Origin of the sequence: Beggiatoa alba B18LD, from assembly GCF_000245015.1 — a bacterium.
Classification (GTDB): domain Bacteria; phylum Pseudomonadota; class Gammaproteobacteria; order Beggiatoales; family Beggiatoaceae; genus Beggiatoa; species Beggiatoa alba.
In genome coordinates this window covers 4,034,451-4,244,785 of record NZ_JH600070.1, presented here as the reverse complement: position 1 = coordinate 4,244,785, position 210,335 = coordinate 4,034,451, and the positions used below count along the sequence as shown (strand labels likewise).

Below are 210,335 nucleotides of genomic sequence, written 5' to 3'. Positions count from 1 at the left end.
AATTCTGAAAATTCTGATTCAGACAAGCTGTTGTCTTTTTTTTAAACTCGCCAAACTCAGGTTATTTAAAAAACCGCTTTAAACCTGTTTGCTTTAAAATCATCGCAGAAATTTCTTCAATCGAGGTATGTGTCACATTAATATAAGGAACTTGAAGCTGACGGAATAAGGCTTCTATTTTTTGCACTTCTATTTGACACGTGGTTAGCGAGGCATAACTACTGTTGGGATAACGTTGTTGGCGAATGCGTTGCAAGTTTTCAGGTGCGATGGTTAAACCAAATAATTTATGTCGATGAGGGCGCAAAATCGGTGGCAATCCTTCTGTGAGTTCCTCTGCTACCAATGGATAATTTGCCGCTGTAACTGCGAAATTCATCGCTAAATACAAGCAAGTAGGTGTTTTTCCAGAACGCGAAACGCCCAATAAAATAATTTCCGCATCTTCATAGCGTTTAATACTTGCACCGTCGTCATGTTGCAAGGCAAAATTAATAGCTTCAATCCGATTATAATAAGATAGCGTTTCTTCTCCACGACTATAATTATGTGTCCGTCCTATTGCATGGGAAGATTTAAGCCCTAGTTCTAGCTCTAAAGGCTGAATAAATTGCCCAAATATATCAATTACTAAAGCATTTGCTTTGGTTAAAATATGTCGATATTCCAACTCAATCAATGTTGCAACAATGATTGGGCGATATTCTGAAGTTTTCGCATATTCATTAATTTTTTTGACGGCATCTTCAATTTGTTCAATGGATTGAATAAAAGCAATCGTCGTAAACTCAAGCTCGACATTGTCTTCAAACTGGGCTAATAAACTTTTACCTAAGGTGCTAGCGGTAATACCTGTACTATCAGAAACAAAGAATACGTGGCGTTTAGGTTTGCTCATGTTAGAAATTAAAAAGAGAAGAAGTGAATGAATGTGGATAGTAACATATTTGTCATATCCAACAGGGACGGCTCTCACAGGATTTCGGCAGATTTTGTTATTACATAACCCACGAATTTATAAATAAAACAAGAAAAACCCTATAAATAACCACCAATATAGATGGAAATACACTTTCAGTATAAAATTGTCATTTTTTTTCTACATTATTCGCAACGGCTGGTTGCAGAGGGAGTTCAGCAGTGCAAGTGCAAGAGTACGTTATCGGGTTTGAGTCTTTAGGTATGCATGATGTTAATCGAGTCGGCGGTAAAAATGCCTCTCTCGGTGAAATGGTTAAACATCTCGCAAAACTCGGCGTGCGAGTGCCGGGTGGTTTTGCCACAACGGCGGCGGCGTTTGTTGATTTTTTAGAACAAAGCGGCTTGCGTCAACATATTAATGAACGCTTACAAAGTTTAAATATTGATGATGTTGATACACTCGCCAAAGTGGGTGCAGAAATTCGTCAGCAAGTCATAGATACCCCCTTAACCAAACCTTTAGAAGAAGCCATTACTAAGGCTTATCAAGAAATGGTGGCAGAAGCAGGCGGGGAAATTTCTGTTGCAGTGCGTTCCTCCGCAACGGCTGAAGACTTACCTGATGCCTCCTTTGCAGGTCAACAAGAAACCTTTTTAAACGTGCGTGGCTTGGATAACGTCTTATTAGCCGTTAAACACGTTTTCGCCTCTTTATTCAATGACCGCGCCATTGCTTACCGCGTGCATCAAGGTTTTGCACACAGCGATGTTGCCTTATCCGCAGGGATTCAGCGCATGGTGCGTAGCGACATCGGCGCGAGCGGGGTAATGTTCACCCTCGATACAGAATCAGGTTTCCCCGATGTCGTCTTTATCACTGCTGCTTATGGGCTAGGTGAAACCGTCGTACAAGGGGCGGTAAATCCTGATGAATTCTATGTGCATAAAGCCACATTACAAGCCAACAAGCCCGCTATTCTGCGTCGCAATCGTGGCAGTAAATTAATTAAAATGATTTACAGCGATGATAAAAACTATGGCAAAGCCACAAAAACCATTGATGTGCCTGCTGAACAACGTTTAACCTTCTCTTTAACCGATGCTGAAGTAGAAGAATTAGCCCGTCAAGCCTTAATCATTGAAAAACATTATCAGCGTCCTATGGACATTGAATGGGCAAAAGATGGACAAGATGGCAAAGTTTATATTGTTCAAGCCCGTCCCGAAACGGTTAAAAGTCGCCAAACCAAAAGCAATGTTTTAGAACGTTATGAATTAAAACAAAGCGGTAACATTTTAGTCACTGGACGCAGTATTGGGCAAAAAATCGGCGCGGGTAAAGTGCGCGTGATTAAAGATGTTAAGGAAATGTCCCAAGTTCAAACGGGCGATGTCTTAGTCACCGACATGACCGACCCTGATTGGGAACCCGTGATGAAACGCGCCGCCGCTATCGTCACCAATCGCGGGGGGCGGACATGTCACGCCGCTATTATTGCCCGTGAATTAGGGATTCCTGCCGTTGTCGGTTGCGGTGATGCCACACAAATTTTAAAGAGTGGGCAAGAAGTCACAGTTTCTTGTGCGGAAGGCGATACAGGCTTGATTTATGAAGGTATTTTAGCCTTTGAAGTCAAACGTTCCGATACGGCAACCATGCCCCCATTACCTTTCAAAATTATGATGAACGTCGGCAACCCCGACCGCGCTTTCGACTTCGCGCAAATTCCTAACGCTGGCGTTGGTTTAGCCCGTTTAGAATTCATCATCAATAACATGATTGGTATTCACCCCAAAGTCTTGTTAAATTTTGAAGAACAACCTGAAGAGGTTAAAAACAAGGTTAAAGAGCGCATCGGTGGCTATGCAAGCCCTGTCGATTTCTACGTGGAGAAACTAGCTGAAGGGGTTTCTACCTTAGCGGCAGCCTTCTACCCACAACCCGTTATCGTGCGTTTATCCGACTTCAAATCTAACGAATACGCTAACCTCATCGGTGGCGACCGTTATGAACCCCATGAAGAAAATCCCATGATTGGCTTCCGTGGCGCGTCACGTTATATCGCTGAATCTTTCCAAGATTGCTTTGAATTAGAATGTCGAGCCATGAGGAAAGTACGCGATGAAATGGGCTTAACCAACGTAGAACTGATGATTCCCTTTGTTCGTACCGTAGAAGGTGCGCGTAAAGTCGTTAATATTCTGGCGAAAAATGGTTTAGAACGTGGTAAAAATGGCTTACGTTTAATCATGATGTGTGAATTACCTGCTAATGCTTTATTAGCCGATGATTTCTTACAATATTTTGATGGTTTCTCTATTGGTTCAAACGACATGACCCAATTAGCCTTAGGTTTAGACCGTGATTCAGGCTTAATTGCGCATTTATTTGATGAACGTAACCCAGCCGTTAAAGCCCTGTTACACTTAGCAATTCAAGCCTGCCGTAAAGCAGGGAAATACATCGGTATTTGTGGACAAGGCCCTTCAGACCATCCCGATTTAGCCCGTTGGTTAATGGATGAAGGTATTGAGAGTGTGTCGTTAAATCCTGACACTGTTGTTTCTACATGGTTATATTTAGCAGGGCAAAATAGTTAAGCTAAATTCGCTGTGTGATTAAAATAAAAAGACCTGCTAAATATTCAAGACTTAGCAGGTCTTTTTTTGTCTGAATCAGAATTCACAGAATTTTCAGAATTAGCAGAATTAAAAACAATTAAAAACATAATTTTTTATTCTTTTAATTTTCTTATCTTTTTAATTCTGAAAATTCTGTTAATTCTGAAAATTCTGATTCAGACAATCTTTTAATCCTGATTCAGACAAGCTGTTGTCTTTTTAAAAGAATCTCGCCGAACTCAGGTTAAAATGAAAAGACCTGTTAGATTTTCAAAATCTAGCAGGTCTTTATTTTTAAAAGTTAAAAGCGCGTTGAATAAAACGAGTTATTTAGGTGTGGTCGCGCTTAACACATTTTGCAAGGTCAACGTCCCTAAATCTACAATCGCAATTTCAGCCAATTCTTTTAACTTCGCATTGGGTGCGACAAATTCGAATAAGCCTTTCTCGTGTAATTCTCCTGTAGGGTCAACAATTTCATTTTGCGTGCGTCCTGTACCGCGAAAATGTTCAAACAGGCTTAATTTTTGTTCTAATAAACTCCGATAAGCCCAATCTGCACCGCCTGAGGCTTTAATCCCTGCATAAGAAACCGTTTTTAATCGTGCTTTGCCAGCATCAGGATAACCTAAAGCAAAGGCTTTGCTCTCTTCGGTACGGAAGAAGAAGGCAGTGGGAGAATAATCCCCTTCTGTTTTCTTGCTTGCATCAATCGTGGCATCTTTGGCGAAATTTTTAAATAAAGTAAACATATTGTCCCAAGTTGGGATAATCACTTGTTTACGCCAAGTTGCGGATAATTCGCCATTGGTGACTTCAGACAAGCTGATGTCATCAGGATAACGGAAGAGAATGGCGACCATAGGGACATCTTGTTGCCAGTGGATAATGTCTTCAGCTTCATAGCCGATATCTAAATAAATCGTTAATAACGATTTGCCATAAATCCCTTCAGGCGTTGTAATAAAAGCGATGGGTTTCGTGCTTAAAATGGCGGAATCTAATAATTGATTGTTTGCATCTAACACGTATTTACGTGGCGCAATGCGCACGTAATAACGGGTTTTTTGGGATAACTGTTCATAAGCAACAGTTGGGCGGTCAAGTTTTTGCGCTTCGGTGACAATGGCTTGTAATTCTGGAGAGAGTTTATCAGTGGCTGGATAGAGTAATGCACGTTGTTCGGCAAAAGCGACACTTGCGAACAATAGGAAACTTAAGCATAAAACACGTTGAATGAATTGCATATAATCTCCTTAAGTAAAGAGGGGAAGAGGCGACTACAAATGATTGTAGTCGCTTGATTCTACCGACTTGATGGGGCTTGTAAAACAGAAAAATAGCTTTTTTATTAAGTGAATTGTTTAACTTAAGAGGATTTGGGCATTTTTAGCATTTGTAAGCGACGTAAGACTTGTGCCGTCGCATCACGGAACATGTCTTCTTTAATCACTTGTTCTTCTGTATCTTTTGCTAATACGGCTGTTTCATCAAAGCTGTAATCTCTTAAGAGACTAACGACTTGTTTATCTTGTAATACACGTTTATCTTTTGCATTCTGTACTTCTAGCTCAACGCGAAAATTCAGTTCAATTTCTTCTAAACGCCCCGTAATCGCAGAGACAGATAAGACCCGTCTGTCAATAATTTCATTGCGTAAAATAACAATAATTTCGGCATCTTCTGATTTATTAGTGACGGTTACACCGTTATCTTGTAATAAACGGGTTACTTCTGTGGTGATGCGGTTGGCATTTTCCGATTGTAAGTAAGCCGTTTTCATCGGGTAGCCTATCGTGCCACGTAATTGAAACCCGCACGCTGTTAAAACCATGCTTAAACAAAGCAGAGTTAATAAGTTGAATAATTGACGATTTAGAAGAAAAGGCTTTAACATGATGGGTGCTTATTTCAAGATTCTATTGAGGATTTAGGGTGCATTATACCATTCAACAAACCTTACAGCAGGCCGTCCCTGTTTTACAACAAGCAGGCATAGAAAGCCCCCGTTTAGAAGCGGATATTTTATTAACGCAAGTGTTAGGTGTGCAACGCAGTTATTTAATTGCGTGGTCAAATCGGCTGTTATCTGATACTGAGTATCAGTATTTTCAGGTACTTATTACACGTCGTTGCGCAGGAGAACCCATTGCTTATTTGACAGGACATCGTGAGTTTTGGAGTTTAGATTTATTAGTTTCACCTGCTGTCTTAATTCCTCGCCCCGCAACTGAAACGTTAGTTGAACAAGCGATTGAGCATTTAAATCATCTTTCTAACCCTGTGCTGGCTGATTTAGGAACGGGGAGCGGTGCAATTGCTATTGCCTTAGCAAAGGAATGCCCTGCTGCGTTGATTGTTGCCATAGACTGTCAACTAGATGCAATTTGTATTGCACAAGCGAATGTACAGCGGTTAAAAATCAATAATGTTAAATTACTCTGTGCTTCATGGCTAAACGCAATAGTCCCAAAAAGCATGGATATGTTGGTTTCTAATCCGCCATATATCGCAGAAACAGACCCACATTTAACACAAGGGGATGTTCGTTTTGAACCTAGAACGGCATTAACGTCAGGCAATGAGGGACTTGATGATATTCGCCAACTGATACAACAAGCACCGTTGTATTTAAAAAATGCAGGTTGGCTATTGCTAGAACACGGTTATACCCAAGGTGAAGCGGTAAGAATATTAATGCAACAACAAGGGTTTAAACATGTATCAACAATTCACGATTTAGAAGGACAGGAACGAGTGACTATCGGGCAATGGTTTAACGATTAAGGGTTAATGGCACTTTACCCGTCCGTTCAAATGGCAAAATCGGCATCCAATCAGATAAACGAATCCCACCGAACAAACGATAATCTAAGGTTTTCGACAAGCCCTGATTCCAATCTTTAATTTGCGCCAGAATTTGATTGAGATTACTCACAACTTCCACTGTCATGGCTTTATTGCCTAAGGCTGGAATTAAGGTGCTTGCACTACTATTACCCGTCGCAAACTGTTTACCATTAACCTCTAAAGTGTATTGCAAGCCGACGATAGGTAAAGGAAAGTTATTAGGATTTTTAACCTGCAATTGTAATGCAAAAGATTGTTCAAAAAAGCCTAATTGACCCACTTCAATATTAGTTAAGTTAATTTCGGGCGTTAAAGGCTCTAATGACAAGGTTGCGCACCCATTTAACCAAGCGATTACCCCAATTAACAAATAGAAAAAATGACGGCGTTTTTTCATAATGTGCTCTTTTCACGCTGACAGACAACCAGCACTTGTGGGCGATTAGGCATATCTAACAAGGTTTGTTTGTCTGTTTGATAAGGCAGTTGTGTAGCCAGACCGCCCACAATTTCCATTAAGATATTTTTTGCCCATGTGGGAAGTTGCTCATGCAATTTATAATGTATCCACACACCTGCTCGTCTATCCTGCAAGACCTTTGCCGACTTTAAAATAGCCAAATGTCGAGAAATTTTCGGCTGTGCCAATCCTAATGCACAAGTTAGTTCACACACACATAATTCCCCTTGTTGTGCAAGTAATACAACACAACGCAGTCGTGTTTCATCAGATAAGGCGTGAAAAAAACTATCAGGCGCGAAATGAAACATTATCTAAGCCTCTACATAATGGCTATAAAGTAGGTAAGCGGCTAAAGGGAAAGGGTTTTTCATCTGCATTTAATGTGATATAACTGAGAATTTGATACACATAGGCACATACCATTTTCGCAACTTGAATCAACGCATCATTAACGCTTGCAATCAGTAACATAGAGCCAAACTGGAAAAAAATAATGCCGTATAACACGTATTCCAATATGAAAAAGTGAATTAAGGCAAATAACACAATAAAACATCCACGTAGCCAAAAACGATAATTACGGATAAATTGCTGTGTTTGGCTAAAATCTGGCGTTCCTACCAAGGGCGTGCTTGCCATCGGCTCTAATTGTGGAAAACTAGAAAAAGGAAAAGGACGGCTTTCTGTTCCGTAAATTAAATAAGTTAATATCTGGTAAATATAAGCATTTAGACGCTGGCTAAACCCTAATAACATAGGATGTGGTGCTCCCGCCAGCAATAAAAAAACAAATTGAATCATTGCAAATAAAACAACAAGAAAACTAGCAATTTCATACACAATGATAAATAACAGCATCCACGCACCACGCATCCACGTGTTCGCATTCTGCAAATTTTCTTTTAATGCTGAACGATTAATCGGTATGTCATTCATAGGAAAATAACTCCGTACAAGCAGAAAAATAAAAAACGATTTTTTGATTATAAAATCATAGATAAATTGCGCACTGTACTGTATCACATCCAATAAATGCTTAATGCTTACTTCAACAAGTTAGTGAAAAAACAAATATGGTAACGTATTTAAAATAGACAAATAAATACAGTTTTTCTAAATTTTAGAACGACTGATTTAAAAATTAATGACAAAATGCTTAAATACAGGGAAAAAAGAGAGTTAAAAAAGGAGAAGGGAAACAGCTAAGATGGTGTAAATAAGTGGTGCCGACAGAGGGATTTGAACCCCCGACCTACTGATTACAAATCAGTTGCACTACCACTGTGCTATGTCGGCACTTTTTAAGAACTGCTTGAAGCTAGGCATTATACTAAGCTTTTTTTATCTTGAAAAGAGTCTTGCTAGTCATTAAGCATAATCAATTAATTTTCAAATGAATATTCCTCAGAAATGACTAATTCACGTAATACAGTTGTCGCATATGAACCCGCAGGCAAATGAAAACGCAGTTGTAGGGTTGTTGCATCTAACCATGTCCACTGTAAATCATTAACGACTAACCTTAAGTTACGCCATTCTAATGTTAAATCCTCTCGAATTAACCCATCACACCAACCACTATAAGGGGCTAAAACAGTTTGCATCAACGCTAAAGCGTCAGCGGTCGCTAAGTTTTCTCCTTTACCCCATAACGGCGCGGCAGGATGAAGATCGAACATCTGTAACCGCTGAATAATATCTGCTTCAATTTCCTTGATTGGAAAAACAGAATGTGAACCTGCTAATTGCATGACATCGCCTATCATGGCTTGATTCCACAAGCGACGACTCACCCGTTCCGATAAAATACAGTTAAATAAAAATGAACGTGCTGCGGACAAATAAAGCCCGCGTTGGTGACGGTCTGCAACGGAAGCATGTTCCAACAAAATAGTGCCAGCCTGTTGCAAATTATGATGATTATGCCCGAAACGCTGTTCGCCGAAATAATTGGGGACACCTTGCGCAGCCAGTTGGGTTAAACGATTTTCTAAATCCTGATGGTCGCCTGTTACATCTCGCAAACATAAAATAAACTGGTTATCACGCAATGCACCACGACGCAATTTGCGCTCATGCCGTGTCTGCTGGAGAACTTGCACCGTTTCATTATTTAATGTTTGCCAGTTTAATTTATCACCAGCTTGCCCCGCTAAATGAATGCTAAACCATTGAGTTGTCACCGCATGACGGTCTTTTAAGCCTGCATAGCTCACCGCCAATGATTTGACATTCGCAAATTGTGCAAGTTGGCGTGCCAGCCAATCGGTATTGGTATTGCGTTTACGTATTTGTAAAAAAACATGTTCTCCTGTGCCACTGGGTTCAAAACTTAAAGTTTCAATCACTTGAAAATCTTCAGGAATAACACGTAAACGCGCTGTTGCAGTTGGAACACCAAGCAGATAAGCAAAATCAGGGAGTGTAATTAACATATTGTATTTTATAAAGGAGTATGTAAATGGCTTTACAACGGGTAAGTTTATGGGCGTTTTTATTAGTCTTGTTTTTCTATTTGATTACGGTGGGAGAGGCAATTTTAATTCCTTTACTGATTGCTATCGTTGTTTGGTATCTGATTGATATTTTAGCAGATGGATATCATTGGTTACATTTTAAACAATGGCGATTACCGTTTTTTCTTTGCTTTATTCTGTCTATTTTAACGTTTTTAGGGTTTTCATGGCTATTTATCCACCTGATTAATAGCAATATCGGAAAAGTCATTGCGGTTGCACCCACTTATCAAGCAAATTTTGAAAAATTATTAATTCAAATTTTCTCTTGGGTTGGTATCGACGAATTACCTAACTTTGGAAATTTAAAAGATAATATTAATATTCCTCAAGTTATTTCTACGATAGCAATTTCTTTAACCAATATTGCAGGCAATGCGGGGATTATCTTTTTATATGTCTTATTTCTTTTTTTAGAAGAAAAAACATTTCATAGAAAATTAAAGCGGTTACTTGCACATAATCCCGAGAAAGAAAAAGCGGTTGAACAGATTTTATGCCAGATTGATGAAGACATTAAAATTTATATCGGGGTTAAAACCTTACTGAGTATTTTAACTGCGGTGATTAGTTTCTTTATTATGTGGATGGTTGGCGTTGATTTCGCCGCTTTTTGGGCAATTTTAATCTTTTTCCTCAATTTTATTCCCAATATTGGGTCGATTATTGCCACTATTTTTCCGTCTCTATTGGCACTTGTGCAATTTGACACAATTTATCCCTTTCTCATCATTGTCAGTGCATTAAGTGTTGTTCAATTCTTAATTGGTAATTTTCTTGAACCCAAAATGATGGGCAGTTCTTTAAATCTAAGTCCTTTAGTTATCTTACTTTCCTTAGCCATTTGGGGGAGTTTATGGGGTGTTGTTGGCATGTTTTTATGCGTGCCGATTATGGTCATTATGATGATTGTTTTTACCTATTTTCCGAAAACAAGACCATTTGCTATTTTATTATCAGAAAATGGTTATATCCGCTTGCGTTATAAAGAGAAAATTGCGGATGATTAGTTTAAAAAGTCCGCTTTTAATTCATTCGTATTTCATATTGATGAATGTTCGCTAAATAACGCGAGCCGTTATTCAACAAGCGAGTGGAGATTTATCATGTTGCGCATTATCACTTTACTATTTTTTTATCTTTATAACACAGGGTTACATGCAGAATGGTCTTGTACCTGCCCGCAAGGGGAACAAGTAGCAACAGACCAACGCTGTGTTAATCCTCAGACAATAGAACAAGCCTTAGCGGAATTAAATCAACTAATACCGAGTTATAGCGCGGGAAGTCTTGCAGGTACTTTTTTTAATGCAGAACAACAGCGGATACAAAATGGCGTACTGCAACGTTTGAGTTGTGGGGAATTAACCTTGCGTCGACAATTGTTGCCCGACATTGGCGGAAAAAATCGCAATCGCGCACAGGTTGCAATTAAGTCCCTCGAGTCCCTATATCAGAGTCACCATGCCTTAAGCGAAAGTGCGAAAGAAACCTATTTTCGACAATACGCGCCTAGAGTCATGGTGATTGACCGTGATGATGCTTATTATCGCGGTTTTTATAATGATGATTGGCGGTACTCCCCGCATTATTATGACCGTTATTATGCACCTTATGACTATTATTACCGTCCCCGTGCGTATTATCGCCACTGGTAGCGAATAGCGTATTAATCAGTTTAACTAATTAAAATGAGAGGATTTTCTGATGGCAAAGTTTTTACACACGATGATTCGCGTGTTAGATTTAGACCGTTCTATTGCCTTTTATCGACAAGCATTAGGATTTGAAGTGAGCACTCGCAAAGAATTCAGTGATTTTACACTGGTCTATTTAGGAAATGCAGAAAGTCCTGTTGAACTTGAATTAACCCTCAATCATGGGCGGACTGAACCTTATACGCATGGGAGCGGTTACGGGCATATCGCGGTAACGGTGATGGATGTTGCAACAGAACATTCTCGCTTTAAAGCCTTAGGCTATGAACCGCGTGATATTGTGGAATTTAAAGAAGGGGATACTTTACTGGCGAAATTCTTTTTTGTGAAAGACCCTGATGGGTATGAAATTGAAGTATTAGAACGTTTAGGACGTTATCAATAATCTGAGTTCGGCGAGTTTCTTTTAAAAAAGACAATAGCTTGTCTGAATCAGGATTTTCAGAATTAACAGGATTTAAACCCCTTAAACCAAGAAATTAATGCAAATCACGCTTTTTAATCCTGCTAATCCTGAAAATCCTGTGAATCCTGATTCAGACAAAAAAAGACCTGTTCGATTTTGAAAACCTAGCAGGTCTTTGTTTTATTTATTTTGACCGCTCCACCGTAAATAAATCCCGCACCCGACAATCTTCACACATTTCTAAACGTTTTAATGCCACTTCGTCTTGAAACATCTTATGCCCTTTGAGTTTATCGATAATACGTCGGATAACACTTTGTGTTGCAAACGGTTTTCCACAGCTAATGCAACAAAACGGGGGTTCTTCATAAAGTAAGCGCGTTTGTTCGCGTTGTTGGAATAAATAACGCGCTTGTAATTGAATCGCAGATTCTGGACAGGTGCGCTCGCACAGATGACATTGCACGCATAAAGATTCGTTAAAATGCAATTGCGGTAAGTTTTGCCCATCACTCAAGGCATTACTAGGGCAAACGACAACACAGGACATGCACAGCGTACAGGCTTCTGAATTAACATGAATTTCCCCAAATGGTGCGCCTTCAGGTAAAGCGATAAGCTCAGGTTGTTGAGGGGCATGTTGATAAAGATGTTCAATCGCTAATTTTAACGTTGTGCGTTTTTCGTCTAATCCTGCAAAACTGGCAAATTTAAAGGCTTGGGGGCTAAATTTAGAAATTTGTGCATTTTTTTCTAATAAATAGGCTTCGTCTGCGGTAAATAGTAAAGCATCGTCTGCATAACCTAATGCGGTTATTAAGGCAATTGCATAACTTAACTGTGTTTCTACTGCTGTTTTAACCATCGGGGCTGTTGTGGATTTGGTGAATAAAACAATTTTATCCGCACCATAGGCAAAACAGGCTAACCAGATTTCTATCCCAACAGACCCCACTTCTTCAACCGAAAAGGGTAAAACGCTTTCAGGGAGTTGTAGCAATAATTCGTCTAAACGTGCTTGTAATATTTCGTCGTAAAACAAAATACAAGCGTGTGTTCCGCCAGCTTCGTGATAGGTTTTTAATAATTTACGTAATTTAGTCAGTGTATCGCTGGGTTTAGGATAAAGATAATGAATTGCCCCTGTTGGGCAAACCGTCGCGCAACTGCCTGCCCCTTGGCATAAATTTGGATTCACCGCGATTTTATCGCCAATGGAGATAATTGCCTCTGTCGGGCAAGCATTTATACAGTTAGTACAGCCCACTTTCCCACTGTTGCCATGAGCGCAGATATTTTGTAAATAATTAAAAAATTTAGGTTTATCGAAAGTGCCTACTGCTTCTTGCAAATCTAAAATGGCTTTTTCTAAAGCCTCAGAGTCATTTTTTGGGGCAAAATAGCCTAAAGGTGGAATTTCACGGCTAAATAAAGAATTTTCAGAAAAATCTAAAATTAAATCAATATATTGTGCTGGCTGTTTATAATAAGTTGCTGGATTAAAAAGTGTGTTTGCCTGTTTAACGCTTAACTCAAACTGTCCTAAAAATCCTGTACAGCTTTGTATTTTGCCTGCTAAAACAATAAATGCGTGCGTGTCTGGGATAACAATCTCTCCCGAAGTAATCAGCACTAGACAGGATAGTGAGGTACTTAAACGTTGTGCGATGGGTAACGTTTGCGCCGCCGTGCCCACAATGAGCAACCGCCCAGCGGAATTAAACTCGACAAGCGTGGTAGGCATATAAGCGATTTGTTCAGCAACCGTTAGGGCTTGCAATCTGGCTTTGCCGTGTTGTGTTGTTTGTAATAAATCAAAAGATAAATTATTCATGCTCAATCAGTAAGGCAAAAATATGGGAAAAGTGTCCTCAATGAGGACACGAGAAAAAAGCAGTATAAAGAGGCGGGCGAAAATTGGGAAATGTCAGCGGGCAAAAAACGGGCTTGCTGTTTATTTAGTCGTTTTTATCTTCTCGCTTAAATTGTCCTTCAAGAACAGCGGGTTTTTGTCGTTGATAAGTGTCGTTATCGTTTGTATGTACGGTATAACTCGTGGTGACATAATTTGCTTGGGTAAAATAACGAGTTAAGTAACGAATCAGGGCGCGACGGGTAAATGGCACTAAGCAGAATAGGGCAAAAAAATCAGTTAAAAATCCAGGGGTGAGTAGTAAAACACCACCCAATAAAATTAATAATCCATTTAATAATGGTTCGGTTGGCTCTTCGCCCCGTGTCAGGCTGTTACGCAGGTTCTGCACGGTTGCTAATCCTTGCACTCGTAACAAATACACGCCTGTTGCAGCCATGCCAATCACTAAGAAAATTGTCGGAAAAATCCCGATAAGATTGCCAACCGTGATTAAGAGATAAATCTCTATCATGGGAACAATGATAAACAGTAAAAAAATAAGGTTTGGTTTTAGCATCTGCGTGTTCTTTGTCAGTTTTGTAGTAATGAATGGGGATAACAAGGCTATTAACTTGTCTTTAATCTAGGTATGCAAGTGTCAGGCTTCAAGTTTTTTCCGCTATGTTGGTATTGTCTCCTGAGACCTGCAAGGGATACAAGTGCGATGAATCCTCGCGCCCTATGTTAAAATGCCTAGAATTTCCCGTTGCTCACTGATTTAAAAACATGATGTCAATCACTTCATTAAGCACTTTTTTTAAAAAAATTTTTCCCCGCCATTCTGGACAATCTAAGCCGACAACGGCTAACACGTCCGCAATCCCCCTGATTTACAGTTTAGAATCTCCAAAATATCAGTTGTTTGATTTAAACGGCGAAAATACGTTTAGCGGTTGGGTATTTTATTTCGGCGAAAAGGTGATTGCCCAATTAGCGGTTTCTACTGAAAATACACCGATTAATCATTTTCCCGTCAATATTCCCCGCCCTGATATTGCCACTTATGTTTCCTCAATTCCCGCCGCGCAAACTTGTGGTTTTTCCTTCACCTTGCCTGTGTTACCTGTCAGCACGGAGAATATTCAGGTTGATGTGATTTTTACTGATGGCACAAATGCGCCGTTTTTTACCTACGATTTAAATTATTTACGGGTACAAAAACCAAATTTCATCCGTTATCAAGAAAAAATGCAACAAATCCCTATGCCCAGTGGTGAATTAGTTTATTTAACCCAAGGACATACTTTTGTTGAAGAATATCAAAATACGATTATTCCTGCCGTGCTCAACATGCAGCATTATTTAGAAAAATCAGGCGTGGAAATTAAAAAACTTCAGACTTTATTAGATTTTGGGTGCGGTTCTGCGCGTTTATTAGTTGGTTGGCATATTATTAGCCCTCATGTGCGTTTATATGGCTGTGATTTAAATACGCAATTAATTGAATGGGCGCAAAATAATCTGCCTGAAGCGATTCATTGTCAATTAAACGGGTTACATCCGCCCTTGCCTTATCATGACCGACAATTTGATTGTTTGTATCTGATTTCGGTGTTTACTCATTTATCGTTAGGTACACAAAAACAATGGATTGAGGAATTTAAACGTATTTTGCGCATTGGTGGACATATTCTTATCACCTTACATGGTGAACTTTATGTACAAAATACTTTTCATCAACAACCAGAGAAAATCCAAGAGTTTGCAACGACAGGTTTTGTAAAAATAGGGCAACCGACTGAAGAAGGGGCGAATCAATACGGGGCTTATCACAGCTTTGCTTTTGTTAAAAAACTCTTTGCGGGGTTTAACATTGTCGGTTATTTCCCTAAAGGTAATGAAACGGCTCACAATACCCTGTTTCAAATTGCGCAATCACAAGATGTTTATGTCCTGCAATATGTGGGCGAATAATCATTTTTTATAAAGGATAATGAATCAGATGGAAAAAACCTTAACCGACTGGCAACAATTAGCAAGCCGTGTGCAATTACCGACACAAGCGTTTATCGATGGGCGTTATGTCAATGCCTTATCGGGGCAAACTTTTGCAACGGTTAATCCTGCAACAGGTCAAGTGCTTGCGCAAGTTGCCGCTTGTGATGTTGAAGATGCTGAACTTGCTGTACAAAGTGCACGTCGTGCGTTTAATAAAGGCGTATGGGCGAAAGCAGCACCGATAAAACGTAAAAAAGTGTTGATTAAATTTGCTGAATTAATCGAGCAACACTTAGAGGAATTAGCCTTATTAGAAACCTTAGATGTAGGCAAGCCAATTTCTGATAGTTGCGCGGTGGATGTACGTGGTGCGGCGCGTTGTATTGCGTGGTATGGCGAGGCGATTGATAAACGTCACGACGAATTATTACCTACGGAAAGTGGTTCTTTAGCCATGGTGACGCGCGAACCTGTCGGCGTGGTTGCTGCCATTGTGCCTTGGAATTTTCCGTTATTAATGACCGCGTGGAAAATTGCGCCCGCCTTGGCTGCTGGTAATAGTGTGATTTTAAAACCTTCGGAAAAATCGCCCTTAACTGCATTACGAATCGCTGAGTTAGCCCTACAAGCGGGCATTCCCGAAGGGGTTTTGAATGTCCTATCAGGTTATGGACATACCGTCGGTAAAGCCCTTGCGTTACATATGGATGTTGATTGCGCCGCGTTTACAGGCTCTACCCGTACAGGTCGGCAAATTTTGCAATATTCTGGACAATCGAATTTAAAACGGGTGTGGTTAGAGTGTGGCGGTAAAAGCCCGAATATTATTTTCGCCGATTGTCCTGATTTAGATAAAGCCGCTTCCGCCTCTGCGTTTGCAATTTTTTACAATCAGGGGGAAATGTGTTCCGCAGGTTCACGTTTATTAGTAGAAGCGTCGATTAAAGATGAGTTACTGGAAAAAATTCAGCAGATTGGCAAGGACATGTTTCCGCGCAATCCATTAGACCCGAGCGCGAAAATGGGCGCGATTGTTGACGATGTGCAGTTAAAAACCGTTTTAGGCTATATCGACGCAGGGAAAGCAGCAGGTGCGCAGATTTATATGGGTGGTCAGCAAGTTTTAACAGAAACAGGGGGTTATTTTGTCGAGCCGACGATTTTTGACGGTGTACAGCAAAGCATGAAGATTGCCCAAGAAGAAATTTTCGGCCCTGTTTTGTCTGTATTAACCTTTGAAAATGCAGAGGAAGCAATTAGTATCGCTAATGATACGATTTATGGATTAGCGGCGGGTTTGTGGACACGCGACATTAACAAGGCTCATAACACGGCAAGAGCGATTCGCGCAGGCACAGTTTGGGTGAATTGTTACGACGAAGGCGATTTAACCTCACCATTTGGCGGTTATAAGCAATCGGGCAATGGGCGCGATAAATCTATTCATGCTTTGGAAAAGTATGAAGAGTTGAAAACGACGTGGATTAAACTGGGCTAAGTTTAATGGCTTGGTTTAGGTGTGGTAGTCCTCAGAGGACTGCCACTCCCCCTTGATTTTTATTTGTTAATATAACCTGAGTTCGGCGATATTTATAAAATAAAACAGATACCTGCTAGGTTTTTAAAACCTAGCAGGTCTTTTTTTGTCTGAATCAGAATTCACAGAATTAAAAACAATTAAAAACATAATTTTTTATTCTTTTAATTTTCTTGTCTTTTTAATTCTGAAAATTCTGATTCAGACAATCTTTTAATCCTGAAAATTCTGATTCAGACAAACTGTTGTCTTTTTTAAAAAAACTCGCCGAACTCAGGTTAATATATTTATTTTAAAAAGTTTTTTGTGTTTTATATTTCACATTTATGTCAATTTAAGTGCGTAGAATATCTCGCTCGATTTCCTCACTTTAAACATGGAATGAGTTATGAGATTACGCACCCTTTCTACCCTTGCGGTCAGCACCATGCTAGCTTTAGGTTGTCATTCTGCATTAGCAGTGAATGCTAGTTTTGACAGTAACAATAATGTATTAAAAATTCCTGAAATACAGGGCATATCCGCGTTAGGGTCTTTTTCTGCGGATTTACGCTTTACAGACTTATCTAATTCTTTATTTTCACTAGAATCTATTGCTTTAGTTCCTGCGGGTAATAGCGAAAATCCCGCGTATTATGATTTTATTAAAAACAGCTTGTTTGTTCCTGAGGTAGATTTCTCGCCGTTTGTTTTAGATGCCTATCTGCAACTAACTGATATGATGCAGTTTAAGTTGACTGATTATCGTATTTATCCTTATGCAACTGTGGAAACTGAGCCTAGTAGTCAAGGTGGCGCGGATACGCCTGCAATTTGGGTGCATCCTGACAATCCTGCTGATAGTTTAGTGCTTGGTACGGATAGTGATGGCGGTCTTGAAATTTTTGATTTAAAAGGTAATCGTTTGCAAGTTCTATTACCTGAACAAGAAATTAAATATGTCGATGTGCGTTATCAATTTCCACTCAATGGCGTAAATGTGGATATTGTTGTAGTTACCAACGAGAAAGATAATCAGTTGGAAATATTCGCTGTTGACCCTGAAACACGTACTTTAATGGCTGTGACTGATGCTAATGCACCGATTAAACCTAGTATTTCCTTGGATGGTATGTGTTTATATCGCAGCCCACTGACTAATAGGTATTATAGTTATGTGATGGATGGTGATGGCGCGATTGAACAATGGGAACTTTTAGACAATGGCGCGGGTAAAATAGTTGCAAGTTTGATTCGTCACTTTGATATTGGTGGTGGAACAGCAGGTTGTGTGGCAGATGATGAATTTGCCGCGTTGTATATCTCTGATGAAGATACGGCATTGTGGCGTTATGGGGCTGAACCTGAAGACGGTATTGCACGTACTGCGGTAGATTTAGCCAAGCCGTTTGGCAACGTGACTGAGTTAGAAGGATTAAGTATTGTATATGGGCGCGATGGTGATGGCTACCTTATCGCGGCTAATCAAGGAAGTAGCAATTTTTTAGTTTATAAACGTACTACAGGTAATGTCTTTGTCGGTAGTTTTAAACTGGTTGCTTCTGCGGTTAATGGTGTTGGTGCTGTGGAAGAAACTAATGGCATCGCAGTTAGTAATGTCGCTTTTAACTCTGATTTTCCAACGGGTCTATTCGTGGCGCAAGACGATAGCAACGGCAATACCCCGTTAAATTTCAAATTAGTTTCTTGGCAAAGTGTTGCTAATTATTTGAGTTTACAAGTTGATAGTAGTTTTGATCCACGCACGATTGGCTTTGCCGATACGAATACTAAGCCTGTGTTGCCTCAAGTGGAAACCGATCCCGTGCCTGCTAGTGGTGATTCTGCGGACGATCCTGCCATTTGGGTACATCCGACTGATCCATCATTGAGTACTATTATTGGTACACAAAAGCAGGGCGGTTTTGTCGTTTATGACTTGAATGGTAAAGAGTTGCAATATGTCGCTGATGGTGACATGAATAATGTCGATATTCGCTATAACTTTCCTTTAGGCGGTACAAATATCGCGCTGGTGGCGTTCACGAATCGTAGCGATGACAGTATTGTTTTGTACAAAGTTGATAATGAGACGCGCCAATTAGCAAGTGTCACCGCACGTAAAATTTTACCTGCTAACTTGCAAGGTGAAATTTATGGTTTGTGTATGTACCGTAGCCGTGTTAATAATCAATACTATGTCTTTATCAACTCCACCGCTGGTATCGTGCAACAATGGCGAGTGTTTGATAATGGTCGTGGTTTAGTTGATGCAGAAATGTCGCGTGAATTTGCTGTTGGTTCACAAACAGAAGGGTGCGTGGCGGATGATTTCTCTGCGAAGTTCTACGTTGGTGAAGAAGATGTAGGCATTTGGCAATATGGTGCAGAACCCAGTGACGGTAATGCTCGCGTGTCTATTGATAGTACGGTTACAACAGGTGGACATATCACGGCGGATGTGGAAGGTATGAGTATTTACTACAGCGGTGAACAAAGTGGTTATTTAATCGCATCTAGCCAAGGTAATAATGTTTTTAATGTGTATGATCGGGCAGGCAATCATGCATATATTGGTAGTTTCCAAGTGGTTGCTGATGATGTTTCAGGTATTGATGGCGTATCAGAAACGGATGGTTTAGATGTGTTAAACCTGCCATTAGGGAGCAAATTCCCCAGTGGTGTGTTTATTGCGCAAGATGGGCGGAATATTGTTCCTAACGAAAACCAAAACTTTAAGTTGGTGTCTTGGGAAAATATTGCGAATGCCTTAAATTTAAGTATTGTGACAGGGTTTGATCCCCGTTAAGATTTTAATGTAAAGAAAAGGCTTCAAGATTTTTAGGCTAAAACAGGGACCTGCTAGGGTTTAAAACCAGCAGGTCTTTTTTTGTCTGCATCAAGATTTTCAGGATTATTGTAACCTGAGTTCGGCGAGTTTCTTTTAAAAAGACAACAGCTTGTCTGAATCAGGATTAAAAGATTGTCTGAATCAGAATTTTCAGAATTAAAAAGACAAGAAAATTAAAAGAATAAAAAATTATGTTTTTAATTCTGCTAATTCTGCTAATTCTGAAAATTCTGTGAATTCTGATTCAGACAAAAAAAGACCTGCTAAGTTTTGAAAACCTAGCAGGTCTCTGTTTTGTTTTATAAAACTCGCCGAACTCAAGTTATTGTACTCACGTTAAATATCTTTCTCTTTATTTTGTTTAGATAAATCTAACGCATGGTCAATAGCAGAGAGAAATTTTTTAATATCTAGCGGTTTGACAATAAAGCTGAGAAATCCTACTTGACGGCTACGTTCTAAATTGTGCGCAGTGTCATTTGCACTGAGGGCTAAGACAGGCGTGTCTTGTGTATCTGTTGCTTGGCGTAAATGTTCTAACACTTCAAAGCCATCCATACCTGGTAAGTTGATATCGAGCAGGATAATATCAGGGTGGTGCAGATGGGCGAGTTCTAAGCCCATTTCGCCTGTTTGGGCAGACATTAAGGCGATATCTGGACGTGCTTTTAAGATTTGTGCAACAAGGCTGACATTGGTTCGACTGTCTTCTACATAAAGCAATAGGTGTTTGCGGTGTGTTTGTGCAGGGTCTAAATGTGTGCTGCTAATTTGTCCTGTGGGCAATTCTAATTGAAAGTGGCTGCCGACATTGGGTTCACTTTCTACCGTGATGCGTGCATCCATCATTTCTAATAATCGTTTGGTGATGGTTAAGCCGATGCCTGTCCCTTCTATCAGATTTAGCCCACTAACACGGGTAAATGGTTCAAAAATCTTATCTTTTTGGTCTGTGGTTAATCCTATCCCTGTGTCAATAATGGATAGGTGTATGTACTCGACTTGTGGTTGCGTTAAACGTACCGTGATGTTACCGTTTTCTTTGTTATATTTCACCGCATTAGAAAGTAAATTGATGATAACTTGTTTTAAACGCCCACGGTCAACAAGGGCAAAATGTGGTGGTAGTGAGATGGTTTCATTGATGATTTTTATATGTCGTTTTTCTGCTAAAGGCAGAATTAAATCGACGCATTCTTTAATCAAATCTAATAATTCGATTTCTTGAATAGAAATTTCTAGTTTTCCTGCTTCTATTCGTGTTAAGTCTAGGACTTTATTGATTAATTCGAGTAAGTGCCAACCTGCTTGTAATATATTGCTGACATATTGGCGCATATCAACAACGTAATCATCATCTAACTCAGTGAGTGGTGTGCCTAAGTCGTCTTTGAGCAATTCGCCATAGCCTAAAATTGCGTTCATTGGGGTACGTAATTCATGGCTCATGCTGGATAAAAATTGTGATTTCGCTTGACTGGCTTTTTCTGCGGATTCTTTTGCGGTGATTAATTCCGTTTCTATATTTTTTAAGTCGCTAATATCTTCAAAAAGCAGTACAAATTGTTTGATTTCTTGCTGAGGTTCAGCAGCAGAAAAGATGGGGTCAAACACACAGGAAACGGGTAACTTGTGAGTGTTTTGTTGTAAGTAAGCATTATGGTCATAAAACGCCCGCCCTTTGCTAAGACGTTTTAATAAATCGTCTAGGGACAGGTGTTTATTCAGACTGTGACTATCATGTAATTCAAAGCGTTCTAAAATGGCTTGGCTGGTTGGTGGCGTTTCTTGTATTTCTAAATAATGTTGTGCCGCAGGATTGATGAAAAGGGCTTGTCCTGTAATATCAAAAATGCAAACGCCACTGCTAAGAGCAAGCACCATGTCTTGTAATAGGGGAGATTGTTGCGTTGTATTGTTTGTCAGCGCAAGTGTGTCACTGTGATGCACGGGCATTGCGGGTGGCAATGGTTCGGTGTTACCTGATTGATGTTTAAGTAGTTCGCGCTCATGGTCAGCATTGGTGTAAGAACGCTCAATTCGACTGAGGAATTCGCGCCATACAATAGGGTCGGTGGGTAAGTTATCAGGGCTGAATCCTGCTCTGCGTAATTGACGTTCTAACAGTGAATGCATAGTGACTTAATCCATATCAAAACACTTGTTTTTTATTGTAATAAGTAGGCAAATGCTGTACCTAAACAGGGTCAGAAACTTGTCTGATGATATTTAAGTAAAACGACTCTTTATTTTAACGAATCGATAAACGAAAGCGTTTTTGTTGGTAGTTAATCACCACATCATTTGGACGAATAGCTTCTACAGTCATTCCCTCTTGAATCGACATCCCTTCGCGGTAGCGTCTTCCATTAATTAAAACAAAGCGTTGTTTTGCCTCGGTTGCATAAACATGCGCATTTATCGTGAGTTCAGGTAGCTTTTGTTGCAAGTATTGAGGCACTTCTGCAATGCTTGGTACGGGGGCTGTTTCAACCACTGGACTTGCTGGTATGGAAACAGGGCGGGTCGGTGGTGTTGATACGGCTGGCATGGATGGCGGAGCGGTATCATGCACCGTTTCGGATACGCGAGACACTTGGGCTTGATGCGCAAGTGGACTGGGTGTACCAACCGACGGGCGAGCAATGGGCGTAGCAGGTATCGTGTTTGAATTGTCCGTGGGTAAGACGGTCATATCATTTGACAATTTATTAGGCTGCCAAAAAAATGCCACGCTTATAAATCCAATCAGACCAATCACTGTAAGCAGAATTAGCCAACGCGAATAGTGGTTAGTTTCTGTAAACAGTGGGGGATAGGTGCTATCAATGCTTGGGATTTTTCCCAATTCCCGCTCACGTTCTGCTTTTTTTAACGCATCCAGTATGTACGACATTGCTCAACGTAATTTGTAAAACTGTCTATTATAAACTTGCTTGTAGCAATTGTTGGGTGTAAGGATGTTGTGGATTGTTAAATAGGGTTTCGGTTTTCCCTTGTTCCACAAATTGTCCTTGTTTCATCACAATAACACGGTGTGCCATTGCACGAATGACTTTTAAATCATGGCTGATAAAAAGGTAGCTGATATTATGCTTTTTTTGTAAGTCACGAAGTAGTGTGAGCACTTGTTTTTGTACAGAAACATCTAACGCGCTGGTCGGTTCGTCTAATAAAATTAAGCGGGGTTCTAAAATAACCGCTCGTGCAATAGCGATGCGTTGCCGTTGTCCGCCAGAAAATTCATGCGGATATCGTCGTAGCATGTCTGTACTTAAACCAACTTCTTGTAGAATCTGAATAATTTTTTCGCGTCTTTCTTGACGGCGTAATTGTGGGTAGTGAATTTCTAGACCTTCTCCGATAATTTGTTCCACAGTCATGCGTGGGGAAAGTGAGGAATAAGGGTCTTGAAAAACAACTTGAAAATGGCGACGTAAGGGGCGCAGTTTAGATTGGGATAATCCATCTAAGCGTTGTTTATTAAATTTAATCACGCCTTCCGCCGTTTGTAACCGTAACATGCATAGTCCCAATGTGGTTTTGCCTGAACCTGACTCGCCCACAATGCCCAGTGTTTCTCCTGAGTATAAGTGTAAATCAACTTTATCAACAGCGGTAAACTTTTGTTTAGGACGGAATAGCCCTTCTCTATTCAAAATAAAGTGACAGCTCATTGATTCGCAATCTAATAAAGGTTCTGAGTTGTGCACATAGTCGAAAGGGTTTTGTAAGGCTTCTGGCTGGCTATTGAGTAGATGTTGTGTGTATTCGTGTTGCGGCTGTGTGAACAAATCTGTTGTATTTGCTTGTTCAACTAGTCTGCCTGTTTGCATGACACAAATACGGTCAGCAAAACGTTTAACCATATTTAAATCATGGGTAATTAATAAAACTGCCATACCAAAGGTTTTTTGCATGGTATTCAACAATTCGATAATTTGTAATTGAATCGTCACGTCTAATGCGGTTGTTGGTTCATCAGCAATTAATAATTTAGGTTGACAGGCAAGTGCCATTGCAATCATGACCCTCTGACGTTGTCCGCCAGAAAGTTGATGGGGATAGGCGTTAAAACAGCGTTTAGGGTCGGTAATTCCTGTGAGTGCTAAGAGTTCTAACATCCGCTGTTTTGCATCAGATTTTTTAGCCGCTTGATGGATAATTAGCGGTTCTATGAGTTGTTTACCGATGGGATAGACAGGATTTAAAGCTGTCATTGGCTCTTGAAAAATCATGGAAATTTCTTTGCCACGAATTTGGCGCATTTGCGCATCATTGAATTTGAGTAAATTTCTGCCTTGGAAGTCGATTTTTCCTGATGGGTAAGCGACTTGTTGATGGTCTAACAGTCGTAAAATTGACATTGCTGTGACGGATTTACCCGAACCCGATTCCCCCACGAGGGCTAATTTTTCACCTGCATGAATGTTGAAACTCACATCGTGCACAACGGTTGTTTGTGTGTGTGTGAATGTCAAACTCAGGTGTTCAATAGCAAGTAGCGGAAATGTATTCATAAATCCATCATGATGCAGATGATTAGCGATGTGTTTTAAACCGTCGCGTTTCTATTCCAAAGGAATTAAATTGTGATATTACTTATATATTAAGTATCAGATTGAAATTATTAAATATTTTCTGAATTATGTGTTTTGCAAAAAGACGGAGTTTAATCAAGGTTTAATTATATAAAAACCTAGTAGATTTAGGTATCTACTAGGTTTATAAATTGAATAAATGTATTAAAACGGCTTATTCAATTCGTTTAGCAACATAGCGACCAGGAGCAGGCTCGACAACAGCATGGTCTTTACTGCCAAGCTCTTTTGGTGCTGGGACTTGTTCGCCACCTTGGGCTTTTAGCCATTGACTCCAGTGATTCCACCAGCTGCCCTTTTGTGATTGTGCGGTTTCTAACCAGTGCGCACTGCCTTTGCCTTTTTCGCCCCCCGTCCAATAGTTACGTTTGTTTTTACTCGCGGGGTTAATAACGCCTGCAATATGTCCACTTGCCCCTAAGACGAATTCTAAAGGTCCTGAGAATAATTCAGTCGCGGTAAATGTGGTTGTCCACGGTGCGATATGGTCGTCTATGGTTGAAAGGAAGTAGCTAGGCGTTTTGATGTTGCGTAAGTTAATAGGCACATCGCATAAGGTTAATGCATCGGGTTGTACTAACTTATTATCTAAGTACATATTACGTAGATAGAAGGTGTACATTTTAGCGGGTAAGTTGGTGGGGTCGCTATTCCAATAAAGAATATCAAAGGGGGCTGGAGTTTGTCCTTTGAGATAGTTATTGACGACATATGACCAAATGAGGTCATTAGCGCGTAACATGGAGAATGCTGTGGCTAAATCTTTACCTGATAACACGCCTGTGTGTTTCAGTTGGGATTCTCGTTGCATGAATTGAACTTCGTCAATAAATACGCCTAACTCACCAGGATCAGAAAAATCTAACATAGTGGTGAAGAAGGTTGCAGAGTTGACAAGTGCTTGTTTTTTACGGGCATGTAAGACAGCTAAGGCGGTGGCTAAAATAGTACCGCCAACGCACCAAGAAACGGCGTTGACTTTTTTCGCGCCAGTGATTTCTTTTGCAATTTCAAAAGCTTTAATCACACCTTTATCGATGTAGTCATCCCATGCCAGTTGGCTGAGTTTTTCATCGGGGTTAATCCAAGAAATCACGAAAACGGTATTGCCTTGGTCAACGGCGTATTTGACGAAAGAATTATCGGGTTGTAGGTCTAATATATAGAATTTATTGATGCAAGGAGGAACAATAACAACAGGTTTATCTAAAACGGTTTCTGTGGTGGGTTTGTATTGAACCACTTGCATGATGTCGCTTTCGTAAACAACTGCTCCAGCGGTGACAGCGATATTTTTGCCCAATTTAAAAGCAGATTCATCGGTCATACTGATGCGACCTTTTTCTAAATCGGCTAATAAGTTTTTAAGCCCATCTAATAAACTTTGTCCCTTAGTTTCAACAGCTTGTTTAATCACTTCAGGATTAGTCGTTACAAAGTTGCTGGGAGACATTGCATCGATAAAATACTTGGTATAAAAGCGTAATTTGCGCTTATTATCATCATTTAACTGCGCTTGTTCTGCGGATTGCATCAATAAATTGGATGCTAGTAAATAGGATTGTTTAAGGTAATCAAAAACGGGATGCTCTTCCCAGTCTTTTGCCGCAAAGCGTCGGTCAGTTGGGTCAGGGGTAGCAATGGTTTTATGTTCGCCCCCAATCGGCGCGCCCATAACGTTCATCCATAATTGCATTTGTGCTTGCTGATATTGCGTGATAATTTCCACCCATTTTTGAGGGTCTTGAGCGGATTGAGTCGCAATCGCATTCCACGCATTAGTAAACTGTTTTAACATTTCTTGGGATTGGTTTGCACCAAATCCTTCCATCCATTCAGTTGTCAACTTATTGAACTTTTCCAACAATTCCTTCGGTGTTTGATAGGCTTGCTGAGTTGCCATTTGATAGTACCTTCCTGATAAGATTGATGCAGACCATAGTGTATTACACTGTTATATAAAAGGGGTAAAAAAACCTTTTCTGATGTTTTACACCATAGACAAATGTAAAGCCTTCCTGTTGCCTTTATCGTTCTCTCTCTATATCTGAGTATCGATAAACAGATATAATTAAATGAACTGTATTGAGAACTCAAGTCATTCATTAGGTAAAGCATGAAAATAATGTCGTGAAAATGCCGATAATCAGCGCATTTAATCACAACAGTGCAAGCAGTTTATGTTAAGCTAATCAAGATAATCAGTTCGTTGTTTTTGAGGTTTTCATGGCTACCGCAGCGGAAGCATTAGCGCAAATTAAACAAGGCGTTCACGAGTTATTATTAGAATCGGAATTAGTCACTAAATTAGCCAGAGGGAAACCCTTGCGGGTTAAAGCAGGTTTCGACCCAACAGCTCCCGATTTGCATTTAGGACACACGGTTTTAATCAATAAACTCCGCCACTTTCAACTATTAGGGCATCAAGTCATTTTCTTAATTGGCGATTTTACGGGAATGATAGGCGACCCCACGGGAAAAAATGTTACCCGTCAGCCTTTAACCCGTGAGCAAGTGTTAGAAAATGCGAAAACCTATCAAGCGCAAATTTTTAAGATTTTAGACCCTGAAAAAACTGAAATTCGGTTTAATGCCGAGTGGATGAATGAATTGGGGACTGTGGGTATGATTCAACTTGCCGCGAAATATAATGTTGCGCGGATGTTGGAACGCGATGATTTTCATAAACGCTACACGACAGGGCAATCAATTGCGATTCATGAGTTTTTATATCCACTAGTACAAGGTTATGATTCTGTTGCTTTAAAGTCAGACATTGAGTTAGGCGGAACAGACCAAAAATTTAACTTGCTAGTTGGTCGGGAATTGCAAAAACATTACGGTCAAGAACCGCAAGTCGTTTTAACCATGCCGATTTTAGAAGGATTAGACGGCGTACAAAAAATGTCTAAATCATTGGGGAATTATATTGGTATTCATGAAGCCCCCAGTGAAATGTTTGGCAAATTAATGTCTGTTTCTGATGATTTAATGTGGCGGTATATTGAGCTGTTGAGCTTTAAAACACTGGCAGAAATTAACGCATGGAAAACGCAAGTTGCACAAGGTGGCAATCCACGGGATGTAAAAGTCGAATTTGCACAAGAAATTGTCGCCCGCTTCCACAATACCCAAGCGGCTGAACAAGCTTATGTGGATTTTGTTGCCCGTTTTAAACAGAAAGAAATTCCCGACGATTTACCTGAAATCACCTTGCATTTAGACGGAAAAGCAGGTTATCCGATTGCTAATTTGTTAAAAGAAGCAGGTTTAACCCCTAGCACATCAGATGCCTTAAGAATGATACAACAAGGGGCTGTCAAAATTGACGGGGAAAAAATTAGCGATAAAACGCTACAAATTGCGGTAAATACCCAACACGTTTACCAAGTTGGCAAACGCAATTTTGCCAAAGTCAGCATCGTTGCCTAAGGCAATAAAAGGATTTAGTTGGTATAGGGTCAGCCTTTTTGGCTAATCCTGTCGTTTTTAGTCGTTATTCACTTGTTAGACATATTATTATGCAAGCATTTACAACACTTGATGGTTTAGTTGCCCCTTTGGATCGTGTCAATGTTGATACCGATGCCATTATCCCAAAACAATTTTTAAAATCGATTCACCGCACGGGTTTTGGCCCTTATTTATTTGATGAGTGGCGGTATTTAGACCACGGTGAACCAGGGCAAGATTGCACTAACCGCCCATTGAATCAAGAATTCATCTTAAATCAACCGCGCTATGCGGGTGCGCAAGTGCTTTTAACACGGCAAAATTTCGGCTGTGGTTCTAGCCGTGAACACGCACCATGGGCATTGTTAGATTATGGTTTCCGTACTTTAATTGCCCCCAGTTATGCCGATATTTTTTACAATAACTGCTTTAAAAACGGTATTTTGCCGATTATTCTGGACGATGCAACCATCGACCAACTATTTAAAGAAGTTACTGCAACGACAGGCTATCGCTTAACTGTTGATTTAACTGCACAAACAATTACAACTCCTAGCAAGCAAGTGATTCCCTTTAATGTGGATGAGTTCAGAAAATATTGCTTGTTAAATGGGTTAGATGACATCGGTTTAACCCTACAACATGCGTCAGAAATCAGCACATTTGAAAACCAACGCAAACAAAAAGCAGCTTGGTTATTCTAAGTAGCTAACAGGGCTAATATTCAATAAATATGAGCCATTATTACTACATAAAATTTACCAAACACATAACGAAATTAATAAATTGAGAGAGTTGGAATGACACAAACCATTGCAGTTTTAGCAGGTGACGGTATTGGCCCTGAAATCATGGCAGAAGCCGTAAAAGTCCTTAACGTCTTAAAAACCTCTGATGGTTTAGATATTGCATTAGAAGAAGGATTAGTCGGTGGCATTGCTTATGATGTTAAAGGGCATCCTTTACCCCCTGAAACCTTAGCATTAGCGAAACGTGCCGATGCCGTTATGCTGGGCGCAGTTGGTGGTGCAAAATGGGAACCTTTAGATATTTCTTTACGCCCTGAAAAAGGCTTATTAGGGTTACGTTCTGCCTTAAATTTATTCGCAAATTTACGTCCTGCGTCCATTTATCCTGAATTAGCCGATGCGTCCCCTTTAAAACCTGAAATTGTCTCGGGTTTAGACATTCTCATTGTGCGTGAATTGACAGGCGATATTTATTTTGGACAACCACGCGGGATTCGCACTTTAGAAAATGGTGAAAAACAAGGGTTTAACACCATGGTTTACAGCGAGAGCGAAATCGAGCGCATTGCACATGTTGGTTTCCAAAGTGCGCAAAAACGTCAAAAGAAATTATGCTCTATTGATAAAGCCAATGTTTTGGAATGTACAGAATTCTGGCGCGAAGTCGTTACCCGTGTCGGCAAACAATATCCTGATGTGGAATTAACCCACATGTATGTTGATAACGCTGCCATGCAACTAGTGCGCTATCCGAAACAATTCGATGTCATTGTGACAACTAATATTTTCGGTGATATTTTATCCGATTTAGCTTCACAATTAACGGGTTCTATTGGCATGTTACCCTCTGCCTCTTTAGACGCTAACAACAAAGGGATGTATGAACCCATTCATGGTTCAGCCCCTGACATCGCAGGTAAAGGCATTGCTAACCCCTTAGCCACCATTTTATCTGTCGCCATGATGTTACGTTTCAGCTTAGGTCGTGCGGATTTAGCTGATAAAGTTGAAAGTGCTGTTAAAAAAGTTTTAGCACAAGGCTTCCGCACCCGTGACATTTTAGGCAATGCCAGCACAAGTCAATATAAACTGGTGAACACCCAAGAAATGGGCCAAGCCGTTTTAAATGCCTTAAAAGGCTAATAAGTTGTAAAGATGCGACTCATCTCGCATCTTTAATTTAATGACTGATTTCTGCTTAATTTCAAGCGCAACTAAACACGCTAAATATAAATTGTTTTTTTGGAGAATATTGTTAAATGAGTCGTCGTTTGTTTGATGTTGCCGTTGTCGGTGCAACGGGTGCGGTGGGCGAAACCATGATGTCCATTTTAGAAGAACGGGATTTCCCAGTCGGAAATTTATATCCCGTTGCCAGCAGTCGCTCGGCGGGGACTCGTTTGCAATTCAAAGGCAAAAGTGTAATGGTTGAGGATTTAGAACAATTTGACTTTAGTAAAGTTCAAATTGGCTTATTCTCTCCTGGTGCTTCTGTTTCTAAAATCTACGCGCCTAAAGCAGGGGCAGCAGGCTGTATTGTGGTTGATAATACCTCACAATTCCGCCAAGATGCTGATATTCCGTTGATTGTTCCTGAAGTCAACGCACACGCCATCGCACAATATAAAAACCGCAATATCATTGCTAATCCTAACTGTTCTACCATTCAAATGCTGGTTGCTTTAAAACCCATTTATGATGCAGTCGGAATTGAACGCATTAATGTTGCAACTTATCAATCTGTTTCTGGTACAGGTAAAGAAGCTATTGAAGAGCTTGCCAATCAAACTGCAGCCCTTTTGAACGGCAAACCAATTACTGCTGAAGTTTATCCGAAGCAGATTGCTTTCAACGTATTGCCACATATCGATGTTTTCATGGATAACGGCTACACCAAAGAAGAAATGAAAATGGTGTGGGAAACCCAAAAAATCATGGAAGATGAGAAAATTCTCGTTAACCCGACTGCTGTACGTGTTCCTGTTTTCTATGGACATTCCGAAGCAATCCATATTGAAACCCGCGACAAAATTACAGCGGAACAAGCACGTGCCTTACTCAGTAAAGCCGCTGGTGTTGTTGTGTTAGATGAACGGGAAGCAGGTGGATACCCGACCGCAGTGACTGAAGCCGCAGGCAAAGACCCCGTTTATGTTGGACGTATTCGCGAAGACCTTTCCCACCCTCGTGGTTTAAATCTGTGGGTTGTTTCTGACAATATTCGTAAGGGTGCAGCCTTAAATAGCATCCAAATTGCAGAAATTTTAATAAAAGACTATATATAATTTATAGTTAGTGGTAAATTATAAAGTATATTCGAGATATGGCTTAGAACTTGGTATATTGACATACAATTTTTAATCTGTAGTCTTTTAGCAGGTTTATTTTGAACTACAGTTATTCATTAATCGTTCATATATCCAAGTTCTAAATACCAACGTTGAGAGAGGTATGTCGTGCTGTTCTACCAAGGCTTACCGGGATTGCTGCATAGCCCCAATTCCCATCGTGCATTCGGCGAACACGACCCAGTAAAAAAGACTGCCTCCCGCTACCTGCACGGGCATACTCACCGGTATAGGTAAAAGAAGGAGATCGTGATGACGCGCAAACTACCGTTAGCCTTAGCTTTATCAAGCATACTATTCAGCACTAACGCCAACGCATTGGGATTGAGTAATATTGATGTTACTTCCCATCTCAATGAACCGTTTAAAGCCAAGATTAACGTATTATCTATTCCAAAATTAGATAATAACAAAGATAGTCTTGTAGCTACTTTAGCTTCTGCGGAAGCCTTCCGTCGGGCAGGTATTGAACGCCCCTACGTATTGAATGAATTACGGTTTGAAATAGAACCAACGGATGCGACGCAAGCCGTTATTCACATCAGGACGAATCAACCCGTTAAAGAGCCATTTCTAAACTTTTTAGTTGAAGTTAAATGGCCTAGTGGGCGTATTCTTCGTGAATATACCGCCTTATTAGACCCGCCTTTATACGAACCTAAAATTGCCAGTGCACAACCACCAGCAACGGTTGGAGCCATGAGTGCCAATAAGACAACCTTATTGCGTCCAACTGGTAAAGCCAGTAACAGCTCCAGTAGTAGCAAACGTGGCACTGTGACAGGGGGGGAGTACCGTACAACAAGCGGTGATACGCTCTCATCGATTGCTAGCCGTACCTTGCCAAGTAACACCTCGTTACGACAACACATGAATAGCATTTATGACGCAAACCCTGATGCTTTTATCGCGGGCAATATGAACCGTTTAAAAGCAGGGCAAGTCTTACGTGTTCCTGATTTTGATGGCACTTTAAAACCTGCGGAGGTCAATCGGGCTGTTGCATCTGCTGCAAGCACATCACGTCCAGCTGCTACACAAAAAAAGCCTGAAAAAGCCCCCGAGTCTGCTTTAAAAGCAGCGGCTGCACAGACGGGACCAAAATTAACGGATGAACCATCTGTTCGCATTGCAGGTTTAGAACAAGGTAATAACGCACAAGCTGGTAATCCCAGCAAAAGTGCTGAATTAGAGACGCTCAGAACCTCTCTTGCAAGAGTAGAAGAAGAAAATTTGCGTTTAAGCAATGAAAATAAGACGCTAAAAGAAGATTTACAAAAAAATAATGACTTAATTGTTACGATGAAAAAGCAATTAGATGAGTTAAACACCCTCATTAAATTGCAAAATGAACAGCTAGCAACATTACAAACCCAACTGAGTCAACCTGTTAAACCTGTGGACTCTGCTGCTGCAACAACATCAGCAGGAACATTGCCAACAGTAAAAACGACAACGACAGCAACAACAACTGTTGAACCTACGAATACTACGGCAACTACAAGCCCAACAGAAGTAAACCCCACAACGCCAACCAGTAATTTACCAGTAGAAACAACAGTGAATAAACCAACTGTTGCAACCCCTGTTGATAGCTCAACCTTACAAGCAGGGACACAACCCACTGGAACATTACCAACAGAAACAACGGTTACAGCCAAGCCAACAGAAACAACGACTATCGTACCGAACGATACAACGGCAACCACCGCTACACCTGATAATACCGCCACAACAACACCAACGACTGAACCAGTAACAAATACACCCACCGCAGAAGCAGGGGCAGACGCTAACAAAACAGCAGAGACAACCTCAACAGCTGAAACAGCAACAACACCTAGCACTGCGACAGATGAAGCGGTTGAGCCTACAGGCATATTAGATATTGTAGAAGAAACAATACCTGGCGGTTTAATGACTTTAGGTGGGATTGGTGGCGGATTATTGTTATTAGGTGGTGGCGCGTTCTTATTATCTCGTCGTCGGAAAGCCAAAGAACAAGAAGAAGAGGATATTCGCCAAGAGTTAGAGCGTCTCAAAGCGGAAGAGCAAGATAATACAGATGATACTGAAACGCTTACAACCGCAAAAGCGGCTGATGATGCTGTTGAGGAAGATATCTCTGCATTAATGCAACAAATCTCCAATGAAGATAGTACATCAGGCGTTTTAAATGATGAACTATTTGAAGAAGTTGATGTCTATATCGCTTATGAACGCTACGATCAAGCAGAAGACTTATTACGTAATGCCCTAGCTGAAGACCCCACTCAGCAAGAATACCGCATGAAATTATTAGAAGTCTTAACCGCAGCGAAGAAAGTCGATGCCTTTGAGACCGAAGCAAGAATATTGCATGATGCGACTGGTGGTAAAGGGGTTTTATGGGAAAGAACCCAAGCATTGTGGCAAGATTTGGATACAAACCGTGAGCTTTTTGCGGATAGTCCTGCTTCTACAAGTAAAGCTGGCGTTGCCGCCGCTGCAATTGGTGGTGCTGCGCTAGGCGCGGGATTAATGGCGACATCAGGAAACGATGACGACCTCGATTTCGATTTAGACATGGGTGCAGACGACACAGCCAGTTTAGACACAGGCAGTGACGACCTCGATTTAGACATGGGTAACGATGACCTTAGTTTAGACATGGGCGCAGACGATACCGCCAGTTTAGATATGGGTAACGATGACCTTAGCCTAGACATGAGTGGTGATGAGCTTAACAGTTTATCACTAGATGATGATACTCAACTGTCTCTTGGCAATGATGATTTAGAAATGGATGCAGGAAATTTCTCTTTAGATAACGATTTAGGACTGGACAGTACAGATTTAAACAGTGATTTAGGCGATTTAGATCTAGAGTCTGATGATATTGGAGATAAATTTAACCTCGCACAAATGTATCGAGATATGGAAGACAATGATACTGCACGTAATATCCTCTCTGAAATTCTTGCGGAAGGTAATGCCGAGCAGAAACAAAAAGCACAAACAATGATGGAAGAAATCAGTTAGTATATCATTGAACGTTACAGTGTTATATAAAAAAGCCTTCACATAATGAAGGCTTTTTTTATTGTTACTGAGTTCGATGAGTTTTCTAAAATAACGCGAGTACGGCGAGATTCTTTTAAAAAGACAACAGCTTGAATGTTGTAGGGTGGAATAGCGAAGCGTATTCCACCTTGAAATTCTGCAAAAACTGAGCAAAAACAGATTATAAATCGTATGGTGGAATATGCTTTGCTATTCCACCCTACATTTTTTAGTTGAAAAATTCTAAACGGTTTTCGCCACTCGCCGAACTAGCGTTAATTTAAATTTAGGACTGCCAGTCCTTCGCGTCGTTTTATAGTGCGTTTACTTAGTTTAACCTGAGTTCGGCGAGTTTTTTAAAAAAGACAACAGCTTGTCTGAATCTTGTCGGGTGAATCTCGATGAAAAACAAGAGAGTAATCTCTGCCAGTCCTTCAAACCTTTTCGCGTGTTCCTACAGACCTGCTAGGTTTTAAAAACCTAGCAGGTCTCTGTTTTATTTTATAAATATTGCCGAACTCAGGTTATCCCTACGTCAAAATTTACTGATTCTTTAGACAATACATTGAATTATCTAGGCATATCCCCCTATGCGGTTTTAAGAGTGAATCCTTTATAGTTCGTCACTTTATTTGCCAAAGCTGCACCGTGTTACCGCCAATGATTAACCCCCTCCTTTTTGATTGACGAAATACTGATAAAAACGTCAAAAATTTGACACTTTTATCGTTTTGTTATGGTATTTAGCCTTACCTCGCTTTAGGATTATTTCAAATAAAAACAAAATATTATTTTAATGGCGCAATATTTGCGATATCTATCCATAATTCAGACGATAAGTCTTTTGTAAGAAAATCGTAACAATTTATTATCTTGTTTTAATTTAAAAAATTTTAAAAGCAGGCTTAAAGTAAACTGTGATCATTACTCATCGTTTTCTGCTTGCATAAACAAGATTTCTTCTGACGCTAGGAGAAGGTAAAATGCAAAGAACCCGTTTTTATATATTGATGTTATTCGGATTATTATTAATGCAGGTAGGATATGCAGAGGAAGCCGTTTCAGCCACTACAACAAAGTCAGTCAACCTGAATAATGCGGCAAACTCAGAAATTCAGCAGATAGGGACAGTAAAATGGTTTGATAAACAAAGCGGTTTTGGTTTTATCATTCCTGATGCAGGGGGAGAAGAAATTTTCGTACACTTTAGCAATATTATTCCCTCAGAACCAAATGGTCGTCGTTCTTTATCACAAGGACAACGTGTCGCTTACACGACAACAATTGTGAATAATGAACAGCATTTAGTGAGCGTAACTCCTTTAGCACAATAAAGTTGGGTTTAATAACTTTTTAATACTAAGTTAATTGGTTATTACCCCCTTTGAGTGCAGGGGGTAATGTTGTTATAACGATTAGCGAGTCAAGACTGACCATCTTGACCGCATTAAATATCTCTCAACGCATTAAAGAATATACTGACTTAAATCTTCATTTTTTACGAGTTCACCCAATTGTTTATCCACATATTGCGCATCAATAACGACTCGCGCCTGATTCGCATCCGCTGCTTCAAACGATAAATCTTCTAATAAACATTCCATGACAGTATGCAAGCGACGTGCACCAATATTTTCCGTGCGTTCATTCACTTGCCACGCCATTTCAGCAATACGCTGAATAGCATCATCCGTAAAATTCAGCGTTACCCCTTCTGTTTTTAACAACTCAATATATTGCTCCGTTAAGGACGCATTTGGCTCGGTTAAAATACGGGTAAAATCGCTGACGCTTAACGCATTTAACTCAACGCGAATAGGTAAACGCCCTTGTAATTCTGGAATTAAATCAGAAGGTTTAGAGAGATGAAACGCACCTGAAGCGATAAATAAAATATGGTCTGTTTTCACCATGCCGTATTTGGTGGAAACGGTGCAACCTTCTACTAAGGGCAATAAATCCCGTTGCACGCCTTCGCGTGAAACATCTGCCCCGCTGACTTCTCCACGGCGCGTGATTTTGTCAATTTCGTCTAAAAAAACAATGCCACTTTGTTCTACACGCTCAATGGCTTGTAATTTTAAATCATCCTCATTAATTAACTTATTGGCTTCTTCTTCTTGCAACAGTTTCAGTGCATCTTTAACGCGCAATTTACGGCTACGAGTGCGACCACCTGACAAATTTTGAAACATACTTTGCAATTGATTGCTCATCTCTTCCATACCTGGTGGTGCCATAATTTCTACACCGATACGGGATTCGCTCACCTCAATTTCAACATCTTTATCGTTTAACTTACCCTCACGCAACATTTTGCGAAACTTTTGCCGTGTTGAAGACTCCTCGGTGTTGTCTTCCTGTGTGTGACGTGCAGGCGGTAATAACACATCTAAAATACGCTCTTCAGCAGCGTCCATTGCTTGCGGGCGAATTTTCTGCACAGCTTCTTCACGCGCCATTTTTATCGAAATATCGACTAAATCACGAATCATCGATTCAACATCACGCCCAACATAGCCGACTTCGGTAAACTTAGTTGCTTCTATCTTAATAAAAGGAGCTTTTGCTAACTTCGCTAAACGTCGAGCAATTTCTGTTTTTCCAACCCCTGTTGGCCCTATCATCAAAATATTTTTAGGGGTGATTTCTGCCCGTAAATGTTCACTGACCTGCATCCGCCGCCAACGGTTACGCAAAGCAATCGCAACAGCTCGCTTTGCGGCATCCTGCCCAATGATATGTTTGTCCAACTCGCTCACAATCTGTCTTGGCGTTAATTCACTCATAATATTATTTAGTTATCCCTAATTTACTTAGCCTATCGTTTTAAGCACTACAGCGGATTTTATAGCAATTTCAGAAAAAGTGGGAAAATCTCCGCTTAAATCCTGATAAATCTTTAAGCTGCCACACATTGACGCAACAATTGAATTTTGCCTTGCGCTTGGTTCAATAAATTCGCCCGTATTGCCATCATCTCTGCCAAAATCGCAATGGCAATTTCAGGCGGGGTGCGACTGCCAATCGGTAAACCAACAGGCGCGTGCAATTTCTCAAGGGCTTGGGGAGTAATCCCTAATTCTTGTAAACGACTGCGTCGGGCTTCTGTGCTTTGCTTAGACCCTAACGCACCGACATAAAAAGCGGGTGAGTTTAACGCTTCTAACAGTGCCATATCGTCTAATTTAGGGTCATGTGTCAACGCTACCACTGCACTACGAGCATCTTTAATATAGTGCAGTACTGCATCATCAGGCATTTGCTGGGTGAATTCTGTTCCTTCTACTTGCCAACTGCTTGCATACTCAACCCGTGGGTCACAGATAATAACGTGATAGCCCAACGGTAGCGCGAATGAGGCTAAATAATGCGAAGCCTGCGCCGCGCCAATAATTAATAATTGCCAAGTCGCGCCGTAAACTTGGCTAAAATGCGTTTCATCATAACTTAAAGCACTGTCTTTTTGCGGGATTTTCCACGTTATTTGCCCTGTGCGTAAATCAACATTGCGTTGAATTAACTGTCGATTTTTTAAAGCCTGCACGGCGGGCGCAACTTGTTCAACATGCTGTAACGGCTCTAATAATAGTTCTAAAATGCCCCCACAGGGTAAGCCAAATCGTTCGCTTTGTTCTTTCGTCACGCCATAGCGTAAACGGCTGACTTGTTTAAATTCTCCCTGTAAAACCCGTTCTAAAATATCACCTTCTACGCATCCGCCCGAAACTGAGCCGATTAATTCCCCCTGTGCATTAATCGCCAGTAACGACCCTACAGGACGAGGTGCAGAACCCCATGTTTTTAAAACTGTTATTAAATACACGGGTTGCTGTGTGGATAACCAATGATGCACTTGTGATAAAACGGATAATTCTGTGGTTTGCATAGTCACATTCCTAAAGAAAAAAATCATTTAAGGATTAAAATAGGGGTAGGTGTACAGAAAAAAATGGCAGATGCTGAATAAAAAACAGTATTCCGCTAAGCGACAGCACAATGCTTTGTGTTGACTGTTGTTTATCTGTTGATGCGCAAAAATATGTTTGACCAATAAGCGCAGTCAATCATCGTTCTGTGTCTGTCAACTTTTATTAAAACAGCATGATAAAGATAAAAAAATGCGTAATAAAATCATGACCGCACTCGAGGCGGTAAAACTCATCAAGGATGGAGACACATTGGCAACAAGCGGTTTTGTCGGTACTGGATTTGCCGAAGAGCTTGCAATTGCGTTGGAAAAACGTTTTTTAGAAACAGCTGAACCGAAACAGCTAACCCTTGTCTATGCCGCAGGGCAAGGCGACGGACAAAGTCGTGGTTTAAATCATTTAGGACATGAAGGATTGATTAAACGGGTTATTGGCGGACATTGGGGCTTAGTGCCTGCGTTGGGTACATTAGCTCGTCAAAATCGAATTGAAGCGTATAACCTGCCACAAGGTGTCATTACTCACTTATATCGAGATATTGCTGCCCATAAACCAGGCACGATTACCCATGTTGGACTACATACGTTTGTCGACCCACGTGTTGAGGGCGGGAAAATTAACAGTAAAACCACAGAAGATATTATCGAAGTCGTTAATTTAGCAGGGAAAGAATATCTTTTTTATAAAGCCTTTCCGATACATGTCGCCTTTTTACGGGGTACGACAGCGGATGAACAAGGCAATATTTCTATGGAGCATGAAGCCCTTGTCTTGGAAAGTTTAGCGATTGCGCAGGCGGTTAAAAACTCAGGTGGTGTCGTTATTGTCCAAGTTAAACGGCTCACTGCACGTCATATGTTAAGCCCACAACTGATTAAAATTCCAAGTATTTTGGTTGATTGTGTGGTCGTTGCTCAAGCAGAAAACCATCCGCAAACGTTTGGCGAGTATTACAACCCAAACTATACGGGAGAAACTCGTACTATTGCGGATGGGTTGCCCATTTTACACTTAGATGCACGTAAAGTGATGGCACGTCGTGCGGCGTTTGAGTTACAAGAAAATGCTATCGTTAATTTAGGCATTGGAACACCTGAAGGGATTGCATCGGTTGCTTATGAAGAAGCGATTTTGCACTCTTTCACCATGACCATAGAACCTGGAGGCATTGGGGGCATTCCAGCGGCGGGCTTGAGTTTTGGCGCGGTTGCAGATGCAGATGCGATTATCGACCAACCTGCACAATTTGATTTTTATGACGGTGGGGGCTTAGACCAAGCTTTTTTAGGCATGGCACAAGCGGATAAATTTGGCAACGTCAACGTTAGCCGATTTGCCTCACGCATGACAGGCGCGGGTGGTTTTATTAATATCAGTCAAAACGCGAAACAAGTCTTTTTTATGGGAACATTTACCTCAGGCGACCAAGAATTTTTTATTGAAAATGGACACATCCAAATTTTTTGCGAAGGGACACAGCGAAAATTTGTCGAGCATGTGCATCATCTGACATTTAACGGACAATATGCCCTGCGTAAAGGGCAGAAAGTGTTATATATCACCGAACGTGCTGTTTTTCAGCTAACGACAGAAGGGATGTTATTAATAGAAATCGCGCCCGATATCGACCTTAGTAAAGATATTCTTGCCAATATGGATTTTGTCCCGTTAATTTCTCCCAATTTACGCCGTATGGATGAGTGCCTTTTTAAAGCAATACCAATGGGGTTAAAACAACGGTTGTTGAATTAGGGGTTTTTTAATCTGAATTCTGCGAGATTTATAAAATAAAATAGAGACCTGCTAGGTTTTGAAAACCTAGCAGGTCTGTCAGAACGCGCGAAAATGTCTGCCAGTCCTTCAAGCTGGTTTTTCATCAGGATTCAACAGACAAGATTAAAACATTGTCTGAATCAGGATTTTCAGGATTAACAGAATTTAAACCCCTTAGAATCACGCTTTTTAATCCTGCGATAGCAAACGCACTATAAAACGATGCGGAAGACTGCCAGTCTTAAATTTAAATAATTTTATGATACGTTTACTATATCTTCCCAAGCATGAGGACGCATCAACATGACCGACAAATCCCTAGGCACATTCATCAACCCCTTCACCGATTTTGGCTTTAAAAAAATCTTCGGTAGTGAAGAAAGTAAACCCCTACTCATCAGCTTTCTTAATGATTTATTACCGATAAAACACAAAATTGTCAGCTTAGAGTTTAAAAATATCGAAAAGCTCGGCATGTTAGAAGAAGACCGACGTGCCATCTTTGATATTTATTGTCGGGATGAAAAAAATCAGGAATTCATTGTTGAATTACAACGTGCAAAACAAGAACACTTTCAAGACCGCGCCACTTACTACGCCAGTTTCTTAATTCAAGACCAAGCCAAAAAAGGCAAATGGGACTTTGAATTAACCCCGATTTATTTCATTGGGATTTTAGACTTCTCCTTAGCCAGCTTTCCCGATGAGCGTTACTTACATTTCGGACAAATTACCGATATTTACAGCAAAGAAGTGATGTTTAAGAAATTGAACTTCATTTACATAGAAATGGCGAAATTCAAAAAGCAAGAATCCGAATTAGCGAACCATTTAGAATGGTGGTTATATTTCCTGCGTGAATTAGTAACGTTTGACGATATGCCGAGAGAATTTCAAGGAGATATTATTGAAGAAGCCTTTGCGTTAGCCAAATTAGCCAACATGAGTTATGAAGACCGCCATGCGTATGAATTGAGTTTGAAATACTACCGCGATTTCATCAATGTGCTTGATACGGCTAAACAGGAAGGAATTGAGATAGGTCTGGAGAAGGGCATTGAGATTGGGATTGAGCAAGGTGTTAAAAAAGGGATTGAGCAAGGGGTTAAGCAAGGCATCGAACAAGGGATTGAACAAGAAAGAATGAAAGTCGCACAAGAAAGAATAAAAGTCGCAATCGCATTGAAGAAAAACAATGTGCCTCTTGAGCTTATTATGGTTGCAACGGGATTAACACACGAAGAAATTGAGCGATTAGAGTAAACGCACTATAGAACCGATTTGAAATGTTTAAAAAGAAGCGATTCGTTTAATCATGAGTCTGATAAAACACAGTTTCAGTTTAGCGTTAGCATTCTCAAGAGTCCGTTCAAAGTTCTTAACTAAGGACTTACATCGCTCAACCCAAGCATTAGAACGTTCTACTACCCATCTTGCTTTAACAGGTACAAAGCCTGTCTTACCTTGTGCTAACTTTTCTTGCTTATTGGGCTTGGGAGATAACTCAAACTGGATTTTACTCAGAATATCAGGATAAATTTTTTCTAACGCTTCCTGAATACGCACAGGATGATAGCCATTATCCAAGAGAATTGTCGTTTTAGGCATCTCTAAAGGTTTGTTCCTGAAGTAATCGATATTCTCCTTGAACAGCTCAATCAATCCTAAGTCATCATTGATATTGGCTTTTGTACAGCGTGTAAACAAGGGCAAGCCTAAACTATCAACGGCTAAGTGTCTTTTAATTCCATTGGTAGCTTTGTAAAAGCAGAAGCCTTTACTTTGACGACTCGCCAGACAAGTATTTTTCACCGCTTGGGAATCTACTATGATTAGGCTTGTATATTGAGCGTTTTTTTTGATTGCGTGCGGGCATTTTCATGTAAGCCTATCATCAATTTATCGATAACTCCCGAAGCCCGCCATTGTTTATAATGCCAATAAACCGTTGAATAGGGAGGGAAGTCTTTAGGAAGGTCGCCCCAATGGCAGCCATTTTTGAGCTGATAAAGCATTGCATCAAATAGCAGGCGATAGCCCCATTTATGCGGACAGGTAAGCTTTTTTTTGGGCAATAACGCATTTAAGAGGGGTTCAACCACTGCCCATTCTGCATCTGTTAGGCTACTTGTGTAAGGACTCTTTTTGTTTTGTTTTTTCATCTTTTACATTTTATCTTAGACTTCAAATAGGTTCTATAAAACGATGCGGTGAACTCCTAGTCCTAAATTTAAATCTTTTTATGATACATTCTGATTCAGACAAAAAACCTGCCAGCTTTTTAAAGTCTAGCAGGTCTATGTTTTATATTAAAAATATTATAGAACGCAGGTTAGCGAGAAATCGCATATATCCCTACTTAATTTATCACTATCCCATCATAAACGATTTAACCCGTTCAGTGCCGCGACACGATAGGCTTCTGCCATTGTCGGATAGTTAAATGTGGTATTAGCAAAGTAAAGTACTGAATTAGCTTCGCCTTTTTGTGCCATCACTGCTTGACCAATGTGAATAATTTCTGATGCTTCTGCACCAAAACAATGGATGCCAAGAATGGCGAGGGTATCGCGGTGGAACAGAATTTTTAACATGCCGACGGTTTGCCCTGTGATTTGCGCACGGGCAAGACTGCGGAAAAAGGAATGACCGACTTCATAAGGTACTTTCTCTTCGGTTAATTCTTTTTCTGTTTTACCAACGGAGCTGATTTCTGGCGCGGTATAAATCCCTGTGGGGATATTGGCGACAAGGTGATATTCACAGAATCCATCAACTAATTCTGTGCCTGCAAAACGTCCTTGGTCGTAGGCAGCACTGGCAAGGCTAGGATAGCCAACAATATCACCAACCGCGTAAATATGTGGGAGTGCGGTTTGATATTTTTCATTAACGTCTAATTGCCCACGGCGGTTAGGTGCAATGCCTATTTCTTCTAATCCCATATTTTGGGAATTCCCTGTGCGTCCGTTTGCCCAGAGTAATAAATCACTGCGAATGGCTTTGCCTGATTTAAGATGTAAGGTGACGGATTCATCAGTGGCTTCAACAGAAGAATATTCTTCATTATGACGAATGATAATACCGCGTTCGCGCAAATGATAAGCCAATGCGTCGATGATTTCGTCATCTAAAAAGGCAAGTAATTTTTCACGGGTGTTAATTAGGTTTACTTTAACACCGAGTCCGCGAAAGATGGATGCATATTCGCAACCGATAACCCCAGCACCATAAATAGTAATAGAATTGGGTGTTTGCTTTAATTGTAGTATCGTATCGCTGTCGCAAACGCGCGGGTGTGAAAAATCAACATCGCGGGGGCGATAGGGGCGTGAGCCTGTGGCAATGACAAAGCTATCCCCGCGATATTGTTTTCCAACACTGCCATCTTCTTCTATGACTTCTATAATGTTTTGGTCGATAAAACGGGCATGACCGTAAATAATATCGACGTGGTTGCGGTCATAAAAGCCTTGACGCATCCGCACTTGACGGTCGATAACGCTGGCAGCACTGTGGAGTAAATCAGGATATTGAATATTTAAGCGGTGAGAAACGTGTTCAAATAAAGGATTTGATTTAAATTCAACCAAGCGTTGCATGGCGTGGCGGAGGGATTTACTGGGAATTGTGCCCCAATGGGTACAGTTGCCGCCGATTTTGTGTTTTTCAATCAAAGCAACGGATTTACCTGCTTTTGCGGCTTTAATTGCCGCTCCTTCTCCGCCAGGCCCGCTCCCAATGACGATGACATCATAATGTTTTAAAACCATAACCATCCTTATCAGAGCTATTAGATTAAAATTACAGTATAATTAACGCCCATTTGTATAGATACAAGTACATAAAACTGTGACAAGTTGTTTTTCTTGCGATAAGTCTGTCTGTGTGGGCTTATTTTGTAGTGTGTGGATTTTTTATTCTTGAAGTTGTTTATTTTATCACTTGCGTTACAAAAAATATTTGTTCAATTCAATTGTCCTTAGCGAACTTTTTCTTGCATAGACTACCTTATAAAAGGATAGATTCCCGATGCTTCAGCCTAGCAAAATTTTAATTGTTGATGATGATTCCAGTATCCGCGAGCAATTAGAAAGCATATTGCAGGATGAAAAATATGAGATTCAGCAACTAGAGACTGGAACCGCTTTATTAGCGTGGTTATCTGAACATAGCGCGGATTTAATTTTATTAGATTTAATTTTGCCTGATATTGATGGCTTTGCGATTTGTCAAAAAATAAGAGAAAACGCTGAATTACAGCATATTCCGATTATTTTAATTTCATCGTTAGAACGTAGCGAGGTCTTAGCGCAAGGTTTAGACGCTGGTGCGGATGATTTTTTATCTAAGCCTGTTAATCGGATGGAGTTACGGGCGCGTGTGCGCTCTATGCTACGGATTAAACGGCAATATGATGAATTAGCGACAATGTTAAAACTCCGCCAAGAGTTATCGAACATGGTCATTCATGATATGTCTAGCTCCATTACCTCTATTTTGTTGCACGCAACCTTAATCGGTGAAAATGCCAGCGACGAGCCGACACAAACCCATGTCGAGCGGATTTTAATCGCAGCGGACAGGCTTGATTCTTTCGTTAACGACATGTTAATGATGGCAAAAATGGAAGAAAATAAATTATTAATCCATCCTAGCCGTACAAATGTCAATGAATTAGCCTTAGAAACACAGCAACATTTTAGTATCATTGCTGAATCTCGTAACATCGCGTTACAGTTAGAACTCCCTGAAAACCCAATTTACAGTATGTTAGATAGCCATTTGTTCCGTCGTGTGATAGATAATTTAATGGCGAACGCAATCCAATATTCTCCCGCACATTCTAAAGTTACCCTACGTTTATCTCATTTTTTAGACACACATCAATGGAGTCATCTACGGATGGAAGTCATTGATGAGGGTTCGGGCATTCCTGAAGAATACCGTGAACGGGTTTTCGAAAAATTCGAGGTGGTGGACTTAAAGAAAAAAGGCATTTCACAAATTGGCTTAGGCTTGGCATTTTGTAAAATGGTGATTACGGCACATCAGGGTAAAATTTTTGTGAATCCAAACCAACCACATGGTTCTATTTTTACCGTTGAAATTTAAACTTCCCTACTGACTCTATTGATAAATCTATGGACTATCCCATTGATGAACTGCACACCCCCGCCGATTTTATCCGCTGGAGTGCAAGCCGTTTTAATGAAGCTCAATTATATTTTGGGCATGGTACTGATAACGCTATCGACGAAGCCATTTGGCTCATCATGCACACGTTACATTTACCGAATAATGTTCCCGCGTTTATTTGGGATACTCGCTTAACTTACGCTGAAAAATCGGCGTTATTTGCGGTGATTGAAAAGCGTATTGACGAGCGTATTCCTACCGCTTATTTAACAGGCATGGCATGGTTTGCAGGGTTGCAATTTAAAGTTGACCCGCATGTTTTAATCCCCCGCTCGCCAATTGCCGAATTAATTAACCGCCATTATGAGCCATGGATTAAGCCTGAGAATGTGCATCGAGTCTTAGATTTATGCACAGGTAGTGGCTGTATTGCCATTGCTACCGCCCTGATTGCTTTCCCTGATGCAGAAGTCGATGCGGTGGATATTTCCCCCGAAGCCTTAGCCATTGCGCAAGCCAATATTGACGGCTACGACTTACAAGACCGTGTTTATGCTGTGCAATCGGATTTATTCAGTAATTTAAAAGGGATGCGTTACGATTTAATCGTTTCTAATCCGCCCTATGTGGATGCGGAAGAACTTGCAAATATGCCCGCTGAATATCATCACGAACCCCGCTTAGGCTTAGAAGCAGGACGTGATGGCTTATTATTCGCCCGAAAAATTTTAAAAGAAGCAATTCATTACCTAAACCCGCATGGTGTACTGATTGTTGAAGTCGGTGTCAGTCAATACGCCCTGATGGAAGCCTATCCTGATATTCCCTTTATGTGGCTCACTTTTGAAGCGAGCGAGGATGGCGTTTTCCTGCTCACCGCTGAACAATTACAAGAATACGCCCCTTATTTTGCTTAACCCCGCTCATTTCTAAGCGATAAAATGGGACTTGCTAGACGAAATCATTGAACTCGTGCAAACTTTGCCCATTTTGCATTACTCACAAGGAAAAATAACGCATGTCAGCATTAATTTGTGGTTCATTTGCTTTTGATACCATTATGGTTTTTAAAGACCAATTTAAAAATCACATCCTGCCCGAAAAAGTGCATATTTTAAATGTCTCTTTCCTCGTGCCTGATATGCGCCGTGAATTTGGAGGTTGTGCAGGCAATATTGCCTACAATTTAAAACTGTTAGGGGGCAATCCCTTACCAATGGCAACCGTTGGTACTGACTTCACCCCATACAGCCAATGGATGGATAATTGTCAAATTCCCCGCACCCATATCAAAACAATTGAGAATAGCTATACAGGTCAAGCCTTTATCACCACTGATATGGATGATAATCAAATCACTGCCTTCCATCCAGGCGCAATGAGCTTTTCTCATCAAAACAAGGTCAGTGATGCAAAAGGTATCACCATCGGCATTATTTCCCCAGATGGACGCGATGGCATGATTGAACATGCGCAACAATTCGCAGCGGCAAACATCCCTTTTATTTTCGATCCTGGTCAAGGAATGCCCATGTTTAACGGCGATGACCTGAAAAAATTCATCGACCAAGCCACATGGGTGACGGTCAATGACTATGAATGGGAATTAATGCGCGACCGCACTGGCTACACCCCTGAACAAGTTGCTGAACGGACTAAAGGGCTGATTGTGACTAAAGGCGGTGAAGGTTCTATTATTTACACCCAAGAAAAAACTTACGAAATTCCCTGCGCAAAAGCGAAACAATTAGTTGACCCAACAGGTTGCGGCGATGCTTTCCGTGGCGGTTTACTCTACGGCTTAATGCATGGCATGGATTGGGAAACCACAGGGCGAATTGCGTCTTTAATTGGGACGATTAAAATCGAACACAGTGGCACTCAAAACCACCGCTTTACTAAAGTTGAGTTTCAACAACGCTTTGCGGATAGTTTTGGTTATAATTTAACCCTTTAAATAATGGGTTATTTCTTGTAGAAAAGGGGCGCGTAAAGACCTTTATCGCGCCTTCTTTAATAAACAATATTTTAAAAATAACCTGATTTTACTGCTTAAATTTAGGAAGAGTTTGCATGAACGCGCTAATTTGCGGTTTTTTTGCGTATGACACCGTGATGGTATTTAACGAAAAGTTTAAACATCACATCTTGCTGGATAACATGCAGACGCTGGACGCACACTTTACCCTGCCTGATTTACGTCGCGAATTCAGTGGCTGTGCGGGTAATATTGCCTATAACCTGAAGTTACTAGGGGGAAGCCCTTTGCCCATGGCAACGGTAGGGACTGATTTTGCCCCTTATGCCGAGCGGTTAGAGCACTTAAATATTCCCCGTGATTGTATTACTGCGGTTGACCATAGTTATACGGCACAACGCTTTATCAGCCTTGATATGGATGACAACCGCATTACTGCCTTTCATCCAGGAGCAATGACGTTTTCTAATACTAACCGTATTTCTAAAGCCAAAGATGTCAAACTGGGTACGATTTCCCTAGACAACATTGATGCAATGCGCATTCATGCCCTGCAATATACAGAAGCTAATACGCCCTTTATTTTCGATCCTGCTCATTATATTTTTGAATTTGATGGCGATGATTTACTTAAATTTATCGAACAAGCGGCTTGGATATTGGTTGATGAAAAAGAATGCAAGTACATGGAGCAACAAACAGGGCTTAATCCTCAACAAATTGCGCAGCGGGTAGATGCGTTAATCATTATGCAAGGTGCGAATGGCGCGACGGTTTTTGCAGAAGGGGCGCGTTATCAAATTCCGCATCCGCCTGTCCGTGCCATGAATGATATTAATGCCTGTCGTGATGCTTTTTGTGCTGGGGTTTTATACGGGTTATCAAAAGAAGCTGATTGGGAAACAACAGGCAGAATTGCGACGCTTTTATGGGCGATTAAAGTTGAACATCATGGCGCACAAAATCATACCTTTACCAATGAAATTTTTAAAACCCGCTTTAAAAAGAGCTTTGGTTATGCATTGATTATTTAACCTAAGTTCTGCGAGTTTCTTTTAAAGCCCGTCTGAATCAGGATTAGCAGGGTTAATAGGATTTAAAACCCTAAAACCAAAAAGTCAGGTGAATGACGCTTTTTAATTCTGCTAATTCTGAAAATTCTGATTCAGACAAAAAAAGACCTGCTAAGTTTTTAAAAACCTAGCAGGTCTGTCGGAACACGCGAAAAGGTTTGAAGGACTGGCAGAGATTATTCTCTTTTTTTCATCGGGATTCACCAGACAAGATTAAAACCTTGTCTGAATCAGGATTAGCAGGGTTAATAGGATTTAAAACCCTCAAACCAAAAAGTCAGGTGAATGACGCTTTTTAATTCTGCTAATTCTGAAAATTCTGTGAATTCTGATTCAGACAAGCTGTTGTCTTTTTAAAAGAAACTCGCCGAACTCAGGTTAATTTAAATCTAGGACTGGCAGTCCTCACAGGACTGCCAGTCCTTCATGTCGTTTTATAATACGTTTGCTATAAAACTGACAGCAACTGTATTAAAAATAGTGTGCCAGTTCTATCTTTATCAATAGAATGTCTTATAAAAGCGGGTAAGTAGAAGATTAACGTTGTTGTTTTTTGCGGATACGCCGAATAAATTCTTTTAAAATGATATGATAAATTTTATCTTTAATCACAGCATTTTCTACGCCTTCATCCAAGTTGGGATTGTCATTAATTTCAATAACAACAACGCCTTTATCAGTCTGTTTTAAATCCACTCCATAGAATCCATCACCGATTTGGCTAGCGGCTTTAACAGCGGTTTTAATTACCTTTTTGGGGGTATCTTCAACCTCAAATGTGCGGAATGTTCCATAATCAAATTCACCGTTAGAACTGTGTTTCACGATTTGCCAGTGCGCTTCTGACATAAAATATTGACAAGCAAAAATCGCTTTGCGGTTTAATATTCCTATTCGCCAATCAAAAGCGGTATATAGATATTCTTGTGCTAATAAGATATCGGATTCTTTAAATAATCGATTGGTCATTTCTAATAGGGCTTCAGGCGTTTCCGCTTTAAAAACACCGCGAGAAAATGAGCCATCAGGAATTTTTAAAACAATGGGATAAGCAATTTCACGTTCTAATAAGTGCAAATTATCCCGATGTAAAATAAAGGTTTTTGGCGTTGGAATGTTATTGGCTTTTAATAGTTCAGCCAAATAGACCTTATTCGTACAGCGCAAAATAGAATCAGGGTCATCAATCACGACCATGCCTTCACTTTCTGCTTTTTTAGCAAATCGATAGGTATGATGATCAATATTGGTCGTTTCACGGATAAAAAGCGCGTCATATTCTGCTAGGCGGGCATAATCTTTCTTTTTAATCAAATCAACGTCAATGCCTAGTTCGCTGCCTATCGTGATGAATTTCTCTAGGGTTTCGGCATCGGAAGGGGGAAGCTTTTCGTTGGGGTCGTAAAGAATAGCTAAATCATAGCGGGTGACTTGTTTGTTTTTTTCGGGGGTAGAAAGATTGCGGGTGTAAGTTTGTAAGGCTTCAATAAATAATGGATATTGTTCTTCTGACAGGGCGTTGAGATGAAGCGGTTTAATCGATGAAATATGCCACGAACCTGAGTAGTTGAATTCTACTTTCATCAAAGGACAACTGAACGTTGCAAAGATTTGGCGTGCAATTTTTTTCAGTTCAGGCTTATCACAAAAACCGAATAAGATATAAGTCTCTAAAACTGTTGGGTTATTACCTTCATGTTTTCCTAAAATTTTATGTAGTAAATCATCAAGGCTGTCTGTATCTAAGCTGTAAATAGCTTTACTGCTTAAATCGCGTAGGGTGCGCACGCTTGGGATGACTTTATGACGGCGTGCTTCAGCAAGCAATGAGCAGTAATAACCGCGACTTAAATAACGGTAACTACGGCAGAGATTGATAACGCGGACGTTTTTTAAAGAAAAGTAGTAAGGTTGTGAAATATAGTCTTTTACAGTCACTACTTGCATACTTGGAAAAGACGCTTGCCAGTCGGCTGTATTTTCAACAACCACAAGGTGGGGGGGCATATTAATTGTTTACCTCAAGACGGTCTAATATGGAGAATAAAATAATAAGAAGATGTATGTGAAGTCGCTATGAAAAAACATTTGTTCACAGATTAAACTTTTGTTAGTTCTTGTTAAACCCTGTTTTTCATAGGCGACTGTTGAAAAAAACTATCTAAATCAGGGTGGACTGAATTTAAAACATGATTGTCTGCATCAGGATTTGTGCATTTAAAACCTGACTTGTTTAGTACGACCTAATTATTTAAACAGGATTTGCACGTTTTTTTAAAAATAAAACCGCTTTTTGTGCCGATTTTCCATAACGTGCCATACGGTCAAAATCTTTGCGTAAAATTGGCATATTAATCGAGTCCATTTCACTTTCATCTGCGCCACTATCCACTAAAGGGTCATGCACATAAATATAAGTATCATCAAACCCTGTGATAACAACCCAATGCGGAAATTTCTCTCGATAAATACGATAAGAACTAATTAATACTAAAGGAATTGCACCCGCATCAAACTTTGCTTTAATCCCAGCAACATTAATATTGCTATAAACTAAGTTAATCGATGAACGGCGAATTTCTTCTAAAAAATCTTCTTCAACCAAGCGTAATACGGCTTTTTTCTCAGGATTACGTACTGAATCGATAAACATTGTTTCAGTTGCTGTTTTATCACTGACATAAATTTCAACCTCATAACCGCGATGATAGGCTGATAATGCTAGTCCATAAGGACCACAGCCACCATGCCCAGAAGTCATAAAAATCGTGGTTGCCTCGCGCCAAATACGCAATTCTAAACGCCGATTTAACTCTAAATTCTTATCTAACGCGCTCATTGCCATCATGAGCGCGGAAGGTCCACAGGTAAACTCAAGCGTCTGTTGATAAAAGGGGACGCTGACCATTTCCCGCGCCAAATGCGGAGCTAAAAACTTTTCAAACCGTAAAGCTAGCATATGGTCTTCATAATAATCAGAAACTTCTTCAAAATACTTATACTCATTTTTCTTGACTAAATGCTGCATCGCCATATTATCGCCACGTGTTTCTAAACGTAATGATACACACTCATGTGACAAAGCAATGTCCTCAGCAGCCGTTAATAACACCTGAGCAACACCCTGCTGACGATAATCAGGATGTACCGCTAAGGAATATAAACGCGCCATAGACGTACCATGACTTAATAGCAGCATGGTATAACCCCGAATCGCGCCCGCCTCTTCATCAACAATCGTATGGGCGTGCGCCTTACTGAGTAAATACCGAAAATTACGACGTGATAACCGATTAGTATTAAAACAAAGATTCTCAATCACTAACAAAGCTTCAATATCGTCTAAATGAGCAGGACGAATCATGATAGCGTAACCTCTTAATAATAAATCATTTATAATAATGTTATTTTTCTTCTCTACTGCACTATAGCAAATTAATTTAACTGATATTCACTTAACCTATTTTCTTGATGAGTTAATTCCCTCATAGCATTCAATTTAATTTTCATGCACACTATAAAGCGGATATTGCAAGTCTATCATTCAGCGGACTGGGTTCTGTGTGCCCATCTGGCGCACTGCCTCTGCAAATTGAAGCGGTGTGTACCAATGACAAGTTTGTCTATCCCGTCCAATTAGCTCACAGGTTAGAGCGTAATTACTGGGTAATTAAGGTAGCAGGTTCAACTCCTGCATTGGACTCCACCTTTTCTAGGTAGCTCATTCTGGTAGAGCAGTTGACTTCCAATCAACCTGTAGTAGGTTCGAATCCTACCCTAAACTATCGCGTCGTACCCGTGGCTGTTCCCGTTAAACAGTCTGCTGGCTCGGTTAGCAACAGATTGTTTAACAGCCTGCGCAGGTTTTGCGCGTTGGGCAAGAGAGGACATGCCGTTATTTTTCCTCCGTCTTATGTAACGCTGTGGCGGTGTTGACACCTTAGCAGACGGGCAATAAAACGGTCGTTAGATAATCGCATCCCTACACCAACGCCCACATGTGGGGTGGAGCAGTCACATTATTTATTGCAAATCCTGCCATTGAGAATCAAATAGAGGAATAGTCATGATGACGTTATGGCGTAAGTTTGTCGTGCGTAAAAATGAACGGGGTTTACTGTTTAAAGACGGTGACTTTCAAGGCTTTTTAGAAGCAGGCACTTATAAATACCTTGACCCATTTAAAAAAGTAACTGTTGAAGTCTGCAACCTTGCCAAACCAGAATTTGACCACGCAATGATTGACTTTTTCCTGACCAAATATGCAGAGGAAATGCAAAAATATTGCGTCAAGGTAGAACTTAACAATCATCAAGTTGCCCTGATTCGCAAAAATGGCGTTATTACCGATATTCTTTACCCGACAGCAAGACAACTATATTGGAAAGGTTTTGTCACTGTAGAAGCTGAAATTATCGACATCAGCGAAAATTATGAAATCCCCAAAGAAAAAGCGGCAATGCTGGTTTACGCTAAAAACGCGCCTTTATCTTCCCGCGTTAGCACCGCAATCTATAGCCCCATTGTGCCTGAATACCACGTCGGTGTTTTAACCGTGGACGGACAACGCTTAAAATTGCTCAATGCGGGTTTATATGCCTATTGGACATTTAACCGCCGAATTGCTGTCGATGTCATCGATACCCGTTTACAAGAAACTGAAATAGCAGGACAAGAAATCCTGACAAAAGACAAGGTGACATTGCGGATAAACTTATCGGCTAGCTATCAAATTACCGACTTTTTAAAACTCAGCCTTGCTCTATCTAAACCGATTGAGTTTATCTACAAAGAACTACAATTCGGCTTGCGGGCAGTGGTTGGTACACGGACGTTGGATGAATTGCTAGAAAATAAAACCGTGATTGATGAACAAGTTTTCGCACATATTCAAACGAAAACAACAGATTTAGGCATTGTCGTACACAGTGTTGGGGTAAAAGATATTATTCTCCCCGGCGATATGAAAACCATTTTAAGCAAAGTGGTCGAAGCGGAAAAAGTTGCCCAAGCAAATTTAATCCGTCGCCGTGAAGAAACCGCCGCGACGCGCTCCCTGCTGAATACGGCAAAAGTGATGGAAGATAATCCCACCGCGTTACGTTTAAAAGAACTGGAAACGCTGGAAAAAGTTACCGAAAAAGTCGGCAATATTTCTGTTTACGGCGGATTAGAAGGCTTGCTGAAGGAATTAGTGAAAATTCGTGGCGTGCTATAAGTATGTCAATAAGACGGACAATGTCCGTCTTAATTTATGTTAACCTGAGTTCGGCGAGTTTCTTTTGAAAAGACAACAGCTTGTCTGAATCAGAATTCACAGAATTTTCAGAATTAACAGAATTTAAACCCCTTAAACCAAAACATTAAGGTGAATCATGCTTTTTAATTCTGCTAATTCTGAAAATTCTGTGAATTCTGATTCAGACAAAAAAAGACCTGCTAGGTTTTGAAAACCTAGCAGGTCTCTGTTTTATTTTATAAATCTCGCCAAACTCAGATTATGATAATGTTGCAAATACCTTTTCTGCAATCTCCACAGTTTCTGCAATATCTGCGTCCGTATGCGCTGAAGAAACAAAACCCGCTTCAAATGCGGAAGGCGCAAGGTAAACACCCGCTTGTAACATACCATGAAAGAACTGTTTAAAGCGTTCTACATCGCAACGACTCACCTCTGCAAAAGATTCAATTTGCATTGCTTCTGTAAAGAAAATGCCAAACATCCCACCCGCATGATTAGTCAATAAAGGGATTTTTGCCTTAACCGCACGTTCTTTTAAACCCATCATTAACTTTTCAGTTTTTGCCGTCAGTTGTGTATAAAAATCAGGTGCAGAAATAATATCGAGTGTTGCAAGCCCTGCCGCCATCGCCACAGGATTACCCGATAAAGTACCCGCTTGATAAACCGAGCCTAATGGCGCGATACATTGCATAATTTCACGTTTCCCCCCAAATGCACCAACTGGCATTCCGCCACCAATAACTTTACCCAAAGTGGTTAAATCGGGCTTGATGCCGTAATAAGCCTGCGCACCACCTAATGCAACGCGAAATCCCGTCATTACTTCATCAAAAATCAACACGCTACCGTATTCATCACAAAGTTGACGCAACCCTTGTAAAAAGCCTGCAACAGGTGCAATAAAATTCATATTACCTGCAATGGGTTCAACAATGATGCAAGCAATTTCCTTACCCCATTGTTTAAAAATTTCTGTCAATTGGGCGAGGTCGTTATAGTCTGCGGTGATAGTATGTTTTGCTAAATCGGCAGGCACACCAGCACTATTAGGAAGCCCTAAAGTCAATACACCTGAACCTGCTTTAACCAGTAAAGAATCCGCATGTCCGTGATAACAACCACTGAATTTAACGATTTTATCGCGCCCTGTATAACCGCGTGCAAGCCGAATCGCACTCATCGTCGCTTCTGTGCCAGAACTAACCATACGCACCATTTCAATGGAGGGGATTAGTTCACAAATCCGTTTTGCCATAACCGTTTCTAACGGTGTCGGCGCACCAAAACTTAAGCCTTTTTCAGCTGTTTCTTTAACGGCTTTAATCACCGCAGGATGCGCATGTCCTGCAACCATCGGCCCCCACGAACCAACATAATCTATATATTTCTTCCCTTCAGTATCATAAAGATATGCACCAGAGGCACGCTCGATAAAAATAGGTATCCCACCAACGCCACGGAAAGCCCGAACAGGAGAATTAACGCCACCGGGAATAACGTGTTGCGCGTCAGTAAAAAGTTGTTGTGATGTACTCATGAATCATCCTTTTAACAAACAGATAACAAAATTGTGAATTAGCTATGATAAACATTTATAGGAAAATCGTCATTTAACACCGATTAACACGAGTTTCCCTATTTTAATCCACTATCAGACTGGTATAGACTGAAAAAGTACATAAATGAGTGTACTTTTAGGGGTAAGTTTTATCTTTTGCTGGGCGGGTGTAGCGTTTATGAACTTGTATTTCCGTCGCTTATTGGTTTTATTGAAAACTTGGCGTGGGGAGTCTCTCACACCATTAGATGAATCTGTGTTGCAGTTCCATGTGTTGCCAACAGATATAAGTTGGCGAAGCCACATGCTCAATAGTCGCTATATGAACGTGATGGAATTGGGTTATACCGATTTAGCTTCGCGGATGGGGTTGCACACACTTATTCGTCGTCAACGTTGGCAATTTAAAATTGTTGCGGTGAATTTGCAGTATTTTCACCCGCTCAAATTTTTACAACGTTATGAGTTATCAACCCGTTTATTATGTTGGGATAATCAGTGTTTATATTTAGAACAATGTTTTCGGCAGAATAGAAAAACGGTCGCGCTTGGACGAGTAAAAGTAATTATTCGCGGACGGCGTGACAGCATTGCACCAGGTTATTTATTGGAGTTATTAGGCTATGACCCAGCAAGCCCAATATTTCCTACAACGATTCAGCAATGGCTTAAAACAACTTAATTAGCTATTAATTAATAAGTTATGCAATCCCGCTATAACAGCATAAATTATCGGTCTAGCAAAAAATACGAGAATTTTATTATATTATCTTTACAATGATAATGAGAATTATTATCATTTAGTCAACTTCATAACAGCGACTTAAGGTGACATTATGGTTATTCTCGTCGGTGCTGACCGCTTAGGTAATATTGAAAATGTGTTGAAAGAAAGGGGCTTATCGGATTATCGTCATATCACAGGACGATGTCCGAAAGCACAAAAGTGCTCTAATACATGCTGGGCAAAAGCGGATTTGATGATTTTATTCACGGACTTTGTTGGACACAATGTAATGCGCAATTTTCGCCAACAAGCCAAAGACCAACAAATTCCTTTTATTGCATGTAAACGGAGTGTTTGTGACTTAGCCCGTTGTTTAGATAAATGTGGTTATGTCCCTAAAGCAGCATGTGGTTCTATGCACTGTCCTTGCGGTAAACAACAATAATTGTATTTTTTTTATATTTGAATAATAATAATTATCATTTAGCTTAAAAGATAAATGCGTATTTTTTGACAGGGTGCATAGTGTCATGATCAACGTGGAAAAAAACGATTTTTCACAAACAAGTTGGCAAGCCGAACAAGGGAATGCAGAGGCACAGTATCAATTAGGATTGATGTATTCTGAAGGGGAAACAACCCCACAGAATTTTGATAGGGCTTTATTTTGGTTAAGTAAAGCGGCGCGACAAGGACATCCAAAAGCGCATTATAGTTTAGTGTTACTCCGCCAAATCCAGCGAACACAAAAACGAGCCTTACAGTAACCGTGAATTAAAATCTTGAGATGAGTATTGTCGCAAACATACCGAAATAGACTATTTACATATTAATGTAGTTTTTTACCGCTCCCACCCTTTATTGAGGGGGAGCGGTTTTTTTATGTCTTATTTTTTCTCAGAGAGTAATTTCTCAATCCGACTTAAACGTTCTTCCATCATTTGCTGATGTTGTTGCATTTGTTGACGGTTTCCCATGCCCATCATCGGCATATTCATCGCTTGAGGTTGTTGATAAGCGGAATAAGGTTGAGGCTGATAAGCTGGGTAATTTTGTTGCATCATGGGCGGCATATTGGGTTGCATATACGCAGGGGGGGTGTAGCTGGGTGCATCATCTGCCATCATCATGGTTTGTTCTTGACGTAATGCCCGCATCATCATGTGGTTTTCTTGCATTTGTTGCTGAACTTTATCGATTTGTGCCTCAATTTGTTTTTGGCGTTCCATCGGGTCTTTAATTTGCCGAATCTTGTCCATTTCTGCCTGCACGGCTTTCCAACTGGCTTGGCGTTTTTCCATCATTTCCATGTAGCCTTGTGGCATCATCATTGGATTATCACCGATGGTGGGCATCATGGGAGCAGTTGGCGCAGCAGGAGATACGGGAGTAGGTGCAGTCGTTGCAGGTGTTTCCGCAACAGCTACGGTTGTCTGTAACAGAATCGAAATAACAGCAGTCAACAATGACACTTTCATGGGGATAGCCTCGCATCAGAATGGATAATGATGAATGTTGTATAATGAGCTAATTCGTTAGCTAATTAGCTTTAAAGAGAAGACGACAAACATCTTAACATAATTAAGCAAACGCTAATATTAATCGGTATTAATAGATAAGAGAATATCTTAATTTATTAAAATGTCATCATAAATTAAGTCATTAACCGCTATAAAAGAGGTCGTTCTGATGTATCTGTGCTGGGCGTGGTAGAACCTGTAGGGGTCGTAACTGTACCTGCTTGAATATCGCCCTTAATTTCTGCGAGGTTTTCATATTCATCGAAAAACAGCACAATATGTCTTTGCTCACGATCGGCATGTCCTGCTTTATAACTATAAAAATAGTCCCAACGATTTTTATGAAAAGTATCGACAATTAAAGGTGGTCCTAGAATATAACGGACTTTTTGTGCAGGCATTCCAATTTGTAATTGGCTGACGGTCTCTTGCGTGACAACAACCCCTTGTTGAACATCAATTTTATAAACAGCACAACTAGCTAATAATAATATGCTACTGATAAGAATGAAAAACTTTTGCATTATCAACGAATGCCTCTATCATAGTGTTAATAATGGGTTGGATCATAGCGCACTACTGATAAAAACACATCATTAAAGCGGAGTTTCGCAATGGAAAGTCAAGATTTGAAAAAAGCGGGATTAAAAGCGACTTTACCACGAGTCCGCGTCTTACAATTGTTAGAAAGTAGCGACCAGCGACACATGAGTGCAGAGGATGTGTATAAATCGTTACTAGAAACAGGTGAAGATGTTGGACTTGCAACGGTGTATCGTGTATTAACCCAATTTGAAACAGCAGGTTTGGTGATTCGCCATCATTTTGAGGGCGGACTTTCTGTGTTTGAATTAAATCATGGTAGTCATCATGATCACATTGTTTGCACACGTTGCGGACATATTGAGGAATTTACTGATAAAGTCATTGAAGAGCGTCAGCAAGCGGTCGCCGCTCAAAAAGGCTTCGCCATTAAAGACCATTGCTTGTATATTTATGGTTATTGTCAAGATTACGAAAATTGCGAAAATTATAAAGCCTACGCCTTTAATAGTTAATGACAGGGGCGATATTCGCCCCACACATTAGCTAACGACCCATCAACTCATTGCCCTTCATTCAGTTACGCTGTGATTAACTCGAAACAGACTTCCCCTTCATCATTATTGGCAATGCGTAATTGATAGCCTGTTTGTGCAACTTGTTGCGCAGCATGATATAAGCCTATCCCGAACCCTTGTTTTGAGGAAGCAACTGGCTGATTTAATAGTGTATTATAAATTCCTTCAGGAATTGCTGACCCATCATCGCAGACAGTTAATTGCAAACCATCACGATTAATTTTTAACGTGACATCAATATTTAAATCAGGTTCTTGAGTACGTTTTAATAAGGCATTTTCTAATAAGTTTTCAACCACATTATCAAATGCATCTTCAGGAATGAGGATATTTTCTACGTCCACCGCATTATGAAAAACAATATTTCTCTTTCGATATCGCGCTTGTAAATTATCCCACCAATACAAAACAGGTACAGTAATCGAGGCGAATTCTGCGGGTTTTTGCAATTTATCCAAAGTCCTTTTTAAACGCTGGGTTAAACGGGGCATTTGTCCTTGCAATAACCGCTGAGTATCGCCAAATTGTGCAGGCTGACAGGTTTCAATCGCCGAGCTAATCGCATGTAAGGACTGCAATAAATTTTTAATGTCATGGGTTAGTTTTGCACCTGTTTCATGAATTGCTTGCAAATGGGCTTGTTGTGCGAAAGCATCTTCGCGCCGTTTCGCCTGATGAAAATGTTCCAATAACTGAATTAAAATTTTGACGTGAAAGTAATTACTGCTACTAATGCGGTAATAACTATAGACTTTTACCTCAATACTTTGAAATTCAATTTCAACAAAAAATTTCGTATCAATCTTACCAATAACGCCCTCACCATAGAGGGAATGCCAGACGATTCCTGAAACCCAAGGCAAGGTCGAGAGTTGTTCAAAGCCTGAGTATAAAAACGCTTGTGGGCTTAAATTCCGATAATTACCCGGTTGAGCTAAACCATCTAACCATTTTTCAAAAGAACTACCGATATTTAATAAATGTCGTGTCCATAATTGGTCTGCTCCATCTTCTCCCGAGATTGTCGCCCATAACCAGCTGACAACAAATACAAAAATAGCAATTGCCAGTGACATTTGAAACACGGCAACGGGGTAACTAATATGATTGTGATACATAATCACTAGGCTACCTAACCCAATGATAATCATCAGTAAAGAAAGCGTTAGCCCGTGAAAAAAATCCAAATGATAGCGATGTTCAAAACTGTCATCCGTGCTAATAAATAAGAAACTTAAAGGAATACACAATAATCCGTAGCGTAATAAAGATTGTGAATCAACCAGTAGCCAATCAACAACATGCATGGTGTCATCAGGTAGTAATAACTGTGGAATGTTGAAAATAAATAAATTTAGCGTTAAAAAAATAATCGTTGCCATATTGACAAAACGGTCACGCGGTTTGACTAAATCGCGTCCGCCCATTAGCCCTAACAGCATGATTTGCCAGATAGTAATTAATAAAGTATTGGAGAAAACAATAAAAACTAAAGCCCCTAAACCGAGCAATAATAAATTTTTAACATGTGCAGGCTCGCCCCGCCCCCAAAAAGGTTGCCAGATAGCAAATGCGCTAAAATGCGCTAATAAAATTAAACGTGAAAAAATTCCCGAAAAATCCCACCATAATGCAATATGTAACGTAATAAGCATTAAACCCAGTAAACGGTGTTCATGTTTTGGTGGAATCATAAAATTGTTGTAATGTTCCATTGGTTAGCAATTATCTCTTTAAAAGCGTTAATCTTTTTACAAAGATGTATGATAAATCTCTAAAAAACACACCTATCTATCAAGCTGGCGTATTTTATTAGAAATACATCTTAAAGTAAGATATTTATCAATAACATTCAACACGACATCATCAAACACCTCTATATTTGCGAGTTATTTCAAATAGCTATTATTTAAGCGTGTACTGCCTCACTTTATCCAAAGACACAAAATTATGTATTTTATTCAAGAAATTAACATGCTAGGCATTACGTCTATTGATATTATTGCCCTGCTCTATTTTTTCATCAGTTGGCTCAGTTATGCCCGTTTCGCCTCGGTGAAAACTCAAAGCCATCCGAGTTTATACAGTGTGTTACATGATTATCGCTTAGAATGGTCAAAGCAACTGATTAAGCGTGAAGTGCGCATTATGGATTCTAATCTCATCGGCACATTACACCGTAATGCATCGCTATTAGTCTCAACAACGATTTTTATTCTAGCGGGTTTAATTGCGGTTTTGGGTGCAACTGACCGTGCGATGTTGATTGCAGCCACGTTACCCTTTACTGTTGCGACAACAGCAGGATTATGGGAAATAAAGGTTTTATTATTAATTCTTATCTTTGTACACGCTTTTTTTAAATTTAGTTGGGCAATGTGGCAATTCAGTATTACAACGGTATTAATGGGTGGCGCGCCAAATCCTGATGAGGATGAGACCTTAAAACAAATTTTTATTAAACGGCACACTTTATTATTATCGCTAGCAGGGACAAATTTTAATCACGGTTTGCGGGCTTATTACTTTGGAATTGCCGCGTTAACGTGGATAGTACACCCGTTGCTTTTTATGCTTGCGTCTAGTTGGGTTGTCAGCGTATTGTATAAACGCGAATTTCGTTCGCAAAGCTTGCGAATTTTACTGGAATAATACCCATAAACTCCCTTTAAAAACAAAAAATTAATCATGTCAAAAAAATGGCTCTCTGTACTTATCAAAAGTAGTTTTATTTTTTGCTGTTTTTTGTGGATAAGTAGTAGTTTTGCAACCACACTCCATGCCTTGCTGGTGATAGAAGACGATTATCAAGACGAGGATTTAAATAATATTGCCCAATCAATTAAAGTTGATTACGGCAATTTATCTAAATTTCTCAAGATTCTTGATGACCGTGGCATTATCGCGGTGAAAAAAACCGTTTTACGAGGACGACAAGCGACGCTAAGCCGAATTAAAGAGACTATCGATAAAACAACTGTTGCGGCGGATGATGTCATTCTCTTTTATTTCAGCGGTCATGGTGGTATGGAACAAGGTAAAACTTTTCTTTATACCTCAGATTCTGCCAATTTAGACCGCCAGTCTTTAGAAAAAGCGGTTGCCGCTAAAAATGCGCGGTTAAAAATTATCCTGACGGATGCGTGCAGTAATAGTATTGATGGCGTTGTTGCAATGCGTAGCATGGCGAATAAACGCAATGCGGCTAAAGGGCAATTTGATGAAGTTTATCGTGATTTATTTTTGAAACATGAGGGATTATTACATCTGAGTGCTTCATCTGAAGGGGAGTATGCGTGGTCAGATAATCAACTAGGTGGTTATTTTACTTACTACTTTATCAATGAAGGCTTGATGAAGAAACCAGCAAGTTCATGGGAAAAAGTCTTTACTGAATCACGTGATAAGACGTTGCAAATGTATGGTTTACTCCCTGCGCGACAACGGGCTGAATTAAAAACACAAGGTATTAAAGGGCAAACACCAAAAGCATTTGCACTACCTACCCATTTAGTCACAGAGACTAATTCTACCTCTACCCCCGCTCAACCAATTACACCCGTAACCAGTGCAGAATCTGAAGAACTCACGATTGAGAATTTAACTGATAAACCCGTTATTTTTTATCGTGATATAGACCAAGAAAACGAGGACGACGAAGACCCACCGATAACACTCGCCCCGAATGAAAAAATTAATATTCCTGTCAATAGTGTGGTGTATTTCCAATCTGCCAAAGACGATTTTTATTATTACGACTTAGAAACAGGGGCATACTACTTTGATAAAGATGAGCAAAACCAATTAGACCTTTATTCTGTAGATGCGGAAGATATTTCTGATAAACCTGATGCTGATAAGCAATATCAAAAATTATTAACGGCTGAATGGGAATGGGACGATGGTGATTCTGTTGTTTATACAACGTTACAAGCGGATGGTAAATTTATTGATCGTGATGAAGCTGATCGGGTGATTACACAAGGAACATGGCGTATAGAAACGACTGTGGATGAAGAAGATGGCACTTATTCACAGTTAATCTTTGAATTAGAGGAAGATGGTGAACCGGTCAGGCTTTCTTATAGTATTGATTTTCTTGATGATGACAATGTCCGCTTAGAGCTAGAAGAAGAGCGGATTAATCAAGAAATCAGTGAGTTTGATGAAGATGCTGATTTAACAGTGATGTTGTATCGTCACTAAATTCAGATAAAAAAGACCTGCTATAGCAAACGTATTATAAAACGACATGGAGGACTGGCAGTCCTAGATTTAAATCACTTTATGGTACGGTTACTATAGGTTTTCAAAACCTAGCAGGTCTGTATATGTGAAAAGGTCTGCCAAACCTAGAACTCAACCTGAGTTCGGCGAGTTTCTTTTAAAAAGACAACAGCTTGTCTGAATCAGAATTTTCAGAATTAAAAAGACAAGAAAATTAAAAGAATAAAAAATTATGTTTTTAATTCTGCTAATTCTGAAAATTCTGTGAATTCTGATTCAGACAAAAAAAGACCTGCTAAGTTTTTAAAACCTAGCAGGTCTCTGTTTTATTTTATAAAACTCGCCGAACTAGCGTTAGAAATCAGCTTATTGCAATAACATTGGCTTAATCATCCATGTTTCTATCTGTTGAATAGCTGCCTGAATACCATCTTCTTGCTCCATTAACAGACCTAATGTTTTTGCTTTAGCCTGTACATTGGCTTGCTGTGCAAATTGGATATGTGTTGCAAGTGACTCCGCCGTAATTTTCTGACTGGCAATATACTCAGGGCTAATGCCTAAATCGGCTAATCGTCCCGCCCAAAAAAATTGATCGCCTGCAAACGGTAAGATAATTTCGGGAATGCCTGCCCGCGCAGCCGCATGAGTCGTACCAGCCCCGCCATGATGGATAATCAATGACATTTTTGGAAATAACCAATCATGCGGGATGTTATTGACCATAAAAAAATGCTTGGGCAATTGCTCTGCGCGAATACCGCTCCAACCTGCTAAAAATACAACTCGTTTTCCTTGCGTTGCTTCTACCACGATATTTAATAATCGTTGTTGATCAAATCCCGCCATACTGCCAAAACCAACATAAATGGGGGGTTCTCCTGTGGCTAAAAAATCTTGTAACGCTGATGGTGCTTGCCAACCGCTAGACAGGGGTAACTGCCAATTACCGCAGAGTTTCCAAACAGGAAGCCAATCGTGAGGAGTTGGTACTAAATGTGGCGAAACGCCGTATAAAATGGGGTAATCTCGCCACATTTTATAACGCGGGGCTTGACCACAAACTTGTTGCCGCGCTTGATTTAACGTTTTACGAAATAAACGCCAAAGTAAGCCATTAATTGCTAAATGACTAATATAGTTTAACCAACCTGTTAAATGCCAAGGCGGTAATAAGGGTGAAGGAAATTCCCGCGTTGGTGACATTGGCCACAATCCCAAACCAATGGCAGGAATTCGCAAATAATCCGCAACGGATAAACCCACATAAGCTGCAAGTCCAGAATATAAAATTAAATCACTTCCTTGTGCTTGTTCTACTAAGACTTGCATCCATGCTGCCGTGTTTTCACTGGCTATTTTCGCTAAGGCTTTACTTAATTGTGTGGCATCCCCCCCTTTTTTCATCAAAGGAGAAAGTACGCCTTGCGCTTGTAAACTGGCTAACATATCACCTGATAAGGCTTGCGCTCTCACTTTCCATGATTGTGCTAAATTTAGCGCGGTTCGCTCAACTAAGAGCGTAACCTGATGACCTTTTGCTTGTAGCCCATGACATAACGCAATAATCGGACGTGTATCCCCCTCCGTACCGAATGTAATCACAGTTATTCTCATTAAAAAATATCCTATTAAAATTTAGTGAGTTAAATTTATATTCAGCATAGCGAGCCTAAAAATATTAAGGCATAGGGGTAATTCACTAGAAAATAATACGGATGTTCTTATTGAAAATAGTATGTACCAAATAAACAATTAACCTTCATTAAGAGTATCTAATTATATTAAAAAGTATTTTTACTTTTACAATCCCTTATTCGATCAGGTGGATAAACTGTTCTTGATATTCCCTAAAAAAAGACTGACAGAAAGCATATAATTTGCCCCTGCATACTTTAATACTGCGTTTATATTGCAATAGGTTCTGCATGTTATGTCTGTAAATTCGTTATATATCAAAGAACAAGGGCAAGGACACCCTTTAATTTTGCTTCATGGCTGGGGATTTAACCATGTGATTTGGGATGAAATAGCAACCCAATTGGCAAATCAATGGCACGTTTACCAAGTAGATTTACCAGGTCATGGTAAAAGCCCCTTATGTGATTACGAATTAAGCACAATCTGCCGTTTATTAGTCGATAAATTACCACAACCAGCGATTTGGATTGGTTGGTCATTAGGTGGCTTATTTGCCATGGCGATTGCAACCCGTTATCCAAAAGCAGTTCGTGCGCTCGGTTTAGTTGCCAGTTCGCCACGTTTTATCACAGCTGAAGACTGGTCATGTGCAATGACAATTCCTGTTCTACAAAAATTTGAACAAAATTTACAGCTAGATATGGTCACTACGCTAAAACGCTTTCTCGCCTTACAAGTGCAAAATAGCCCCACAGCACGCGATCAACTACGTCAGCTATATCAACTGTTCCAACAGGCAGGCTATCCGCAAGCAGACGCATTACAAGGCGGATTATATCTACTACGCTCAGTCGATTTACGCGAAACATTAATAAATATTACCTGTCCTGCATGGAGTTGTTTAGGTCAACATGATGCATTAGTACCTATAGCCATTCAGCACGCCTATCCGCACTACTTGCCCTCATTAGAAATCGACTGCATTCCATCAGCAGCCCATATACCTTTTTTATCCCATCCCGACATTTTTCTACAACACCTGTCCCAATTTTTTACACGTCATGGACTTAACTAACGCTTTATATCATCGGCTAATTGCCCATTCTTTTGGACGAGCAGCCCATACTTATGAACAATTCGCCCACTTACAAAAACAAGTCAGCGACCAACTGCTAGAACGTTCACTAGAACTAAAAATACAACCGACTGTCATTGCCGATATTGGCGCAGGCAGTGGACATTTAACCCGTTCACTAAGTCGTCATTACCCACAAGCACAGGTCTATGCCATTGATATTGCATTACCCATGTTACAAGTCGCGCGGCAACAAGTCCCATGGTCTTTTCCCCTCATACGACCACGTCGCCAACACTTTATAACAGCAAATGCCACACAATTGCCGTTAGCCTCAAACAGCATTGATTTATTAGTTTCTAGCTTAATGTTGCAATGGTGTCCTGATTTTGCAGACGTTTTTGCAGAGTTTGCACGGGTTCTAAAACCTGATGGGGTACTTCTTTTTTCAACCTTAGGATTAGATACCTTAAAAGAATTACGCCAAAGTTGGGCAACTGTTGACGATACCAACCATGTCAATCAGTTTATCGACATGCACATACTGGGTGATGCGCTATTAAGGGCAGGATTACACAACCCTGTGATGGATATTGATTGGCATCGCTATTTTTACGCCGATGTTTTTACCCTCATGCGCGAACTAAAAGCGATTGGTGCACAAACGGTATTAACGGGTAAACGTCAAGGATTGACAGGAAAAAATAAATTTAACGCAATGTTAGCCCAATACGAACAATTTAGAACACCTCAAGGTCTAACAGCAACCTATGAAGTTGTTTATGGTCATGCAAGTGGTTGTAAAACACCAAAAAGTCAACCATCCCATGGAGAAGTTAGAATTCCTATTTCACAGATTCAACGTATAAAAACAACAAAATAATCTTTAAAAATGCCCTATTTTTATCATCATCGTAATATCAAACTATCGGTATTACTTTACTTTCCTTAACAAGACAAGGGTATCGCCTTGAGCCTTCATAATATCCGCTTATCCCTTTATAACCGCACAGATATCCGTCGTGTTTGCACCATTCTACTGGGTATTGCACTCGGCGTATCGACTGGATTAACAAGTTTCTTTCTCATTCTTGCCTTTATTTTATTATTTACAGAGAAAGCCAATTTTCAACGTTATTGGTTTATTTTACGCACTCATCCTGTTGCACAAATTGCAACAATACTGTTAATTTTCTTCATTATTGGTATTTTTTATAGCACTGCTGATTTAAAACAATCATTATCCGTTCTAAGCAAATATAGAGAGCTTTTTTACATTCCTATTTTTATTATATTATTTCAAGATGATGAAACAAGGGAAGGTAGCTTATGGGCTTTTGTCATTGTAATGGCTTACACCTTAATATTATCCTATTTTATGTGGGGAACAGGCATTCAAATTGCGAAAGGAACACCAGATAACGCTTTTATTTTTAAAAACCACATTTCACAAAGTTTAATGATGTCCATGGTTGCCTACTTTCTAGCAATTTATGGCTGGCAATATCCCCGTTTTCGCTGGCTATGTGCAATAGGCATCGGTCTAGCCATGTTTAATGTCTTATTTATGCTACATGGACGCACAGGTTATATTGTTCTCTTATGCCTAGTCTTATTATTTATTTACCAAGTTGCACGTTGGCGCGGTTTAGCATTTAGCATTCTTCCTATGTTTATATTATGTGTAGGCATTTATATGAGTTCTGCACCAATTCAAGAACGCTTAGGCTTAATGTTACAAGAATTACATCTACATGAAGAAGGAAAACAAATAACTTCTATGGGTTTACGCATGGAATTTACCAAAAACGGTTTTCTATTATTCTCTGAACATCCTTGGCTTGGCACGGGGACAGGAAGCGTACCCATTGAATACGAGCGTCAATTCGTAGAAAAGCAACATGTTACATCTACTGAAAATTTACATAATGAATACTTAATGATAGGCGTACAATTAGGAATAGTTGGCGTATTGCTGTTTATGGGCTTATTGGGTGTTTTATGGTATCAATCGCGCTATTTAACGCCGAGTCGTTATGTTTATTTAGCACAAGGCTTTGTCGTAGCAATGGCAGTCGGTTGTTTAGCAAACTCATTTTTGTTTGATATGACAGAAGGACATTTTTTTGCGTATTTTGTTGGGCTTTTTTACTCAACATTAACCCAAACAAAAACAGCATAAATAAAAAGGAGTTTGCACATCAAACAGGCAAACTCCTTTTTTTATGAGAATAATTAAAAACTACAAAAATAACTCACCTAAAGTATTTAATAACCCTTCATACTCAAAGGCTTGAATATCTTGCAACTCTTTTAAAACTTCCACAATATCAATATTCGCTTGTTGCGTCACATCGGCAACCAATGGCGCAAATGCATAGGTTAAAGCTTCTGTTGGGGTTGCCTTACGAACACTCATATTGTTATCTAAAATCCCTGTATAAATAATATCATGAGACTCTTTCCCTAAATTTTCTAACGTTGGGGAAATCGCGGAACAATATTGCATACAGTCGCTATAAGCATCGATATATTCAACCGCACAACGGAATAATTCTGTTGCAAATATCGCTGGGTTTGTCGTGTGTAATGCTGTATTCAACTGCTCTTCTAATGTGCTATTTATATAGAGAATTTGCCATAATCTCCATGTATCATGCGCATCTTCGACCATCGCAATACAACGGTTATCAGAGAGAATGGGGCTACAGTGAATATGTAAAGCAATTTGTTGGCGAAAAGCGGCTCGTGCATCTGCTTCACTTTCAAACAACCATGCTGATTTAGAAAAACAACGCCAGCCATTTTTCCCATTAATATGCCATAAATCATTAGCATCTAAATGAGGGCGCAACGGATGTTTAATCACTTCGCCTATCATATGACGACCCGCTAAGGGAGGCCAAATCCATTGCGAAGAGATTTCTTCATCAGGGAATAGCGGTAAACGCTTACTTTTTCTTACACTTGCTACTTTTTTACTTGTTATGTTAGCAACAGGAATTGCCGTTTGTGTTAACTCCGCAACTTCTTCATACAATATATCTGGCGTACTACTTGGCGTTTGTGTTAATAAATTCTCTTCTATTTTGTCTAGTTTTTCCGCTAATTGCGTCTCGTTTTCTGTTTCGATTGGTTCAATGGCATCTTTTTCTAATAATTCTGGTGCATCTGCAAAAAGATTATCATCATTGTTTTCAGCAAGTTCAGCGGGTAAAGATTCAGCAATTTCTGTATCTTCTGCGAGTAATGCGCGTTCTTCTTCGGATAAATCGTCGAGATTTATTTCGTCGCTTTCTACATGAATTTCAGCAAGTTCAGCGGGTAACGATTCAGCGATTTCTGTATCTTCTGCGAGTAATGCGCGTTCTTCTTCGGATAAGTCTTGTAAATTAAGTTCGTCTTCTTCTTCAACGAGTGCTTGCTCAAACGATAAATCTTCAAGGTGTAATTCGTCTGACAAGGCGGCGGAATCTACAATGCTTGCATCTTCTGCTAAAAGGGCTTGTTCTTCTGGTGATAAGTCATCAAAATTCAATTCACCTACTGTAGTTGTGGTTTCAGGAACAGCATTTGCTAGGAAAGTTGCAGAAGGTGAGGTGGAGCTACTAGATATTTGATTTTGCAGTAAGGCGAATAATTCTTGCCCTGTGCTAATATTAGGGCGGTCAACATATAATTTCCCTTTCATCATCAGTGCTTCAGCACGTTCAACCGCATAGCGTACAGCTAACACAAAGGTATCACGGATACCTTTTCCATCTTTTGCAACCGTTTCAACAATTTTTATAGCTGAGTCATTGTTAAATAAGGTTTGTATATCTTCTAAAGAAAATGTTTCTTTACTGAGATATTGATTTGCTTGAATAATGATTCTGACAGCTTCTTCCCCTTCTTGGGGCAATGAAGTTTGTAATGCCTGAAAATAGTGAAGGGATTCTTCTAGCGTATCAGCGTTACTTGTATCAATGATAAAAATAACGACATCTGCCGTATTTAATAAAAATTGGCGATGCGCATGTAGGGCTGGGTCGCTTGGTGTCGTAATAATTTGACAAGCAATGCTGTGTCCCCTAAAAAATCCCCCTACGTAATCAATCCATTCAAAAAGTGGAGCTTGTCCTGCTTCGGTGGGTGGACTGTATAGTGTGTTGGTTCTTCCCAGCACATTCGCAAGTGAATATATACTGGTGGTTTTCCCTGATTGTGGAAGTCCATCATACACTATGCGAAAAACAATAACGTCGCGTTCTTTATCAATAATTGCCATGCTCTTTATAGTCCTTAGACTGTGCTGGAATCTCTCATCATGTTACAAAGAATTTAGATGAAAAAACAAGCGCAACTTAATACAAAATCACATAAATTCTTTTTAGTTTTGTCGTAATTTTGGAAAGATTTAAGAGGTTATCATGACTTATAAAGTCACCATTGTTGGTGCAGTTGGAGAAAATGTTGTTTATAACGAACAATCTATTATTAATTTATTAAACACTCAACAGCAAGCCTTATTGCATGGAAACCTGTTTACAGGTAAGCCTAGTACTAAGCTTTATATCGATGAACATAATGCACTTAAAATTCGCGCCGAAATTCGTTTAGATAGTCGTGCCGCTTTAAAATGGGCAACGCAGGCATTAACGAAAGAACAAACCTATCAAGTTCATCATCCACATAAAACATGGTTTATTGCACAGGAAACTGACCAACCCATTGCGTTAATTGGAAATATTTGCCCCAGATTGCATCCAGTTCATGATTTATTTACACATGCAACGGTCGATATTCAAACGCGCTTACAGCATTTAGCAACATTATTTGAGCATTATTTGCGACTCGCTAAAAATACAGGGGTACGTCTTGATGAGGGGTTATCCAATTTTGGGGTAACACCAGAGGGACAATTGTATTATTTAGATGATGATTTTTATACGTGGGATCGTTTTATTACTTGTGCGCAAGTCATTGGCGTGTATTTTCGTAAGTTGCTGTGGTTAAACACGGAAACCTCGCCGATTTTCGCTCGTTCTATGCGAGCACTTATTTTAAAGCATTTTAAAGATAAACAGTATTTGAGTGTGTTAGCCGAGCAATTGGAGGATGTTTTTATCCCTGCTGAAACCCAGCGTATTGCTTTAGAAAGTTTTATTAAAGCCTTAGATGAGCGGCATGAAGCAACACATATTCATTTTAATACAACCCGTTATATTGCTTTATTAGCAGATATTCATGCAAATCTTCCTGCATTAGAAACGGTGTTGGCGTATTTAAAAGACCAAAATATTACTTATGGCATCATTCTTGGTGATATTGTGGGATATGGTCCGCATCCTAGTGAGTGTATTGAGTTGGTTCGACACAGTGGTTTCCATATTGTGAAGGGAAATCATGATCATGGTTTAGCAACAGGAAATTTTAAAAAAGGTTTTTCTAATAGTGCAAGTTGGGCGTTAGAATGGGCTACTCCACGGGTGACGACTGAACAGAAAGCGTGGTTAGCGGATTTACCGCCTATTTTGCATGATGAAAAATGGTTAGCGTTGCATGGCGCGCCGATTGATCCTACCTTCTTTAATGCTTACGTTTATGAAATGAGTTATGAGGATAATTTAGAAGTTCTGGCGAGAAAAAATATTTCTATTTGCTTTCATGGGCATACTCATCAACCTGTGATTTATGCACGCAAAGCAGGGTTTGCAGACAGTTCGTATAAAGGGGTCAATATCGATTTAAATCCCTTTGATTATTCGCTGGTTTGCCCTGGCTCTGTGGGACAACCGCGCAATGGTGATGTAAACGCGCAGTTTGCTGTTTATGATCAAGAAACACGAAAAATCTCTTATCACACTATTGCTTATCCCATCGAAAAAACCTTGATGGATATGCAAAATGCGGGGTTTCCTGAAACCTTAATTAAAATGTTACGTAGTAGTACATAAGCATGAGTTACTTTCAGCTTATCTAAATTTTATAGAAAGGACTGTGTTATGTTGCGCTTTTTGAGTCAGTTGAAAGTTGGAACAAAGATTCTCGCAGGATATGTTATTGCATTAGTTTTAATGTTGACCATTGGTTTTATTGCTTTTGTGCAATTAAGCCAAATTAAAGGAACGGTGATTACGTTAACTGATTCATTAGCACAAGAGTTACATGCTGCAAATGCTTTAATGAATCGCATCCTTGTTGTACGTCTTTATACAAGTCGTTATGTCAGTACAAAAAAACAAAGTGATTTAGAGAGTTACTATGTTGAGTTTCAAGCTTTCCAAGCCACAATGCAGGATATGCAGGACAAAAAGTTGTTTTTAACTCGTCCACAAATTGAAGAAGCCCGCAAAAGTATGGAACAGTACCAAGGAGAACTTACTCAATTAGCGGATATTTATCAACGTCGTAATCGGACTATTAATCAAGTTATTCTTGTCAAAGGGGGAGAGGTTGAAAATAAGCTGGCGCAATTGGTTGAAGATAGCTTTAATGCAAAAGATATCGACAGGATGTATCAAAACAGTGCAATACAACGAACATGGCTTTCTGTTCGTTTAAATATATCTAAGTTTTTTGAAGATGGCGATACACGTTGGTTAGAAAAAATTCAAACAGAAATCCAACATATGCAAGAACAACTTAATGATTTAAAAAATAAAAACCCAGATATAGATTATGATTCACTGAGGGCAGTCGTACAAGCCTATGTGATTGGTTTTGAAGAAATCAAAGCGGGATTTATTACGGAAAATGACGAATTAATCAAATCATTACGTGTATATGGCAATGATGCAAGAACAGTTATTGAAAATGCGATTACAGATATTACGGCTGATTTTGAAACCGCTAAAATTGCCACGCAAGACAGTGTACAACAAACTTTTTTTAGTATCGGGGTGACATTATTTATCGCAATTATTACGGGGCTAGGCTTAGGATTTGGCATTACTAGGGGAATTACGCGCCAATTAGGGGGAGAACCTGCCGAAGTTGCAACCATTGCCCAACGGATTGCAAGTGGTGATTTAGCTTTTGATTCAGGCAAAAAACGTGGCGGGTTATTTGGTTCTATGCAAACCATGCAACAACAGCTCCGTGAACGCATTGAGGAGGATAAGCGCATTGCTGATGAAGCCTTACGGATTAATCAAGCCTTAGATAGCGTCACAACCCATGTCATCATTGCCGATAGTCAATACAAAATTATTTTCGCCAATAAAGCGGTACAAACGTTATTCCAACGTGAACAAGATAAATTACGTCGTGAACTGCCTCAACTAGATGCGACCAATTTATGCGGGCAATCGCTCTACAATCTGCATAAAGACGCACAAACACACCGCACCCGCCTACAAAATCTCCGCTATAGCGAACATGACCGTTTAGACATTACCAGCCTTGTTTTTGACTATACCATGACCCCCGTGATTAATACCGATGGTGAACGAGTTGGCTATGTCACAGAGTTGCAAGACCGTACAATTGAAGTTGCCACAGAACAAGAGATTAATAACGTTATTCATGCTGCCTCACAGGGCTTATTTGATAAACGGATTGAACTCAAGGGTAAAACAGGCTTTTTCAAGTCCTTTAGCGAAAGTCTGAATCAAATCATGAATTATAACCAGCTTGCTGTTGAAGACACGATGCGCATGTTTGCTGCCCTTGCCAAAGGAGATTTGACCCAAAAAATTGAACGTGATTATTTAGGCTCATTAGAACAACTGAAAAATGACGCAAATTCTACAGTTGAAAAATTGACTGAAGTTATCAGCTTTATTAAAGAAACGGCGGATGCAGTCAGCACTGCCTCAGAAGAAATATCTCTAGGTAATGTCAGCCTAAGCCAGCGAACAGAAGAACAAGCCGCTTCTTTAGAAGAAACAGCCGCCAGCATGGAGGAAATGACCAGCACCGTACAGCAAAATGCGGATAATGCGCGTCAAGCGACCCAATTAGCCAGCACTGCCCGCGAACGTGCCGCACAAGGGCGAACCGTTGTAGAATCTGCCGTGCAAGCCATGAGTGCCATTAATGAAAGTAGCCAACGGGTTACTGATATTATTGGCGTTATTGATGAAATTGCTTTTCAAACGAACTTACTCGCGCTCAATGCGGCGGTAGAAGCGGCGCGTGCAGGTGAACAAGGACGCGGATTTGCCGTTGTAGCAACGGAAGTGCGCAACCTTGCCCAACGCAGTGCTAATGCGGCTAAAGAGATAAAAAACCTGATACGTGATAGTGTGGACAAAGTCAAAGAGGGTACACAATTAGTCAATGAATCAGGTAATACTTTGCAAGAAATCGTCACGGCTGTTAAAAAAGTGAGTGATATCATTGCAGAAATTGCCGCCGCAAGTCAGGAACAATCATCGGGTATTCACCAAGTGAATAAAGCCATCACACAAATGGATGAAATGACTCAACAAAATGCGGCATTGGTTGAAGAATCCGCCTCAGCAAGCGAATCTATGGCAGAGCAAGCACAACGACTCCGTCAACAAGTTGCCTTTTTCCAACTGCACTACACCAACGCAAAAAATACCAATACTTACGCCAATCATTCTACTACACGCACTAAAGCCGTCGAAAAAGCCACCAGTTTTTTAGAAAAAGTGCAATATAAAACGGATAAAAGCAGAAAAACTAATGAGGCAAGCAAAGATGATTGGGAGGATTTTTAATCCCTTTCCCGCTATTTAATATTTTAATTTACTCCTTTCATTCTCTACTTTTAACTTACAGACATCACGCTATCATGGAACAATGGACACAGTTTTTACAACAAAAAGGGGCGCAATGGGATGCTCGCAACGTTTTAAACTTTGGACAACCCAACGTTGAACAACAAGCGGTTTTAACACAAGATGTCTTGATGGACTTATCTGCATATGGACTGTTACAAGTGACAGGTAACGATGCAGAAAAGTTTTTACAAGGACAATTCACTAATGATGTTCGTCAAGTCAACGGTCAGCGTAGCCAGCTCAGTGCGTGGTGTAATGCAAAAGGACGTGTACTTTATACCTTTCACTTGATAAAGCGTAACAACGATTATTTAATTTTTCTGCCTTATGAAGGCTTAGAAGCTGTGCAGAAACGCCTAAAAATGTTTGTGTTACGTGCAGATGTACAATTTACAGATGTCTCAGAACAATTAGTCAGTATAAGTATTGCGGGAAATCATAGCGTGCAATATCTCAGTGAAGCCTTAGGCTTTGCCGTTCCGCAAGAAAGCAATATGAGCATTACACAAGGGCAATATACGGTTGTACGTATTGCAGGACAAACCCCACGTTATCTAGTGATTGCGGATAGTGAGACACAATGCCAAACATGGCAAACCCTCACCGCTAAATCCGTTCGTGCTGTTGGCTCTTCTGCATGGCAACTCTTGAATATTTTGGCGGGTATTCCACAAATAACGACAAATCTTGCTGACCAATTCGTACCACAAATGCTGAATTATCAAGCAATTGGTGGTATAAACTTTAAAAAAGGGTGTTATGCAGGACAAGAAATTGTCGCCCGTATGCAATATTTGGCAACATTAAAACAACGTTTATATTTAATTCGTTTACCTGCGGATTGTACGCCCCAAATTGGTGACGATTTTTATGGCGTGATGGACGTGCAAAGCATTGGTAAATTAGTCAATGTACAAGCACATCCAGAAGGCGGATACATTGGTTTAGCGGTCTTAAGCATTGAACAAGCAGAAAGTAACCCCGTCTCGTTACAAAAAGTAGGCGGTGCAACTGCACAACTGTTAAACCTCCCTTATGATCCTTCCGCAACCATGGCAGCCTAGTTATTTTATTTTTATTCTCAACGCCCGCTTGTTGCACAATCAATAATCCAGCTGTAAAACTCCCCCTTGTCGCATAAACAGGCGGGAGTATCCTATCATTGATATGACTTTCAGTGTGTTTAGACAACCTCGCTGAACACTGATTTTTCTACCTCCTCCGCTTATCAACTTGCTCAATATCCATCATGCTCATGCCTACTTTTGATGAATTAGCCCAACTTCGTTATCAAGCACATAGCGTAGGCTTAGTCAGTGCGCAGAAAACACACACGCCATTAAGTGGCTTATATGCTTCTGTATTTCGCGGTCAAGGAATGGATTTTGATGAAGTACGTGAATATCGTTATGGGGATGAAATTCGCCATATTGATTGGCGTGTAACAGCCCGAGCACGTAAACCGTATTTAAAAACCTATCGTGAAGAACGTGAACGTCATGTTTTATTCTGTGTGGACATGAGTACGATGATGCAATTTGGAACACGTGGCACATTTAAACATGTGCAAGCTGCTCGAGTTGCTGCCTTACTGGGTTGGAGTGCGCAAGGACATGGGGACAGTGTTGGCGGGCTGATTGTTAGTGATGCGGAACCCCGTTTTTATCGCCCTAATCATGCACAACGTGCGTTTTGGCATTTTCTCAAAGGGTTGAGTGAGCCATGCCCTGCCCCTGCTGCTCTTCCATCAGAATCACCCTTACAACAAGCCTTAACAGTATTGCAGCGACAACAACAGACAGGCGCGTTACTTTTTATCATTGCTGATTTACATCTTTTAAATAGCCAAAAACTTGCGCAAGCCTTACGGGCACTACGTCAACGCCATGAATTAGTATTAATCAATATCGATGATATTGCTGATTATCAACTACCTGCAATAGGAAGGGTTTACTTTACAGCCCCTGATGGTCAAGAAGTTTTGATTGATACGGATAACCCTGCGGGTTGTTCTGCGTATCAGCAAAGTTGGGAACAACAACGTGCAGAATTACAAGCATTAAGCCGTCAATTACAAATTGATTTTTTCAGTTTACGCACAGATGAAGCGGTGTATCAAGGCGTTTTTAACGGATTACGCCAACGCGCTCAACGACAACAAGCGCATTTATAGAGACTGTCTGAATCAGGATTTTCAGGATTAAAAGATTGTCTGAATCAGAATTTTCAGAATTAACAGAATTTTCAGAATTAAAAAGACAAGAAAATTAAAAGAATAAAAAATTATGTTTTTAATTGTTTTTAATTCTGCTAATTCTGAAAATTCTGTGAATTCTGATTCAGACAAAAAAAGACCTGCTAGGTTTTAAAAACCTAGCAGCTCTGTCGGAACAGGCGAAAAGGCTTGAAGGACTGGCAGAGATTACTCTCTTGTTTTTCATTGGGATTCTCCAGACAAGCTGTTATCTTTTTAAAAAAATCTCGCCGAACTCAGGTTATCTTAAATTGGCTATCACAAAAATGGTGTTGCTGAAGAGTTTTCCCTTCTTTATAAAAAATGAATTAAATCTTTAAACAAAACTATCCTTATCAATCCTTTTCTTAAATCCTTTATTCATAATAATACCTCATTTTTTTTAAGGCTAAACACAAGGCATTATTTATGCAATTACAGAATTAAAGTACGATTTCTTAAAATTAGTTATATAATTTGGCATTATGCAAGTAGGGAAATTGATACGACAAATTTTCTGGCTTTTACTCAGTTTCTTACCATTAGCGATTTGGATGAGTTTATGGCTGTCCCAGTCAAATACGGATAAAGTCACGAGTAAACCGCTGAATAAGCCAAATGTGCAAGCGTACATTAATGAACCCATTCAGCCATTACCTGAACAATTAACGCTCAATCTCGATAAGGTGCGTTTAGGGCAACAATTGTTTTATGACCCGCGTTTGTCCAAAAACAATAAAATGGCTTGTGTTTCCTGTCACGCCTTAACCGCAGAAGATAAGCCATACAAATCAACAGAATTCAATGGCACTAATATTCCGACTTTATATAATATTGGTTTTAATGTCTTTTTTAACTGGGATGGTCGGACAGAACAGCTCGGCGACGAAATCGACAACAGCATACATGCACCTGATAAACTAGCGACCGACTGGCAATCTTTAGCTACTGAATTACAACAATATATTGATTATGCAGAAGCCTTTAAACGGGTTTATCCTAATGCAAGGCTGAACGAAGTCACTATTAAAGAAGCCCTCACGCACTTTTTAAAATCAATTTATACCCCTAATGCTCGTTTTGATAAATTCTTGCGGGGCGATTTACAAGCACTGACTGATAAAGAAATGGAAGGTTATCAACTCTTTAAACAAGTTGGTTGTGTAGGCTGTCATCAAGGTATCAATATCGGGGGGAATTTGTTGCAAAAGATGGGATTAACAAGCGACTATTTTGCAGAACGTGATTATCGTGTATTGGATAACGGACGATTTAATTTAACAGGACAGGATGTTGATAGGTATGTGTTTCGCGTGCCAAGTTTACGCAATATCGCCAACACTGCGCCATATTTACACGATGGTAGTGTCAATAACCTAGCAGATGTTGTTGCAATCATGGCACGTTATCAGTTGGGACGACCTTTAACCAACGAACAAATTAAATTAATTGTCTCTTTTTTACAAACCCTTACAGGGGAATATCAAGGTAAGCCATTATGATACTGGCATTCGTCCGCAATAGCGTTTTTGTCATTGGCACAATACTATTAATTGCCTTTTTTTGGGCTAATATTCAAGCAATTAATCATACAGAACATGAGCAATTCATCAGCAATGCCCGCTTGTTAAAGGCAGGTTATGCAACCTTAAACCAAGACGTTTTAAAAGTGCGTTATGGCATTGTTAATCATTATGATGACTTGAATAAATCGCTCAATCAATTGACTGAATTATTAAATGATTTGCAACACTATCCGCGTTTTTTAACCGCGACAGAAACTTTACAACTCGCTCGCTATTTAGAAGAACAGCAAGCCAGTGTTAAACAAAAAAAGCAATTATTAGAATCTTTTAAATCTTTAGATGCCAGCTATAAAGGCTCATTTTTCTACTTTCCGACCTTTATTAATGAACTCAAACTTAAACTTAGTCAGCGTAAAAACTCCCTGCTGATTGATTCAAATCTGGAACAACTGCGCCGTGATATCCTGTATTACAACACCAGCCCCAATGAAGCCTTAAAACATACGATAGAAAATACCGTCAGCGAGCTAGAAACATTACTGCTAGATTCACGCACTAATGACCCAACACAAGGCACAATGGATGATGTCAACCGCTTACATCAACATGTCCAACTGATTTTAATGAATAAACCTGCCTTAGATGAACAACTGCAAGAATTAGTAACCCTTCCCGCCGATTACTACACAGAACCTTTGTTTACCGCTTATTCACATTACTACCAACAAGCACAAGAACGTGTTAAACAATACGAGTATTATCTCGTCGCGCTAATAATCTCAATCCTACTGATTATTCTTGGTTTTTTTAGCCATAAATTCCGTATTTACCAACGCAATGCCCAACAAGCACAGCAACAACTACAAAGCCTTTTTGAACACAGCCAAGAAGGATTTTTTCAACGTACCAGTGATGGGCACTACCTTTCTGTCAATCCTGCACTTGCACGTATTTTCGGCTTCGAAACCCCAAACGCACTGATACACGCCTTTAGTAAAGGTTATCAACGCTATGTCGCGCCTGAACAACTCAGTGACATCATTCATTTGCTGAAAAAACAAGATTACGTCAAAAATCACGAGTCACAAATCTATCGCCAACAAGGCACAACCGCATGGATTCGTGAAAATATACACGCAGTGCGTAATCCTAATGGCGACTTACTCTACTACGAAGGCATTGTCGAAGACATCAGCGAACGGAAACAATTAGAAGACAATATCCGCCAAGAAAAACAACTCACAGAACGTTTATTAACCACAGTGCTGCCTACCCCTATTGCAAAACAAGTGAAAGCAGGCAAACCATTACAAGCAGAATATGTAGAAGAAAGTACGGTTTTATTTGCTGATTTAGTAGGCTTTACCAACTTAACCCACCGTTTACCCCCTCAAGAATACGTGGATTTACTCAACCAAATTTTTAACACCTTTGACAAATTAGCTGAAGCCTATCGCTTAGAGAAAATTAAAACCATCGGGGATGCCTACATGGTTGCAGGTGGTGTACCCACCGCTCGTCTTGACCATGCCCAAGCCATTGCCGATATGGCACTCGACATGCGTGACGCAGTTCGTCAATTCCGTGCCGTCATTGGCGAAAATTTTGATGTGCGAATTGGCATACACTCAGGCGCAGTTGTTGCGGGTGTGATTGGCACTAAACGCTTCAACTATGACTTATGGGGCGACACGGTCAACATCGCCAGCCAAATGGAATCCACAGGATTAGCAGGCTGTATTCAAGTCAGCGAAACAACATACCAACTGCTACGCCAAGAATACTTATTCACCAGTCGTGGCACGCTCGACTTAAAAGGCAAAACCAAAACCCAAACCTATCTATTAAAAAATAAAAAATGGCAAGTGGTACACAATAGACAATCTGCTTAATTTCAAAAAAATCTCAATCAGTGATGAAACCGCTTTCAGAGTAAATGCTGCTAATGCTAAATAGTAAAAGCAGGTTCACTCTGGTCTTACCCTCACAAATAAACCACATTCACCTAACAACGATTGTCATAGCCCCGCTTAACAATAAACGCTGTTAGGTTTATCTTTTAAAGCAAGCCCTGTCGGTTTTAACACATCACATTGAGCACTTCATTGCTGAGAGATTTTTCTATGCAGCATCAAACCGCAAGCACTTATAAAATATTTGGTGAGTTTGTAGAAAAATTGCCTGAATACATTGAATCTTTGACTATTAACTTTTATCCCACCTATGCGCCACTAAAAAAACGCTGGGAAAATAATGGCTTGTCCGCTGACTTTATTGCGAACTATTTCCGCGTTTTTTATATCAGTAAACAGGAAGATATAATAGAAAATATTGATAATTACTTAGTTGATAATTTGCGTAATTCTGTTAAATATGTCGCAAATGAACTGCTAGAAAATGCAATGAAATTTCAAGATGAATCGATACCTTTTCGTAAAAGTACCGCAAGTATTGTGCTATCCCTACATAGCGATAAAATTATTTTTAGCGTCAGCAATTGCGCTACACTGATGCAAGCAACCAAGTTAGAACGTTATATAGAAAAATTATTAACTAATGATACTGCTGAACTTTATCTGCAAACCATGCGAAACAGCTTGAATAATTATCAAACTGACTATTCAGGCTTAGGACTTTTAAGCATGATTTGCGACCATGCTGCAAAATTAGGTTGGAAATTTCAACCAAATGAGTTAGATATGAATATTATAAATATTACAACCATGGTTACACTGAATGCAGAGCAACCATTGTAAAAGGCTAAAAGGATGCATAATGAATACCATCAAAGATGATAAATACATGGTTGTTTATCAGCCAGAACAAGCCAATATAATATTTAGCGGTTCTTTTATGTTAAACGGGACATCCGCTTATGAACCCATCTTAGAATTGATGAAAACCGCTGCTGAAGAGCAAACCATCAACCCCTTAACCATAGACATTCGTCAACTGCAATTTATCAATAGCTCAGGCATCAATATGATGACAAAGTTTGTCATGTATATCACTGAAGTAAAACAACTAAAAACAGAAGTAATCTTATTAATTACCCAAACAACAACATGGCAAAGAAAGTTATCCATTAACTTACAACGCCTGATGCCAAGTTTGCAGGAAAAATTAGCTTAACCTCCCCCGCCTTATCCCCCTCTCCACTCCACATCCACTAGGTCACGCCATTATGTTGGGCAATTTTTCTACAAAGAACCAGCAAGCCTTACTCGAACAAATCGACGAATTACAAAATAAATTACATGATGTCATGCTTGAAAAACAGCAGCTTGAAGAACAATTATCCGTTCGATTAGAGCAAAGCCTAGCAAAACAAGGCGTTGCTGTTACTGAAACAGAAAAATTACGCCAACAAATAGAAGGATTGAACAATACTAAGAAAAAATTAGAAATATCATTAGATGTTGTGACAGAACATGCTGATTTATTTGAAATGCAGTTAGTAGAATCACAAAATAATTTAGAACAAAAAGTTATTGAACGAACACAAGAATTAGCGGCTAAAAATCAGCAATTACAACTAGAAATTCAAGAGCGTTTACGGATAGAAGCAGAATTAATGCATGCAAAAGAATCTGCCGACACAGCACGTATTGTTGCAGAAATGGCAAATCGAGCAAAAAGTTCTTTTTTAGCAAAAATGAGTCATGAATTGCTAACCCCTTTAAATGCCATTTTAGGTTATAGCTATCTGGTACAAAAAGATTTAATTGAATGTTCACATATAGAACTAGCAGAAGAAGTTAAAGAAATTCAATTAGCAGGTGAACACTTATTGCGGTTAGTCAGTGACATTTTAGACGTGTCTAAAATTGAAACCGCCACGTTAGAATTAAAGCCGAGTGCTTTTGTTATCTATGACTTGATTACTGAAGTCGTGAATTTAATACAGCCAACACTTGGAGAAAAACAATTAATGGTACGTTGCAACAATAAAACGGGGATGATGTTTGCGGATATCACCCGTGTTAGACAAATCTTGCAACATCTTTTGTCGAATGCGGTGAAATTCACTCAACAAGGAAAAATTACTCTAGCGGTTAGAATTAAAGCGGAATCGGTTTTTTTACAAGTACGCGACACAGGTATTGGTATTCCCCGTGATAAATTACTCAGTATTTTTGAAGCCTTTAACCAAGTTGATAACTCTTACACACGTCGCTATGAAGGTTCAGGCATCGGCTTAACCCTCTGTAAGCAACTTTGTCAAGCAATGAATGGGAATATTCACGTTAAAAGCGTCTTAGATAAAGGCAGTATATTCACTGTGCAACTACCACGTAATACGGAAATGTTAGCAATGAATCAAAGGCAATAGTTTGTCTGAATTACTCCCCCTGTTTTGCAAATTTTATAAAAAAACAGAGACCTGCTAGGTTTTCAAAACCTAGCAGGTCTTTTTTTGTCTGAATCAGAATTCACAGAATTAGCAGAATTAAAAACATAATTTTTTATTCTTTTAATTTTCTTGTCTTTTTAATTCTGAAAATTCTGATTCAGACAATCTTTTAATCCTGAAAATCCTGATTCAGACAAGCTGTTGTCTTTTTTAAAAGAAACTCGCCGAACTCAGGTTAAACTAAGTAAACGCACTATAAAACGATGCGAAGGACTGGCAGTCCTGTGAGGACTGCCAGTCCTAAATTTAATCACTTTGTGGTACGTTTACTATAGTATGAGCGAGTTTTGGCAAGACATTGAAACACATTAAGTTTTTATGAAGGTTTAAAGCGATAAAAAAAGCCTATCCATCTATTTAAGAGACAGACAGGCTTTTAGGGTAAAGCAAAGCGGTTAATTAAACCGCGACATCCTCAACCTTATTTAGGAGAGAAAGGATGTTGTGTGCTATTGCGTTTTGCAACCACGTCTTGTGGTTTGGGTTCTCTGGCAATCGCGCGTTTTAAGGCTTCTTTGGTGGCTGCATAGTTGAAGTCGTAAATTTTGCTATCGTCTTCTGCTAACCAGTGAATGAACACACCAACGGAAATGAATACGTCATCCGCTTCTTCCATTGGGATAGTGCCATCGGCTAAGCAATCGGCAACTGCCATAGAAACCGCACGTTGTGCAGGGCCGAACATTTGTACAGCTTGTTTCGCGCCTTTGATGGTGACTTTGTTAAACATCACAGTAGAAGGTTTGACAGCTAAGTTAGGGGTTAAAACAGCTAATAAACCGTTAACGCCTTCTTTTTGGTTGGTCAGGGTTAAGCAAAAAGCATCTTCTGCGGCACTACCACGAGGACCGACGATTAAGTCAATGTGTGCAATTTCGTTGCCGTCGCCGACTAAAGACTCACCCACTAATACGCCGTCAATAACTTTGTTACCATGTGCTGACATTAACTTTTCCTCTCTATTTCATGTGATTTTTAAAATGGCTGTTGCCATTCGTGATGTTTTGGAATACGAAACTTGAACAGAGTCGCGTTAAGCATTCCCCCTCCTTTAGTTTCGCATTCATGCCTTAAAAAGCATCGGATGTGTCAGTTGTGCCATGAGTAGGCTTGCAACTGTCAAATCGGCACTTGTACCGGGATTTATCCCCCGTGTCTTTAGCCAATTATCAAACGTTAATAGGCTTAACTCAGATGGAAACGCTTCTTTTTTTATCCAGAAACGTGCTTGCGCTTGTACCTGTTCAGCGGTAGTACGTCCCCATTTTCTCACAATATGCGTGTCTAGGAAATCGCTTAAAAAGTGTAAGTATGTGAGAACCGTTACCATCGTTATATGATGACCTGCTATTAATAAATCTATTAACTTCGGTAAAAAATTAATAATATCAATGTAATTATTTGCGTATTGGTAGGCAATACGGTCTTGTTGTTGTGCTAACTGCATAATTTCTAGTAAAGACTGTGTTGGCGCGTTTTGTACGTCTTGCGTGTCGACTTTCCCTAACCCCGCAGGGTTAGCGGTGCGAATCGCTTCATAGGTTAAACACGCATCAGCTTGTGTTAATTGTTGTAGCACAAGGGGTAATGTATTTAACACTTCTCCCTGTTCTGTCGCTTTTGCAAGCGGTGCGCAGAGTAAAACAATGCCTAAATTCGTATTACAACCAACCGTTTCACGAGTAGCGATAATACTCTTTAAAATTCGTTCACCCACTGATAATTGTGGCGTTGCCAAAATAGGCGCGATACAGTCAGCACTACGGATAAAATCCGCAGTGGTCATGCCATGCCCTGCGCTGTGAATACTGACGTTTCCTGGTTTAAATGCCTGCAATTCCGTCACACACGCCCAGTGTATCGCCTGCTCAATGGCTTGTGCAGATAATCCCGTCATAAAACCGCATGTGCTTGCGTATAAGGGGATAAATACCGCGATACAAAATCATCTACCAAATATTGTGCAATATCGGCGTTACAAACTTGTTGCAATCCTTGCCATGCGGGTACGCCATTTACTTCTAAAACATAGGCTTGTCCATTAGCATCACGCATAATGTCCACGCCTGCATAGTCCACTTGAATCGCTTGGCTTGCCGCTTCTGCTAATTTAATTAGTTCAGGGTCTAACGCACTCGCGCGACAGCTTGCCCCTTGAGCACGATTAGTAATCCAATGCTGACTATGACGCAACATGGCTGCTTGTGCTTTGCCATTAATGACAAAGACGCGCCAATCGTGATAGCTCAATGTATTGCCACTTTTATCGATATTGGCACAAGAAATAAATTTCTGTAAATAATAAAGATGGTTATAAACCTCACCATCGGGCAAGTTGTCGCCTGCTTTTAAACGTAATAACCGTTTTCCTTGCGAACCAAACAGCGGTTTAAAAACAACCTCTTCCCCCCGCACAAACGCCGCTTGTAAAAATTGCGTTGCCTGCTCGCGGGATTCACACGCAATTGTCGGCGGTGTAGGAATGCCTGCCCGTTGCAATAAAAAGCTGGTCATGGATTTATCAACAGTACGTTCAATGGCTCGCACATCGTTATAAATAGGCACACCTGATGCTTTGAGCGCGTGTAAAATACCTAAGCGAACAGTAACTTGCTCAAATGTTCCGCCTGCAATACCGCGTACAAATACCCCATCGGGTAAACAATCTATAAATGTCGGAATGTGTAAGCCTGTCGGGCTGGTTAAATCAAAATAGCAATCGTTTAGGGATAAATATTGTGCTGTAATTTGATATTTTTCAAATGCTTTAACCAAGCGTTTACCATGCCAACCCGGAAAATCCGTGAAGATAACCACGCGACGCGCAGGATGCTGTGGCATATAGAGTCCTTTGGTGTATTATTTTTTTATAGTAATTTTTTTTTGTATAACTAATATAAATGATATTTCGTTTTATACAATAGTGTTGCCTCTAAAAAACGACAATGGTTTATACAAAATAAAGTTTTTTACTTTTCTGTCATAAAGATTTAAAGAATAGTCTCTCTATAGTAAACGTACTATAAAACGATGCCGAGGACTGCCAGTCCTAGATTTAAATCACTTTATGGTACGGTTACTATACAAGCGTTATTGATTACTTAAGCGTTTTGCAAAAGAAATGGCGTAAGCAGGGGAGCGAAAATTTAAAATAGGGTCGCTACTAGCGGCAATACCGTCGCTCATTACCAAGGGGTCATAATTGATTTTTTCACAGTCCGCGCCTTTTTGTGCCATCGCACTGCTAATTGTCAATGTCCCCACCTTGATTTTTTCCCGCTCATCAGACCATGCAACAGTTGGATTGTCTTCAACATCGCCCGCTACGCCTATCGTCACAATCATGTCCCAGCGGGCAGGGGCTTGTTTAACCTGTTCAATCAGGGTTTGTTCTAAAAAGTTCGCTGGCGATGATTTTAAAGCCTCATCTGATAAGGGTTTTTCCCCTGCTTCAGGCACAAACTGCCAACGTACTAACGTGGTTTTCTCAGCTTGATTGATAAATTTAAACGTATGAATGCCCCAATAAGCACTATTAACATAACTACTAGGCGGGTTATGGCTGGCTAAATACGCCGCTTGTGCCGCACTATCAGGATGAGAGGCTTTAAATGCCTTAATTTTTTCAGAGTCGGGCTTACCTGTTGCGGGGTCAGGTTGTGCCGCTTGAATCGCATCAAAAAAAGTTTGGGGTTGTGCCGCGCCAAAAATCGGCGTGTTTAACATGGTCATGTGTTGCAAGCCACCCTGTGACAATTTGAATTCTAACGCCATCCCGCGCGGACTTCTTGCTGTGTCTGGCGCGTTAGGATTGCCCCCCGCTAAAGAAAAACGGGCAACCACGGGAATTTTTTCTCCTGAAAATAAAGCAGAACGGGAATAAGGCGCGGCAGCAGTTGGAATGCCGACAAACTCACCGACCGCACAAACACCTTTTGTATGATTACGGCGTTCACCTTGTGTGACACCGAATGTTTTTTCTATCGCCTGCACCACTTGTTCAGGGGTAACAGCAGTTTTTGCCTCCTCAGCAAGACAGATAGGACTAACAACTAAGACCGTACTGATTAACAGGGAATGTGTTAAAGCATATTTAATTAACATCTTGTTTGTCCTTATAGAAATAGAAATGCAGATTAATCGCTGAGTGAAAATCCAATATAATCGACCTTGTATAAAAACACACATTAGTGGTTATCATAAGGTAATAAGTTCCATTTATTAGGTTACTTAACGCTAAAAACGATATGATGACCTTAATAAAAGGCTTTGATAACAGGATTATGAGCACGCACTTTTTAAAAAATAGGGTAGTGCTAAACAAGTTAGGTTTTAAATGCGTAAAACCTGATTCAGACAAAAGTTTTAAGATTAACCCATAAAATCCGACTTGTTTAGCACTATCTAATTTTGAATATCATTAATTTCAATTCATTAAAAATCGGATTAAATCTCCTTAATAAAACACGTTGCCCTTAGGAATTTGCATGAGTCATAGTTACGATGCCGCCGATATAGAAGTGTTGACGGGCTTAGACCCTGTACGTCGCCGTCCAGGTATGTACACCGATACCAGTCGCCCCAATCATCTTGCGCAAGAAGTAATTGATAATAGTGTTGATGAAGCCCTTGCAGGATATGCAAAACAAATTGATGTTGTTCTGCATCGTGATAATTCGTTGAGTATTACAGACGATGGGCGCGGGATGCCTGTCGATATTCATCCTGATGAAGGTATTTCTGGGGTTGAACTGATCCTTACGCGCTTACATGCAGGGGGAAAATTTTCACAGAAAAATTACCAATTTTCTGGGGGCTTGCATGGGGTCGGGGTTTCTGTCGTTAATGCGTTATCGCATTTTTTGGAAGTGACGATTAAACGCAATGGACAGTGTTATCGCATGAGTTTTGCCAATGGAGAAAAAGACAGCGATTTAAGCGTTATCGGGAATTGTGATAAACGCCACACAGGGACAACCGTGCGATTTTTACCGAATCCTGATTATTTTGATATTCCTCAATTTTCTGTTGCGCATTTAATCCACGTTTTGCGGGCAAAAGCGGTTTTATGTCCGCGTTTAAGCGTGAGTTTTACCGATGAAAACACGGGCGAGCAACAAACGTGGTGTTATGCGGATGGTTTAACCACTTATTTGTTAGCGCATTTACAGCAGGCAACTTGTTTACCAGAATCGCCCTTTATTGGGCATTTTACAGGCTCGACGGAAGCGGCTGATTGGGCGTTAACATGGGTTACTGAGGAACAGCCTTTATTAACAGAAAGTTACGTGAATTTAATCCCGACCTCGCAAGGGGGAACGCATGTTAATGGCTTGCGCAGTGGTTTATTAGAAGCCTTGCGGGAATTTTGTGATTATCGAAATTTATTACCGCGTGGGGTGAAATTAGTCGCGGAAGATGTGTGGAATTGTTGCGCTTATGTCTTATCGGTCAAAATTGGTGAGCCACAATTTTCAGGACAGACAAAAGAGCGGTTAGCCTCACGTTCTTGTGCCACTTTTGTTATGGGTGTTGTGCGCGATACTTTAAGCGTGTGGCTCAATCAGCATGTGGAAACAGGAGAACGCATTGCTGAATTGGTGATTAATCATGCACAAAAACGCTTAAAAGCAGAGAAGAAAGTAGTGCGGAAAAAAGCCACAAATGGTCCTGCTTTACCCGGAAAATTAGCTGATTGCAGTTTGCAAGATACAACGCGCACCGAATTATTTTTAGTCGAAGGCGACTCGGCGGGTGGTTCAGCAAAACAGGCACGAGATAGAACTTTTCAAGCAGTGATGCCTTTACGCGGCAAGATTTTAAACACGTGGGAAGTCGATTCGGCAGAGGTTTTAGCCTCGCAAGAGGTTCATGATATTGCCGTAGCAATCGGTGTTGACCCTGCTAGTCAGGATTTAGCCGAGTTACGTTATGGCAAAGTTTGTATTTTAGCGGATGCAGATTCTGATGGCGCACATATCGCTACTTTATTATGTGCTTTATTTGTAAAACATTTTCGTCAGTTAGTGGTAGCGGGACATGTTTATGTTGCAATGCCACCGTTATATCGAATTGATATCGGTAATCATATTTATTATGCCCTGAATGATGAGGAAAAAGAGGGCATTTTAAACCGTATCACGGCTGAGAAGAAAAAAGGCAAGGTGAATGTGCAACGGTTTAAAGGGTTGGGGGAAATGAACCCCTTGCAATTGCGAGAAACAACGATGGCAGTGGATACTCGTCGTTTAGTGCAGTTGACCTTAGATGAGGCTGAGACTGATAAAATGCTCGATATGTTATTGGCGAAAAAGCGGGCAACTGACCGAAAAAACTGGCTAGAAACGCATGGTATGTTAGAAAACGCCCTACGTTAATATTGATTTATTTCCTGTATTTTTATAAGGCTATCTCCATAAGGAATAGCCTTTATTTATTTTTATCGATTTTATTTCGCGCTGTCACAAACTGTGCAACACTGTTGTCGCAGATTTATGACAGCGAGGGGTACATGTTGCGTTTTTGAGGAACATGTCACTATTAAAAATCGTCACAATAAGAAAATTCGTTGATTAATTCTGTAGTTGCTAAGATTAACTTTATTTAATAATCTGGCATATTCTTTGCCTAAGTAAAGCTATTTATCAAAGTTGTTGTATTTTTACCATTACATCTCAACAACTGTTGTATATAAGCCGACTTTCGTTAAGCCGTGTCAATAATAGCTAGGTATTACCATGGATTAACAGTTGTGCTGTCCATGCTTAGGCATTGAAATCCCAAAGAGGATAGCAAAAAAATTACTACAACTACTTGTAATTTGCTGAGGAGAAATCATGAAAAACAATCAATTAAATACTATTGGCTTGCGCGTTGTTACTGTTTCCTGTTTATTAGCATTAGCCCCTATTAGCCATGCAGAAATTGCCTTAGGGGGTAATAATGGGTGGGAATTTAGCACAGACGGTAGTATTAACGGTTTCTTAGTTAATGAAAGCTCGGACGCTGTGCCCGAAAATACCGCAGGTGGGAATATTTCAGGCGAAGATTCTACCCGTGTCCGTACAGGTTTATTACCTGCTGTATTAGGTTTTAACATCCGTTCCCCCATGATTGATGGCATTCGTGGTAATGCCCGTATCGGTTTATACCCGCAAATTCAAAACGCTGGCACAAAAAACCAATTTGGCTCACAAATTGACTTACGGGAAGCCTTTTTCCGTGTTGAAGGCAATTTCGGGGAGGTTTTAGTTGGTCGTGCATTAAATCTGTTTCAAGCGAAAAACTTATTAACGGACATGACCTTATACGGTGTTGGGGTACAAGGTGGCGTAAATGGTGGCGGTACAACATTAGGTCGGATTGGTTACGGCTATATCTATTCTAACTTTAACGCCCAAATGCGTTATACCACTCCTAATATGAGCGGGTTGCAATTTTCAGGTTCTATCGTTGACCCCAGCCAAATTAAAGGCGATGTTGCCGCAACAGAAACCGATATGCCTGCTTTTGAAGGGGAATTATCCTATGCTTCTACTTTTGGCACGAATAAAGTACAGGCTTGGTTAAGCGGTTTATGGCAAGAAGCCAGCTTTACTACAGGCGGTGATGTCAGTGCTCGCGGGATTGCTATCGGCGCACAGTTTGCAATGGATAACGGCTTTGAATTCTTAGCCTCTGGTTATACGGGGCAAGCCTTAGGCTCTACCTTAATGCTAGATAGCGATTCATTAGACAGCGCAGGCGAAGAACGCGATAACGACGGCTTTATTGTGCAAGCGGCTTACACCATGAATTCGACTAAACTCGCCCTAAACTATGGTGAAAGCAACGCCGATGAAACCGATGCGGATAGATTATCAGGCGTTCGTCATATTTCTAAACAAAGCTCCACCACTGTCGGCGTTTATCATGATGTCAACAAATGGTTAAAAGTCGTCACTGAATACACCCGTGCTGATAATGAATGGTATGGCGAAGGGAGCGACCAATCTGCTGATGTCATCAGTGTCGGGGCTTTCTTCCTTTGGTAAACTGTTGCTAAATAGAGAGGCATAGACAATTAATGCGTGGACAACAGCAACATACATTGATTGTCTATATTACAATAACCTCTCGTTTTTTCATCCATCTACCAAAGACCCAAAGCCATGCGAGCCGTTAACTCTTTTATCACGCTTATCACTATTCTGACCCTCAGCTTTTCCAGCTTCACCGCTTCCGCATTCAGCCTCTTTAACGAAGCAGATAATAGTTATCTATGGCGATTCAAAGATGAACAATATGTCCGTCTTGCTCCCAATGAAGGCGCAAGTGCAAATCAGCATCCCGCTGAATTTACAACAGACCGTATTCGCGCGATTTTAGCCCCGCTACAAGTAGAACGCGATAAAACCACAATTCCCATATTTGAAGACCGTGAATTAGACATTCTTAGCCCTGCCATAGCAACAGGCTTAAGCCGTGCGACCCCTGCGGAAGATGTCACTTTTGCCATTATTGGTATGCATCGTGGCTTAATCAGCAATGAAAATCGAGTAACCACAGGACGCATTTTTTACCAAGCAGGTGCGTTACAGCTTGTTTTTGGCGACTTACATGCTGAAATTGATTACAGCCAAGACCGCCGTTTACACCCCTTTATTGCAGGCAGTCGCTACAAAAATACCGCGACAACGTGGAAAATCGTTCCACAAACAGGGCTAACCGTGCAACAGGCTCAAATTAGCATTGCGGTGGATGCCTTTGTTCAAGCCGCACAACAACGCGCTTTAAGTCGTGAAATGCCCGAAAAACTCGCAGGCGAAACCCAAAAAGTCAGCGCGGAAACCGCTCGTTTAACCGAAGAAGTTTCACAACTAAAGGCGGAAGTGCAAACTTTAAGACAATCCCCCAATACAACGGCACAATCCCCCGCAATGCTTAAAGCAACAACAACGCCTCCCGCAGAAACCCAAGAACTAAAACAAGCTGTTTCTAAATTACAACAAGAAGTTAAAACGCTTAAACAAACCCCGCCTGTTGTTTCCTCAACAAGTCCGACAGCGACTGCAACCAGCGTAGAAGAACGCTTATTAACCTTAAAATCCCTCCGTGAAAAAAATTTAATTACCGAAGCGGAATACCAACAAAAACGCAAGCAAATTTTAGATTCACTCTAATTTTAAACAGATAACCTTTTATTTTATATTAAAAAGTCTAGTGGAGAGTTTAAACTCACTAGGCTTTTTTTCTATGTTACCTGTCACATTGACATAGGTGACAAGCAACAATGTTTCTGATCCGAAACAGCCATGAATATGGCATACTATATGATTTGAGTTATTTTGCTATTATGAGGTAATACAATGGATTTTCTAATTCAAAATGCATGGGCTGAAGGGGCTGCCGCCTCTGCGGGTGGTGGATTTGCAAGCCTGATTCCTTTAGTAATTTTATTTGTCGTGTTTTACTTCTTGTTAATTCGTCCGCAAACTAAGCGGGTGAAAGAACATAAAAAAATGGTAGATTCCTTAGCAAAAGGTGATGAAATTGTCACCCAAGGCGGTTTACTCGGTAAAGTGACAAACTTAGGCGACAATTTTATTGCCGTTGAAGTTGCACCCAATATTGAAGTAAAGATTCAACGCCAAGCGGTTGCTGCTGTTATGCCCAAAGGCACGATTAAAGCCTTATAAATTTCCCTTATTACAACTCACTGTTTTAAAGAATCCGAATGAACCAATACCCACTTTGGAAATATATTCTAATTGGCGTAGTGATTTTCATCGGGAGTTTATTTGCATTGCCTAATCTCTTTGGCGAAGACCCCGCTGTTCAAATATCTCCCCCTTACGCCCGTAATGTCACACTAGACGACTCAGTCAAGCAAACTGTTGAAACAGCCCTTAAAGGCGCAAACATCAACTATGACAGTATCGAACTCAGTCCCGAACGCATTCTTGTTCGCCTAGCAGACACTGATACCCAATTAAAAGCCTATTCCATCTTAACGGATGCAATGAAAGGCTATGTTGTTGCTCAAAATCTTGCCCCCGCAACCCCGTCATGGCTATCCGCATTAGGCGCGAAACCCATGTATTTAGGCTTAGATTTGCGTGGTGGCGTGCATTTTCTCATGCAAGTGGACATGAAAGCCGCTATTCAACAAGATGAAGAAACCACGATTAATGATATGCGTACCCTATTCCGTAACGAAAAAATGCGCTATCAATCCCTTAATCGTGAAGCCATGGGTGGCATTGTTGTGACATTTAGCGATGCAGAAACCCGTGACAAAGCCGATGCATTACTGAAAAAAGAATATACCGACTTTAGCATTGCAGAAAAAAATACCGTTGATAGCTTTGGTCTAACGTTGAAATTTACCGAAGAAGCGATTAAAAACCGCCAATCGACCGCACTTGAGCAAAATATCACCACCTTACGCAATCGGATTAATGAATTAGGGGTTGCAGAACCCGTGATTCAACAACAAGGCACAGAACGGATTGTTGTACAATTACCTGGTGTGCAAGACACTGCGCGAGCAAAAGAAATTCTAGGCGCGACTGCAACTTTAGAATTCCGCTTAGTTGAAGGTGACCCCAGCGAATGGGCAGAAGCAGAACGTTCCAACAAAATTCCCTTAAATGCCCGTCTGTATCAACGCCGTGATGGTTCACCGATTCTGTTAAAACGTAACGTTATCGTCACAGGAGACCAAATCAGCGGCGCGTCAGCGACCATAGACCAACGCACAGGCAGTCCTGCAGCTAGCGTGCGCTTAAATGGCAAAGGGGCAGACCGTATGTTCGAAACCACCCGCGAAAACGTTGGCAAACCGATGGCGGTTGTATTTATCGAATATAAAACAGACAGCATCAAAGGGGCAGACGGACAAGAAATTAAAACCCGTCGCAAAGTAGAAGAAGTCATTAACGTTGCCACGATTCAAGAAGCCTTTGGTAAAAGTTTCCAAATTACGGGCTTAAACACCAGCGAAGCGCATAACCTCGCCCTATTACTCCGTGCAGGCGCGTTAAAAGCCCCGATGGAAATTGTCGAAGAACGCACTGTTGGCCCTAGCCTTGGGCAAGAAAATATCTCACAAGGTTTCTGGTCTATCACCATCGCCTTTATTGGTGTGCTGATTTTCATGGTCTGGCGTTATCACATTTTTGGCTTAGTCGCAAATGTCTCCTTATTCACTAATGTGATTCTACTCATAGCCCTACTCTCCTTAATTCAAGCAACGCTGACCCTACCGGGGATGGCGGGGATTGTTTTAACTTTAGGGATGGCAGTTGATGCTAACGTATTAATTTACGAAAGAATCCGCGAAGAAATACACAATGGCAATACACCACAAGCCAGTATTCACTCAGGCTTTGACAAAGCATTTTCTACCATTGCCGACTCTAACATTACCACCCTTATTGCGGGTGTTGTCCTCTTTGGTTTTGGGACAGGACCGATTAAAGGTTTTGCCGTCGTTCTCTGTTTAGGCATTCTAACCTCCATGTTTACCGCCATCATGGTTAGTCGTGCGATTATCAACCACTTCTACGGTGGCAAAAAACTCAGCAAGTTGCCTGTGTAAAACGTGAAGGAATTCATATGCGTTCACTGAATAGATTTGACTACAATTTTGATTTTTTAAGCGATAAAAAACGTCGTGTTGCTTTAATCATCTCTGCAACCATTATCATTGTTTCATTGCTTGCCATTGCGATTCGTGGTTTAAACTTTGGTTTAGACTTCACGGGGGGAACACTGATACAAGTAGAGTATAAAGAAGCGGTAGAACTTTCTACCGTGCGTAATCAGCTACATAACAACAATTATCCTGATGCTGTTGTGCAACACTTTGGCACAACCAAAGATGTACTGATTCGCTTAGGCATCCATGCAGAAACCGACAATAAAAACCTAAGTGCCAATATTCTCGATATCCTCAAAAAGGATAACGCGAATGTAGAACTGCGACGGGTAGAGTTTGTTGGTCCTCAAGTGGGCGGAGAATTAATCGAAGCGGGTTTACTATCCATTTTAATCACCATGCTTTGCATGTTGATTTACATTGCCCTCCGTTTCGAATGGCGATTTGCAATCGGTGCAATCTTATCCTTACTGCATGACCCCATCTTAATTTTTGGGATTTTCGCGCTTTTCCAACTAGAGTTTGATTTAACCGTCTTAGCAGCTATCTTAGCGGTTATTGGTTATTCCATTAACGATACTATCGTTGTGTTTGACCGTATTCGCGATAATTTTATCAAACTGCGTAAAACCACGGCACAAGAGGTAATGAATATCTCTGTCAACCAAACTTTAAGCCGTACCATTATGACAGCGGCAACAACATTAATTGTGGTTGTTATTCTGTTTTTCTTTGGCGGTAGCTTAATCCACAACTTTGCTTTAGCATTGATTATTGGGATATTAATTGGAACATACTCCTCTATCTATATCGCCAGTGCGGTTGCATTGATGCTAGGCATTAGTAAAACAGACTTAATGCCTGTGAAGAAAGAGGGTGAAGAGTTCGATAAAATGCCTTAATACATGATGAGGGTATTCAATAATCAGACTCTTTAGACAGACTAAAAACCCGACAAGGTTATTGTCGGGTTTTTTTTCGGGAAAATATAGCAACCGTATTTTAAAAAGAGAATAAAAAATGACCTATTCAATAGATTTCCGTAAGAAAGTCTTAAAAGTGAAACAAGAAGAACATCTTACCATAGCAGCGGTAGCAAAACGCTTTCAAATAGCCATCGCGAGCGTCGTCAGGTGGAGCAAAGTATTGGAAGCCAAAGGGACACGTAACAGACCAACTAAAATAGACATGGAAGCCCTAAAACAAGATGTTGCGTTATATCCCGATGCTTACCATTATGAACGCGCAACCCGTTATTGATGCGCTCTTTTTATTGAACTCTATTTAATCTTTTTATAATTCGTTTGCTATATAGTAAACGCACTATAAAATAGTGCGAAGGACTGGCAGTCCTAAATTTAAATCGCTTTGTGGTACGTTTACTATATTTTCTAACTCAAAGTAAACTCAGCAAAGCATATGCAATGGATAACAAGGTAAGTTATGCTATTGGCATACTAAAAAATGAACAAAGGAGATTAGGAGCATGTTAAGAGTTATTTTTAATCAAAAAGGTGGCGTTGGAAAGTCAACAATTACCTGCAATTTAGCAGCTATCAGTGCCGCACGCGGGCATAAAACGTTAGTCGTTGATTTAGACGCACAAGCTAACTCTAGTTATTACTTATTAGGGAAAGCATTGACAAATGAAACGTTGGGAATTACGCAATTTTTTGAACAATTACTGACATTTACTTTTCAAGAAAAGAAGATTAATGCATTTATACAACCCACTCATTATGAAAATTTGAGCGTTTTACCCTCAAATGCAAATCTCAGTGATATAGAAAGTAAGCTAGAAGCACGACATAAAATTTATAAATTACGAGATGCGTTAAAAACACTAGCTGAAGAATACGAACATATATTTATTGATACCCCTCCAGCCCTAAACTTTTACACACAATCAGCCCTAATTGCCGCAGACCGCTGTTTAATTCCTTTTGACTGTGACGACTTTTCCCGCCGTGCCTTATATGCACTGAATGACAATGTGCGTGAAATTCAACAAGATCACAATGACCGTTTACGGATTGAAGGCATTATCGTCAACCAATTTCAACCACGGGCTAAATTACCGACTCAATTAGTAGAAGAACTTATCGGCGAAGGACAACCCGTTTTAAATACCCGCTTAATCAGTTCTGTTAAAGTGCGAGAATCCCACCAAGTTGCAAAACCACTGATTTACTTCGCCCAAGACCATAAAATGACAGAAGTTTTTAACCAACTCTATGACGAGTTAGAAAAACGGGGATAACCCTATCTAATTAACGACTTTAATAGATGCTTCTAGTTGAGAGACTGCAAGCATCAACCCCACATACGAGACAATCCACATAATTATCAAAATCCATTGAGTAATTGGCGAAAAATACAACGCGCTCAACGCCGACAAACTGCACGCACACATCAAACCATACTCCACCAAAACGGTGCGCCTGTGTCCCCAACCTAACTGAACTAAGCGTTGATAATAATGTGTTTTATGAGCTTGCCAGATTTTTTCCCCGCGCAATAACCGTTTAAATAAAGTTACTGTTGCATCCACAATAAACGGTGAGAAAATTAACACCGCAATCCATAGCGGAAAAATCCCATACCGTTGCCCCCATAAACTTAACGCGGCCGCTAAAAAGCCCAACGTTGACGACCCTGTATCCCCCATAAAAATTTTAGCGGGTGGAAAATTAAATACTAAAAATCCAGCAACAGCACTGATTAATAACAAATTAACCAGCATAAATACCATATCCCCTTTTAACCCGCCTAAAATAGCAAATGTTCCAAAACCAATAATTGCCATCCCCCCTGCAAAACCATCCATTCCATCCATAAAGTTATATAAATTAATCATCCACACTACAAAAAATAAAGATAAAACAATCTGTAATCCCTCAGGCAAAAGCCAAGCAATATTAGGCAATAACAAATGAGTTAACCAATATCCGCCCTGAGATAACAATAAGAGTGTCGCAATAATATGAATAATCAGACGCTTTAGCGCAGATAATTCGTAACAATCATCTAAAAAAGAAATCAGTGCGATTAATAAAGCCCCTAAATAAATCCATAACAAATGAGATTGAATTTCCATATAAAAAAAGTACATTAAAAACATAGCCCCTGCAAAACCTGATAAAAAAGCAACGCCTCCTGTAATCGGAGTCGGACGGGTATGCAAAGACCGCTGATTAGGAATATTAACGACATAAAGAAAAGCATCAGGACGAGTAAATTGTCGAGTCAAACCCAGTGCAATGAAGAATGCAAATAGCATTAAAACCAGTACCATGTTTAATATCCTAACCTAGGTTATTAGTCTTTGATTTAATATTACTAATTAAGATGATTATACAATGCTCAAAAAAAAATTGCATGGATGCTTGACAGCCTACCAGAACATGCATATCATATGCGCTTTCCAAGTTGATGGGGCTATAGCTCAGCTGGGAGAGCGCTACAATGGCATTGTAGAGGTCGACGGTTCGATCCCGTCTAGCTCCACCATCAAATAAAATTTTAAATGAAGCAGTTTACAAATTAGTTATTATTTGTTAAAATGACCGCTTCATAAGATTTAAAGATTTAACTACGTCCCTATCGTCTAGCGGCCTAGGACATCGCCCTTTCACGGCGGTAACGGGGGTTCGAACCCCCCTAGGGACGCCACACTCCGTCTATCCCATACATACTACGAAACAGTTTGCAATCGCTTGTATTAAAAAGTGATTCTGGCTTGAAAAAAACTGTAATTGTTTCGTTTTCAATTTCAATTCCTGTCAGAAACATCGATAAAACAGCTCTTACTCTTGCTGGGTTCTCATCTTTTATTTGTTCAATTAACGACTGGCTGATGTAACCAATATCCCTTTCTTTGAGCGTAATGGGAGACGGTTTTGTTATGTCTAAGGTTTCTATTTGTTGCAATAGATTTTTAACTTCGGTCTCTGTCTGAATTAAGCGTTGATATAAAGACTCTGGGCTGTCCTTAGCCATCGTAAGGGGGCATTGTCCATCCTACGTTTGCTTGGCTAAGGAGTTGTCACAGCATAGATATTTATCTCAAAGGAGATACTGTATTTACTGGTTAGTTGCAATAGTGATGCAGGTATTGACACAGAGCAACATGCCGTATTTTCAAACCAAGAAAGCCCAAATTGCAATTCAAGCTCATCAATATGAAATGATGCACGTAACCTTTCTAGTTGTGCAACGTTTTCTTTAAGAAAAGTTATGGCATCTTCTATCAGTGGGTCTAAGAATTCTTCTTCTGATATATCTACCGAAAAACCTGAATAATCGCTAGTAACCTAAGTTCGGCGAGATTCTTTTAAAAAGACAACAGCTTGTCTGAAGCTTGTCTGAATCAGAATTCACAGAATTTTCAGAATTAGCAGGATTAAAAACATTAATTTTTTGGTTTAAGGGTTTTAAATCCTGTTAATTCTGCTAATTCTGATTCAGACAAATGCTTGTCTTTTTAAAAAATCTCGCCGAACTCAGGTTAAAAAATATAATAACCGTACCATACAGTGATTTAAATCTAGGACTGGCAGTCCTCCATGTTGTTTTATAATACGTTTAACGCGAGTACGGCGAGATAATAGATATAAAACAGAGGATTAATGATAAAAGCGGAATGGAAGAAATAAAAAGTTGTACCCAAAGGAAAAGTAGGAATAATGGAACATCACCAAACGCCCACCCCCACTTTCCAAAGGTACAATCCTGTTCTGCTCAATCGATGACTTTTGTAAATGGTTCATGCCTTTATGGGAACAAATGTTGTTAGAAGAAGGAAATCCCAAGAAAAGTCAGCGAGATGGGACAATGTCCCCGTCGGAAGTGATGACCTTACTCGTGTTATTTCATCAATCTAATCAACGTCATTTCAAAGGATTTTATACCCACTATGTTCCGCAGGTACTCGGGAGGGCGTTTCCGAAACGGGTCAGTTATCAACGGTTTGTTGAGTTATCCCAGTCAGTGATGATACCGCTCAGTGCCTACTTGCACAGTCGGCGGGTAAACTCTCGCGGGATTGCCTTCATTGACTCCGCCCCGTTAAAGGTTTGCCACAATCGGCGAATTTCACACCATAAAACCTTTGCAAACCTCGCACAGCGGGGGAAGAACTCCATTGGGTGGTATTTTGGCTTTAAATTGCATTTAGTCATTGATGATACAGGGGAATTAATCTCCTTTTTTCTCACCGCTGCGAATTTTGATGACCGCAAGGGCTTAAGGGCGATGACGCAATTTATTCAAGGCAAGTTATACGGTGACAAGGGCTATATTTCTAAAGCATTAAAGGCAACTTTGAAAACGCAAGGCATTGAATTAATCACGGGTGTCCGTAAAAACATGAAAAAAGAGCCGCTCAGTGAATTTGATACGATAATGCTAAAAAAACGCTCCTTAATAGAAACCGTCATCGGTCAGCTTAAATCATTCACTCAGATTGAACATACGCGCCATCGCAGTGTCTTGGGGTTTATGGTCAATGTCATTGCGGGGCTTATTGCTTACACTTGGAAGCTCCATAAGCCTTCTTTGATGTCTCGTATTCATCCTAAACTTGATGAGCACTTTAATTTGTTAAATCCTTCTCAACCTATTTTTATTTAAGTCATTTTTCGCCGTACTCGCGTTAATTCTGAAAATTCTGTGAATTCTGATTCAGACAAACAGAGACCTGCTAAGTTTTCAAAACCTAGCAGGTCTCTGTTTTATTTTATCTCGTAAAACTCAGGTTAATTTAACCGATTAAAAAGGGGATTTTGTCACAAAATCCCCTTTTTTTGGCAGTTTATTCGACTTTTACCCTAAACCAAGCGGCATACAGCGCAGGCAAGAAAAAGAGTGTTAAAACCGTTGCAACCAATAGCCCACCCATAATAGTGACTGCTAACGGTCCCCAGAAAACACTTTCTGATAAAGGAATCATCGCCAAAATTGCGGCGGCTGCCGTCAACATAATCGGACGGAAACGACGCACCGTCGATTCTACAACTGCTTGAAAATCAGACACCCCCATTTCTTTATCTTGCTCAATTTGGTCGACTAAAATCACCGAGTTCCGCATAATCATCCCCGCCAACGAAATCGCGCCGAGCATCGCCACAAAGCCAAAAGGTCTATCCAATAACAATAAAAATATCGTCATCCCGATAATGCCCAATGGCGCAGTCAGCAAGACTAAAAACGCCCGTTGCATACTTTGTAACTGCAACATTAACAAGGTTAAAATCGTAATCATCATGACAGGCATAACCGCTGCAATGGGTTTTTGCGATTTCGCGCTAGATTCAAGCGCGCCCCCCGTTTGAATTTCATAGCCTAGTGGCAATTTTTCCTTAATCGTGTTGATAACAGGCAATAATTGCATGGTCACATCGGGAGCTTGAATGCCGTCAACAATATCCGCTCGCACGCTAATCACGGGTAAACGATCACGTCGCCAAATTACGCCTTCCTCAAAACTATCCACCAATCGTGCAATCTGGCTTAATGGTACAGAATTGCCGTTAGCTAAAGGAATATTTAACTCGTCTATTGTTCCTAATAAACTTCGCTCGCTAGGAATTGCCCGCGCAACTACTTGAATTAACTTGTCTTCTTCACGGAATTCTGTCATATTCAACCCTGTTAAAAACGTATTTAACGTATTTGACAAAGTTTGTGAATCAATACCCAACTGACGCGCTTTATCTTGGTCTATGTCCAACTTCACAATTTTTGCTTTTTCATTCCAATCTAAATGCACATTGCGTGTATTCGGATTTGCCCGCATTGCCGTTGCGACTTCCTGCGAAATTTCACGTAACTTATCCAAATCTTTACCCAAAACACGGAATTGCACGGGATAACCCACAGGCGGACCATTTTCTAAACGGGTCACTCGTCCACGTAATTCAGGAAAATCATTGTTTAACAAATTACGGATTTTTTGCAAAACCACCTCTCGAGCTTCTCCGCCTTTTGTCATCACCACAATTTGCGCAAAATTCGCATTTTCTAATTGCAAATCCATGGCTAAATAAAAGCGTGGCGAACCATTACCAACATAACTCACATAATTTTCAATATTCGGGTCATTCGTTAAATGCTTTTCCATTTCTACAACGGCTTTTTCAGTTGCCTGATACGATGAACCTTGTGGCAACCATAAATCAATTAGCAGTTCAGGACGATTTGAGGCAGGGAAAAATTGTTGCTCAACAAAGCGGAAGCCATAAACCGCAGTTGCAAATAGGATAAACGTTAATAAAATAACGCTTTTCCGATATTTAACACAGAAAATAACCATTTTACGGAATGGGACATAAAAACCTCGAGAATACACATCAATTTCATGATGTTCTGGGGCGACATGTGTTCCTGTTGAATCTGTTGCCGTTTGATGTTTCTTGTGCTCAGGTAATAACACATAACCTAAATAAGGAATAAACAACACCGCGACAAACCAAGAAATTAATAAGGCAATAATCACAACTTGGAACATCGAAAAGGTATATTCACCCGCCGCAGATTTCGCCATCCCCACAGGTAAAAACGCCGCTGCCGTAATTAATGTTCCTGTCAACATCGGAAAAGCGGTTGAATTATAAGCAAAGGTTGCTGCATGAGCCCGACTCCAGCCCTGCTCTAATTTCAACGCCATCATCTCTACCGCAATCATTGCATCATCGACTAATAAGCCCAAGGCAATGATTAATGCCCCTAACGAAATCCGTTGTAAATCAATCCCGAAAAATTTCATCACCAAAAAAGTCGTTGCTAATACTAAGGGAATTGATAACGCCACAACCAACCCTGTACGAAAACCAAGACTTAAAAAACTAACAATTAAAACAATAATAACCGCCTCAGCCAACACCTTCACAAATTCTAGAACAGAATGTTCAACGACAGCGGGCTGATTGGAAACTTGATGCACATCGATACCAACGGGTAAATTCTGCTTAATCTGCGCCATTGCCACCTGCAATGCTTTCCCTAAAATGATGACATCGCCCCCTTTCCGCATGGAAACCGCCAAGCCAATTGCCTCTTTCCCCTCAAAACGCATTTTTGTTGTCGGTGGGTCTATATAACCCCGATAAACCGTTGCAATATCGCCTAAACGAAACACATGCCCATTAGTAGAAATCCCTAAATTACGGATACTCTCAACCGAATCAAACACCCCACTCACCCGCAAATGCACGGCATCACTTTCTGTATTAATCGTTCCTGCGGGTGCAATCGCATTTTGTGCCTGTAACGTATTGATAATTAAATTCGGGTCAATCTGCAACGACGCTAATTTACTATGTGACAACTCCAGATAAATTTTCTCTTCCTGCGCCCCAACAATATCCACCTTACTAACATCATCAATCCGCAATAACTCCTGACGCACATCATCGATATAATCTTTCAATTCCGCATAATTAAAACCATCTGCCGTAAACGCAAAGATAGACCCGAAAGTATCGCCAAACTCATCATTAAAAAAAGGTCCTTTGACCCCATTTGGCAAAGTATTCTGAATATCCCCTATTTTTTTCCGCACCTGATACCACACATCAGGTACTGCTTTTGCGGGCGTAGAATCAAGCAAATTAATAAATAAAGTACTCTCTCCCGATTTAGAATAACTCCGTAAAAAATCTAAATACGGCGTTTCTTCTAATTTTTTCTCTATTTTATCCGTAACTTGTTGTTCAACCTCTTCCGCACTCGCGCCCGTCCATAAAACCCGAACAACCATTGTTTTAATCGTAAATTCAGGGTCTTCCATTTGCCCCAACTGACTATAAGACAAAACCCCCGCCGCTAATAATGCAATTAAAAAATAACGTATTAACGCCTGATGTTGTAAAGACCATTCAGAAAGATTAGGAAGTGCCATAAATCACAACCTCATACAAGGAAAAGTAAATAAAATTCTTTACGTCTTTTTTTGACGATTAGTCAAAATATTAACAGAGGGTAATTTTTTGTCAATCCGTTGATACCGTGATACGAAAAATAAAAACGATGCTTGACAAAAATACGAACAATCGATAAAATTTCCTTCTTCAAATCGCAAGCAAAATGGCTATATAGCTCAGTTGGTCAGAGCGCGGCACTCATAATGCTGAGGTCAGTGGTTCAAATCCACTTATAGCCACCAACACCTTATAATCCTTAAATTTTCTCCCCTGCATTTTTATTAACTTTTTTTAATCTTCCGTTTTGACAAAAAACCCTTTCCGCTGTTAAAACCTCATTCAGCTTTAACACCTGATTTAATTCATCTTTGTGATTTTCTGCGACCGTTCGAGAAACTTGAAAAATATCCCGCTTTTTCTAATTTCTCTCAATAGATAGGTTAAAAAGTAGAATCAACTCTTTTCATCCTGATTCTGAATAAAAAACGATTCAAATAATTCATCCAAACTCGCTACTGTTTCCTGTAAAACAGCCGTCTGTAAATGTGCATAGCGTTCTGTCACATAGACATTGCTATGTCCTAACACTTCACCTATATGCTTTAAAGACTTCCCCTGTATCGCTAACCAAGACGCGAAAGTGTGGCGTAACGTATGCGGCGAGCAATCCGTAATCCCCGCTAACCGACACACTGAGGCAAAACTGCGCTTAATATCTCTAATCGGTTGCCCTGCAATCTGAAACACATAACGCCCATTCCTAACCTGATGTAAGCGTTCTAAAGCAAACAACGCAACCCGATTTAAAGGAACAGTCCGTGCTTTTCCCGACTTCGTTTTATGCAAGCGTAAACTGGCGGTATCCCGATTAAACTGCGTCCAGACTAAGCCTAATAACTCTTGTTTACGCATACCTGTATTAATCGCCAATAGGATAAACAACCAAAGATAAGGCGCTCTCCCATGAAATCGTGCTTTCTCAACCAACGTTCTTGCTTCTAACTGTGTTAAATACCGCTCCTTAGCAGGATTCTGTGCGGGCTTCTGGTTCAAGGTTGGGTTCGTCAAATTCCATTCCCATTGAACTGTGGCGTAATTAATTGCCGCACTTAAAACCGCTAATTCCCGCCTGATAGTCGAATCAGATACCCGAGAACGGCGATACCTCACATACTCCCCTATATCCTGACGACTCAAGCCCTCAATCGTTTTACCCCGAAAGAAAAACACTAAATTCCGAAAGCAAGCCCTATCCCGTTCAACGTTCACATGAACCCGCTTACCGCGCTTAATCTTTCCTAATGTTCCGACTTCCTCTAAATACGTCCGTACAAACTCACTAAACCCATGCTCCGCTTGCTTAGACTCCAAAAACGATAACACCTCACCCACTAAACCGCTTGGCACTTCTATTTGACACTTAATCTCACTCATTACTTAAACCCCTCTAACTTCCCCTCAATCTCCCCTAACTTCTTATCAATAAGCTCAATGTCCTCAAAAACGGATAAAATTTTATCCCATGTCTTTTTATCTAAGTTTTTAGGGTGTTGGGAATTGTTTATTAACGCAGTTTTAATTCTTAACTTAATCTCAATACAGCGCATACCCCAATTACTAAAAACTTCATCTATGTCATCTTGTTTATTTAGGCAAATCAGAAAACTATCATTTGTTTTAATAACTGCTTTCACCCGTTCCGCTGTGACAGGTTCATCAGAATTACAAACGGTCTCCCACACCTCCCGCTGTTTCTCAGGGGGTAAACCCACTAACGGTCTAACCTGCGCCTCATTCTTTGGCATGTCACCAACTGAGGACAAATTACGCACAACCGCGCTTGCATTAATCAAACGATGTGCATGTTGTCGGTGCATCTTCCACACCTCAACACAATACGCCTCGAAATTCTCATAACCCTTTAACCAATATAGTAAACGTACTATAAAACAATGCGAAGGACTGGCAGTCCTAAATTTAAATCACTTTGTGGTACGTTTACTATAGCAAGTCTGTCGGAACACGCGAATCGGTTTAAAGGACTAGCAGAGATTACTCTCTTCCCCGCGTAGCGGGGTAAAGCAGGAAGAAGGAAGAAAACCCCTATCCTTGTAAAATAGTTAAAGCAATTTTGTGCATTAAATAACTGTTTAATCTATAAAATATCGCCGAGCTCGGGTTATTTAGATTGCGCGTTGCCAAGTGAAACTTGGTAATGAGCAAATTATAAAATCTTGTTGAACTTAAGGGTTAGCGAAGTAGTTCAGTGATGATTTGAGGTGAAACAGGAATACCTTGAATAATCCACTTATCATGTTTAGCAGGGTGTAATTGTTGTGATGATAATGCAAGCTCTTTAAATAACTGTGTATTACCAAAAATAGAGCCAAATTTTTCATGGGTACAGACGTAAAACAATAAGCAATCATGGTGAAAAAGCATTAAGTCATCCCATGATTCTCCACCATGCCAATATAAACCGTCTATATTTTCAAAAAATATATCAAAATCATCAGTATATTTATTTCCGAACACCAATAACATCGCGTGACTATAAAGCGTTGTGCCTGCCCAAGTGTTAGCCCACCATGCTTGATGCATACATTTTTTTAGTATGGGAAATTCATCAAATGCCGCAACAAATGACTTTCTGCTTGCAGCACTTCCCTTGTCTTGAAAAAAACTCACGCCTGCATTAACAACAGCAAAATGTATTGCTTTTTTCCATAGCAATTTAAATATTCTTTCAGCGGGTTCATCAGCTGTTATATCAAATTGATATTGACCAAAAGGCTTATATTTTTTCTGTACCATCACTGAATTTACTCACTTTATTTTTTAAAGCAATGGTTTCATCAAGTTTTGATTCTAATAATTGATTATTCTGCCAAATCCCTTTTTGTTGTTTACCATTTATCGAGATAAATACGCCATAACCGTTAAATTTACCGTCTTTAAAATTGCCATCATATTGACTACCGTTTGCAAATTGGAGAGTCCCTTGTCCGTTATAATTACCATGGCGAAAATGACCTTGGTAACGACTGCCATTTGCATAAATTAGTGTTCCATATCCATGCCGTTTATTGTCACGAAATTCGCCTTCATAATAGTTGCCATTGTGTTGATGTAGAACCCCCCAGCCATGGTATGCGCCTTCCCAAAATTCACCTTCATAGCTTTCGCCATTGGGATATGAGAGTTTTCCTTGCCCATGAGGCTGATGCTCTCGGGTTTCTCCTTCATAACATTTGCCATCTAAAAAATGTAAAACAGCAGTGCCTGTACTTTCGTTAAAGTGTCCGTGTGTGAATTCACCGCTGTAGCTGTCGCCGTTAGCAAGTGTCAACATACCTTTGCCATGACGTTGATTTGCATAAAACTCGCCCTCGTAGTGTTCTCCTGTTTGCGTATCTTCTTTGCCATTGCCTTGACGTTGTCCTTGGTAAAACATGCCTTCATATTGGTATCCATCAGGATAAATTTGGATGCCATTACCATGTGGCTTGCCATCGTGGAGTTCGCCTTGATAACGGCTGTTATCAGGAAGTGTCATAAATTGGGTTGTTAATGATTCTTCTGGTAATTGTGTGCTGGTTGGTGTTGGGTGTGATTGGAGAGATTGAAACAGCACTGGGAGATGTTTGGGGCGTTCTGGGATAAAACGTTGATGTGGCGGAAAGCTATTGCTGACTGTAAGCCAGCTTTGTACTGCCCAAAGTGCGAGATTTTTATCAAAGCCAAGATTGTCGTGTAATCGTTGCGCAAGACGTGTTGTGAGTATTTGGCTAGGGGTGTCTAGTTTTGGGTGAAAGACTTCTCGCGCAATACCTTGTTTTAAAGCGTGTGTTAGTACGAAAATTTCTCGTTGATATTCTCCAGCACAGGCATCACGCAGGAGGGATTCTAAGCGTTTGGCATTGTGGCAAAGGGTTGTACCGTAGCGTTGGAGGAGTTCGGTCAGTTTTTCGCGGGGTAGGTCGTGCATGTCATGCGTTATGATCAAACAGGGTGTTAGCGGGGGAGTCGTTGTGCATGGTCTAGTTGGTAGAAAAATCCTGAGTCATTATTTGGCGTTAAATTAAAAATACCTTGTAGGCGTAATGGTCTAAAGGTATAGGGAATACCGTCCATGCTGTGAATTTCGATAATGCCTTCATTGCTGTCTGGGAGGCAATAGAAGCAGGTTGGGGGAAGGGCTGAGAGGAGGAAATGTTTTTGTATCTCATTGTTTTCTAAAGGTGTCATAAAGCCTTCTATGGTAATTGTTTTTGTGTTTAAGGCTTGAATGTCTGGATTAAAGCGGATTTGTGTATCTTCAATTTGTACTTGAGAGAGGGTTTTCCATGACACAATGCCAGCTTGTTCTGTCAGTGGTTCTATGGGTAATAGTGGGGTGTTTTCTTGGTCTAGGTCTTGGATATTAAAATATAATTTTGCTGTTTTGTCTTGTTCAGGGGTACTGATAGTGAGAACATCACGCCCGACAATTGTGGCTAAAAATACTGCTTCGGCTTGACCATTATGGTCTGTGGTTATTTGGTTATCTGAGAGGTGATTACCTTGGCGGGAGGAGAGTTGTAGCACTTGACCGCTTTCGGGTTCTCCTTTGTCATTGAGATAGTTGACTTGCAATTCGACATTGTCGCCTAAGCTGGTTTGAATAATACTGATTTGTCCCCAGCCGCGTAAATTTGGCACTTCAACATGTAGCCCTGATGCTGGGGGCGGTATGACATGGGTGTTATTGCTATCGGTTGTTGCTTGTGATTTCTCCACTTGAATAACGATTTCTCGTTGGCTGCCTTGTTGGTCTTGAATTTGTAGTGTATCCGTGCCTTGTTTGTTCGCTAGTATCATGACGTAAGCATCTCCCATTGCGTTGGTTATGGGCGTTTCGTCACCGATGTAATTACCGATTTTTGAACGAACTTGTAATACTTTTTCTGCCTGTGGATGTCCTTCAGCATCGTTGAGGTGAATCCGTAATTCTACTCCTTGCCCTAGGTTTAGATGTAATGGTGTACTTATTGTGGCGGACAAGGCAGGAATATCTACATGTATCTGTGTCGTGGTCGATGTGGTATCAGTACATGCTGTAATTGCGTAAAGGTTGATGCTGAATCCTAGCCAGTACAGTGATTTACGCATTGTTTTTTCCTTAAACCTAGGGTTTGATGACTTAGTGGAGTAATTCTATCTTAATTAACCTGAGTTTGACGATATTAAAAGTTAAAACAGAGGCTTGCTGTAAGTTCAGGCGTAAAATAGCTGAAGCTATTTTATGCCTGAACTTACTGTTTAACTTATAAAATATCGCTAAACTCAGATTAATTAAGATGTTGACCTGATTTCACTTTTTGTAGGTTTTCTGAAATAACAGCGTTATTCGGGTCTATTTTTAAAATTTCTTCGTACAATTGAATGGCTTCCATTTCACGATTTGTTGTTGCCAGAATGCTGGCTAAGTTCGCGCGAGCGGTGAGGCTTTCTGGATAATATTGAATTGCTTGACGGTAAGAGGCTTCGCTTTCTGCATAGCGTTTTTGTTCATAAAAAATATTCCCTTGATTAACGAAAAATTTAGAGCGGTCAAAAGGGCGTAAAGAAGGGGAAGCAATAGCTTGGTTAATCAAGGCAATGGCTTCGTCATATTCTTTTAACATGCGATGAGCAACAACAAGGTTAAGTATGGTTTCTACCGTAATACGTACTGATTGATTGCCATTCTCATCCGTTACGCGCGTCATTGAGTTTTGCAACGCTTGAATGCCTTCTAATGGACGGTTTGCTTGTATTAAGTGTTTACCTAAAATAATCCAGCCACGTTCTTTTTTGGGCGATTTTTGCGTATTGTCTTGCCATAGTGCGATGGGGTCACGCCATAATTGATTACGTTTCCATGTCATCACGCTGAGTGTGACAAGAATAATCAGGATAAATAGAAGGCTCATGCGACGGTCAAAGTGCTTATAAATCACTTCGAGTAAAAACCAAGCACTGAGTAAACATAAGCCGAGATTAGGTAAATAAGTCCGATGTTCGAAAACAACATCAGTAATGGGAATAACGCTAGATTCTACAAGATGTGTGAGGTAGTAGAAAAAGATACTTAACGCTAATAGGGGCAAGCGTTTAACACTGTAGAATGCGATGATAAGAATGCAAAGATGTCCACTTAAGGCAAGTAAAGCTGTTGTATCCCAAAAACTGCTGGCAATGGGGTAACTATAATCAATATGTTGCCCAATCGGGAAAAAAAACAGTGAGATATATGTCCATAAAACACTAAATTGTGTTGCTAAATAAATCGTTCTGGAAATTTCTTGGGTTTCTTGAGTTAAGGCTTGCATCGCAGTCAGCGAAAAAGGATTCGCTCCCAGCAAAAGAGCCAGCAAAGCCCAAATAATGAATAAACTTGCAATTGTTCCTACTGTAATCAGTTGTAAGCGTTTTTTATAAATGGGAAAGCAAAGTAGTTCTAAGAGTAAAAAGGCTAATGGTAATGTTGCGGTATTCTGTTTTGTAAAAAAAGCACAGAGGCAAAAAACAAGACACAGTCCTAACCAAGCAGATTGTTGAAGTGTGTTTTTTTCAAGACGGAGTTGTAAATAGCAAACTAAGGCGGAAATATAAAAAAGGGCAGCCATTGAGGCAAGCCGTTGCACAATGTAAGTGACTGCTTGAGTTTGTAGCGGATGTAAGACAAAGAGTAAAGCCACTAATAGCGGTAGCCAGTGTTTACTATTGTCGGTTAAATAGTGACGCATCACAGGGGTTTGCATCAAGCTGTGTACAAAAAGAAAAACGCTTAAACCCGCGAGCATATGAATGGCTATATTCACAATATGATAGCCAAAAACTTCAAATTGATGAACTTGAAAATTTAAGGCAAATGTATAGTAGCCCAGTATCCGCAGGGCTGAAAAATTCCATAACTCTGCTAATGTTCCTTTCCATTGATAAATGACAGGATTTTCTTGAATAGAAGAAAAATCATCTAAATAAAATGGAACATCAACAGTCTGTGCATAAACGAGTAACACTGCTGACATGATGAGAACAATGTGAGCATACCAACGCGAAGTAAGGGGCATCCTATCAGTCCTGAAACATGAGAAAAAAGAATAATTCAATTTTAACGTGCTTATTCGGTTAAAAACACCCAGATTTTTGCTTTACATAAGTCTCTTTCAGCCTGAAAAGCTGACAGCTTGACATGATTGCAAGCTCTCCTCATGACCAACAAAAAATATTTTTTACAAAGATTATTCGGCATTTTTTGTGCTAGATTTACGGGGCGGATAACAGTATTTTGGTTATCTGGATACCCCTTAAAATAAAGATGTACTCTTACTTCGCTTGGAGTTTGTATATGAAAAAACTGTTCGGTGCAATTGCGTTATTGGCTTGCTTAGGTGCAGCACCTTTAGTCAATGCAGCTGATGCAGTGGACTTAAAAGAAATGACCTGCAAACAGTTAGAAAGCATGGATGAAAACACACAATCTATGATGTTGTTCTGGTTAGACGGTTATTTATCTGGGGTAACAGACGATACCTCTTTTGACCCCCAAGCCCTTGGCGATTTTGTCAAAAATTTAGGGGAAGCTTGCAAAGCTAATGCTGATGGTAAAGTATTAGAATTAGCAAAAGAAGTTGGTATTGCTGAAAGCAAAAACTAGGCTTTAGGGTAGAAGCTAATTCTTGCCTGTTAGATTTTTGACAGGTAAGAATTAGATTGAACTTTTAATACAAAAACGGAGGTTAATATGCAAACACAAAACACTCGCTATTCACACGAAAACTATGATGTTTTTTATAAGGATGAAGATAATGCCCACTCGCAAAACTATGCCGTCAAAAACTCGGCAGGTGATTCATAACCCCATCGCACGCGCACCCATTTTACGAAAAGGGGGGGTACACGAACCATCAAAAACAGGTCAACGTATGCGCGATAAACAACAGTTACAACGCTCAGTACACACTTGGTTAACAGGAGAGCAAGAATAATGCAACACTTACGACAACAAATGACACTCAAACGACGATTTCCCGCCCATTATATTCCGCCTTACATTAGGTCGCGATGCACAACACCACAAATGTTGTACCCTTCACAACCTAATGTATTTTTAGTGAATCCCCCCCTCTCCAATTTATCCGCGCTTTCCTCATCCCACTTTCCAGCTTAATCGCTATTTATCTCAATCTGAAAAAATTTATTTTTTATATTCTATAAGCTACCTGATTTTTTCCATATTTAAAAACGAATAGGCACACTGTTTGATGTAATTTAGCTGTGTTATATCAAGATGATAACGCCTAGCATGTTGTTTCAGATTTTACAATTAGGTCATTACCTTAGCCACTTGAGACTTGTTTTTAATCTTGCTAGAATTTTAACGATCTATTCTTAGGAGTTTATCTAATGGCTAAACCTATAACACTACTTTTGTTTTTTGTCTTGTTAAGCTCTACCGCTTTAACACAAGCGATTAGCCGCGAACAACCAGAAACAGGGAAGGTTTATTGGATTGGTGGCACAGACGGTTTGTATATTGTTTCTGTAGAAACCAGCAACGGTCATTTAGTTGATGCGGTTTTTTCTCAAGAAGGCAACTTCAATATTGGTGATAACGTTCAAATCATCAAGGACAATGAAGATGCCGCAGAAATCAGTAAATTATAAGCGTTCACGGCGTACTCAGGGTAGGATACGCCTTCTTTCTACTTAAGACTTTTTCCCTTCATTTTTCTAAAAATTTCCCTAATTTTTTCCTTCTGTTTTTATTAAGATTTCTGTCATTATCTGTACATATTGACTCGTTAGACTGCAATCTATCAATCACCATATCAGTTTGATTGCACGTTATAGGGTGCTCATTATGTCGCTTCGCTTTCTTGCCTATGGCTTATTAAGCCTGCTCTATTTATTCCCTTGTCATGTTATTGCGGAAGAAACACCCAAAAAATTAGTTTTAGGACTTATTCCCAATGAATCCCCTGAGATATTAAAAGAACGTTACACCCGTTTTATACAACATATAGAACAAACACTTAATATTCCTGTTGAATTACAAACACCCGCTAGTTATGGCAACGTCATTGCTGAGATGCAAGCCAAAAAAATCGACTTTGCTTATTATGGCCCTAAATCCTATATAGAAGCCGCCGAACAAGCGAATGCACGGGCTTTTGTACGTTTATTAAGCGTGGATGGGAGCGAAGGTTATCACAGTTTTATTGTGACTTTAAAAGAATCAGGATTAAAACAGCTTTCTGATTTAAAAGAAAAACGCTGGTTATATCCTGACCCAGAATCAACTAGCGGTACTTTAGTACCTAACATGTTTTTTTATTTAGAAGCTCGTATCGACCCAAACACCTATTTTAGTCAGGTGGGCTATTCAGGCAGTCATGAAAAATCTTTATTGGCGTTAAACGCGAAAACGGCTGATGTTGTTTCCGTGAGCGAGAACGTTTTACGACGTGGTGAGGGGCAATCATGGTCTATGGATGACTTTCAAATTATTTGGCAATCCGAATTAATTCCTAACTCTGTTTTTGCTTATCGAGATGATTTACCTACGGCAACTAAAATCGCTTTAAAAAATGCGGTGCTAAATTTCCGTGATAAAGAAGGATTAGCGCAATTAAAAGTGGCTGGGTTTGTACCAGCTGAAGATGCCGATTATAACTTTATCCGTAAAATGAATGACTACGAAAAACGCTTATTAGCGCGTCGTCAATAGCTGGTTATTGTAGGATGTATGACAAAATTTATTCCTTCTTGGTTTATCCGTTGGGTTAATCTCGTGCCATTACGTTATGTATTTATTATTCCCTTCACGATATTACTTTTTTTGACAGTGAGTATTGTCGGCTGGTTTTCTTGGAGTAATGGGCAAACAGCCGTCAATACATTAGCGCAACAACTGCGTCAGTCAGTCAGTATTCGCATTCAAGACCATCTCCAGCATTATTTAGAAACGCCTTACAAGGTGAATCAATTTATACAAGATGCCGTCGCTTTAGGCTGGCTAGATATACAACAGTTGGAAACAGCACAATTGGCTTTTTTAAAGCAATTACAACTATTTGATGAAATGAGTTATATCCAAGTTGGCAATGTGCAGGGGGAATTTATTGGTATTGAACGCCGTGTGAGTCACGCATTTAGCCTTGATATTGCAAATGCACAAACAGCAGGAGATATGGAAACCTATTTATTAACGCCAGAAGGACAGCGAGAAGGTAATGTATTGTCGTTTGTGCCTGCTTATGACCCAAGACAGCAAACATGGTACAAGCGTGCAGAGCAAGCGCAACAAGCCCGTTGGAATATTCAGGTTGGGAAATCGAACTGGAGTGAAGTTTTTAGCTTTTTTGGGCAGACTTGGTTATCTATTACGCATAGCACGCCGTTATTTAAAAATGGGCAATTTGTGGGCGTTGTCGCAACAGACTTTACCTTAACCGCATTAAGCCAATTTTTACATGATTTAAAAATAAGCCCTCATGGACAAACTTTTATTATGGAGCGTTCAGGCATATTGCTCGCCAGTTCTAGCCAAGAGCCTTTATATTCTTTGGGCGTGACAGATAAAAAAGTACAACGGCTTTCTGCCTTAAGTAGTCAAACGCCTTTAATTCGACAAACAGCTGAATTTATTCAACAACATTATCAAAACTTTCAAGCCATCGATAAACGGGAACAACTAGAATTTTTGATTGAAGAACAACGGCAATTTGTGCAAATTTTGCCCTTTCGTGATGATTTTGGTTTAGATTACTTAATTATTGTCGTCGTACCTGAAAAAGATTTTATGGAACAAATTAATGCGAATACGGTAGCAACAATTCGTTTAGCAATAATTGCCTTGCTCGTGGCTTTACTACTCGGCTTTATTATTTCTTATTGGGTTATTCGTCCAATTAGCTATTTAAATCAAGCTGCGCAACAGTTAGCAACAGGACAGTGGACACAATTGCCAATTGAGCGACGCGATGAATTAGGCGCATTAACCCGCTCGTTCAATCTTATGGCAGGTCAATTAAAAGAAACATTTGATAACTTAGAGGAAAAAGTTGCACAACGTACCACGCAACTAGCTGAAAAAGCGACACAACTGGCTGAAGCAAATCAGCACATTCAATCATTGAATGAACAGTTACAGGCTGATAATGTTCGCATGAGTGCGGAATTGTCTGTGACAAAACGCTTGCAACAAATGGTATTACCGCGAGCGGAAGAGTTAGCCGAAATTGAATGTTTAGATATTGCTAGTTTTATGGAGTCTGCCACTGAAGTTGGCGGCGATTATTACGATATTTTACAAGGTGATGGGCGAATAAAGATTGGTATTGGGGATGTCACAGGACATGGTTTAGAAAGCGGGGTATTGATGATGATGGTGCAAACTGCTGTTAGAACCTTATTATCTTCCAATATTAATGACCCTAAAGACTTTTTAAGTATTTTAAATCGCACGCTATACGGTAATTTGCAACGTATGCAAAGTGATAAAAATCTGACCCTATCCTTGCTAGATTATCAAAACGGAACGTTACGCTTAAGTGGACAACATGAAGAAGTATTATATGTGGATAAATTGGGAAAAATTGAACGTATTGATACATTATCATTAGGATTTATGGTAGGTTTAGAGCCTGATATCACGGATTTCATTATGCATCGTGAAGTTCAATTAACGGCGGGTGAGGGAATTGTTCTTTATACTGATGGTATTACTGAAGCGATGAATGAACAGCGAAAACCTTATGGTATTGAACGGCTTTGTGCTGTCGTTAGTCAATATTGGGCATTGAGTGCGCAAGAAATTCAGCAGGCAGTGATTAACGATTTAAATCGTCATATTGGGGTGCGTAAATTACAAGATGATGTTACTTTGTTAGTGATAAAACAAAGAGATGTAAAGGATACAACACAGGTTCAGCCAATACTTGAAAAGGGTCTCTATTGCTAGCAACCTGAATTTGGCGGGATTAAAATATTGTCTGAATCAGAATTCACAGAATTAGCAGAATTAAAAAGCGTGATTCGCATTAATTTCTTGGTTTAAGGGGTTTAAATCCTGTTAATTCTGAAAATTCTGATTCAGACAAGCTGTTGTCTTTTTTAAAAGAAACTCGCCGAACTCAGGTTAATAATAAAATCTATTTTTATAAATGTGTTTTGGCATACCATGCAGCCCCTAATAAGCCAATTTGTTGATTTAAAATAACATAAACAGGGATTTTTGCATTAATAACTTGATAACGCCCTTTAGCGCGGAATGCTTGTAAAAAATAGGATGTTTGTAGGGCCGTTAAAATTTTAGGGGCAATGCCACCACCTAAATAAACCCCCCCATAACTTAAAACTTTTAATGCCATATTGCCCGCTTCAGCACCATAAATCTGCATAAAAATATCCAGTGCTCGCGTACATAAGACGCTATGTCGTGTCATCGCAAATTGAGAAATTAAAGCACTAGGGTCGGGCACAGTTTGTAATTGTCGCGTGATTTCTGGCTCTTCTGCCTGTTTATCGTATTCACATAAAAACTGATAAATCTGGAATAAACCCACCCCTGACAGCAAGCGTTCATAACTGACATGTTGATATTGACGTTGTAAAAAGCGTAAGAGTTCAATTTCTAGCTCAGTTTGCGGTGCAAAATCGGTATGTCCGCCTTCTGTCGCAATGACATGATGTTGTGAACCATCCCAATATAAAAAAGCTTCGCCTAAACCTGTGCCCGCAGCCAGTAAGGCAATATTACCTTGTTGTGCGGGTAATTCAGGGGTTAAACAATCATAATCGGTTGGGCTTAAATGTTGTATGCCATGCCCCATCGCTTCCAAATCATTTAATAGTTGAACGCGCATACAATGGGTTTGTTGTTGCAATTTATTGACGTGTAATGTCCACGGTAGATTTAAAGTTTGACAACTACCAGCAAGCACAGGACCAGCAACACCGAGACACATTGCGGCAATATGTGGCTTATTGACCTTGTGGAGAAAGGTTTGCAGCAACTCATCAAAATGTGCATACGCCGTGCTGCTATAGCTATATTGCACTAAAGGCTGCATAGTGCTTGAGTTATAAATGGCGAGTAAGGTCTTTGTTGCACCAATATCCCCCGCTAATATCATGATATTGTTCCACAAGTAGGACAGTTAGGATTTTTGTGCAGTTGCACATGACACCATTCGGCTGTTAAGGCATCAAAAATTAACATTCTACCTGTTAATGTTTCCCCGATATTCATGAGTAGCTTTAGGGTTTCTAAGGCTTGCATACTGCCTAAAATACCTAGTAGTGGCGCGATAACACCTGTTTGGCTACAGCTTTCTTGTATTTCTGTTTCGTGGGTAAATAAACAGCGATAACAAGGACTCTCTGGTTTTTCTGCGTGAAAAACGGCAATCTGTCCTTCTAAACGAATTGCTGCACCAGAGACCAATGGTTTACGCGCTTGTACACAAGCTGAATTAATGGCAAAACGAGTGCTTAAGTTATCACTGCAATCTAAAACGACATCAACTTGTTGGACTAGGTGTAATAAAGCGGTGTCTGTTAAAACATGGGCGATAGGCGTTACTTCGATTAAAGGGTTGAGTGCTTCTAATTTACGTTTTGCAGAAATCACTTTTAACTGCCCAATATCTTGGGTGCTATGCACAATTTGCCGTTGTAAATTGGACAATTCGACCATGTCAAAATCGCAGATATATAAATGTCCAACCCCTGCCGCAGCGAGATACATGGCAACAGGCGAACCTAAACCACCTACACCAATAATTAAAACTTTACTTTGTTGTAAACGGGTTTGTCCTTCTATGCCAACTTGAGGCAGTAGAATTTGACGGCTATAGCGAAGTAGTTGCTCATCATCCATGGCTGTATTCTCTAGGCAGGTACTCAAAAAGAAGCGATTTATACAAGCGTATTACGAGATAAGAATACAGTCTATCTTTTGCATATAAAAAGAGGAGTGAGGCAAAAATGCAAAAGGCAAGCTGGGCTCGCCTTCTTGTTACGCGCTAAACTCACATTTCCTTAAGGGTTTCATTAGTAGAGATAATGGCTTGTGATTATATTGGATTATTTATAAGCCATACTTGTAAATGGGTTAATGCTTTCATAAAGCAAACAGCTAATCCACTTTACACCATCATGTAACATACAGACACTATAATATTTAGTATTCGTTTGATTATTAGAATAATTATAAATCTCAAAATAACAGAGTGTTGTTTCTAATTGAGATTCAATAATCGCAAGGTCTGCTGTATGTTGGGCAAGGCGTTCAGCCTCAGAAATAGAGGATTGATTGAGGGTTAATAATTGCTTTTGAATATCATAAGCATTGGTACGACATTCTGTAGCATGTTCTTTATTCACAAAGTTATAAGGTTTTGCCTCTAGTGAGTGTATTCCCAATAATAGGTAACCTACAAACAGTGTAAAAACACTGGTGTTTTTGATTATTAAACAATGGTAACTCATCAGCACATCTCCACAGTATCAGGTCAGGATTTGAGAGGCGGACAGACAGAAAACACAATAATCGTAGGTAAATAAAGCACTAAAATTGAGACATCCCTACGGACTGCCCCCTCAGTTTCAGCACTATTCGTACCATTTGTTTAATCCTGTCAATGTTGCTTCAGGCTACACTTAGTGATTATTATTTCTAATATTTATTGAAATATTTTAAATATACCAGCCATTTAGTATTAATGATTTAAAATGGTTTTTATGGTATTTTTCATTCGTATTAATTATTAACAACTATTTATTTTTTACCCTTAATGTTATTTGTATTAGGAGTTTAGCGGGTCTGTTGGTAGGACTAAATACGCATATCTACGCATAAGCAAGCGACTTTATTGTGCATTGCATAATTTAAATAGATTGCAGAATTATCAGTCTATAAAAGGTTTATTGATGCTTAAATATCGTTGAATCTTTATAATTTTATTTAGTAAATAATTAATTAAAAACTATATTATTGCTAATTTCTTCTTTGATAACGACAGTAAAAAAACAAGTTAAGTTTTTTTCATCTATCATGTCACACTCACGTATAAAATCTACTATAACATGATTTATATCATGTTTTTACTTATGAAAACAGTTAATGTTTTCCTGCACAATGACTATCGATGACTATTTTTCTAAACAGTCGCAACTCGTTTCAAACCTGCGTATAATTTCTATTTTAAGATGATTTTGGAGTGATTATTAATGGCAATTGAACGTACTTTATCTATTATTAAGCCTGATGGCGTTGCAAAAAACATTATCGGCGAAGTGTACTCTCGTTTTGAAAAAGCAGGGTTGAAAATTATTGCTGCTAAAATGTTACATTTAACCCGTGAACAAGCCGAAGGCTTTTATGCTGTTCACAAAGAACGCCCTTTCTTTAAAGATTTAGTAGATTTCATGATTTCTGGTCCTGTCATTGTACAAGTTCTTGAAGGCGAAAATGCCATCCAGCAAAATCGTGATTTAATGGGCGCAACTGATCCGAAAAAAGCAACAGCAGGCACAATTCGTGCAGATTTTGCACAAACCGTTGATGAAAACGTGGTTCATGGTTCTGATAGCGCAGAAAATGCAAAGATTGAAATTGCGTATTTCTTTACAGAAAACGAAATCTGCAAACGTACACGTTAAATTGCCTTACTTATTCACAAATTTGTAACTGATTAAATTGCCTTCTTTATTCGGTCATTCTTATGATTTGTGAATACATAAACGGATATAATACTGGCGTTATATCCGTTTACTTGTTCTGTTGTTATCCCTATAGCCGATTGTTTTTATACAAAAAGCTAATCAATGAAGTGTTCTTATGGAAAATGTAGTTAATTTGTTGAATTTTGATCGTCAAGACATGACGACTTTTTTTACCGAACAATTAGGAGAAAAGCCGTTTCGTGCAACGCAATTATTGCAGTGGATACATCAACAGGGTGTAACCAATTTTGACGAGATGACAAATTTTAGTAAGGCACTTCGTCAACGGCTTCAAACCGTTGCTTGCATTACATTACCTAAAGTTGTCACGACACAAAAATCCGCAGATGGTACACGTAAGTGGTTGTTACAATTAGCAGATGGTAATTGTATCGAAACGGTGTTCATTCCTGAAGATGACCGTGGTACGTTGTGCGTTTCTTCTCAAGTGGGTTGTGCTTTAGATTGCCGTTTTTGTGCGACTGCACAACAAGGCTTTAATCGTAATCTCACACTGGGGGAGATTATTGCGCAACTTTGGCTGGCTGAACATGAACTACGAGCGGAAGGCTATCAGTTAGATGAAAGTTATGCACGTGTCATTAGTAACGTTGTGATGATGGGCATGGGCGAACCCTTAGCGAATTTCAATCATGTTGTCAAAGCGATGAAATTGATGATGGATGATTTTGCCTATGGTTTATCATGGCGACGCATTACGTTAAGCACGGCGGGAATAGTTCCTGCTTTATTACGTTTGAAAGAAGAATGTCCCGTTAATCTTGCCGTTTCATTACATGCAACCAATGACGAATTGCGTAATCAATTAGTTCCGATTAATCAAAAATATCCCATCGCCGAATTATTAGCTGCCTGTCGAGCCTATGTCGAAGAAGATAACCGCCGTCGTGTTACCTTCGAATATGTTATGTTAAAAGGTATTAATGATACCCCTGCTCATGCGCGAGCCTTGGTAAAATTACTCAGTCATGTTCCGTCTAAGGTCAACTTAATTCCCTTTAATCCGTTTCCACAAACGGGGTTTGAACGTTCAGACCCTGCAAGGATTGAAACATTCCGCGATATTTTAATCCAAGCGGGTATGATTACACTCACGCGCAAAACTCGCGGAGATGACATCGATGCAGCCTGTGGACAATTAGCAGGAAAAGTACAAGACCGCAGTCGCCGCCAACAAAAACATGTCCCTATCATACCCATTAAACAGGAGAGTTGTGGATGAAACACTATCCGTTTAATAAGGCATTATTGGTTGTTTCTTTGCTTGTACTTAGTGCCTGTAGTTCTCAGCCAACCACTAATGATATAGCCGAAAATACAATCGGTGAAAAATATAAGGCAAACGAGAAAGCAGAAATTTACCTACAATTAGGGGTACAGTACATGCAACGGGGGCAACGGGGGGATTATGACATCGCCTTAGAACGCTTAAAAAAGGCGTTATCAATAGACCCCAACTATCCTGATGCACATAATGCCATTGCGGTGTTGTATGAACGTATAGGACAAACTGAATTTGCTCGAGAACATTATGAACGAGCGGTTGCACTAAATCCGCGTGATTCAGATGCACAAAATAACTACGGTCAATTTTTGTGTAAGCAAAATCGCTGGGCTGAAGCAGATGCCGCTTTTATGAAGTCATTGGAAAATCCTGTTTATAGAACGCCAGAAATTCCCTATATTAATGCAGCATTATGCGCAACACGTAGTCAAAATTTTGATAAATCGGAAGCTTATCTGCGCAAAACCTTAGAGATTAACAAAAATTTTCCATTGGCTTTATATCAGTTAGCTAACTTATATTATGATAAAAAACAATTTGCTAACGCACGCGATTATTTAAAACGTTATGCATCTGTTGCGAAACATACGCCACAAACTTTATGGCTAGGTGTTCGTATTGAACGTATGTTACATGACAAAGATTCTGAAGCCAGTTATGCCATGTTACTGCGTTCTGAATTTCCAGAATCCGAACAAACACAACTACTTAATCAATCAGAAAGACAATGAACAGACGGGTTTATCCTTTATCTCCACAAGCTGTCAGACTGGAAACACCAGACTTAGAGACAGAAGACTCACTCGCAACTCCTACATATTCCGCTCCATTTTCGCCAGAGGTTGATATGAATTCAACAAGCCAAGCCTCTCGTCTTTACAGTATAAAAGACAATCAAAGTGATTCTATTGATGATGTGCAAGTGTTGACCAACAGCAGTGGAGAAGATGAAATAATAACGCAACCAACACTGGTATTAGATAGTCCTGAATTCAATCAAATGAAACCAGGAGCGCGATTGCGCTATATCCGCGAACAAAAGAATTTAAGTCTGGAAAGTGTCGCAGATAAGTTATATTTAAATCATAGTGTGATTCAAGCAATTGAAGCAGACGATTATACCCGTTTACCATCTCGTGTATTTGTACGGGGTTATATTCGTAGCTATGCAAAATTATTAGAAATTCCTGCCGACTCTTTGCTTGAAGCTTTTGGTGCAGATGAAACAACCAGTGTTAGCCAACCCCTGTTAAAAACCCCTGTAAAACATCGGAAACAAATGACTAGCCGTGATTCATGGGTCATTGTCGGAACAGTCATTATTATTCTGGTACTGATGTTACTCATGGCGTTATGGCATATTTATCCAGAAATTTCCCTGTCCAGTAATAGCGATAACACAAGTAATAATGGTGAAATCCCTGCACCACTGCCCACCAGTGTTGATGCAAATGGCACGGCTATTCCAATTCCTGTTCCCTTAAACGGTGGAACGGCTAGTAGCAGTACAGAATACACGCCCCCTTCAGAATCCAGCACGGATACGCCTGAAACAGCTACGAATGAGGGACAAAATGGACAACAAAGTATCCCTGTTGCAATTCCAATTACAATTAATCAACCGACTGCTTCTACAACGCCTGTCGAGCCGATAGTGATTCAGCCTAATGCACCTACTGGAACAACAGCCACTGAACATAATCCTAACGCATTAGTTTTAAAATTCACCCAAAAAACGTGGATAGAAGTACAAGACAGTACCAATAAAGTTTTATATAACGGCACGGCCTCTGCGGGTTCGCAACAAAACTTAACGGGTACGCCTCCCTTTAAATTTAAAGTAGGGAATATTTTTGGTGTTACTGTTGATTACAATGGCACAACCATTGATTCCAATAGCACGCCTGTTAAAGTACAACGGCGGTTTAGCTTAGGCACAGCTCCCGCGCCAGCTAATACAAATGAAGCGAGCGCGACAACAAGCAATACTACAACAACTGCGAATAAACCCAGTAATACCAGTAGTTCAGCCTTAAGCCGTGAACAAGCAACAACACGTCCTTCTTTTGAATAAATTGGTTTAGTCACATGCACAATGAAGTCAACATTAAACGTCGAGTTTCCCGCCAAATCCGCGTAGGCAATGTGTTAGTTGGAGGCGATGCCCCCATTTCCGTACAGAGTATGACAAACACGGAAACTTGTGATGTCGAGGCAACGGTTGCACAAATTCAACGTTTAGAAAAAGTTGGCGCGGACATTGTGCGTGTTTCTGTTCCAAGCATGGACGCTGCGGAAGCGTTTGGCAAAATAAAACAAGCCGTACAAGTGCCTTTAGTCGCAGATATCCACTTTGATTATAAAATTGCCTTACGTGTTGCCGAATTAGGGGTTGATTGTTTACGAATTAACCCTGGTAATATCGGGCGCGAAGACCGTATCCGTGCGGTCGTTGATAGCGCGCGCGACAAAGGAATTCCCATTCGCATTGGTGTCAATGCGGGTTCTTTAGAAAAAGAGTTACAAAAAAAATACCCTGAACCTTGTGCCGAAGCAATTGTCGAATCGGCGTTACGTCATGCAGAAATCTTAGATGCTTTAAACTTTCACGATTTTAAAATTAGCGTGAAAGCCTCTGATGTTTTCATGGCAGTTGATGCCTATCGCATGTTGGCAAAACAGACTGAACAACCCTTGCATTTAGGCGTGACTGAAGCAGGCGGCTTGCGTTCAGGGACAGTCAAATCAGCAATTGCGTTAGGAATGTTACTCTCTGAAGGCATTGGCGATACATTGCGGATTTCCTTAGCGGCTGACCCTGTCGAAGAAATCAAAGTTGGTTTTGACATTCTAAAAAGCCTGCATTTACGGCGTAAAGGCATTAATTTAATTGCCTGCCCTTCCTGTTCTCGGCAAAATTTTGATGTGATTAAAACCGTTAATGCTTTAGAGAGCCGTTTAGAAGATATTTTAACGCCTTTAGATGTTGCAATTATTGGTTGTGTTGTCAATGGACCAGGCGAATCTAAAGCAGTTCATGTGGGATTAGCTGGAGGCACACCAAATAATCTGTTGTATATTGATGGTAATCCAACCTATAAACTTAAAAATGATAATCTAGTCGATGAGCTAGAACGAGTTATTCGCGAGCGTCTCGCTAAACTTGAAACCCCATCTGCAACAGAGGCGCGTGTAATACCTATTAAAAGCGTTGCTTAACACCACTGACTTAAAAATAGCCTTTTCCAAATGCACATAGATTTTTAAACTATGTGCATTTGTGTTTTAATCGCTTGCAAATTATGTCGCCTGACGACATCCCCATTTTATACATCATTATTCTTAATTCATTACGTATTTTGTAGGAGCAGTCCTTGTCTAAGTCGATTCAATCTGTCCGTGGGATGAACGACATCCTTCCCACTCAAACACCTTACTGGCAAACGGTGGAAACTGCATTGCGTCGCGTGTTTGAAAGTTATGGTTATCAAGAAATTCGTACCCCTATTTTAGAAAAAACAGAACTCTTTAGCCGTTCTATTGGTGAAGTGACCGACATCGTTGAAAAAGAAATGTTCACCTTTATTGATCGGGCTGAGGAAGGGGATAGCGATGCGGAAAGTTTAAGCCTACGTCCTGAAAATACGGCATCTTGTGTTCGTGCGGGTATCGAGCACAGTTTATTTTATGGACAAACACCGCGTTTATGGTACACCGGTCCAATGTTTCGACATGAGAAACCACAGAAAGGGCGGTATCGGCAATTTCACCAACTAGGCGCAGAAGCTTATGGCATTGCCAGTGCAGATATTGACGCAGAATTAATTATCATGTCTGCTCGTTGTTTCAAGGTGTTAGGCTTAAAAGACCTCAGTTTACAATTAAATTCGTTAGGGTCTAGCGACGCACGCACCGCTTATCGGGCGCGATTGGTAGACTATTTTTCTGCGTATCCAACTCAATTAGATGAAGATAGTCAACGCCGTTTGCACACGAACCCGTTACGAATTTTAGACAGTAAAAATCCTGAGATGCAGGCATTGATTCAAAATGCGCCTAAATTAATTGACCATTTAGATACTGAGTCCATTGAGCATTTTGAGCAATTAAAACACCGTTTAGACCTTGCAGGCATTTCTTATCAAGTCAATCCCCGCTTAGTACGCGGTTTGGACTATTACAACCGCACTGTTTTTGAATGGGTGACAACCGCGTTAGGGTCACAAGGTACAGTTTGCGCGGGTGGACGTTACGATAGTTTAGTGGCGCAGATTGGCGGACGGGCAACCCCTGCGATTGGATTCGCTATGGGTTTAGAACGCTTGTTAATGCTGGTCGAGCAAACAGGGCTTGTGCCCCATAATGCGAACCCTCACGTTTATTTAGTGATGATGGGACAAACAGCGGTAGAACACGGGATACAATTAGCGGAACAATTGCGTGACCAATTGCCCGAATTACGCATTATCAGTCATTGCGGTGGTGGTAATGCTAAAAAACAATTTGAACGGGCGGATAAAAGTGGGGCGCGTATTGCCCTCATTTTAGGTGATGATGAAGTTGCACAACAACGGGTTACGGTTAAATATTTGCGTGATAATCAAGCTCAAGTTACCCTCGCACAAACAGAATTAGCTGATCACCTGCAAAGATTTTTATAAAATAATTGCTCACGAATAACTTTATCTAACTGATTGACAGTATTAAATACAACATAGGCTCTACCTCTCTATAGAGTCATCGCACGAAAAAAGGAAGCATAGTGGAATATCAAACAGAAAACGAACAGGTTGAGGCAATTAAACAGTGGTTTAAAGAGAATGGAAGTTCTATTTTAATCGGGGTTGCTATTGGGTTTGGTTTGCTTTTTGGCTGGCGTGCATGGGAAAGCTATGTTGCACAAACGGCTGAAATGTCATCCATGACTTATGAGCAATTAGTTGAAGCGGTAGAAAAGAAGCAGTTAGACAGTAGTCGTGAGACTTTAACCCGCTTACAAAAAGAACACGGTGATAGCTTATATGCCGTATTAGGAGCGTTCCAATTAGCCGCTGAAGAAGTTGAGGCGAACAACTTTGCTACAGCTCATGAACAATTAGCATGGGTGTTAAATCAACCAGCTTTCCCTGCTTTTGTACATATTGCCCGCTTACGTAATGCCAAATTATATTTAGCAGAAAATAATATTGCCGAAGCGAAAAAGTTAATTGACGGTGTAAAAGTTGGTGAGTTTGCACCTGCTTATGCAGAATTACGCGGAGATATTGCTAGTTTAGAAGGGCAATTGGAAGCGGCAAAAACAGCTTATACACAAGCCTTAGAAAGCAAAGAGTTATCCTCTAATGTGCGCCAATATATTCAAATCAAATTGGACAATTTAGGGTTATCAAGTGCACAAGTGGTTGCAGCCGCTATTCCGACCTTACCTGAACCACCTAAGCCTGAACCTGTACAATCTGATTTAGGAAACCCCAGCACGCAAAAAGCGACTGTTATTGATGCCGTTGCCCATCCGAACACAGCGACCAGTCAGGAAACAACAATAACCATCCCTGCTGTGCAAACCAGTACAACAGAGACAACTATCACGCCAATTACCCGCGAAGAAGTAAAACTACCCGCTAAAATTGTAGCGCAACCCCCTGCAACAACACACGATTTAAGCAATCCAAATACAAGCACAGCACAAAAGCGTCCGACGACTCCAATCAGTAATGACAATATTTATTCCACCACCATTGGGGATAATGAAGACGACACCCCCGTCACTACACAACCTGAACCCGCTCCCACAACACCTAAGCAGGAATAATCATGATGCAAAAGACACGCTTAACCACTCTTGGCGCGTTGCTTGTCTTACTTAATGCTTGTTCTATTTTTGGTGATAAAGATAACACCGAAACACCTGCCAAATTAGAAGACTTTACGCCCAGTGTCGATGTATCCCTTGTATGGTCAACCAGTGTTGGCGGTGGGGCTGATGATGCCTATTTAAAATTACAACCTGCTGTCCATGAACAACAGGTTTTTGCAGCTTCCCCAAAAGGGTATGTTTATGCCTTTGATGTAAAAACAGGGCAAGAACGCTGGGAAAAACGCTTAGACATGGTGATTTCTGGCGGTGTTGGGGTCAATCATGACAACCTGTTTATTGCGAGTAATGAGGGGGATGTCGTCGCGCTGGCTCAGAATGATGGGGCAGAAAAATGGCGTATTTCACTCAATAGCGAAGTATTGTCGACACCACAAGCAGATGACACACTGGTTGTGATTCGTACTGTGGACGGTAAAGTCTATGGCTTAAGCAGTCAAAATGGCACGACCATGTGGATGCAAGAGCGAGCAGTACCTGTACTGAGTTTAAGAGGTAATAGCAATCCCATTTTATTACCACAAACTGTTTTAGTGGGTTTTGACAATGGCAAATTAGCCGCTTTAGAAACTAATACAGGTAAAACAATGTGGGAAACTGCTGTTGCAATCCCTCAAGGACGCTCTGAATTAGAACGTATGGTCGACATCGATGCTGACCCTAAATTACTGAATGACACTATTTATGCAGTAAGTTATCAAGGACGTAGTGCCGCGATTAACTTAAGTAATGGGCAAGTCTTATGGCAACGTGAAGTCCCTTCTTATGCAGGGATTGGCATTGATGAGAAAGCGGTTTATATCAGCGACCAACGCAGCCATGTTTGGGCATTAGACCGTCATACGGGTGCATCTCTTTGGAAACAAGAAAAACTTCAAGCCCGTTCCCTAACAGCCCCTGTAAGTATCGGAGACTATGTCGTTGTTGGTGATGTTGAAGGCTATTTACACTATTTACGTCGTGACGATGGGCAATTTGTCGCACGTTATAAAACAAGTAGTACGCGGATATTAACGCCACCCTTAGTCGTTGATAAGCAACTAATTGTTTATACGGGAGATGGTAAACTACTGGTTTTAAAAAATTAGGCTGATTTAACACACGACTTTTTCAGCCGTATTATCTTCTCTTGATTGCATAAGATTGACAGGGATATCGTCTTGTCCCTGTCATCATGACGACTCTATAGTAACCGTACCATAAAGTGATTTAAATCTAGGACTGGCAGTCCTGTGAGGACTGCCAGTCCTCCGTGTCGTTTTATAATACGTTTGCTATATACTGAAAGTTCCCTACAGTCGCTAATTCTTAGACAGGATTAGAATAAGCAATAGTTCAACTGGGAACTTATCTGCACGCACTCCACCTTCATCGTCGTTATAGATAATACGCATGTCTTTCTCCTCTCTCCCACGCATTACGCCACCGACCCGCCGTCAATTAATCCTATTTCAACTGATTTTATTAGCGATTTTAGGCATTACTTGGCTACTTGGATTTACAGAATGGTATCAATTACACCCTGAATTTATTATCGGCGGTGTTGGCAGTGCCTTTATTTTGCACTTATTACTATGGTACTGGATACGCCACACACATGATAATGCGCATACCTTACGCTTAGATACCAACGAAACATTAGATACCCTGTTTGAAAGTGAAAACTACTTCCGTGCTATTTTTGAAAACGCGCCGATTGGAATGATGTTGATAGATAACCAAACCCATCGTTTTCTACAAGCCAATCAAGCCATCTGCCAAATGCTTGGTTATAGCCGTAATGAATTATTGAGCAAAACCGTCAGTGAAATTACCCATCCTGATGATCTCATGCTTAACCGCCAACTGTTTGAAACAGCGAACCCGCTCAAACCCTTAGCTATTGGCGAAAAACGCTATTTACACAAAACAGGGCGCACGATTTGGGCAGCAGTCAGTTCATCTTTACTCCCAAACAGCAATTACCGCATTACCCATATTCAAGATATTACTGAACGCAAACAAGCTGAGGTTGCATTACGCGAAAGTGAAAACCGTTTCCGTAAAGCTTTTGAAAACGCGCCGATAGGCATGACCTTAACGGGATTAGACCGACAAATTCAACAAGCAAATAATAGCTTTTGTCTCATGTTAGGCTATCCACCACATGAAGTTATTAACCGTAATGAAGCAGATTTCACCCCCAGCATAGAAGAAGCCAATGACCAACAATGGCTTATGCAAATTTTAGAATACAGCATCAGTCCACATCCTTTGGAAAAACGCTATATTCATCGTGATGGACATATTGTTTGGGCAGCGATTAGTTCAACCCTACAACGCGATATTAACGGCAAACCCTTATATTTAATTACACAAGTTGTCGATATTACCGAACACAAAAAAGCCGAAGCCGAAATAAAACGGTTGAATACAGAGTTAGAACAACGTGTTGCACAACGTACAGCAGAACTATCCCTAATCAGTCAAGTCCTCTCCCTGTTTATTCGCAATAACGAATCACGACTAGTCTTTGAAACCATGCTCCAACAAATTTTGGAGTTAACCGAAAGCTCCTTCGGTTTCATTGCTGATGTCTTATACGACCCAATCGGACAAGCACAACTCAAATGCCATGCTATTGGCTACTTAATTACGCCTGACGACAATACAGGCAAACCCAACAACCGTTTTCAACCTTTAGCCCTCGCAGGACATTATATTTATAAACTTAACAATGCCTTAGGCATGGTCATCCATCGTGGCGAACGAATACTTATCAACGAACCATTAACTGAAACCCATGAATTACCCCGTCATTATCCACCAGTACAAAACTTTTTAGGGCTTCCGCTTTATCGTGGTGAACACCTAATCGGTGTCTTAGGGCTACACAATCGCCTAACAGGCTATACTGAAGAACTTGCGGACAGTTTAGAACCCATTCTACGCACCTTTAGCCAACTCATAGAAGCCTTTCATAACGAACAAAAACGCCAACAAGCAGAAGAAGCCCTGCGAAAAAATCAACAATTTTTACAAACGCTGATAGATAGCCTACCCGTTGCGGTTTTTGTGCGCGATGTACGGGATTGTGGTTTTGAATTTGTGGCATGGAATAAAGCCTGTGAACAATTTTTTGGTTTTAATGCAGAAAACGTATTAGGACGGATTGCACATGACTGTATGCCCGATGACTTAGCCAATAAACTCACACAAAGCGACGAAGTCGTTTTAAATTATGGGCAAGCCTTAGAAATTGCAGAAACACAAATCGACAGCCCAAATTTAGGACATCGTGTTTTACAACCCGTTAAAGTGCCTATTTTTGATGAACAACACAATCCTTTATATATTCTATGTATTGTTGAAGATATTACTGTTCGTAAACATGCCGAAGAAAACATTGCGCAAAAAACCCGAATTTTAGAAGCCACCTTAGAAAATATGGGGCAAGGCATTCTCATGGTTGATAAAGAATGGAATCTTGTCGCTTATAATCAACGTGTCACCAAACTATTTAATTTCTCTGCTGACTTTTTACGCCAACACACGAATTTCCAACAAATTGTCAAAGATTGGCTAGATCGTGCATACGGTAGCAATTTTGTCTTAAAAAACATCCTACAATCTGCACAACGCACGGATAACTTTACGACGGAACTTCCCCTCTTAGATGACAGAGTTATAGAAATGGGACACTTTCCCATTTTAGATGGGGGCTTTGTCTGGACATTCACCGATATTACAGAACACAAACAGATTGAAGAATCGTTACGCCAAGCTAAAAACCAAGCTGAAGCCGCAAACCGTGCAAAAAGTGCCTTCTTAGCCAATATGAGCCACGAATTACGCACGCCCATGAATGCCATTCTAGGCTTCTCACAACTCATGCAACGCGATGCCCACATTACCCCAAGCCTACAAGAAAATTTAGAAATTATTAATCGTAGTGGAGAACATTTACTTGCCTTAATCAACGACGTTCTCGCCATGTCTAAGATTGAAGCAGGTCGCATGATGTTAAACGAACAAAATTTTGATTTATATCATCTGCTCAATGGCTTACATGACCTATTCCATTTACAAGCAACCAATAAAAACCTTAACTTAATCTTTCAACGCCCTGATACATTGCCACACTACGTCCGTACCGATGAAAATAAATTACGACAAGTGCTGATTAACTTACTAGGTAACGCGATTAAGTTCACCAACACGGGCAATATTAGCCTAATCATTACCCACACAAAGCCAGAAGCGGACAAAGTCCGCTTGTTTTTCAAAGTTAAAGATACAGGCTTAGGCATTGCACAACATGAACTGAGTCAACTATTTAAAGCATTTGGACAAACCACCACAGGACAACAAGCACAAGAAGGCACAGGACTTGGTTTGCGGATTAGTCAAGAATTTGTCCGCTTAATGGGCGGAGAAATTACCGTTGAAAGCTGGGTCGGACAAGGAACAACTTTTTCTTTTGATATCAATGTGACACCCATTGACGCAACAGATGTTCCCTTTAAAGATACAGCACGCCGTATTATTGGTTTAGCACCGAATCAACCTGTTTACCGCCTCCTCGTGGTAGAAGACCGCTGGGAAAATAGAGAGCTAATCAGTCGTTTACTAGAACCTTTAGGGTTTGCTGTACAAAAAGCCGCAAACGGACAAGAAGCCGTCGCCATTTGGGCAAAATGGCAACCGCATTTAATTTGGATGGATATTCGTATGCCTGTGATGGATGGCGTTGCTGCAACACGAAGTATTAAAGCGCGAAAAACAGGACACCGTACCGTTATCATTGCACTCACAGCGGGTGCATTTGAAGAAGAACGCGCCGCCATGCTAGAAGCAGGGTGCGACGACTTTGTGACGAAACCCTTTAAAGAAGAAGTTATTTTTGAAAAACTCGCCCAATATTTAGGGGTACAGTATCGTTATGCAGAAAACACGCTCCCCACTATTCCACCGCCAAAAATTACCAATTTACAACTAGATGAATTGCAAGCCTTACCGACAGAGCTACAAATAGCTCTCCGAGATGCACTCTACAGCGTAGATTTAGACCGTTTAGACACATTACTATTAACCTTAAAACAAAATCATCCCGATTTAGCCGATATACTGAAAGTATGCATTGATAACTTTGAATATGAGCGTGTCCTCACGGCATTAAAAAAAATGTTATAAATATTAACCTGAATTCTGCGAGTTTCTTTTAAAAAGACAACAGTTTGTCTGAATCAGGATTTTCAGGATTAAAAGATTGTCTGAATCAGAATTTTCAGAATTAACAGAATTAAAAAGACAAGAAAATTAAAAGAATAAAAATTATGTTTTTAATTGTTTTTAATTCTGAAAATTCTGATTCAGACAAAAAAAGACCTGCTAGGTTTTCAAAACCTAGCAGGTCTCTGTTTTATTTTATAAATCTCGCCGAACTCAAGTTATAAATAACCTGAGTTCGGCGAGTTTCTTTTAAAAAGACAACAGTTTGTCTGAATCAGAATTTTCAGAATTAGCAGAATTAAAAAGCGTTATTCACCTTAAATTTTTGGTTTTAGGGTTTTAAATTCTGTTAATTCTGTTAATTCTGTTAATTCTGAAAATCCTGATTCAGACAATCTTTTAATCTTCTCTGGTGAATTCTTTTCGCGTGTTCCGACAGACCTGCTAGGTTTTGAAAACCTAGCAGGTCTCTGTTTTATTTTATAAAACTCGCCGAACTCAGGTTACTTTATGGTATGGTTGCTATAATATACTGTTTCAGAAGGCAATTTTGTAGCAATTTTTTAAATCTCCCTCAACGCTTTTTTTAGCAAGGAATTTGAGGGAGATTATCTTTATCTCTGTTTAGTTTTTTACTGTGCAGGATAGTTGCCTATCTTGAATTCAGGATAGCGATGGTTATTGCCTGCTTGGTCAGTCACAACAACGCTAAAGTATTCAAGGCTGTTTTGATTGCTCCAAATATTGCCTAATGTCAAGTTGCTAAAAGCTTCTTGTGGGTAGGCAAAAGTAACACCGTAGAGGTAATCGCCATCGGGCAGGGTTTCCAGTAAATGCATGGCAACGGCAAAGCTACCTTGGTTCTGTTTTAGTAGCACGCTTTGTATGGGTGAAATTCCTTCACGGATAATGGCTTTAACGGTAAATTGAGTATCGTTTAAATCCACTAAGGCGGGGTCAAACCCTGCTGCGAGGACTTGCGGTTGACGACGACGCACTTTTAAAGCGCGAATCGGTTCAATTTTTAGTGCTAAAGGAGTCGTTGTAAGGGTTGCATTACTGCCGATTTCTAAGTTAGGAAAGGCATGGAATTGTCCGTTAATGTCATCCACTTGAATTCTAAATTGTCCCTCTTTTGCACCGAATAAATCGCCCAGTGTGATAGCGGGGAAAATACCACGATATAAGGGAAACATGGCTTCATAGCGTTGGTCGCCATTGCTGTAAGTTGCGACATGTTGTAACGAGAGGCTGTAATCGCTGCCATTTAATAGTAGTCGAACTGTCTGAATTTTCGCATTGCCTGCACGGACAATGGCGAAGACTTTCATGTCAGTTTCAAGTAAATCGACTAGCATGGGGTCTAATCCGCCCATTAAGACTTGGGGACGTAAACGGGTAATGCCAGTCATGGTGATATTTTCGCTGGCGCGGTCAATCACGGTAATGGGAACAGTATAAGAATTACTTTGTTGCGTTAAGGTGGAGTAAGTTCTTAATACAGTTTGATAAGTGCCTGCTGCGGTAAAGGTATGACTGGGCGTGCTATCTGTCGCAATTTGCCCGTCACCGAAATCCCAAATATAGTGCAACACATCGCCAATCAGTCCAGAACTGGATTGATTAGTGAAAAAGACAGGGAGCGGAATTTCTCCAAATAACGGAGTCGCGCTAAAGTTGGCTTGTGGGATTATCACTTGACTGTTGATAAAGAAGGATTTTGAGCCTGTCACTCTGTCACCATTTGTATTGCTGGCAATCACGCTTACCGTATAAGTGCCTGCACGGCTGTATGTATGGGAAGCAATGGCTTCGTCAGTGCTTAAAGTGGCGGTGTTATCTCCAAAATTCCATAAGAAGAAATTGGCATTAAAGCTGTCAGGTAATCGTGCAACAAAAAGATTTTGCAGGGGATTACTCAGCATGGTTGAGGCTTCTAAGGTGACATTAACCGTTGTCGCTTCACTGACTTTTTGCAAAGATAAGGTATAAAAACCCAGTTGATTATCATTGTAAGAAGTCGCTTCTACGTATAAATTACCTGTATAAGTGGGGGTATAGCGTACTTTTGCTGTTTTTCCACCGCCGCTATTATCATCTTGACGGACAAGACGGTTATATTGGTCGTATAGGTATAAATAACTATCAAAGCGTTCGGAAGACATTTCTAAGACCAGTTCCTCACCCACATTGGGTGCGGTGATGACGTAACGGTCAGTTAGTGCATTCACTCGTGTCCGTGAACGGTTGTCATTCGTGCTTAATTCACCCGTTACAATATTCGCTAAGGGTAAAACAACGCCTTCAACAGGCAGGCTAACGTAAGCAACATCGGTTTGTGTATCCACTGCGTTTTTATCATCGGTTACAGTTAGACCGACAATGTATTGTCCTGCATTGCTATAGGTATAACTGATGGTATTACCCGTTGTGCATTGGCTCGCGCTACCATCACCAAACTGCCAACACCGTTGCGTAATATGACCGTCTGTATCTTGGCTGAAATCAGTAAAGGTAAAAGTTGCGGGAGCTGTCCCATTTTGCCCTGTCATGGCGAATGTATGTGCTTTAGGAGCTTGATTGCGCTGACTTGCGCTAACGCTTAGGCTGTATGCTCCTCGCTCTTGTCTATCGAGCGCGGTCACTTCTATGTAATATGTTTTACTCTCAGGTGCGGTAAAGCTGATTTCTGCCTGCTGTGTATATTTATTTTTATCGTCATTCGCTGTTAAAACTTGTGTTCCTGCTACGTCATTAAACAGATAAAGATAGGTGTTAAACGCAGCCGCCGCTTTTAACGTCACGCTTTCCCCTTTTGCAAGGTTTAATAAATATTTATCAGAGGGAGTTCCCGCACGTTGATGAGAAAAAGCATCGCTATCCTCTAAGTTACCTTGACGAATTTCATTCATGCTTAAGGCAATCGCGCTACTAAAATCGTTGCTTGGATTTGGATTTGGCGGGGTAAAGTTGACGATTTCACTGCGTGTGCTTGCTTCAATATTTTCATACAAGCTACTGGGATTAAAAGCAATATATGTCGCTATATCTGTTGCAATTTTTTTATCATCTGCTTGCGCGATAAAATAGATAATGCGTCGTGTACTATTTGCAGGAATCGTTATGACGGGATAAGTCCAATTTAATTGTCCGCCATTGAGTTGATGAGTTGCTGTAATTGCGCCCCCTGCTTGAGAATGATAATGCAATAAGGTTGGGCTGGTATTAACGACCTTATTATTAACAACCGTTTGCGTGATTAAATAATTACTCCGACTATCTGCTAGAGTTGTATTCACACCCGCACCTAATGTGCCTGAAATTTCTAAGGTCACACTCTTACTCTGCGTTGTTGGATTGCCCACAACATCCATATAACGGGCAAAATCGCCAGTTTTTGCCACATAAATACGGCGTTCAACCTGCAACCCACTCACAGGTTCTGTGAATTTGGATAAATAAACCTCTCGCCCATCCGCAGATAATTGTGCAACATCACCGAGATAATTCACATTATTAATGCGTAACCGATACATATTGGCATAAGCATTGAACGAACCTTTTGCTAAAATGCCATTCGTTTCGATGTCATAAACAAAATTTTGTCCATCGCGCAATGTAAACACTGCATAGCTACTAACAGGTAATAAACTACCCATTATCAATAGCATGGCTAGTAAAAAATTCAGTTTGGTTATATAGTTGCGTCGCACAGCTTGACGATAGCGCATTATCGCCGTGCAAACTCGTTTAATACTCTGATATATCATGCAATCTCTCCCAACACTCGCGAAATAATAGTAAGCACACCTTACAAGGGTTTAATGTCAAGAAATTAGCAAATTCAGCTATAATTTGACAAATCTTTTTTTATCTCATTGGATTACGTGTAAAATATGAAATTCCTCTATGATTTTTTCCCTATCTTATTATTTTTTATTGCATATAAGACCACAGATATTTATGTTGCAACTGCCGTTGCTATTGTTGCCTCGTTAATTCAAGTCATAACTTACCGCATTCAACATCGTCGCTATGACAATATGCAACTGGTTACACTAGCGATTGTTATTGTCTTTGGCGGAATGACATTAGTCTTGCACGACGAAACTTTTATTAAATGGAAACCCACCTTAATCGATTTCGTCTTTGCAGGTGCATTACTTGCTAGTCAATTCATTGGAGAGAAAAATTTGATACAGCGCATGTTAGAAACCGCTGTACAAGTGACGACAACCCAAGTCTGGCAACATTTAAATTATGCATGGATAGGCTTTTTTATTGTCATGGGATTCTTAAATTTATACGTTGCTTTCCATTTTGAAACAGACACATGGGTTAACTTTAAACTCTTTGGGACAATGGGATTAACCATGTTGTTTATTATCTTTCAAAGCCTCTACTTAGCACGCTATATCGAAGAAGAAACAACATCAATGACGCAGTGAGTAGGTCATCATGTTAGAAACGACAATTTATTTTTCCGCAGAAGAAGTCGCCCAATTATTAAAGGCATTGCGATTCTCTGCCGATAAACACCGCGACCAACGACGACGTGATAAACAAGTATCACCCTACATTAATCACCCAATTCAGGTCGCTACCTTACTCTGGGAGGTGGGAAAAGTCTATGATATAGCGGTTATTATCGCCGCACTATTGCACGATACCTTAGAAGATACCAATACACAGGCAGACGAAATTCAAAACTTATTCGGTCTAACCGTGTTAAACATCGTTCAAGAAGTGACAGACGATAAAAGTCTGGAAAAAGCCGAGCGTAAACGCTTACAAGTGGAACGTGCGCCCCATAAATCCCATTCCGCTAAATTGGTGAAATTAGCAGATAAAATCTGTAATGTGCGCGATATTCTTTACACACCGCCACAAACGTGGTCAGTCACACGCTGTTTAGAATATGTACAATGGAGTGAACAAGTTATTCAAGGCATACGTGGCGTTAACCCTATTTTAGAAGCAGAGTTCGACCAACTTGTCCAACAAACTCGCCAAGTGCTAACCGCCCGCCAATCGAGCCAAGTTGCTTAATGCGCGTGTGATTTTTCCCACGCTAATAATTGCTGTTTACGCGCAATCCCCCAGCGATAATTGCCCAACTCGCCCGATTGACGAATCACACGATGGCAAGGAATTAAGAAAGCAATATAATTTCTTGCCACAGCCTGCCCAACCGCCCGCGCCGCTTGCGGTTGCCCGAGTTGTCGCGCTAACGCGCCATAGCTAGTCGTACTTGCAAATGGGATATTTAATAATTGCTTCCAGACTTGTTGTTGAAATGCTGAACCTTGCAGACATAGCGTAACAGCAGGTGCAGGCTGAAAAATGGCTGACATCAACGGAGCAGTTTTTTCCTGTGCCTGAATACAAGTTGCTTGTGACCAATGACGCATTAACGCTTGTTCAGCCCCTTCTATCGTGGTGGATAAACTGAAATAGCAAATTTCTTCCGCTTCTGTCATACCTAATAAACCCATACCGAATGGGGTCTGATGCTGACCATAATAAATCGTCATGGCTGTATCAGCGGATAATGTATGAATGTTTATCATTTTCGAAACCTCACTGTCCACATTTAAAAGAGTTATGATTCATAAAAATACTTAAACAGTAACAGTGTAGCCAAAAATCCAAAAAATTAAGCGCGTTATCTTAATTAAACGAGATAACACGCTTTTTAAATTAATCTTTAAATATCAATAAATAATACTTTATTCCCACTCAATTGTTGCGGGTGGCTTACTGGATACGTCATAACAAACCCGTGAAATGCCAGCGACTTCATTGATAATCCGATTCGATAAAGTTTCTAATAATTCATAAGGCAAATGTGCCCAACGTGCTGTCATAAAGTCAATAGTTTCAACCGCTCGCAATGAAATGACATATTCGTATTTACGTGCATCGCCCATCACACCCACAGAACGCACAGGCAAGAAAACCGCAAAGGCTTGACTGGTTTTGTCATACCACCCTTGTTTACGCAATTCTTCAATAAAAATTGCATCCGCAAGACGCAAAATATCGGCATATTCTTTTTTCACTTCGCCCAAAATCCGCACGCCTAGCCCTGGACCAGGAAACGGATGACGATAAACCATTTCCATCGGTAAACCCAATTCTAAACCGAGTTTGCGCACTTCATCCTTGAATAATTCGCGCAAGGGTTCAACCAGTTTTAAATGCATTTTTTCAGGTAGCCCGCCAACATTATGATGTGATTTAATCACATGCGCTTTACCCGTTTTAGAGCCAGCGGATTCAATAACATCAGGATAAATCGTTCCTTGCGCTAACCAACGGAAACCTGTCCCGCGCTGATGTCCTTCTGCATCTAAACGCTTAGCTTCTTCTTCAAACACTTGAATAAATAAATTACCGATAATTTTACGTTTTTGCTCTGGGTCACTCACCCCTTGTAACGCGGTTAAAAAACGTTGTTCAGCATCGACTTTAATCACTTTAATGCCCAAATGTTGCGCAAACATCTGCATCACTTGCGCACCTTCATTCAAGCGTAACAAGCCGTTATCTACAAAAACACAAGTTAATTGTTGACCAATCGCACGATGCAATAACATGGCAACGACTGAGGAATCAACCCCGCCTGATAGCGCGAGCAAAACTTCTTCATCACCAACTTGCTGACGAATGGCTTGAATACTGTCTTCGATAATATTTTGTGATGTCCATAATGCTTCACAATGACAAATTGTATGTACAAAGCGTTGTAAAATATATAAACCTTGCTTCGTATGTGTCACTTCAGGATGAAACTGCACGCCATAAAACTGACGGCTTTCATCTGCCATACCTGCAATGGGTGAATTTTCACTAGCGGCAATCAGGGTAAAATTGGGCGGTAACGCGGTGACTTTATCCCCATGACTCATCCAAACATCTAACATGCCATGCCCTTCATCCGTCACATGGTCGGCAATGTCTTTTAATAACTGAGAATGCCCACGCGCCCGAATTTGTGCATATCCAAACTCGCGTAAATTAGAAGATTCTACTTTTCCGCCTAATTGTACTGCCATGGTTTGCATCCCATAGCAAATACCCAACACAGGCACGCCTAAAGTAAAGACGCAATCAGGCGCACGAAAATTGGTAACTGTATCAGTAACAGATTCAGGACTGCCAGATAGAATAATTCCTTTAGGATTAAAGGCTTTAATTGCCTCTGTTGGCATATCATACGCATGAATCTCGCAATAAACGCCGATTTCGCGAATACGACGGGCAATCAGTTGGGTATATTGAGAACCAAAATCTAAAATTAGGATTCGATGAGCGTGGATGTTTTGCATAGTCAATTCACTACAGTTTCGCGTGGCGTGCTGAAAGAAAAGAGGGGAATTGTAGCATAGGGGATAACAAACGAGCGTTTGTTTTTAGACATGAACTAATTTTTCTAAGAAAAATCAGATAAAATAGTTTAAAGACTAGATATTGATTTTATGGAAAAAACATAAAAAAAGCCGTTACTTTTTGGGAGTAACGGCTTAATTATTACTTAGACAAGTAATGGTTTATAAAGGGATACATACGGAAGTTTGTAAACCTTTAGGACCCATCTGGGCTTCAAATTGCACGGCTTGACCTTCTTTTAAGGTCTTGAAACCGCCAGATTGAATAGTGGAGAAATGGACGAATACGTCTTTACCACCGTCATCAGGGGCTAAAAAGCCGAAGCCTTTAGATTCGTTAAACCACTTAACTGTACCTGTTTGCATGAAAAAATCCTCAATGTTGATTAATGTAGATTAGAGAGGAAGGCAAACAGAAGTTTGCAAGCCTTTAGGACCCATCTGGGCTTCAAATTGTACGGCTTGACCTTCTTTTAAGGTCTTGAAACCGCTGGACTGGATGGTGGAGAAATGAACGAACACGTCTTTACCGCCATTATCAGGAGCTAAAAAGCCGAAGCCTTTAGATTCGTTAAACCACTTAACTGTACCTGTTTGCATGAAAAAATCCTCAATGTTGATTATTAATGTAGATTAGAGAGGAAGGCAAACAGAAGTTTGCAAGCCTTTAGGACCCATTTGGGCTTCAAATTGCACGGCTTGACCTTCTTTTAAGGTCTTGAAACCGCTGGATTGGATGGTGGAGAAATGAACGAATACGTCTTTGCTACCGTCATCAGGGGCTAAAAAGCCGAAGCCTTTAGATTCGTTAAACCACTTAACTGTACCTGTTTGCATGAAAAAATCCTCAATGTTGATTATTAATGTAGATTAGAGAGGAAGGCAAACAGAAGTTTGCAAGCCTTTAGGACCCATTTGGGCTTCAAATTGTACGGCTTGACCTTCTTTTAAAGTCTTAAAACCGCTGGATTGAATAGTGGAGAAATGTACGAATACATCTTTGCCACCATTATCAGGGGCTAAAAAGCCGAAGCCTTTAGATTCGTTAAACCACTTAACTGTACCTGTTTGCATGAAAAATCCTCAGTGCTGAAAATTAAAGAGGAATGCAAACAGAAGTTTGCAAGCCTTTAGGGCCCATTTGGGCTTCAAATTGCACGGCTTGACCTTCTTTTAAAGTCTTGAAACCGCTGGATTGGATAGTAGAGAAATGGACGAACACATCTTTACCACCGTCATCAGGAGCTAAAAAGCCGAAGCCTTTAGATTCATTAAACCACTTAACTGTACCTGTTTGCATGAAAAATCCTCAGTGCTGAAAAATTAAAGAGGAATGCAAACAGAAGTTTGCAAGCCTTTAGGGCCCATTTGGGCTTCAAATTGTACGGCTTGACCTTCTTTTAAAGTCTTGAAACCGCTGGATTGGATAGTAGAGAAATGGACGAACACATCTTTACCACCGTCATCAGGAGCTAAAAAGCCGAAGCCTTTAGATTCGTTAAACCACTTAACTGTACCTGTTTGCATGAAAAATCCTCAGTGCTGAAAAATTAAAGAGGAATGCAAACAGAAGTTTGCAAGCCTTTAGGACCCATTTTTGCTTCAAATTGTACGGCTTGACCTTCTTTTAAAGTCTTGAAGCCGCTGGATTGAATAGTGGAGAAATGGACAAACACATCTTTACTGCCATCATCAGGCGCAAGAAAGCCAAAACCCTTAGATTCGTTAAACCACTTTACAGTGCCTGTTTGCATGAAAAAAAAACCTCATTTACTTGTTTAATACCTACTACCATCATTACTTTGTAAAATGACAGCATTACTTCGCTTGAAAAATAACTCATTAGAAACAGCTTTATTGTATGTTTTATTAATAGTTATTTTTTCTGCGTTCTTATTTGATGTGACATAAAAAGAGTGTCACATCCACTTAAATAATGACTTGTATAGTTTTTTCTAAACAAGTTATTAATATCATTATTATAAATCGGTTACAAATAGGGCACACATACGGTTGCTTGAGGACCTTTAGGACCTAATTGTGATTCAAACTCAACTTTTTGCCCTTCTTTTAAGAGGGATTTAAAGCCTTCTTCTCTAATTGACGAGTAGTGTATTAACACGTCTCGACTGCCATCCTCTGGTACTATAAAGCCATATCCTCTTAGCTCATCAAACCACTTTATTGTTCCCGTCTGCATACTTATTTTCCTGTCTACGCATTGTATGAAAACGTGCAGGTTGTAAGGCAAGGTTATACGAGTTCAAAGCTAAAAAGTCACTTCATTATCGTTATATCACGCTAACAACCTGCATGATTGCTAGTTAAGGTTGTTTTTAGTTGATATACCTAAGATTGACAACTTGAGACCAGTAACAATTTTTGTGATGGTCTCTTAAAATTATTATCGCATTTTCTCTAAAAGAAAAGCCTTTATATTGCTTTAATGTTGCTTTTTTATGAAAAACTCAATAAACCATTCAATTTTAAATTTAGCTTTACATAAAAAGCATTTTCAATATCAACAAAAAACAAACTTAATCAGTGTGATATTTGATTTCTATCAAGGTCACGGTTGTTAAGATAATATATTTTTTTGATGTCAGCAAGCCTTTATTTATAGTGCATTGCAACAGTTTATTTCTCAATAAGGGATTATACAGATAAATTCATATAAATTTTTTTATTAACTCTGACTATCTTCTCTGTCGAGAATAGTACAAAAATGGGAGATTTTCGAGGTAGTGATAAGAATATAAAGGTTTTTTATTGTTAAAGGGCTTTATGATTTTTTTATTTATAGGTGGGAGAATATATGTAATTTTTTGAGGCAAGAAATAATAAAACGTGGAAAATCTGGCGGATAGCGAATATATGATTATTTTTTTACAATGAAATACTAGAAAGTCAAAAAAGGCGGCGTATTTATTACTGATACGAACCAAGTGATGAGACACTGTTGCCAGTAAAAAAGTCACGAAGGGTGATTGATAAGCAAAGGAGAGTGTACGGCTAAACAAATAAATTTTCTCAATATAAAAATAAAATACAACAGTTTGTTGCTGATAAGTCTTTACTGTGACCCTGCAACAAGTTAAATCTGGAGAGGATACGACTGTGCGGAAAAACACTACTGACAGCTACACTTAAAAAACTAATGAACAATATAGTCAAAAATAGTAAACCAATTCTTTGAGAAAGTATAGCATTATTCTGATTTTTTTATGGGGATAATCATGGATACCTTAAATGTAGATAAAGATATCCATGATTAATCAGGGGTTGTAAACAGTCTTATATAGCCTTAATGCCTTGAATCAACGCGGCAGCCATGGCTTGACCATCCCCGTATAACATGCGGCTGTTATCCGCATAGAATAGGTGATTTTCCACGCCTGAGAAGCCTGTCCCTTGTCCACGTTTGATAACAATGACGTTTTTCGCTTTATCGGCGTTTAAAATCGGCATTCCATAAATAGGACTTTCAGGATTTGTCCGCGCAACAGGGTTTACAACATCATTCGCACCAATGACTAAAGCAACATCGGTTCTTTCAAACTCTTCATTGATTTCTTCAAGGTCGAAAATCATGTCATAGGGTACACCTGCCTCGGCTAATAAGACGTTCATATGTCCTGGCATCCGCCCTGCGACGGGGTGAATCGCAAATTTAACCCGCACGCCACGCTCATCCAATAATTTCGCTAATTCCCAAATTTTATGCTGTGCTTGTGCAACAGCCAGCCCATAACCTGGAATAATCACGACTTGTTCTGCATACGCCATCATCACGGCTGCGTCGCTTGCTTCAATGGGTTTCAAGCTCCCTGTTACGCTCTCTTCTCCTGCACTTGCGGTTTCACCAAAGGATTTGAATAAGACATTGCTGATAGGACGGTTCATGGCTTTTGCCATTAATTGGGTGAGTAATGTACCTGATGCACCAACGACAGTTCCCGCAATAATCATGGCAGCGTTACCAATAACAAAGCCTTCAAAACCCACTGCTAACCCTGTTAAGGCATTGAATAGGGAGATAACCACAGGCATATCCGCCCCGCCAATCGGTAGGGTCATTAAAATACCGAATATCACCGCTAAGACAAAGAAAATAATGACTAAATAGGGATTAGGAACAATTAAATTGATAATGCCTAAGAGCACTAAACCCGCAAACAGAATTAAGTTAATTAACTGTTGATGCGGATAGCGAACGGTTCTCTTCATCCAGCCTTGTAGTTTTGCAAAGGCAATTAAAGAACCTGAGAAGGCGATACTACCAATTAATGCCCCTGCAACAGCTAAGGTTTGCACGGTTAAATTGCTGTCTAAAGTCCCTTGGCTAAATTTACTTAATTCAACCCCTGCAATCGCAGCCGCCGCACCGCCCCCCATGCCGTTATATAAGGCAATCATTTGTGGCATATCGGTCATTGCAACTTTTTTCGCCGTTACCCATGCCAGCGTTGAACCGATTGCAATGGCTAAAATCATTAAAATGAAATTACTCATGTGCGGTGTTAAGAAGGTGACTAAGGTCGCTATCACCATCCCTATCCCTGCCCAAACAATCCCCCCGCGTGCAGTGACGGGAGAGCTCATTTTCCGCAAGCCTAAAATAAACAAGAGCGCGGCGGCAAAATAAACCGCTTCAATTATAGGTACTGCCCACGAGTTTGCCTGTACAGGTATCGGATGACCGCTATCTTGTGCAATTAATTGCTCTAAATGGGCTAAACCTTCTTTCTGTTCTTGCAAGGCTTTTTGAATATCTGTTACGGGTGCTGTCACTTCGCACCTCCCTTGCTACTCTTGAACATTTCTAGCATCCGTTCTGTAACCACATAACCACCAACGGCATTCCCTGCGGCAAGAATGACCCCAATAAAACCAACAATTTGTTCTGTTGTCCCTTCCGCATGACCTAACGCAATCATCGCTCCAACCAGTACAATCCCATGCACAAAGTTAGAGCCAGACATTAACGGCGTGTGTAAAATCACAGGGACGCGAGAAATAACCTCGTAGCCTGTAAACGCCGCTAACATAAAAATATACAGTGCGGTAAACCCTTCAATCATGATTTTGTTCCTTCCACTAAAGCCCGTGTTGGTGCGTGTTTAATTTCACCCGCATGGGTTAAGGTGCAGCCCGCAATAATTTCATCCTGCCAATTAATTTCTAATTGCCCGTTTTTGACAAATAACGACAGCAAGTTGAATAAATTCTTTGCATACATCTCACTGGCGTGGGTTGGCATTTGGCTCGGGACATTTAACGGCGCGTGAATCGTCACACCTTGATGGACAATGGTTTGTCCAGATTGGCATAACTCACAGTTGCCGCCCCCTTCAGCCGCTAAATCGACCACCACAGAACCGACCGCCATTGCTTCCACCATGGCACGGGTAATAATTTTCGGTGAAGGACGACCGGGGATTGCAGCGGTTGTGATGACCACATTCGCAGCTGCAATATGTTTCGCTAAAACATCCTGTTGTTGCTGTTTCTCTTCTGCTGTCAACTCACGAGCATAGCCGCCTACACCTTCCGCTTTTACACCAGTATCCACAAACTTCGCGCCTAAAGATTGCACTTGCTCTTTAGTGGCAGAGCGCACATCGTAGCCCTCTACAATTGCGCCTAACCGCCGAGCGGTTGCAATTGCTTGTAAGCCTGCGACACCTGCGCCAATGACCAATACTTTTGCAGGGCGTATCGTACCTGCCGCCGTTGTCAACATGGGGAAAAAGACGTTGGATAAATCGGCGGCTTGTAAAACGGCTTTATAGCCTGCAACCGCTGCTTGTGAAGATAATGCATCCATAGACTGCGCCCGCGAAATACGTGGCACTAATTCCATAGCAAGACTCGTAATTTGCTTATCTCGCATTTTAGCAACCCGTTCAGGGTAACGATGCGGAGACATAAAACCAATCACAATCGTGCCTGCTTTCATCTGGTCGATTTCTGCGTCAGTCGGCGGATTTACTTTTAAAACAATATCCGCTTGCTGATATAACGCGCTTGCAGTGTCGATAATTTGCACATCTTTAAAAGCACCATCGGGAAAAAACGCCCGTTGACCGAAGTCTTTTTCAATTAAGACAGTCGCGCCTAACTTCACTAAGCGTCCTGCTACGTCTGGCACAAGTGCTATACGCCGTTCTTCTGGCGTAAGCTCCGTTGGTACTGCCACATAAATGGGCATGTTGACTCGCCTCCAAGTAATACGTTGAGGTTTAATAAGTTGTATTGAAAAATATCATCCCCTTCAATACTTAGGGGGGTATTTATCATATAGTCTGATTATGTGCAGTTGCAATAATTTTTCTAAAAATAAATGTGAAAATAAGTTATAACAAGTCAATTATTTAATAAAAAAGATATTTTTTTAGAATATTATTGGTTCATACCTGAAAAAAATATCGAAAAGAATTACTTTTTTTTAGAATAACATCGGTTTTTTTTATAGAATGGTCAAAAATAAGGATAAAAAAAATTTATTGAAAGAATTAATTTTATGCGGGGTATCGCCCTTATTAGCTGATACAGAAGATGTGTTAAACCTTTTAAACTATATCCCCTATGATAAATTCACGATGGGGACTCACTGATAACGCTAAATTAGTGCGTCTCTTTAACCAGACTTGACGATAGCGTACTCGCATAGGCTCGTGCCTGATTATGAATTTACTGACTGATTATCAAAACTTATCGCTATTATATGAAAGTGCAACTTCGCTGATTTATCGTGGCATACGAGCGATTGATCAACAACGTATTATCTTAAAAGTCTTAAAAGAAGAATACCCTTCACTTTCTGAGTTAAGCCGTTATCAACAAGAATATGAGATTACCAAAGCGTTTCAACATGAGGGCATTATCCAAGTTTATGCGTTAGAAAAACATCAACATGGATTAATGATTGTCGTTGAAGATTTTGGCGGAGACTCTTTAAAGATTTTAAGAACACAACGCACTTTTAATATTGAAGAAAATTTAAATATCGCTTGCCGTTTAGCAAGCATCCTTGCTGATATTCACGCCGCAAATGTAATTCATAAAGATATTAATCCCAGTAATATCGTTTTTAACCCCATTAGCCAACAATTAAAAATTATCGATTTTGGCATTTCTAGCCGTTTACCCCGTGAAATCCCCAGTTTAAAAAATCCGCATCAATTAGAAGGAACTCTCGCCTATGTTTCTCCAGAACAAACGGGACGAATGAACCGCTTTATCGACTATCGAACGGATTTCTACGCCTTAGGCGTTACCTTATACGAACTCTTTACAGGCAAATTACCTTTTGATGAATCCGATTCACTGACTTTAGTCCATTGTCATTTAGCAAAAAATCCAATTCCCCCCCATCAATTAAATTCTAATATCCCACTAACACTGTCAAATATTATTTTAAAACTCATGGAAAAGATGGCAGAGAACCGCTATCAAAATGCGTGGGGATTACAAGCAGATTTAGAAACTTGTTTGCAGGCATGGCGTAAAAATCAAATGATTCCCCTATTTCCACTGGGGCAACAGGATAAAACGGATAAATTTCAAATTCCGCAAAAACTTTACGGGCGCGATCATGAAATCATCTGTTTAATGGATACCTTTGCCCGTGTTTGTCAGGGTAAAACGGAATTACTGTTAGTCAGTGGTTTTTCTGGTGTTGGTAAATCTTTTTTAATCAATGAAGTCTATAAACCACTGACGGAAAAACGCGGCTATTTTATCAGTGGTAAATATGAGCAATATCAGCGCAATATCCCGTATTTTGCATTTACACAAGCATTTAACGAATTTTGTAACACCATTCTGGCAGAAAGTGCGCAACAACTCGCTATTTGGCAAGAAAAAATTTTAGTCGCCGTTAAAGAAAATGGGCAAGTGCTTATCGACATCATTCCCCGTTTAGCCCTTATCATTGGTGAACAACCCCCTGTTGCTCCCGTCAGTGCGCAAGAAGCACAAAACCGCTTTAATCTTGTCTTTCAAGCCTTTTTAAACGCCTTGGGACGCGATGAACATCCCCTCGTGATTTTTATCGACGATTTACAATGGGCAGATACCGCTTCGCTATATCTCCTAAAAAGTTTACTTGCTAACAATCACAGTCGTTATTCCTTACTCATCGGTGCGTATCGAGACAATGAAGTTGATAAAACACATCCACTGAATCATCTATTAACCGACATTCCCCCCACAGTTATTACAAATATTTATCTGAATAATTTGGCATATTCACATGTTAATGCATTAATTGCTGATGCTTTATTATGCAATGTGCAACAAACTCATACCCTGACTGAATTGGTTTACCAAAAAACTCAAGGTAACGCTTTTTTTACAACCGCCTTTTTAAAATCGTTACATGACGAATCTTTGATTCAATTCGATGTTAAGCAAGGCGCGTGGGGTTGGGATGTGCCACGGATTCAGGCAAAAAATCTGACTGATAATGTTTTAATTCTGATGGCGGGTAAAATATATCAATTTCCTGCCGTTACTCAGCGCGTTTTACAACTGGCCGCCTGCATTGGCAATCAATTTGATTTATATACTTTATCGCTTATTAATGCCCAATCGCCAACTATCACCTTACAACAACTGTGGTTAGCCCTGTACGAAGGCTTGATTATTCCCTTAGATAATCATTACAAATTCATCAAAGACAGTGAATATCATATAACAGACCATTTACTTGCTAGTAAAACGCTTTTTAAATTTCAACATGATAAAGTGCAACAAGCCGCATATTCCTTATTAACCACAACAGAAAGCACACAAATACATTTACAAATTGGACGATTACTTTTTGCCAATACAGCGACAAAACAGCTAGACGATAAATTATTTGATATCGTCAATCAGTGGAATGTTGGCATTTCTCTCATGAATGATGCTGAAGAATGCCGACAATTAGCCGAATTAAATTGTCTCGCGGGTGAAAAAGCTAAAACCGCTGCTGCCTATTTACCTGCACTGAATTATTTACAAACAGGATTGAGCTTATTAGGCGAACAACGCTGGCAACAGCACTACCACTTGAGTTTACGACTTACAGAGCAAGCCGCCGAAGCCGCTTATTTAAATACCCAGTTTGCTCAGATGCAGACCTTAGCCGAACAAGTGCTACAACATGCACGAGAGTTGCTTGATAAAGTAAAAATTTATCATGTCATGATTCAAGCACATATTGCTCAAAATCAGCCAAGCCAAGCAGTGCAAACGGCAATGACCATTTTACGATTATTAGGCGTGAAATTCCCGACTCATCCCAGAGCATGGCATATACACTTAAGTCTATGGCAAACACGTTGGCTATTATGGCGACATCCCATAGAAACACTTAATCAACACCCCCCGATGACTGACCCGCGCTGTCTTGCCGTGATGCGCATTTTATCCAGCGTGAGCTTTGCCAGTTATTACGTACAACCTGACTTATTCATTCTGATTTCATTAAAACTGGTTCAACTCTCCATTAAAAATGGTAATACCGCATCGGCAGCGATTGCTTACGCCAGCTATGGCTTAATACTCTGCTACGTCACGGGGGATATTGAACTGGGCTACCAATTCGGACAATTAGCCCTACAAATGCTTGAACAATTTCCCCAAAATGAATTTAAAGCCAAAACTATTTTTATGGTTAATATCTTCATTCATCATTGGAAAGAGGATGTTAAAGAGACGCTAATCCCCTTTCAAAATAACTATTATCTGGGATTAGAATCAGGCGATTTAGAATCAGCCGCACTCTCCGCTTTTTTATATGTTTGTCATGCTTACTGTTCAGGGGGGCGCGAATTACAACGTTTAGAAGAAGAAAGTGCGAATTATTTACAAATTATAAAACAATTAAAACAAGAAATTACCTTACATCGCCATGCCATTTATCACCAAGCAATTGTTAATTTATTAGGACGTACTTCAGACCCTTGCAAACTCAGCGGGCAATATTTTGATGAAACGGTTTTACTCCCATTACACCAATTAAATAATAATAAAACTGTCCCCTTTCGCTTCTACTCTGCAAAACTAACTCTGTGTTATTGGTTTGAAAACTACAGCGAAGCGGCACAATGCGCACAACAAACTGCACACTATTTAGACGCGGGCAAAGCCTTATTTATTGTCCCGATTTTTATTTTTTACGATGCCCTCACTGCCTTACAACAATATGAAACGGCTTCTCCAACCGAACAAAAAGCCCTCCGCCATCGCATCCGCGCTAATCAACGCAAATTAAAACACTGGGCAGACCATGCCCCTATGAACTATTTACATAAATGGTGGTTAGTCGAAGCAGAAAAAGCCCGCGTATTCGGCAATCCTGACCGCTGTCATGCAGCATATGAACAAGCAATTTTATTAGCGCAAACCCATGAATATTTGCATGAGGAAGCCTTAGCCTGCGAATTAGCGGGCAAGTTTTATCTCGCCCGTCATAACCTACAATTAGCCCGTTTTTATTTACACGGTGCACATTATGCGTGGACACGCTGGGGCGCGTTAGCCAAAGCCCAGCAGTTAGAAAAGCGTTACCCACAGTTATTATCGTCTAAACAACTTAACACGCATCAACATGCGCAAAATACCCATACTGAAGAAGTTAGCCATGCTAATACGCAAAATTTAGACTTATTAAGCGTCTTAAAAGCCTCTCAAGCCATCGCCACAGAAATTGTTTTACCACACTTACTGACGCAATTAATGCGAATTGTCCTAGAAAATGCAGGAGCGCAACGCGGAGTCTTACTCCTAGAAAAACAAAGCCAATGGTTAATTGAAGCCGAAGGCAAATTAAATCCTTTACGAATTTCGGTTTTACAATCGCAATCTATCAATGCCGTCGAACAAACATCATTACCCATTTCTTTAATCAATTACGTTTTACGCACTCATGAAAGTATCAACTTAGCAGATGCACTTCATCGCGGGCAATTCATTCATGACCCTTATATTTTGCATCATCAAACAAAATCGATTCTTTGCTTACCACTGCTGAAAAAAAATGAATTAGGGGGGATTCTTTACTTAGAAAATTCACTGGCTACGGCTGTTTTTACCGAAGAACGTACCCAAATTTTAAATTTACTCAGTGCGCAATTACTGATTTCTATCGATAACGCCCGTTTATATCAATCATTACGCGAAAGTGAAGAACGTTTTCGTATTATTGCTGAAACCACCCCGTTAGCATTTTTACTCACTCGCCCGACCGATGGCTATATTCTTTATGCGAATCCACAAGCAAGCCTAACTTTTGGAATGCCTGAAGAACGTCTGCGACATGCTTACACAACAGACTTGTATCATAGCCCTAGCGAACAAACTCAAATCCTTTCACAATTTTGCCAAGAAGGGGTTTTGCGCGACTATGAAGTACAAATTAAACGCGGAGATGGTCAATTAATATGGGTTACGCTATTTATCGCCCCCGTCCTGTTTGAGCAACAACAAGTCTTGTTAAATACCTATTACGATATTACCGACCGTAAACGCATGGAACAAGAACGCTTGTTATTAGTACAAGAACGCGAAGCAAAAAATATCGCTTTACAACTGAATAAAGAAATACAGGCACAAAAAGAAGAGCTTGCCGATACTGTGGCGCAATTACAAAGTACACAACAACAATTAATTGAAGCGGAAAAAATGGCAGCCTTAGGCAATTTAGTGGCTGGGGTTGCACATGAATTAAATACGCCTATCGGCATCAGCATCACCGCCGCGTCGCAATTAGAATTAAATACCCAAGAGATTCAAACCCAATGCCAGCAAAACCTATTAAAACGTTCTGAATTAAATAACTACTTAGACAATGCTGTTCAAATCAGTCATTTACTACTGGTCAATTTGCGTCGTACCGCTGAACTAGTCAATACATTTAAACAAGTTGCCGTCGAGCAATCCAGTGAACCACTACAAGTTTTTAATATTAAAGCGCAATTACACAATATCTTATTAACGTTACAACCTTACTTTCAACAAACGGCCCACCAAGTACAGATTGATTGCCCCGAACAATTGCAATTAACCAGTTACCCCAATCTGTTCAGTCAAATTTTTACCCATTTAATTACCAATTCACTGACACACGGTTTTCGTTTTTTAGAGGCGGGAGAAATTATTATTAATGTCCATGATAGACTTGATCACCTTATTTTTATCTACCGCGATAATGGTTCAGGCATTCCACAGACGATTCAAGCACAATTATTCGAACCATTCGTAACCACAGAACGCCAACAAGGAAAAAGCGGGCTAGGGTTACACATTGTTTATAATTTAGTTGTTCATCATTTAAAAGGACAAATTAGTTACCACCCAACTGTACAAGGCGTACAGTTTTCCCTACGTTTCCCACATCACATAGACCAGTAACCCCTTACAACCCCCATTTATTCCGACATCCCCTGACTTTGCAAGGCAGACGGCTTAGACCATAATAACCCCACCTTTGTCCATCTGCGGTAACATCAAAAACGGCATGAATGCACGCTATTTACGAATCCGTTTACATTACTTACTCGGTATTATTTTACTCTGCATCGTTGCAGGCTTATTAGCCCTGTTAAGCCTACGCTTTCAGAAAACCATTGATATTACTGACAATAATCGTTACACCCTCTCGCCTATTAGCCAAGCCTTACTTGACCAATTTACCCAACCGCTAGCCATTCGCATCTATGCCCGCGATGACCAAACCGTCCGCGAGCCAATCGCCAATATTTTCACCCGTTACCAACGTTATAAACCCAACATTCAGCTCACCTTCATAGACCCTTACACCGCACCGCTAGAAGTGGAAAAAAAAGGGATTACGATGACTGAAGAAATCTTGCTGGAATACGCAGGGCAAAGTGTACATTTACAACAATCGCCTGAATTACTCAGCGAACAAGTTATTAGTGACGCATTACAAACTTTATTACGTCCCCACAAACGACAATTACGTTTTCTCACATGGCACGGAGAGCGCAGCCCCGTCAATAATGCCAATCATGACCTGAGCCATTGGGCAACCCAATTGAATAATAAAGGCTTTATTGTTGATACATTACAGTTTGATAAAACGCCAAAAATCCCCGAAGAAACGGATGTATTCATTATCGCCAGTCCCCAAGTATCATTATTGCCTGATGAAGTCGATAAAATTATTGAATTTATTGAAATGGGCGGGAATTTACTCTGGTTATTAGAACCTGAAGGCGTATTTGGTTTAGAACCACTGATGGAAAAACTCGGCATCATCATCCAACCTGGTTTGATTATTGACCCTGAAAGCCAAGTGCCGACTATGGCGACAGCAACACCTTATAAACAACATCCCATTATCGACAATTTTCCCTTTCGCTGTTTATTTCCCAAAGCTAGCGGTTTAATTGTCAGCCCACCTGATGAATGGCAAACCGATGATTTACTACTTACCGTCGATAATGCATGGTTAGAACGTGGCGATATAAGCCAACTGATTCAATATGATAAAGGGACAGACATTCCTGGCCCTTTAACGATTGCGGTCGCACTGAATCGCGCACTAAAAGCCAAAGCAAATAATGCACAAACTTCACCCGTAAAGCGTACACAACGCATTGTTGTTATTGGAGATGGTGATTTTTTATCAAATGCTTTTTTAGACAATGGCGGCAATGCCGAATTTGGAACACGTGTCATCAACTGGTTAAGTCAAGATGATAGTTTAATCCAAATTCCGACACAGGTTCGCCAAGATTTAACCCTAGATTTAAGCCAATACGAAGCGATTTTTTTAGGCGTATTATTTCTCATAATATTCCCCATAAGTTTTTTCAGCATGGCTTTAATCGTTTGGTTAAGACGGAGAAAAACATAAATGCGACAACGTTGGCTATTTATTACAACCCTATTTCTGCTCTCACTCGGGTTAGGTTCACTCAGCCTATTAACCACACCTGATGAACCTCAACCCATTAAAAAACCGCGTTTAACCACCTTAGACCCCAAACAAGTCCAAACAATCCGCATCGAACGCTTCAATAAAGACACCATTGTTTTTCAAAAAGATGCACAAGGTACTTGGCAAATTCGCGAACCATATCAACTACCTGCAAACCGTTTTCGGGTAGAAAATATCCTCACATTACTGACTAGCTCGCAATATTCCCCTTTAACAGGCGACAATATCAACCTTGCCGAATTAAAGCAGGGGATAGAGTTGCCGTTTTATTACACAATTGCCCCGAATGGGTTATTTTTGACCAAGCCGCTTTAGGGCTAGGGCTGGTCGTTGTCCCACTCCATTTAGATGACCGCCCCGAAAATATTGCCCAAATTATCAAAGAAGTCGAAGCAAAATTTTTACTCTTAGAAGGGTCTTTACAATGGAAACGCCTGTATCCATTACGACAATATTTCCGTAGCGTACAACAAATTGTCACTACCCAAGCCTTAAGCACCTCCGCATTCAGCGATGCCCGCATTGTAACCTTAAACCATTGGCTCCCCTTAGATAAAGACCAAGCGTTATATTCCTTACAAGCCCAAGAATCCGCACCTGATGCGTTAGCCACGATTGTTTATACAGCAGGCACAACAGGCAACCCGAAAGGCGTGATGTTAAGCCATCAAAATTTATTAACCAATGTGCGCTTATTGGCTGAAACGGCTGAAAATAGCGGCGTTGGATTTACAAAAGAAGATTTATTCCTCTCCTTTTTACCACTGTCCAATTTACTAGAACGTAACGCAGGCTACTATCTACCATTATATACAGCAACCCCCGTCGCCTTTGCCCGTTCTATCCCACAATTAGGGCAAGATTTAGCCCTATTACGCCCCACAGTCTTGATTTCCGTCCCCCGTATTTATGAACAAATTTATCAACGCATTCATAACCACATCGCAAAATACAATTTTTTTCAACGCTATTTATTTCAATTAACCTTGGAATTAGGCTGGCAACAATTTTGTTATGAACAAAAGCAACTCACTTGGCATCCTAAATTATGGATAGGGAAATGGTTACGCCGTTACATTGCAATGCCTGTTTTACGCAGTCTGGGCGGACGCTTACGCCTAGCCGTATGTGGCGGAACACCACTACCGCCCCCTGTTTCGCGTTTTTTTAGTGGACTGGGTTTAAATTTACTACAAGGTTATGGACTCATTGAAGCAAGCACAGTTATTACCGTAAATCGCCCACAGAATAATCAACCGACAAGCGTGGGTATCCCTTTACCACAAATAGAAATCAAACAAGCAGACAATGGCGAACTGCTCACTCGCAGTGCTTGCGTCATGTTAGGCTATTGGCATAACCCTGAATTAACAGAAAAAACGATTGATAACGAAGGCTGGTTACATACAGGCGATTTGGGCTATCAAGATGCGCAAGGACATTGGTATGTCACAGGCTATTTAAGTGATATCATTGTTTTACAATATGATAAACGAGTTATTCCACACGAAATAGAAAGTTTATTACAACAAGATTCACTGTGTCAGCAAATCTTAGTGATAGGCGACGGACAGCCCGCACTAGGTGCATTAATGGTGTTAAATCCTGAAACATGGCAATCTTTTGCCCAAACTTTAGCGGTTGCCATCAATAACCCTGAAAGTTTGCAACAAATAACTGTTAAAAAAGCGGTTTTAAATCGCCTTAATGCACACTTGCAAACCTTACCCACGTATTATCAATTACAGCATATCGCCTTATTTTTAAAACCATGGACAATAGAAGCGGGTTTATTAACACCTACACTTAAGCCTAAACGCGCCGCAATTTTGCAATATCACGCCACAGATGTTGCACGGTTATATGAACAAACGTAAGTTTTTCTTTTAACTTAACCTTAACCTGAGTACGGCGAGTTTCTTTTAAAAAGACAACAGCTTGTCTGAATCAGGATTCACAGGATTTTCAGAATTAGCAGGATTAAAAAGCGTCATTCACCCCCCCTTAATTTTTGGTTTGCGGGTTTTAAATCCTGCTAATCCTGTTAATCCTGAAAATTCTAATTCAGACAAGGTTTTAATCTTGTCTGGTGAATTCCGATGAAAAACAAGAGAGTAATCTCTGCCAGTCCTTCAACCCTTTTCGCGTGTTCCGACAGACCTGCTAGGTTTTTAAAACCTAGCAGGTATCTGTTTTATTTTATAAAACTCGCCGAACTCAAGTTATTTAATCTTTTTATAATACGTTTGCTATATCGGTTTATTAGACGGTCAGCCGAATATTGAAGTGATTGCGCATTTATGTCTTGCGTCAAAAGCAATATGGGATACGGCTGTTATACAGGGGCAACTTTATGCGCAAATGCCTAATGTGACAGAGTTTTTAAAGGGTTTAACTGAATCAACGTAAGGGCACAAAATTAACATCTTCTAATTGTTCTTGTTCGTAGCGATTACGTAAACGGGTGATTTTATATAGAATCTGATTCATGCCTTGCGCACCCACAGGAATAATCATCGACGCATTTAATGCTAATTGTTCTAATAATGGTTCGGGCACGGCTTCAGGCGCGGCGGTCACTAAAATCGCATCATAAGGCGCGTTTTCACTCCATCCCCATTTTCCATCACTTTGTTTAAACTTGATATTGTTGAATCCTAATAGGTTTAAACGTTCCTGTGCTTGTTCCGTTAAACTGGCGAGTAATTCCACCGTGTAAACTCTGGGCACTAATTGTGCTAAAACCGCTGTTTGATAACCGCAACCTGTTCCGACTTCTAAAACTGCGTTAGGAATGCCACGGCTGAGTAGAATTTCTGTCATTCGCGCGACGATGTAAGGTTGGGAAATGGTTTGCCCTTGTCCAATGGGTAGGGCGTAGTTGGCATAAGCATGACTGGCTAAGGCTTCGTCGATGAAAAAATGGCGCGGAGTTCGTTGAATCGCTTCTAAAACATCAGGGTGACGAATACCTTGATGTTGTAATAAGGTGATTAAACGTGCTGACTCTCGTCGTTGTTGTGGCGACATCGCAATGCGATTTGCGGAAATGGCAGGCATAAAGGATTTAAAATAAATACGGAAAAGTAATTAAGTGAGTCGCGTTTTAAAAACGCTCGAGTAGTTTATATGCTTTATTTTTTTTCATGAACTAACGTATTTTAGCCTAGATTCAAACACACATTATACTGTTCTTCATTCTTAGCCCCTCCATCACTTGTGAGTATTGCCATGAAAATACCTGTTGAACTGATTCAAATGTTACGAAATAGTCAAGAGATTGCCGTTTTAACAGGGGCGGGTATTTCGGCGGAAAGCGGTGTGCCTACTTTTCGTGAAGCACAAACAGGTTTATGGGCGCAGTATAATCCTGAAGAGTTAGCGACCCCGCAGGCGTTTCAACGCAATCCTGCCTTAGTGTGGGAGTGGTACGCATGGCGTAGAGAGTTAGTAGCAAAAGCACAGCCAAATCAGGGACACCTTGCCCTTGTTAAAATGGGGATGTATCAAAAGAATTTAACGATTGTGACACAGAATGTGGATGGTTTACATCAACGGGCAGGCAGTCAAAATGTTATTGAATTACATGGAAATATTCAACGCTTTAAATGTGCAACTGAACATCGAATTTTAACCGAGTGGGGCGAACAAACGGCTATCCCACCTCATTGTCCGCATTGCCATGGCTTGATTCGTCCTGATGTGGTTTGGTTTAACGAAAATTTACCTGAACAGGCATTAACACAGGCGTTACAGTTAATAAATCGTTGCGATATGTTATTAAGCATTGGTACGTCTGCGCTGGTTCAGCCTGCGGCATCATTGCCCTTAGTTGCGCTACGTGCGGGTGCAACGGTTGTGGAAATTAATCCCGATACGACCCCTTTAACGGCTCATGCTCAATTTGTTTTGCAAGGTAAAGCAGGGGAAATTCTCCCGCAACTGCTACAAGTTACTTGGGGAAGTTTGCAAGAGTTATCATCATGTTAGTAGAACAATTGCGTCCATTAGCTTCTATTATTCGTCATTATCTTCAACAACATCCTGATGGAATTGGTGAGTATGAGCTGTTGAAATATTTGCAAAAATCACAGCAAGCGGGATTTCCTGATGTGTCGCTGACAGCATCCTTGCCATTGTTTCAAATGCACTTTTTATTGTTTCATGTGTTGTATCAGTTACAAACTGAATTCCATACTGCGCAAATCGGCGAATTAGTGATTAATCCGTTAAAAATTCAATTATTGCCTTATCAAGCCACACAGACAGAAAATAGTTTAAGCGAACAAGATACATTACGTCGTTATTATTTAGATTTAAGTCACTTAGAAAAAACAACCGAACAGGATGTTAATCAATTACTCAATCAATTCTGGACACGTTTCCATGCTCAAGACAAGCGTCAAAATGCGCTGGCAACGTTAGGATTACAAGAGCCTGTCAATGCGGATGCGATTAAATACCGTTATCGGCAATTAGTCATGCAACACCATCCCGACCGTGGTGGCGATAAGCAAACCTTGCAGACGATTAATGAAGCGATGGAGATTTTAGAAAAAACTAATTTACCGCGTAAAAGTACCGATGATTGAGGAGCATAACAAATGCGTATCTGCGGGTGGCTGGGCATTTCTGGGCTAATGTTTTCTATGGCAAGTTTTGCGGATATGGGCGACGATTTGATTCAAGCTGCTGAACAGGCATTAATTCAGCAAAATCAATTGCAAGCTGAGGAAAAATATCAGCAAGCCTTAAATTACTATACGCAACAAGCAGAGAATCAAGCAAAGCAAATTAATGTGTTATTGCAACTGTCTATCCTTGCGTATCAACAAGGTGAATTTTCAAAAGCAATTCCGCTGTTAAAAAAAGCGGTTAGCCTGTGTGAGGTTATAAAAAATGCTAGTGTGGACTGTTTCGCTGTTTTACATAATCTTGGCGCAACTTATCAGGCACAAGGCGAAAATGATTTAGCTGAACCGTTTTATCATCAATTATTAACCTTGCAAATAGCAAAGTTGGGTGAAAATGCCCGCGATATTATCCCAACATTAAACGCATTAGCCAGCCTGAGTTATCAACTCGGACGTTATCCACAAGCACAGCATTTTTATCAACGTTTATTAAGCCTGCAAGAAATCCATCAACAACCTGTATTAGCAACATTAGAAGCCCTCGCCGAGCTGGCATTTACGCGCTTTAAAGATTTATCCACAGCGCAAAAACTCTATGAACGGGTATTGACCTTACAAACAGTTGATGGGGAAAGTCTTGCAGTAACAAATACATTAAACTTATTAGGGTTAATTGCGTTTCAACAACAAGATTACGCAAAAGCCGAGCCGTTATATCAGCAAGCGTTAGCCTTACGTGAAAAATTATTAGGGAGAGAACACGCAGATGTCGCAGTAAGTTTGAACAACCTAGCAAAATTATATGCAACACAAGGTCAGTATGAAAAAGCAAAGCCGTTATATATAAAAGCAATTACTATTTTAGAACAGCAGGAAATTCCCAATAATCCTATTTTGCGAAAAGTGAAGGAAAATTTACAAAATTTATTAGTACAACAATCACAATAATTATTTTTCAGTCTGTTATATCTTCATTGTCTGAATCAGAATTCACAGAATTTAAACCCCTTAAACCAAGAAATGAATGCGAATCACGTTTTTTAATGCTGCTAATTCTGACAACTCTGTGAATTCTGATTCAGACAAGCTGTTGTCTTTTTTAAAAGAAACTCGCCGAACTTGGGTTTAAATAACAACTTTCTGCAACCGTAAACTAACTGTTGTTCCTCCTGTTTCATCCTGTTGTGTATTCACCTTAGATTGCACATGAATAGAACCTTGATAAGCTAGCATTAAACGCGACACAAGGGCTAGGCGATAGCCCGAACCTGCGGGTTCACCAGCCGCCCCCATTCGGGCAGTTGTTTTATTTAAATCAAATAATTGCGGGCATAATTTTTCTGACATACCGATGCCATAATCTTTTATATTTAAAATAATAAATTTTTCATCTAAATCAAATGCTTGTATTTGTATATAACTATTAGGATAAGAAAACTTAATTGCATTGTTTAATAACGTGGTAAGCACTTGTTGACTGAATGAATACGGTTCAACAAGAACAGTGAAATATGCAGGAATATCAATATTAACCGTGATATTTTTTTGTATTAAATAATTTTTTTGCGTTAATAAACTGGCGTTGAGTGTGTCTAGTAAACAAACAGGTGACAAGCATAATTGTTTTTCTTGTAATTCTCTAATTCCTCTCACAATATCTATTAGTTCTAAGCCTGATTGTGCAGATTCTAATAATACTGATTGCATACGCATCAACATATCGGCTGATGGACTCATGCTTAATAAAGACACAACGGCACTTAAAGGCGTGGTTAAATCATGGCAAAGCAAATGAAGCAGGGCTTTACGTTCTAATTCCTGATGTTTACTAGAAACTGGTGTGCGTAAACTTAAATGTGCAGTCACACAAGTTCTTAAGCTATCTAATTGTAAAGGATGGAATAAATAACCAACCGCTCCCGATTTGATGCCTTGAATTAACGCCGTAATATCTTTAGCAGTGACTAATAAAATCAAGGGAATATTTGCTGTTTGTGGCGATTGTCCTATGAATTGACACCATTCAAGATAAGGAATGCTGTCAATCGTACAGTTCAACAAAATAATATCAATGGGTTGATTCGCTAATTCATCCATTAATTGCGCTTGGGTTTGCGCTAATATCACTTGATAACCGCTAGAGCGTAGTGCTGTTTCAATTAATTGAATTTGCGCAGTATCTTTGTCGATTAATAAAATGTGCGGTTGTTGAGGTGTTTTCATGAGGATGGGCATAAAATAAGGGGACGGTAACAATTCATCATTATAAAAAGCTTTCTGTGAACAAACAATTATACTCTGCACAACTGCAATGGGATGCTGATGGCAATCCTTATGCGAGCCAATTTCAAGATATTTATTTTTCAAAACAAGGCGGTTTAGCTGAAACCGAAGCGGTTTTTTTAGCCAATAATAATTTGCCTCAACGGTGGTTAAATCATGATTTTACACAAATGCCGTTTACGATTTGTGAAACAGGTTTCGGAACAGGACTGAATTTTTTAACCACATGCCACCATTTTTTAAACCAGCCTTTGCCTGCACAGTCCGTTTTACACTTTATTTCTATTGAAAAATTTCCCTTATCTCAAGCAGATTTAAGTAAAGCCTTAGCAAAATGGGCAATACTCACCCCTTATGCAGATACTTTATTAAATCAATATCCTGCATTAGTGTATGGCTGGCATCGTCGACAGCTTGCACAAGGTCGAATTGTTCTGACGTTAGGCTTAGGTGATGTTAATGAGCTGTTAGCGAATTTATATGCAGATAGACAGCGAGGTTTAGTCGATGCGTGGTATTTAGATGGTTTTGCACCAGCCAAAAATCCTGAGATGTGGCAAACCAGTTTATTTGAACAAATGCGTCGTTTAAGTCGCTCTCAAGCAACATTCAGCACATTTACCGCTGCGGGGCTGGTGCGTAGGGGATTAACCGCAGTCGGTTTTCACGTGGAAAAAGTCGCAGGCTTTGCAGAAAAGCGGGAAATGTTACGCGGTTTTTTACCTGATAAAACGATGCCTGATAAGCCTGTTGCGCATACTACGAGTTTACCTGCATGGTTTCACTATCCAGACTATCAAGCGGATGAAAAACACGCGGTGATTATTGGTGCAGGATTGGCAGGCACAGCAACAGCACAGGCTTTAAGCCGACGGGGTTGGCGTTGTACTTTGTTGGAAGCACAACCTGCTATTGCTTTGGGAGGTTCTGGCAATCGGCAAGGGGTATTTTATCCACTTTTATCAGCAAGCTGGGAAGATATTCCAACACAGTTTTATTTAAGTGCGTATCAATTTGCACAGCGACATTTACAGGCGTTAAATCAAATTGATATGCCAATTTTTACCGCTTGCGGGGTGTTGCAACTGGCAACAACAACGGCGTTACAAATTCGATTCGCTAAAATTTTACAAGCATTACAGTTACCTGTGGAGATAGTACAAGCTGTTTCAGCACAACAAGCCAGTGCATTAGCGGGCATTTCATTGGAACATAACGCGCTGTATTTTCCTCAAGCGGGTTGGGTTGCAACCGCACAAGTCAGTCAATATCAATTAAATCAAGCCCGTCAACAAGCTGAAATTGTTCTACAGTGCAATGTAACGGTAGCACATTTGCAAAAAACGGCGGAAAGTTGGCAAGTCTTAGACGCACAAGGGCATTGTTTAGCACACGCTCCCGTCGTGATTTTTACCAATGCACAAGGGTTTAAAAGTTTTCCCTATGCGCAGGATTTACCGTTGCAAGCGGTGCGGGGTCAAGTCAGTTATGCCCCTGCGAACAGGAACAGCCAAGCGTTAAAAATGGCGTTATGTTATGAGGGATTTATCACCCCTGCATGGGAACATCAACAGGTTATCGGGGCAAGTTATGATTTAACCACGACAACGCCTGAAATTCGTACAGCGGATAATCAAGCAAATATAGAAAAATTACAGGCGATTAATGCAGACTTAGCGCGAACATTTCCGCCTATTATTTCCGCCCGCAGTGCTGTCCGTTGCAGCAGTTTAGACCATTTACCGCTTATCGGTGCATTGCCTGATTATGCACAATTTATGAAGGATTACGCTGATTTACAACACGGCAGACCGAGTGAGCAATATGCACCACCGCATTATCATCAAGGGCTGTATGTGAATCTCGCGCATGGCTCGCGGGGCTTACTCTCTGCTCCCTTTGGTGCGGAGTTATTAGCCAGTTTAATCAATCATGAACCCTTACCACTGCCTCAACAAGTATTAAGCGCATTAACGCCACAACGGTTTTGGGTCAGACAATTAAAACGGGGAAAATGAAACTAAACATTTCTACTTAAACAGCTTCATTTTTTTTATATGCTGTGGAGACAAAAGCAGATTTGCGCGTTAAACGTAAACCATCGCGCAGATTTAGCCCTAATAAAGTGATATTCACCACACCTGCAACGAGTTCCACAGCCTGCACTAACCAAAACACAGCATCAAACTCTCCTGCGAAGGCTTTTGTATAAAGAAAATAAGCACAGGGAATTAAAACAAAAATACCATTCATCGCAATCAACGGCATCCGCTTTAATTTATGCTGTGCACGCGCTTGTTTAAAAGAAACCCCTGTTGCGCCCGCCATGATAATGCATGGAATTAATAGCCCAATGCCGTATAACACCCATAATTTAACTTGGATGACGGTTTCAGCACTGCCGAATGATTCCGCGCCTAACGTTGCCACCCAAAAACTAGCAATTAAACACAATGCCAAACTGCCCGCTATTGCATGAATTTTTGTTTTTACACGCATGATATGCTATCTCTTTATTAATCATTCACTAAATGTTCTCGTAATTGTTGTAAGGTGTGGAGCGTTGTTTGTAAATTTTCTCGTGTGATGCCTTGCGCTAAACGATTGACCCAAATCATTTGCAATCGTTCAACCTTATGATAAACATCTAATCCTGTTGGAGAAAGTTGGTATAAATAACTGCGCGAATCAGCGGGATTGGATTGTTTAACAACTAACGACTGTTGTAACAGTAAATTGATATTTTTCTGTACACCTTGACGAGTAACGCCCATCACGCTAGCAATTTGTGGCACAGTGACTGCGTGCGGTAAGGCATATGCCATTGCACCCAAAACTTGCCAACGTGCGCTATTAATTCCCAGTTCTGCAACTAAGGCATCACCCGTCGTTAATAACTCGCCATTCACCCTAAAAATCTCCAGAATCGTATCGGTTAATACTTTTCCTTCAGGACTATGCACCATACACCCTACCTCATGACAGAAATAAATATAGCAATTTTGACAACCAGTTGTCAATTTAAGCCTTAATAAAAATTAACCTGAGTTATGCGAGTTTCTTTTAAAAAGACAAGCAATTGTCTGAATCAGGATTTTCAGAATTAACAGGATTTAAAACCTTTAAACCAAGAAATTAAGGTGAATCACGCTTTTTAATTCTGAAAATCCTGTGAATCCTGTGAATTCTGATTCAGACAAAAAAAGACCTGCTAGGTTTTCACTTAAATTTAAACCACTTTATGATAACCTGAGTTCTGCGAGATTTCATAGATGAAACAGTAAATTGCTCGTTACCAAGTTTCACTGGGTAATGCCGACTCGCCAAGTTCTGCTTGGCTTGTCCTTGAACGTTTCAATCTTAAGTCTGCTTGTATTCACAAGCGGAGCTTCAAGGCAGGCATTACCACGCAGAGCTTGGTAACGAGCAATTGTTGGAGCCTAATAAATGAAACTAACTGTAGAAATTGCAAGTGTTCCAGATAGAGATAGTGTTGTCGCCGAAATATGGTCTAATGATTTTATGCTCGCAGAAATAATTCAGTGTGATACAGGTGAGTGTATTATTGAGTTGTACCCAAATCGACACGAAAATACTGGGGTATGGGAAATTAATCTTGATGATTTTATTCAATCGCTAACAACTGCTAAAAAGCGTCTTCTGGGGTAGTAAACCAAGTAGGTGGGCATTGCCCACCTACGACGCTATCGGTCGCCTACTCACGCAAACACTCACTGACGGCAGAGTGGTTTATTACCAATAACCTGAGTTCGGCGAGTTTTATAAAATAAAACAGAGACCTGCTAGGTTTTCAAAACCTAGCAGGTCTGTTGGAACACGCGAAAAGGGTTGATGGACTGGCAGAGATTATTCTCTTGTTTTTCATCAAAATTCACCAGACAAGATTACAACATTGTCTGAATCAGGATTTTCAGAATTAACAGAATTAGCGGAATTTAAAACCCTTAAACCAAAAAGTAAGATGAATCATGCTTTTCAATCCTGCTAATCCTGAAAATCCTGTGAATCCTGATTCAGGTAAGCTGTTGTCTTTTTTAAAAGAAACTCGCCGTACTCGCGTTAAGTAAAAGACCTGCTAGGTTTTGAAAACCTAGCAGGTCTGTCGGAACGCACGAAAAGGACTGGCAGATATCATTTAAGCATTTAAACTTAAAAAATTTACAACCAGTTACCCATTAAAATAAACGGCGACCAGTAAAAAGGATGTTGATAACGTGGGTCTTTTAAAAGGACTAACTGTGCTTGTTGTAAGGATTCTGCTTTGTTTAGACGGTCAGTAGCGCGTAAATGGTAAAGTTTACTCATTAATTGCCCCGTACTTTCATCATCCACTTGCCATAAGGTTGCAATCACGCTTTTTGCACCGCGTAATTGTGCCAATGTGCCAAAGCCTTCAATTTCTTTCCCATCGGCTTTTTTATTGCCCATTGCGGTATTACACGCGGATAGGGTTAATAAATCTAAGGGACTGAAATCGTAGCCTATACGAATTTGTGCAAGGGTTAATTTTTCACCATTGCCCAGTAGCAAATACGAGTTACTATCACCGCCTACAGGTTCAAATACGAAATGGCTGGCAATATGTAAAATGGGTGTACCTAAGTCTAAGACTTCATTGAGTGTTTTTGTATTAAAGTCTTTGTTAAGATAAATATTGCCTTTTAAAACGGATTTAATACTACTCAGTTCATCTTCCACCGCAGGCAGGGCGTTAAAACCTTCTAGGGCTTGGCTTACGCCTAATCCTGCAAAATAGCTATCTTCTGAAGGTTTGCTTTCTAAATTGCTTTTTGCCGCTTCCGTGTAAAGTACAACCGCGTATTGTTCGGCAACGTAGTGTTGACCGTCATGTAGTGCTGCTAAAGGAATATAACGCAGTACACCATCTAAAGAGACCATCAGCGTTTTTGCATCTGCTTGTCTTAAATCGGATTCAATCGGCTTCAGAATTAGGTTGTAGAGTTCTTGCGCTTGAGGAATTGGCGAGCGGGTCACTGTTTGTAAGCTGGTACGGAAATTTTCCAATTTATCGCGGAGCACTATTTCACTGATAGAAGTTTGTCGTACCAGTTGCACGTCGGGCGTTGTGAGGATGATGTGCAATTTATCAGGCGTAATGAGGTAGTGAATTAAAACTGCGCCATGTCCTAAGTTACGTAACGTATTTTGTAATGGCTTGAGTTTATTTAAATTACGCTCGCTGATGTCAATAGAGCGTTGTGTATCTGTATCTTTAAATTGTTTTTTCAATTCACTGAGGTAGTTTTGAAAAGCGGCTTCTGCGGCTTTGGTGTCTTCGACTAATTCATCATAACGGGCGGACTCTTCGGGGGTTAAACCTGTTTGGCGTTTTTTCTGTTTCAATTGTTCCCGTTCTTTGGCTAGACCAATTAATTGATTATTAATCGTGTCATAGCGTTCTGCCCATTCTTGTTCGATAGCGTTGTAAGGGTTTGTGCTACCCGTGCGTTGGGTATTGCTAAAATCGGCATATTCATCTTCTTTGAGCAAGCCTAAAATTTCTTGTGCTTCTACCGTGCGCCCTTGCCCGATGAGTAAGTCGGCAACATTTTGATAAACTACTTTTTTATCTTCAATAAAGCTGGTTTGCAGGGATTTATCGAGTTGTTTGACATTAGAGCGTAGGGCTTGAATTGTGCCGATGGCTTTTTTACCCCAGAAAATTGCATCATTGGTTTGCGATTGTTTTGCCAGTAAACGACTGTAATGATTTTGAATTTTCCATAAAAGTTCGGGTTCTATGCTGGCTAATGGTAGCGCGCGCTCGAATAAGATTTTCGCTTCAACAAAGTTACCTAGTTGCTGATTAAGCTCGCCTAAACCGTTTAAACTTTGCGCAATATCAGGATGTTCTTTGCCTAAGGCTTTTTCCCGAATGGTTAAAGCGCGTTCATAATAAGGCTTGGCTTTTGCGTAATCGCCAAGGCTGTAATAGAGCCAACCGATATTATTTAAACTTAAAGCAACACGCGGATGGTCTTTGCCTAAGACTTTTTCCCAAATATTTAAGGAGCGTTTATAGTGTTTTTCAGCTTGTTCGTAGTCGCCTGTGCTGTAGTAAATTAAGGCTAAGTTATTTAGGCATAAGGCAACATCGGTGTTATTTTCGCCGAGCGTTTTTGTCCAAATACTTAAGGCTTTTTCATACATGGGCTTTGCTTCGGCATAGTTGCCAATGTTGTAATAAAGCAAGGCAAGATTGTTATAAGCCAGTGCAACATCAGGATGTGCTTTGCCATAAACGGCTTCGACGATATTTAATGATTCTTCATAGAATTTTTTCGATTGTGCGTAGTCGCCTGTACTGTAGTAGAGCAGGGCAAGATTGTTCAAACTTTGCGCAACTTCGGGATGCATTCTGCCATAGACTTTTTCACGAATTTCTAACGCACGTTCATAGCGTTTTTTCGCTTCATCATAATTTCCCATGCTGTAATAGAGCAGGGCGAGATTGTTTAAACTCAGGGCAATATCGGGATGTTCTGGGCTTAACTGTGCCTCACGAATCGCCAGCGAGCGTTCATAAAGGGCTTTTGAGTTGGGATAATCGCCCATGTCGTAATAAAGCAGGGCTAAATTATTCAGACTGAGGGAAATATATAAATGGTCTGGTGGAAGCAATTTTTCACGGGTTGCTAAAGACTCCTCGTATAAGGGTTTAGAATCGCTAAAACGTCCCATGTTGTAGTACAACAACCCTAAGTTATTGAGTGCTACTGTGGTTTCTAGGCTTCCTCGTCCATAAACTGCTTCACGCAAAGCAAGCGATTTTTTATGTAATTCTTCTGCTTGTTGATAAACTCCTGTTTGACGGTATAACTCAGCGAGATTATTCAGACTTTCTAATGTGACGCTGGCTTGTTCACCATAGACAGCTTCTCGAATTTTTAAAGCACGTTCATACAGCGGGCGGGCTTGGGGATATTTGCCTGTTTGGCGATAAACTTCAGCTAAATTATTCAGTGTTACCGCAACATCGGGTGAATCTTTTCCAATATTTTTTTCGCGGATAGAAAGCACTAATTCATATAGCGGAATTGCTTGTTTAAATTCGCCCATGCTCCAGTACAGCAGGGCTAAATTGTCAGCACTGAGCGCGACATAATTGTGTTCATCCCCCCATATTCTGCGCCGAATTTTGAGGGCTTTTTCATACAGTGGACGGGCTTTGTTATATTCGCTGGTTTCGTAATATAACAAGGCTAAATTGTTCATACTGGTTGTAGTTTCGAGAACATCATCACCAAGCAATTTTTGTCGTATTGCCAATGCACGGCGATGTAAAGGCTCTGCTTCTGTGTAACGTCCTACTAAGCGGTAAGTTTCCGCTAGCGTGTTTAAAGTCGTTGCAATATCTGCGTGTTCTTTGCCATATAAATTTTCTTGAGCTGCTAATAAGGCTTTATAAGCACTTGCGACTTTTTCAGTATCTTGGGGGCTTTGTAGGTTGATGATGTAAGCGAGCCAATCTAATGCAAAGATTTGTTGTTCTAATTGTTGGCTTGCCTTTGCCGCTTCAAACATTTGTTGAAAGTCATCTGTTGCTTGCTCATATTGTTCTAATTTAGAATGGATTTCTCCCTGATGCGAGAGAAAAATAGAACGGGCGGCTTGATTCGTAGAACACTCGTTATTGAGTAACGCGGAGAGGTGTTTTAATGCTTGTTCCCATTCTCCTCGTTCTTTAGCAGCAAGACTTGCGTCGAACCGTCGTTGACAAGAGGGGTCAAGTTCTATTGCTTGTCCTAGTGTCGAGAGCAATATCAAGCTAACTATAAGATAGATACGCATGTTTTTTCTCTTTAAATTTAGGAAATTATCGTTTCAAAAATAGCGGTAATCAATGTGATGGGTTTATTGACATCTGGCAAGGGTTATTTAGCTTCAATCTGTGTTTGTTAAGTGTAGCGAAGGATAAAAATTTAGTTGCGGTTCTTCGCTTTCTTATCTGCTTGCTTGTTGTACACACTATAAACGATTAAAATAATCCATTCAGTTGCCCGCCTTTGGAGAAGTACCGAAGTGGCTATAACGGCACCGACTCGAAATCGGTTGGGGGCATAACGCTCCACGCGGGTTCGAATCCCGCCTTCTCCGCCAATTATCTTCCGCATTGTGACATATTTGATTCAAAGTGTTGCATCACTTTTGTTGCCCATAATTGACCTGCTCCCTAGTATTTCTCTTTATTGTTTGAAAATGGTGTGATTTATAACAATATCCTGCTTTGCTGATATTGTGCGGTATGTTTCTTGCCGTTTTTGTGCGGGGAAAACCGCTACAATTTAGTTTACTAAAATACTCAAGAATAAACACCAAAGTGGATACTTCATCATTTGTGGGAGCTGTTTTTATAATGTCGACAACACAACTCATTGATAAATTTAACCGTAAAGTAACTTATTTACGTATATCTGTAACTGACCGCTGTGATTTTCGCTGTGTCTATTGCATGGATGAAAAAATGAATTTTTTACCACGGGCGCAGTTATTGACCTTGGAAGAAATTGCGCTGATTGGACAGGCTTTTGTCGAGTTGGGCGTTTCTAAAATTCGTATCACGGGGGGAGAACCGTTGGTGCGAAATAATATTATGCAATTGTTTGATAAATTGGGTCAGTTAGATGGCTTAAAAGAGTTGGTTTTAACTACAAATGGCTCTCAATTGCAAAAATTAGCGCAACCATTGCGCGATTCGGGTGTTAAGCGAATTAACATCAGTTTAGATAGTTTACGGGCGAACCGATTTACACAAATTACACGAGTCGGACAATTATCAACGGTCTTAAAAGGCATTGATGCCGCTTTACAAGTTGGCTTTGAGCGGATTAAGTTGAATACCGTGATTTTAAAAAATCGTAATGAAGACGAAATTATCGACCTTGTTAATTTTGCCATTGATAAAGGCATAGACATCAGTTTTATTGAAGAAATGCCATTAGGGGTGATTGGGGAACATAATCGCGCTGAAGCCTACTATTCCAGCGACCAAATTCGCCAAGATATCGAGCAAGTTTTTCCTTTCATTCCAACGACTGAAACCACAGGCGGCCCTGCAAAGTATTATCGAATTCCGAATACGGATACTCGTGTTGGTTTTATCTCTCCGCACAGCCATAATTTTTGTGAATCCTGTAATCGCGTGCGCCTCACGACAGAAGGGCGTTTATTACTCTGTTTAGGGCAAGAACATTCTATTGATTTACGTCGAGTGGTGCGTGCGAATCCCAATAATATGGAAGTTTTAAAACAAGCCATTGTGAAATCTATGGAAATCAAACCCAAAGGACATGATTTCGATTTAACTCGTCAGCCAATTATTTTACGCTACATGAATATGACAGGCGGGTAGCCTTTCCTGCTAATACAATGAAATAGCGTTATTTTTAGGGAGAGCCAATGACGCAAGATAATTTCTATCAACCCATGATGAGTCAAGCAGGATTAAAGCCCACGTTTTCCGTGCTTGCCTTAGATGAATATGGGTTAACCAATGAGGTACACATTGCGGGAGAATCCCCGTTGACATTATTTATTGATAATAAGGAAGTTGTCACTTTGATGACTTTGGGGATTTATCCTGAAGCCTTAACCATTGGTTACTTACGCAATCAACGGTTTATAGAATATTTAACGGAAATAAAATCGGTTTGCGTCAATTGGGATAGGGAGCGTGTCGATGTTGTCACCTTCAAGGGAATTACTGAATGGGATAGAAAAATAAGTAAGCGCACAATAACGACAGGTTGTGGGCAAGGCACGGTCTTTAGTTGCAGTGTTGATAAAATTTATCATGTGCGTTTGCCTGAGGTACAAATTAAACAATCTTATATTTACGCCTTGCTCAATGCGTTGAATCAATATAATGAAATCTACCGCCAAGCAGGTGCGGTGCATGGTTGCGCCTTGTGTGAAGGCACAGAGATTTTATACTTTGTAGAAGATGTGGGACGGCATAATGCAGCGGATACGATTGCGGGGCAAATGTGGTTAAACCAATGGACGGGAGAAAACAAAGTTTTTTACACCACAGGGCGTTTAACTTCTGAAATTGTGATGAAAGCCGCGAATATGGGCATTGCTATTTTGTTATCGCGTTCAGGGGTCACACAAATGGGCATTGAATTAGCCGAACAAATTGGCGTGACCATGATAGCGCGGGCAAAAGGGAAACATTTTCTTGTTTATACAGGGACTAAGAATATTATTTTTGATGCAATTCCTAGTATGGATACGGTGAAAATACTGGATAAACATTATGAATAATCGGAATTCGTGAGTGTCTCTAATCAAGCCTATCTTCTTTGAACCATCGCTCATAAGGTTATAACCCGATTAAAAAATTGTAAGTGAACTCATAAAATTGCGTAAAACATCATTCATAAAGGTTACTTTTATGCAATTTTTTAAAACACTTCTCTTAAGTCTTTTCTTACTTTCCCCCCCGCTTTACGCCGTTGAACCTCAAGTAGCGACCTCAGCCGACCATGTGCTTTATTTACGGGCAGATGGCAGTGTTTGGGCATGGGGGGGAGATATTTCTATGAATAATCCGCGTATGACTGCGAATGTCGTGAGTATCGCAACGGGCGCGTATCACCATTTTGCGATTAAAGCTGATGGAACGCTGTGGGCATGGGGTGATTCCCGATATTTTCCAAATGCCTCACAACATGGCTATCCTGAAACGATTATAGACCCTATTCAATTACCCATTACCAACGTTAAAAGCGTCATTATTGCTGAAACACATCAATTGATTTTAAAAAATGATGGAACGGTGTGGAGTTGGGGCAGTAACACGTTGGGTCAATTGGGCAATGGGATGCAAGATGAAAACTATCACGATACTCTAACGCAAGTGGCTATTCCTGCAAATATTATTGCAATTGCTGCGGGTGGTGGTTCTGAGTTTGGTTTAAATCTCTCAACATATACGTATGCTAACACCATTTATGCTCACTCTTTAGCCCTAGATACACAAGGGAAAGTATGGGCATGGGGAGGCAACGGACAAGGGCAATTAGGCTTAGGGGATACCGTCAACCGTTTAAGCCCTGTACAACTGCCATTAACCAATGTTGTACAAATTGCCGCAGGGGCAAAACACAGTTTAGCACTGACGCAAGACAATCGTTTATGGAGTTGGGGACTGGATTACAACGGTAACGATCAAACGCATTTAAGTCCGCAAACTATCAACATTGCCTTAAATGGGGTAGAAACCATTGAACATATCGCTGCTGGTGGTACTTATTCAATGGTGAGAATTAATGCAAAAGGGGCCTCTATTATCAAAACGTGGGGGATAGCAGGTTGGGGAAATGAACCGAGCTATACCCCTGTTAATCTTGTAAATAACGTTCCTTATATCATTACTATGGGGATTGGTAGTCACAGTATCAGACCCAGTAGTCGTTTTAGTGTTATCGATACCAGTGTCGCATTTCTTGATAATCAAGGACATGTCTATTTTCTGGGGGCTCAACAAACAACTAAGAAAGATAAACTCATCCCCATTTCTTTTGCAAGCACAAAACCCCGACATGTTTTATACATGCCCGAAGGTTTTTTAGGTAATGGCGTTACTGAATTCATTACGGTTTTAAATACCAATGATGTTCCTGCCTATGGCTATCTACAATTGATTTATGAAAACAGTGGTATGCAAAGCCAAATCCCCGTTGAATTTCCGCCAAAACAACGAAGTACAATAGATTTATTTGCTTATAAAAAATTCTATATTAATGAGTTTCTCACCGAAGAATTACGTTATGCAGACCCATTTGCAATGCGCTTAATTATGTATCAACCCATTACCGCCTCACTCACCCATTATGACAATGGCATTGCTTTAGGTAGCGAATTTACCGCAACCACAAGCAACCGCTGGCATAGTGCATTAGGCATGAATGTCAATTATGAACGGGATTACCTCTGCATCGAAAAAGCAGATGACGCGAATGTTACTAATATTACCGTCACCTTAACTCATGGTTTAACAGGTAATACCTTTAACTACAATGTGCCTGTCGCACAACTCTCTTATTTTGCAGGTGGTCGTATCTCCGTCTTTTTACAAGACATCCTTAATAGTTCCCCTGTTGCAAGCGCGTTTAAAAATGCCCCGTTTAGCATCACCGTCACCAGTGGTAATCAACTCGTTGTCGCTCTCAGCCATTACGACGACAGCTTACACGAAGGCACATTAACCTTATTACAACCTAATAACGGAAGCGCGACAGGCTATGTTGCTGAGGGCTGGCTTGCAGGAAATGCTTTTGAAATCGTCGATATTTTCAACCCAAACACAGAAGCAGTGACTATCGACTGGAATATGATGGGCAGTATTAACAAACAATTTTCAACCACAATTCCCGCAGGACAAAAAGGTAGCGTGTTATTAAATGACCATGTTAGCAAGCAACAAGATTATGCACTTGGATATCAAGCTCATACCGCTAACGGCGCACCCGCTAACATCGTCGCAAATTTCTCTGATTTTGACGAAATCAGCTTAAACGGCGTGCCTTTCGTACAACCTAACAAGGTTTGGGAACTGTCTGAAGGCTTTATTAATAACACCCCAAACAGGGTGCGTGAATATTTATTGCTCGCCAATCCCAACAACCAAACGGCTAACGTTAAACTCTTGTTCTACTACGATTTACCGATAGAGCCGACCATTATTAACTTAAGCATTCCCCCCAAAGCAAAAGGCGGTTTAGCTCCTCACGATGATAATCGCTTATTCCGTCGTCCCGCCGACCAAATTGGCACTGCTTTTGGGATACGGATTGAATCTGATGTTGCTATCGTGCCCTACTTTGTACATTTTGATTATGTATTTGGCGGTAGCTTTGCCATGACAGGCATACCGAAGTAGTTTTCTAGTCTTAACCCTGCAAAAAAATAGCGGATAATTGGGTTCTAAACCACGATTATCCGCTATCATGAAATCTATCCTTAAACTTCATCGCAAAAAATTTTTAAAACTCCTGTGTTTACTCCTATTTTTCACCCTTCCGCTCTTCATCACCAGTTTAATATGGCTTACATCCAGCATTCACGCCTTACTTCACACACAAACTGATGCATTAACCTTTGCTACCAACTTGATTAATAGCGTATTACTGATATGTATTGCAATGTTAGGACTATTTCCCCTCAGCGATTTTAAAACATGGGTTTGGGAACAAGAGACACTCACCGTTTACCATTTTTATGTTTGGAAACAAACTTATCTACTCTCAAATTTAACTGCATTTTATGTGATGAGTGTCACAGGTATGCGACAATATCAAACAAAACCCTATCAAATTCTAATCCTTTCTTTTAAAAATCCCCGCACACAAAAAACATCAACACTTTCTTTCTCATCACAATATTTTAAAAATTTTGCATTGCTGGTTGCACAAGTCAAACAACGCAATATTTCAGAAAATAAAGAATTAATCGAAACAAAAACCTTAATATTCTGGTCATTACTTGCTTATATCGTCTTTTTAATTCTACTTGCGGCAATTTTGACAAAAATAACTTAAACGCACCTAATGCTTTTCTCTCTCTCAATCTGTTTCGTCATACTCAAGTTATTTACTAACTTGACGCATTCTGTCGCAAAGATTGTCGCAAATATGAAACAGTTTTTTTATCGGAAATTTTTATTGCACCTGCACAACATCAACTATTTTTTTATTATTAAATAACTATTTACCTGTTTCTTGCTATCCTAAGTTAATCGGTCTAATTCTTGCTGTACTCGGCTTCAGTTAGATAAATACTAACTTAACTAATTCTAGGGAAAAAACAATATAATTCCCGATACTATTGCTAACTCGATTTAGCGATAGACAACTACAAAAAAGACAGTGGACATCTTTCACCCCTAACAAGGAGGCACTTTTATGCAAAAGTCCCTTTATATCGACGCGCAAAAATGCACGGGCTGTTTACAATGCGAAATGGCTTGTTCATATGAACACGAAGGCGTTTTTAATCCCTCCAAATCACGGATTAAAGTTTTTAACTTTGAACACGAAGGCAAATTTGTTCCTTATACCTGTACACAATGCGCTGAAGCATGGTGTTTACATGCCTGTCCTGTTGAAGCCATTGGTCTAAATAAATTAACAGGGGCAAAAGAAGTTGCTAATTCTCTCTGTGTGGGCTGTAAAGTCTGCACCATTGCCTGTCCATTTGGCACAGTCAACTATAACCAAGAGACTGGTAAAGTCATTAAATGCGATTTATGCGGTGGCGACCCTGCTTGCGCGAATGCCTGTCCAACCCAAGCCATTACTTACGTCGATTCAAATTGGACAGGGTTAGAAAAAATGCGTGCATGGGCAGCAAAATCCGTACAAGTTGCTTAATCAATTCACCAGTGGAGGTTATTTATTATGGCGTGGACAAAAAAAGTTTTGCGGGTGAATTTAACCCATTCAACTTGTAGCGTTGAACCATTAAACATGGTTTGGGCACAAGAATATTTAGGACAACGTGGTTTAGCAACCAAGTATTTAGTCGAAGAAATTGACCCAACAGTTGATGCCTTATCCGCAGGTAATAAGTTAATTATGACCACAGGCCCTTTAACGGGCACGATGGCAGCTACGGGCGGACGTTATTCCGTCGTCACAAAAAGTCCTTTAACGGGTACAGTTGCCTGTTCTAACTCTGGCGGATTCATTGGTGCGGAAATGAAAAACGCAGGGTGGGACATGGTGATTTTTGAAGGTAAAGCCCCTAAACCTGTTTATTTATATCTGGAAAATGACAAAGCCCAATTATTAGATGCCAGCGAAATCTGGGGCAAATCCGTTTGGGCAACTGATGACTGGATTCACCACAAACACCAAGACCCCATGATTCGTGTCGCAACCGTTGGACGTTCCGCAGAAAATGGCTGTTTATTTGCGGGTATCGTCAACGACAAACACCGTGCAGCGGGACGCTCTGGCGTGGGTACAGTCATGGCTTCCAAAAATTTAAAAGCCGTTGCCATTCGTGGCACAAAAGGCGTGGGTAATTTAAAAGACCCCAAAGGCTTTATTGCCGCCACCAATGCCGCTAAAAAAGTTTTACGCGACAACGCCGTGACAGGGGCAGGCTTACCCAAATACGGCACACAAGTCTTGATGAACGTCATCAACGAAATGGGCGCAATGCCAACGCGCAACTGGCGCGAAATTCAATTTGAAGGCGCGGGCAAAATTTCTGCCGAAGCCATGTATGAACCGCGTAAAAGCGATAGCAAGCCTAACCTCGTGACTAATGCCGCCTGTTTTGGTTGCACCATTGCCTGCGGTCGGATTTCCACCATTGATAAAGAACACTACACCATTCAAACCAAGCCTGAATATTGGGGCGCGTCAGGCGGTTTAGAATACGAAGCCGCTTGGGCATTAGGCTCTGATACGGGTGTGGACGATTTAGACGCACTGACTTATGCCAACTTTTTATGCAATGAAGATGGTATAGACCCCATTTCCTTTGGGGCAACTGTCGCCGCAGCGATGGAACTGTACGACATTGGCGCGTTGACCAAAGAACACACAGGCGGTTTAGAAATTAAATTCGGTTCTGCGCAAGCCCTCACCACCTTAGCCGAACTCACCGCACGCGGTGAAGGTTTTGGTAAAGAAATCGGTTTAGGCTCTAAACGCTTATGCGAAAAATACGGACATCCTGATTTATCCATGACCGTGAAAGGGCAAGAATTCCCTGCTTATGACGCACGCGGTATTCAAGGCATGGGCTTAACCTACGCGACCAGCAACCGTGGTGCTTGCCATTTACGGAGCTATACCGTTGCCTCCGAAGTCTTAGGCATTCCCGTCAAAACAGACCCCTTAGAGACAGCGGGCAAACCTGAATTAGTGAAAGCCTTTCAAGATGCGACTGCCGTTGTCGACTCTTCAGGTTTATGCGTCTTTACTACCTTTGCATGGTCACTGAACGACATCCAACCTCAAATCGATGCTGCCTGCGAAGGTGACTGGAGCATGGAAAAACTGCTGTTAATGGGCGAGCGGATTTGGAACTTAGAACGCGAGTTCAATCTAAAAGCGGGCATTACTGCAAAAGATGACACCTTGCCCAAACGCTTATTGACCGAACCTGCAAAAACAGGTCCAGCTAAAGGTCGTGTGAATGATCTCGCTAAAATGCTACCAGAATATTATCAACTGCGTGGCTGGTCTGCTGATGGCATACCCACAACAGAAACTAAACAACGTTTAGGACTGTAATCGCTGATACTCGCTCGACTGCCTGTCGTCGCTTTTTCCAACGATATGCAGCAAAGCCATTAAGATAAGCGTGTTTGTGGTTTGTAGGGTGGAATAGGCGTAAGCCGTATTCCGCCATGTGATTTATAATCTGTTTTTGCTCAGTTTTTACAGAACTTCACGGTGGAATACGCTACGCTATTCCACCCTACAATAATCATGCTCACTTAACTTAATGGCTTTGACGATATGCAGTTGGGTAAAATACCGACAAAAATAGAATAATAGTAACGTTTTAGCCTGTAACACCACCCATCATTACACTCACCCACTCATAACAAATCGGGAGTTAAACTCATGATAACTTTAATTTTTATAATATTACTGTTACTCCCCTTCGGCTGGTGGGCAACAAAAGGATTCGACCTTTTTTACCTTGGGAAAGAACTTCCCAAATTAATGGGATGGTACGCGGTTGTTGGCTTCGCGTTTACGATTTACATCGTACTGTTTTAACGAAATGAGCCAACGCACTAAGATTGCGCAATCATCAGCGACACACTTAAACAGGCTCATCTTCTAACAAGGATATTATCGTGGTGCATCATGTCATTATCGGCGCAGGCCCTGCGGGCGTTATTGCTGCCGAAACCCTCCGTAAAGAAGACCCAGACAGCAAAATTACAATCATCGGTGAAGAAACAGAGCCACCTTATTCACGCATGGCGATTCCTTACTTATTGATTAAAAAAGTGGGGGAAGAAGGGACTTATCTACGAAAAAATCCCCAACACTTTGCAGAACGTCGTATCAACCTCATGCAACAACGGGTTAAACGCATTAACACGCATGACAATTTTGTCGTCTTAGACAATGCCACAACCCATCATTTTGATACCTTACTGATTGCGACAGGCTCAAGCCCCGTGCTTCCACCCGTTGCAGGTATCAATTCTAAAGGTGTGCACAACTGTTGGACGCTCAATGATGCGCGTAACATCATCAAAATTGCCCAACATGGTGCTAAAGTCGTCCTACTGGGTGCGGGATTTGTCGGCTGTATCGTCTTAGAAGCCCTTGCTATGCGTGGCGTTGACTTAACCGTCGTTGAAATGGGCGACCGCATGGTACCTCGGATGATGCCCCCCAAAGCGGGCAACTTAATTAAAACGTGGTGTCAATCCAAAGGCGTACAAGTTTGTACCTCTACTCGAGTTGTCTCCATTGAACGCGACGACAAACGCCCACACCCGCTTGCTGTTTCTTTAAGCGATGGGCGCGTATTAGAAGCGGACTTAGTTATCTCTGCGGCGGGTGTACGTCCAAATACCCAATTTTTACAAGGCAGTGGCATTCAAACCCATAAAGGCAACGGTATTCTGGTTGACCACTACCTACAAACCAACATCCCCAGCATTTTTGCAGCGGGCGATGTTGCCGAAGGGCGCGATTTTTCAACATGGAACTTTGAAGTTCATGCCATTCAACCCACTGCCGCCGAACATGGACGCATTGCCGCCCTGAACATGACAGGACATCGACATTTTTATCGCGGTAGTTTTAACATGAACGTCTTAGACACTTTAGGCTTAATCTCTGCCTCATTTGGTTTATGGATGGGCGTTGATGGTGGCGACAATGTAGAACTCTACGACCCTGAACGCTACCGCTATATCAAGCTAGAATTTAAAGAAGACTTCTTAGTTGGTGCAACCAGCTTAGGCGTAACGCAACACATTGGCGTACTCCGTGGCTTAATTCATGGACGTGTGCCATTAGGCAGTTGGAAAGAACGCTTAAAAGCCGACCCGTTCCGCTTAATGGAAGCCTATTTAGCCAGAACCCAAATTCCTGAATCATCAGGCTGGCGACCCGAAGACACCCGTAGAGCCGCATTATTAGAGGTGTAACATGTTAATTACCCTAAAATTATACGCCAGTCTTGCGCAATATTTACCCACAGGGGCGAAACGCAATCAAACGGAGCTGGATATAGCCGAAGGGACATCGTTACAAGATTTAATTACAACACATCATATTCCTGAACAATCTGCCCACTTAGTCCTGATTAATGGGGTTTATGTCGCTCCCGATAAACGGGCAAGCGCACGATTAAATCAAGGCGATATTGTTGTAATGTTTCCGCCTGTCGCGGGTGGGTAAATCGCTCAAAAAAAAGACTGGCAGTTCTTCAAAGACTGCCAGCCCTAAAATCGTTTATTCTCATTAAGTTCAGATTAAATCAAATTCCACCCATACACAAATACTTAATTTCTAAGAAATCATCAACCCCATATTTCGACCCTTCGCGTCCAATGCCCGACTCTTTCACCCCGCCAAATGGTGCGACTTCGGTAGAAATAATCCCTTCATTAATCCCCACCATGCCATATTCCAAAGCTTCCGCCACTCGCCAAACTCGCCCTAAATCTCGACTATAAAAATAAGCAGCAAGCCCGAACTCTGTATCATTTGCCATCTGAATCGCTTCTGCTTCAGTTTCAAAACGGAATAAAGGCGCGACAGGGCCAAAAGTTTCCTCACGGGCGACCCGCATCGCAGGCGTAACATTCGCTAAAATGGTCGGCTCAAAAAACGTATTGCCCAACGCATGACGTTTACCGCCACAAACCACCCGCGCCCCTTTACTCACGGCATCCGCAATATGTGCCTCGACCTTTTCCACGGCGTGCATATCGATTAAAGGGCCTTGCTGAGTTTCCCCTTTCAAACCATCACCGACGGTTAATTGTTGCACGGCAACCGCTAACTTTTCCGCAAACTGCTCATAAATACCTGATTGGATTAACAAGCGATTCGCACAAACACAAGTTTGCCCTGCATTCCGATATTTAGACGCAATTGCCCCACTCACCGCTTTATCAAGGTCAGCATCATCAAAGACGATAAACGGCGCATTTCCGCCTAATTCCAAAGAAACTTTTTTCACCGTTCCCGCGCATTGTTGCATCAATAACTTGCCTGTTTCGGTTGAGCCTGTAAATGATAACTTACGTACTAAGGGGTTTGCCGTCATTTCCCCGCCAATCGCTCGAGAATTCCCTGTTAAGACATTGATAATTCCCGCAGGAAAACCCGCGCGGTCAGCCAATTCAGCAAGCGCAAGGGCGGAAAAAGGCGTTTGACTGGCGGGCTTAATCACCACAGGGCAACCAACGGCTAAAGCGGGCGCACATTTACGGGTAATCATGGCATTGGGAAAATTCCACGGTGTAATTGCTGCGACAATGCCAATCGGCTGTTTTAACACAATAATCCGTTGCCCTTGTTTACTAGCGGGTATCACATCGCCATAAACACGTTTAGCTTCTTCGGCAAACCATTCGATAAAAGACGCGCCATAACTGATTTCACCTTTAGATTCGCTCAAGGGTTTACCCTGTTCAGCCGTCATTAAAACGGCGAGGTCATCCTGATTCGCCATAATAAGCTGATACCAAGCCCGCATAATTTGCCCACGTTCTTTCGCAGTTTTATCTCGCCATGCTGTCCATGCTTGCTGGGCAGCAACAATTGCGTGTTGTGTTTCTGCTTCACCCATTTCAGGCACAGTGCCTAATACTGCACCTGTTGCGGGATTAGTAACTGTTATTGTTTTACCACTATCGGCATCTAACCATTGACCATTAATATAAGCTTGTTGACGAAACAAACGCGCATCTTTTAGCGATAACATGGTATCTCCTTAATCTTTAACCACGAAAAACACGAAAGGCACGAAACAGATTTTTTTCGTGTGTTTCGTGCCTTTCGTGGATAAATTAAATATATTGGTTCAGATAAAGAACTATCATTCGTATTCAACAAATATAGCCTTAATCATAAAGGGGTTGCACCTAATGTGTTTCAATACCCTGCCAAAATTCACGCATACTATCGATTTTATAGAATTGGATTAATAAAGCAGTTATCTTTTCATCCGTTAATTGAAACAGGCGTTCTTTTTCTTCTAGTGTTAAAGGCATAAAGCGAGCTTCTAATAAGGTAATTAGGGCTTCTGTTTTTCCTTCGGCTCTACCTTTAAAAATCCCTTCTTCAAATCCTGTAGCCCTTTCTTGTTGCCGTATCTGTTGAATCGCATTGTCTAACATGGCTTTTACCTCGTATTTATCTTGATAGACCTGCTCCAAACTTTGATAGTCTTCTACAGAGCGTCGTCCGTGTATCTGAAATGCTCAAAGCCTTCATATTCGGCAAAAGAAAATAAATATAAACTTTGTAAAATATTGGGAGAAATCAAGGCTAATTCTTGAAAAACTGTATTTTGCATCATTTCTTGTTTAATACTGTTCACAACATCTTTAATAACTACCGGTAATATTTCACAGAGTTGTTTAAAAGCTTCTTTTTCGCCTGTTACAATATGATAAAAATGGTCAATTGAAACGCGCCGAATACGTTCGTCGGATAATTGCTCTCCTTCTAAAGAGATTATCCAAGGGATATTTTGGCTATTTTTTGCAATCACTTCAACAAGAAAACATTGTGCACATGGGTCTTGATTAATTGCATGTTGCATTCTCATATAAGTCTTTTGTGATGAAGAAGAATTCATTGTGTTATGTTTATTCTTCATTTCAACGAAAATTTTTAATTCGTCGTTAACGATATCAAATCCTTTAGCAGGAACATACCAGCCATTTCCTAAATAATTGAAAATATTTTGATGGAAATAGCCTATATGATTAGTATTTGATTTATCAATTTGTCTCATGATTTCATCATTAATCAACAGTTGTGGATTTTTCTGGTAAATGATGTGATCAAAAGTGAGCTTAATAGGATCAACTAAGTTTTGATTGAAGGATTTTAAATCCATCTTAAACCGATATTTTAAAATGGTTTCTTGTACATGATTAAATAGGTTTTCGTTAGAAATGAAGTTTAAGTTGTAAGTGTTCATACCTGACAGTCTGCATTCCCATTAAATACTGTTTAATAGATAAGCCGATATGTTTGGCTAAATTGACGGGGACAGCATTCCCGATTTGTTTATATTGTTCTGCGACTGAACCGACAAATTCCCAATTATCAGGAAAAGATTGAATTCTTGCATTTTCTCGCACGGTGAAGGGTCTTAACTCATCGGGGTGACAACGGTCTGTTTGCTTTTGAGCAGGCGAACATAACACGGTTAAACCTGCTTCATCCCATGACATACGCCGAGCAATCCCTGTTTTCCCGCCTCCTAAATGATAACTCCCTGCTAAATATTCTCGCGCGATTTCGTCGGGTAAATCCCGCCAACATCCGCCTTGTGGAATTAATGCAAAAATCGCTTTTTTCTTCTCGTTATAACTCGCACCAAGTGAATCAGGCACATTTTGCAAAACATCACGCAATGTTAATTTTTTACATAAAGGCTTAGGAAAGGTATAGTCAAAACCAATTTTAGCTCTTACGTCATTTCTTACACCAATAATGACAATACGTTCACGTTTTTGTGCAACTTCATAATCAATTGCATTTAAAATTTTATAATAAACTTGATAACCGACTTCTTTAAATACATTCAGCATGGTTTCTAAAGTTCTGCCTTTATCATGGCTGACTAAACCCTTTACATTTTCTGCTAAAAACATGTTAGGTTGTAATTCTTTTAAAATTTCGGCAAAACTATAAAATAATGTGCCTCGAGTATCTTCTAAGCCTAATTTTTTACCCGCATAGCTAAAGGCTTGACACGGATACCCCCCTGATAATAAATCAAGTGGCTTATCTAATTTAATGCTTTTTGAAATACCCACATCTGCAATGCTGAGAATATCATCCTCGATGATATACCAATCAGGTCGGTTTTTTCTCAATGTTGCGCAGGCCCATTTATTATTTTCTAATACGGCTTTTGTATCAAAGCCTGCTAACGCAAGCCCAAGCGCAAGCCCGCCAGCTCCCGCAAATAACTCAATCACTGACGGCGTATAACTCTCGAAAGAAGCACAATTGAGTTGCATAACACTCATTAAAACACCCTAATCCACGAAAAACACGAAAGGCACGAAACAGATTTTTTTCGTGTTTTTCGTGCCTTTCGTGGATAATTTATTCAGTTTCATTTATCACTAACATCGGGTCTATCATCGTACCGTTAAAACTTACACCCCAGTGTAAATGCGGCCCCGTTGCCCGTCCTGTCATGCCCACTTTGCCAATAGGTTGTCCCACGGAAACGGCTTGATTTTCCTGAACATCAATTTCACTGAGATGGCAATACATGGTCACAATACCGTAACCATGGTCGATAAAAACGCTATTGCCATTAAAAAAGAAATCGCCTGTTAATACGACAATTCCATCCGCAGGGCTTTGAATAATCGCCCCTTGTCCCGCAGAAATATCTAGCCCGCTGTGAGGTTTACGCGGTTGATTGTTGAAAAAACGCCGTAAGCCAAAAGGACTGCTAAAGCGTCCCGCAACTGGTTTTATTAAGGGTAAAGGTAACAGCGAAACCGCACGCCATGCAGGATTTAAGGCAATTTGTACTAATTTGTTTTCTTGCTCAATCCGCCGTAAATCGTCGGGTTCTGGGTCAACTTGACGTTTATTTTTTAAAGTTAAACGTTGTTCCGCATACTTTTTATCAACAATTTGAAACGGATAACGGGTGTTTGTTTGGGCATCAATTAATGTTTGTGTCCCTACCGCCGTAGATAAAGGAATACCAACTAATGCAACCCAACGTTGTGTTTGAACATCAAACCACAAGGCAACCCGTTTACCGTTATAACGCATATCAGGCGGTAAAGTCGGATTATTGCTGTTAAGAACTATCCATGCAATTCCCCCAGCAACAGCGGGCGTTGTGCGTATTTTATTGAGAACTGTCGCTAGTTCATTCGCTTGAGCAACGTTTAAACTTAGCCCCAACCACAAAATACTAAACAACATCCAACCTATTGCACGGTATCGCATTATTAACCTCTCACATAAAGTATTAAGCCAGCATTTTATTTAAAAACGCTAACGTTTTAGCGCGGGTATCTTCGGCAGCTTCTAAATCGTAATTTAAATTTTCAGGATTGATAAACCCTGCATCTGCATCATAACTATGACATTCTAGCGGTCTCTCAGCTTCTGCCATGACATGTTCTAATGCCGCTTGTTTATCAGGCCATGTTTTTTCTGTTTCTGCAAAGACTGCAAAAACAGGACATTGCAAATTCGCAACTTTATGTCTATCAATAATAATCCGACAGTAATATAAAACAAGTGCTTGGACATCTCCCGACATTTGTAACGCCAAATTTTGTGCTTGCAAACCGCCTGCCGCCCAACCTAACACACTGATTTTTCTCTTTGCCGTTTTTAACGCGCTCAATGCCGTGCTGAGTTTACGACTCACAATATCAGGGTTTAGTGTGTGCATTAATTCACTGGCTTCTTTACTATTATTGGCGACTTTACCGTCATATAAATCGACAACCATGACATAAAAGCCTTGTTCTGCAAAATAATTTGCCCAGTCACGGTTGTAGTCGGACACGCCGAATGAGTCATGAATCATCAATAAACCTTTGGTCGCTTTTTTTGCACCTGCGACATAAGTGTTAAAGATTTCACCCTCTGGTGTGGTCAACTCCATTCAAAAGCTCCTTAATACATGAAAATACTGTAAAAACTATATCAAAAAAGAGGTGATAGTGAATGGTTATTAAACTTTCACAAAATAACGCTTCATTTTGCTCTACAGTGACTAATAACAAGGCAATTGCACGATTCACCATGCGTTTAAAGGAGCGAATCATAGTCGCAAATTGGCTCTTTAGCAAATACTCACATAACAGAAGTTTAATGATTGAATTTGCAAAATAAGTAAAAAACCTATTTCCTTTCTCAATTTTTTTGCTACAATAGTCCTCATTAGGACAATCAATATTAGTTTAAATGAGGCAAGCGATAATGACTGCACGTTATACCCCGACCGCGATTACTTTACATTGGCTCATTGCCTTATTGCTGTTTGGCTTATTAGGACTGGGCTTTTATATGAGCAACTTACCCTTATCACCTGAAAAGCTACAGTTGTATTCATGGCATAAATGGATAGGCGTAACCGTCTTTTTCCTCGCCTGTTTCCGTTTAGCATGGCGCATGACGCACCCCGCCCCCGCCTTACCTGCTGGGATGAAATGGTGGGAAATTTATGCCGCCCATGCAGTGCACATTCTCTTATACGGCTTAATGTTAGCGATTCCGTTATCAGGCTGGTTAATGAGTTCAGCAGCAGGCTTTCCCGTCGTGTATTTTGGCGTATTGCCGTTACCTGATTTAGTCTCAAAAAATACAGAGTTACGCGAGCTTTTTGGCGCGATACATGGCAGTTTAAACTTCCTCCTGATTGCTTTAATTGTGTTACATATTGGGGCAGCGATTAAACATCAATGGATTGCCAAAGATAATCTTTTAAAACGGATGTCCTTCTTTTCATAAGGTGATATTTATGATGATGAAAAAATGCTTTTTACTCCTACTATTGGGCGCATCATCCTTAAGCCCATGGGCACACGCACTGGAATATAACGCCGTAGTAGCCAAAGACAGCAAAATCGATTTTGTTTATACCCAGATGAATGTCCCCGTTGAAGGCATATTCAAAGCCTTTGATGCACAAATACAATTTGACCCTGCAAAACCTGAAAGCACCAGCGCGAAAATCGACATTGATTTAAACAGCATCGATTTAGGCAGTGATGAAGCAAACACAGAAGTAAAACGGAAACCATGGTTTAACTTAGCAGTTTTTCCAAAAGCAACGTTTAGTAGTCAAAGCGTGAAAAGTCTCGGCAATGACCGTTATGAAGTAACAGGCGAACTGGATATTAAAGGCAAAAAGCAAGCGGTTGTCTTACCTGTCGTTGTAAAGCAACTGGATGCTAAAGTGGAATTTAGCGGACAATTCGTCTTAAAACGCCTGCAATTTAATATCGGTGAGGGGGCTTGGTCAGATACTGAAACCGTCGCCGATGATGTCACTATAAAATTTTCTGTCATCGCCACTGCAAAACCCTAAGCAGGGCAACGTTTACCCCATTAATTGGATTTAACTATATTTTTTATCGGAGTTTTACCATGAAAAAGACTTTATTATCTGCCGTATTATTAGGTTTAAGCACGACTGTTTTTGCGGCTGACACATTAACCATCGATTCAACCCATACATTCCCTAGCTTTGAAATCAATCATATGGGATTTTCTACCCAACGCGGTCGGTTTAACAGCACCAAAGGAACGGTTGTATTAGATACGCAGAAAAAAACAGGTTCTGTGGACATCGTTATCGATGCAACATCCATCGACACAGGTTTAGCCAAATTAGAAGAACACTTACGTGGCGAAGACTTTTTTAACGTGGAAAAATTCCCGACTTTAACCTTTAAGTCCACCAGCGTGAATTTTAAAGACGACAAACCCGCATTTATTGAAGGTAATTTAACCTTATTAGGCACAACTAAGCCGGTGACTTTAACCGTGAATTACTTCAATTGTGGTACAAATCCCATTACCAAGAAATATCATTGCGGAGTTGATGCAACAACCAGTATCAAACGTTCTGAATTCGGCATGTCAACCTACGTGCCTGCCGTTAGTGATGAGGTCAAAATCAGCATTCAAGCAGAAGCGTTTAAAGGCTAACCGCAAAATTTAACTGAAGCGTGCAAGGGGTGGAAATCCTAATTTTCTGCTCCTTTCTTTTTACTTTCCTGCCGTTTTCGATAAAAAGTTCGTTCTTGCAGGCCTAATTGTTGTGCTAACGCTTTTAATGTCCCTGTAAAATTCGCTTCTGCCCAAGTTAAATAGTTTTTTTCTACCTCGTCTAACGTGCAAAATGCTGTACAGAACTGTGGCTCTTCCTTCATTTCTGGATGTAGATTTGGCACAACTTCAACATTTAAATGATGCGGTAGAATTTCCTCCCCATCTGTTAATAAACTCGCCCGCTCTAATAAATTGCGTAATTCACGAATATTGCCCATAAAAGCATAGTTTTGTAAAAAAGCTAAACTGCTAGGATGCAAGGTTAATACGCGATGAGGAGCTATGCGTTTTAATAAAGAATCACATAACAGGCCAATATCTTCGCGCCGTTGCCTTAACGCAGGTAGTGTGATAGGAAAAACATTGATTCTATAGTATAAATCCTGCCTAAAAGTGCCTGTTTGTACCATGTCTGCTAATGGTTTATGGGTTGCACAAATTAAGCGAAAATTAGCTTTTTGTGGCTCTATACTGCCAACTCGCCGATAAATGCCTGTTTCTAATAAACGTAATAGTTTTACTTGTAAATTCAAGGGAACATCGCCGATTTCATCTAAAAATAATGTGCCATCGCGTGCTTGTTCGACTAAACCGAATTTACGTTGATACGCGCCTGTGAACGCGCCTTTTTCATGTCCAAATAGTTCACTTTCAAATAAATTTTCTGATAAGCCCGAACAGTCAACAGGCACAAATTGCCCTTTTGCATAAGGACTTTCTGCATGAATTGCCTGTGCAATTAAGTCTTTACCCGTTCCCGACTCTCCTAGCAGTAAAACAGTCGCCTCGCTTGGCGCGACTCGGGAAACTAAGCCTAACACCTGTTGAAACGCAGGACTGCGCCCGACTAATCCTTCAGCCATGATGTCAGGACTGGCGATTTTTAGCGTTCGTAACACCTCTAATAAATAAACAATTTCCCCGTTGCTGTTGCGAATCGGCAAAGTTTGGATGTCGACATGGCTTTCACCGTGGCGGGTGTAATGAATGTGTAGCACACGCTGGGCTTCGCCTGTTTCTAACGTAGTTTTTAGGGGACAGCTTTCGCCCGCTTGGTCACAAGGGACATTGTAATGATGTGATGCTGCATAACAATAAGTTTTTTCAGGTGAAATCTTAGTGTAATGCGTTTGATAAGCGGTGTTAGTCGCCAAAATTTCATAGTCAACGCTGAGCAGGGCAGCGGGCACAGGATAGTACTGTAGAAATTGCAGAATTTCAGGGCTAGGCATTACCGTCATTTTTGGCAGTCTTTGAAAAGGTGATTAAGTCATTTTTGACAGTTTATCTAAATTCAAAATAGAACACAATTTAAAATTTTTATTTATAAACAAATAGTTATTTTTAAATAAGAAATCGGCATTGCTTTTGCCAAGTCTTTAAAAAGCACTTTTATGGCAAATCACATATACAGGCCGTGAAATCGCTTATTTATCATGAATTATCGTAAGTAATATACTGATATTAAAAATAAATTTTTTTGGCATGATTCATGGTATTAGCTTGAGCTTACGATTATATTCTGCAAGCAATTATCTGAGGTCATTATGCAAAAATCGTTTTTTACACCACTAAAACGGGAAATTATCAGTATTTTAGCAATTAAATTATTGATTTTGTTTGTTTTAAAAAATTGCTTTTTTAGCGAACCCATCGCCCAACATTGGACTGTGCCTAATATGGATGGGGTGTTTTTTTCTTCTGTGATAAAAGTTGAGTAGTAAAGCATGACTGACAGTATTGTAGAACTCTCGCGTTTACAGTTTGCGATTACCGCGCTGTATCATTTTTTATTTGTGCCTTTAACCTTGGGCTTGTCGTTTTTAATGGCAATTATGGAATCGGTTTATGTCATGACGAATAAACAGATTTATAAGGATATGACCCAATTCTGGGGCAAATTATTTGCGATTAATTTTGCGCTAGGGGTGACGACTGGCATCACGATGGAGTTTCAATTTGGTACAAATTGGGCGTATTACTCGCATTATGTCGGTGACATTTTTGGCGCACCGTTGGCAATTGAGGGCTTAATGGCGTTTTTCTTAGAATCGACATTTATCGGTTTGTTTTTCTTTGGTTGGGATAGATTAAGTCAGCGTAAGCATTTAATGGTCACTTGGTTAGTGGCAATTGGTTCAAATTTATCCGCTTTGTGGATTTTAATCGCTAATGGCTGGATGCAAAATCCTGTCGGTGCAGAATTTAGCTATGAAACCATGCGTATGGAAATGGTGAGCTTTAGCGAAGTTATTTTTAATCCTGTCGCACAAGTGAAATTTGTGCACACCGTTGCAGCGGGATATGTCACAGGTTCAGTGTTTGTATTAGCGATTAGTGCCTTTTATTTGCTGAAAAGACGCGATGTGGAATTTGCTCGCCGTTCATTCGCGGTCGCTTCGGGCTTTGGTTTAGCAGCGATTTTATCCGTTATCGTCTTAGGAGATGAAAGTGGTTACACCGCAGGCGAAGTGCAAAAAGTCAAGCTCGCGGCGATTGAAGCTGAATGGAATACCGAAGAAGCTCCCGCCGCTTTTACCTTGTTCGGTTTCCCCAATCAGGAAAGCCAAACAACGGATTATGCTATTAAAATTCCTTATGTGATGGGAATTATTGCCACGCGCTCTTTTAATGAAGAAGTCAAAGGCTTAAAACAACTCATTGCTGAAAATGAGGAACGGATTAAACGCGGAATAACGGCTTATACCTTATTCAAGCAATTGCGTGAACAGCTCAAAGCAGGACAAGTGCAAGCGGAAACTAAAGCCGAGTTTGAAAAATATAAACAGGATTTAGGCTACGGCTTATTGCTGAAAAAATACACGGCTGAAGTTATTAATGCGACACCTGAACAAATTCATCAAGCTGCGTTAGACACAGTCCCCCATGTCGCGCCATTATTTTGGGCGTTTCGTCTGATGGTCGGCGCAGGTTTTACCATGTTGATTTTATTTGTATTAGCGGTTTATTTCACCGCACAACGCACATTAACCCATCCTAATCGCCGCTGGTTTCTCTGGTTCGCGCTGTGTTGTTTGCCTTTGCCTTGGATTGCCTCAGAAATGGGCTGGTTTGTAGCAGAATATGGTCGCCAACCATGGTCAATTGCCGAAATTTTACCTACCCATTTAAGTGTTTCTAGTCGTTCAATGAACGATTTATATTTCAGTTTGGCGGGATTTATTGGTTTTTATACGCTGTTATTTATCGTAGAAATGTTTTTAATGATTAAATACGCCCGTTTAGGCCCTAGCAGTTTAGGCACAAAACGCTATCACTTTGAACAAATGACAACCATCAGCGCGAAAGGATAAAAAATCATGTTGGATTATGAAAGTTTAAAGCTGATTTGGTGGCTTTTTGTTGGCATTTTGCTGATAGGTTTTGCAATTACAGACGGTTTTGATATGGGTATTGGTACGCTGTTACCTTTTGTGGCACGCAACGATACAGAACGGCGGATTGTGATTAATGCCATTGGGGCAACGTGGGAAGGCAATCAAGTGTGGTTTATCACTGCGGGCGGGGCGATTTTTGCGGCTTTGCCAATTGTTTATGCAGTCGCTTTTTCAGGCTTTTACATTGCCTTATTACTGGTTTTATTCGCGCTATTTTTGCGTCCTGTTGGCTTTGATTATCGCAGTAAAATCAAACATCCTTATTGGCGGTCAACATGGGATTGGGGTTTATTCATCGGTGGTACAGTGCCTGCAATTGTGTTCGGCGTGGCGTTCGGTAACTTGTTGCAAGGCGTGCCGTTTTACTTCGACGACGAATTGCGGGCTTTTTATACGGGCAGTTTTTGGCAATTACTCAACCCCTTTGCGCTGTTAGCGGGCATTGTCAGCTTTTCCATGTTAGTGATGCACGGCGCGATTTATTTACAAATTCGCACAGAAGGCGCGATTTATGAACGCAGTCAACGCGCAACATGGCTTTTTGGTTGGTTATTTATCGGCAGTTTTGCATTAGCAGGTTTATGGTTAATCTTTGGTATTCAAGGTTATCAAGTGTTGACAATGCCAGCAACCGACGCATTGCCGAATCCTTTAGCCAAAACAGTCGCCATGCAGGCTGGGGCGTGGTTAAACAATTACGGCACTTATCCACTCACTTTACTTGCACCGATAAGCGCATTTGCGGGCGTAGGGTTAGCAATGCGTTTTGCGCAACGGCAACAGTTAAAGCGGGCTTTTGTAAGTAGTAGTGTGATGTTAGCAGGAGTGATTATGACAGCAGGGTGCGCAATGTTTCCTTTTATCATGCCTTCTAGCGTGAATCCGAATCACAGTTTAATTATTTGGGATTCTGTGTCGAGTCATTTAACCCTGCTGATTATGTTCTATGCGACCCTGATTTTTTTACCGTTGATAGTGTTTTATACCAGTTGGGTTTATCGAGTGTTGCGTGGCAAAATTACCGAGCAACACATTGAGGCTCATCAACATTCCGCTTATTAAGGAGATTGTAACATGTGGTATTTTGCGTGGATGTTAGGCACTGCACTTGCCTGTTCGTTGGGAATTATTAATGTGTTGTGGTTGGAAGCTCAGGAAAGTTTGGAGAAAGATTAGCGAGATTTATAAAACAAAACAGAGACCTGCTAGGTTTTCAAAACCTAACAGGTCCTTTTTTGTCTGAATCAGAATTCACAGAATTTTCAGAATTAGCCGAATTAAAAAGCGTGATTCGCATTAATTTCTTGGTTTAAGGGGTTTAAATCCTGTTAATTCTGAAAATCCTGATTCAGACAAGTTTTTTAAACCCTATCAATCCATTTCTCAATAGTCGGGGCGTGGTAGTTGCTCAAAGCTTGTAATAAACGTTCAGGTTTTTCTTCGACTAATAAACTTTCTAAGTGTTCGCTTCTTAGAAATCCTTGCGCAACGCTATGTTCTAGGAATTCTAATAAATAACCAAAATAGCCCGCAATATTTAATAAGCCACAAGGGCTATGATGTAACCCTAATTGTGACCATGTCAGGACTTCGAATAACTCATCTAATGTGCCCCATCCACCTGACATGGCAATAAAAGCATCTGATAGTTCCATCATCTTGGCTTTGCGTTCGTGCATACTGTTGACGATGATTAATTCTGTTAGTCCTTGATGTGCCACTTCTTTAGCAACGAGAAATTCAGGGATTACGCCGATGACTCGCCCGCCCGCATTTAAGACGCTATCGGCTAATACGCCCATTAAACCAATATTTCCTCCGCCATAAATCAAAGTAATATCTTGCTTAACAAGAGCTTTGCCTAAAGATTGGGCGGCGTGGCTGTAATTGGGATGGCTCCCTTTATTTGCCCCTGTGAATACGCTGATGCTTTTGAGTGTTGTCATGCTGATATCCCTCATGAATTGGATGTATAGCGCAAAGTGTGAGCGCGCTATACACTACGCCTTTTCTCTTTTAGTGATTGTTCAATTATGCGTGTGTTAGGTATCGAAACGTCTTGTGATGAAACTGGGGTTGCGCTGTATGACAGTGAACAGGGGTTGTTAGGACATGAATTATATAGTCAAGTCGAACTCCATGCACAGTATGGCGGGGTTGTTCCTGAATTAGCCTCTCGTGACCATGTACGCAAAATCATTCCTTTATTAACCGATTTATTGCAGAAAACAGGTACACAGCGCGAGCAGATTGATGGTGTTGCTTATACCGCTGGCCCTGGTTTGATTGGTGCGTTATTGGTTGGGGCTTCTGTTGGGCGTAGTTTGGCGTGGGCATGGGGTGTGCCTGCTATTGGGGTGCATCATTTAGAAGGGCATTTATTAGCACCAATGTTAGAAACACCTGCGCCAATTTTTCCATTTTTAGCCTTGTTAGTTTCTGGTGGACATACGCAATTAGTCGCGGTGCGAGGGATTGGGCAGTATCAGTTATTGGGGGAATCGGTAGATGATGCAGCGGGCGAGGCATTTGATAAAACTGCAAAATTATTGGGGCTTGGTTATCCCGGTGGTGCTGCTTTAGCACGGTTAGCGGAGCAGGGACGACCTGAAATGTTTCATTTTTCGCGTCCGATGACAAATCGGGCAGGTTTAGATTTCAGTTTTAGTGGCTTAAAAACGCAGGTTTTGACAACGTGGCAAGCGCAGGAAAATCCTAGCGAACAGGTTCGTGCCGATATTGCCCGCGCCTTTGAGGACGCGATTGTCGACACCTTAGTGATTAAATGTCGACGGGCATTGCAGGAAACGCGCTTACAGCGGTTAGTGATTGCGGGGGGCGTTGGTGCAAATAAACGCTTGCGTCAACAGTTGCAAGCATTGGGGAAAAGTTTGCGCATTCAAGTGTTTTATCCGCGTATCGAGTTTTGTACGGATAATGGTGCGATGATTGCGTTAGCGGGATGTTTGCGCTTACAAGCGGGACAGTCAAATACACTTGATTTTAATGCCCGCCCTCGCTGGTTAATGACCGCGATTGATGAAACTTATCAAGCTAAATCGCCATAAAGTGCTTGGCAAATCGCTAGAATCGTGATGGTTGCGGTTTCTGTGCGGAGGATGCGTGAGCCTAAACTAATGGCTTTATAACCTGCCTGTTCTGCGGTATTAACTTCAGTTGTGGTAAATCCGCCTTCTGCACCAATCACTATGCGTAATGTCGTGGGTGGCGTTTCTAATTGTAGTGGTAAGGGATAATGAGCGGTTGGGGAAAGGATATAGGCGAGTTCGTTCAGTGGCTCAGAAAGATAGTTTTCTAAGGTGGTGACAGCATGTAATGTTGGTAAGCGATTACGTCCTGATTGTTCGCACGCACTGATGAGAATTTTTTGCCAATGTTGGGCGCGTTTATTTGCGGTGATAGGGTCTAGTCTGACACTGCGTTCTGTCATAATCGGTACAATGGTATTCACGCCTAATTCAACCGCTTTTTGCAGGGCATAATCCATGTGTTCTGTGCGTGAAATTGCTTGTACCAGTGTTAATTTTAAAGGGGATTCACGCTCTATTGTGTGCCATTCGCCAACGTGTAAACGGGCATTTTTTTTACCAACATCAACTAAACAAGCATCATATTCTCCACCTTCACCATTAAAAACCCTCAATTTATCGCCTTCTCGCAAGCGTAAGACGTTTAGCATGTAGTGTAAGACCTCTTTAGGAAGGTCAATGCGGGTGAGAGGGGAGAGGGAAAGCGGGAGGTAAAAGCGGGATAAACGCATAAGTACAGCCTCAATGGGATATGCAAAGTTGGTCAGAAAACGGCTTATTTTACTGTAGTTAGATAAAAAGCAAAAAATACTACAGTTTAAAATTGCTTAAACGGTATGATGGTTGTTGATAGTTTTGGGGAAATATTTTTTATTATCAGTAGATTGATTCTAAATAGGCAAGACAATACCCTATTTATTTATGTTTTATCGCATCAATTGCAACGAGGTAAGGAAATTATGCTGACAGCTGAAGAGAAAAAACAGCAAGTTGCTAAAGCAGCATTGGAGTATGTTGAGCCGAATACGGTGATTGGAGTCGGTACAGGAAGCACCGCAAATTGTTTTATTGATGAATTAGCAAAAATGAAATCGCAAATTGAGGGAGCTGTTGCAAGCTCCCAAGCGACAGCAGACCGTTTAAAATCACATGGTATTCCTGTCTTAAATTTAAACGGTGTAGGCGAATTATCGATTTATGTTGATGGTGCAGATGAAGCAACACATCTTTTGCAGTTAATTAAAGGGGGCGGTGGTGCGTTAACCCGTGAAAAAATCGTTGCGGCTGCCAGTGCTAAATTTATTTGTATTGCGGATGAAAGCAAATTAGTGAATCAATTAGGACAAAAATTCTATTTGCCTGTTGAAGTGATTCCGATGGCACGCAGTTATGTTGCGCGTCAGTTGGTGAAGTTAGGCGGTAATCCTATGTGGCGGGAAGGCTTTACGACAGATAACGGCAATATGATTTTAGATGTTTATAATCTGAATATTAGCGAACCGTTAAAGTTAGAAACCGCTATTAATAGCATTGTGGGCGTAGTTGAAAATGGTTTATTCGCCCATCGTCCCGCCGATGTATTACTGTTAGGCACTGATAACGGGGTTAAAAAATTAGTTGTATAGTAACCGTACTATAAAACGATACCGAGGACTGGCAATCCTGTGAGGACTGCCAGTCCTAAATTTAACCCGAGTTCGGCGAGTTTTATAAAATAAAACAGAGACCTGCTAGGTTTTAAAAACCTAGCAGGTCTTTTTTTGTCTGAATCAGAATTCACAGAATTTTCAGAATTAGCAGAATTAAAAAGTGTGATTCACCTGACTTTTTGGTTTGAGGGTTTTAAATCCTGCTAATCCTGTTAATCCTGAAAATCCTGATTCAGACAAATTGTTGTCTTTTTATAAGAAACTCGCCGAACTCAGGTGTGGAATAGCAAAGCGTATTCCACCATACGATTTATAATCTTTTTTTGCTCAGTTTTTGCAGAATTTCAAGGTGGAATACGCTTCGCTATTCCACCCTACAACATTCAAGCTGTTGTCTTTTTAAAAGAAACTCGCCGTACTCGCGTTAAATTTAAATCACTTTGTGGTACGTTTACTATATTTCATTTATGAAATCTCGCAAAACTGGGGTTAATTTTTACACTTAAATGGCAGGTAAATAGGATTGAGCGTGGTTGTACCAGTATCCGCATTCTTGCAACTCCAAGTTCGTGATTCAGACAGATACACCAATCCCAGTGTGGCGTTGGCATCAAAACCAGCATCGGTTTTTAAGAAGGCGGTGTAGAGACATTTTTTATCATCAGAGAGATGAGTATGCACGATGTTTTCTACATACTTGTTGGTAATTGCAATGCCTATTTCTTTTGGGTTAGGACAAGCATGTTGCGCCGCATAAAAGGCTTCCACGGGAGATTTTAGTTGTTCCAATATACTCAATGATAAATTCACTTTAGCGCGTTTTAGATAATTCCAATAAGAAGATGGATTTTCGTTCTGTTTGGAATAAATCACTGACCCAATACCTAAGCAAAAACATAACAGCAAAACGCCAAATGCACTTTCAGCCCGTCTCTTACTCAACACTGCTGGCAAGGTCAGCGCGGCGGCAAAAAATACTGCGGTAGCAGAACCTGTACCACACACAATCGCCCCCAACACAAACACAATAAAAGCTACTATCAACCAGCTGATTTTGGAAGGTATTTTTTTTGGCTGTACTGCAATGGGTTCATTAGTTGGTTTCATTGCGCCAGTCTCTTGGTGACATATAGTAAACATATCATAACGCGAGTTCGGCGAGATTCTTTTAAAAAAGACAACAGCTTGTCTGGTGAATCCAGATGAAAAACAAGAGAATAATCTCTGCCAGTCCTTCAACCCTTTTCGCGTGCTCCGACAGACCTGCTAGGTTTTTAAAATCTAGCAGGTCTCTGTTTTATTTTATAAAACTCGCCAAACTCAGGTTATCATAAAGTGATTTAAATTTAGGACTGGCAGTCCTCGGCATTGTTTTATAGTACGTTTACTATACTGTGAATCCCGATTCAGACAAAAAAAGTTACTCATCAAACTCAGGTTAATAAGTAATATTCTTGTATATTACTTTTTCATCAATAACCAGATTTTTTAAAATCGTTACTATCTTTTCCGCACTGTGCCCATCACCATAAGGATTTACAATATTCTTAATAGATTGGCGATATGCCATATCAAATAGTGATTGTTGAATTGCGGCTAAAATCTGCGTTGTATCATAATCTGTAAAAATCACATTACCTGCATTTAAACGCCCTCGTTGCCGAGAGCCAACATTGACAACAGGTAAACCCAAACTAGGTGCTTCTAAAATGCCTAAACTGGAATTGCCGACTAAACAAGCTGCATGACGCAAGACATTAATAAATAGCGTGCGCTCTAAGTTCTGAAAAAGAAATAATTGTGGATACTTCTGCGCATATTCTTGATAAGCCTTAATAATTTCATAATTCCCCGCATCAGAATTTGGGTAATTAATCAAACAGTTACAACCCGTTGCGACAATAGCATCTAAGGTTTGACGAATATTAACTGCTGATTGTGCATATTCCGTGATAATGGCATGTTGCACTAAGACTAAATAATTACCTTGAGTAATATCAAACTGTAAGGCTGTTGATAAAGCCTGTCGGTCTAAAACAGGCGTTTCTAAAAAGCGGTCTAAGGCAGGATTTCCGACAACAAAGATTCTCTCTGGCTCTTCCCCTAAGCGACGTAACACATCTGCATGAGCAGGATGCGTGGTGAAATGTAAATGCGCAAATTTAGAGGTTGCATAACGGACTGAATTATCAATATTTCCATCTTTAGCAATATCGCCGCCGAAAAAATGCGCAACCACAATTCCCATATAAGCTGCAGTAATCGCTGTAGAAATCGCTTCTTCTCTATCACCCGCGACCATGACTACATCAGGTTTAAGGCGGATAAACGTTTGTGCAAAGGCAGGGATTTGATGCCCTAAAGAAATAACTCGCCCAATTTTTTCATTGGTATCAACAAGATTATAAACTTTATCTGCAATTTTAAATCCATCTTGTTCAATATGGACAAGGGTTTTACCAAATTGTTCCGATAAATGTGCACCTGTTACTAAGATAGATAAGTCTATCTCTGCTAATTGATTCAATTTTTTTAGCACAGAATAAAGTAAGTCATATTCGGAGCGAGCTCCTGTGACAAAAATAATTTTTTTCATGTTTGTTTTCATTGGTTAAAACACATCAGAATCTCCCATACTGACGCGCCAGTGTTGGGCATTGTAGAGGGCAGATTGATACGATTCCCCAAAAGCACGAACGCCTAAATAGGTTAACGGCAAGGTCGGAATAAAACCGATTTTTTCTAATGGCAAATAGAGTGCGTCTTGCAAAGAGACCCAGCCATTAATCTGCGTGATAGGGTGATAAAACGTAACGATTTGATTCAGCAAGGCAAGCAAGAGGCTTTCATCCGCAGGAAAAATACATTCAACAATATCAACGGCCCGCGTTTCTGCCGTTTGATACAACTTAGTCACTGCAAAATAGGTTTGTTCGTGGTCAGAACAGCTAAAAATTGTATAGTGATTGCTTGGATTTTGTAGATAACGCCACGTTAAAAAATCGCTGGATTTATGCACACTGACAGGAAATGCTTGGCAAAACGTTCGATAAGTGTCTGCATGTTGCGCGGTAAATTGGCTAATCGGTTGAATCAACACGCTAGCTTGTGTCGTTTTTAACCCTTGAGTTGCTAAGGTTAAAGTTGGAAGAAGATTTAAATTATGCCAAGCTAATTTTTTAATAAAACCATAGTGCGAATTTCGATTCGGAAACCCCCAAATACTGCTAAATCCTGCCTGTTGCATGTCGCTATAAAACTGTTGGGCTAAATCGGTAAAAATGCCCCGCCCATTATATTGCGGGTGTGTCATCGTCGTCATAGACAGCGCGGATAAAATCGGCGTTCCTTCCAGATTCAAATAACAGGGGCTAGCAGCATAATGCCCAACCAGCAACTCATCATCCCACATGAGATAAATCAAAGGGCTATAAACAGGATTTTGTAAAAATCGCCATTGCCAATAAGCCAGTGACAGTGGCTTGCCGAATGTTTGCTCGAATAGGGTTAAAATTTGCGCTTCTTGACCTGCTTGATAGCGAGTAATTTGCATGATTCTCCCCTTTGATGATTGAATGCCTAAAATTTGTTTATTTTTCTAATAATCTTGGCATCAATTCGACCAAATTGCAGGGGCGATGCCGATAATCTAATTGGTCTTGAATCAACTTTTCCCATGCGGTACGACAAGCCCCAGAAGAACCTGGCACACAAAAAATATAAGTCCCATTTGCAACGCCTGCGATAGCGCGAGATTGAATCGTTGAAGTTTTAATTTCTTCATAAGAAACCATGCGGAAAATTTCGCCAAAGCCTTCTAATTCTTTATCTAATAATGGTTTAATCGCCTCTGGTGTGCCATCGCGTCCTGTCACCCCTGTTCCGCCTGTGCTAATAATTGCATGGACATCAGCATCAGCAATCCAACGTGAAACAATAGCGCGAATTTGATAAATATCGTCTTTTACAATCGCTTTTTCTGCTAAGACATGTCCTGCTTGAGTCAATTTGTCGACCAACAGTTGACCCGATGTATCATCAGCTTCTGTGCGTGTATCAGAAATTGTTAAAACGGCAATACGAATGGGTTTAAATTCTCTGGACATGATGTTTTACCTATTTAAATGAACAATACCTTGATAAAGAGGGGTTATGGTTATGACTTTTTTAAAAATAATGATGATGTGTTTAAGCATCAATCTACTGATACTTTGGAGTTTTCCTGTTAATGCATTGAATAATAAAAGTATCCCTGAAGATGCCATACAAGGCGATTTTGATGGAGACCACAAAACGGAATTTGCATGGATTACCTCAAATATCAAAGAACCGCAAACAGGGGATAATATGGATGAATGTGAAGGCGGTGATTGTCGCTGTATTATCCATTTTTCGAATTCCATGATAAAGGAAATCGTCGTTTCTATGTGTATCGGGGCAGATTTATTGCAGAATGAGGGGGATTTAAATGATGATGGGGGCGATGATATTGCTTTAGTCCCTAGTTGGTGGACAAGTTGTTGGCAAGCGGCGCACATTTATACATTGAAAAATCAGCAATGGCGCGAAATGATTAAACCTTTTTCTATTTATTGCGCTCAATTAGAGGAAAATCCTGATATTGTTCGCAAAGTTGGTCATCATTTGATTGAAATAGAAGAAACGCATATAGACGATGACACATTTCAGGTTAAAAAACGCACTGTTAAGGTTAAATAAAAATGGGGAACAGTCAATAAATCTGTTCCCCATCAAGTTCAGTTATAGTAAACGCACTATAAAACGATGCGAAGGACTGGCGGTCCTCACAGGACTGCTAGTCCTAAATTTAAATCACTTTATGGTACGTTCACTATATGTTTAAAACCCAATCAAGACTTAACTTCTATCCCCAGTCGTTGTCGAATTTAAGCGATATTCGATATAGGCTTCATCTCGTAATTGACGCAACCATGTTTGTAAATCTTCCGCAATTTTACGTTGTCGAATTTGCTCAGTTGCTTTCATGCGTGAGGCTTGCTCTGTATTATCTTGTTGACGGCGTTCTAAAACTTCTAAAATGTGCCAGCCAAAATCGCTTTTAAAGGGGTCACTGATTTTGTTTAAAGGAGAACGAATCACTGTTTGCTCAAATTCAGGCACCATATCCCCCGGATTAACCCAATCTAACGCGCCGCCATTATTCGCGGAGGCATAATCCTCAGAATAGGCTTTGGCTAAATCGGCAAAATTTTCTCCTTTTTCAATCCGTTCCTTAATCCCTTCTAAACGCGCTTGCGCTTCAAAATCTGACATCACTTCGCTGGTTTTAATCAAAATATGACGGACGCGACTTTGTGTCACAATGTTTTGTGCAGATTGCCCCCGTTTATCAACCAATTTAATGATATGAAATCCACTTGCGTTCCGAATTACATCGCTAGTTTCCCCAACTTGTAAACGGCTTAACGCATCGGCAAATAAATTGGGAATTTCGCCTAAACGTCGCCAGCCTAAATCCCCCCCTTCTAAGGCTTGTGGGCTATCAGACATTGCAACCGCTGTTTTTTGGAAATCTGCTCCCGCCCGTAGCTGAATTAAAATATCTTCAGCTCGTTTTTGTTTTTGGGCAATTACTTCAGGCGAAGCCGCTTCTGGTACAGCAACCAGAATATGAAATAAACGGAATTCGGTAGCTGTTTTTCCTGTCTCTTGTTTAGCTTGGGCTAATAAAAATGCATCAATTTCACGGGGGGAAACATTAACTCGATTAACAACTTGTCGTTGCTGTAAGCGTTGAATAATTAACCGATTGCGAATATCTTCGCGGAATTGATTAAAACTTAATCCCTCTTGTTCTAAGACCATCCGCATCTTTTGCAAATCTAAATTATTTTGAGCAGCCACTTTGCGCATGGTTTCATTCAACGCATTATCATCTACATTAATGCCTGTCCGTGCGGCTAATTGTAACTGTATTTTGCCCATAATCAGGCTTTCTAAGACTTGACGTTCTAACACCTGACGGGAAGGAATTTGAATTTTTTGCTCGTTGAGTTTTGCCTCTGTCGCCCGTACTTCGTCTTGCAAGGCTAAGGCGGTAATCACATCATCATTGACAATCGCAACAATATAATCAAGCAATTGTGTTTCTGCTTGAACCACTAAGCTGTAACATAATAATAAGCCTGTGAGTAACTTCTTCATGCTTAATCCTCAATTATTTTGCACTGAGCCGTGATACATCGGGCTGAATTCGTGGACAGCGTGAATAAACGCGCCAACATGTTCGGGGTCAACTTGCGGATGAATCCCATGTCCTAAATTAAAGACATGACCTGAACCATGTCCATAACTGGCTAAAATTTCCGCGACTTCTTCACGAATCCGTTGCGGAGAGGCATACAATACGCAAGGGTCCATATTGCCTTGTAACGCCACTTTTTGCCCAATCCGTCGCCGAGCCTCACCGATAGGCAATTGCCAATCCAAACCGACCGCATCACACCCTGTTGCTGCAATATGTTCTAGCCAATCATTGCCGCCTTTTGTAAATAAGATGACAGGTACTTTTTGCCCTGCTTGTTCTCGCTGTAGCCCTGCAACAATTTGTTGCATGTATTGTAAAGAAAACAGTTGATAATCACGGGTTGTTAATACACCGCCCCATGTATCAAAAATCATCACTGCCTGTGCACCTGCGACAATTTGTGCATTTAAATACAAGGTGACGGCTTGGGCTAATTTATCCAGCAATAAATGTAAACTATGGGGTTGGTCAAACAATAAACCTTTAATCTTACTAAATGTTTTAGTTGAACCACCTTCCACCATATAAGTGGCTAATGTCCAAGGACTGCCAGAAAACCCAATTAACGGCACACGTCCTGCCAATTCACGGTGAATCAGACTTACGGCATTAATCACGTATTGTAAATCTTGATGCGGGTCAGGAATGCCTAACGCTTCAATAGCTTGATGATTGCGCAAAGGATGGCTAAAAATAGGACCTTCACCTTCACTGAAATACAGCCCAAGCCCCATCGCATCGGGAATCGTTAAAATATCTGAAAACAGGATAGCGGCATCCAATGGATAACGGTCTAAAGGTTGCAAAGTAACTTCACAAGCAAGCTCTGGGGTTTTACACAGCGTCATAAAATCACCCGCTTTTGCACGAGTTGCTCGATATTCAGGTAAATAACGCCCTGCTTGTCGCATCATCCAGACGGGTGTTTGATCAACAGGCTGACGCAGTAAAGCGCGTAAAAAGCGGTCATTTTTTAAAAAAGAGGTCATGGAAATCGTTGCGCGTGTTCACAAGAGAAAGAGCTGATTATAACTGATTCTGACGCAGGGCTATATTCCCTCTTGCGTGGATTTTCTGACAGCTTGATGTTGTGATTATGTAGGGTCAACCTAGGGCATACCCCTTATTTCCTCAAGCAGGTATTCTGTTTGATAGTGAAATAAAGACAAAATAGTAACAATAATTACAGATAATTTTTTATCTTTTAAATAGATAGTGCAATTTCTATTGAAGCCGATACAACTCTCTTTTTCAAGATTGTATCAGTCATAAAACGCTTGCTCTAAAAGACTGGTTGGTCAAAGCTTATATAAAATGTGTAAAATACAAAAATTTTGACTCAACAAACTTGACTGGCTGTTTCATGCTCTCGCCATTTGCCACCGCTTAAGATAAAACCGAAACACTATGATAAACTATGATATTTTTCTCAATAACTGGTTGCTTATTGTCGGTATCATTATTGTTTTTGCGGTTATATTAGGATTCTTTTTATACAAGCACCGCAAGCAAAACCCCCATACAACAGAACAAAATAACTTTCTTGCAGACGCGCCCTTATTTGATGATACCGAGAATGCTAGCCTTCCCCCGTCAGATGCAAACGCGGAAACTTTATTTCAAACCGACTTACACACCAATAATGAAGAAGAAAATACTGCTGAAACATCCCTCAAAGAACCCAAAGAATTAATTATTGTGTTATTCGTCATCGCACAACATGAAACAGGTTTTTTAGGTACAGATATTTTTGAAGTTTTACAAGATTTGGGGCTAATTCACGGTAAAAAACGCATTTTCCACCATTATGGCTTAGGAGAATCAAAAACCCAGCACCCGATTTTTAGTATTGCTAATCTCATGGAACCTGGTGTTTTTAACCCTGAAGATGCGCATATATTCCATAGCCAAGGGCTTGCTTTATTTTCACAATTACCCGGTCCTTTTGGCGGACGAGTTGCATTTGAATTAATGCTAAATACAGCGCAACGAGTCGCAGAAACATTAGGCGGTATTGTGGAAAATGATCGGCATCAACCATTAACTTCAGAATTAATTGATGAATTACGTCAACGTATTAACGAATTTGAACAACGTACATAAATCACGATAGATCAATAAACCATTACACAGCTAAAGCATCACGACAATAAACTTAATTCTTTCCTTTCGTGAATCCTGAATGATATGATTAAGAAACTGTAATATTTAGCCCATATAACAGCGTTGTCATTCATGACTTTTGTAGTGGTTTTTACATAAAAAAAATAGAGCATTCATTATTTATATTTAAGTCTAAATAAATACTAACCCATGAAAATTACAGCCATTGGTGTAAACGCGGCATTCTCGACAGGAGAATATGAAGACGGCTTATCCGTTCAAGATGTGCGTGAGTTGATTTTAGAATTAAGAAAAACCAGTACATTACGAACCCTGTCAGAAGCTGAACTCACTGCGCAACTGACACAACGCAGTAAACGCTTTTACAATCCTAAATGGCATTCAAATTTCTTAATTGAGTTTGATATGCCTAGCAAACGCGGTTCAGCTCCTTATCGTTTACTGGTAGATATGGGCGGAGATGCACGCCACGCTTTAAAAGCCCTACATTTATCTTCTACACAAATTGATGGCGTTTATATTTCCCATCCGCACAACGACCACATCGGCGGTATGGAATGCATCGCATTAACCACCCTGTTTAATCCCAATTACACCCAACAAAAGAAAGCATGGTTAAACGGAATGTTTATTGCGGATAAATTATTTCACGAACAAACACTATGGGCTAACCCCCCCTCTAATACCAAACCTGATTTATTTATTCACAAAAAAGTGTTAGAGCCATTAAGACGTGCCGTCGGGCCTGGATTAGATACCGTGCAAGGTGTGCCAAATGTTAATTTAGAAACTTATTTCGATATTCACCTTGTTGGCAAACAAGAAGATGGCAGAACCGTGACCCATACATTTCAAGATGGCGAAGAATCATGGGTCATGACCCCTGTTTTTGCCATGCATGTATTTTCTAGTTCTGAAGAAATGCCCAGCTACGGGATTAGCTTACAACATACAAGCGGTTACAACGTGTTAATGCCGACGGATATTCAATTTATGATTCCGCCACAATTAGAAATGCACTACCGCAAAGCCGATCGAATTTACATGGATTGTGAAACCAGCTCATTCCCCTCAGGTGTACATCCCCATATTTCCGATTTAATCAAACATTTAGACCCAGAAATTCAAAAAAAATGCCTTTTATATCATTATGATGCCTATCCCGTTGTACCCGATGGCATGTTTTTCGGCATTTTAAATGCGGGCGATAACCATATTTATCCGCCTCCCAAAAACTAACGTCATTGTGGGCGGATAACATCAATTAAAAAACCTGCTAAATTTTCAAAATCTAGCAGGTTTTTTTTAACCTTTCGCCATTTGCCACACTTCATCCAAAACCGCCGCTGCTCCCCGTGCAACTTTATACCGCACGGCATAAGACACCTCTGTCCGTCCGGGGTTAATTTCTACGGTTGGAATTCCTAACGAACGTGCCGCTAAAACAGGTTGCGCGATATAAGGAAAAACGCTGGTTGTGCCAATCGTAAAGACTAAATCGACACCATCTTCTAGTACTTTATACAAACGATGTAAAGCAGGTTCGGGCAACATTTCCCCAAATAACACCACATTAGGACGAACTAAACCGCTACATTTAGGACAACTAGGGGGGAATCCTGCTAATTCAGTGTAATCCGTGACAGAAAACTGATAACGACATTTGACACAATGTAAATCGTAAACCCGTCCATGAATTTCGATAACGTGTTTATTCCCTGCTAAACGGTGAAAGCCATCAATATTCTGCGTCAATACCCACGTTTCTGGCTTCGCTTGTTCTATCTCAGCAATCACCTCATGCCCACGATTAAAAGACGCACCGCGACAAGACTTTTCAATTTCTAACAAGTATTTCCACGTAATTTCAGGCTTACGCATTAACATATCGCCCGACAAGGCAACCTCTATCGGCATATTGTCGTGGGTTAATTTGCCATCGTACAAGCCACCAATGCCCCGATAAGTCGGCAAGCCTGAATCGGCGGACATGCCTGCACCTGTAATAAACAGGATTCGTTGTGCATCCCGAAGATGTTCAGCAATCGTTTTTAAGGGTGTGTCCATGATTATTTAGCTTAGCGTGAAAGGGCGAAAACTCGCCCCCCCTTTTTTAAAAGTTTACCGCAATTGGTCACGCAATAAAGTCAGAATCTGCTCAGCCGTTTGAGTGGATTCTAAATTGCCTTTTTTGCTCAATACAGCAATTCGTGTATGGTTTTCATCTTTTTCAGGCATGAGGAAAATAATGTATTCTTCTGTCGCTATTTGGTCACTGCTACCAAATAAGGTATCCCATAAGCCTTTGCTTTGTGCGGCTTGCTTTGCGTTTGCGTAGCGGATAACGTAAACGCGGTTAGTACGGTCGCGTTTATCGACGCTAAAGCCGATACGGTCTAGTGCGATGCCTGTATCGCGCCATGTGCTTTCAAAATCTGCACGTACTAAAAGACTTAATCCATCTGCTTGTTTTTGTAGCTCGATTTTATTATCTGTGTTGCTCGCGGTATTTGCTTGCGCGACAAAGTTCATAGCAAGACTATCTTGTAAACCAAAATAGACGAGCATCCGCTTCATCATTTCATTTTCTAATTCTTTGTTAGCGGGTTCGGATAACCAAATTAAAGGTTGCCAAACGTAGTCGTCACCAACACGAACCCGTTTTGTCCCTTGATGACTGATATAAAGTTCAGTCGTTTTGCTATCGCTACCGCGTTCTAAGCGCATTCGATAGCGGTTGCGGGTTGAGGTGCTACTGTCTTCTACCCATTTGGTTTGTAAAACGCCTAAAGCAGGGGCATCAATTTCTAGTTCAAAGCCATTTTTTATCCAAAATTGTCGAGCAACTGACCAAATTTGTTCTGGTTCAGCATGAATAAGCATCCATTGGTTATTGCCTTCTTTTTTGACTTCCACTTCATTCAGTTCTGGCAATACGACTACTTTAGTTTGTCGGGCAGTTTGGGTTAAATCGACGACGGGCGGTTTATCGCGTGGGGCAGGCATTGTCCCTGTGGTATTTGTACCAGTCTGTAATTGTGTAACGGTGTTTTGGCTGTTATTAACCGCTCTTGCATTGGCACTGACTTCAGGAATTGGCATTTCTCCATTGATATTGGGGTCAGTGATGGTGGGCGGATATTCTAATGGCGGAATAGTCTTGCTGTCTTTGTATTGGTCACGGTTATCAGGCAAAGCACGGTCGATTTTATCGAACATGCCACAACTGCTTAAACTGGTGCAAAGGAGGAGTAATCCACTAACTTGTTTTAACGGAGAGGACATAGTCAGACCTTAGGCAATGAGAATTTGATGAGGCAATGGTAATTCGTTGAGTAGTATGAAATTAGGGTGATGGTGTTTTAAATCCGCCTGACCCTAACCCGCCTTTTTTTGCAGTGCCTAACGGCTCTAATGTTATCGGTTGTTCTAATGGGGTTTCCGTCAGATTTTCATCAGTAGTATCGATACTATCAGGCTCTGCGGTTTCTACACGTGCATTGGGTGATGTATTTGGTTTTGTTGTTGTATGAGGTGCAAGTGTTGGCTTTGGTTCTGCCAATTTTGGCGTTATAACAGGTGCTGTGGTTGCTGTTGATGTAGCGGGCGTTTTTTTATTAGTCGTACTTGAAGAAGTACTGATATGTTGAGAAGCATTGTTATTCGCTAATTCGCTAGAAACCGTCAACGGTTGCATAATTTTTCCACTTTCGTAGCTCGGATTATCGACCCATGATTTATCGAGGAAAGGAACAACAATACTACAGCCTGTCGCACATCCAACCGTAACGGATAGCGTGATAAGGTTTATCAACCGCTTCATGTGTTTTGACCCATTGATGTCGTTAAGTGGTAAGGTTTTCTTAATTTAAGAAAGCGGTGAAGGTTTTAACATTTCACCGCTTATTAAAGCTGTTTAGATTATGTCTATATTAGACACCCGCTGCTTGCATGGCTTGCTTAAGAACAGCGTGATATTTTTCAGAAAGTGGGGTTAATGGCAAACGAATGCCATCGCCAATTAAGCCCATTTGTTGAACGGCCCATTTAACAGGGATAGGATTCGCTTCAACAAATAAGTCAATATGCAGTTTTTGTAAGCGTTGATTAATCGCTTCTGCCCCTGCACGGTCGCCTTGTAAGGCTTTTAAACACATTTCATGCATTAACTTGGGGGCAACATTTGCCGTTACAGAAATTGTGCCTTTCATACCGCGCAAAATTGCTTCCATCACGGTGTTGTCATCACCGCTATAAATCGCAAATTTATCACTCGCAAAGGCAACTAAGGCATCAACGCGATTTAAGTCGCCTAGAGCTTCTTTAATCCCGATAATATTATCAATCACCGATAAGCGTTTAACGGTTTCTGGCAACATATCGCAAGCCGTGCGACCAGGAACGTTGTAGAGAATTTGGGGAATATCGACACTTTCGGCAATTTTACGATAATGACGATATAAACCTTCTTGTGTGGGTTTGTTGTAGTAGGGGGTTACTAACAAACAAGCGTCCGCGCCCGCTTTTTTCGCACATTCCGTCAATTCAATGGCTTCTGCCGTAGAGTTTGAACCTGTTCCGCCAATCACGGGCACGCGCCCTTTAGCCATCTCGACCACGAGGCGGATAACTTCACAATTTTCTGCATGGGATAGGGTTGCAGATTCACCCGTTGTACCAGCCGCCACAATGGCATCGGTCTGGTTTTCGATATGAAATTCCACTAAACGGCGTAAGGCTTCAATGTCTAATGTGCCATCAGTGTGCATAGGGGTGACTAATGCCACCATACTGCCTTGAAACATGAGATGACTCCCTCAGTCAAAATTCAATCACGGAATTAAACGATTCATAGTACGTATCTTGCCTAATGATAACAAGTAGCGAGGGGATATTTTCTACATTTATTGAGGGACTGTAAGTCATGTAAAAAGAAATATGGCAAATGTCATGATATTTGGGGAAAAACGATTAAATATTTTTTAACTAAATATTATCCAATCGTTAAATAATATCTATCACTCTTAAAATATTGGATAATTCTATGAGCACAATATGACAATTTATTAGATTGCGCTCCAAACACATAATATTGATACTAATGGAGAAATACGGCTATGTCAGAACAATTTAAAATCGGCGAGGTGGTCGCATTAAAGTCAGGCTCTCCACGCATGACTATCACGGAACTGAATGAAAAATTAGCAAAATGCTTATGGATGTCAGAAAATCAAATTTATTACAATGTATTCCCATTAATTGCGCTAGAAAAAGATTACGATCCACCAATCGTCGGAGAAATAATGGGTTAATGCTAACTGTTTTAATCTGAGCCTCATCTTTTTTTAATATGAGTAAAATGGCATAGGCTATTTTACTCAATTACTTACCTGTTTATGTAAAATCCTACTGAATCTTAACTAGTTATAACCGTTCAGCAATTCGTAAAACTGCACTGCGGGCGCGAGGATTTTCATCAATTTCTGCATCACTGGGATAAATCGCTTTCCCCACTAAACGCACGGTTGGGTTTAATAAATGCGCAGGAATGGGAAAATTTGGCGGATAAGGGTCGCCTTTGGCTTCGTCCCGAAAAAAGCGTTTAATAATACGGTCTTCCAAAGAATGGAAACTAATCACCGCTAAACGTCCTTGTTTGGCTAACACGGCTAAGGCTTGCGGTAAAACGGCTTCTATCTGCGCTAACTCACGATTAATAAAAATCCGTAAGGCTTGAAAAGAACGGGTTGCGGGGTGTTTATCCACTTCCCAAGCAGGATGTGCAGTGCGAATAATTTCTGCCAATTGCACCGTATGGGTTAATGGCTTTTGCGTGCGTGCGCTGACAATGGCGCGGGCAATTCGACGTGCATGACGCTCTTCCCCATAGTTTTTTAAAATATCCGCAATGTCTTTTTCTCCCGCCCGCGCAAGCCACGCACTCACAGGCTCGCCACTGCTGGTATCCATGCGCATATCCAGAACCCCATCCCGCATAAAACTAAAGCCACGTTCTGGCGTATCTAACTGTGGCGAAGAAACCCCCAAATCTAACAAAATACCGTTAATTTTTCCTTGTAATTGACGCGCTTCAACCACTTTTTGCAAATCCATAAAGGGAGTGTGTTCGATAGAAAAACGTGCATCGCTTTGTTGTAACGCCTGCCCAACGCTGACAGCGTCGGGGTCTTGGTCTAACGCAATTAACCGCCCTCGTGCGCTCAACCGTGCCAAAATTGCGCGACTATGCCCGCCCCGTCCAAATGTGCCATCGATATAAATGCCATCAGCTTGAATATTTAATGCGTCAATGGCTTCTTGTAATAAAACAGAACGGTGTTCTGTGGTCACGCTGAATACTCCTGCGGTTTTTTTGTTGGGGTAGAACGTCTGATTTTTGAAATTTTTTGTGAATGTTTTTTTAAAATTAGCTTTTATCTACAATTTATTAGAGATTTTTTCTACTGCTTATAAAACATCTGGAAAAACGACTGATGACGATGTCTGCTTATATGAAACCTGTCATGCCTTTAGCGAACCTGAAAAAAGACGGATAATAACTTGAGTTCGGCGATATTTATAAAACAAAACATAGACCTGCTAGGTTTTCAAAACCTAGCAGGTCTGTCGGAGCACGCGAAAAGGGTTGAAGGACTGGCAGAGATTATTCTCTTGTTTTTCATCGGAATTCACCAGACAAGATTAAAACCTTGTCTGAATCAGGATTAGCAGGATTTAAAACCCTTAACCCAAAAATTTAAGGTGAATCATGCTTTTCAATTCTGCGAATTCTGATTCAGACAAGCGGTTGTCTTTTTTAAAAGAAACTCGCCGAACTCAGGTTAGATATAGTAAACGCACTATAAAACGATGTGAAGGACTGGCAGTCCTCACAGGACTGCCAGTCCTAAATTTAAATCACTTTGTGGTACGGTTACTATAGGTTTTAATCAAGCATCTGTTTACCACAATGTACGCACTTATCATTTTGTATAACAGGGATAAATTCGTTATCTGCTGTCTTTTGGCGTGATACTTCTGTTTCTGGTAAATGCGTTTGGCAACGACGGCAACGGAGCATTAAGCCTTGTTGTTTAACCGTTGTTTGAGAGGTATTGCTTTTGCGGGTCATTATCTCTCGTTTGAGAGAGGCAATATATCGGCGAATGATATACCAAAGAAATGCCGCAATAGCAGAATAAATAAGAAAACGGATTAATCCCATAAGGCAATATTCACAGAGATATTATGCGGATTGACGCACAGGATTTTCAACTTGTAAGCGATGGGCTAATTTATCTAGTATCCCATTGATATATTTATGGCTTTTATCTGCACCGAAGCGTTTTGCCAGTTCTACAGATTCGTTAATAGCGACGCGCCAAGGAATATCAGGACAGTAGGACAGTTCATAACTGCCTATCCATAAGATAACTTGTTCAATGGGGTCTAATTGGGCGACGGGACGGTCTAAGAAGGAGCTGAATTTTTCATTTAATCCAGCAGTGTAGAGTGGAATCTCGTGGAGTAGCTTATGAAAATAAGGAATATCCACTTTGCTCATGTCTTGGTCAACGAGAAATTGTTCCTCGATGCTTGAAACGGATTGTCCTGTAAATAGCCATTGGTATAAGGCTTGGAGTACACGTTCTCGCGCTGCACGGCGGGCTAACGGGGATATTTTCGGTTTATTTTCGAACATGATGAGAGGACTCTAAATGTTAAAGAACAAAAAACGCTAAATAGCAAAAATAAGGGTTTGCAATGAACTCGCATTGTAAAAAAACCTTATTTTTCATCAGTGAATTGCGAATAAAAAACGGCGTAGTTTACGCTAATTATGTATAACAATTCAATGGTTTTTATAAAAAACTTGTTAAGTTGTTTTTTATAAAATAGGGATACCGCCGTTTAAAAATGGGGGTATCCGTTTGCTGCCCTTAGATTTTTGTTATAAAAAGACGCGCATTTGTTTTGGCTTTATAAAGACTTTTTCACCTTTTTGCAGGCTGAGTTGTTCAAATTCGCCTTTGCTTAGTTCTGCTTGTAAGACGTTTTCATCATCTGGGCGATGTAGTTCTAAGCGGATAGAAGAGCCGACTTTACTAATGGTGGTAATAATCGCTTCTAACGCGCTTTGATGGGGGGCGCGGGTAATTTCTAATTCATGCGGACGGACATAGGCAACTGTTTCAGATTGTTCTATATGGTGATGTTCGTTTAATGGAATTTGTGCATCCCCAACATGAACCGTGCCGTTTTGTAAGCGTCCATGAAAAAGGTTTACATTACCTAAAAATTGGTAAACGAAGGGGTTTGCTGGGTGCTCATAAATTTCATTGGGTGTGCCGATTTGTTCGATTTTCCCTTGATTCATCACTACGATGCTGTCCGATACTTCCATGGCTTCTTCTTGGTCATGGGTGACGAAAACACTGGTTAAGTGGATTTCGTCATGTAGTTGGCGTAACCAGCGACGCAATTCTTTTCTAACATTGGCATCTAACGCGCCAAAAGGTTCATCAAGTAGCAACACTTTGGGTTCAACGGCTAATGCTCGCGCTAGTGCAACCCGTTGCCGTTGTCCACCTGATAATTGGCGGGGATAACGGTCAGCAAGTCCATGTAATTGAACTAATTTCAATAGACTTTCTACCCGTTTACGAATTTCAGCTTTTGGCGGACGGGAATGGCGTGGACGCACTCGTAAGCCAAATGCTACATTTTCAAATACAGTTAAATGCCGAAATAAAGCATAGTGTTGGAAGACAAAGCCGACTTGTCTTTCTTGTACAGGCTGGCTGGTAGTTTCTTCGCCATGAAAATAAATATTGCCTGAATCGGGGGTTTCTAAACCCGCAATAATGCGTAATAGCGTGGTTTTTCCACAGCCTGAAGGACCTAACAGCGCGACTAATTCGCCTGTTGGTACTTCTAAATTGATGCTTTTCAACGCTTGGTATTGATTAA

179 protein-coding genes and 7 tRNA genes (1 of these 186 only partly in view) are annotated in these 210,335 nt (G+C 40.4%); 101 read left to right on the top strand and 85 right to left on the bottom strand.

Going from position 1 to position 210,335, the window contains the following annotated elements; genetic code table 11:
* Positions 1-61: 61 nt before the first annotated feature.
* Positions 62-898, bottom strand: coding sequence for a posphoenolpyruvate synthetase regulatory kinase/phosphorylase PpsR (gene ppsR, locus BEGALDRAFT_RS17565; protein WP_002692381.1), 837 nt, complete (start codon positions 896-898; stop codon positions 62-64).
* A 248-nt stretch (positions 899-1,146) separates the two neighbouring features.
* Between ppsR and ppsA the strand changes: the two genes are divergently transcribed.
* Positions 1,147-3,522: a phosphoenolpyruvate synthase gene (gene ppsA / locus BEGALDRAFT_RS17560; protein WP_040295790.1), complete on the top strand. Its 2,376-nt coding sequence runs from the start codon at positions 1,147-1,149 to the stop codon at positions 3,520-3,522.
* Positions 3,523-3,869: 347 nt separating this feature from the next.
* On the opposite strand, the gene BEGALDRAFT_RS17555 is transcribed toward ppsA, so the two are convergent.
* Positions 3,870-4,790 carry a hypothetical protein gene (locus tag BEGALDRAFT_RS17555; protein WP_002692379.1) on the bottom strand — a complete coding sequence of 307 codons (921 nt, stop codon included), beginning with the start codon at positions 4,788-4,790 and terminating at the stop codon, positions 3,870-3,872.
* 122 nt (positions 4,791-4,912) lie between these two features.
* Positions 4,913-5,440, bottom strand: a complete 528-nt coding sequence (locus BEGALDRAFT_RS17550; protein WP_002692377.1) for an LPS-assembly lipoprotein LptE — start codon at positions 5,438-5,440, stop codon at positions 4,913-4,915.
* Between the two features lie 38 nt (positions 5,441-5,478).
* On the opposite strand from BEGALDRAFT_RS17550, the gene prmC reads away from it, so the two are divergent.
* Entirely contained in the window at positions 5,479-6,330 is an 852-nt protein-coding gene (gene prmC, locus BEGALDRAFT_RS17545; RefSeq protein ID WP_002692375.1) for a peptide chain release factor N(5)-glutamine methyltransferase, read from the top strand.
* Here prmC and BEGALDRAFT_RS18620 read toward each other — a convergent pair.
* The 5 genes from BEGALDRAFT_RS18620 to truD form a co-directional block, all read right to left on the bottom strand.
* Positions 6,320-6,790, bottom strand: coding sequence for an LEA type 2 family protein (locus tag BEGALDRAFT_RS18620; RefSeq protein ID WP_002692373.1), 471 nt, complete (start codon positions 6,788-6,790; stop codon positions 6,320-6,322). The two genes, prmC and BEGALDRAFT_RS18620, sit on opposite strands and share 11 nt — an antisense overlap.
* A complete protein-coding gene (locus BEGALDRAFT_RS17535; RefSeq protein ID WP_002692371.1) occupies positions 6,787-7,164 on the bottom strand; it encodes a metalloregulator ArsR/SmtB family transcription factor in 378 nt (125 codons plus the stop codon). Before BEGALDRAFT_RS17535 ends, BEGALDRAFT_RS18620 begins: the two co-directional genes overlap by 4 nt.
* Positions 7,165-7,186: 22 nt before the next feature.
* Positions 7,187-7,792 (bottom strand): DUF4389 domain-containing protein, encoded by a 606-nt coding sequence (locus tag BEGALDRAFT_RS18615; RefSeq protein WP_002692368.1) that lies wholly within the window; start codon positions 7,790-7,792, stop codon positions 7,187-7,189.
* Positions 7,793-8,077: 285 nt separating this feature from the next.
* Positions 8,078-8,152 (bottom strand) — tRNA-Thr (locus BEGALDRAFT_RS17525).
* An 86-nt stretch (positions 8,153-8,238) separates the two neighbouring features.
* A complete protein-coding gene (truD, locus tag BEGALDRAFT_RS17520) occupies positions 8,239-9,291 on the bottom strand; it encodes a tRNA pseudouridine(13) synthase TruD (RefSeq protein ID WP_002692366.1) in 1,053 nt (350 codons plus the stop codon).
* Positions 9,292-9,317: 26 nt separating this feature from the next.
* Between truD and BEGALDRAFT_RS17515 the strand changes: the two genes are divergently transcribed.
* The 3 genes from BEGALDRAFT_RS17515 (at position 9,318) to BEGALDRAFT_RS17505 (ending at position 11,475) form a co-directional block, all read left to right on the top strand.
* Positions 9,318-10,382 (top strand): AI-2E family transporter, encoded by a 1,065-nt coding sequence (locus BEGALDRAFT_RS17515; RefSeq protein ID WP_002692364.1) that lies wholly within the window; start codon positions 9,318-9,320, stop codon positions 10,380-10,382.
* 96 nt (positions 10,383-10,478) lie between these two features.
* Positions 10,479-11,030, top strand: coding sequence for a hypothetical protein (locus BEGALDRAFT_RS17510; RefSeq protein WP_002692362.1), 552 nt, complete (start codon positions 10,479-10,481; stop codon positions 11,028-11,030).
* A 49-nt stretch (positions 11,031-11,079) separates the two neighbouring features.
* The gene (locus BEGALDRAFT_RS17505; protein WP_002692360.1) at positions 11,080-11,475 is read left to right on the top strand and encodes a VOC family protein; all 396 of its coding nucleotides are present in this window, start codon (positions 11,080-11,082) and stop codon (positions 11,473-11,475) included.
* A gap of 205 nt (positions 11,476-11,680) precedes the next feature.
* Here BEGALDRAFT_RS17505 and BEGALDRAFT_RS17500 read toward each other — a convergent pair whose 3' ends face one another.
* Together BEGALDRAFT_RS17500 and BEGALDRAFT_RS17495 are read right to left on the bottom strand one after the other, a co-directional pair.
* A complete protein-coding gene (locus BEGALDRAFT_RS17500) occupies positions 11,681-13,330 on the bottom strand; it encodes a 4Fe-4S binding protein (protein ID WP_002692358.1) in 1,650 nt (549 codons plus the stop codon).
* A 124-nt stretch (positions 13,331-13,454) separates the two neighbouring features.
* Positions 13,455-13,928, bottom strand: coding sequence for an FxsA family protein (locus tag BEGALDRAFT_RS17495; RefSeq protein WP_002692355.1), 474 nt, complete (start codon positions 13,926-13,928; stop codon positions 13,455-13,457).
* A gap of 209 nt (positions 13,929-14,137) precedes the next feature.
* Between BEGALDRAFT_RS17495 and BEGALDRAFT_RS17490 the strand changes: the two genes are divergently transcribed.
* From BEGALDRAFT_RS17490 to BEGALDRAFT_RS18610, 3 genes are all read left to right on the top strand, one after another.
* On the top strand, positions 14,138-15,325 hold the full coding sequence (locus tag BEGALDRAFT_RS17490; protein WP_002692353.1) for a class I SAM-dependent methyltransferase: 1,188 nt from the start codon (positions 14,138-14,140) through the stop codon (positions 15,323-15,325).
* Positions 15,326-15,353: 28 nt separating this feature from the next.
* Positions 15,354-16,847 (top strand): aldehyde dehydrogenase, encoded by a 1,494-nt coding sequence (locus tag BEGALDRAFT_RS17485; RefSeq protein ID WP_002692352.1) that lies wholly within the window; start codon positions 15,354-15,356, stop codon positions 16,845-16,847.
* 427 nt (positions 16,848-17,274) lie between these two features.
* Positions 17,275-19,674: a phytase gene (locus tag BEGALDRAFT_RS18610; RefSeq protein ID WP_002692350.1), complete on the top strand. Its 2,400-nt coding sequence runs from the start codon at positions 17,275-17,277 to the stop codon at positions 19,672-19,674.
* Positions 19,675-20,052: 378 nt separating this feature from the next.
* On the opposite strand, the gene BEGALDRAFT_RS17475 is transcribed toward BEGALDRAFT_RS18610, so the two are convergent.
* The 4 genes from BEGALDRAFT_RS17475 to BEGALDRAFT_RS17460 all read right to left on the bottom strand — a co-directional run bounded on the left by BEGALDRAFT_RS17475 (position 20,053) and on the right by BEGALDRAFT_RS17460 (position 26,220).
* The gene (locus BEGALDRAFT_RS17475; RefSeq protein ID WP_002692348.1) at positions 20,053-21,852 is read right to left on the bottom strand and encodes an ATP-binding protein; all 1,800 of its coding nucleotides are present in this window, start codon (positions 21,850-21,852) and stop codon (positions 20,053-20,055) included.
* A 115-nt stretch (positions 21,853-21,967) separates the two neighbouring features.
* Positions 21,968-22,612 carry a general secretion pathway protein GspB gene (locus tag BEGALDRAFT_RS18605; RefSeq protein ID WP_002692346.1) on the bottom strand — a complete coding sequence of 215 codons (645 nt, stop codon included), beginning with the start codon at positions 22,610-22,612 and terminating at the stop codon, positions 21,968-21,970.
* A 28-nt stretch (positions 22,613-22,640) separates the two neighbouring features.
* Entirely contained in the window at positions 22,641-24,236 is a 1,596-nt protein-coding gene (locus BEGALDRAFT_RS17465; protein WP_002692345.1) for an ABC transporter ATP-binding protein, read from the bottom strand.
* Positions 24,237-24,471: 235 nt separating this feature from the next.
* The gene (locus BEGALDRAFT_RS17460) at positions 24,472-26,220 is read right to left on the bottom strand and encodes a PHA/PHB synthase family protein (RefSeq protein ID WP_002692341.1); all 1,749 of its coding nucleotides are present in this window, start codon (positions 26,218-26,220) and stop codon (positions 24,472-24,474) included.
* A gap of 323 nt (positions 26,221-26,543) precedes the next feature.
* Between BEGALDRAFT_RS17460 and tyrS the strand changes: the two genes are divergently transcribed.
* The 6 genes from tyrS (at position 26,544) to BEGALDRAFT_RS17430 (ending at position 35,243) form a co-directional block, all read left to right on the top strand.
* Positions 26,544-27,749: a tyrosine--tRNA ligase gene (tyrS, locus tag BEGALDRAFT_RS17455; protein ID WP_002692339.1), complete on the top strand. Its 1,206-nt coding sequence runs from the start codon at positions 26,544-26,546 to the stop codon at positions 27,747-27,749.
* Between the two features lie 89 nt (positions 27,750-27,838).
* Positions 27,839-28,474, top strand: a complete 636-nt coding sequence (gene leuD, locus BEGALDRAFT_RS17450; RefSeq protein WP_002692337.1) for a 3-isopropylmalate dehydratase small subunit — start codon at positions 27,839-27,841, stop codon at positions 28,472-28,474.
* Positions 28,475-28,570: 96 nt separating this feature from the next.
* Positions 28,571-29,662: a 3-isopropylmalate dehydrogenase gene (gene leuB / locus BEGALDRAFT_RS17445; protein WP_002692336.1), complete on the top strand. Its 1,092-nt coding sequence runs from the start codon at positions 28,571-28,573 to the stop codon at positions 29,660-29,662.
* A 116-nt stretch (positions 29,663-29,778) separates the two neighbouring features.
* Positions 29,779-30,804 (top strand): aspartate-semialdehyde dehydrogenase, encoded by a 1,026-nt coding sequence (locus tag BEGALDRAFT_RS17440; protein ID WP_002692334.1) that lies wholly within the window; start codon positions 29,779-29,781, stop codon positions 30,802-30,804.
* A gap of 315 nt (positions 30,805-31,119) precedes the next feature.
* Entirely contained in the window at positions 31,120-33,888 is a 2,769-nt protein-coding gene (locus BEGALDRAFT_RS17435; RefSeq protein WP_002692333.1) for a FimV/HubP family polar landmark protein, read from the top strand.
* Between the two features lie 1,004 nt (positions 33,889-34,892).
* Positions 34,893-35,243 (top strand): cold-shock protein, encoded by a 351-nt coding sequence (locus tag BEGALDRAFT_RS17430; RefSeq protein WP_002692332.1) that lies wholly within the window; start codon positions 34,893-34,895, stop codon positions 35,241-35,243.
* A gap of 132 nt (positions 35,244-35,375) precedes the next feature.
* Here BEGALDRAFT_RS17430 and hslU read toward each other — a convergent pair whose 3' ends face one another.
* Both hslU and BEGALDRAFT_RS17420 read right to left on the bottom strand, forming a co-directional pair.
* Complete coding sequence (gene hslU / locus BEGALDRAFT_RS17425) at positions 35,376-36,698, bottom strand: ATP-dependent protease ATPase subunit HslU (RefSeq protein ID WP_002692330.1); 1,323 nt, start codon at positions 36,696-36,698, stop codon at positions 35,376-35,378.
* Positions 36,699-36,811: 113 nt separating this feature from the next.
* The gene (locus tag BEGALDRAFT_RS17420; protein WP_002692321.1) at positions 36,812-37,798 is read right to left on the bottom strand and encodes an XdhC family protein; all 987 of its coding nucleotides are present in this window, start codon (positions 37,796-37,798) and stop codon (positions 36,812-36,814) included.
* A 232-nt stretch (positions 37,799-38,030) separates the two neighbouring features.
* Between BEGALDRAFT_RS17420 and BEGALDRAFT_RS17415 the strand changes: the two genes are divergently transcribed.
* Both BEGALDRAFT_RS17415 and BEGALDRAFT_RS17410 read left to right on the top strand, forming a co-directional pair.
* Entirely contained in the window at positions 38,031-39,593 is a 1,563-nt protein-coding gene (locus BEGALDRAFT_RS17415) for an acyl CoA:acetate/3-ketoacid CoA transferase (protein WP_040295025.1), read from the top strand.
* A gap of 324 nt (positions 39,594-39,917) precedes the next feature.
* Positions 39,918-40,877 (top strand): Rpn family recombination-promoting nuclease/putative transposase, encoded by a 960-nt coding sequence (locus tag BEGALDRAFT_RS17410; RefSeq protein ID WP_002692318.1) that lies wholly within the window; start codon positions 39,918-39,920, stop codon positions 40,875-40,877.
* Between the two features lie 27 nt (positions 40,878-40,904).
* On the opposite strand, the gene BEGALDRAFT_RS17405 is transcribed toward BEGALDRAFT_RS17410, so the two are convergent.
* The 3 genes from BEGALDRAFT_RS17405 to sthA form a co-directional block, all read right to left on the bottom strand.
* Positions 40,905-41,426, bottom strand: a complete 522-nt coding sequence (locus tag BEGALDRAFT_RS17405) for a transposase (protein WP_198284588.1) — start codon at positions 41,424-41,426, stop codon at positions 40,905-40,907.
* A 20-nt stretch (positions 41,427-41,446) separates the two neighbouring features.
* Positions 41,447-41,776 (bottom strand): transposase, encoded by a 330-nt coding sequence (locus tag BEGALDRAFT_RS17400; RefSeq protein ID WP_040294833.1) that lies wholly within the window; start codon positions 41,774-41,776, stop codon positions 41,447-41,449.
* 216 nt (positions 41,777-41,992) lie between these two features.
* Complete coding sequence (gene sthA, locus BEGALDRAFT_RS17395; protein WP_002692315.1) at positions 41,993-43,387, bottom strand: Si-specific NAD(P)(+) transhydrogenase; 1,395 nt, start codon at positions 43,385-43,387, stop codon at positions 41,993-41,995.
* A 259-nt stretch (positions 43,388-43,646) separates the two neighbouring features.
* Between sthA and BEGALDRAFT_RS17390 the strand changes: the two genes are divergently transcribed.
* From BEGALDRAFT_RS17390 to BEGALDRAFT_RS17375, 4 genes are all read left to right on the top strand, one after another.
* On the top strand, positions 43,647-44,729 hold the full coding sequence (locus BEGALDRAFT_RS17390; protein ID WP_002692313.1) for a hybrid sensor histidine kinase/response regulator: 1,083 nt from the start codon (positions 43,647-43,649) through the stop codon (positions 44,727-44,729).
* Positions 44,730-44,758: 29 nt separating this feature from the next.
* A complete protein-coding gene (prmB, locus tag BEGALDRAFT_RS17385) occupies positions 44,759-45,670 on the top strand; it encodes a 50S ribosomal protein L3 N(5)-glutamine methyltransferase (RefSeq protein WP_002692311.1) in 912 nt (303 codons plus the stop codon).
* A gap of 101 nt (positions 45,671-45,771) precedes the next feature.
* A complete protein-coding gene (locus tag BEGALDRAFT_RS17380; protein ID WP_002692309.1) occupies positions 45,772-46,710 on the top strand; it encodes a carbohydrate kinase family protein in 939 nt (312 codons plus the stop codon).
* A gap of 116 nt (positions 46,711-46,826) precedes the next feature.
* A complete protein-coding gene (locus tag BEGALDRAFT_RS17375) occupies positions 46,827-47,765 on the top strand; it encodes a carbohydrate kinase family protein (protein WP_002692307.1) in 939 nt (312 codons plus the stop codon).
* A 576-nt stretch (positions 47,766-48,341) separates the two neighbouring features.
* Here the strand turns inward: BEGALDRAFT_RS17375 and BEGALDRAFT_RS17370 are convergent.
* Positions 48,342-49,811, bottom strand: coding sequence for a RimK family protein (locus BEGALDRAFT_RS17370; protein ID WP_002692305.1), 1,470 nt, complete (start codon positions 49,809-49,811; stop codon positions 48,342-48,344).
* A gap of 244 nt (positions 49,812-50,055) precedes the next feature.
* Positions 50,056-51,168, bottom strand: a complete 1,113-nt coding sequence (locus BEGALDRAFT_RS17365) for a GNAT family N-acetyltransferase/peptidase C39 family protein (RefSeq protein WP_002692303.1) — start codon at positions 51,166-51,168, stop codon at positions 50,056-50,058.
* A gap of 266 nt (positions 51,169-51,434) precedes the next feature.
* Between BEGALDRAFT_RS17365 and BEGALDRAFT_RS17360 the strand changes: the two genes are divergently transcribed.
* The 3 genes from BEGALDRAFT_RS17360 (at position 51,435) to BEGALDRAFT_RS17350 (ending at position 53,022) form a co-directional block, all read left to right on the top strand.
* Positions 51,435-51,510 (top strand) — tRNA-Gln (locus tag BEGALDRAFT_RS17360).
* Positions 51,511-51,517: 7 nt separating this feature from the next.
* Positions 51,518-51,585: transfer RNA gene (locus BEGALDRAFT_RS17355), tRNA-Gly, on the top strand.
* A gap of 285 nt (positions 51,586-51,870) precedes the next feature.
* Entirely contained in the window at positions 51,871-53,022 is a 1,152-nt protein-coding gene (locus tag BEGALDRAFT_RS17350; RefSeq protein WP_002692301.1) for a slipin family protein, read from the top strand.
* Positions 53,023-53,302: 280 nt separating this feature from the next.
* Here BEGALDRAFT_RS17350 and hemL read toward each other — a convergent pair whose 3' ends face one another.
* The gene (gene hemL, locus BEGALDRAFT_RS17345; protein ID WP_002692299.1) at positions 53,303-54,586 is read right to left on the bottom strand and encodes a glutamate-1-semialdehyde 2,1-aminomutase; all 1,284 of its coding nucleotides are present in this window, start codon (positions 54,584-54,586) and stop codon (positions 53,303-53,305) included.
* A gap of 199 nt (positions 54,587-54,785) precedes the next feature.
* Between hemL and BEGALDRAFT_RS18600 the strand changes: the two genes are divergently transcribed.
* The 3 genes from BEGALDRAFT_RS18600 (at position 54,786) to BEGALDRAFT_RS17330 (ending at position 56,101) form a co-directional block, all read left to right on the top strand.
* Complete coding sequence (locus BEGALDRAFT_RS18600; RefSeq protein WP_002692297.1) at positions 54,786-55,289, top strand: thioesterase family protein; 504 nt, start codon at positions 54,786-54,788, stop codon at positions 55,287-55,289.
* Between the two features lie 154 nt (positions 55,290-55,443).
* Positions 55,444-55,779: a DUF2325 domain-containing protein gene (locus BEGALDRAFT_RS17335; RefSeq protein ID WP_002692295.1), complete on the top strand. Its 336-nt coding sequence runs from the start codon at positions 55,444-55,446 to the stop codon at positions 55,777-55,779.
* Between the two features lie 85 nt (positions 55,780-55,864).
* Complete coding sequence (locus BEGALDRAFT_RS17330) at positions 55,865-56,101, top strand: tetratricopeptide repeat protein (RefSeq protein WP_002692293.1); 237 nt, start codon at positions 55,865-55,867, stop codon at positions 56,099-56,101.
* Between the two features lie 120 nt (positions 56,102-56,221).
* On the opposite strand, the gene BEGALDRAFT_RS17325 is transcribed toward BEGALDRAFT_RS17330, so the two are convergent.
* Together BEGALDRAFT_RS17325 and BEGALDRAFT_RS17320 are read right to left on the bottom strand one after the other, a co-directional pair.
* On the bottom strand, positions 56,222-56,812 hold the full coding sequence (locus BEGALDRAFT_RS17325) for a hypothetical protein (RefSeq protein ID WP_002692290.1): 591 nt from the start codon (positions 56,810-56,812) through the stop codon (positions 56,222-56,224).
* A gap of 191 nt (positions 56,813-57,003) precedes the next feature.
* The gene (locus tag BEGALDRAFT_RS17320) at positions 57,004-57,378 is read right to left on the bottom strand and encodes an outer membrane protein assembly factor BamE (RefSeq protein WP_002692288.1); all 375 of its coding nucleotides are present in this window, start codon (positions 57,376-57,378) and stop codon (positions 57,004-57,006) included.
* A gap of 90 nt (positions 57,379-57,468) precedes the next feature.
* Here BEGALDRAFT_RS17320 and fur point away from each other — a divergent pair, with 90 nt between their 5' ends.
* Complete coding sequence (fur, locus tag BEGALDRAFT_RS17315; protein ID WP_002692286.1) at positions 57,469-57,912, top strand: ferric iron uptake transcriptional regulator; 444 nt, start codon at positions 57,469-57,471, stop codon at positions 57,910-57,912.
* A gap of 65 nt (positions 57,913-57,977) precedes the next feature.
* Here the strand turns inward: fur and BEGALDRAFT_RS17310 are convergent, their stop codons facing one another.
* Positions 57,978-59,690 (bottom strand): ATP-binding protein, encoded by a 1,713-nt coding sequence (locus tag BEGALDRAFT_RS17310; RefSeq protein ID WP_002692283.1) that lies wholly within the window; start codon positions 59,688-59,690, stop codon positions 57,978-57,980.
* Positions 59,691-59,925: 235 nt separating this feature from the next.
* On the opposite strand from BEGALDRAFT_RS17310, the gene BEGALDRAFT_RS17305 reads away from it, so the two are divergent.
* The gene (locus BEGALDRAFT_RS17305) at positions 59,926-60,627 is read left to right on the top strand and encodes a DUF599 domain-containing protein (RefSeq protein ID WP_002692281.1); all 702 of its coding nucleotides are present in this window, start codon (positions 59,926-59,928) and stop codon (positions 60,625-60,627) included.
* 36 nt (positions 60,628-60,663) lie between these two features.
* Entirely contained in the window at positions 60,664-62,181 is a 1,518-nt protein-coding gene (locus tag BEGALDRAFT_RS17300; protein ID WP_002692279.1) for a caspase family protein, read from the top strand.
* 387 nt (positions 62,182-62,568) lie between these two features.
* On the opposite strand, the gene BEGALDRAFT_RS17295 is transcribed toward BEGALDRAFT_RS17300, so the two are convergent.
* On the bottom strand, positions 62,569-63,819 hold the full coding sequence (locus BEGALDRAFT_RS17295; protein WP_002692278.1) for a glycosyltransferase: 1,251 nt from the start codon (positions 63,817-63,819) through the stop codon (positions 62,569-62,571).
* Positions 63,820-64,135: 316 nt separating this feature from the next.
* Here BEGALDRAFT_RS17295 and bioH point away from each other — a divergent pair, with 316 nt between their 5' ends.
* The 3 genes from bioH to BEGALDRAFT_RS17280 all read left to right on the top strand — a co-directional run bounded on the left by bioH (position 64,136) and on the right by BEGALDRAFT_RS17280 (position 67,100).
* Entirely contained in the window at positions 64,136-64,918 is a 783-nt protein-coding gene (bioH, locus tag BEGALDRAFT_RS17290; RefSeq protein ID WP_002692276.1) for a pimeloyl-ACP methyl ester esterase BioH, read from the top strand.
* Complete coding sequence (gene bioC, locus BEGALDRAFT_RS17285) at positions 64,905-65,801, top strand: malonyl-ACP O-methyltransferase BioC (RefSeq protein ID WP_002692274.1); 897 nt, start codon at positions 64,905-64,907, stop codon at positions 65,799-65,801. Before bioH ends, bioC begins: the two co-directional genes overlap by 14 nt.
* 87 nt (positions 65,802-65,888) lie before the next feature.
* Positions 65,889-67,100, top strand: a complete 1,212-nt coding sequence (locus BEGALDRAFT_RS17280) for an O-antigen ligase family protein (RefSeq protein ID WP_002692272.1) — start codon at positions 65,889-65,891, stop codon at positions 67,098-67,100.
* A gap of 60 nt (positions 67,101-67,160) precedes the next feature.
* On the opposite strand, the gene BEGALDRAFT_RS17275 is transcribed toward BEGALDRAFT_RS17280, so the two are convergent.
* A complete protein-coding gene (locus BEGALDRAFT_RS17275) occupies positions 67,161-69,188 on the bottom strand; it encodes a GTPase domain-containing protein (protein WP_002692270.1) in 2,028 nt (675 codons plus the stop codon).
* Positions 69,189-69,330: 142 nt separating this feature from the next.
* Here BEGALDRAFT_RS17275 and BEGALDRAFT_RS17270 point away from each other — a divergent pair, with 142 nt between their 5' ends.
* The 9 genes from BEGALDRAFT_RS17270 (at position 69,331) to BEGALDRAFT_RS17230 (ending at position 81,745) form a co-directional block, all read left to right on the top strand.
* On the top strand, positions 69,331-70,857 hold the full coding sequence (locus BEGALDRAFT_RS17270) for a metallophosphoesterase family protein (protein ID WP_002692267.1): 1,527 nt from the start codon (positions 69,331-69,333) through the stop codon (positions 70,855-70,857).
* A gap of 48 nt (positions 70,858-70,905) precedes the next feature.
* A complete protein-coding gene (locus BEGALDRAFT_RS19635) occupies positions 70,906-73,590 on the top strand; it encodes a methyl-accepting chemotaxis protein (RefSeq protein ID WP_002692265.1) in 2,685 nt (894 codons plus the stop codon).
* Between the two features lie 74 nt (positions 73,591-73,664).
* Positions 73,665-74,717, top strand: a complete 1,053-nt coding sequence (gene ygfZ, locus BEGALDRAFT_RS17260; RefSeq protein ID WP_002692263.1) for a CAF17-like 4Fe-4S cluster assembly/insertion protein YgfZ — start codon at positions 73,665-73,667, stop codon at positions 74,715-74,717.
* A 185-nt stretch (positions 74,718-74,902) separates the two neighbouring features.
* A complete protein-coding gene (locus tag BEGALDRAFT_RS17255) occupies positions 74,903-75,826 on the top strand; it encodes a DUF58 domain-containing protein (protein ID WP_002692261.1) in 924 nt (307 codons plus the stop codon).
* Positions 75,827-76,371: 545 nt separating this feature from the next.
* Complete coding sequence (locus BEGALDRAFT_RS17250) at positions 76,372-77,388, top strand: cytochrome-c peroxidase (RefSeq protein WP_002692259.1); 1,017 nt, start codon at positions 76,372-76,374, stop codon at positions 77,386-77,388.
* On the top strand, positions 77,385-79,304 hold the full coding sequence (locus BEGALDRAFT_RS18590) for an adenylate/guanylate cyclase domain-containing protein (protein WP_002692257.1): 1,920 nt from the start codon (positions 77,385-77,387) through the stop codon (positions 79,302-79,304). Before BEGALDRAFT_RS17250 ends, BEGALDRAFT_RS18590 begins: the two co-directional genes overlap by 4 nt.
* A 231-nt stretch (positions 79,305-79,535) precedes the next feature.
* Complete coding sequence (locus tag BEGALDRAFT_RS17240) at positions 79,536-80,168, top strand: DUF6272 family protein (RefSeq protein ID WP_002692255.1); 633 nt, start codon at positions 79,536-79,538, stop codon at positions 80,166-80,168.
* Between the two features lie 19 nt (positions 80,169-80,187).
* Positions 80,188-80,544 carry a slr1659 superfamily regulator gene (locus tag BEGALDRAFT_RS17235; protein WP_002692253.1) on the top strand — a complete coding sequence of 119 codons (357 nt, stop codon included), beginning with the start codon at positions 80,188-80,190 and terminating at the stop codon, positions 80,542-80,544.
* A 52-nt stretch (positions 80,545-80,596) separates the two neighbouring features.
* Positions 80,597-81,745: a sensor histidine kinase gene (locus BEGALDRAFT_RS17230; protein WP_002692252.1), complete on the top strand. Its 1,149-nt coding sequence runs from the start codon at positions 80,597-80,599 to the stop codon at positions 81,743-81,745.
* 502 nt (positions 81,746-82,247) lie between these two features.
* On the opposite strand, the gene fae is transcribed toward BEGALDRAFT_RS17230, so the two are convergent.
* The 4 genes from fae to BEGALDRAFT_RS17210 all read right to left on the bottom strand — a co-directional run bounded on the left by fae (position 82,248) and on the right by BEGALDRAFT_RS17210 (position 85,930).
* The gene (gene fae, locus BEGALDRAFT_RS17225; protein ID WP_002692250.1) at positions 82,248-82,772 is read right to left on the bottom strand and encodes a formaldehyde-activating enzyme; all 525 of its coding nucleotides are present in this window, start codon (positions 82,770-82,772) and stop codon (positions 82,248-82,250) included.
* 117 nt (positions 82,773-82,889) lie between these two features.
* The gene (locus BEGALDRAFT_RS17220) at positions 82,890-83,723 is read right to left on the bottom strand and encodes a triphosphoribosyl-dephospho-CoA synthase (protein WP_002692247.1); all 834 of its coding nucleotides are present in this window, start codon (positions 83,721-83,723) and stop codon (positions 82,890-82,892) included.
* Positions 83,720-84,667: an ATP-grasp domain-containing protein gene (locus tag BEGALDRAFT_RS17215; protein WP_002692245.1), complete on the bottom strand. Its 948-nt coding sequence runs from the start codon at positions 84,665-84,667 to the stop codon at positions 83,720-83,722. Before BEGALDRAFT_RS17215 ends, BEGALDRAFT_RS17220 begins: the two co-directional genes overlap by 4 nt.
* Before the next feature lie 249 nt (positions 84,668-84,916).
* A complete protein-coding gene (locus BEGALDRAFT_RS17210; RefSeq protein WP_002692243.1) occupies positions 84,917-85,930 on the bottom strand; it encodes a catalase family peroxidase in 1,014 nt (337 codons plus the stop codon).
* A 383-nt stretch (positions 85,931-86,313) separates the two neighbouring features.
* On the opposite strand from BEGALDRAFT_RS17210, the gene parE reads away from it, so the two are divergent.
* The 8 genes from parE to BEGALDRAFT_RS17170 all read left to right on the top strand — a co-directional run bounded on the left by parE (position 86,314) and on the right by BEGALDRAFT_RS17170 (position 95,727).
* Positions 86,314-88,203, top strand: a complete 1,890-nt coding sequence (gene parE, locus BEGALDRAFT_RS17205) for a DNA topoisomerase IV subunit B (protein ID WP_002692242.1) — start codon at positions 86,314-86,316, stop codon at positions 88,201-88,203.
* Positions 88,204-88,662: 459 nt separating this feature from the next.
* Positions 88,663-89,859 (top strand): porin, encoded by a 1,197-nt coding sequence (locus BEGALDRAFT_RS17200; protein WP_002692240.1) that lies wholly within the window; start codon positions 88,663-88,665, stop codon positions 89,857-89,859.
* Between the two features lie 117 nt (positions 89,860-89,976).
* A complete protein-coding gene (locus BEGALDRAFT_RS19450) occupies positions 89,977-90,987 on the top strand; it encodes an SHOCT domain-containing protein (RefSeq protein ID WP_002692238.1) in 1,011 nt (336 codons plus the stop codon).
* 186 nt (positions 90,988-91,173) lie between these two features.
* Complete coding sequence (gene yajC / locus BEGALDRAFT_RS17190) at positions 91,174-91,503, top strand: preprotein translocase subunit YajC (RefSeq protein WP_002692236.1); 330 nt, start codon at positions 91,174-91,176, stop codon at positions 91,501-91,503.
* A gap of 38 nt (positions 91,504-91,541) precedes the next feature.
* Positions 91,542-93,407, top strand: a complete 1,866-nt coding sequence (gene secD / locus BEGALDRAFT_RS17185) for a protein translocase subunit SecD (RefSeq protein WP_002692234.1) — start codon at positions 91,542-91,544, stop codon at positions 93,405-93,407.
* Between the two features lie 17 nt (positions 93,408-93,424).
* On the top strand, positions 93,425-94,369 hold the full coding sequence (secF, locus tag BEGALDRAFT_RS17180; protein ID WP_002692232.1) for a protein translocase subunit SecF: 945 nt from the start codon (positions 93,425-93,427) through the stop codon (positions 94,367-94,369).
* A 118-nt stretch (positions 94,370-94,487) separates the two neighbouring features.
* Positions 94,488-94,727, top strand: a complete 240-nt coding sequence (locus BEGALDRAFT_RS17175) for an IS630 transposase-related protein (RefSeq protein WP_002692231.1) — start codon at positions 94,488-94,490, stop codon at positions 94,725-94,727.
* Between the two features lie 226 nt (positions 94,728-94,953).
* Positions 94,954-95,727 (top strand): ParA family protein, encoded by a 774-nt coding sequence (locus BEGALDRAFT_RS17170; protein WP_002692229.1) that lies wholly within the window; start codon positions 94,954-94,956, stop codon positions 95,725-95,727.
* A 6-nt stretch (positions 95,728-95,733) separates the two neighbouring features.
* Here BEGALDRAFT_RS17170 and BEGALDRAFT_RS17165 read toward each other — a convergent pair whose 3' ends face one another.
* Positions 95,734-96,762: an MraY family glycosyltransferase gene (locus BEGALDRAFT_RS17165; protein ID WP_002692227.1), complete on the bottom strand. Its 1,029-nt coding sequence runs from the start codon at positions 96,760-96,762 to the stop codon at positions 95,734-95,736.
* 139 nt (positions 96,763-96,901) lie between these two features.
* Here BEGALDRAFT_RS17165 and BEGALDRAFT_RS17160 point away from each other — a divergent pair.
* Both BEGALDRAFT_RS17160 and BEGALDRAFT_RS17155 read left to right on the top strand, forming a co-directional pair.
* A tRNA-Ala gene (locus BEGALDRAFT_RS17160) sits at positions 96,902-96,977 on the top strand.
* Between the two features lie 86 nt (positions 96,978-97,063).
* Positions 97,064-97,139 (top strand) — tRNA-Glu (locus tag BEGALDRAFT_RS17155).
* Here BEGALDRAFT_RS17155 and BEGALDRAFT_RS19035 read toward each other — a convergent pair.
* Positions 97,128-97,466: a hypothetical protein gene (locus BEGALDRAFT_RS19035; RefSeq protein ID WP_002692225.1), complete on the bottom strand. Its 339-nt coding sequence runs from the start codon at positions 97,464-97,466 to the stop codon at positions 97,128-97,130. The two genes, BEGALDRAFT_RS17155 and BEGALDRAFT_RS19035, sit on opposite strands and share 12 nt — an antisense overlap.
* 768 nt (positions 97,467-98,234) lie before the next feature.
* Here BEGALDRAFT_RS19035 and BEGALDRAFT_RS17150 point away from each other — a divergent pair.
* A complete protein-coding gene (locus tag BEGALDRAFT_RS17150) occupies positions 98,235-99,098 on the top strand; it encodes an IS982 family transposase (protein WP_050978462.1) in 864 nt (287 codons plus the stop codon).
* A gap of 181 nt (positions 99,099-99,279) precedes the next feature.
* Here BEGALDRAFT_RS17150 and BEGALDRAFT_RS17145 read toward each other — a convergent pair whose 3' ends face one another.
* The gene (locus BEGALDRAFT_RS17145) at positions 99,280-102,366 is read right to left on the bottom strand and encodes an efflux RND transporter permease subunit (RefSeq protein WP_002692220.1); all 3,087 of its coding nucleotides are present in this window, start codon (positions 102,364-102,366) and stop codon (positions 99,280-99,282) included.
* Between the two features lie 187 nt (positions 102,367-102,553).
* On the opposite strand from BEGALDRAFT_RS17145, the gene BEGALDRAFT_RS17140 reads away from it, so the two are divergent.
* A tRNA-Met gene (locus BEGALDRAFT_RS17140) sits at positions 102,554-102,630 on the top strand.
* 211 nt (positions 102,631-102,841) lie between these two features.
* Here the strand turns inward: BEGALDRAFT_RS17140 and BEGALDRAFT_RS17135 are convergent.
* From BEGALDRAFT_RS17135 to BEGALDRAFT_RS17110, 6 genes are all read right to left on the bottom strand, one after another.
* Entirely contained in the window at positions 102,842-103,822 is a 981-nt protein-coding gene (locus tag BEGALDRAFT_RS17135; RefSeq protein WP_002692218.1) for a tyrosine-type recombinase/integrase, read from the bottom strand.
* Positions 103,822-104,265, bottom strand: coding sequence for a hypothetical protein (locus BEGALDRAFT_RS18580; RefSeq protein WP_050978461.1), 444 nt, complete (start codon positions 104,263-104,265; stop codon positions 103,822-103,824). The genes BEGALDRAFT_RS17135 and BEGALDRAFT_RS18580 overlap by 1 nt, the downstream gene beginning before the upstream one ends.
* A gap of 373 nt (positions 104,266-104,638) precedes the next feature.
* A complete protein-coding gene (locus BEGALDRAFT_RS17125) occupies positions 104,639-105,202 on the bottom strand; it encodes a hypothetical protein (protein ID WP_002692216.1) in 564 nt (187 codons plus the stop codon).
* Positions 105,183-106,376 carry an MORN repeat-containing protein gene (locus tag BEGALDRAFT_RS18575; protein WP_002692214.1) on the bottom strand — a complete coding sequence of 398 codons (1,194 nt, stop codon included), beginning with the start codon at positions 106,374-106,376 and terminating at the stop codon, positions 105,183-105,185. The genes BEGALDRAFT_RS17125 and BEGALDRAFT_RS18575 overlap by 20 nt, the downstream gene beginning before the upstream one ends.
* Before the next feature lie 26 nt (positions 106,377-106,402).
* Positions 106,403-107,539, bottom strand: a complete 1,137-nt coding sequence (locus BEGALDRAFT_RS17115) for an Ig-like domain-containing protein (RefSeq protein ID WP_002692211.1) — start codon at positions 107,537-107,539, stop codon at positions 106,403-106,405.
* Positions 107,540-107,718: 179 nt separating this feature from the next.
* Entirely contained in the window at positions 107,719-109,485 is a 1,767-nt protein-coding gene (locus tag BEGALDRAFT_RS17110; protein WP_002692209.1) for a tetratricopeptide repeat protein, read from the bottom strand.
* 278 nt (positions 109,486-109,763) lie between these two features.
* Between BEGALDRAFT_RS17110 and BEGALDRAFT_RS17105 the strand changes: the two genes are divergently transcribed.
* The 5 genes from BEGALDRAFT_RS17105 to BEGALDRAFT_RS17085 all read left to right on the top strand — a co-directional run bounded on the left by BEGALDRAFT_RS17105 (position 109,764) and on the right by BEGALDRAFT_RS17085 (position 114,380).
* The gene (locus tag BEGALDRAFT_RS17105) at positions 109,764-110,072 is read left to right on the top strand and encodes an HdeA/HdeB family chaperone (protein WP_002692207.1); all 309 of its coding nucleotides are present in this window, start codon (positions 109,764-109,766) and stop codon (positions 110,070-110,072) included.
* Positions 110,073-110,223: 151 nt separating this feature from the next.
* Positions 110,224-110,403: a hypothetical protein gene (locus BEGALDRAFT_RS17100; RefSeq protein ID WP_002692203.1), complete on the top strand. Its 180-nt coding sequence runs from the start codon at positions 110,224-110,226 to the stop codon at positions 110,401-110,403.
* A gap of 418 nt (positions 110,404-110,821) precedes the next feature.
* Positions 110,822-111,082: a hypothetical protein gene (locus BEGALDRAFT_RS17095; RefSeq protein ID WP_002692199.1), complete on the top strand. Its 261-nt coding sequence runs from the start codon at positions 110,822-110,824 to the stop codon at positions 111,080-111,082.
* Positions 111,083-111,278: 196 nt separating this feature from the next.
* Positions 111,279-112,145 (top strand): phosphate/phosphite/phosphonate ABC transporter substrate-binding protein, encoded by an 867-nt coding sequence (gene phnD / locus BEGALDRAFT_RS17090; protein WP_002692197.1) that lies wholly within the window; start codon positions 111,279-111,281, stop codon positions 112,143-112,145.
* An 18-nt stretch (positions 112,146-112,163) separates the two neighbouring features.
* Positions 112,164-114,380: a SpoIIE family protein phosphatase gene (locus tag BEGALDRAFT_RS17085; protein ID WP_002692195.1), complete on the top strand. Its 2,217-nt coding sequence runs from the start codon at positions 112,164-112,166 to the stop codon at positions 114,378-114,380.
* Positions 114,381-114,576: 196 nt separating this feature from the next.
* Here the strand turns inward: BEGALDRAFT_RS17085 and glk are convergent, their stop codons facing one another.
* The 3 genes from glk to BEGALDRAFT_RS17070 form a co-directional block, all read right to left on the bottom strand.
* Positions 114,577-115,554, bottom strand: coding sequence for a glucokinase (gene glk / locus BEGALDRAFT_RS17080; protein WP_002692193.1), 978 nt, complete (start codon positions 115,552-115,554; stop codon positions 114,577-114,579).
* Entirely contained in the window at positions 115,551-116,300 is a 750-nt protein-coding gene (locus BEGALDRAFT_RS17075) for a HesA/MoeB/ThiF family protein (RefSeq protein ID WP_002692191.1), read from the bottom strand. Before BEGALDRAFT_RS17075 ends, glk begins: the two co-directional genes overlap by 4 nt.
* A gap of 206 nt (positions 116,301-116,506) precedes the next feature.
* Positions 116,507-116,911 (bottom strand): hypothetical protein, encoded by a 405-nt coding sequence (locus tag BEGALDRAFT_RS17070; RefSeq protein ID WP_002692190.1) that lies wholly within the window; start codon positions 116,909-116,911, stop codon positions 116,507-116,509.
* 741 nt (positions 116,912-117,652) lie between these two features.
* On the opposite strand from BEGALDRAFT_RS17070, the gene ndk reads away from it, so the two are divergent.
* The 9 genes from ndk (at position 117,653) to BEGALDRAFT_RS18570 (ending at position 130,500) form a co-directional block, all read left to right on the top strand.
* Positions 117,653-118,084: a nucleoside-diphosphate kinase gene (gene ndk / locus BEGALDRAFT_RS17065; RefSeq protein WP_002692188.1), complete on the top strand. Its 432-nt coding sequence runs from the start codon at positions 117,653-117,655 to the stop codon at positions 118,082-118,084.
* A 178-nt stretch (positions 118,085-118,262) separates the two neighbouring features.
* On the top strand, positions 118,263-119,390 hold the full coding sequence (locus BEGALDRAFT_RS17060) for a bifunctional tRNA (adenosine(37)-C2)-methyltransferase TrmG/ribosomal RNA large subunit methyltransferase RlmN (RefSeq protein WP_002692186.1): 1,128 nt from the start codon (positions 118,263-118,265) through the stop codon (positions 119,388-119,390).
* Positions 119,387-120,184: a type IV pilus biogenesis/stability protein PilW gene (gene pilW, locus BEGALDRAFT_RS17055; protein ID WP_002692184.1), complete on the top strand. Its 798-nt coding sequence runs from the start codon at positions 119,387-119,389 to the stop codon at positions 120,182-120,184. Before BEGALDRAFT_RS17060 ends, pilW begins: the two co-directional genes overlap by 4 nt.
* Positions 120,181-121,527 carry a RodZ domain-containing protein gene (locus BEGALDRAFT_RS17050; RefSeq protein WP_002692182.1) on the top strand — a complete coding sequence of 449 codons (1,347 nt, stop codon included), beginning with the start codon at positions 120,181-120,183 and terminating at the stop codon, positions 121,525-121,527. Before pilW ends, BEGALDRAFT_RS17050 begins: the two co-directional genes overlap by 4 nt.
* A 14-nt stretch (positions 121,528-121,541) precedes the next feature.
* The gene (gene ispG, locus BEGALDRAFT_RS17045) at positions 121,542-122,672 is read left to right on the top strand and encodes a flavodoxin-dependent (E)-4-hydroxy-3-methylbut-2-enyl-diphosphate synthase (RefSeq protein WP_002692181.1); all 1,131 of its coding nucleotides are present in this window, start codon (positions 121,542-121,544) and stop codon (positions 122,670-122,672) included.
* Between the two features lie 155 nt (positions 122,673-122,827).
* On the top strand, positions 122,828-124,114 hold the full coding sequence (gene hisS, locus BEGALDRAFT_RS17040) for a histidine--tRNA ligase (protein WP_002692179.1): 1,287 nt from the start codon (positions 122,828-122,830) through the stop codon (positions 124,112-124,114).
* 101 nt (positions 124,115-124,215) lie between these two features.
* Positions 124,216-125,265, top strand: a complete 1,050-nt coding sequence (locus BEGALDRAFT_RS17035) for a tetratricopeptide repeat protein (RefSeq protein WP_002692177.1) — start codon at positions 124,216-124,218, stop codon at positions 125,263-125,265.
* 2 nt (positions 125,266-125,267) lie between these two features.
* Positions 125,268-126,416 (top strand): outer membrane protein assembly factor BamB, encoded by a 1,149-nt coding sequence (gene bamB, locus BEGALDRAFT_RS17030; RefSeq protein WP_002692175.1) that lies wholly within the window; start codon positions 125,268-125,270, stop codon positions 126,414-126,416.
* Positions 126,417-126,720: 304 nt separating this feature from the next.
* Positions 126,721-130,500 (top strand): PAS domain S-box protein, encoded by a 3,780-nt coding sequence (locus BEGALDRAFT_RS18570; RefSeq protein WP_002692173.1) that lies wholly within the window; start codon positions 126,721-126,723, stop codon positions 130,498-130,500.
* A gap of 671 nt (positions 130,501-131,171) precedes the next feature.
* On the opposite strand, the gene BEGALDRAFT_RS17020 is transcribed toward BEGALDRAFT_RS18570, so the two are convergent.
* Entirely contained in the window at positions 131,172-134,309 is a 3,138-nt protein-coding gene (locus BEGALDRAFT_RS17020) for a PKD domain-containing protein (RefSeq protein WP_002692171.1), read from the bottom strand.
* A gap of 126 nt (positions 134,310-134,435) precedes the next feature.
* On the opposite strand from BEGALDRAFT_RS17020, the gene BEGALDRAFT_RS17015 reads away from it, so the two are divergent.
* Both BEGALDRAFT_RS17015 and BEGALDRAFT_RS17010 read left to right on the top strand, forming a co-directional pair.
* Positions 134,436-134,987, top strand: coding sequence for a septation protein A (locus BEGALDRAFT_RS17015; protein ID WP_002692169.1), 552 nt, complete (start codon positions 134,436-134,438; stop codon positions 134,985-134,987).
* A 10-nt stretch (positions 134,988-134,997) separates the two neighbouring features.
* Positions 134,998-135,588, top strand: coding sequence for an HD domain-containing protein (locus BEGALDRAFT_RS17010; protein ID WP_002692167.1), 591 nt, complete (start codon positions 134,998-135,000; stop codon positions 135,586-135,588).
* Here the strand turns inward: BEGALDRAFT_RS17010 and BEGALDRAFT_RS17005 are convergent.
* The 13 genes from BEGALDRAFT_RS17005 to BEGALDRAFT_RS16945 form a co-directional block, all read right to left on the bottom strand.
* Positions 135,585-136,109: a methylated-DNA--[protein]-cysteine S-methyltransferase gene (locus tag BEGALDRAFT_RS17005; RefSeq protein WP_002692165.1), complete on the bottom strand. Its 525-nt coding sequence runs from the start codon at positions 136,107-136,109 to the stop codon at positions 135,585-135,587. The two genes, BEGALDRAFT_RS17010 and BEGALDRAFT_RS17005, sit on opposite strands and share 4 nt — an antisense overlap.
* Before the next feature lie 159 nt (positions 136,110-136,268).
* Positions 136,269-137,870, bottom strand: a complete 1,602-nt coding sequence (gene guaA, locus BEGALDRAFT_RS17000; RefSeq protein ID WP_002692163.1) for a glutamine-hydrolyzing GMP synthase — start codon at positions 137,868-137,870, stop codon at positions 136,269-136,271.
* Between the two features lie 222 nt (positions 137,871-138,092).
* Complete coding sequence (locus BEGALDRAFT_RS16995) at positions 138,093-138,296, bottom strand: cold-shock protein (protein WP_002692162.1); 204 nt, start codon at positions 138,294-138,296, stop codon at positions 138,093-138,095.
* A gap of 30 nt (positions 138,297-138,326) precedes the next feature.
* Positions 138,327-138,530 (bottom strand): cold-shock protein, encoded by a 204-nt coding sequence (locus BEGALDRAFT_RS16990; RefSeq protein ID WP_002692157.1) that lies wholly within the window; start codon positions 138,528-138,530, stop codon positions 138,327-138,329.
* Positions 138,531-138,563: 33 nt separating this feature from the next.
* Entirely contained in the window at positions 138,564-138,767 is a 204-nt protein-coding gene (locus BEGALDRAFT_RS16985) for a cold-shock protein (RefSeq protein WP_002692159.1), read from the bottom strand.
* 33 nt (positions 138,768-138,800) lie between these two features.
* Entirely contained in the window at positions 138,801-139,004 is a 204-nt protein-coding gene (locus tag BEGALDRAFT_RS16980) for a cold-shock protein (protein ID WP_002692157.1), read from the bottom strand.
* Positions 139,005-139,026: 22 nt separating this feature from the next.
* Entirely contained in the window at positions 139,027-139,230 is a 204-nt protein-coding gene (locus tag BEGALDRAFT_RS16975; protein ID WP_002692155.1) for a cold-shock protein, read from the bottom strand.
* A 23-nt stretch (positions 139,231-139,253) separates the two neighbouring features.
* Complete coding sequence (locus BEGALDRAFT_RS16970) at positions 139,254-139,457, bottom strand: cold-shock protein (RefSeq protein WP_002692155.1); 204 nt, start codon at positions 139,455-139,457, stop codon at positions 139,254-139,256.
* A 23-nt stretch (positions 139,458-139,480) separates the two neighbouring features.
* Complete coding sequence (locus BEGALDRAFT_RS16965; RefSeq protein WP_002692153.1) at positions 139,481-139,684, bottom strand: cold-shock protein; 204 nt, start codon at positions 139,682-139,684, stop codon at positions 139,481-139,483.
* 236 nt (positions 139,685-139,920) lie between these two features.
* Positions 139,921-140,130, bottom strand: coding sequence for a cold-shock protein (locus BEGALDRAFT_RS16960; RefSeq protein WP_002692152.1), 210 nt, complete (start codon positions 140,128-140,130; stop codon positions 139,921-139,923).
* A gap of 1,094 nt (positions 140,131-141,224) precedes the next feature.
* Entirely contained in the window at positions 141,225-142,721 is a 1,497-nt protein-coding gene (locus BEGALDRAFT_RS16955; protein ID WP_002692149.1) for an NAD(P)(+) transhydrogenase (Re/Si-specific) subunit beta, read from the bottom strand.
* Complete coding sequence (locus BEGALDRAFT_RS16950; protein WP_002692147.1) at positions 142,718-143,011, bottom strand: NAD(P) transhydrogenase subunit alpha; 294 nt, start codon at positions 143,009-143,011, stop codon at positions 142,718-142,720. The genes BEGALDRAFT_RS16955 and BEGALDRAFT_RS16950 overlap by 4 nt, the downstream gene beginning before the upstream one ends.
* Entirely contained in the window at positions 143,008-144,141 is a 1,134-nt protein-coding gene (locus BEGALDRAFT_RS16945; RefSeq protein ID WP_002692145.1) for a Re/Si-specific NAD(P)(+) transhydrogenase subunit alpha, read from the bottom strand. Before BEGALDRAFT_RS16945 ends, BEGALDRAFT_RS16950 begins: the two co-directional genes overlap by 4 nt.
* A gap of 476 nt (positions 144,142-144,617) precedes the next feature.
* Here BEGALDRAFT_RS16945 and BEGALDRAFT_RS16940 point away from each other — a divergent pair, with 476 nt between their 5' ends.
* The 4 genes from BEGALDRAFT_RS16940 (at position 144,618) to BEGALDRAFT_RS16925 (ending at position 153,764) form a co-directional block, all read left to right on the top strand.
* Positions 144,618-150,332 (top strand): AAA family ATPase, encoded by a 5,715-nt coding sequence (locus BEGALDRAFT_RS16940; RefSeq protein ID WP_002692142.1) that lies wholly within the window; start codon positions 144,618-144,620, stop codon positions 150,330-150,332.
* A gap of 106 nt (positions 150,333-150,438) precedes the next feature.
* Entirely contained in the window at positions 150,439-151,803 is a 1,365-nt protein-coding gene (locus tag BEGALDRAFT_RS16935; protein ID WP_002692140.1) for a GldG family protein, read from the top strand.
* Complete coding sequence (locus tag BEGALDRAFT_RS19300) at positions 151,804-152,202, top strand: hypothetical protein (RefSeq protein WP_040295021.1); 399 nt, start codon at positions 151,804-151,806, stop codon at positions 152,200-152,202.
* Positions 152,088-153,764, top strand: a complete 1,677-nt coding sequence (locus tag BEGALDRAFT_RS16925; protein ID WP_081484213.1) for an AMP-dependent synthetase/ligase — start codon at positions 152,088-152,090, stop codon at positions 153,762-153,764. Before BEGALDRAFT_RS19300 ends, BEGALDRAFT_RS16925 begins: the two co-directional genes overlap by 115 nt.
* Positions 153,765-154,287: 523 nt before the next feature.
* Here BEGALDRAFT_RS16925 and BEGALDRAFT_RS16920 read toward each other — a convergent pair.
* Positions 154,288-154,947, bottom strand: a complete 660-nt coding sequence (locus BEGALDRAFT_RS16920) for a protein-L-isoaspartate(D-aspartate) O-methyltransferase (protein WP_002692138.1) — start codon at positions 154,945-154,947, stop codon at positions 154,288-154,290.
* Between the two features lie 171 nt (positions 154,948-155,118).
* On the opposite strand from BEGALDRAFT_RS16920, the gene BEGALDRAFT_RS16915 reads away from it, so the two are divergent.
* The 3 genes from BEGALDRAFT_RS16915 to BEGALDRAFT_RS16905 are packed head-to-tail and all read left to right on the top strand — an operon-like array spanning position 155,119 to position 157,469.
* Positions 155,119-155,877 (top strand): SIR2 family NAD-dependent protein deacylase, encoded by a 759-nt coding sequence (locus BEGALDRAFT_RS16915; protein ID WP_002692136.1) that lies wholly within the window; start codon positions 155,119-155,121, stop codon positions 155,875-155,877.
* Positions 155,871-156,479 (top strand): DNA-J related domain-containing protein, encoded by a 609-nt coding sequence (locus BEGALDRAFT_RS16910; RefSeq protein ID WP_002692134.1) that lies wholly within the window; start codon positions 155,871-155,873, stop codon positions 156,477-156,479. The genes BEGALDRAFT_RS16915 and BEGALDRAFT_RS16910 overlap by 7 nt, the downstream gene beginning before the upstream one ends.
* A 12-nt stretch (positions 156,480-156,491) precedes the next feature.
* Positions 156,492-157,469 carry a tetratricopeptide repeat protein gene (locus tag BEGALDRAFT_RS16905; protein WP_002692131.1) on the top strand — a complete coding sequence of 326 codons (978 nt, stop codon included), beginning with the start codon at positions 156,492-156,494 and terminating at the stop codon, positions 157,467-157,469.
* 177 nt (positions 157,470-157,646) lie between these two features.
* On the opposite strand, the gene BEGALDRAFT_RS16900 is transcribed toward BEGALDRAFT_RS16905, so the two are convergent.
* Positions 157,647-158,744 (bottom strand): hybrid sensor histidine kinase/response regulator, encoded by a 1,098-nt coding sequence (locus BEGALDRAFT_RS16900; protein WP_198284655.1) that lies wholly within the window; start codon positions 158,742-158,744, stop codon positions 157,647-157,649.
* Positions 158,745-158,800: 56 nt separating this feature from the next.
* Here BEGALDRAFT_RS16900 and mnmC point away from each other — a divergent pair, with 56 nt between their 5' ends.
* Positions 158,801-160,822 carry a bifunctional tRNA (5-methylaminomethyl-2-thiouridine)(34)-methyltransferase MnmD/FAD-dependent 5-carboxymethylaminomethyl-2-thiouridine(34) oxidoreductase MnmC gene (gene mnmC / locus BEGALDRAFT_RS16895; protein WP_002692127.1) on the top strand — a complete coding sequence of 674 codons (2,022 nt, stop codon included), beginning with the start codon at positions 158,801-158,803 and terminating at the stop codon, positions 160,820-160,822.
* A gap of 16 nt (positions 160,823-160,838) precedes the next feature.
* On the opposite strand, the gene BEGALDRAFT_RS16890 is transcribed toward mnmC, so the two are convergent.
* Together BEGALDRAFT_RS16890 and BEGALDRAFT_RS16885 are read right to left on the bottom strand one after the other, a co-directional pair.
* Positions 160,839-161,303 (bottom strand): hypothetical protein, encoded by a 465-nt coding sequence (locus BEGALDRAFT_RS16890; protein WP_002692125.1) that lies wholly within the window; start codon positions 161,301-161,303, stop codon positions 160,839-160,841.
* A gap of 17 nt (positions 161,304-161,320) precedes the next feature.
* On the bottom strand, positions 161,321-161,770 hold the full coding sequence (locus tag BEGALDRAFT_RS16885; RefSeq protein ID WP_002692123.1) for a MarR family winged helix-turn-helix transcriptional regulator: 450 nt from the start codon (positions 161,768-161,770) through the stop codon (positions 161,321-161,323).
* 481 nt (positions 161,771-162,251) lie between these two features.
* Between BEGALDRAFT_RS16885 and BEGALDRAFT_RS16880 the strand changes: the two genes are divergently transcribed.
* Complete coding sequence (locus tag BEGALDRAFT_RS16880; RefSeq protein ID WP_002692121.1) at positions 162,252-162,473, top strand: hypothetical protein; 222 nt, start codon at positions 162,252-162,254, stop codon at positions 162,471-162,473.
* A 510-nt stretch (positions 162,474-162,983) separates the two neighbouring features.
* On the opposite strand, the gene BEGALDRAFT_RS18565 is transcribed toward BEGALDRAFT_RS16880, so the two are convergent.
* The gene (locus BEGALDRAFT_RS18565) at positions 162,984-166,637 is read right to left on the bottom strand and encodes a DUF2225 domain-containing protein (RefSeq protein WP_002692118.1); all 3,654 of its coding nucleotides are present in this window, start codon (positions 166,635-166,637) and stop codon (positions 162,984-162,986) included.
* Between the two features lie 217 nt (positions 166,638-166,854).
* On the opposite strand from BEGALDRAFT_RS18565, the gene BEGALDRAFT_RS16870 reads away from it, so the two are divergent.
* From BEGALDRAFT_RS16870 to BEGALDRAFT_RS16830, 10 genes are all read left to right on the top strand, one after another.
* A tRNA-Ser gene (locus tag BEGALDRAFT_RS16870) sits at positions 166,855-166,946 on the top strand.
* Between the two features lie 256 nt (positions 166,947-167,202).
* Positions 167,203-168,198, top strand: coding sequence for a GTP 3',8-cyclase MoaA (moaA, locus tag BEGALDRAFT_RS16865; RefSeq protein ID WP_002692117.1), 996 nt, complete (start codon positions 167,203-167,205; stop codon positions 168,196-168,198).
* 47 nt (positions 168,199-168,245) lie between these two features.
* Positions 168,246-169,112, top strand: a complete 867-nt coding sequence (locus BEGALDRAFT_RS16860; RefSeq protein WP_002692114.1) for a formate dehydrogenase accessory sulfurtransferase FdhD — start codon at positions 168,246-168,248, stop codon at positions 169,110-169,112.
* A gap of 130 nt (positions 169,113-169,242) precedes the next feature.
* Complete coding sequence (locus tag BEGALDRAFT_RS16855; protein WP_002692112.1) at positions 169,243-171,732, top strand: RCC1 domain-containing protein; 2,490 nt, start codon at positions 169,243-169,245, stop codon at positions 171,730-171,732.
* 67 nt (positions 171,733-171,799) lie between these two features.
* Positions 171,800-172,390, top strand: a complete 591-nt coding sequence (locus BEGALDRAFT_RS16850) for a hypothetical protein (protein ID WP_002692111.1) — start codon at positions 171,800-171,802, stop codon at positions 172,388-172,390.
* A 363-nt stretch (positions 172,391-172,753) separates the two neighbouring features.
* Positions 172,754-173,221: a 4Fe-4S dicluster domain-containing protein gene (locus BEGALDRAFT_RS16845; protein ID WP_002692109.1), complete on the top strand. Its 468-nt coding sequence runs from the start codon at positions 172,754-172,756 to the stop codon at positions 173,219-173,221.
* 27 nt (positions 173,222-173,248) lie between these two features.
* Positions 173,249-175,099, top strand: coding sequence for an aldehyde ferredoxin oxidoreductase family protein (locus BEGALDRAFT_RS16840; RefSeq protein WP_002692107.1), 1,851 nt, complete (start codon positions 173,249-173,251; stop codon positions 175,097-175,099).
* Between the two features lie 336 nt (positions 175,100-175,435).
* Entirely contained in the window at positions 175,436-175,594 is a 159-nt protein-coding gene (locus tag BEGALDRAFT_RS19290) for a hypothetical protein (RefSeq protein ID WP_002692105.1), read from the top strand.
* An 80-nt stretch (positions 175,595-175,674) separates the two neighbouring features.
* Complete coding sequence (locus BEGALDRAFT_RS16835; protein WP_002692103.1) at positions 175,675-176,988, top strand: NAD(P)/FAD-dependent oxidoreductase; 1,314 nt, start codon at positions 175,675-175,677, stop codon at positions 176,986-176,988.
* Position 176,989: 1 nt separating this feature from the next.
* Positions 176,990-177,241: a MoaD/ThiS family protein gene (locus BEGALDRAFT_RS16830; RefSeq protein ID WP_002692101.1), complete on the top strand. Its 252-nt coding sequence runs from the start codon at positions 176,990-176,992 to the stop codon at positions 177,239-177,241.
* 79 nt (positions 177,242-177,320) lie between these two features.
* On the opposite strand, the gene gabD is transcribed toward BEGALDRAFT_RS16830, so the two are convergent.
* From gabD to BEGALDRAFT_RS16800, 6 genes are all read right to left on the bottom strand, one after another.
* Complete coding sequence (gene gabD, locus BEGALDRAFT_RS16825; RefSeq protein WP_002692099.1) at positions 177,321-178,775, bottom strand: NADP-dependent succinate-semialdehyde dehydrogenase; 1,455 nt, start codon at positions 178,773-178,775, stop codon at positions 177,321-177,323.
* Between the two features lie 160 nt (positions 178,776-178,935).
* On the bottom strand, positions 178,936-179,190 hold the full coding sequence (locus tag BEGALDRAFT_RS16820) for an RpnC/YadD family protein (RefSeq protein ID WP_040295019.1): 255 nt from the start codon (positions 179,188-179,190) through the stop codon (positions 178,936-178,938).
* Between the two features lie 53 nt (positions 179,191-179,243).
* The gene (locus tag BEGALDRAFT_RS16815; RefSeq protein ID WP_002692097.1) at positions 179,244-180,002 is read right to left on the bottom strand and encodes an Eco47II family restriction endonuclease; all 759 of its coding nucleotides are present in this window, start codon (positions 180,000-180,002) and stop codon (positions 179,244-179,246) included.
* On the bottom strand, positions 179,971-181,053 hold the full coding sequence (locus BEGALDRAFT_RS16810) for a DNA cytosine methyltransferase (RefSeq protein ID WP_157237694.1): 1,083 nt from the start codon (positions 181,051-181,053) through the stop codon (positions 179,971-179,973). The genes BEGALDRAFT_RS16815 and BEGALDRAFT_RS16810 overlap by 32 nt, the downstream gene beginning before the upstream one ends.
* An 88-nt stretch (positions 181,054-181,141) precedes the next feature.
* Positions 181,142-182,011, bottom strand: coding sequence for a peptidoglycan DD-metalloendopeptidase family protein (locus BEGALDRAFT_RS16805; protein WP_002692093.1), 870 nt, complete (start codon positions 182,009-182,011; stop codon positions 181,142-181,144).
* Between the two features lie 22 nt (positions 182,012-182,033).
* On the bottom strand, positions 182,034-182,681 hold the full coding sequence (locus tag BEGALDRAFT_RS16800) for a dienelactone hydrolase family protein (RefSeq protein WP_002692091.1): 648 nt from the start codon (positions 182,679-182,681) through the stop codon (positions 182,034-182,036).
* Between the two features lie 317 nt (positions 182,682-182,998).
* Here BEGALDRAFT_RS16800 and BEGALDRAFT_RS16795 point away from each other — a divergent pair, with 317 nt between their 5' ends.
* From BEGALDRAFT_RS16795 to BEGALDRAFT_RS16785, 3 genes are read left to right on the top strand one after another with little or no spacing between them, the layout of a single operon-like run.
* Positions 182,999-183,529, top strand: a complete 531-nt coding sequence (locus BEGALDRAFT_RS16795) for a cytochrome b (protein ID WP_002692087.1) — start codon at positions 182,999-183,001, stop codon at positions 183,527-183,529.
* A 10-nt stretch (positions 183,530-183,539) separates the two neighbouring features.
* Positions 183,540-184,109, top strand: a complete 570-nt coding sequence (locus BEGALDRAFT_RS16790) for a YceI family protein (RefSeq protein ID WP_002692085.1) — start codon at positions 183,540-183,542, stop codon at positions 184,107-184,109.
* Between the two features lie 59 nt (positions 184,110-184,168).
* Positions 184,169-184,732 (top strand): YceI family protein, encoded by a 564-nt coding sequence (locus BEGALDRAFT_RS16785; RefSeq protein WP_002692083.1) that lies wholly within the window; start codon positions 184,169-184,171, stop codon positions 184,730-184,732.
* A gap of 38 nt (positions 184,733-184,770) precedes the next feature.
* Here the strand turns inward: BEGALDRAFT_RS16785 and BEGALDRAFT_RS16780 are convergent, their stop codons facing one another.
* Entirely contained in the window at positions 184,771-186,096 is a 1,326-nt protein-coding gene (locus BEGALDRAFT_RS16780; protein ID WP_002692081.1) for a sigma-54 interaction domain-containing protein, read from the bottom strand.
* Positions 186,097-186,402: 306 nt separating this feature from the next.
* Here BEGALDRAFT_RS16780 and cydP point away from each other — a divergent pair, with 306 nt between their 5' ends.
* Genes cydP through cydX form a run of 4 tightly spaced genes read left to right on the top strand, consistent with a single transcriptional unit; the run spans position 186,403 to position 189,429 of the window.
* The gene (gene cydP, locus BEGALDRAFT_RS19285) at positions 186,403-186,576 is read left to right on the top strand and encodes a cytochrome oxidase putative small subunit CydP (RefSeq protein WP_002692079.1); all 174 of its coding nucleotides are present in this window, start codon (positions 186,403-186,405) and stop codon (positions 186,574-186,576) included.
* A 6-nt stretch (positions 186,577-186,582) separates the two neighbouring features.
* Complete coding sequence (locus BEGALDRAFT_RS16775; RefSeq protein WP_002692077.1) at positions 186,583-188,169, top strand: cytochrome ubiquinol oxidase subunit I; 1,587 nt, start codon at positions 186,583-186,585, stop codon at positions 188,167-188,169.
* A 6-nt stretch (positions 188,170-188,175) separates the two neighbouring features.
* On the top strand, positions 188,176-189,315 hold the full coding sequence (gene cydB, locus BEGALDRAFT_RS16770; protein ID WP_002692075.1) for a cytochrome d ubiquinol oxidase subunit II: 1,140 nt from the start codon (positions 188,176-188,178) through the stop codon (positions 189,313-189,315).
* Positions 189,316-189,327: 12 nt separating this feature from the next.
* Positions 189,328-189,429: a cytochrome bd-I oxidase subunit CydX gene (gene cydX / locus BEGALDRAFT_RS19030; RefSeq protein WP_002692073.1), complete on the top strand. Its 102-nt coding sequence runs from the start codon at positions 189,328-189,330 to the stop codon at positions 189,427-189,429.
* A gap of 185 nt (positions 189,430-189,614) precedes the next feature.
* On the opposite strand, the gene BEGALDRAFT_RS16760 is transcribed toward cydX, so the two are convergent.
* The gene (locus BEGALDRAFT_RS16760) at positions 189,615-190,199 is read right to left on the bottom strand and encodes an LOG family protein (protein ID WP_002692071.1); all 585 of its coding nucleotides are present in this window, start codon (positions 190,197-190,199) and stop codon (positions 189,615-189,617) included.
* 87 nt (positions 190,200-190,286) lie between these two features.
* Here BEGALDRAFT_RS16760 and tsaD point away from each other — a divergent pair, with 87 nt between their 5' ends.
* The gene (tsaD, locus tag BEGALDRAFT_RS16755) at positions 190,287-191,321 is read left to right on the top strand and encodes a tRNA (adenosine(37)-N6)-threonylcarbamoyltransferase complex transferase subunit TsaD (RefSeq protein ID WP_002692069.1); all 1,035 of its coding nucleotides are present in this window, start codon (positions 190,287-190,289) and stop codon (positions 191,319-191,321) included.
* Here tsaD and BEGALDRAFT_RS16750 read toward each other — a convergent pair.
* Positions 191,303-192,034 carry a 16S rRNA (uracil(1498)-N(3))-methyltransferase gene (locus tag BEGALDRAFT_RS16750; RefSeq protein WP_002692065.1) on the bottom strand — a complete coding sequence of 244 codons (732 nt, stop codon included), beginning with the start codon at positions 192,032-192,034 and terminating at the stop codon, positions 191,303-191,305. The genes tsaD and BEGALDRAFT_RS16750 overlap by 19 nt on opposite strands.
* Before the next feature lie 231 nt (positions 192,035-192,265).
* Between BEGALDRAFT_RS16750 and rpiA the strand changes: the two genes are divergently transcribed.
* Positions 192,266-192,928, top strand: coding sequence for a ribose-5-phosphate isomerase RpiA (gene rpiA / locus BEGALDRAFT_RS16745; RefSeq protein WP_040295758.1), 663 nt, complete (start codon positions 192,266-192,268; stop codon positions 192,926-192,928).
* Between the two features lie 513 nt (positions 192,929-193,441).
* Here the strand turns inward: rpiA and BEGALDRAFT_RS16740 are convergent.
* The 4 genes from BEGALDRAFT_RS16740 to moaB form a co-directional block, all read right to left on the bottom strand.
* The gene (locus tag BEGALDRAFT_RS16740; protein ID WP_002692061.1) at positions 193,442-194,059 is read right to left on the bottom strand and encodes a pilin; all 618 of its coding nucleotides are present in this window, start codon (positions 194,057-194,059) and stop codon (positions 193,442-193,444) included.
* Positions 194,060-194,390: 331 nt separating this feature from the next.
* The gene (neuC, locus tag BEGALDRAFT_RS16735; RefSeq protein ID WP_002692059.1) at positions 194,391-195,548 is read right to left on the bottom strand and encodes a UDP-N-acetylglucosamine 2-epimerase; all 1,158 of its coding nucleotides are present in this window, start codon (positions 195,546-195,548) and stop codon (positions 194,391-194,393) included.
* A 15-nt stretch (positions 195,549-195,563) separates the two neighbouring features.
* Positions 195,564-196,505, bottom strand: coding sequence for a GNAT family N-acetyltransferase (locus tag BEGALDRAFT_RS18560; RefSeq protein WP_002692057.1), 942 nt, complete (start codon positions 196,503-196,505; stop codon positions 195,564-195,566).
* A gap of 37 nt (positions 196,506-196,542) precedes the next feature.
* On the bottom strand, positions 196,543-197,058 hold the full coding sequence (gene moaB, locus BEGALDRAFT_RS16725; protein ID WP_002692055.1) for a molybdenum cofactor biosynthesis protein B: 516 nt from the start codon (positions 197,056-197,058) through the stop codon (positions 196,543-196,545).
* 52 nt (positions 197,059-197,110) lie between these two features.
* On the opposite strand from moaB, the gene BEGALDRAFT_RS16720 reads away from it, so the two are divergent.
* Positions 197,111-197,671: a hypothetical protein gene (locus BEGALDRAFT_RS16720; protein ID WP_002692053.1), complete on the top strand. Its 561-nt coding sequence runs from the start codon at positions 197,111-197,113 to the stop codon at positions 197,669-197,671.
* 159 nt (positions 197,672-197,830) lie between these two features.
* Here BEGALDRAFT_RS16720 and BEGALDRAFT_RS16715 read toward each other — a convergent pair whose 3' ends face one another.
* Positions 197,831-199,138, bottom strand: coding sequence for a peptidylprolyl isomerase (locus BEGALDRAFT_RS16715; protein WP_002692051.1), 1,308 nt, complete (start codon positions 199,136-199,138; stop codon positions 197,831-197,833).
* A 9-nt stretch (positions 199,139-199,147) separates the two neighbouring features.
* Positions 199,148-200,230 carry a uroporphyrinogen decarboxylase gene (gene hemE / locus BEGALDRAFT_RS16710; RefSeq protein WP_002692049.1) on the bottom strand — a complete coding sequence of 361 codons (1,083 nt, stop codon included), beginning with the start codon at positions 200,228-200,230 and terminating at the stop codon, positions 199,148-199,150.
* A 418-nt stretch (positions 200,231-200,648) separates the two neighbouring features.
* On the opposite strand from hemE, the gene zipA reads away from it, so the two are divergent.
* Positions 200,649-201,344: a cell division protein ZipA gene (zipA, locus tag BEGALDRAFT_RS18555; RefSeq protein WP_002692046.1), complete on the top strand. Its 696-nt coding sequence runs from the start codon at positions 200,649-200,651 to the stop codon at positions 201,342-201,344.
* A gap of 210 nt (positions 201,345-201,554) precedes the next feature.
* The gene (locus BEGALDRAFT_RS16700; protein ID WP_002692044.1) at positions 201,555-202,604 is read left to right on the top strand and encodes an MBL fold metallo-hydrolase; all 1,050 of its coding nucleotides are present in this window, start codon (positions 201,555-201,557) and stop codon (positions 202,602-202,604) included.
* Between the two features lie 66 nt (positions 202,605-202,670).
* Here BEGALDRAFT_RS16700 and BEGALDRAFT_RS16695 read toward each other — a convergent pair whose 3' ends face one another.
* The 4 genes from BEGALDRAFT_RS16695 to dapA form a co-directional block, all read right to left on the bottom strand.
* Complete coding sequence (locus tag BEGALDRAFT_RS16695; RefSeq protein ID WP_002692043.1) at positions 202,671-203,432, bottom strand: NAD-dependent deacylase; 762 nt, start codon at positions 203,430-203,432, stop codon at positions 202,671-202,673.
* 54 nt (positions 203,433-203,486) lie between these two features.
* Positions 203,487-204,650: an outer membrane protein assembly factor BamC gene (bamC, locus tag BEGALDRAFT_RS16690; protein ID WP_002692041.1), complete on the bottom strand. Its 1,164-nt coding sequence runs from the start codon at positions 204,648-204,650 to the stop codon at positions 203,487-203,489.
* Between the two features lie 61 nt (positions 204,651-204,711).
* Positions 204,712-205,188 carry a hypothetical protein gene (locus tag BEGALDRAFT_RS16685; protein WP_002692039.1) on the bottom strand — a complete coding sequence of 159 codons (477 nt, stop codon included), beginning with the start codon at positions 205,186-205,188 and terminating at the stop codon, positions 204,712-204,714.
* 109 nt (positions 205,189-205,297) lie between these two features.
* Entirely contained in the window at positions 205,298-206,170 is an 873-nt protein-coding gene (dapA, locus tag BEGALDRAFT_RS16680) for a 4-hydroxy-tetrahydrodipicolinate synthase (protein WP_002692038.1), read from the bottom strand.
* A 312-nt stretch (positions 206,171-206,482) separates the two neighbouring features.
* Between dapA and BEGALDRAFT_RS16675 the strand changes: the two genes are divergently transcribed.
* Entirely contained in the window at positions 206,483-206,677 is a 195-nt protein-coding gene (locus tag BEGALDRAFT_RS16675) for a DUF2158 domain-containing protein (protein WP_002692036.1), read from the top strand.
* Between the two features lie 112 nt (positions 206,678-206,789).
* Here BEGALDRAFT_RS16675 and rsmH read toward each other — a convergent pair whose 3' ends face one another.
* The 4 genes from rsmH to BEGALDRAFT_RS16655 form a co-directional block, all read right to left on the bottom strand.
* Entirely contained in the window at positions 206,790-207,716 is a 927-nt protein-coding gene (gene rsmH / locus BEGALDRAFT_RS16670) for a 16S rRNA (cytosine(1402)-N(4))-methyltransferase RsmH (protein ID WP_002692034.1), read from the bottom strand.
* A gap of 595 nt (positions 207,717-208,311) precedes the next feature.
* On the bottom strand, positions 208,312-208,590 hold the full coding sequence (locus BEGALDRAFT_RS16665) for a hypothetical protein (protein ID WP_002692032.1): 279 nt from the start codon (positions 208,588-208,590) through the stop codon (positions 208,312-208,314).
* Positions 208,591-208,611: 21 nt separating this feature from the next.
* Complete coding sequence (gene nusB, locus BEGALDRAFT_RS16660; protein ID WP_002692030.1) at positions 208,612-209,067, bottom strand: transcription antitermination factor NusB; 456 nt, start codon at positions 209,065-209,067, stop codon at positions 208,612-208,614.
* 249 nt (positions 209,068-209,316) lie between these two features.
* On the bottom strand, positions 209,317-210,335 hold the 3' portion of the coding sequence (locus BEGALDRAFT_RS16655; protein WP_002692028.1) for a sulfate/molybdate ABC transporter ATP-binding protein. 34 nt of this gene lie beyond the right edge of the window; 1,019 of the gene's 1,053 nt are visible here — the last part of the coding sequence; the start codon falls outside the window, past its right edge; it ends in the stop codon at positions 209,317-209,319.

What these genes read in the sequence shown, in the direction of transcription:
- BEGALDRAFT_RS17230 (WP_002692252.1), top strand. Translation starts at nt 80,597, where the DNA reads ATGTTGGGCAATTTTTCTACAAAGAACCAGCAAGCCTTACTCGAACAA.
- BEGALDRAFT_RS17105 (WP_002692207.1), top strand. Translation starts at nt 109,764, where the DNA reads ATGAAAAAACTGTTCGGTGCAATTGCGTTATTGGCTTGCTTAGGTGCA.
- BEGALDRAFT_RS17555 (WP_002692379.1), bottom strand. Translation starts at nt 4,790, where the DNA reads ATGCAATTCATTCAACGTGTTTTATGCTTAAGTTTCCTATTGTTCGCA.
- BEGALDRAFT_RS16850 (WP_002692111.1), top strand. Translation starts at nt 171,800, where the DNA reads ATGAAATCTATCCTTAAACTTCATCGCAAAAAATTTTTAAAACTCCTG.
- zipA (WP_002692046.1), top strand. Translation starts at nt 200,649, where the DNA reads ATGATAAACTATGATATTTTTCTCAATAACTGGTTGCTTATTGTCGGT.
- BEGALDRAFT_RS16780 (WP_002692081.1), bottom strand. Translation starts at nt 186,096, where the DNA reads ATGACGGTAATGCCTAGCCCTGAAATTCTGCAATTTCTACAGTACTAT.
- BEGALDRAFT_RS17535 (WP_002692371.1), bottom strand. Translation starts at nt 7,164, where the DNA reads ATGTTTCATTTCGCGCCTGATAGTTTTTTTCACGCCTTATCTGATGAA.
- BEGALDRAFT_RS16935 (WP_002692140.1), top strand. Translation starts at nt 150,439, where the DNA reads ATGAATGCACGCTATTTACGAATCCGTTTACATTACTTACTCGGTATT.
- BEGALDRAFT_RS16855 (WP_002692112.1), top strand. Translation starts at nt 169,243, where the DNA reads ATGCAATTTTTTAAAACACTTCTCTTAAGTCTTTTCTTACTTTCCCCC.
- BEGALDRAFT_RS16675 (WP_002692036.1), top strand. Translation starts at nt 206,483, where the DNA reads ATGTCAGAACAATTTAAAATCGGCGAGGTGGTCGCATTAAAGTCAGGC.
- bioH (WP_002692276.1), top strand. Translation starts at nt 64,136, where the DNA reads ATGTCTGTAAATTCGTTATATATCAAAGAACAAGGGCAAGGACACCCT.
- hemE (WP_002692049.1), bottom strand. Translation starts at nt 200,230, where the DNA reads ATGACCTCTTTTTTAAAAAATGACCGCTTTTTACGCGCTTTACTGCGT.
- BEGALDRAFT_RS17325 (WP_002692290.1), bottom strand. Translation starts at nt 56,812, where the DNA reads ATGAAAGTGTCATTGTTGACTGCTGTTATTTCGATTCTGTTACAGACA.
- BEGALDRAFT_RS16980 (WP_002692157.1), bottom strand. Translation starts at nt 139,004, where the DNA reads ATGCAAACAGGTACAGTTAAGTGGTTTAACGAATCTAAAGGCTTCGGC.
- BEGALDRAFT_RS17170 (WP_002692229.1), top strand. Translation starts at nt 94,954, where the DNA reads ATGTTAAGAGTTATTTTTAATCAAAAAGGTGGCGTTGGAAAGTCAACA.
- BEGALDRAFT_RS17475 (WP_002692348.1), bottom strand. Translation starts at nt 21,852, where the DNA reads ATGCATTCACTGTTAGAACGTCAATTACGCAGAGCAGGATTCAGCCCT.
- BEGALDRAFT_RS19035 (WP_002692225.1), bottom strand. Translation starts at nt 97,466, where the DNA reads ATGGCTAAGGACAGCCCAGAGTCTTTATATCAACGCTTAATTCAGACA.
- BEGALDRAFT_RS16905 (WP_002692131.1), top strand. Translation starts at nt 156,492, where the DNA reads ATGCGTATCTGCGGGTGGCTGGGCATTTCTGGGCTAATGTTTTCTATG.
- guaA (WP_002692163.1), bottom strand. Translation starts at nt 137,870, where the DNA reads ATGCAAAACATCCACGCTCATCGAATCCTAATTTTAGATTTTGGTTCT.
- BEGALDRAFT_RS17350 (WP_002692301.1), top strand. Translation starts at nt 51,871, where the DNA reads ATGATGACGTTATGGCGTAAGTTTGTCGTGCGTAAAAATGAACGGGGT.
- BEGALDRAFT_RS18620 (WP_002692373.1), bottom strand. Translation starts at nt 6,790, where the DNA reads ATGAAAAAACGCCGTCATTTTTTCTATTTGTTAATTGGGGTAATCGCT.
- secF (WP_002692232.1), top strand. Translation starts at nt 93,425, where the DNA reads ATGCGTTCACTGAATAGATTTGACTACAATTTTGATTTTTTAAGCGAT.
- phnD (WP_002692197.1), top strand. Translation starts at nt 111,279, where the DNA reads ATGTCGCTTCGCTTTCTTGCCTATGGCTTATTAAGCCTGCTCTATTTA.
- BEGALDRAFT_RS17415 (WP_040295025.1), top strand. Translation starts at nt 38,031, where the DNA reads ATGCGTAATAAAATCATGACCGCACTCGAGGCGGTAAAACTCATCAAG.
- BEGALDRAFT_RS17275 (WP_002692270.1), bottom strand. Translation starts at nt 69,188, where the DNA reads ATGGCAATTATTGATAAAGAACGCGACGTTATTGTTTTTCGCATAGTG.
- BEGALDRAFT_RS16700 (WP_002692044.1), top strand. Translation starts at nt 201,555, where the DNA reads ATGAAAATTACAGCCATTGGTGTAAACGCGGCATTCTCGACAGGAGAA.
- BEGALDRAFT_RS17465 (WP_002692345.1), bottom strand. Translation starts at nt 24,236, where the DNA reads ATGAATACATTTCCGCTACTTGCTATTGAACACCTGAGTTTGACATTC.
- gabD (WP_002692099.1), bottom strand. Translation starts at nt 178,775, where the DNA reads ATGTTATCGCTAAAAGATGCGCGTTTGTTTCGTCAACAAGCTTATATT.
- BEGALDRAFT_RS16830 (WP_002692101.1), top strand. Translation starts at nt 176,990, where the DNA reads ATGTTAATTACCCTAAAATTATACGCCAGTCTTGCGCAATATTTACCC.
- fae (WP_002692250.1), bottom strand. Translation starts at nt 82,772, where the DNA reads ATGTCAGCACATGGTAACAAAGTTATTGACGGCGTATTAGTGGGTGAG.
- BEGALDRAFT_RS16940 (WP_002692142.1), top strand. Translation starts at nt 144,618, where the DNA reads ATGAATTTACTGACTGATTATCAAAACTTATCGCTATTATATGAAAGT.
- BEGALDRAFT_RS17210 (WP_002692243.1), bottom strand. Translation starts at nt 85,930, where the DNA reads ATGTTAATTAAATATGCTTTAACACATTCCCTGTTAATCAGTACGGTC.
- hslU (WP_002692330.1), bottom strand. Translation starts at nt 36,698, where the DNA reads ATGAGTGAATTAACGCCAAGACAGATTGTGAGCGAGTTGGACAAACAT.
- BEGALDRAFT_RS18560 (WP_002692057.1), bottom strand. Translation starts at nt 196,505, where the DNA reads ATGCAAATTACTCGCTATCAAGCAGGTCAAGAAGCGCAAATTTTAACC.
- BEGALDRAFT_RS16795 (WP_002692087.1), top strand. Translation starts at nt 182,999, where the DNA reads ATGACTGCACGTTATACCCCGACCGCGATTACTTTACATTGGCTCATT.
- BEGALDRAFT_RS17330 (WP_002692293.1), top strand. Translation starts at nt 55,865, where the DNA reads ATGATCAACGTGGAAAAAAACGATTTTTCACAAACAAGTTGGCAAGCC.
- BEGALDRAFT_RS17295 (WP_002692278.1), bottom strand. Translation starts at nt 63,819, where the DNA reads ATGAGAATAACTGTGATTACATTCGGTACGGAGGGGGATACACGTCCG.
- BEGALDRAFT_RS17015 (WP_002692169.1), top strand. Translation starts at nt 134,436, where the DNA reads ATGAAATTCCTCTATGATTTTTTCCCTATCTTATTATTTTTTATTGCA.
- BEGALDRAFT_RS17220 (WP_002692247.1), bottom strand. Translation starts at nt 83,723, where the DNA reads ATGACGGGATTATCTGCACAAGCCATTGAGCAGGCGATACACTGGGCG.
- BEGALDRAFT_RS16720 (WP_002692053.1), top strand. Translation starts at nt 197,111, where the DNA reads ATGACTTTTTTAAAAATAATGATGATGTGTTTAAGCATCAATCTACTG.
- BEGALDRAFT_RS17420 (WP_002692321.1), bottom strand. Translation starts at nt 37,798, where the DNA reads ATGCAAACCACAGAATTATCCGTTTTATCACAAGTGCATCATTGGTTA.
- ppsR (WP_002692381.1), bottom strand. Translation starts at nt 898, where the DNA reads ATGAGCAAACCTAAACGCCACGTATTCTTTGTTTCTGATAGTACAGGT.
- cydB (WP_002692075.1), top strand. Translation starts at nt 188,176, where the DNA reads ATGTTGGATTATGAAAGTTTAAAGCTGATTTGGTGGCTTTTTGTTGGC.
- BEGALDRAFT_RS17075 (WP_002692191.1), bottom strand. Translation starts at nt 116,300, where the DNA reads ATGGATGATGAGCAACTACTTCGCTATAGCCGTCAAATTCTACTGCCT.
- BEGALDRAFT_RS16995 (WP_002692162.1), bottom strand. Translation starts at nt 138,296, where the DNA reads ATGCAAACAGGTACAGTTAAGTGGTTTAACGAATCTAAAGGCTTCGGC.
- cydP (WP_002692079.1), top strand. Translation starts at nt 186,403, where the DNA reads ATGCAAAAATCGTTTTTTACACCACTAAAACGGGAAATTATCAGTATT.
- BEGALDRAFT_RS16990 (WP_002692157.1), bottom strand. Translation starts at nt 138,530, where the DNA reads ATGCAAACAGGTACAGTTAAGTGGTTTAACGAATCTAAAGGCTTCGGC.
- BEGALDRAFT_RS17390 (WP_002692313.1), top strand. Translation starts at nt 43,647, where the DNA reads ATGCTTCAGCCTAGCAAAATTTTAATTGTTGATGATGATTCCAGTATC.
- secD (WP_002692234.1), top strand. Translation starts at nt 91,542, where the DNA reads ATGAACCAATACCCACTTTGGAAATATATTCTAATTGGCGTAGTGATT.
- BEGALDRAFT_RS18575 (WP_002692214.1), bottom strand. Translation starts at nt 106,376, where the DNA reads ATGCACGACCTACCCCGCGAAAAACTGACCGAACTCCTCCAACGCTAC.
- BEGALDRAFT_RS16885 (WP_002692123.1), bottom strand. Translation starts at nt 161,770, where the DNA reads ATGGTGCATAGTCCTGAAGGAAAAGTATTAACCGATACGATTCTGGAG.
- BEGALDRAFT_RS19450 (WP_002692238.1), top strand. Translation starts at nt 89,977, where the DNA reads ATGCGAGCCGTTAACTCTTTTATCACGCTTATCACTATTCTGACCCTC.
- BEGALDRAFT_RS16945 (WP_002692145.1), bottom strand. Translation starts at nt 144,141, where the DNA reads ATGCCCATTTATGTGGCAGTACCAACGGAGCTTACGCCAGAAGAACGG.
- BEGALDRAFT_RS16750 (WP_002692065.1), bottom strand. Translation starts at nt 192,034, where the DNA reads ATGCGTTTATCCCGCTTTTACCTCCCGCTTTCCCTCTCCCCTCTCACC.
- BEGALDRAFT_RS17085 (WP_002692195.1), top strand. Translation starts at nt 112,164, where the DNA reads ATGACAAAATTTATTCCTTCTTGGTTTATCCGTTGGGTTAATCTCGTG.
- BEGALDRAFT_RS16975 (WP_002692155.1), bottom strand. Translation starts at nt 139,230, where the DNA reads ATGCAAACAGGTACAGTTAAGTGGTTTAATGAATCTAAAGGCTTCGGC.
- BEGALDRAFT_RS18610 (WP_002692350.1), top strand. Translation starts at nt 17,275, where the DNA reads ATGAGATTACGCACCCTTTCTACCCTTGCGGTCAGCACCATGCTAGCT.
- BEGALDRAFT_RS17370 (WP_002692305.1), bottom strand. Translation starts at nt 49,811, where the DNA reads ATGCCCCCCCACCTTGTGGTTGTTGAAAATACAGCCGACTGGCAAGCG.
- fur (WP_002692286.1), top strand. Translation starts at nt 57,469, where the DNA reads ATGGAAAGTCAAGATTTGAAAAAAGCGGGATTAAAAGCGACTTTACCA.
- BEGALDRAFT_RS17380 (WP_002692309.1), top strand. Translation starts at nt 45,772, where the DNA reads ATGTCAGCATTAATTTGTGGTTCATTTGCTTTTGATACCATTATGGTT.
- BEGALDRAFT_RS16950 (WP_002692147.1), bottom strand. Translation starts at nt 143,011, where the DNA reads ATGATTGAAGGGTTTACCGCACTGTATATTTTTATGTTAGCGGCGTTT.
- parE (WP_002692242.1), top strand. Translation starts at nt 86,314, where the DNA reads ATGAGTCATAGTTACGATGCCGCCGATATAGAAGTGTTGACGGGCTTA.
- BEGALDRAFT_RS17430 (WP_002692332.1), top strand. Translation starts at nt 34,893, where the DNA reads ATGCAAAGAACCCGTTTTTATATATTGATGTTATTCGGATTATTATTA.
- BEGALDRAFT_RS16845 (WP_002692109.1), top strand. Translation starts at nt 172,754, where the DNA reads ATGCAAAAGTCCCTTTATATCGACGCGCAAAAATGCACGGGCTGTTTA.
- BEGALDRAFT_RS17150 (WP_050978462.1), top strand. Translation starts at nt 98,235, where the DNA reads ATGCCTTTATGGGAACAAATGTTGTTAGAAGAAGGAAATCCCAAGAAA.
- BEGALDRAFT_RS18600 (WP_002692297.1), top strand. Translation starts at nt 54,786, where the DNA reads ATGAACTTGTATTTCCGTCGCTTATTGGTTTTATTGAAAACTTGGCGT.
- BEGALDRAFT_RS16890 (WP_002692125.1), bottom strand. Translation starts at nt 161,303, where the DNA reads ATGCGTGTAAAAACAAAAATTCATGCAATAGCGGGCAGTTTGGCATTG.
- BEGALDRAFT_RS18590 (WP_002692257.1), top strand. Translation starts at nt 77,385, where the DNA reads ATGATACTGGCATTCGTCCGCAATAGCGTTTTTGTCATTGGCACAATA.
- BEGALDRAFT_RS19300 (WP_040295021.1), top strand. Translation starts at nt 151,804, where the DNA reads ATGCGACAACGTTGGCTATTTATTACAACCCTATTTCTGCTCTCACTC.
- glk (WP_002692193.1), bottom strand. Translation starts at nt 115,554, where the DNA reads ATGATATTAGCGGGGGATATTGGTGCAACAAAGACCTTACTCGCCATT.
- BEGALDRAFT_RS19635 (WP_002692265.1), top strand. Translation starts at nt 70,906, where the DNA reads ATGTTGCGCTTTTTGAGTCAGTTGAAAGTTGGAACAAAGATTCTCGCA.
- BEGALDRAFT_RS17165 (WP_002692227.1), bottom strand. Translation starts at nt 96,762, where the DNA reads ATGGTACTGGTTTTAATGCTATTTGCATTCTTCATTGCACTGGGTTTG.
- neuC (WP_002692059.1), bottom strand. Translation starts at nt 195,548, where the DNA reads ATGAAAAAAATTATTTTTGTCACAGGAGCTCGCTCCGAATATGACTTA.
- BEGALDRAFT_RS16860 (WP_002692114.1), top strand. Translation starts at nt 168,246, where the DNA reads ATGACGCAAGATAATTTCTATCAACCCATGATGAGTCAAGCAGGATTA.
- BEGALDRAFT_RS16695 (WP_002692043.1), bottom strand. Translation starts at nt 203,432, where the DNA reads ATGGACACACCCTTAAAAACGATTGCTGAACATCTTCGGGATGCACAA.
- dapA (WP_002692038.1), bottom strand. Translation starts at nt 206,170, where the DNA reads ATGTTTCAAGGCAGTATGGTGGCATTAGTCACCCCTATGCACACTGAT.
- BEGALDRAFT_RS17505 (WP_002692360.1), top strand. Translation starts at nt 11,080, where the DNA reads ATGGCAAAGTTTTTACACACGATGATTCGCGTGTTAGATTTAGACCGT.
- tsaD (WP_002692069.1), top strand. Translation starts at nt 190,287, where the DNA reads ATGCGTGTGTTAGGTATCGAAACGTCTTGTGATGAAACTGGGGTTGCG.
- BEGALDRAFT_RS16775 (WP_002692077.1), top strand. Translation starts at nt 186,583, where the DNA reads ATGACTGACAGTATTGTAGAACTCTCGCGTTTACAGTTTGCGATTACC.
- BEGALDRAFT_RS17410 (WP_002692318.1), top strand. Translation starts at nt 39,918, where the DNA reads ATGACCGACAAATCCCTAGGCACATTCATCAACCCCTTCACCGATTTT.
- BEGALDRAFT_RS16965 (WP_002692153.1), bottom strand. Translation starts at nt 139,684, where the DNA reads ATGCAAACAGGCACTGTAAAGTGGTTTAACGAATCTAAGGGTTTTGGC.
- BEGALDRAFT_RS16760 (WP_002692071.1), bottom strand. Translation starts at nt 190,199, where the DNA reads ATGACAACACTCAAAAGCATCAGCGTATTCACAGGGGCAAATAAAGGG.
- BEGALDRAFT_RS16810 (WP_157237694.1), bottom strand. Translation starts at nt 181,053, where the DNA reads ATGCAACTCAATTGTGCTTCTTTCGAGAGTTATACGCCGTCAGTGATT.
- BEGALDRAFT_RS16785 (WP_002692083.1), top strand. Translation starts at nt 184,169, where the DNA reads ATGAAAAAGACTTTATTATCTGCCGTATTATTAGGTTTAAGCACGACT.
- BEGALDRAFT_RS17005 (WP_002692165.1), bottom strand. Translation starts at nt 136,109, where the DNA reads ATGATAAACATTCATACATTATCCGCTGATACAGCCATGACGATTTAT.
- BEGALDRAFT_RS17135 (WP_002692218.1), bottom strand. Translation starts at nt 103,822, where the DNA reads ATGAGTGAGATTAAGTGTCAAATAGAAGTGCCAAGCGGTTTAGTGGGT.
- prmB (WP_002692311.1), top strand. Translation starts at nt 44,759, where the DNA reads ATGGACTATCCCATTGATGAACTGCACACCCCCGCCGATTTTATCCGC.
- BEGALDRAFT_RS17095 (WP_002692199.1), top strand. Translation starts at nt 110,822, where the DNA reads ATGGCTAAACCTATAACACTACTTTTGTTTTTTGTCTTGTTAAGCTCT.
- BEGALDRAFT_RS17550 (WP_002692377.1), bottom strand. Translation starts at nt 5,440, where the DNA reads ATGTTAAAGCCTTTTCTTCTAAATCGTCAATTATTCAACTTATTAACT.
- BEGALDRAFT_RS17440 (WP_002692334.1), top strand. Translation starts at nt 29,779, where the DNA reads ATGAGTCGTCGTTTGTTTGATGTTGCCGTTGTCGGTGCAACGGGTGCG.
- BEGALDRAFT_RS17305 (WP_002692281.1), top strand. Translation starts at nt 59,926, where the DNA reads ATGTATTTTATTCAAGAAATTAACATGCTAGGCATTACGTCTATTGAT.
- BEGALDRAFT_RS17365 (WP_002692303.1), bottom strand. Translation starts at nt 51,168, where the DNA reads ATGATTCGTCCTGCTCATTTAGACGATATTGAAGCTTTGTTAGTGATT.
- nusB (WP_002692030.1), bottom strand. Translation starts at nt 209,067, where the DNA reads ATGTTCGAAAATAAACCGAAAATATCCCCGTTAGCCCGCCGTGCAGCG.
- BEGALDRAFT_RS16800 (WP_002692091.1), bottom strand. Translation starts at nt 182,681, where the DNA reads ATGGAGTTGACCACACCAGAGGGTGAAATCTTTAACACTTATGTCGCA.
- BEGALDRAFT_RS17240 (WP_002692255.1), top strand. Translation starts at nt 79,536, where the DNA reads ATGCAGCATCAAACCGCAAGCACTTATAAAATATTTGGTGAGTTTGTA.
- sthA (WP_002692315.1), bottom strand. Translation starts at nt 43,387, where the DNA reads ATGGTTTTAAAACATTATGATGTCATCGTCATTGGGAGCGGGCCTGGC.
- BEGALDRAFT_RS17300 (WP_002692279.1), top strand. Translation starts at nt 60,664, where the DNA reads ATGTCAAAAAAATGGCTCTCTGTACTTATCAAAAGTAGTTTTATTTTT.
- BEGALDRAFT_RS17070 (WP_002692190.1), bottom strand. Translation starts at nt 116,911, where the DNA reads ATGAGTTACCATTGTTTAATAATCAAAAACACCAGTGTTTTTACACTG.
- BEGALDRAFT_RS17500 (WP_002692358.1), bottom strand. Translation starts at nt 13,330, where the DNA reads ATGAATAATTTATCTTTTGATTTATTACAAACAACACAACACGGCAAA.
- bamC (WP_002692041.1), bottom strand. Translation starts at nt 204,650, where the DNA reads ATGTCCTCTCCGTTAAAACAAGTTAGTGGATTACTCCTCCTTTGCACC.
- BEGALDRAFT_RS16920 (WP_002692138.1), bottom strand. Translation starts at nt 154,947, where the DNA reads ATGCCTGCCATTTCCGCAAATCGCATTGCGATGTCGCCACAACAACGA.
- BEGALDRAFT_RS16910 (WP_002692134.1), top strand. Translation starts at nt 155,871, where the DNA reads ATGTTAGTAGAACAATTGCGTCCATTAGCTTCTATTATTCGTCATTAT.
- BEGALDRAFT_RS17145 (WP_002692220.1), bottom strand. Translation starts at nt 102,366, where the DNA reads ATGGCACTTCCTAATCTTTCTGAATGGTCTTTACAACATCAGGCGTTA.
- hemL (WP_002692299.1), bottom strand. Translation starts at nt 54,586, where the DNA reads ATGAGTACATCACAACAACTTTTTACTGACGCGCAACACGTTATTCCC.
- bioC (WP_002692274.1), top strand. Translation starts at nt 64,905, where the DNA reads ATGGACTTAACTAACGCTTTATATCATCGGCTAATTGCCCATTCTTTT.
- cydX (WP_002692073.1), top strand. Translation starts at nt 189,328, where the DNA reads ATGTGGTATTTTGCGTGGATGTTAGGCACTGCACTTGCCTGTTCGTTG.
- BEGALDRAFT_RS17200 (WP_002692240.1), top strand. Translation starts at nt 88,663, where the DNA reads ATGAAAAACAATCAATTAAATACTATTGGCTTGCGCGTTGTTACTGTT.
- BEGALDRAFT_RS18565 (WP_002692118.1), bottom strand. Translation starts at nt 166,637, where the DNA reads ATGCGTATCTATCTTATAGTTAGCTTGATATTGCTCTCGACACTAGGA.
- BEGALDRAFT_RS16665 (WP_002692032.1), bottom strand. Translation starts at nt 208,590, where the DNA reads ATGGGATTAATCCGTTTTCTTATTTATTCTGCTATTGCGGCATTTCTT.
- truD (WP_002692366.1), bottom strand. Translation starts at nt 9,291, where the DNA reads ATGTTAATTACACTCCCTGATTTTGCTTATCTGCTTGGTGTTCCAACT.
- BEGALDRAFT_RS16840 (WP_002692107.1), top strand. Translation starts at nt 173,249, where the DNA reads ATGGCGTGGACAAAAAAAGTTTTGCGGGTGAATTTAACCCATTCAACT.
- BEGALDRAFT_RS16915 (WP_002692136.1), top strand. Translation starts at nt 155,119, where the DNA reads ATGAAAATACCTGTTGAACTGATTCAAATGTTACGAAATAGTCAAGAG.
- BEGALDRAFT_RS17375 (WP_002692307.1), top strand. Translation starts at nt 46,827, where the DNA reads ATGAACGCGCTAATTTGCGGTTTTTTTGCGTATGACACCGTGATGGTA.
- BEGALDRAFT_RS17175 (WP_002692231.1), top strand. Translation starts at nt 94,488, where the DNA reads ATGACCTATTCAATAGATTTCCGTAAGAAAGTCTTAAAAGTGAAACAA.
- BEGALDRAFT_RS18570 (WP_002692173.1), top strand. Translation starts at nt 126,721, where the DNA reads ATGTCTTTCTCCTCTCTCCCACGCATTACGCCACCGACCCGCCGTCAA.
- BEGALDRAFT_RS17255 (WP_002692261.1), top strand. Translation starts at nt 74,903, where the DNA reads ATGCTCATGCCTACTTTTGATGAATTAGCCCAACTTCGTTATCAAGCA.
- moaA (WP_002692117.1), top strand. Translation starts at nt 167,203, where the DNA reads ATGTCGACAACACAACTCATTGATAAATTTAACCGTAAAGTAACTTAT.
- BEGALDRAFT_RS17310 (WP_002692283.1), bottom strand. Translation starts at nt 59,690, where the DNA reads ATGGAACATTACAACAATTTTATGATTCCACCAAAACATGAACACCGT.
- BEGALDRAFT_RS17115 (WP_002692211.1), bottom strand. Translation starts at nt 107,539, where the DNA reads ATGCGTAAATCACTGTACTGGCTAGGATTCAGCATCAACCTTTACGCA.
- BEGALDRAFT_RS16985 (WP_002692159.1), bottom strand. Translation starts at nt 138,767, where the DNA reads ATGCAAACAGGTACAGTTAAGTGGTTTAACGAATCTAAAGGCTTCGGC.
- leuB (WP_002692336.1), top strand. Translation starts at nt 28,571, where the DNA reads ATGACACAAACCATTGCAGTTTTAGCAGGTGACGGTATTGGCCCTGAA.
- BEGALDRAFT_RS17320 (WP_002692288.1), bottom strand. Translation starts at nt 57,378, where the DNA reads ATGCAAAAGTTTTTCATTCTTATCAGTAGCATATTATTATTAGCTAGT.
- BEGALDRAFT_RS16815 (WP_002692097.1), bottom strand. Translation starts at nt 180,002, where the DNA reads ATGAACACTTACAACTTAAACTTCATTTCTAACGAAAACCTATTTAAT.
- BEGALDRAFT_RS17060 (WP_002692186.1), top strand. Translation starts at nt 118,263, where the DNA reads ATGGAAAATGTAGTTAATTTGTTGAATTTTGATCGTCAAGACATGACG.
- moaB (WP_002692055.1), bottom strand. Translation starts at nt 197,058, where the DNA reads ATGTCCAGAGAATTTAAACCCATTCGTATTGCCGTTTTAACAATTTCT.
- BEGALDRAFT_RS16820 (WP_040295019.1), bottom strand. Translation starts at nt 179,190, where the DNA reads ATGTTAGACAATGCGATTCAACAGATACGGCAACAAGAAAGGGCTACA.
- BEGALDRAFT_RS17485 (WP_002692352.1), top strand. Translation starts at nt 15,354, where the DNA reads ATGGAAAAAACCTTAACCGACTGGCAACAATTAGCAAGCCGTGTGCAA.
- tyrS (WP_002692339.1), top strand. Translation starts at nt 26,544, where the DNA reads ATGGCTACCGCAGCGGAAGCATTAGCGCAAATTAAACAAGGCGTTCAC.
- BEGALDRAFT_RS17510 (WP_002692362.1), top strand. Translation starts at nt 10,479, where the DNA reads ATGTTGCGCATTATCACTTTACTATTTTTTTATCTTTATAACACAGGG.
- yajC (WP_002692236.1), top strand. Translation starts at nt 91,174, where the DNA reads ATGGATTTTCTAATTCAAAATGCATGGGCTGAAGGGGCTGCCGCCTCT.
- BEGALDRAFT_RS17435 (WP_002692333.1), top strand. Translation starts at nt 31,120, where the DNA reads ATGACGCGCAAACTACCGTTAGCCTTAGCTTTATCAAGCATACTATTC.
- BEGALDRAFT_RS19290 (WP_002692105.1), top strand. Translation starts at nt 175,436, where the DNA reads ATGATAACTTTAATTTTTATAATATTACTGTTACTCCCCTTCGGCTGG.
- BEGALDRAFT_RS17400 (WP_040294833.1), bottom strand. Translation starts at nt 41,776, where the DNA reads ATGAAAAAACAAAACAAAAAGAGTCCTTACACAAGTAGCCTAACAGAT.
- BEGALDRAFT_RS17020 (WP_002692171.1), bottom strand. Translation starts at nt 134,309, where the DNA reads ATGATATATCAGAGTATTAAACGAGTTTGCACGGCGATAATGCGCTAT.
- BEGALDRAFT_RS17335 (WP_002692295.1), top strand. Translation starts at nt 55,444, where the DNA reads ATGGTTATTCTCGTCGGTGCTGACCGCTTAGGTAATATTGAAAATGTG.
- BEGALDRAFT_RS16740 (WP_002692061.1), bottom strand. Translation starts at nt 194,059, where the DNA reads ATGAAACCAACTAATGAACCCATTGCAGTACAGCCAAAAAAAATACCT.
- BEGALDRAFT_RS16790 (WP_002692085.1), top strand. Translation starts at nt 183,540, where the DNA reads ATGATGATGAAAAAATGCTTTTTACTCCTACTATTGGGCGCATCATCC.
- BEGALDRAFT_RS17495 (WP_002692355.1), bottom strand. Translation starts at nt 13,928, where the DNA reads ATGCTAAAACCAAACCTTATTTTTTTACTGTTTATCATTGTTCCCATG.
- BEGALDRAFT_RS17010 (WP_002692167.1), top strand. Translation starts at nt 134,998, where the DNA reads ATGTTAGAAACGACAATTTATTTTTCCGCAGAAGAAGTCGCCCAATTA.
- BEGALDRAFT_RS18580 (WP_050978461.1), bottom strand. Translation starts at nt 104,265, where the DNA reads ATGCACCGACAACATGCACATCGTTTGATTAATGCAAGCGCGGTTGTG.
- BEGALDRAFT_RS16900 (WP_198284655.1), bottom strand. Translation starts at nt 158,744, where the DNA reads ATGAAAACACCTCAACAACCGCACATTTTATTAATCGACAAAGATACT.
- BEGALDRAFT_RS17490 (WP_002692353.1), top strand. Translation starts at nt 14,138, where the DNA reads ATGATGTCAATCACTTCATTAAGCACTTTTTTTAAAAAAATTTTTCCC.
- BEGALDRAFT_RS17515 (WP_002692364.1), top strand. Translation starts at nt 9,318, where the DNA reads ATGGCTTTACAACGGGTAAGTTTATGGGCGTTTTTATTAGTCTTGTTT.
- BEGALDRAFT_RS17050 (WP_002692182.1), top strand. Translation starts at nt 120,181, where the DNA reads ATGAACAGACGGGTTTATCCTTTATCTCCACAAGCTGTCAGACTGGAA.
- BEGALDRAFT_RS17100 (WP_002692203.1), top strand. Translation starts at nt 110,224, where the DNA reads ATGCCCACTCGCAAAACTATGCCGTCAAAAACTCGGCAGGTGATTCAT.
- BEGALDRAFT_RS16960 (WP_002692152.1), bottom strand. Translation starts at nt 140,130, where the DNA reads ATGCAGACGGGAACAATAAAGTGGTTTGATGAGCTAAGAGGATATGGC.
- BEGALDRAFT_RS16715 (WP_002692051.1), bottom strand. Translation starts at nt 199,138, where the DNA reads ATGAAGAAGTTACTCACAGGCTTATTATTATGTTACAGCTTAGTGGTT.
- BEGALDRAFT_RS16685 (WP_002692039.1), bottom strand. Translation starts at nt 205,188, where the DNA reads ATGAAGCGGTTGATAAACCTTATCACGCTATCCGTTACGGTTGGATGT.
- BEGALDRAFT_RS17125 (WP_002692216.1), bottom strand. Translation starts at nt 105,202, where the DNA reads ATGGTACAGAAAAAATATAAGCCTTTTGGTCAATATCAATTTGATATA.
- BEGALDRAFT_RS18615 (WP_002692368.1), bottom strand. Translation starts at nt 7,792, where the DNA reads ATGAATGACATACCGATTAATCGTTCAGCATTAAAAGAAAATTTGCAG.
- bamB (WP_002692175.1), top strand. Translation starts at nt 125,268, where the DNA reads ATGATGCAAAAGACACGCTTAACCACTCTTGGCGCGTTGCTTGTCTTA.
- BEGALDRAFT_RS16880 (WP_002692121.1), top strand. Translation starts at nt 162,252, where the DNA reads ATGAAACTAACTGTAGAAATTGCAAGTGTTCCAGATAGAGATAGTGTT.
- BEGALDRAFT_RS17110 (WP_002692209.1), bottom strand. Translation starts at nt 109,485, where the DNA reads ATGCCCCTTACTTCGCGTTGGTATGCTCACATTGTTCTCATCATGTCA.
- BEGALDRAFT_RS17460 (WP_002692341.1), bottom strand. Translation starts at nt 26,220, where the DNA reads ATGGCAACTCAGCAAGCCTATCAAACACCGAAGGAATTGTTGGAAAAG.
- ispG (WP_002692181.1), top strand. Translation starts at nt 121,542, where the DNA reads ATGCACAATGAAGTCAACATTAAACGTCGAGTTTCCCGCCAAATCCGC.
- BEGALDRAFT_RS16805 (WP_002692093.1), bottom strand. Translation starts at nt 182,011, where the DNA reads ATGCGATACCGTGCAATAGGTTGGATGTTGTTTAGTATTTTGTGGTTG.
- leuD (WP_002692337.1), top strand. Translation starts at nt 27,839, where the DNA reads ATGCAAGCATTTACAACACTTGATGGTTTAGTTGCCCCTTTGGATCGT.
- BEGALDRAFT_RS17215 (WP_002692245.1), bottom strand. Translation starts at nt 84,667, where the DNA reads ATGCCACAGCATCCTGCGCGTCGCGTGGTTATCTTCACGGATTTTCCG.
- BEGALDRAFT_RS17235 (WP_002692253.1), top strand. Translation starts at nt 80,188, where the DNA reads ATGAATACCATCAAAGATGATAAATACATGGTTGTTTATCAGCCAGAA.
- BEGALDRAFT_RS17250 (WP_002692259.1), top strand. Translation starts at nt 76,372, where the DNA reads ATGCAAGTAGGGAAATTGATACGACAAATTTTCTGGCTTTTACTCAGT.
- BEGALDRAFT_RS18605 (WP_002692346.1), bottom strand. Translation starts at nt 22,612, where the DNA reads ATGTCGTACATACTGGATGCGTTAAAAAAAGCAGAACGTGAGCGGGAA.
- pilW (WP_002692184.1), top strand. Translation starts at nt 119,387, where the DNA reads ATGAAACACTATCCGTTTAATAAGGCATTATTGGTTGTTTCTTTGCTT.
- BEGALDRAFT_RS16970 (WP_002692155.1), bottom strand. Translation starts at nt 139,457, where the DNA reads ATGCAAACAGGTACAGTTAAGTGGTTTAACGAATCTAAAGGCTTCGGC.
- ygfZ (WP_002692263.1), top strand. Translation starts at nt 73,665, where the DNA reads ATGGAACAATGGACACAGTTTTTACAACAAAAAGGGGCGCAATGGGAT.
- BEGALDRAFT_RS17270 (WP_002692267.1), top strand. Translation starts at nt 69,331, where the DNA reads ATGACTTATAAAGTCACCATTGTTGGTGCAGTTGGAGAAAATGTTGTT.
- ndk (WP_002692188.1), top strand. Translation starts at nt 117,653, where the DNA reads ATGGCAATTGAACGTACTTTATCTATTATTAAGCCTGATGGCGTTGCA.